This window comes from Thiorhodovibrio litoralis (assembly GCF_033954455.1).
GTDB lineage: Bacteria > Pseudomonadota > Gammaproteobacteria > Chromatiales > Chromatiaceae > Thiorhodovibrio > Thiorhodovibrio litoralis.
In genome coordinates, this window is record NZ_CP121473.1 from 1,643,187 (window position 1) to 1,873,141 (window position 229,955).

Consider the following 229,955-nt stretch of genomic DNA (forward strand, 5'->3'; position numbering starts at 1 on the left):
TGCGGCGATGCAGGGTCTCGAAGGTCGAGGGCTCACGAATCAACCGACGCAGCTCGGCAGGCAGTTGCTCGTGGGGGATCTGGACATCCCAGTCGGCGACATTGAGACGCCGGGCCTCGTCGAGGGAATAGCCCAGCATCCGGGCGAAAGACTGGCTGCAATCAACGACATTGCCATCCGCGTCGAGGATGTGAACGCCGTCGCTGGCGCTGTCGAGCAAGATCCTCAGTCGCTCGGCGCTCGCGCGGACCTGGGTGATGTCGGCCATGGAAATCAGCATGCGCTCAGCAAAGGCTGCCCCCAAGGGCTGGGCGGAGGCGAGCATGGTGCGGACGCTGCCATCACGTCCATGGACACGCACCTCCATGGGTTCGAACGGCTTGCCCGCGTGCTCTGCCTGCTCGAGCCGGCGCTGCCATTCCCGTGCCACCTGCTCCCGATAGGCCGGATTCGGATAGGCCCTGGGAAACCAATCCTCCTGCGTCGGGATGTCGCTTAAGGTGTAGCCAAGCAGTGACACGAAGGCCGGATTCAAATGGCGAATGGCGTCCCTTTCTGTGATGGCGAAGGGAATGGGGGAGGCGTCCATCACCGCCTGAAACAGCCCGGCGTTGTTGTCGATCTGACGCTGCTGCTCCAGATGGCGCCGCAGGATCCAGCCCAGCAGGATTGACAGGGCCAGGATGCCTGCGGTCTCCGCGATCAATCTGGCTACAGAGAACCAGCCATTGGCGGGGGCGATGCCGAGCATCCAGCGACCGTTGGGCACATCGATGACCGAGGTTACCGGCGTCGCCGTCAAGGGCTCTTGGGATGTCGCGAAGACGTTCCGCTGACGATCGTCAGCGTCAGGATGCCACAGCTCCCAGCGGTAGCCCTCTGCCTCCAGGTCGCCAAGATGGGCGATCTCCAGGAATTCGGCTAAATCGATCAGGGCGATGGTGAAGCCCCAGAATGTCTGCGGCTGCGGTTCATCCAGGAACACCGGCAGACGTCCAATGACCGCCGTGCCGCCCTGGATCAGGTGAAAAGGCCCGGCCAGCGTGAGTTTGCCGGTCTCCAGGGCCAGCCTAGCCTCGCGATTGCGCGGCTCGTCGGTCAGCAGATTGAGACCGATCGCCCCTTCGTTGCCGGACAGGGGGACGCACTGACGAACCACGCCACCGGGCGCGAGTTGCAGGGCGGCAACCCCCGGATTAACGTGGATCAATTCAGTCGCAATGGTCTCGAAGTCCCGGATCGTCCCCTTACCTTCGCGGACCAGCGCCGCCAGGGCATAGGTCGCCGAGAGATTTTGCGCCAAGTGGTGATTGACCTGCCGCGCAATACTCTCGGACACCTGCCGCGCGGTCTTGATCTTCCCATTCCAGAGACTGTTCTCCAGAAAGACAGCAAAGACCGAAAGCGTCAAGCAGCACAAGAGCCCGGCGACGAAGGCGACCCTTTTTGGGGGGCTTTTGGTGGAGAAGTCAGAGATCATCTTGCCCATTTCTGAATTGTGCCACTCGGATCGCTCTGTTTCGACCACTGGCGCCAGACTCAAGCAAGAACGCGGTTCCGCCCCTCCGACTTGGCCCGATAGAGCGCCTGGCCAGCGCGCTCGACCATGGTGTCCTGCGTGTCTTCTGTGCGATAGCTGCTCAGCCCCGCACCGATCAGCCCATGCCAATGCTCTATCGATCCCCGTTTAAGATGGAAAGTCTTGAACGCTTTGGCCTCGATGGTCTGCCGCCGCAGGCCAGCGCTTGCCGATGTGAGTGATCAGGGTATTCTAGGGGATGTTACCGCTTATGAACCACGCACGTGGGTGCTGCAAAGCATGTGCAGGTCCTGGACAAGCGGACGGCGTCGGCTGTCTCGCTGATGCTTAGTCCCAATCGTGGGTGTGGAAATGGCTGTGCTCGGTTACCCCGTGGCGATGACGGTGGCGGTGCACCAGGTTGGCTGCGGTAAGCCGGTCGTGGTCGCTGAGAAAATCCTGGATCGGCCCATCGTAGAGGAGCCGATGGTCCTCGCCGAGCACCAGGCAACGCTCGCCGAGCTCGCCGGCGAGGCTGAGATTGTGCGTCGTCACCAGCGTCGTCTGCTTGAGGTCGGCGAGGAAGTCCACCAGCCATCCGGTGCTGCGTGGGTCCATGTTCGCGGTTGGCTCATCCAGGAGCAGGACCTTCGGCTCAAGGATCAGCAGTGCCGCCAGGCAGACGCGCTGCTTCTCGCCGCCAGAGAGCCCGAACGGCGTGCGCTCAAGCAGCGGCGCCACGCCAAGCTCGCTGGCCCAGTGGTGCACGCGCCCATTCACGTCATCGTGACCGAGTTGGCGCGGCCCGAAGGCGATCTCGTCGAACACGGTTGGGTTGAAGAGCATAGTATCCGGATTCTGGAACAGCAGCACCAGCTCGCGGCGAAAACGCTGGTGGAATGCCGCCTCGCGCAATGCCGCGCGGTCGATCACCCGGCCGTCGTAGCAGACAGTCCCGGTCGTCGGTGGCAGCAGGCCGTTGAGCACCTTGAGCAGTGTGCTCTTGCCGGTGCCGTTGGCGCCGAGCAGGACGACCTTCTCTTCGCGTCCCAGCCGGAAGTCGATGGCGCGGAGGATCTCCTGGCCCTCCGGCAGACGATAGCTGACCTCAATCGCCTGGAGCATTGTCGGGCGCATCCGGCTGGAAGAATCCGCGTGAGCGCATGGCGAGCGCGATCTCGCGCGCGTCGTGCTCGGCGCGGTCGAAGAGGTGGACCGCCGCCGCGGCACTTTGCAAATAGCGCTCGCGCAGACGCAGCCGGCGCAGCCGGCGGCTCTCGGCCGCGAGTCGCAGATCCTCGAACAAGCGGCGGAAGGGGATGATCTGGCTCAACACCAGCGTCACTAGGTAGCTCAAATTCCGAGAGAAGCTGAGTGCGCGCAAGATGTCGATTTTAGACGCCAGAGTGAAGGTGAGAAAGATCAGGAGATAGACCCGGATGTTGACGAGGATCAGGTAATCGAGGCTCACTGCCTGACCGAAGAGCGCGCCCGCCGCATAGCCGACGCTGATCACGAGGCTGAAGAAGAGCACCGCCCGCAAGGCTCGCCAGCCGATGGTCGGCGCCTGGCGGCCCGCCAACACGGCGACCAGGAGCAGGCCGGCGGCGAGCCACCAGGGATTGTGGACCGAGGTTGCCGCGACCACAGCGATGGCGTAGCCGAGCAGCAGCAGCCGATCTTTCATCTTGGCTTGCTGTTAGCGACGGCGAAGGAAGCTGACGACCAGCACGGTCAGCAAGCCTTCTCCGAGTCCGAGGATGGCGTGCGGAATGAGGACAGCGGGCAGCGTCACTGACAGGCCGAACGGGAAGAACAGAGGCTGGCCGTCGCTCCTGTGCGCGATCGCCGGCTGCAGGCCGAGCACCACCGCGACCAGGGCGGCCGGAACAACGGCGGCCAGCCAGCCTGCGGCAAACAGGCCGGCCCGTTCCCAGCGGGGCGCCAGCAGCCGGTACCCCAGGCAGGCCGCGACCGAACCGCCGAGCCCCATCGCGAGCGCGTTGACGGGCAGCACGGTTATACCGCCAGCGCCGAGCACCAGTGCTTGCAGCAGCAGGACCAGCGACACAACGGCGAAGGTCAGCCAGGGACCGAAGATCACAGCGAGGATGCCGATCCCGGAGGCGTGCACCGAGGTCCCACCGGGCAGCGGCAGCATGACCGTCATGAGCACGAAAGCCAGGGCAGTGAGCACGGCGAGCCGCGGCAACAGCGTCTCGTCAACGCGGCGGCGCAGCTCACGCGCCGCATAGACCCAGCCCCCGGCTGCGAGCGCATAGGCTGGCAGATAGGTCTGTGGCGAGAGAAATCCGTCAGGGATGTGCATAGGTCAGAACAGCGCCGAGATCGAGAAGACCAGCCGATAGTTCTCCTTGCCTTCTGCGCCCTGCTGCTCGTTATCTTCGTTGAGGTCTGTCGCGATCGGCAACTTCACGCCAAAGGCGAAGCTTACATTATTCCAATAGGCGCGGACGCCGGGCGTCAGGTAAAGAATTTGACCACCGGTGCCGCGCTCTGCCACACCATCCTCCTTGTCGCGCCCGAGGTTGAGATAATTCAACTCGCCGAGCAGGTCGAGGCGAAAACGATGCTCGGGGTTGGTGTAGAGCTTGTAGATCGCAGCGGTGTTGAGGCGAAATTCGTCGCCGAACTGGCCGGTGAACTTCTGGCCCCCGTGGGCCGGATCAGCGTCGTAGGTGTTCTGCTGGAACCACAGGTTGGAGATGTCGAAGTTCAGCGTCCAGCGCTCGCCCAGCATCTTGCTGGCCGTCGCGCCCAGCGTGAAGGTCGGCTTGCCGAAGCCAGTTGACTTGCCCTTGTCGATGTTGCCATCGCGGTCGCGCAGGTTGGGGTCGCCGGTCGGCAGCGTCGCCCCAGCATAGACCGTAAAGTGCCAGTCCTCCAAGTCGTCGAGGCTCTCGCGTTCCGGGACGAGTTGGAATCCATCGTCGTACTTGAAGCCAATGGTCGCGTTGATGGCGGCGTCGGCCCAGCCATGGGTGTTGAAGCGGTCGTTCTCGTCGACCTTGTCGTGGTAGGGCAGGAACGCATAGAGCGATAGCCAGGGCGTTACCCCGTAACCGAGCCCAGCCATCCAGAAGGTACTGGACTTGGCCTCCTCATCCGTCTCGGGTGTGTAGGTCTTCCAGTCGGCGTCGTCCACCTTGAAATAGGTGAACACCTTGCCTTGGGGCAGGGTGGCCGAGGAGGACTGTTCCAGCGGCGCACCGGGTCCCTCAAGCGAGGCGGCCCCGAGACCGGCAACACCGTGGTGTGCGGTTGCTGGCAGCGCCACCAAGGCGAGCGTGGTGCCGAGTGCAAGGGGATGGTTATTCATGATCTTCTCCTAACGAATAGTGACCAGATGCCGAAAATGCCAAAGATGACCGAGAGCCCGACCGCGAGGGCGGCGATGGTGCTCAGCCCGGTTGACGGCGCCGACGACTCGCCATCGGGGGTCGCTGCAATCGTGAAATCGCCGCCGTGGCCATCTTCTGAGAAGGCGCGCACGCGCCAGTCACCCGAGCGGTCGGGCACAAAGGCCAGACGGCCATTCGCGTCGGTTCGCCCGACGAGGAAGGGCACGCTCTCGGCGGGCCGATAGACCTCAGTGGACTCGTAGCTGAAGGGGCTGCCGTCCGCGTAGCGCAGCTCGACGATGACGGCGCTCCCGGGTTGCGCTGTATGAATCAGGCTGTGCGCGTGCAGCGTGCCGGCGAGCAGCGCTGCCGCCAGGGCGAGGAGGAGTCTCACTTGTCGCTGCCGAGGGCGAAGGTCAGCGCCGTGGTATGGACGACCTCGTCGGCCTCGGGGCCGGCGTAAGGCGTTCGCGTGGAGGCCTGGATCAACTGCAGGCCGCCGTGTTTGACGCGAATATTCAGGGTACCGTCGGCACCCGTTTGGCCGCGGGGCTTGCCGTCGTAGCTGACTGTGGCGTCGGCTACGGGCTGGCCGTTGGCGAGTACGCGCACGGTCAGCTTGTCCCCATCCTTCAGGGTGAGAGGATTTTCCGCCGGCACGATTTCCAGCGGTGTTGCCAGGGGACTGGCCGCTCCTGATCCCCACTGGTCGATGTGCTTGACGCTCTCGAAGCTCTGCCAGCTACCCAATGGCGAGGTGGCTTCAGACTTCTTGATGTTCTTGGTGCCGGCCGTGGTCTTGGTCCAGTAGCCGCTGGACGTCAGTAAGTAGAGGACGGCGCAGTCGCCCTCGATCTTGACGGGTGAGCTGTCTCCGACCTGAGCGGGATGGCTGCCGCCGGTGGCGTCCAGGCAGATGATCGACTTGACGATCTCGGGGGAGTAGTCAATTTGCTTCGCGCCCTCGTGGGACACGCGGGGGTGGTGGCCGTAGATGAGTTCGTAACCGCCTGCCTCGGGCTTGACCCAAAGGTCATGCGCGACAGCGGCACTCAGCCCCGCCGCGAAACCGATGCCGAGTAGGAAGCGCGTCGTCAAGCTCTTCATGGGTGCTACCTCTGCAAAAAATTGGAGGCAGAGTGTAACACTAAAATATATTTCGTAATACTTTGAAACATTCCTCCACGACTGTAGGTCTCGGGTGAGGGCGAGCAGCACTGCGAGGATAAGGTATCCTGAATGCCCGGAACGAGTGCCCGCTTGGCGTTCCTGTTTCCAAACTCGAAGCGATCCACAATGGTTCGAACCCTGTGACATTGACACCATTGAAAACCTGGTCCAAGCGCTTGCTGATCCTGGGCGTCGCGGGGCTTCTAGTCTGGGGTCTCTACCATCAGCTAACTCAGACTGCGACAACAACGGCCAACAAGCCCGCTAGCCTCCCGGTCCCGGTTGAGGTGGCCCCCGTCGAAAATGGCCCCATCGAACTCCGGCGCATCTTCACCGGTACCCTGGAGGCGCACGCCGAGTTTGTGGCGGCACCCAAGGTGAGCGGGCGCGTGGTGGCCTTGCATGCGGATCTGGCCGACGGGGTGACCCGCGGCCAGGTGGTCGCAGTGCTGGACGACGCGGAATATGTGCAGGATGTCGCGCGCGCCCAGGCCGATCTCGCCGTCGCCAAGGCCAGCCAGATCGAGGCCGATAGCCTGCTCAAAATAGCGGATCGTGATCTAGAGCGTGTCGATAGACTCCAGACGCGCGGGGTGAGTTCACAATCGCAGCGCGACATCGCCAAGGCGGAGCAACTCGCCAAACAGGCCCAGGTGGCCGTCACCAGCGCCAAGGTCACAAGCGCCGAGGCGAATCTGGAGACGGCCCGCATCCGGCTCGGTTATACCCAGGTCAATGCGGGCTGGCGCGGCGGCAGCGAGCAGCGCGTGGTCGCGGAGCGTTATGTCGACGAGGGCGAGACCGTGGCCGCCAATGCCCCGCTGCTGCGCATCGTCGAACTCGACCCCATCACCGCCGTCTTCTACGTCACCGAGCGCGATTATGCGCAATTGCAGCCGGGACAAGCCGCGACCCTCTCCACCGACGCCTTCCCCAACGAGCACTTCCAGGGCAGCATTCAACGCATCGCGCCCGTGTTTCGCGAGACCAGCCGCCAGGCGCGCATCGAGCTGCGGGTCGCTAACCCCGAGCAGCGCCTAAAACCGGGCATGTTCATTCGCGCCACGGTGATTCTGGCGCGCGAAGAAGAGGCGGTCATGGTGCCGGGCCAGGCGCTGACCACCCGCGAAGGTCAGGACGGGGTCTTTCTGGTGAGCGGTGACGGCGCCCAGGCCCAGTGGTGTGTCGTGCAGCGCGGCATCCAACAGGACGCGCGGGTACAGGTCACAGGTGAGGGCATTGCGGGACAGGTCGTGGTGCTGGGGCAGCAGTTGCTCGAAGACGGCTCGCCAATCCGGATTGTGGCGGGGACAGCAGCCACTTCCCCATGAACCTGGCTCGCCCATGAACCTGGCCCGCGCAAGCGTTAGCAAACCCGTCTTCACCAGCATGGTGACGCTGATCGTGCTGGTGCTCGGCACGGTTTCGCTCAGCCGGTTACAGATCGATCTGCTGCCCAGTATCGAACTGCCGACGCTGACGGTTCGCACCCAATACGAGGGCGCGGACCCCATCGTGATGGAACGTTTGGTCACCCAGATCGTCGAGGAGATCATCGCTACCGTCCCCGGCGTGGTGGAGATGACGTCCAGTTCCTATGAGGGCAATAGCCGCGTGCGGGTCACCTTCGCCTGGGGTTCCGACATCGATTCGGTGGCGGTGGATGTGCAGGCGACGCTGGAGGACGAGGTCAGCGAACTGCCTGACGATATCGTTGGCCCGCGCGTGAGCAAGTTCGATGTCGACAGCTTTCCGGTAGTGCTGCTCGGCATCTCCAGCCGGCTCGACCCGGTCGTGCTGACGCAGCTGGTGGAGGATCAGGTCCGCTACCGTTTCGCGCGCATTCCCGGCGTGGCGCAGGTGGACCCCTGGGGTGGTTTTACCCGCGAGGTGCGAGTGGAGCTTGATTCAACCAGGGTCAACGCCCTCGGTCTGTCGCTGAACGACATCCTGGACGCGCTCGAAAACGCCAATCTGGACCTGCCCGCCGGCAAGATCGAGCGCGGGCGTTATGAGGTCACCCTGCGCGCCCCGGCAGAGTTCGCCGATCTCGACCAGATCCGCGCCACCGTGATCGGCAAGCGCGAGGGCGCGGTGGTGACCCTGGGCCAGGTCGCCAAGGTCGCCGACACCTACGAGAAGCTCACCAGCATGATTCGGGTCAACGGCGAGCGCGGTCTGCGCGTGGCCATCCGCAAGCAGGCCGGCGCCAACACGGTGGACGTGGCGCAGCAGGTGCTGGCCGAGATCGACGCCATCAACCAGGCGTTTTCGCAGATCCATGTCGCGCCGGTCATCAACCAGGGCAACTTCATCGAGCGGTCCATCGCCAACGTCGCCCAGTCCGTCCTCTATGGTGGCGCGCTGGCGGTACTGGTGCTGCTGTTTTTTCTGCGCAACTTGCGCAGCACGCTGGTCATCTCGCTGGCCATCCCGATCTCGGTGGTGGCGACCTTCGCGCTGCTCTATTTCGGCGGCTTCACGCTCAATCTGATGACCCTGGGCGGGCTCGCGCTGGGGGTCGGCATGATGGTGGACAGCTCGGTGGTGGTGCTGGAGAACATCTACCGGCGTCATCGTGAACTCGGCGAGACCCCGCGCGCCGCGGCGGTGGCCGGTACCGGCGAGGTGGCCGGGGCGGTGACCGCCGGCACCATCACCACGCTCACCATCTTCCTGCCGCTGGTCTTCGTGCGCGGCGTCCCCGGCGTGCTGTTCCAGGAACTCGCCTACGTGATCATGTTCTCGCTGCTCTGTTCGCTGCTGGTGGCGCTCGGTCTGGTACCGATGCTGGCCTCGCGGTTTTTGAGCGCACAGGACACGCAAACTGGACGTGGTTGGACGGGGCGCTTGGCGGCGCGCGCCGGCACCTGGTTCACGGCCATGGAGGACGGCTACCGAGACCTGCTGGCCGTGACGCTGCGCCATCGGTGGTTGACCGTCGGTGGCTCGGCGGCGATCCTCGCCGCCAGCCTGCTCCTGATCCCATCCATCGGCACCGAGTTCATGCCCCCCAGCGACGAGGGCGAGGTGCGCGTCACCGGCGAGATGGAGGTCGGCACCCGCCTGGCCCTCATCGACCGTCAGTCCCGTCAGATGGAGGCCATCGTCATGGCCGCGGTCCCGGAGGCGGTGTCCTCGGTGGTCTCGGTGTCGACCTCCGGCAACCGCGGCAGCGCCAAGGCCCAGAGCGAGATCCGTCTCTCGCTGACCCCGGCCACCCAGCGGACACGCTCCAACGCCGAGATCGCCGATGATCTGCGTCAACGCCTGGAGGGACGCATCCCCGGCATGACCATCCGCACCCGCGCCCCGCAGGGCCAATTCCTGCTCGAACGCCTGCTGGCGGGGACCGAGGGCATCACAGTGGAGGTCCGCGGCTTCGACTTGGACACCCTGGCCCTGCTGGCGCGTCGGGTGTCGGAGGCCATCGCCGATGTCCCTGGCGTCACCGACGTCGACATCAGCCGCGAGACCGGTATCCCGCAGCAGCAGATCCAGGTTCAGCGCGACAAGATCGCCGATCTGGGGCTGACCGTGCGTGACATCACCGAAGTCATCGAGACCGCCGTGGCCGGCTCCAAGGCCGGCGAATTCCGCTCTCAGGGCAACTCCTACCGCATCCTGGTGCAGTTGGAGAACGCCGAACAACGCTCCATCGACGAGATCCTCGACCTCACCCTGCGCACCCCCGCCGGCGAACAGGTGGCGCTGCGCAACCTGGTCACCACCGAGAGTGCACGAGGACCGGTGATCGTCGAGCGCAAGGACCAGCAGCGACTGGTGACCGTGACCGCCAACGTGGCGGACCGTGATCTCGGCTCGGTGGCGAACGACGTGCGTGCACGGCTGGGGGCGATCCCTCGCCCCATTGGCTACGACCTCAACATCGCCGGTAATTACCAGGAACAGGAAAAGGCGTTCCAGGAGCTGACGCTGTCGCTGCTGTTGGCGCTGGTCCTGGTCTATATGGTGCTGGCCTCGCAATACGAATCGCTGCGCGACCCGCTGGTGGTCATGCTCTCGGTACCAATGGCGACCGTCGGCGTGGTGCTCACGCTCTTTCTCACCGACACCACGCTAAACCTGCAATCGGCCATCGGCTGCATCATGCTCTGCGGCATCGCGGTCAATAACGCCATCCTGCTGGTCGATCAGGCCGGGCGTCTGCGCCGCGAGGGACTGCCGATGCAGGAGGCACTGAGCGAGGCCGGTCGGCGGCGTCTGCGTCCTATCCTCATGACCACCCTGACCACCGTCCTCGCGCTGCTGCCGCTCGCCTTCGGCATCGGCGAAGGCGCCGACGCCCAAGCACCGCTCGCGCGCGCCGTGCTGGGTGGACTCACGGCCTCGACGCTCATTACACTGGTCTTGATTCCGGCGGTTTATTCCCTGATCAACGCCCATCACGTCGAGAGCGTCCCTGGGCTGCCTCCTCAAGCACCTTCGCGGCCCACTGGTTAAGGCTGGTTCCGGCGGCTTGCGCAGCGATCAGCGCGGCACCGTGTACCTCAGGTGGGACACGCAGCATCATGTTTCCACTGGGTGGTTTGATCGGTGGCTGGCCGATTTCTTCGCACTCTTGCAAGTAGAAATTGACGGCGTTCTCGAGGCGTCATGAAGTCATGGAGCGCGCTGGCGGTACCAGTCAGTAAACTGTTCTGCCGACATCGGAACGCCCAGGTAAAACCCTTGCACCTGATCGCACTCGCGCTGGCGGAAGAAGTCCAGGTCCGCCTCGGTCTCGATCCCGACCGCCTTGACGTCGAACTGCAAGGCCTGGGCAAGACCGATCAGCGTGTCGAGAATGACGGGTAGCCGTTCGGCCAGGTTCAGACGCTCCACCAGGGCGCGGCTGATCTCCAAGCGGTCCAGCGGCAGCCGTTCCAATGCGTTGAGGCTCGAACAGCCCAGGCCGAAGTCACCCAGTGCCACGCGCACCCCCAGTGCTTTCAGGGCGTCTAACCGTTGCCGTGACGCCAGCATATCCTGCATTAGCGCGGCCTCACTCAGGGTCACCGTCAGATCGGCGGGATTCATCGCGCTCGCTTGCAGTGCGGCGGCCAGTTGATCGTGGAAGCGCTGGTGGTGAAACTGCCGGGCCGAGATGTTCACCGTGATCGGGATGGGCGGCAGCCCGCGCTGGCGCCAAGCCCCATACTGGCGGCAGACCTCCTGTAACACCCAATGGCCAATCTCATGGATCAGCCCACTGGACTCGGCAACTGGCAGAAACACCAGCGGGGCGATCTCGCCTGCATCGGTCTGCGGCCAGCGCAACAGGGCCTCGACCCCGGTGATACGGCTGTTGTGCGGATCCAGCAGCGGTTGATAGGCGAGCCGGAATTCCTGCCGCGATAGGGCTTCACGGAGACGCGTTTCCAAGGTCAGCGTGGTGTGCGCCTGCTGGTTGAGTGCCTCGGTCACAAACTGATAACCGCCGGGGCTGATCTGCTTGGCGTGATACATCGCATGATCGGCACCCTGGATAAGCGACTCGATGCTGTCACCGTCCTGCGGGAAGAGGCTGATCCCGAGACTGGGGACGCAGTGCAGCATCAGGTCCGCAATGGGATAAGGTGGCGTCAGTGCTGCGATGGCGGTGCGCGCGGCACGGGCTGCGTCGTCCGCGTCGTTGAGGTTCGCCAACACCGCAATAAACTCGTCTCCTCCCAGCCGGGCGATGAGATCCGCCTCGCGGAAGCTCTCGCGCAGCCGCTGCGCAACGGCCTGCAGGAGCTGATCGCCCACCGAGTGGCCATAGATATCGTTGATCGCCTTGAAGCGGTCGAGGTCGAAAAACAGCACCGCCAACTGATCACCGGTGCGGCGGGTACTCGCGAGCATGCGATCAGCCAGTTGATCGAGCAAGGCGCGGGTGGGCAGACCGGTCAGGGGGTCATGCTGCGCCAGGCGGATCGCCTCGTCCTCAGCGACCTTGCGCCGGGTAATATCCTGCTGGACCAGCAAAACATGCATCAGCGCGCCCTGGGTGTCCAGGATCGCCGTCAGGCGGGCCACGAACCAGCGCTCGTCACCGTCTTTGCAACGCATCCGGTATTGGACCTCAGCGGGCTCCACCGGCGCATCGACGAAGCCGTTGAGATGCTCGAGGGTCCGGGTCCGATCATCCGGATGCAGCAAGTCGGCCCAGGCCCGAGTCGGTGCGGTAATTCATCCAGGGTATAGCCGGTCTGTCGCCACCATTCGGGCGGAAAGAATACCGCCTGCGTCTTTGGGTCCCATTCCCAGAAAGTCAGGTCGGCAATGTGGGTGATCAGGCGCAGCCGTGCCTGGCTCTCGATGAGGGCTTGTTCGTCGCGTTTGCGCGCACTGATGTCGCTCAGGATAGCGCTCCAGACGATGCGCTCGCTGGTCGCCTCCGGTCGCTGGCTGATGTCCAGGTGAACCCAAGCGAGTGCATCGTCGGCTCGGCACAGGCGCAGATCATAGGTTTGTCGCTCGCCGGTGGCCAGGAGCTGGCGGCGCGCATGGTAGTGGGTGTCCTGATCCTCGGGGAGGATGAAGCGGGTCAGGGGTTGGTCGACCAACGTCTCGCGCGGCGCGTCCAGCAGGGTCGCGGCGGCGAGATTGGCCTCCTGGATCACCCCGTCTTCGCTCAGGGTCAGATAGCCCACCGGGGCCAGGTCGTAGAGGTCGAAATAGCGCGCCCGCGAGGTTGCCAGGTTTTCTTGGGTCTGGCGCAGCTCCTCGTTCTGCAGCTCCAGCTCGATCTGATGCACTCGGAGTTCGTGGATCAGCTGTTCGGTCGCCTCCGGTGTGTTGGCGTCTTTGAGCGGCTTGTCCAGGCTTTCAAGCTGTAACTCCGCCCGCCGGCGCAGGTCTGGTGCGCGTTCAGTGCGCTCGACGGAAGAATTGTCAGAAAGATGCAAGAGTGGTCTCCGTCGGATGGAAAAGCGCGTCAAGGGCGTCGAATGGCGAACAACCACTGCGTCAAGCGGGCGATCACCGCAGTGGCCAATCAAGAGTGGGCTCGGGTCAAGAATGGGCTCGGGTCGTCGATCTGCTCGCCGGGCTCGAATGACTGGGCGTGGCGCGACGCTTCACTGTGATGGTGCCAACCATCGACTGGTCGGCGAGCTTAGTTCCTGCGTTGGCTTAGATAGTGAGATCGCACCTTAGAAAATGTCCATCCGGTGTTTCCTGATTGCTCTGTGAAGCCCCCAACCGCCCCCGACATCCAGCACGCGATTCTCCGCAAATTTCTTTGCCTATGTGTCAGGTGGACTCCGATGAGCTGAGAACCTGGGCTGGGGATCTCGCGCGCAATACGCAGGACGTTTCACGACCAACGCCAACCGCCGCGAGGACTTTGTGGTCGGCATCGGCTACGACGACGCGATCAACGTGGCCCAGGAGATTGCGCGCAAGGTGCTGGCGGACCCCGCCGAATCGAGGCACCAAGACCTCGAAGTGGTGTCGACGAAGGCGGAAGCGGGTTTATACAGCGAATCGAGCGTCATCGAGGAGCAGGCACGGGAGGCAAGACCGTTGAAGGAAGGCGAGAATCTCTTGCCTGCCGCGTCTGGTTCGGCGGCCTTCGAAATGCGCCGGAAAGAAACAAGGCCATAGCACGGACAAAGATTGGCGGCTTAAGACGACCAAGCCACCGCCTTTGGCGGTGAACTTCTTAAGGCTCTGCCGTTCCGGCCTGCTCAACTCCGCCGGGCCTGGTGGCCCGGTCGGTTGGCGCGGTCCGGTCGCTATTTGACCAAGGGGACCTCAGTCTTTTCGGTACTGAAATCGAACAGCGCGTAGGCCGGGCAGAACTGGAACCAGGCGGTGGCGAGCAGTACCGCGCCGATCAGTCCGACAATCCAGTGAGTGCCGAAGAAGACGCCGGCGATCAACAGAACGCCGAGTGCTGCGCGGACCAGGCGATCAATGTTGCCGATGTTGTGCTTGGTGTAATCAAAATTCATCATCAGTGCTCCAGTGTTTGAGGATCGTTTTGGCCTCCGTGCCGCTTCACATGTCATTCTTGACGTCCCTGGCTGTATCGCTCACGGCGCGACCGCCGCTTTGAATATCCTTGCCGGCGCCCTCGATGGTGCTGCAGCCGGACAATCCGCCGATCGTGATCAGTAGAATCAGTGCGACGAGTCTGTTCATCAGCATCTCCTGTTGTGTGGATGGTCTTTTCTGCCAACATTGGTCTCGGCCATTTGCACTCTATGCCGAAGAGACCGCGTTTTCAGTGCGGTGGCGAACATAGGAAGCCTCGTCATGATGGACGCGGGTTAGTGAGCCAAAAGGCTGAGAGCCGCAGGGCGCAAAGGCCCGCTTCACTCACCTTGAATCACCGCCGGCCCCTCTTTGGATGGCGCATCAATACAACGCGCTGGTGCGTCGATCGAGATGACATTCGGGAACATATCCAAAAACGCGATGCGCATACCATAGCCATGCATCGTCACGGGTTCCTGCGGGCACTCTTGTGTGATACGGCTCGCGAGCGCCTGGAGATCCGCGGAATCGAACTTAAAGTACGGAGGCATGAACCCGGCGTCCTCATTGCGAAAAATCTGCGTGTCAGCGGTGCCTGTACGGACGGTCTCGATACGATACTGGATATTGCGACCATCGCCGGTCACGCCCGAGATCTGAACGTTCCAGGTATCTGCACCCCAGAAGAGCCAGAGAACGGCGATCACGATGACGAGGACCACGGCGAAGCTGATCGTGAATTTCTTTTTCATGAGGTCGTTACTCCATATCGGTCAAAGGTTTGGATGCGGCCGCAGCCACCGTCACTCATGCCTCCAGCGGACGTTCCAGCACCACCCGAAAGGCCTCCGCGCTGCGGTCGCGAAAGGCTTGCGCTGAGCCCCAGAGATAGAGCCGGAACCGCCGGTAGAGCGTGTCGCCCCAGCCGCCTGGCGATCATGCGTGTCGCCTGGTCAGCACAGCCAAGTGAGCATCGTTGAATCTCCCTCCATCGAGAGTTTGATCGAAGTGTCCGGGGGCTGTCGGTTCGGTAGCGCACAAAGAATGCTTTTGTCTATGTGTGCTACCGAACGGACGGCCAGCCGCCTTGCGCGTACATTTTCTCGACAGCCGATCACTTGACGGCAAAGCGTGAGCCGCGCGCAGCTGCGCCTTGAGCAAGGAGGCCAAGAACTATTCTCAGCCAACTGGAGCATTGATCATGAATTTTGATTTCACCAACGACAACATCGGCAACATTGATCGTCTAGTCCGTGCAATTGTCGGTGTCCTTTTGCTCGTCATTGCCTTTCTCGGCAATCTCTGGGTGGCCGTGGCCGTACTGATTGGGGCAGTGCTGCTTGGCACCGCCTATTTTCGATTTTGCCCGGCATACACCATCTTCAATTTCAGCTCCAATAAGGACGCATCCCTTGAGGGCACGTTGGATACCGCGCCGCCAACCGACTAAGAGGTGAAATCAGGTACGAAACAAAACACAAATCTTAGTGCTGCCCGCTAATCCATACGCCATTCGCATAAGACACTGATCAGCTGCGGATACTATTCGCAGGAAAGACAATTTCCCTGAGCCGCGATGCCTGTTGCAATGATGCATTGCTGTGCATCGCAACGGCTCCTGTTTAACTTATTGAGGAATCAATCATGAAAAAGAAAAACGCCTATGCGCTCATGCCTCTGTCAGGAAGCCTTGTTGTGGCCGCCTGCCTGTCGGCCAGTCTCGGACTCGCTGGCTGTGACAAGGAGGGCGGCGCCGAGGAGGCCGGCCGCAAGATGGATGAGGCCGCTGAGCGCATGGGCAATCAGCTCGATGCGACCAAGGAGTCCATGGGCGAGAAGGCCGATGAAACTGGAAATTACCTGTCAGACGCGGCGATCACCGCCAAGATCAAGGCTGAAATCCTGGGCGATTCAGCGCTGAAGGTCTTGCAGATTGACGTGACCACTACCGACGGCGTGGTGACGCTGAGCGGGACCGTCGATTCACAGAGCAGTCTCGATAGAGCGTCAGAACTGGCACGCAATAACCAGGGTGTGACATCGGTGGAGAATAACCTGGTTGTCGAATAGGAGGTTCGACATTTCCCAACAGCACGTAAGGGGATTGGCGGAACATCAGAGTGTACAGAATCACTTCATGAGGTGATCGACATGGCAACTCTCCAGCGTCTCAGTTTAATCGGAATGGGACTGCTCCTGGGTGGCGTTGTGCTCGCCCAAGTTGGAGCGCAGCAGACGCTGTTGGCGGACGCGTCGCAGAGCTGGGCCATTCGCCCGGCCGGCGAGGCCGAGCCAGTGATGCAACCCGCGGATGCGGTCGTGAGCCCGAGCACTCCGTCATCGGACGCCGGATCTTTGGAGATCAAAACTGATGGCGACATTCGCTACGTCTCGGGCGGCATCGGCGTGAGCGAACGGACCGATCTCCAAACTCTGTCCAGCCAGTTTAACCTGCACCTTTCTGAGCCGCGAAGGCGCCGTCAATCCCCCGGCTCATCGCTTCGGCAGGATTCGGTGTGCTCGCCTTTCCGGGAAGCTGATAAAAAGGCTGTGCCAAGCGAAATGCACAACCACAATCCGTGACAGAAAGCCCGCGATAATCACCGTGATTGTCATCATCAGCACCGTACTCAAGAGCAGGTCTGGTCCAATGAAATAGATCATCAAGGAATAGATCAGCCCCCAGAACAAGGCGATCTCCGGATAGATGGTGCCCTTGAGGGTTGGGATGTCCGCCTGCGATCGAAGGACGTCACGAAGGACGCCACCACCAGCGGCTGTCATTGCGGCCAACAAGGGGCCCCATAGCCACAGTGGTTCACAGCGCTGTACCGCTGCGACAATCACGCCAGTTACGGTGAATGCCGCCAGCCCGATTGCATCGGAGACCTCGAGGAGCCCGCGTGTCGAGGCCCAGCGAAATGGATCGTTTTCACCTTGCGCGGGCTCTGCTGCATAGCTGTTACCCCAGATGTCATGAATGGCATAGATGAATAGGGCGGCAAGGACGGTTCCGAGCACCAACAGCAGCAGCGTCGGAGACTGGAGGATGCCGATTGGCGATCGTCCGCTGATCAGATCGCGCATGACACCACCCCCCACCGCTGGCAATGCTGCCAACAAGCGTCGCAGGCTTTCCGTGGGGTCTGCGCCTTTCCATTGCTGCAATTCTCCCCGCCGCATCACGATCGCAACGGACGCCTTGCGGTATGGCAGCGTGAACCACGCCCAATCGCGCGCCGAGGCTTGTGGTTGCGCGGCGAGAGAGAAGTCGAGTTGCCCCGCGCGGACCGCCTGTACGTTGCTAACACGCGACACCTCCTCGAATGCCGTGCGGATTCCAGCTCGCCGCGCTGCTGCTTGCATCACCTCAATATCGATACCGTTGACGACCCCGATGCCATCCGCAGTGATGCGTTCGAATTGGTAGGGCAGCATCGTCGACCAACCGCCGTTCAGCGCGGCCTGGGCAGGTCCAAGCGAAAGCAGGCCGAGACAGAGAATGCCGAGAGCAAGTTTCCAATGTTCCTGTAAGGACCGAATTGTCGTCATTTATCGTGCATGCTCGCGGGCGTATTCTGGAAATGATGGGGGACGGCAGCAGAAAAAGTGTCAGCGCCCCGACCAGCGCAGCAGGCTTTTGGCATGGGCGGAAGCAATTAAACGGAGATTACCGGTCGTCGGGTGCGTGATCAACGCTCAATCTAGGTGGATGCGACTCCCGGCCCATTGCGCCTGCGATAGCCGAGACGATGCAAACCGCGCTGGAATTTGCCGCAAAGATCTGCCGCTCTGATGATATCCTCCGGAGGGTAACCCCGGAACAGATCATCAGAACCGGCTGTGCCAACGACCGCGGCGGATGTGCGCCGGGCGTTGAACCGACTCTCCGAGAGAGTCTGAGCGTGTGACGAGGGGCCACCATGAAATTGCTGTCGACCGAGATCGCTGTTGTTTGGACATTGTTGATCGCACTGTCGCCAAGCGCGCCGGTGCAGGCCGTCTCTCCGGACCTCCTTCTCCCCTTCGAGAGAACCGAGGTTCGCGAGCCGTGCGCGAACTACGAGCCGACGAAGCAGCCGTTCTTCGGGGAAACCCATTTGCATACGGCCTACTCGTTTGACTCCGTTGCGCTCGATACGCGCAATACCCCGGCCGATGCCTACAGGTACGCGAAGGGTGGTCGCGTGGGCTTGCCGCCTTGGGCCGATACACGCACGGACGAGCAGGCCGCGCTCCCGCCACCACCCGACATGCGGTCGTACGTCACCGAGCATCCCTACTGCATGCCGGGCGAGCACTGTCAGTTCATGGCCACGCGGACCATCCAGTTCCCCGAGGGACGAGCGCTCGACTTCGCCGCGGTGACCGACCACTCAGAGCAGTTCGGCGAGAGCAACATCTGTACCTTCGAGGCGACCGAAACTTGCTCCGACGATCAGGACTGCAATCCGGGCGTCACCGGGCAAGGCTGCGCCTCGGACAACATGTGTCGACCCAAGGGCTACAATAGCCCCCTCTGTGTCATCGCCCGCGACGAACTCTCGCGCTTGCGCCAAGGCACTGCGGCCAGCGTCTTCGCGGCACTCGAAAACGTCAGCCAGAACCCGACCCGTCCAGCTTTCTGCGGCCCGGACGGGGCGCTCTGCGCGCGCCAGGCCAAGCTGGTCTGGGACAAGATTCGCGGCGACGCGGAGGCCGCCTACGACCGCACGTCCTCCTGCACCTTCACGTCCTTCATCGCCTACGAGTACACGGCGATGGCGGCGACCGGCCGATGCGTCGACGCCAATGCACTGCCTTGCTGGGATCAGGCGCAGGACAACAGCATTCCCGACGTGCCAGACGCCGGGTGGTCACCCTCCGCGGATTGCCCGAGCGGCAGCCCCTGCATTAACAATTTCACCGGCAACTCGGGCTTTGACAATCTTCACCGCAACATCATCTTTCGCAACGATGATGTGATCGACCAGCCGATCAGCAACCTTGAGAGTCCGCTCGGATGCGGCTTCGGTGCCGATTGCACCTCGACCCCAGGCTGGGCGGTGGCCTCTCCGGCGGTGATGCTCCAACGCCTGAATGACGACTGCATCGCGAATCCTGCGAAGCCCCGCTGCGACGTTCTCACCATCCCGCACAACTCCAACATGAGCCGCGGCAGCATGTTCATCCTGCCGGAGAATACGCCAGACGGGCAGGCAGAGGCGTATTTGCGCAACCAATTGGAACCGCTGGTTGAGCTGGTGCAGATCAAGGGCCAGTCGGAATGCCGCTATAACGCGAACACCGGGATGGCCTGGACGAATCCGCCAGACGAGCTGTGCGACTTCGAGAACCAAGGCTGGGCGCGACTCGCCGGGGCGGCGGACGGCTATCTCACCGACGAGAACCAGACCACCGAGAGCATTCCGCCACGCAGCTACGTTCGCAACACGCTCGCCAGCGGCATCGCCTACGCGGCCAAGCAAGGGGTGAATCCCTTCCAGCTCGGATTCGTCGGCGGACTCGACAACCACAACGGCACGCCAGGACAGTCCGAAGAGCAGCAGTATGCGAAGAGCGGAGCGCACGGCATCCAGAGCTTCGCCACCTCATCGGCGGCCCTGAGCGAGCGCTTTTATCTCGGCCTCGAGACCAACGCGGGCGGTTTGACCGTCGCCTGGGCCGAGGAGAACTCGCGCGATGCGATCTTCACCGCGCTCAAGAACCGCGAAACCTACGCCACCAGCGGGACCCGTCCGATCGTGCGGGTTTTCGGAGGTTTCGGGCTCCCGTCCGATATCTGTGAGGCGGGCGACTTCGCCGCGCGCGGTTATGCGGGTGGCGTGCCGATGGGTGGCACACTCCAGCGTGAGCCGCGCCCTCCCGGCCGGGTCCCGCAGGCTCCAAGCTTCGCTGTCAGCGCAATCATGGACCCCGGCTGGTCCGGCCACCCCGGCACACCTTTGCAGCGGGCACAGATCATCAAGGGCTGGGTCGACTCCATCGGGCAAACGCACGAAAGGGTTTATGACGTTGCGGGAACAACCGACGCCGAGGACAAGGTCGATTTACAAACCTGCAAACCGATCGGCGCTGGCATGAACAATCTTTGCACTTTATGGACTGATCCGGATTTTGATCCCGACCAGCACGCCTTCTACTATGTGCGCGTCCTCGAGAACCCGAGCTGTCGGTGGAACCACTACTACTGCAATGCGCGCGGCGTCGACTGCAGCAAGCCCATGGGCGTCTGTCGCGGCCAAGCCACCGAGGGGCTGGAGCAGGGCTGCGACAGCGACGCCGAGTGCGGTGAAGGCGTCTGCACTCTGCCGGACAGCTATGAGGAGTTCGAGTACAGCCAATGTTGCAGCGGCATTGTGCCGCAGACTGTGCAGCAGCGCGCCTGGACCTCGCCGATCTGGTACACCCCGTGAGCGACCCCAGGGGGCCTTCGGTCTGCACCTTCCGCAGGTCGAACAGGGCTGGGTTGGGCTGCGCCGCGGAGGGCAACGCATGATCCGGCAGCGGCTCGGGCATCGATTCCGAAGCCAGCTCCGGTACTGGCTTCGATACGGGCTGCGGCAACCGGTCATGCACTTCGTGCTGATCGGCGCGGCCCTCTTCGCCGCAAGCGAGCTGTGGTCGCCGGCGGAGCGCGAACGGCCATTCGTGCAGCGCGAACCGATCGTCATTTCGGCGCAGCAGATCGGCGTAATCGAGGAGGACTTCGTCCGGCGCTGGGGGCGCGCCGCCACCCCGGAGCAGCTCTCCGCCCTGATCGCGCAAACCATCGAGGAGGAGATGCTTTATCGGGAAGCCCGCGTGCTGGCGCTCGATTTCCAGGACCGCAGCGTGCAGCGCCGACTGATTCAGAAGATGCGCGTGGTCAGCGATCACCCCGGACGCCCGCCCGACGAGCTGGTGCGCGAGGCGCGTGCACTTGGACTCGACGACGATATCGTCATCCGCCGCCTTCTGGTCGAAAAGATGCGCATCCTCTTGGCCCAATCTCCTTCGGCGCCGGCGTTGACAGACGCGGATCTGCTTGACTATCTCGATCGTCATCGCGAGCGTTTCCTACAGCCGGCCGAACTGACGTTCTCGCATCTTTTCTTCGGCGAGCGCGTGCAAGGTGCGCAGCTTGATAACCAGGGAGCGGACCTTGAGGACGCCGTGCGGGCGACCCTCGCGCGAGCGCGCACGCTGCCCCCGGCCGACGCCCTTGCCTTGTCGGACCCATTCCTCTTCGGGCTGAGGTTTCGAGCCTATTCCCGTCCCCGCATCACGGCACGCTTCGGCATGGAGTTCGCCGAGCAGGTCTTTGGCCTCGAGCCCGGCGTCTGGTCGGACCCGATCGCATCGCCCTATGGGCTGCATCTGGTCTTGGTCGAGGAGAAGCGCGCGCCGCGCCTGCCGGAGCTGGCCCAGGTCAGACAACGGCTCATCGAGGCCGTCGGCGCGGAGCGCGCGACGCAACGCTTGGCGCAGGGTCTGGCGCGTCTGCGCGAGCGCTACGAGATTCGTGTCGAGGGGCGAGACGATCTCTCTTCGTCTCGCGTCGAACTGGCCGCGCAGCCGTGAGGTTGGCCGCTCGAAGCCCTTTTCCGGCGCTGCTGTTTTCGATGGTGCTCTTTTGTATGGGGGCGGCATCGACCGTCGTCGCCCATCCGCTCGACCCGGCGCTGCTGGAGATCCGAGAATCGCCAGCGGGCACGCTGGAGGTTCTCTGGCAATTGCCCGTGTCGCAGACCGCCGGCGATGCGCCGCGGGTCATGCTGCCCCAAGGGTGCAGCCCGCTGTCCGCGCCGGTTGCAAGCCGCGCGGGTGCGGGTGCGGGTGCGGGTTCACGCATCGCACTGCGCTGGCGCGCGCAGTGCGAAAACGGCGGTCTGGTCGGCTCGGACATTGGCGTCGACGGTCTGCGTGAACGCCGCACTGATGCCTTACTTCGGGTTCATCTAGCGGACGGACGCTTAGTCCAGGCGGTGCTGCGCGCTGCGACACCGACCTTCACCGTTCCCGAAAGTGCCGCTCGGCTTGCCGTCCTGCGCGACTATCTCCTGCTCGGCTTCGAGCACATCCTGAGTGGTCCCGACCACCTGCTGTTCGTGTTTGGTCTCGTGCTGCTGGTGCACGGATATCGGCGATTGTTTTGGACCATTACCGCTTTCACCGCGGGACACAGCGTGACGCTCGCGCTCGCTGTTCTTGGTGTCGTCAAGGTGCCGGCATATCCTGTCGAGGCCTTGATCGCCCTGACCATCCTCGTTGTCGCCGTGGAGTTGACCCGTGCCGGGGGCGGGCGCGAGACCTGGATCCAGCGGTTTCCGTGGGCGATGGCGTTCACCTTCGGTCTGCTCCATGGCCTGGGTTTTGCCGGTGCGCTGACCGAGATCGGTCTGCCGGCTAACGCGATCCCGCTCGCATTGGCCGGCTTCAACATCGGCATCGAGCTTGGGCAGCTCCTCTGCGTCGCGCTAATCCTAGCCGCAGCAGCTGCTTTGCGAAGGCTTCCCGTGCCTTTACCAACGGCCATTCGGTCTCTCCCCAGCTATGTCATCGGGTCGTTGGCGGTGTTCTGGGTCTTGGAGCGCACCACGGCAATGTTTTGATGTGCCGCCGCGGTGACTCCAGCCCGCGGACCCGAGGGCCTCTACAGGTCGATATCGCCGCTATGATTTGGCGCCACGACCCCTTCGATAGCCAGCCTGCGCCGTGTCGCCTCCACCTCGGCCTCGTGGATTTCGCTCAGAATCGCGTCGAGATCGACCGTCTGATGCTGGGCTTTGAAATGGCCCGTGAGCGTCACGTCCGGTGTCAGATGGCCGTGTTCATACAGATGCCAAATTTCCTGGGCGTAGCTGGTCGTCAGCAACTCAGGCTCAAACTGCCCGAAATAGGCGGCCAGATTATTGACATCGCGCGCCAGCATCCAAGGGGCATGGTTGTTCGCCGCCGCATCCACCGCCTGCGGGAGGTCGATGATCACCGGACCTTGCGGATCAACCAGGACATTGAACTCAGACAGGTCGCCATGCACCAGTCCGATGCACAGCATCTTCACCACATCACTGATCAGTGATGCGTGATAGGCACGTGCCTGCTCGACGCTCAGATCCACCTCATCCAGACGCGGTGCGGCGTCGCCCTCGTCATCGGTGATCAGCTGCATCAGCAAAACGCCGTCGACAAAGTGGTAAGGCTGCGGCACACGCACCCCGGCTGCGGCTAGACGATAGAGTGCGTCGACTTCAGTGTTTTGCCACACATCTTCTTGCTCCTGGCGCCCATACCGTGAGCCCTTCGCCATCGCCCGCCCTTTGCGGCTATTGCGCACCTGACGCCCTTCGCGATACTGCGACTGCTTGTGAAAGCCGCGTTGACTCACCTCTTTATAGACCTTGGCGCAGCGAACGGCCCCTTCGGAGCGCACCACATAGACCGCCGCCTCCTTGCCGCTCTTGAGTGCATAGAGGACTTCGTCGACCAGGCCGTCCTGGATCAAGGACTCGAGACGTTTAGGGGCTTTCATGGTGACCTGTTTGGATGGCGCGAGGGGCGCCAGTTTAGGAATCATCTAGCGCTGATGACAAGCACTGAGAGGGCAGGGTGGCGAAGAGACGCAGCAAATTCATGAATCTGCTGAGCGTAATCACGATAATTGCGGGACCCATTTCCAAGCCATTTGAAGGACATGGAATGCGTGTGGGATCACGGGGGCCGTTACTGGCCGACAGCGGGAAGCCGGAATCGTGAACCACGCTTCCCCCCTGAGGGGGGAGAGACGCAGCGGGTTCAGTTGCCTCTAGCGCTCTGGCGAATGGCGCGAGCGAGGGTGTAGCGGGCATAGCGCTCGGCATCGGCTCCGCGACGCGGGGACGCGCGCTCGAGCAAGCGCTGGTAGACCGTGGTCGGTGCAAGGCCCGCCTCAAGAGCGCCGCAGACCCAGCCCCATTCGCGGGCGGATTCGGACGGATCCCCGGTGGATAAGCGCGCCCGTGGAGCGCAGTTGACGACTGGCGGCGGAGCCGGAGCCATCGTTGGCAAGGCCGGAGTTGGATCCCAGACGCGCTCCTGCGGGCTTGGTCGCCGAAGGACATTGACCCACTCCCCGCCACGCTTGGCATTCTTCATCCCGGCGAGCCGACCGAGGTGCTCACCGGAGACCGAGCCCGGATCGGCGCCAACGCGCGGGATCAGCCAACGCTGCACATCACAGCGCTGCGCCTCATCGAGCGCGCGGGTCAGCCGTAGCCACAGGTGGCAGCCCCCGAGCGTCGAAGTCTGCACCACCAGGGCCGCATAGTGCCGAGCGATGCGCTGCGCCATCGGCCGTGCGACATCATCGAGAAACACCATTGGCCAGGGATAGCCGCGGGCTGGACGGATATAAATATCGGCCTGTTGGACATTGCGCGCTCTGGCCAGCCCCAACGGAAGCTGATCCAAAGAGCGATCATGGAACCACAGCATCGTCGCCTTGGCGGTGCGCACCGCCAAATCGGCACGCACGATGCCAGCGTCGTGCCATGCCTCAAGCATCACGGCGGTGTGTCTTGCCGCTGTCATGGCCTGGTGCGGGCGCTCAGCGCTCAAGCGGCTCATCAGGCGCCCGCCCTGGCACTCGGGCGTTGGCGGGCGTTGCCCGCCGCTGAACCAAACACCTCAAGGTAGAGTTGTTCATCGAGCTGCGCGCGTTCGAGCCGAGCAGCCTGCGCCAGCAATTCTGCCGCCATGGTCGTGAGCACGCGATAATTGCCCAACGCATGCTCAGCGAGCGTCTTCATCAGCCCTGCGCTCATCAGACTCGCATTGCCGGCACTGTGTTGTAAATGCTCCAGGCAGGCGACCAGCGCCTCGCGACTGGCATACTCCATACTCAGGCGCGTACGGATACGACTGCCCAGCGGCAGCAACTCCTCACGGCGCAGCTTGGTCGCCAGGCGGCCATCGCCGGCCAGGATCACGCTCAACAACGTGCGCGAATCGAACTGCATGGAGGTCAGCAGACGCAGCTCATTGAGCACCGTCGGATGCATCTCCTGCGCCTCGTCGATGAGCAACACCGGGCGCAACAGCGTCGTCTCCAGATGCGCCAGCCAGCGCTCGCGCAGGATCTTGAAGCCACCCCAGCGGTTATGGGGCTTGAGGTCAACGGCGAACAGATCGCCCATCTCGCGGTAGAAGTCCGCCACCTTCGAGCTGGGATGCGTGAGCGCCCCAACGCTGATATCGGGCAGCTGGCGCAGACGCTCATCGAGCAGGCGCAGTACCGCACTCTTGCCGGTACCCGGATCACCTTGAATGAGCGCAAAACCGCCTTCGCGGATCAGGCTCTGCTCGATGCGCCAGCAAAACTGCTCCACCGGCGCGCTGCGATGCAGTGCCGCCGTCGGCAGCTCCGGGGAGAACGGATTGAACTTCAGTCCATAGAGGGCCAGCAGGGTCTTGTTCATCGACTGGATTCCAGGTCATCGTGTTTTGGCAGATAGGCCGGCGGCAGACCGGTGGCGGCATACTCGGCGAGCAAGTCGCGCAGCAACGGTGGCAGCGTCGTGGCGCGTTGTGATGGCGGTGGCGGTGCGCCGGCGGGCTCAAGGCGCCGACGCTGCCCGGAGGCATTGGCGGCTTTATCGAGGGGATAGAGGCGGCAGAGGATGGCGCCCGAGTGGGGATCAACCACGTCCACAGCACTCAGATCCCAGCGGGCATAAGCGATATGCAGTTGCTCAAGGTGACGCAAGCGCGCCGGCACCTCGAAGCGCTTGCCCGCCAGGCTGAGCGTCCCATCGCTGCGGCGCTGACGGCGTTGGACGCGACAACGAAAAGCGGCGCGGACCTGCTCGCTGTCCGGACAGGGGCGCCCCACGTTGGGCGCATCGAGAAGACGCGCAAGCGGCGTGGCGGCGGTCTCACTGTGGACCTTGCGGTGGTACTCCTGCTCCACCCACGCCTGAGTGAGGGTGTTGAGCCGCTGCAGGCTCAGCTCCTCCAGCCCCTTAAGCATCGCCATCAGGCGGCCTTCCAGCGTGGCCCAGAAGCGCTCCTGCTTGGCGTTCTGATACGGGCTGTACGGCAGGGTCGGCTCGTGGAGGATGCCCAGCGCATGCAATCCGGCGGTGAATTCCTCGGCCTGCATTGCCGCGCCGTTATCGCTCATCAGGGCGCGCGGCAGCCCGCGCTTGTGCAACGCCTGTCCCAGACCATGCACCAAGGTCTCGGTGGTCTCATCGAGGTACCACTGCAGATGGCAGATCAGGCGCGAGTGATCGTCGATGACCGCCAGCAGCAGGGGCTTGACCCAGACGCCACCCCGGGTGAGGACGTTGCGCGAGCCATGATGAAAGTCCAGATGCCACAAGGCATGGACATACTGGGCTTCATAGCTGCGCACCTCGCAGGCCTCCAGGCGCCGCGCGGCCTGCTCGGCCCCGGGTGTCTTGCGCGCCGGGACACGCCGGCGGTGCAGGCCCGCGCGCTTCATGAAGCGGCGCACGGTGGCATAGGAGGGCAGCGGCCCCAGGGTTTCATCGCCCGCGCACAAGGCGGCGAGGTTGTCGTAATGCAGCTGCACCGTCCAACCGGGGTAGTCGCGGTATTGCGCCTGTACGGCCTCCATCAGGCGCGGGCTCAGCGCGCGCTGCTCCCCGGCATCGCTGCGCCGGCGCGGGCGCAGTGCGGTCACCGGGTCTTGGGCATCGCGTGCGAGGTAATACCAGCGCTCCAAGGTCCCAAAGCTAAAACTGACCGCCCGCCCAGTCACCGGATGACGCCATGACTTGGCCGCTAGCGCCTTCAGCCGCGCGCCCAGCGCGTTCGCCGGCGCAGGATCAGCCAATAAAGGACCAATAATGGCAAAGCGCAACCGCGCCCAACCATCGGGATCACCGAGGCCGTTGTCATCGGACATTCGTCTTCACCTCCCAGTTGTTTCACACATCACCGGGAGTCTAGAAGGCGCCGCCCAGCGGCGCGATGAGGTCTTCTGCGGGTTGGCGTTGCCCTACAGCGAGCCTGTCGCTGTCGTGCTCGGGGCGATCAATATCAGCAGTTGCACGACGCGCTCGGACAACGCTTTTGCGCTCAATTTTTCCAGCAGGGATCCTGGCAGGTGCTCGGTGGCGATCGGCGGCATCAACAGACCAGCCAAGGATCGAAAGCAGCGGGTTTGCACAAACTGCTCACGCCACCAGTGCTGCCACCGCCGCAGGGTTTGGACGGTGACACCGAGCGTCTTGATCAAGCGCTGGCGACGCGATGCGCTCAGCCCGCAATGCAGGGCGGAAATCAGCACGACGATGACCCCGAGATAGACCTTGCGGCCCAGAAACCGAACGGAAGGCGGGGTGCTGCGCCGCCGGCACCCGTCCGCGGCACAGCAGAAACTCAGACGGCTCTGGTAGCTCTCATCCAAGACGCCACGCACAACACCTCGGGGCTTACGCGGATAACGGGCGCTGTGCAACGCACCACCGCAGTCACAGCCGCCCGCGCGGACTTCCTCGGCAATCGACTCGTCGATCCGGGTGAGCAGGTGGTAAAAGTTCGTGTCGGCAAGAAAGGCGTGACACACTGGGACTGTCTCCTGGTTTTTGGCGAAATTCGGAGACAGCCCTCTCGGGCAACTTGCGTCAAGTTGTTTGAGGGGGTTTTTTGTTTTCCCTCACTGAATTTGCTCAGAATCGCGGCCGATTCCCGCAAATAGTCTGCTCAGGCTCAATCTGCTGCGCGAGAAGATCACGACGCCGACGCCATCGTTGAACAGCGATTCGCCCGCGATCACGCACAGCGGTAGGCCCGCAGCTCGCTCAAGTCGACGTGCAAGGCGCCGGCAAACCGATGAAGCGCTGGTTCAGGTACGCCAGCAGGGCGGTCAGGACGAGGAAGACAGAAGCAATTTCGAACATCTCGACCCCTTCGGCATCGCCGCTAGGCTGCGCGCGGACTGACCTCGCTGGCGATCACCGCCCCGCGATCCCGCTCGGCCACCTTCAGATCATAGCTGGCCTGAAGGTTCAGCCAAGATTGCGCATCGCCGCCAAAGTAGTGTGACAGACGCAATGCCGTATCCGGCGTCACGGCCCGTCGTTCCTTGATGATCTCATGTAGACGGGTTGCCGGTACGCGCAGGCACTGCGCCAGCGCGTTGACGCTCAGATTCAAGGGTACCAAGAAATCTTCGCGCAGGATTTCGCCCGGATGGACCGGACGCATGCCATTCACTGCTGACATGGAATAGCCTCCTTAGTGGTAATCGACGATCTCAACCTCGTGTGCATCGCCGTCGTGCCAAGCGAAGCAAAGTCGCCATTGTGCGTTGATCCGGATACTGTAGCAGCCGGCCCGGTCGCCGCTCAGGGCTTCCAGGCGGTTGCCCGGCGGGCTACGCAAGAAGTTCAAGGTGGCGGCGTTGTGCAATTGCGTCAGCTTGCGTTCAGCCGCCGCTTGAAAGGCGCGAAAACAGGCTGGGCAGCGACCGCCGAACAGTTTCTCGGTATCTTTGCAGCGAAACGAGCGAATCATGCGGCAGAGGATATAACGCGCCGCGTAATACGTCAAGCGGTGGAATAGGCGAGGTGATCGGCTTCACGCAGTGATGGTCTGCACTATGCACGCCAGCGCACAGACACCCAGTTTGCGCGGTGCCAGAGTGCGGCATGCCGATCCAGGGATGCGTCGCGTGTCCGACCTCACGCGATAAATAATTACGCAGAAAACTCGGTCGAGTACGCGGCGCGGAACGTTCTTCGGTTGGTTCCGCGTGGGATGCAGTCCGCGCAGCGGACTACCCTGCTCAATTAAATCCGGGTGGCGGCGAAAAAATCGAATTGAGCGCGGCCCCTTTTCCCTTTTTTTCCACACTAACACTAGCTCTGTTACCGTGCAATCTTGCGTTAGAGTCTTCGATTTCTCAATTTGGCCGAGCCTCGTGCAAAGGGGAAGCGGAAGGCACCGCGACCTGATCCGAATATGGGAAACAGGCTGTTTCCCGGCCCCTTCGGCATCACCGCTAGGCTGCGCGCGGACTGACCTCGGTGGCGATCACCGCCATTGGACAAAGATCAAGCATACAATTGGCCACATAGCCGGGATACAATTGTACGCGGCGTCGAAGTGCAATTGGACGGGCTGACAGGTTGAGCGCGCTTGTCTAACCCCCGCTCCTGGGCGAAACTGAAGGCCCAAAACAGGCTCACCGGACGCGCCCCGCGCGCACGAAAAGGACCCGCAGACAAAGGATGAGGAAACAAGCCCCGTGACGCCGACCAACGCCAAATCCCTCGAATCCTGGATCTGGAACGCCGCCTGCTCCATCCGTGGCGCCAAGGACGCGCCGAAATACAAGGACTACATCCTCCCGCTGATCTTCACCAAGCGCCTCTGCGACGTCTTCGACGATGAGCTAAACCGCATCGCCGCCGAGGTCGGCTCGCGCAGGAGAGCCTTCGCACTCGCCAAGGCCGACCACAAACTGGTGCGCTTCTACCTGCCGCTGCTGCAGGGCATCATCGACCGCGTTACCTTTAACGCCACCACCCAGAGCGCCGGCGAGTTCTACACCCCGCCCGAGGTCGGCACCATCATGTCCCGCGTGCTCGCGCCGGAGCCGGGCATGGAGATCTACAACCCCTGCTGCGGCTCCGGCGGTCTGCTGATCAAATTCAACCCATCGGTAATAGGAGAGTGAACTGTGAGCCAGCTTGTCCTCTACACTTCCGACGATGGTCGCACCCGGCTCGACCTTCGCGTCGAGGGCCAGACCGTCTGGCTGACGCAGCTTGAAATCGCGGAGCTCTTCCAGACCACCAAGCAAAACGTGTCCCTCCATGCAAAAAACATCATGGAGGACGGCGAATTGGCCGAGGATTCAGTTGTCAAGGATTCCTTGACAACTGCCGCCGACGGCAAAGGCTACAAGACCAAGCTCTACAATCTCGATCTCATCCTCGCCATCGGCTACCGCGTCCGCTCCCCGCGGGGCGTCCAGTTCCGCCAATGGGCCAGCAGCCATCTCAAGGAATACATCGTCAAAGGCTTCGTCATGGACGACGAGCGCATCAAGAACCCCGGCGGCTGGGACTATTTCGACGAACTCCTCGCCCGCATCCGCGAGATCCGGGCTTCAGAGAAGCGTTTCTACCAGAAAGTCCGCGACCTCTTCGCTCTCAGCAGCGACTACCAGGCCCGCGAAACGGAAACTTCGCTCTTTTTCGCCGAGGTCCAGAACAAACTCCTCTACGCCGCCACCCAGCACACCGCCGCCGAGCTCATCGTCGAACGCGCCGACCCATCGCAGCCCAACATGGCCCTCACCACTTGGAGCGGCTCCCGCGTCCGCAAGCAGGATGTCATTGTGGCAAAGAACTATCTCAGCGAGGATGAGGTCGATACGCTCAACCGCCTTGTCGTCATCTTCCTCGAACAGGCCGAACTTCGCGCGAAACAGCAAAAAGACCTCACCCTCGACTTCTGGCGCAATAGCGTCGACCGCATGCTGGCTTCCAATGACCAACCCCTTCTCGACGGCCCCGGCAGTGTCAGTCACGAGGCGATGAAAACCACGGCCATTGATCGCTACGACACCTTCGACGCCCAACGCCGCAGCCTCGAAGCCCAAGCCGCAGATGCGGAGGACCTTAAGTCTATCGAGGACCTGGAAAGAGACCTCAAGCGAAAGGGACGCAAGTCGTGAACGACCTGAACCCACTCATCGACCTCTGCCAGCAACTCGAGCGCGTCCAGGCCGAAGCCGCGGCGTTGGGACTCTTCGTCGGCGACCGCGATCTCCTCGATTGCCCCAACTGCAAACTCTTCGAAGATGTCACGGCTGAAGGACTTCTCATTACCTCCCGCGAGCTGGCCACCCCACCCATCGACACAGGCTTGCGATTTAGCCAGGTTTCTTCCAATACATTCCAGTGCCCGGCCTGTGGCGAGGCCATCAACCTCCACGAAGCAGTCCATGGCGACGAATAAACCCGAAAATGCCAAGTCCCTCGAATCCTGGATCTGGGGCGCCGCCTGCTCCATCCGTGGCGCCAAGGACGCGCCGAAATACAAGGACTACATCCTCCCGCTGATCTTCACCAAGCGCCTCTGCGACGTCTTCGACGATGAGCTAAACCGCATCGCCGCCGAGGTCGGCTCGCGCAGGAGAGCCTTCGCGCTCGCCAAGGCCGACCAAAAGCTGGTGCGCTTCTACCTGCCGCTGGTTCCGGAGGACCCCGAGCAGCCCGTCTGGTCCGTCATCCGTAAGCTCGCGGACAGAATCGGCGAGGGCGTCACCACCCAGATGCGTGCCATCGCTCGGGAGAACCCGCTGCTGCAGGGCATCATCGACCGCGTCGACTTCAACGCCACCACCCACGGCCAGCGCGACCTCGACGACGACCGCCTCTCCAACCTGATTGAAGCGATCAGCACCAAGCGCCTGGGCCTGGACGACGTCGAGGCCGACATCATCGGCAAGAGCTACGAATACCTGATCCGCAAATTCGCCGAGGGCGGCGGCCAGAGCGCCGGCGAGTTCTACACCCCGCCGGAAGTCGGCACCATCATGTCCCGCGTGCTCGCGCCGGAGCCGGGCATGGAGATCTACGACCCCTGCTGCGGCTCCGGCGGTCTGCTGATCAAGTGCGAGATCGCGATGGAAGAGGCGGCGAAGAGCGAACAGCCCGCCCCGCTCAAGCTCTACGGCCAGGAGTACATCGCCGATACCTGGGCCATGGCCAACATGAACCTGATCATCCACGACTTCGAAGGCGAGATCGAGATCGGCGATACCTTCAAGAACCCCAAATTCCGCCGACACGGCCGACTGCGCACCTTCGACCGCGTCGTCGCCAATCCCATGTGGAACCAGAACTGGTTCACCGAGGCCGACTACGACAACGACGAGCTCGACCGCTTTCCCGCCGGCGCCGGCTTCCCCGGCAAATCCTCCGCCGACTGGGGCTGGGTGCAGCACATGCACGCCAGCCTCAACGACAAAGGCCGTGCCGCCGTCGTCCTCGACACCGGCGCCGCCTCGCGCGGCTCGGGCAATGCCGGCACCAACAAGGAAAAGACCGTGCGCCAGTGGTTCGTCGACCACGACCTGATCGAAAGCGTGCTCTACCTGCCCGAGAACCTCTTCTACAACACCACCGCGCCCGGCATCGTCCTGTTCCTGAACAAGGCCAAGCCCGCGCCGCGCCGGGGCAAGGTCTTCCTCGTCAACGCGAGCCAGGTCTTTGAAAAAGGCGACCCCAAGAACTTCATCCCCGCCGCAGGCATCGCGCACATCGCCGACACCCTGATCGGCTGGAAGGAAGCGGAAAAACTCAGCCGCATCGTCGATCACGTCGAGCTGAAGAAAAACGACTACAACATCTCCCCCAGCCGCTACATCCACACCAGCGACGCCGAAACCTATCGGCCACTCGCGGAAATCGTTGCCGACCTGGACGCGGTCGAGGCCGATGCGCGCGAGGCCGATGCGGCGCTGCGTGAAATTCTGCGGAAGATCGGAGTATGACCGAGCCCCAAGACCTAACCGAAGCCTCCAACCGCCTGCTGGGTGAGTTGCGGGGCATGATCACGGATGCGCGGGAACAGCTCGCCCAGACCGCCAATGCCGCGCTCACGATGCTCTACTGGAACTTGGGGAGTCGGCTGCACCGCGAGATTCTCGGCGAGAAACGTGCTGAATACGGCAAACGGATTGTCGCCGCGGTGGGGCGACAATTGTCCGGCGAGTTTGGAAGTGGCTTCAGTGAGAAGAACCTTTGGCGCATGATGCAGTTTGCCGAGTTGTTTCCAGACGGCAAGATTCTCGCTACGCTGTCGCGACAATTGGGATGGTCGCATTTCAAAGAATTATTGCCGCTCGACCAGCCGATGCAACGCGAGTTCTACGCGGAGATTTGCCGCATCGAGCGCTGGAGCGTAAGGACACTCCGCAACAAGATCGGCTCCCTGCTCTTCGAGCGCACCGCGATCTCGAAGAAGCCCGAGGAAGTCGCCAAGGCCGAGATCGCGGCGCTGCGCAATGAGGACAGACTCACCCCTGACCTGGTCTTCCGCGACCCCTACATCCTCGATTTCCTCGGCCTCAAAGACCGGTACCTCGAAAAGGATCTCGAAGACGCCATCCTGCGCGAGATCGAAGCCTTTCTACTCGAGCTCGGGGACGGTTTCGCGTTCGTCGGACGCCAAGTGCGCATCCAGATCGACGGCGACGACTTCTATCTCGACTTGCTGTTCTACCACCGTCGTCTGAGACGCCTCATCGCGATCGATCTCAAACTCGGCGACTTCAAAGCTGAGCACAAAGGCCAGATGGAGCTCTACCTTCGCTGGCTCGCCAAGCATGAGCAACAGCCCGGCGAAGATTCCCCCCTCGGCATCATCCTCTGCGCGGGCAAGAAGGAAGAGCAAATCGAGCTGCTGGAGCTCGATCGATCCGGTATCCACGTCGCGGAGTACCTGACCGCGCTCCCGCCTCGCGAGCTCCTCAAACAAAAACTGCATGCCGCCATCGAGAACTCGCGGGCTAGGCTGGAGAGCCGGGAAGGAGGTGGGGAGTGAAAAAGCAAGCATCAGGAGTTCAACGCAGTGCGGGAGATGGAAAAGGCATCGAAGGAGATTCTGGAGACGCCCTAGGCAGACATGACCCCGTTCCAGCTGGATGGTCTAGGGTGGAGTTCGACAGCTTCACCACGCTCCAGCGTGGAAAGGATCTAACCAAAGCGCAATTTCGCGAAGGAGCCGTCCCAGTTGCTGGATCGAACGGAGTCATCGGATATCACGACACTGCAATTGCAAAAGCGCCAGGCATCACTGTGGGGCGCAGCGGCTCCGCAGGTAAAGTCACGGTCTACGAGGAAGACTTCTGGCCTCACAATACATCCCTCTATGTCCGCGATTTCCATGGCAACGATCCCTACTTCGCCGGCTTCCTCCTTGGCACGTTGAACCTCGCGCGGTTCAAGACGGGAGCGTCAGTTCCAACGCTTGATCGGAATTCGTTCAAGACGCTTCCATTGGTCGTCCCCCCACTCCCCGAGCAGAAGAAGATCGCGCACATCCTTTCGACGGTGCAGCGGGCGATCGAAGCGCAGGAGCGGATCATTCAGACCACCACCGAGCTGAAGAAGGCCCTCATGCACAAGCTCTTCACCGAAGGCCTCCGCAACGAACCCCAAAAACAAACCGAAATCGGCCCCATCCCCGAAAGTTGGGAGGTGCTGCCGTTGAGTGATTGCGCAGTCGTCCAGACAGGCATCGCGAAGGGTCGAACGGTAAAAGAGGAAGAAGCTGTAGAGGTGCCCTATCTTAGGGTTGCAAACGTTCAGGATGGCTACCTTGACCTTTCGGAGATGAAGAGCATCACCATCCGAAAAAGCGAAAAAAATCGGTTCGCACTGCAAAATGGGGATGTTGTGCTGACCGAAGGTGGCGATTTCGACAAACTTGGCAGGGGGTTCATTTGGCATGGCCAGGTCGACAACTGCGTGCATCAGAATCACGTTTTCGCGGTTCGTCCCGATACGGAGCGAATTTCGAGCGAGTTTTTCGCCTACCAATCCCAAAGCCCATACGGCAAGAGCTACTTCCTTTCGGTTGCACACAAGACGACTAATCTCGCGTGCATCAATACCACTAAACTGAAGGCTTTTCCTCTACTCTTGCCACCGAAGGATGAGCAAAATGAGATTGTCAGAGCCTGTCGCGGCATCGACCGAAAGATCGGAGTTGCGCAATCGAAAATGAAGCAGCTCCGAAACCTGTTCCACACCCTCCTTCACGAACTAATGACCGCGAAGACCCGCGTTAACGAGTTAGGATTCTAAAGGACGCCGCACACTTGATGGACTTCTGACTACAAGCCATGAACAACAAACTTATCGAGGCTGAACTCCCTGCCGAGCTTGCGGCTCAGGCCCGAGCATTCGTCGCGGACGGCTGGGCGAAGGACTTCAATGACTTGTTGGCGGAGGCGCTCCGGCGGTTTCTCGAGTCCCACGAAGCGTCTCTGACCGAATCCTCCATCAGAAAAGACGTCGCCTGGGGTCTGCATGGAAGAGACTGACCAGCGATCGCCGTTTGTTTGTCTGCGATGCGGGTCCGCTCATGCACCTGGACAAACCATGCCCAGCGCAAACAGGTTTTCGGTTTTGGGCCGGGTGCCGGTCGCGGGGGGCGGCGGCCTTGATCTGAGCAGGGGATGCCGCCGTGAAGCCTACAGGGAAGTATTCACGGCGTCCCCCGCGACCGGCACCCGGCCCAAAACTTGCGCTAATCCCATCTGGTTTGGGTATAGGGGGCTTGGATCTCTTGTGTTTCTGGAACAAGCTGTTCCAGAACTTGGAGATCTCGCCGAGATTGATGTTCGGGTAAAGGGCAGAACGAAGCGAGCCGATTGATGCCAACTCCCCGCGAGCACAAAACCGTCCAAGCCCGCATCCTGGAATACGCCCAGGCCGTCGGTTGGACCTTTGTGCCTCGCGAGGAAGCAGAGCAGCGGCGCGGGTTTGACCCTGACGTACCAGTTGCGGACCGCGCCAAGAACCGTTCGCTGTTTTTTGATGACTTGCTCGCCGCCAAGGTGCGGGAATTCAACCCGCGCTACGCCGAGGCCGAGGGCGCGCTGCTCGGGGCCTTCCGGCATCTGCACACGGATATTTACGGCAACCGGGAATTCATCGAGCATCTGCGCAACCGGGGCAAGTTTTTCGACGTTGATGCGAAGCGCGAGCGCGACCTGATCCTGATCGATTACGAGCATCCCGAAAACAACGTCTACGAGGTCACCGAGGAGTGGGCCTTTCACAACGGCCACTACGGAACGCGGCAAGACATCGTCTTTCTCATCAACGGCATCCCGGTGCTGGTGATCGAGTGCAAGAACGCCAACAAGGACGAGGCGATTGCGCTGGGGGTTGACCAGATCCGGCGCTATCACCGCGAAACGCCCGAGCTGTTCGTGTCGCAGCAGCTCTTCACCGCCACAGATGCCATTGGCTTTTGCTACGGGGTGAGCTGGAACACGGTGCGGCGGAACATTTTCAACTGGAAGGATGCGGAGGTCGGCAAGCTGGAGGCCAAGGTGAAGGGCTTCTGCGCCATCCCGCAGGTGCTCGGCTTCCTGAAGGACTACATCGTCTTTGCCGAAAAGGACGAGGAGCTGAACAAGTACATCCTGCGCCAGCATCAGACCGGCGCGGTGGAGGCGGCGGTCCGCCGCGCCCTTGATTCCCTGCGCACCCGCGGTCTGGTCTGGCATACCCAGGGCAGCGGCAAGACTTTCACCATGATCAAGGCGGCGGAGCGGCTGTTCCGCGCGCCGGAGGCGGACAAGCCCACCGTGCTGCTGATGATCGACCGCAACGAGCTGGAAGATCAGATGCTTAAGAACCTCGCGGCGCTGGGCTTGGGCAACCTGGAGCACGCCAGCAGCATCGCCCGGCTCAACCAGCTGTTGCGCGACGACTATCGGGGCATCATCGTGACGATGATCCACAAGTTCCGCGACATGCCGGCGAACCTCAACACGCGCTCGAACATCTACGTGCTCATCGACGAGGCCCACCGGACCACCGGCGGCGATCTCGGCAACTTTTTGATGGCCGGCCTGCCGAATGCGACCTTCATCGGCTTCACCGGCACCCCGGTAGACAAGACGGTCTACGGCAAGGGCACCTTCAAGACCTTCGGCTGCGAGGACGACCAAGGGTATCTGCACAAGTATTCCATCGCCGACAGCATCGAGGACGGCACGACGCTGCCGCTCTACTACCAGCTCGCCCCGAACGAGATGCTGGTCCCGCACGAGACGCTGGACAAGGAGTTCCTGTCGCTGGCCGAGGCCGAGGGAGTGGCGGACATCGAGGAGCTGAATAGGATCCTCGATCGGGCGGTGAATCTGAAGAACTTCCTCAAGGGCAAGGAGCGGATTCAGAAGGTGGCGCAGTTTGTCGCCAGCCACTACCGCGAGAACGTCGAGCCGCTCGGCTACAAGGCCTTCCTAGTCGGCGTGGACCGCGAGGCCTGCGCCCACTACAAGCACGCGCTGGATGCTGTGTTCATGGAGATGGGCCTGCCGCCCGAGTATTCCGAGGTCGTCTACACCGGCAGCAACAACGACTCGAAGCTGCTCAAGGAATTCCATCTCGACCCGAAGCGAGAGCGGCAGATCCGCAAAAGCTTCGGCAAGCTCGACCAGCAGCCCAAGATCCTCATCGTCACCGAGAAGCTGCTCACCGGCTTCGACGCGCCGGTGCTCTACGCCATGTATCTCGACAAGCCGATGCGGGACCACACACTGCTGCAGGCCATCGCCCGCGTGAACCGTCCCTATGAGAACGAGGCCCAGGAGATGGTGAAGCCCCACGGCTTCGTCTTTGACTTCGTCGGCATTTTCGACAACCTGGAAAAGGCGCTGGCCTTCGACAGCGACGAGATCAACGCCATCGTCAAGGACCTGAAGCTGCTGAAGGTCCTGTTCAAAAACAAGATGGAGTCCAAGGCCCCGGCCTACCTCGGCCTGATCGAGCGCAACTTCAACGACAAGGACGTGGACACCCTCATCGAGCATTTCCGCGACCCCGAGCGGCGCAAGGCGTTCTTCAAGGAGTACAAGGAGATCGAGATGCTCTATGAGATCATCTCGCCGGATGCCTTCCTGCGGCCCTTCATGGACGACTACGGCACTCTGTCCGCCATCTACGCGGTCGTCCGCCAGGCTTACAGCAGGCGCGTGCAGGTGGATCGTGAGTTCCAGCGCAAGACCAACCTGCTGGTCCAGGAGCAGGTCGGCACCTACGAGGTTCGACCTGTCGATGGGCTGGTCGAGATCAACGCCGAGACCATCGCGCTGATCAAGCAGCGCCAGGGCGGCGACGCCACCAAGGTGATCAACCTGGTGAAGGGCATCGAGCGCAAGGCCGAGGAGGAGAGCGAGGACCCCTATCTCATCGCCATGGCCGAGCGTGCGCGGGCGGTGCAGGATGCCTTCGAAAGCCGCCAACTCGACACGGCGGAGGCCTTGGCGGCGCTGCTGCGGGAGGTCGAGTCGAACGAGACCAGAAAGCAGGAGCAGGCCGAGAAGTCCTTCGACGGCCTGACCTATTTCGTCTACCGCACCCTGTTGGATGCCGGGGTCGGCAACCCGGAGGCAGTCAGCCGCAAGATTCGGCTGGCCTTTGGGGAATGCTCCAACTGGAAGCGAAGCGAGAACGCTCTGCGCGAGCTGCGCAAGCAGGTGACCTTCGCGATCTTCGCCGAGACCGAGGACCTGGACCGGGTCACAGCACTGGTGGACGAGCTGTTCACGCTGCTGGACAAGGCGCAGCGGATCTAGCGGGATGGCCGATGCCGCGCGCAAGCAAGCCTTCAAGCACCGGGTCCGCGAATGCGCGGACCGGTTGGGCGTGCAGATCATCCAGCTCAGCGTCCGCCCTATGCGCAAGAAGTGGGCGTCCTGCTCCACCAACGGACGGCTGAATTTCAACGACGAGCTGCTCGGGCTGGATGCCGAGCTGTGGGACTACGTTATCGTCCACGAGTTGCTGCATTTCTCGGTACCCAATCACGGCAAGCTCTGGAAGAGCCTGATGCAGGCGCACCTGGGGGATTACGAGGCGATGGAGGCGCGGTTGGCAGAGATGGCCAGCCCAGCGCGTGGTTGACGCATTGTTTTGCTAGCCCGTGGTCTGCGCCCTGTTTCGGGATGTGGCCCGCCCGGGAAACAGGCTGTTTCTCGGTCCCTTCGGCATCACCGCTAGGCTGCGCGTGCCCGGCGTCACGCGATCTGCCCGAGGATGAGTACGCGATCCTGAGTCAGGAACTGGAGTTGGTCCCCTGGCCGATTGGAGCCTCAACCGTAGCCGCAAAGCCTCTTGGAGAACTGTTGCAGCGCAATCACGCGGCTCGTCTCGGCTTGCTGGAGCCAGCTTTCCAGTTGCTCGACCAACTGCTCGCGCGAGGCGTTGGAGCGGCCCCAGAGGGCGACCAGCTCCTGGCGCATCGCGTAGAGCCTGCGTAACGGCGGACTGGCTGCGAGCGCCTGCTCAAAGATCATGCGCTGCGTTTCGGGCAGATTCTCCGCGCCCCGCTGCAAGCCGCTCTGCACGGCTTGCAGCGTCTTCTTGTCGCCGAGGCCGAGAGTCGCGCCAACCTGCCTTTGACGAACCTCTTGCTTGACTGTCGGCTTCAGACTGTCGACAAACCTGGCCAGCACCGCATAGCGATGGGTAATGACGGCCTGCAAAGTGCCGGCATCGCAGTGCTGCTTGGTTGGGTCGATGCGCAACTTGGGCGCCACCCGCCGAACCTTGGCCAGCCCCAAGACCTCAAGCAGGCGGATATAGAGCCAGCCGAGATCAATCTCCCACCACTGATTGGAGAGCTTGGCCGAGGTGGCGTAGGCATGGTGGTTGTTGTGCAGCTCCTCGCCAGCGACCAGGATGCCCCAGGGCACAATGTTTCTGGAGGCATCATTGGGTGCAAAGCGGCGGTAGCCCCAGTAATGGCCGATGCCATTGATGACCCCGGCGGCGAAGAACGGAATCCACAGCATCTGCACCGCCCAGACGGTGAGTCCGATGGGGCCGAACAACGCCAGATCGATCACCAGCATGAGACCGAGGCCAAGGTTGCTGTGCCGCGTGTAGAGGTGGCGTTCGATTGCGTCATCGGGCGTGCCCTGTCCATAGCGCTCCAGCGTTCCGGCCACCGCAGATTCGCGGCGATAGAGATCGACGCCATCAAACAGAACCTTCTTGATCCCATAGATCTGCGGGCTGTGCGGATCATCCGGGGTCTCGCACTTGGCATGATGCTTACGATGAATGGCGACCCATTCGCGCGTGACGATGCCCGTCGTGAGCCAAAGCCAGGCGCGGAAGAAATGGCTGGCGAGCGGGTGCAGGTCCAGGGCGTGGTGGGCCTGATGCCGGTGCAGGAAGATGGTAACGGAGGCGATGGTCACATGGGTCAAACCCAGGATGACCAGCACAATCCCCCACCAGGGCAGTTCGATGAGACCAAGCGGCATGAGAGCGCCCTCCAAGTCGTGATAGATCGAAATAGATCGTGACAGACAGAGTTTGACCGCTGAGGCCACCGGTGTCGGTACGGTAGCGCACATTAGTGGATGGCCTTTTCTGCTAACTGTTGGTCTCGGCCATTTGCACTCTATGCCGAAGAGACCGCGTTTTCAGTGCGGTGGCGAACATAGGTGTCACCAGAGCCGTCGGTTCGGTGGTACACAAATAAATAATCCTGCTCTATGTGCGCTGCCGAACCGACGGCCAGCCGCCTTGCGCGTACATTTTCTCTACAGCGATGGGAAATGACATTCCGCGCTTGGGCGATGGTTTAACTAATCAGATAGGGCAGACAGATGAACAAAAAGCAAGTCAATGGTCGCTACGAAGAAGCCAAGGGCAAAGTGAAAGAGGTTGCCGGTCATGCCGTCGGCAATAAGACGCTGGAGGCAAAAGGAAAAGTCCAAAAGAACGCTGGCAAGATGCAGGCGGGTGTCGGTGATATCGAGGCGGAGATAAAAAAAGACCGCTAAGACTCGGGTTGCGGCGCATCTATTGGTGGTGAATTGGCTTGTCGGCGGCCAAGCAGCGCTGGGGCGTTGTTTGACACTGGCAGGCTCGGCCACTGCCCACTTCAGTGCGCCGCGACCGAAACAGCCGGTCACTTTCTTCCCTTTCCTGGAATAGCCTGATTCGCGAATTAGAAAAAGGACAGTTTCTCAAGTTTGCGATTCGGTGAGTCAATCCTTCGAACATCAGGAGACACCGCATGGCACTCGTGAAACATTCCGCAACCGCCGCTAGTGCCAATGCGGCTGACGGCAAGACATCTGCAGCGGCTGCCCGCGAGGCGGAAGCGCAGCGCAAGCGCGCGCGCACGCTGGCCAAGCAGCAGCAGGCGGCCGAGCGGATCGCCGCCGCGACTGGCGAGTTGTCCTCGGGCATCAACGAGGCAGCCTCGGCGGCCGAGGAGCTTAAACGCGCGGTCGATCAGATCGCCGCCGGCGCCGAGGAGGCATCCGGCGCGGCCCAGCAGTCACTATCGGCCTTCAAGCAGGTCGAGACGGCCATCGGGCGCCAATTGCACAGTGCCGGTACCAGCCAAGAGAAGAGTGATGCCACCCAGACCTTGGTGGCCAAGGCCAGCGCTGAGATCGACGGTCTGGTTACGAATGTTGGTCTTGCGGCTCAGCGTCAATCGGCCTCGGTCGAGCGCGTGGCTGAACTGGAGAAACAGGCGGCCAACATCGGCGATATCGTCAAGGCGGTGGCGCGCATCGCTGACCAGACCAACCTTCTGGCGCTCAATGCTGCGATTGAGGCGGCTCGCGCCGGCAAGCACGGCAAGGGGTTTGCGGTGGTGGCCGATGAGGTGCGCACCTTGGCTGAGACCTCGGAGAAAAGCGCCAAGCAGATTCAGGATCTGGTGGGGCAGATTCAGGGCGAGGTGAAGACTATTGCTCAGGGCATCGGCTCCTCGGCGAAGACTGTGGAGGGCGAAGCGGCAAAGGGTAAGACCATCATTACCCAACTGGAGCAGATTCGTCTCGACGCGGCCGAGATCGTCAAGGGGGTGCAGGAGATCGCCACCGGCGCTCAGCAATCCGGTACCGCCGCCAAGCAGGCGCTCAAGGGCTCGGAGGATATTGCCGCCGCTGCCGAGGAGCAGTCTGCCGCCGCCGAGGAAGCCGCCAAGACGGTGGCCGAACAGTCGCAGGCGTTGGCCGAGTGCGAGCAGGCGGCCCAGGCGCTCTCGGAACTAGCCGAGGATCTCAAGACCTCGACTGATGTCGCCAAGAGTGCCGAGGAGGTGGCCTCTTCCGCTGAGCAACTCTCATCTGCTGTTGCCGAGATCAATCGTTCCAGCACCCAGATCGAGGTCGCCATCGACCAGATTCGCAAGGGGGCCGAAGTGCAGTCGGCAAGCACCGAGGAGTCGGCTGCCGCCATCACCCAGATTGAGCGGGGGCTCGAGCTGGCCCAGGCGCGCGCCACCGCAGGTGCCGAGAAGGTGGCGGCGATCAAGGCTCTGTTGGCCGAGAACAAGACCACCGTCGACGGTTTGGTCAATGGCGTCTCGACTGCGGCGGATGCCTCGCGCTCGAGCATCAAGCAGATCAATGACCTGGAATTGGTGTCCCGGCGCATCGATAAGATCGTCGATGCCATCACCACGGTTTCCATCCAAACTAATATGTTGGCGGTGAATGGTTCGATTGAAGCGGCGCGTGCTGGCGAATTCGGCAAAGGCTTTGTGGTCGTGGCTACTGACATCCGCAACCTGGCCCATGACTCGGCCGAGAATGCCGACAACATCAAGGATCTGGTCAAGGCAGTGCAGGATCAGATCGGCATCGTCGGGCGCGATTTGGAGGAGATTGTCTCCTCCGCGCTGACTGAGGTGGAAAAGGCTAAGCTGACCACAGCCAATCTGGTCACCATCGAGACCGATATCGGCACCGTGGAGGAAGGAACGCGGGAAATTCTGGCCGCCGCTGGGGAGATTGTCGCGGCTGTCACCCAGGTGAAGACTGGCATCGAGCAGATCTCCGCCGCCGCTCAGGAAGCCGACAAGGCCGCGACCGAGGCGGCGTCCGCTTCCCAGCAGCAGTCCCAAGGGGCTCAGGAATTGGCGTCCGCCGTCGAGGAGATCGCCTCGCTCGCCGACGAACTGCAAAGCGCCTAGGGGGTGCGACCATGACCACAGAGACTCCCCCTCCAGATGTTCATCCAAAAATTGGCCCAGAGAAAATTGGCCCAGAGAAAATTGAGCCGGAAAAAGGTGAGCCGGAAAAAGGTGAGCCGGAAATCATTGGCCCAGAGAAAAGTCCCCCAAATGTCCTGACGGAAACTCCCAAGGACCCCTCCCTAAAAAGCAGGCAAGGGCAAAGCAAGCAGGGGGACGATGGGGTGCCTCTGGATGATGACCTCGACGAGCAGGTCAGCGATGCTCGCCAGTTTGTCACCTTCATCGTTGGCGAGGAGGTCTTCGCCGTCGACATGGCCCCGGTGCAGGAGATCATCCGCGTACCGGAGGTGGTCCGGGTGCCACTGGCGCCTCCCAGTCTGCAAGGCCTGGCCAACCTGCGCGGCAAGGTGCTGCCGATCATTGCGCTGCGCCATCTGTTCGGACTGCCCGAGCGTGAGCACGACGACACCACGCGCGCGCTGGTGATCGATATCGGCCAGCCTCTGGGCTTTGTGGTTGATCGTGTCGCCAGTGTGATTGGCGTGGAGCCGGCCAAAATCGAGGCGGTCGGCTCCATCAGCAGCACTGTGGATACCCAACTGCTGTCCGGTCTCATCAAGGATGTGGGCGGTCACGCCATGATTATGGTGCTGGACTTCGCTCAACTGATCAGTCGGGAGTTCGCGGACATTGCCAAACTGGCCAAGTCCGCTGGGATGACGGCGGGCCTTTCCAGGCAGGCCGAAACCGAAGAGGACGAGGACAGCGACGAGCTGCAACTGGTGAGCTTCGATGTCGCCGGGCAGGAGTACGCCATCGCTATCGAGAATGTGCAGGAGATCGTGCAGGTGCCCGAGCACATCGTGCAGGTACCGCGCTCGGAGCAACATGTGCTGGGTGTCATGAGTCTGCGCAACCGTTTGTTGCCTCTGGTGAGTCTGCGCCGCATGTTCGCGCTGCCGTCGCGCGAGGCGGATGAACATAGCCGTATCGTGGTGGTGTCGCTGGGCGGGACCTCGGTTGGTCTGGTCATGGACAGCGTCAACGAAGTCTTGCGGGTCGCCAAAGCCGAGGTCGAGGCCATGCCCGGTCTCTTGGCGCGCGACGGGGATATGGCCGACATCTCCGATATCTGTCGGCTCGACGAGGGCAAGCGGCTGGTCTCGATCATCTCCACCGACAATCTCTTCCGTCATTCGGCCATCAAGGAGGCCTTGACCACCGTGGATAGCATGAAGGATGACGATCGTGCCGATGTTGAGGATTCTGACGAGGACAGCGCCGACGATGATGAGCAGGTGGTCGTGTTCCGCCTCGACAAGGAGGAGTTCGGTGTGCCGATTGAGAGCGTGCAGGAGATCGTGCGTGTCCCAGATGAATTGACCCATGTGCCCAAGGCGCCGGCTTTCGTCGAGGGGGTCATCAACCTGCGCGGGACGGTGCTGCCGGTGATCGATCTGCGCCGACGCCTGGGCTTGCAGAGCGTGGAGCGCACGGACCGCCAACGTGTCATGGTGTTTCTGATCGAAGGCGCGCGCACCGGCTTCATTGTGGATTCGGTGGCTGAGGTGCTCAAGATTCCCAAAACCGCCATCGAACCGGCGCCGCAATTGTCCAGCGAGCAATCACAACTCCTCGCGCGCATGGCGAACCTTGAAAAGCAGCAGCGTCTGGTGCAGTTGATTGATCCCACGCAGTTGGTGCGGGGACCTGAGCTGGCCGACCTGGCGGCCTTGTCCGCATGATTAAGCTGCTGCTTGTTGACGATTCGGCGCTGATGCGCCGTCAGTTGGCCAATGTCTTCCAGGCAGAGGGAGACTTTGAGATTCGTCAGGCGCGCAACGGCCAGGAGGCGGTCGAGGAGAATCGCGCCTTCGAGCCGGACGTGGTGACGCTCGATATCAACATGCCGGAGATGGACGGCATCACAGCACTATCGCTGATAATGGCAGAGCGGCCGGTGCCGGTGGTCATGGTGTCCTCGCTCACCGAGCAGGGGGCGCTGGCGACCTTCGAGGCGCTCAATCTAGGGGCCGTGGACTATCTGGCCAAACCGGGCGGCACCATTTCGCTCTCTATCGACGAGATCAGCGCTGAACTGGTGGCTAAAGTGCGCGCTGCGGCAGGTGCCCGACTCAAATCCAGGACAGCTCGGACGGTCAGTAACCGCTTGCGTCAGGAGCAGGCGAAACCGGCCCCGCGACCGCTTGCCGTGCGTCGCGGCGTGGCGGGCGAGGGGCTGGTGGTGATTGGCGTCTCGACCGGCGGCCCGCGCACTCTGGAGGACATCCTGCCGCGCTTGCCGGCAGATTTCCCTTGGCCGGTTCTGGTGTCTCAACACATGCCCGCGTCCTTCACGCTCCCCTTCGCTCAGCGCATGAACGGGCTCTGCACCCTGAATGTCGTGGAGGTCGCGCGTCCCATGCCGGTCGAGCCGGGCACCATCTACATCGGCAAGGGCGGCGCCGACATGGTGGTGGGTCAGCGCGGCGGGTGCCTGACAGTCCTCTCCAAGCCCGAGAATCACGACTTTCTCTGGCACCCCTCGGTCGAGCTCTTGGGTCGCTCGGTGCTGGAGCATTGCGACCCCGCGCGGGTCATCGGCATCCTACTGACAGGCATGGGCTATGACGGCGCCGATGCCTTCGCCGAGATAAAAGCGCGCGGCGGGCGCACCATCGCCGAATCCGAGGAATCTTCTGTGGTCTTTGGGATGCCAGCGGAACTGATCGCGCGCGGTGGTGCCAGCCTGGTGCTGCATGCGGAGAAGATCGCCGCGCAGGTTAATACCTGGGCGGGGCGTTGAGGCTTCGATCATGGCTCTCGTCAAAACCCAAACAGACGAGCCTATCACCGTCGATGCACGTCAGGCGGGCCGTGATTGCGCGAGTCTGATGGTGCAGCTGGCGGCGTCTGACCCGACCGCCCGGCGTTGGGCGGCGCGTGATCTGGTCGATTGCCCGGATGCCGCGCCTGCGTTGGTGGCGCGTCTCAAACAAGAAGCGGATGTTTCCGTTCGGGAAGTCATTCTAACGACCCTGACCAGCCTGGGCGACGCCACAGCGGTGGCTGGTCTGGTGGACTGTCTGAGGAGCGAGGACGTGGCGCTGCGCAACGAGGCCATTGAGGCCATGCAGAAACTGCCGGACGCGGTGGCGCCCATGATGCGTGGATTGCTCGCCGACTCCGATCCGGATGTCCGGATCTTCGCGGTCAATATTCTGGAATCCCTCTGTCATCCGGAGGTGGAGACCTGGCTGATCGAGGTCATTGATCGCGACTCCCATGTCAATGTTTGCGGCACGGCAGTGGATCTGCTCGGTGAGGTCGGGACGGTGTCAGCCCGCGAGAGCCTGTTGCGCCTTCAGGTGCGCTTTGCCGACGAGCCATACATCCGCTTTGCGACCGACCTGGCGCTAGGGCGTCTTCGTGAAGCCTGATCCGGCGCCGGCCAATATCCGGATCAGCGACGAGGATTTCCAGAAGTTTCGGGAGTTTTTCTATCGCAAGACCGGCATCCAGTTTGATGCATCCAAGCGCTATTTCGTCGATAAGCGGTTAGTGGAGCGCATTGAAGCCACGGACAGCGGCACCTTTCGCAGTTATTTCACCTTGCTGCGCTTTCAGGCGAGCAGCGATGAAGTGCAGTTATTGACCAATCTGATGACGGTCAATGAAACCTATTTTTTCCGTGAAGAGTATCAGTTTCAGTGTTTGGTCGATTCACTGCTGCCGGAAATCGTTGCCCGCAAGCGCGATCAGCGCGCCATTCGTATCTGGGTGGTTCCATCTTCCTCCGGCGAGGAACCCTATTCCATTGCTATTTATCTTTTGGAGCGCTGGCCAGGAATCAATCACTGGGATGTCGAAATCGTTGCGTCCGACATCGATACCCGAATTCTCGTCCTTGCCCGTCGGGGGCTTTATTCAATTCGCTCGGTGCAGCATTTGCCGGAAAAATTCCTAAAGCGGTATTTTCGCCGCCAGGCTGACGGCTATCAGATTTGTGATGATCTGCGTGAGTCGGTGGAGTTCACTCGGGTCAATGTCTCCGAGCGCGGCGATACCCGGGGTTATCGCGACTTTGATGTAATCTTCTGCCGCAACCTGCTGATCTATTTCGACGATGTCTCGCGCAAGACTGCGACTGAGACCTTTTATGACGCTTTGAAGCCGGGCGGCTTCGTTTGTCTCGGTCATTCGGAATCCATGAGCCGCAGTTCGTCACTCTATAAGGTGCGAAAATTCCCCGAAGCCATCGTCTATCAACGGCCACTGGTGACATCATGAAGCGCATTCTGATTATCGATGATGCGGCAACGGTGCGCTTGTATCACCGCCAGATTCTCGAAGCGGCGAATTTCGCCGTGGAGGAGGCGATGAACGGCATTGAGGCACTGGAAAAAGTCTTGCAGTCGAGCTTCGATCTCTATTTGGTGGACATCAACATGCCCAAACTCGATGGCTATGGTTTCCTGCGCGAACTGCGCAGCGGCGATCTGCCGCAGGTGCCGGCCATCATGATCTCCACCGAGGCACAGCCTGCCGATGAGCAGCGCGCCTATGCCGCTGGCGCCAATCTCTATGTGATCAAGCCGGTCAAACCCGATCAACTCCTGGCCCAGGTCCGGGTGCTCTTGGGGGAGGTGGCGCAATGAATCCATTGCTCGAACAGTTTCTGTCGGAGGCGCGCGATTTCCTACAAGGCATTAGCGAAAAGCTGATGGAGTTGGAAAACGCCCCCGGCGACGCGGCCATGATGAATGAGCTGTTTCGTCTGGTGCATACCCTCAAGGGTAACAGTGGCCTGTTCGATTTTCCCGAAATGACCCGGGTGCTGCACGCCGGCGAAGACCTGATGGATGCGGTGCGCAACGGTCGGGTGGCCTACTCGCAGCTCCTGGCAGATCGTCTGTTGGACGCGATGGATTTCGTCGGCATGCTGTGCGATGAAGTCGAGTCGGACGGTGTCATGGGCAAGACGCATGGGACGGATGCCGCACGCCTGGGAGCCTCGCTGCGCGAGCTGATGCAATCCGATGACGGTCAGGCTCCCGACCAGGCTTCCGGCCAGGCTCCAGGCAAGCCCGGGGCGCCCGGCGCGCCCGATGTCGCAACGGCTGCGGAGACCAAAGAACCCGATCCCGAGGCATCCGCGCAACTGCCGCTTGCCGCCATCCCCGAGGCCGCGCGCATGGAGGCTTATCGGCGTGCCCGCGCGGGTGATCCGCTGCACTGGCTCGTCTACACCCCGTCGGAACAATGTTTCTACCAGGGCGATGACCCCTTCTTTCTGGTGCGCCAAACCCCTGAACTGCTGTGGGGCGGCATTGAGGCACGCGACCCATGGTCGCCCTTGGCCGAGCTGGACGCCTATGCCTGCGTGCTGGATTTCAGTCTGCTGACCGCCGCACCCCGTGCCGCGCTGGAGGAACACTATCGCTATGTGGCGGACCAGATAAGGCTCATACCGGTTGCCCGGCTCGCGCTGGTTCTGCCCCAGGGCGACACCAATGGTGGGCCGGTCTACGATGACTTCCTCTCTGATGCATTGGAGCTGTTGCGAGCCGGCGATCTTGACGGCCTGGCTCGCAATGCCGGCACCATGCTCGAACTCTCCAACCCCGATCTTTGGATCGCCTCGGCCCTGCGCTGGCTGCGGCTGGTACTGGAAACTGAGCCGGAGACCGAGCCAGAGAGCCCGGCCGTTCTCGACGCACTCCTGGAGTCATTGCGTACCTTCGAGCCGCCCGCTTGGGATGGCGTCGGGGCTGTCGCAGCAGAGGGCAGCACTCAACGCGACGATGTCGCCACCTTGTCTGCGGAGGAGGCTGAGGCGCTGGAGGCTGTCGTCGCCACGCAACGGACCATTCTGAGTCAGACAGACAATCCCGATTGGCTGCCTGGTCGGATTCAGTCCGTCGCTGCCGCACTGTCCGGCTGCCTGCGCGTCTGCGGCGACAGTGCGGCGCTGCCGGGGCTTGATGCGGCAACCGGAGATGCCTTGGAGGCAAACAGCGGCGCGGCCCTTCTGGCCTGGCTGGATGCGCGCTTTCCCGCCATGGCTCCGGTGCTTGCCGAAGCCGGCGCAGAGCATCCGTCGGTATCGCCTCAGCTTCCCACAGAAAGTGCTCCAGCGCCCAGCGAAGCTCCACCAGCCGCTGCTCAGGCAACACCGGCGCCAGAAGGGGAGAGCGGCGGGGTCAAATTCGGTCGCCGCGCCGAGGATGCCATCGCCGGCCCCAAGAGCCTCAAGGTCGATCAGACCAAAATCGACCGCCTGATGAACCTGATCGGCGAGATGGTTGTGGCTAAGAATGGCCTGCCGTACTTGGCGGGACGGGCTGAGGATGTGTTTGGGGTGCGTGAGCTCTCGCGCGACATCAAGGGCCATTACGCGGTGATCAATCGCATCGCCGAGGAGATGCAGGACGCTATCATGCAGGTGCGCATGATGCCCGTTTCCTTTGTTTTCCAGCGCTTCCCGCGTCTGGTGCGCGACATCTCGCGCAAGCTCGGCAAGGATGTGCACCTGGTCATGGAAGGGGAGGACACCGAGGCCGATAAGAACATCATCGAGGCATTGGGTGATCCGTTGGTGCATATCGTGCGCAACAGTCTTGATCATGGGTTCGAGTCGCCCGAGGTGCGCGCCGCTGCCGGCAAACCAGTGGCTGGCACCCTGACGCTGCGTGCCACCCAGGAATCCGACCGTGTGGTGATTGAGATCAAGGACGACGGCAAGGGCATCGACCCCGATGTCATCAAGCACAAGGCCTATACCAAGGGACTCATCGACGAGGCCACGCTGGAGCGCATCAGCGACCAGGAGGCTGTGAATCTGGTCTTTGCCGCTGGTTTATCGACCGCAGAGACGGTGTCGGACCTCTCTGGACGCGGGGTGGGGATGGATGTGGTCCGCTCAGCTGTGGAGAAGGTCAACGGCGCTATGACCTTGACCAGTGTTCTGGGGCAGGGGACCCAACTGCGGCTGTCGGTGCCTTTGTCGATGGCCGTGACCAACGTCATGATCGTGGTCTCCGATGATCAGTCCTTCGGTGTCCCCATGGACACTGTGGTGGAAACTGTGCGAGTGCCCCAGTCGGCGATTCGTACTATCAAACGCAGTCTGGCCACGGTCTTGCGCGGGCGTATTGTGCCGCTGAAGTCGATCAACACCCTGCTCGGGATTCAGGCGCAGCACAAGGCCAACGCTGATGACGAGTTGGCGGTGCTAGTGGTGCGACTGGGCGATGAAACCCTGGGCCTTTTGGTGGACGATTTCCGCGAGACCGTCGATATCATCCTCAAGCCCATGACCGGCGTGCTGGCGAGTCTGTCCGCCTATGCCGGCTCCGCCCTGATGGGGGACGGCTCAGTGCTGATGGTGCTCAATGTCAAGGAGATTCTTTGATGCCCATTGAGTTCAAAGGCAATCATGCCCTGTTTCTTGACATTGTGACCGTTGAGGAAGCCGAAACTTTATTGGAATGGTTGCAGAAGAAACCGACGGCCAAGGTGAATCTGGCCGATTGCGTCCATCTGCATCCCGCCAATCTGCAAGTCTTGATGGCCGCCAAGCCTGTCATCAAGGCTTGGCCCAAGGATGCTGGATTACGTAGTTGGCTCGAATCCGCCTTGCTCGAGTAGCCTGAAGGAAAACAAGAATGCCCAAGAAAATCCTGATTGTGGACGACTCCGCCACCATGGTCTATAGCGTCAAGACGACCCTGGAGATGAACGGCTTCGATGTCGAGACGGCCGGAGACGGCGTGCAGGCACTGGCCAAGCTCAAGGGTGGCGTGAAGCCCGACCTCATCATTACCGATATCAACATGCCCAACATGGGTGGATTCGAGCTCATCAAGAACGTGCGCGCGCTTCCTGGGTTCCGCTTCACGCCCATCCTGACCCTGACCACCGAGAGTCAGGCGGACAAGCGCGACGAGGGCAAGAAATTGGGCGCCACCGGCTGGCTGGTGAAGCCCGTCGACGGCCCCGCCCTCGTCAAGGTGATCAAGCAAGTGCTGCCGGGCGCCTAGGTGGACATGGCAATGCAAACGGTGGATGCTCAACTCCCATTGCGGGGCGCGCGTTCCAGGCTTATGGTGGCCGCCGCGGTAGCGCTTGCTATCAACGTAATGGTTGCTTGGCTGATCTCGCCCTGGCTGCGCGATCTCTTTCTTATCCCGCTGGGCATGAGCTATGCCACTGAGATCGCCCTCACTACTTTCTTGTCCACGGTGTCCGTGCTGGCATTGAGCGGAGTCCTGGCCTGGGTGTTTCTGCGCCAGGACCTGAAAGCCTTTATTCGCTTGCTTCACGAAGGCCACTCTCAACTTGAAAGCGTGTCCATTCAGGAGGCCCTAGTCAAGGACGAAATCGGCCATGTTTCACCTTACCTCGACATCATGAGGAAACAGATGGAAGGCACCGTCCAAGAGACCGAGCAGGGCGTCATGTCGGTGATCGAGCAGATCAATCAGGTGCATGGACTCTCCCGTGCGCAGATGGATCGGATCGGGCATTCCATGGCGAACGGCATGGAACTGGCGGAGGTCATGGAACAGCAGGTGGCCAATAACAAAGAGGTCATAGCCGTTCTGAGCGATCATCTCAACGTGCAGATGACGGAGCTCGACAGCAACCTGGAGCGCATCGAACACCTCTCCGGGCAGGTGGATGCGCTGTCTCCGCTGGTTGGGGTGATTTCCGATATCGCCAAACAGATCAATCTTCTGGCGCTCAATGCGGCCATTGAGGCGGCGCGTGCGGGGGAGGCAGGACGCGGTTTTGCTGTGGTGGCGGACGAGGTGCGTGCGCTCTCTACCCAAACCGCCAGCGCGGCCGAGGATATCGCCCGCAAGATCAGCGCAGCGACCGAGAGCACGGAAAAAGAACTTGTCGTGGCACGCGAGGCCAGGGACCGCAAGCAATACAGCGACCATATTCATCGGATTATCACTGACATCAGCGCCATGGAGGCGCGTTTCGCCGAGGGAAGCGCCTTGCTGCTGGAGGTGATTCAAGGGGTGGAGACGGGGAATCAGGAAATCGTCACACGCCTGTCCGGCGCACTGGGATATATTCAGTTTCAGGATGTGGTTCGCCAACGCTTGGAGCAGGTCGGGATCGCTCTGGGCGAGTTGGGCGAACATTTGCAGTCGCTCATGGCGCAGTTCGGCGATGCGGCTTGGGATGGTTCGGTGCAGCCGAGCCTCAAGGAGCGCCTGGACGGGCATCTCGATCGCTATGTGATGTCCAGTCAGCGCAATGCTCACGCGTCGGTGATCGGCGCTGTGGCGGCGACTGACGAGCGGCCCCAGATCGAGCTGTTTTGATGGGGGCGGTCTAGCCATGCCCCGGATCATTGCCGTCTCCAACCGCAAGGGTGGCACCGGCAAGACCACGGTGGCAGTCAATCTCGCCGCCGAACTGGCCGCGCTCGGGCGTCGGGTTCTTCTGGTTGATCTCGACTCACAGGGCCATTGTGCCGCCGGGGTGGGCCTGAAATTGGACCGGGATGCGCCCACGGCCCATAGCATCTTTCTCGACCCTCTGGCAAAACTCTCGGCTGCCGTCTACCCGAGCGCCTTTGCGAATCTCTCCCTATGTCCGGCCGACCAACGATTCGAGCATGGTAGCGGTGTGGGGGGGCAAGGGCGGTTAGCTGAAGCGCTCGCGCACCAAGACATCGCCTCGGCTTTCGATTTGGTGATTCTCGACACGCCCCCTTCTTTGGACCATCTGTTGTTCAACGCACTGACGGCGGCGCATTGGGTGCTGGTGCCCTATGTTCCGCACCATCTCTCCCTGGAAGGGGTGCGGCAACTGATGCGGGTGCTTTTCAAGATCATCTCGGGCGGCGCCAATCCGCAACTGAAAATCCTCGGCTTTGTGCCGACCATGTCGGCGGCGCACATCCGCCAGCATCGTCTGGTGACCGGCGAGGTCGCGCGTCAATTCGGCGCGCCGAGGGTTCTGGCCGGCATTCGCTCCGACATTCGTTTGGCAGAGGCATTCAGCGTGGGCAAGCCCGTTCGTGGCTATGCGCCAAAGTGCCGTGGCGCTCAGGATTTCGCCAATCTTGCAGCAACCCTCTCGCCCGTCCTGGATGGCATAGACACCTAATGCGCATAGTCCCAGCCACCCTCGGCGCTGAAGGCGGCTTCTGAATGGTAAGGCTCATGGTTTCGCACACATAATGCGCAAAATCCAGATACAGTAGGTTGGGCACGCTGCGCCTTGCTGTCGATCAGGGCATTGGCATCAATAATGAGCAGCATCCCATCCGCCTATAGCATCCAACTGGCGGACAACTCGCGCATCTCCAGCAGGGGCAGGCGCAGTATTTCCGATGCCCGGGAGAGGGTGATCTGGTCGTTTTCCATCGCGTGTCTGGTTAGCCGCCAGAGCCTGTCGCCTTGAAAATCGTATTTCTCCATCCTGGCTGGCTCCAACCCAGTGGATCGTTGAGCCTGATTACCCTGATAGATTTCCCGGGCAATGCCATCCGGTTCATCATGTTTTAGCAGGGATTTACCATTGCGTTGCTGGTAAGCGCGATTGAACCGCTGCCAGATAAGCGCGCGCTTTTGTTCCGGCTTAGACTCCGCAACACGATATAGCACGGTGCGCCAACTGACGCGAAAGACCCGCTTGATCTTGAACACACGATCAAGTAGTGGCAGGCCTTCTGCATCCTGCCATTCGTTGGCAAATGCCGCTTGTGGCATCAAAAAATGCGAGGCGAAGCTATCAGCTTCCCGCTCTTGTTGCTGATCTTCCCGCTCCTCGCCCACATCGTAGGCATTCAGATGTAGCAGCAGATGGCCCAGCTCATGGGCGGCGCTGAAAATCCAGGTCTCTACCGGTAGACGGTGCCAGGTGTTGACCACCACGGCCGGCCCACCATCTTCTTCGGCCACCGATAGCCCCATGAAGCCATCGCTGAGCACTTCGAGGGAGAGAACCTTGATGCCGCGCGATTCCAGCAAGCCACAGATATCGTGCACCGGTTCCTTGTTATTGAGGCCAAAATGCTGCCGCACTCTGTCTGCCAGTTTCGGGATGTCTTGGTCGGATTGATGACTCAGTTCATCCCACAAGGGCTTGAGCTCATGGGGCAAGCGGTCACCGGTCATGGCTTCCAAGTCGATAAAGGTGGCCAAGCGCAGAGCGATGTCAGCGAGTACCTGATCCCGCCGCTTGAGTTTTTTGAGCGAGCGAAAGCGCACCCGTTGCAGGCGCAGGGCCGGCTGCAGCAAGGCCTTGATGGGGACATCCAATGCCGCTGCCAAGGCTTGCAGGGTGTTTCTGCGAGGTTCGGATCGGCCCTTCTCCAAGTTTCGATAAGCTAGCAACGAGAGTCCTGCCAGGGTAGCGAGTGTTTCCTGGGACAGGCCTTGCTCTCGCCGCAATCGCAACAAATTTCCACCGATGCGTTCTTTCATGGCGCCGCCCAATACTGTGCATTTCTTGTTATTCTGTACTTATCCCAAGATATGTCAACGTGGGATATAGGCAAGGCAACGCCTCTTTTCTTTCGCGCGCACCTAACTGGTTCCGCCGGTGATGACGATTGCGGTCTGGCTGCGCTATGCCGGCGCCAAGTCTTCTGTCAGGTCTTTCGACTGCTCGGCCCAGAGCGCTGGCTGCTGATAAGCGGCTACCCATTCGGTGAGCTGCTTGGCGGCCATGGGTCGGGCAATGCCATAGCCTTGGACGCGATCACAGCCCAGGCGCATCAGCAGACAGCCGTGCTCCAGGGTTTCCACGCCTTCTGCAATGACCGCGAGATCGAAGGCGCGGGCGAGTCCGATGATTCCTTCGACGATGGCGCGATCTTCATTATCCTTGATCATGTTGCGCACAAAGGTCTGATCAATCTTGAGCGTCCGCGCTGAGAGCCGACGGATGTAGGTCAGCGATGAATAGCCGGTCCCGAAATCATCAAGGGAGAAGGACAGGCCGAGCAGGGTACCCTGGCGGATCACCGTGCTGACCAGATCCAGGTCATTGAGCGCGGCGGTCTCCAGAATTTCGAGTTCAATACCACAGGGCTGGACACCAGGGTGCTGACCGATGAATCCCGAGACATCCCGCATAAAATTTGGCCTCAGCAGTGAATAGGCCGAGACATTGATATGCAGGCGCAGGCGCAGCCCTTGAGCGACCCAGGCTTCCTGCTCGGTCAAGGCTTCGCGCAGCACCCAATGATCGAGTTGGCGGATCAGGTCGCTGCCTTCGATGGCGGGCAGAAATTCGCCCGGCGCCAGGAGGCCGCGCCGCGGATGCTGCCAGCGCACCAGCGCCTCCGCAGACTCGACCGCTGCGGTGGAGTCGCTGCGCATGTTGACGATCGGCTGATACAGAAGCCGCAGCTCGCCGGCGTTGATCGCCTGTTGGATGTCGCGCAGACGTTCGCGGTTGGCGATGCCCAGAGGGTCCTTTTCCGGGTCGAAAAACTGATAGTTGTTGCGTCCGCTTTGTTTCGCCAGGTACATGGCATGATCGGCATGTCGCAACAGGCTATCGGCGTCGCCATGATCTTCCGGATACAGTGTCGCCCCGATGCTGGCAGAAACCGGATATGGTTGCTCCTCGATCAGGCGTTCGTTCAGCCCATGCAGAATGCGGTCAAGGATCTGGACGCATGCGCCGCGGTTAAGGACATCGGCAAACAGCAGCGCGAACTCATCGCCACCCCAGCGGGCAATGGTGTCGGTAGGGCGGACACAAGAAACCAGGCGTGCAGCAACCGCTTGCAGGAGTATATCGCCAACCTCGTGTCCGCATTGATCATTAACGGGCTTGAAGTCGTCCAGGTCCAGATAGCAGACGGCCAGCCGAGAGTTGTCGCGGTCGGCTACGGCAATGGCTTTGCGCAGTCGGTTCAGAAGCAGTCGTCGGTTGGCGAGCCCGGTAAGATGATCGTAGTAGGCCAGTTGTTCCAGGCGCGTCTGGCTTTCGAGCAGGGCCTGCTCGCTGGTTTTCCGTTCGGTGATGTCGCGGGCAACACCCGCCAGGCGGATGGCTCGACCGTCCGTGCCGCGAATTGCATCCCCATCGGTGGCCAGCCAGTGGGTTGATCCGTCGGGCCAGACAACACGGAACTCGAGGTTGAGCTCGGCGCCATCCTCAGCACAGGCCTGCATGCTCTCGCGCCAGTGCGCGAGATCCTCGGGGTGGAGGCGCGCGGCGATCTCCTCGAAGGTGCCCTGAAAGAGTCTCGGGGCAAAGCCCCACATGGCCGCCATGTCCTCGGACCATTTTACCTGGTTGGTGTCGGTATGCCACTCCCAGATCGCGGTCTTGGAGAGTTGCAGCGCCAGATACAAATGTTCCTCGGTATCCCGGATTGCGTCTTGCATCCGCATCCGCTCAGTAATGTCCTGAGCGGCGCCGCATAAAGTCGTGGGCTTACCATTGGCGTCATACTGGAACTCGCCATAGTCCTGAATGAAGCGAGTTCTTTGGTCGTCCGGACGGATAATGCGGTGCTGATGAACGTAGGGCGCTTTTTCTTCCAAGGCTCGCTGGATGGCCGCCAGCATCCCCGAGCGGTCACCGGGATGGAGGATTCGCAATAGGCTGCCCAGGGTCGATTCGCCCGGCTCGACACCGTGGATATGGCACCAGTGAACCGTCGGCAGGAAGCGACTGCTGTTTGGCTCAAGTGTCCAGCCGCCGACCTGGGCCAGGCGCGCGCTGTGAGCAAGCATCTGGTCGCGTTCGTCCGAACAAAAGGCGCGCGGCGCGGACGATTGCTGTGCGGACTCGCTGTCACCCCCGTGGCTGTTAAATGCTTCTTCCATCGGATATGTCGATTCGGCTCCTTTGGGGACTTCTTGGAATTTATTGCCCTCCATGGGATAGCGACCCGGCGCCAAGGCGTCTTAACTGCAAGAAGGGTTCGATGTCACCTTTCGTAAAGGCAGTCGATGAAAGAGAATTGCCTGGTTACAGGCTGGACACCCAAACCCCCACACTCATCGATGCCCCGGGCGACCCAGTGAAAGCACCCGCGATCGGCGGCACGGACTCTGGGCGTCGCGCCACGGCGACGGCGATGTGCTGGGGGCCGGCCACCGTGCCATTCGATGGATCGAAGCCCTTCCAGCCGGCGCCCGGCAGATAGACCTCGGCCCAGGCGTGGGTGGCGCCGTAGTTGAACGCCGACGGCTCGGCCTGGAGATATCCGCTCACAAAGCGCGCAGCGAGCCCGAGGCAGCGGGCGGTCTCGATGAACAGGGCGGCGGAGTCGCGGCAGGAGCCGGTGCCAAGCGCGAGGGTTTGCGCTGGAGCCTGGACTCCGGGCTCCTCGCGCAGCTGGTATGACAGGCGGTTATAAATGTGCGTACAAAGGCGCTGCAGCAGCGCGTAGGTTTGGATTCGCTCACCCGCCTGCCAGAGGCTGTCGACCCACACCTTGAACGGATCGCCCTCCCCGGGCCGGGAAACCTCCATGTAGGGCAGGAGCACTGGCGTGTCTTCGGCGCAATAGGCGAAGGGGTAGTTGATCGCTTCGGCGTCGACCAGGAAATCGAGCGGTGCCTCGTTGAACTGCTGAATGACGAGGTCGCTCTCGATCGCGAGCTGGCTGGCCAGCGTCTCGAAGGTCGCGATCGCCACGGAATTGTCCTCAACATCACGGTGCCAGCGCAGGGTCGCGGGCGGATCGATGTTCAGTGTCGATGATTCGATGCGCAGGTCATGGTCTTCCCTGGGTCGCAAGCGCAAAACATGGGGGCCGAGTTGCACTTGGCCGGAAAAGCGGTAGTAGGTCCGATGTAGGATGCGATAGCGTTTCATGGGTTAACTGTCAGGCCAGCATCGGGGCAGCAGCTTGCCCGCGGCGGCGCCCAATGGCCCCGAGTCCTCTCGCGGCCATCGGCCAATGCGACTAGGCAGGCGCGCCACCCTTGACGTTTCCCAGCAGGGTTTTGGTTTCCTGCTTTTCCTTCTTCGCCGAGCGCTTTTCTTTCAGCGAATGGGCGGGTTTCTTCTTGGCTTCTTTGTTGCTTTGTCGTTCTTTGGTCATGGGATTCTCTCCGAAGGCTTGGGGACACGGATTGCGCTATTGGCTGACGACCACGAATGCTCCTGTTTGCGTGAATGAACTCCGTCCTGCGAGTCGGGGGGTTGCTTTCAATTTCCCGCTGGTCGGTTGAGTGGAGACTTGGGCAGGTGAAAACAAGCGTCCAGGCCTTTCTCCCCAAGGCGTTCGCGCACTCTGCTGCCGGCGTTCACGATATAAAGGTTATTGCGCCGCGTTCCGGCCTTGCGGTACAAAAAGAGCAGCAGCTCAATGCCCGAGTCAAACACTTGACGGGTATTTTTCATGTCAATCACCAGGCTTTCGGTGTGATGCTGATCGACTCGCACGCTGTGAATCGCCTCCTGTATAATCGCGAGCGAGGCGATGTCCAAGCGCGAACCGGTCCGCACCCACAGCGTTTCCCGCGTTGCCGATCTCGACCCCGAATTCGGGCGCGGTGCGAGGTGGCTGGCTTGCGCGGGACGGCGGTGCGACGAGGCAGTTTTGCCCTGACCGGGGGCCTCATTGAAGAGTTGACTGGCGGATGGCGGGAGGGTTGGCCCGCCCGACGGTTTGCGCTCCAGCGGCTTACCGCGAACAACAGGTGACTCCTCCGCCGGGGTGGCATAGTGCCATGAGCGGTTGGAATAAGGCATGGATGTCGCGCTCCTGAGTGGCGAATCGCGTGTAGGCCACGGCGCATGTCCGGCTCGGACAGCGATATCGCAGCCTCTCTTGCATTAAGTATGCGCGAACGCGCTTGCGGTTCGCATCGGGACCGCCCTGATGTTGGCATCGGCAAAACGCTGTAAACTTGCAGATATAGAATTTCTCTTTCTCCAACTACCCTGGCCCCGGGCTTCATGCGCTGGCGCAGGAAATTAATGGATTATGATTCGCACTATCAGACCCTGGTGATCGTCGATGATCATCCGCTGGTGCGCGAGGGCCTGAAGGCGGTCCTCGCTCGCGACGACGGATTGCGTGTCATCGGCGAGGCCGGCGGTGTTAGTGAGGCACTGGCTCTGGTTCAAGCGCGCAAGCCGGATCTGGCGATCATCGATCTGGCGCTGGCGGATGGCGATGGACTCGACTTGGTCAGGCGACTGAGAGCCCATTGCTCGGACGTCAAAATCCTGGTCTGCTCGATGCGCGATGAGTCGCTCTTTGCCGAGCGCGCGCTCCATGCCGGTGCCATTGGCTTCATTCATAAGAGTGAGGTTGCCCTGCATATTGTCGATGCGGTGCGCACCACCCTGATGGGACGCGTTTATTTGAGTCCGGCGATGGCCGAACGTATGCTCAAGCGCACGCTTCCTGGTCAGGAGTCGGGGGGGCTCGCGGTGGACTGTCTGAGTGATCGTGAATTGCAAGTCTTCGGCCTGCTTGGCGATGGCCAATCCACGGCGCAAATCGCCGAGAGACTGCATTTGAGCGTGAAAACAATCGAAACCCATCGCGAAAACATCAAACGCAAGCTACAACTCAGCAATGCCGCGGAGCTCATGCGTTGCGCGACTATCTGGTCGCATACCCAATGCTGAGCCGAAATGTCGGGCTCTCCCCCCGCCTTGACATGACCATGACACGCGTGACTTGACAACATCTAAGACATACCCCGATGGCGATCTCCTTTGCCTCCCTAGCGCCTTCACCGCGCATCTCGGTTAGGCTAAAGGTGTAGCGACCGCGCGTAATTTTAAGGATCTTGGGGCAGCCATCTGGCAAAGCCCAGTCCCCGTTCGATTCCAAGCGGTTTTTTTCGATACACCCATGAGGTCCGCCATGCCTTTCTCTGCATTCTCGATTCACCCTGACTCCATGGACGAACGCCGCAGCTTGAACGATCGCCGACAACAGGGTGATCGCCGCGACAGCCGGCAGGGCGCGTCCGCGAATGATTCCAACAAGGCCGAGGTCGCCTCCCTGCGCTTCGCCTCGCCGCCGCGCAAAGTCGTGAATCGTGCTTCGCGATCGCAAGTCAATTCGCGGGCGGTGGCTGAGGCGGCTTATTTCCGGGCCGAGAAGCGCGGCTTTCTCAGCGGCTTCGAGACCCAGGACTGGCTCCAGGCCGAAAAAGAAACGCTGTCAGGCATGGAATGACGCACCCCACCAAGAGGCGCTGGCGGAAGCGCCAGCGTCACTAAAATCTGAAGAGCAACCACCACTAGCGCAAGCACTATCGCGTCAGCCGGCGCTCAGCGCAACAGCAGTGTGGGAATGGTCGCGGCGCGCAGCAGGTCGGTGGTTTTGCTGCCGAAGAACAGGCTGCGCAGCGGTGAGTGGCCGTAAGCGCCCATGACTAGCATGTCGATGGCGTGCTCTTTGACATAGCGCGCGATGACTTGCTCGGTATCGCCTGGAATATTGGACGCGGTTGTTTCAAGGTCGGCGTTCTCAAGCGTGGTGCGCGCCCAGTCGAGCTGTTTCGCGCCATCGCGCCGCGGCTGCCCCGACATCACCAGATGCACCGGCAGACCGCGAAACAGTGGGCTGCGGGCGACCATCTCGACGCCGCGTCGGGTCATGGCGCCGCCGTCGAAGGCGATCATCACCCGTTGCGGCTCGCGGAAGTCGTCGGTGACGGCAAGAATCGGGCGATTCAATGCCCGCACCAGGCGCTCGACATTGCGCCCGAGATCGCGGTGGGTGGTTTCGGCCGACTCACCGCGACGCCCGAGCACGAACAGGCGCACGCCGGCCTGCTGCTCGACCAGTGTTTCCTCGAGATCGCCATAGCGCTGGCGCACGTCGGGCGCGGTCACACCTTGGCCGAGGGCGCGCTCGCGCAGTTGGTTGAGAAACAGCCGCCCTTGCTCGCGCACTTGCTTGCTGCGCGCGGCATCCTGATCGGACAGGTCCTTCAGCAGTGTCTGCTGCGCATTCACCCCAATGGCGCCGCTGTGATCATGGGTGCTGACCAACTCCGGCTGGCGCTTGATGATGTGCATTAACTGCAGCGGTGCGTCGAGTCGGCGCGCGGCCCAAGCGGCGGTGTCGGTGACAAAGCCAGCGAAGTGCGACTGATCGACGCAGGCGAGAATTTTCTGTTCGTTTTGCATCGGCGTCATCCTGTCAGTGGCCCATGAGCTGTTCGACAGCATCCGGCTTGTCATGCACCGCGAAGCGTCCGATCAGGGTCGCGCTGGCTTCATTCAGACCAGTGACCTCGACCTCTGTGCCCTCGCGGCGAAACTTGATCACCACCTTATCGAGCGCGCTGACGGCGGTGATGTCCCAGAAATGCGCGCGGCTGACATCGATGCGGACTTTCTCGATGACTTCTTTGTAGTCGAAGGAGGCGATGAACGAATCAGCGGAGGAGAAAAACACCTGACCGATCACATGGTAGACGCGCTCGCGTCCCTCCCGCGTCGGCGTGGAGCCGACATAGAGCACCCGGCTGACTTTGTGGGCAAAGAAAAAGCCCGACAGTAGCACGCCGATCAGCACGCCCTGAGCCAGGTCGTGGGTCAGCACAGTGACCGCCACGGTGGCGATCATCACCACATTGGCATCGAGCGGATGCTCGCGCAGGTTGCGAAACGAGGCCCAGTTGAAGGTGCCGATGGAGACCATGATCATCACCGCGACTAGGGCCGCCATCGGGATGCGCGCCACCCAGTCGTTGGCGAACACCACCATCAGCAGCAGAAAGATGCCTGCCGCCAGGGTCGAGAGGCGCCCGCGTCCGCCGGATTTGATGTTAATGACCGTTTGCCCGATCATCGCGCACCCGGCCATGCCACCGAGAAACCCGGTCGCGACATTGGCCACGCCCTGGCCGACACACTCGCGGTTTTTGTTGCTCTTGGAGTCGGTCAGATCATCGACGATGGTCGCCGTCATCAGGGATTCCAGCAGCCCGACCACCGCCAGCGTCGCGGAGACCGGGAAGATAATGCTCAGGGTCTCCAGATTGAGCGGAATATCCGGCAGCAGGAAGATCGGCAGGCTATCGGGCATCTGCCCCATGTCGCCGACCGTGTGCACATCCAGACCGAAGTAAATCGCCACCCCCGTCAGTGACACGATGGCCACCAGCGGCGAGGGGATCGCCCGGGTCAGGTAGGGGAAGAGATAGATGATCCCCAGTCCGGCCGCGAGCATGGCATAGACAGGCACCGTGAGTTGGCTGCCGGTAATCTCCGGCAACTGCGCCATGAAGATCAAAATCGCCAGCGCATTGACGAAGCCGGTGATTACCGAGCGCGAGATAAAGCGCATCAGGTTGCCGAGGCGCAGCCAGCCGGCCAGCATTTGCAGCACCCCGGTCAGCACCGTGGCGGCGAGCAAATACTGCAGCCCATGATCGGCCACCAGATCGACCATCAGCACCGCCATTGCCGCGGTGGCGGCTGAGATCATTCCAGGGCGCCCGCCAACAAAGGCAGTGACCACGGCAATGCTGAAGGAAGCGTAGAGCCCGACCTTGGGGTCCACCCCGGCGATGATGGAAAAGGCTATGGCCTCAGGGATAAGCGCAAGGGCCACCACTAGCCCGGCGAGCAGATCATTGCGAATGTTGGATAGCCAATCCTGGCGAAGTCGTTTCATGGTCGAGTAAGCGGGCTTGATGACAGAAAACAACAAGCCGCCCGCAGGCGGCTTGAGATGGCGTAAGCCAATGCAAAAAGAGGCGCCTGCGCGCCCCTGGATGCCAGCATTATAACCCGGGCTGAAACCGGTTTTTGGTTTTCAAGCGGATTCGGGGTGGCGCTGAACCATGAGCGCTAGCGAGGCCGCGGTCTTGCGCAAATCGGTTATCAGAGCGGCACGACCTGAATAGCCATTTTGTTGTGCAATATTTTCGGGCGGATGCTGCTGCAGGACGGCGGCGATGAAGCTCTCGGCTTGTCGTTGGCTGAGTGTGCTCCGGGAGATGGCATCGCCAAGGGGCTGGGGGGCGAGGCGGGCAAGGACGGGCAGGGCAGCTTCAATCGTGCGCTTTTGGTTGGCGAAGGCGTGCAACTCGGCCTGGATGGATGCTGGCAGGGATGCGGGGAACTCTGCTGGAGTTGTTTCGCCTGGGAGCCGCTGTTGAGCGCTTTCCCTGAGGAGCGCCAGGACCAGCGCGGGCTCTAGTGCGTTGAGGCGGCCGGGGAGCAGGTGCAGCAGGCGTTCGGCGAATTGGACGCGGGCTTGGGTCAGGAGTGTCTGGCCGGGCGGGGTAAGCGCACGCAGCACGACGGCGGCGTGGGCGCCGGTGGCGGCATTGCGGTGGCTGCCAAGCTGCACTGGCATGAAGCCGCAGGCGTGCCAGAATGCCAGGAGCTCGGCGGTGGCGCCGAAGCTGGCGCCGATCAGGTCGCAGCCATCCGCGGCGGCTTGTTGCACCAGATGCTCGAGCAGGTGGCGGCCGAGGCCCTGGCGCTGCGCGGCTGGATGCACGGCGATGCGCACAATGCGGCTGTAGCTGAGTCGCGGTGCCTCGGCGAGACCGGCATGTGCCGAGAGGGTTTGGGGTAGCAGATGGCCGCGCGGGCGGCGCTCGCCGGCGAAGATGGCGGCGCTCAGCGCATCGTCCAGAGTGCCTTCGCGGGCGCTCAGGGCGGTGGCGAGCAGGGTGTCGCTGTTGCCGCGGTGGAGCGCGGTCAGGCTCAGGTTCGGCCCATCGAGCAGGTGGCGCAGGTCGCTCGGACGGGTCTGGTAGTGCGCGAGCCTGAGCAGGCCGAAGAGCTGGCGCAGTTGGTCTTCCTGCGCGATGAGCTGATCGCGATCGATCCGCGCGATCCGCGGCGGCGGCCCGATGCTGGACTTGACCTGCTCGGCGGTTGCCGGTTCGGCGTCGAGCAGCAGCAGGCGATCGATCAGCGCTTCGAGCGGGTCGCCGGCGGCAAAGCGCACCGGCTGGCGCAGCTCGAGATGCCGCCAGCCCGGTCGTTGTTCATCGAGCAGCGGAAAGAAGCGCAGTGCGAAGCCACAGCCGGTGCCTTCGTAGCCTTGGGTGGTGGTGGCGAAGACGATGCGCGGATATCGCTCCAACAGGTCATGCAATAGCGGCGCCGGAATGCCGGCGGCCTCGTCGACCAGCAGCAGTTCGGCGGCGGGGCGCTCGCGGACGATGGCGTCCGGGGGCAGGAAGCGCAGCATGGATTCCATGGCTGACCCGGCCTTGCCGCGGGCGTGCTCGAGCAGGGTGCGCGCGGCGCGATAGCGCGGGGCGGTGATCAGGACAGGGTGCGCGGCGTGCTGGCACAGCTCGCCCGCAGCCAGGCCCAGCGCGGTGGATTTGCCGCGGCCGCGCCCGGCGCTGACGACCAAGGGGCGGGGGTTGGTATCGGTTATTAGGGCGCGGATGGCCGCGAGGACTTGCAGTTGCTCGTCGGTGAGCAGCCAGTGGTCGGGGGCGGCAGATTGCAACTTGGGGTGCATTCTTGTGGGGGCATTGGGATGCAAGGCACCGCGCAGGGCGGGACGGAAGACAGGATCGTCACCTGTGGTGATCAGTCTGCTGACTGGGGTGCCGCTCTGCTCGCGCGGTAGTTGAGTCATACCATCAACAGGGACGGGTGCGCTTAGCCGCAGGGTTCCGACTTCAGCCATGACATCAACCTGGGTGGGCGCGCTCAGTCGCAAGGTTGCAGCCGCGCCAGCCAATTGCAGGGCCATGCGCGCCAGGAAGCGCTGGCCGACATCTTCTGCCCGATAGGGATGAGTTGCGACGCGCGTGGCGGCGGGATCGATAAAATCCGGCCATTGGTCGAGCGGTGGACACAGCAAGATCAGCAGGCCGCCACCGCGCAGAGCACCGCTCGCGGCGGCCAGGGCATCGGGGTCGAACCCGGCAAAGAGATCATAGACGATCAGATCGCACTCGCTGCCGAGGAGTTGTTCTGCCTGGTTGACCAGTGAGCTGGAGTCGGATGGACCGCGGCCAATCCAGGGGACAGAGGCGGGAGCTGGCAAATCCTGGCCCAGTTCACGGAGCAGGGCCTGCGCGACCCGGTGGGTTTCGTGCGGGGAGCCTTCGACGAGCAGGAGCCGCCGGGCACGGTGCCGCGCGGGAACGGAGGTTGGCCGTTGCTTTGGCCTTTCTCGCATCCTCAACAACCCCAAACGCTGATCTCACGCGGTCCCCAGCGCTCCTCGCGCCGCCACAGTCGCTGCTCCCAGGTGAGAATCGGATCGCGGTGGAAAATGACCAAGTGGGCATCTTCGGCGCCGGCCTTGTCGGCGTAGTCGGATGTCTGCTCCAGGCTCCGGGCCAGGATGCTGTCCAAGGTGCGCCCGACGTGCAGCAGTTTCAGCTCAATGACCACGCGCTGCACCGGGCCGAAAAAGCCGGCGCTTTCATCCAGTGGCCACTCTAGCAAGAGGTCCGTGCGCCGGCGGCCGAGGGCGTATTCCCGAGTCAAGCGGCCACCGCCGTTGAGTATTCGCTGCAAGAAGGCTTGAATCAGCAATTGCGGGCCGGCCTCGCGGTACTCGAAGCGCTCCACCCAGCTCTCGCCATGCTCGCGGAAAAACTGCTGAAAGGCAGTCAGCAGCTTGGCCATATCGAGCCGCCGATCCTGGCCCAGGTACCAGAGGGTTTCCTGATTGGCGATCATCGTCTGGGTGGCCCAGGTTAGCTCCCGGGGGATGATTTCCTGGTAGATACGGTTGCTGATTTCCAACTTGGGGCGGGTGCGCACTAGGCCCAGGTCCTCGACATAGTGCAGATCGTCCTCAGGTACCTGCGGCTGGGAGCCCTCAGTGGAAAGCAGCGCCGCGATTACCGCGTGCACCCGCGGCTCCTTGAGCTTGTCGGCGAGTTGGTCGAGATGGGTGGCTCGCGACAGGATCAGCCGCTCGCGACCGTCGCGGTAGTCTTCGAGCGTGATGGGGCGCGAGCGGTCGCGGGCGGCTTTATTTTTCCAGGTTATTTCGTAGCCCAGAGCGTTGACCAGCCAGGGCTGGCCCCTGGTATCGAGCCAGAGTGGCTCGAAGATTTCCGGCGCAAAGTGCTGGCCCGTTGCCTCTGTGTGTTGTAGCCACAGCGCCCGCACCTCGTCTGCGGTAAAATTGCCGATGCGCAGCGACTCGGCTTTGATGTTGAAAGCGCTGCCGCCGGTGATGATTTCCTGATCAGCGCTGCGCATGCGGTAGTCGCGCACATCGCGCACGCCACACAGAATGATGCTTTGCGGAAAAGCCTCGGGCCGCTGATTATAGCCGGCGCGGATCTGGCGCAGTAGGGAGATCAGGGTGTCGCCCACCAGGGCGTCGACCTCATCGAGCAGCAGCACCACGGGCGTGGAGCTCTGCCGGCACCAGTGCTCGAGCAAGGTGGTGAGCTGATCCTGGGCGACGATGCCGCGCCCTTCGTTCGCCAGCCAGGTCTTGATGCGGGTATCCCCGAGATGAATGTCAATGGCGCGCGCGATGGCGCTGCACACTGTGGGTATTCCAATGGTCGCGTCTCCTCGCGCAGCTTGGGCGCCCTCGATATTGGCGTAGACACAGGCGAAGCGGCTCTCCCGGTTCAACTCAGCCATGATGGCCAGCAGGGTGCTGGTCTTGCCGGTCTGGCGCGGGGCGTGCAGCACGAAATAGCGTTTGGTCCCAATCAGATGATTGATTTCTGTCCAATCGACCCTCTGCAGGGGTGGCAAACTGTAGTGGTCATCCGGATCGACAGGCCCGGAGGTATTGAAAAACCTTTCCATCGTGGCACCTTCGTGTGAATCGACCGCCGTGCTAATTGAAAACCAGACCGCAGGGCAACTGTGGTGTCCCCCAGTGTCGCAGAAAGGATGCGTGGTCGTCGCACGCAGCGCGCCAAAGGAAGCGGCACACGAGCGCGAACCCTTTCCAAACGAGCATAGAATGCAAGCGACCCGGGGTCGCTTCCTGGTTGCGATACTTGGCATTATAACTGCTTGATAAACCCCTTAAGCGTCCAGGGAATGGCGGTCGGCTATATGAAAATATTTGCTTGGGGGGGCTTCGGTGGCGTGTTGTTGTTGACCGGCTGAGCGGACTCCGGCTGCGTGGGGTGCTCGCTGGAAGTGTGCGGTTGTCTTGGTTAGAATGATTCGCTGTTGGTTTTTGCTCGGTTCTCTGTTTTCGTTTTGCAGTTCTCGTTTCGCGGTCGGCAGCAATGCCACCGGCCCGGCCAATGGTTTGATCGCCGTCGGTGTGGAGACGACGCATTTGTCGGCTGAGGGGCGGTGCTGCCTTGATGGTGCTCTGCTGTTGTGCCGCCAGGCTCCATTTTGGTGCGATCCCATTTTGGTGCAATTTATAGCTCGCCGCTCGCTTTGGCGATCCAAGGGTTGGACCGCGCTGCCAAGCTTCATCCACTAATCTCTAATGCCCCGATTCCGAAAGCAATCGACCAGCTAGCCAACAAAAATTGCCGCCGGGCTGCTTGAGTGGTCGTCCGCGGATGGTCTCTCGCAGTTGTCTGGGGCGTTCAAAGCCGTGCCGGGCGCGACATCGGCCGTCGGCGCGTCCGCGAAACCGGCTCCCAAATACCGGCCCCAAAACACCGGCCTCGAAATGCCGGCAGGGAGTAAGACCTGATGTGTGGACTCTGCGGAGAGATCCGTTTCGACGACAAGCCTATTGATCTCGCCGCGCTGGCGGCCATCAATGACACCATGGCGCCGCGCGGGCCGGATGGCCGCGGGCTGTTTCAGCAGGGCGCGCTCGCCCTTGGTCACCGGCGTCTGAGCATTATTGATCTCAGCACCCATGCCGCCCAGCCGATGGTCGATAACACCCTGGGGCTGAGCGTGGCCTTCAACGGCTGCATCTATAACTACCAATCCCTGCGCGAAGAGCTCATCGGCAAGGGTTATCAATTCTTCTCCCATGGCGACACCGAGGTGGTGCTCAAGGCCTTTCACGCCTGGGGCGAGCGCTGTGTTGAACGCTTTCATGGCATGTTCGCCTTTGCGGTGGCGGAGCGTGACAGCGGCCGGCTGACGCTGGTGCGCGATCGCTTAGGGATCAAGCCGCTGTATTTGGCCGAGGTACCGGGCGGTTTGCGCTTTGCCTCCAGCCTGCCGGCGCTGCTCGCCGGCGGCGGTATCGATACCGATCTCGACCCGGTCGCGCTGCACTATTACATGCATTTTCATTCCGTGGTGCCGGCGCCTTACACCATCTTGCGCGGGGTGCGTAAGCTGCCGCCGGCGAGCATCCGCGTCATCGAGGCAGATGGCCGCTCGCGCGAGCACTGCTACTGGGAGCCGCAATTTGAAGCTCAGGCCGGGGACGCGGGGCGCAGCGAGCAGGACTGGCATGCGCTGGTGCTAGAGTCCTTGCGCACCGCGGTCGACCGCCGGTTGGTGGCGGATGTGGATGTCGGCGTGCTGCTCTCGGGCGGACTGGACTCCAGCCTGATCGTCGGCTTGCTGGCTGAGCAGGGGCAGACCGGGCTCAATACCTTCTCGGTCGGCTTCGAGTCGGTCGGCAGCGAGGTGGGCGATGAGTTCCAGTACTCGGACATCATCGCCAGTCACTATGGCACCAAGCATCACAAGATTCAGGTCGACTCAAAGGCCAAATTGCTGCCGAACCTGCCCGGCTGCGTGCGCGCCATGGCCGAGCCCATGGTCAGCCATGACGTGATTGGCTTTTATCTGCTTTCCCAAGAGGTCGCCAAGCATGTGAAGGTGGTGCAAAGCGGGCAGGGCGCTGATGAAGTCTTTGGCGGCTACCACTGGTATCCGCCGATGGTCGGCAGCACTGATCCGCTGACCGATTATGCGCGCGCCTTTTGCGACCGCGAGCAGGCCGAGTTCTGCCAAGCGGTGCATCCGCGTTTTCATGGCGAGGATTACAGCCGCGACTTCATCCGCGCGCATTTCGCCCATCCGGGTGCGGATGCGCCGGTCGACAAGGCACTGCGCATCGATCAGACCATCATGCTGGTGGATGACCCGGTCAAGCGCGTGGATAACATGACCATGGCCTGGGGGCTGGAAGCACGGGTGCCCTTCCTCGATCACGAGCTGGTCGAGCTGGCTGCGCGGGTGCCTGATGGGCTCAAGCTGGCCGACGAGGGCAAGGGCATTCTCAAGGCTATCGGGCGCAAGGTGATTCCATCGGAGGTCATCGACCGGCCCAAGGGCTACTTCCCGGTGCCGGCGCTCAAGTATCTGCGCGGGGATGTGCTAGACATGGTGCGCGGGGTGGTGACCTCCAAGCGCGCCCAAGAGCGCGAGCTGTTTCAGGCAGGCTATGTCGAGAATCTGCTGGCAGCACCCGAGGATCACATCACGCCGTTGCGTGGCTCCAAGCTGTGGCAGGTGGCTTTGTTAAACCTTTGGCTCGATGAACATGGGCTTTAGGCGATGTTCGCCATGTTTCATCGCATCCGAGCCGATGGATCTCCGGCGGGAGCGGCCTCAGCCGCGAGCCGTTGCGGCTGAAGCCGCTCCCACCCGTCACAGTCAGAACGGGGCAAATGAATTTGCCTCCACAATTTGAATGCGGGAGACCTTATGGCAATCAAAGACCGCAACCATCACCGGCTGGCCCGCAAGCATGCGCCCACCCTGACCAACTGGCAGCCGAGGGCTGCGGAGCGCCAAATCGCAGCCGATGACAAGATGGTCGATTGCGGCTGGGGGCGGCTGATCTTCGGTCAGACTTTTTCTGACCTGGAACAACTCGCCCGCACCCTGCAGGAGGAACGCTCCGGCAAGCGCGATGTGGCGCTTTACCTGCGCGATCCGCACGTGGTGCTGTCCTTCGCCCCTCAGGACTTGTTTCTTGATCCCTCACACACCTTTCGACTCTGGCTCGAGCGCTACCATTACTCCTCGCGCCGGCCCAAGGGCTTTGTGGTGCGGTTGCTCAATAGCCGCAGCGATGCCGAGGCGATTCACCGGCTTTATTGTGCCCGCAAAATGGTGCCGCCGCCGCCGGAGTTCATCTGGGAGAATCATGCCTCCAAGGTGCTGCATTTCTGGGTGGCGGAAGACGAGCAGGACGGCGCTATTCTGGGCGCGGTCAATGGTGTTGATCATGTCGAGGCGTTCGGCGACCGCGAGAACGGCGCCAGCCTCTGGGCGCTGGCGGTGGACTCCCAGGCGCCTTATCCCGGCATCGGCGAGACCCTGGTACGTCAGGTGGCGGAGTTTTTCCAGGCGCGCGGGCGGGCGTTTCTTGACCTCTCGGTGATGCACGACAACAAGCAGGCGATTCGCCTGTACGAGAAGCTCGGCTTCGAGCGCGTGCCGGTGTTTGCGCTCAAGAACAAAAACGCCTTCAACGAGCCCCTGTTTATCGGCAGGCAGCCGGCGGCCGATTTGAATATCTACGCCGGCATTATCGTCAACGAGGCGCGTCGGCGCGGCATTGGCACCGAGGTCATCGACGCCGAAGGTGGCTATTTCGCCTTGAATCTTGGCGGGCGGCGCATCGTCTGCCGCGAGTCCCTGAGCGAGCTGACGACAGCGGTGGCCATGAGCCGCTGCGATGACAAGTCCGTGACCCATCGGATGTTGCGACGCGTGGGTCTGCGTGTGCCGGAGCAGATCAAGGTCGAGGCGCTCGATCAGGCCGAGGCCTTTCTGTCCAAACGCGGCAGCGTGGTGGTCAAGCCCACGCGCGGTGAGCAGGGTGCCGGCATCAGTGTCGATGTGCGCGACGCCGCCGAGCTGGAGCGCGCCATCAAGCGCGCGCGACGGATTTCCGACACGGTGATTCTGGAGGAATTCGTCAGCGGTGATGATCTGCGCGTGATTGTGATCGACTTCGATGTGGTGGCTGCGGCCATTCGCAAGCCAGCGCAGGTGATAGGCACCGGCCGCCATAAAGTGGGCGAGCTGATTCATCTGCAAAGCCGTCGGCGGCGCGCTGCAACCGGCGGGGAGAGCGCGATTCCGCTCGATGATGAGACCGAACGCTGTGTCGTTCAGGCCGGTTACCGCATGGACGACATGCTGCCCTATGGCGAAGTGCTGCAAGTGCGCAAGACAGCCAACCTGCACACCGGCGGGACCATTCATGACGTGACAGCCAAACTGCACCCGGACCTGAAAAAGGCCGCCAGGGCTGCCGCGCGTACCCTGGACATCCCGGTGACCGGGCTCGATTTCATCGTTCCCTCGGTCAGCGAGCCGGAATATGTCATTATTGAGGCGAATGAAAGGCCGGGACTGGCCAATCACGAGCCCCAGCCGACGGCTGAGCGCTTCGTCGATTTGCTGTTCCCGCAGACTGTTACCCGCCCATAGCGGAGCAGTCCCTAACAGATTATTGGCGAGGTTCCCGTTTGAAGCAGCTCCCGATCGATCTCGAGTACTTGCAGGATATTCTGTTCAAACTCTTATTTACCCCAAGCCCCGCCGGCTACACCGACCGCGTGGTGCATCTGGTTTGCGAGGAGCTAGAGCGCCTGGGTGTGCCTTTTGAGTTGACCCGTCGAGGTGCGATTCGCGCGACGCTCAAGGGCGAGGCCGAGCGCCCGAACAAAGCCGTGGTGGCCCACATCGACACTCTGGGCGCCATGGTCAAGGCGCTCAAGCCCAACGGTCGCCTGGAACTGGTGGCGGTCGGTCACTGGAATTCGCGTTTCGCCGAAGGCGCGCGCTGCACCTTGTTCACTGATATTGGCCAGCACCGTGGCACCATTTTGCCGCTCAAGGCCTCAGGGCATACCTTCGGGCCGGAAATCGACAACCAGCCGGGCGGCTGGCAAAACGTCGAGTTTCGCATCGACGAGCGGGTGGCCAATCTGGGCGATCTGCTGCAACTTGGCGTGCATGTCGGGGACTTCGTCGCCATCGACACCCAGCCCGAGATCACCCCCACCGGGTTCATCAACTCCCGTCATCTCGACGACAAGGCCGGTGCTGCGGTGCTGCTGGCGGCGGTCAAGGCCACGGTGGAAAATGACGTGCGCCTGCCGGTCAACTGCCATCCGCTGTTTACCATCTCGGAAGAAATCGGCTCGGGTGCCTCAGCGGCCCTGCATCAGGACGTGGCCGAGATGCTGACGATTGACAACGGCACCACGGCACCGGGTCAGAACTCCAGTGAATTTGGCGTCACCATTTGCATGGCCGACATGGGTGGCCCCTTCGATTACCACCTGACCCATCGCATCATTCAGATTTGTCAGGAGTTTTATATTCCCCACCAGCGCGACATCTTCCGCTACTATCGCTCCGACAGTGCCGCCGCGCTGGAGGCGGGTAACGATGTGCGCACAGCGCTGGTGACCTTTGGGATCGATGCCTCGCATGGCTACGAACGCATTCATCAAGACGCGCTCGAATCCCTCGCCGAGTTGGTGGCCATCTACATGCAGAGTCCGCCGCTTTACGCCCGTGATCGTTACGAAATGGGGCCGCGCGCCGGGTTCCCGACGGTGCCGGGTTAGCGGTTCGACTGCCACAGCCGCTGCTTTGGCGGCTGGCAAGTGCTCCGGATCACTTGCGCCATCACTTGCCCTGGGCCATGGGCAGCGCAAATGTGGCGTCGATCAGCCGGTCGGCAAATCGCGATGGTCGAGGAAGTTGCGGCGGAACTGATCGCACTTGCCGAGCAGATCGCGCGCACTCTTGGGCATGGGCACGCGGGCGCGCACAATGTTGGTCACCAGCGCAGTGCCGGCCGTGAGAATCCGATTGCCCTCCTGAGCTTCGTGAATTTCCTTGAGGGACGGGGCGGGCGATAGTCGTGGCTGGATGTTCTGCAGGCGGTCGCGCGCCACCACAAAGGCTGGCCAGACCTTGAAGATAGCCGTGTCGGTGCGCAATATTTCCGTCTTGCTCTTGGCCGCCTGGGCAAATTCAAGTAACAGCGGTTTGATATTGGGCATCTGGGTGCTGCCCTCGAAGGTTGCCATCAGGGTTGCGCTAATGCGGTCGACATCACGCATGGTCTGGGCGATCTTGATGTAGCGGCTCTCGTAGAAGGCGGAGATGGGCTGACTGAAGGCCTTGAATGGCTCACCCCAGAGTTCGTCGATGCCTTCATCCCCACCGCGATGACGCACCATCTGCCCCAGGTCCAGTGCCTCGAGCAGATAATCGCCGCATTCGCGCATCAGGGCATTATCCGGCTCGATCTCGACACCATCGGCCTGTAGTTCCACCAGTTTGGTGAAGATGGCCGTGGCGCGGTTGAACAATGCACCGGCGAGCATGGCGCCGTTGACGCGTTTGCGTTCCGGGTCGGTCTCGCGCTGATAGGCCTCGCGCGCCTCGGCCAGGCGGATGCCCGGGATGTTGATCCCATGCTCGACATGGTTGAACAGACGCCGCGTCAGCGCCTCGATCAAGCCTTTTTTGGCCTCCAGGCTCTCGGCCGGGGGCTCATAGTGCTTGATCCAGTACCCGTCATAATAAATGCAGGTGCGGTTGTCGATTTCCGCGATGGTTCCGTTGCTGGTAGCCTGACTCATGGGCGGGCGACAACTCTAAAATGCACGGCAAAAGGCTGTACGTTGCGGGCGAAATGTCTTGAGAAATTGCTCTCGGCAGAGGCATTGTCCGCGCGTCACTCGGGGCAATGCAAGTCGCTTGTAATGCCGGTCGCACGCGGCGGATTGGCCTGGGCCGCTACTCAGGCTATGATGCGGCCAAAGGCCGTGGTTGCCAAACGATTATTGTGACTGGAGTCCGGCATAACACAAGCGAAGGTGATTGGATGGCGAATAGAGACTTCAAAAATCGGATCGCCCGTGACGCCGTCGCGATGCTGTTCCTCTCGGTCGGTCTGACCGCCCCAGTGCTGGCTGACGCATCCGCGAAAAAGCCACTCGAGGCGGCAAGCCCCGAGCCTGCCGCTGCAAGCCAGCCAGCGGCCTTGCCAAAGCCGCCGGACAAGCCTGTGCCGAGTCGTGACGAGCTGGTCAAACTGGTCGATCGCATGGCGGCAAAATATGGGCTGGACGCCTCGCTGGTGCATGCCATCGTGCGCGCGGAGTCGAACTACAACCCACATGCCGTCTCGCGCGCCGGCGCCGTGGGGCTGATGCAGGTGATGCCGGAAACCGCCGCTGACTATGGCGTGACCTCGAGGGAAAAGTTGTTCGATCCCACCATCAATGCCCAAACTGGCTCGCGCCATCTCAAACGCCTGCTCGGCAAGTACAGCATCGGCAAGGCGGTGATGGCCTACAACGCGGGTGAGGGAGCGCTCGAGCGCAGCAATGGCTTTGTCACCTATCCAGAAACCCAGGTCTACACCTATCGGGTGCTGACAACCTATCTGCGCGGCAAAGGCATTAAGCCCTACTCGCCAGAGGCGCAGAAATTGACGGGTATCACCTTGACACCGGCCATGGCGCGGGCGGACTCTGGGGTAAAGAGTCGGGTCAACCGGCAGCTTTCGCGCTTGCGCCTGCGCCTGGAGCCGACCTGGGTTACCAGTCCGCTGTCGAAGAATGCGCTCGACCCCAGCTTGCATCGCGTCGGGCCCAAGAGTAAGCCTATGATTGTGCTCGAGAGGCCGAAGGTGATGCGCTAGCGCGGAATGCTGGCGCTCGCATCGGCGTCGAAGCGCGCCGGTTTTTTGACGGCAGTGCCTTGCCAGGACCGGCAAGCCGCTGCCGAAAACCCGACGGATGTACTGCTTGACTGTAATAGGCTCTTGATTTGTAAATAAAAATAAAATTGGCACGCTTATCGCTTCCTCGCTGGCAAACACGAAACCGCCAGCCATCGAGGAAACCGTGATGAGCGCTGCCAACCAAGCCGAAACCCCGAACCTTTCTCTGGTCGCCTCCAATGCCGCGCTGAACCTGCAGCCGCGCGAAAGCATCGACGGCGTCGAGTTCCTGCAGGCCATCACCGCATCACTCGATCTCGAACATGTCGTGCCGACCGTCATGGGCTATCTCAGTGAGCTGGTCGCGTTGCGCTCCTGGGAATACGCATTCCAGTCCGCCGAGCTCGATGCGCCGCAGTGCCTGTTGAGCGAGGGCAAGGTCGACCGCCATCGGTTGGAGTACTCCCTTGGTTCGGATGGTCAGCCCATGGGCCATCTCACGGTCACCCGCGGTCGCCGGTTCTCCGAGCGGGAGCAGGAAAAAATCGAAAGCCTGCTTGGCCTGGCTGCCCCGGCACTGCGCAATGCGCTGCGCTTTCGCGAGCTCAGCCAGCAGCTTGAGACCGACCCCATGACCGGGCTCGGCAACCGCCGCGCGCTCCACACCCAAGGCGAACGCTGGTTGGCCGACAGCCTGCGTCAGCATCGCCCGCTGACCATGCTGGCGCTTGATCTCGACCGCTTCAAACCCATCAACGACCAGTTCGGTCACCCCGAGGGCGACTACCTGCTGTGCCAAGTGGCGCGGGTCCTGCGCGAACATACTCGCCCGTCGGATGTCTGCGTGCGCATGGGTGGGGATGAGTTCGTCGTGCTGCTGCCGGGTGCCGACCTGACTTGCGCCATGGATTGTGCCGAGCGCATCCGTCAGGCCATCGGCCAGATCCAGTTGTCAGCGCCTGAAGCCGTCGGCGTGCGCGTCAGCGCCAGTATTGGCCTTGCCATGCATCATGAAGGCATGAGCCTCGATCAGCTCTATGACCAGGCCGACAACGCCCTCTACGGCGCCAAGCGCGCGGGCAGCGACCGGGTACTGGCCGGTGGCCGCAGCTCTGCCGCTAAAGTCGAGCCACGTCCCGAGCCGCGCCCCGAACTGCGCGCGGTTGCTGGCTGATTCCAGCCTGCCAAGTCCTCGCCTGGCCACCCGCGCGATCAAGCCGGGTGGTCAGGCTCGGCCGGGCTCTCCGGCCATTTTTTCCAGATTCTTGCTTCCAGGTGCGCTCGTCCCGTCGCGACCGACCAGCTTCGTGTAGCCAGCCGGCTCGCACTCTTGGGCTCAACCCCACCAATCACAGGTGACCCAGTCCGCGGTTGGCGGCAAGTCGCGGCTGGCAACGGCACAGATCGCGTCCGCGCGCGGCCGGGCATGGGCCACGCGGATATCCGGCGCGTCGCGCTCGCGATGTCCCGCCAGTCCGCGACCGTCGCGCTTCACGCGTGCCTCCATCTCTGTCCAGGCGGTGTAAAAGGCGAGCAGCTGCTGTTCGCCGCCGAGTTGGCACAAACGCCGATGCTCGGCCGCGCCAAACATGCGCTCGGCCACCGCCAGCGGATCGACACGCGCCCGCACAATCTCGGCATCGACGCCGACCGGTTCATCCATGCGCGCGGCGAGCAGCGTCAAATCGCCGGTGGTACTGAGATTGAACGCAAGCCCCGTGGCTGGTGCCTTGATAAACGGCTTGCCCGTCGGGGAATAATCAAAGGTTATCGCCTCGGGGGCGCAGCCCAGATAAGCGCCAAGAATTTGACGACTGGCAAGATGCGACAAGAAAAACCGCCGCCGAAGATGCGCCAGCCGCAGCCGCTGTCCGCGCGCCAGCTCGACGGGGGAGAGAATGCGCTCGCACCGCGCCACCAAGGCGTCATCGATCGTGTCGGCATCAATGCGCCAAAGATGCAAGGCGCCAGGATGCAGGTCGGGCGGCTTAGCGCGCCGCCATGCGATTAGCGCAGCCGGGTCGTCGGGGACCGAGGTGAATTCCGTCATGGCGCCGCGCGCGCAAGCCGCTAGCTTAGCTTCCGCTGGCCGGATTTCCGGTCAGCAGCCAGTCGCGGACCTGGCGCGAGTCGCTGACCCGGGCCCAATGCGCCGATGCATCGAGGAAGATCATGATCACCGGGCGGTTGTCGAAGCGCGCCTGCATCGCCAGGCAGTAACCGGCCTCATTGATGAACCCCGTCTTGCTCACGTCCAGGTGCCAATCGGAATTTCTGGCCAGCGGGTTGCTGTTGCGATAGCGCAGTGGGGTTCCGTCGGCAAAGGGCCGGACTGTCATCTCGCCGCGGGCGGTGATCTCGCGGATGAACGGATAAGTGGCCGCGGCCCTGACCAGCTTGACCAGATCCTCGGCGCTGGAGCGGTTATTGCCATTGAGTCCACTCGAATCGGCGAAATGGGTATGGTGCATTCCGAGTGACTTGGCCTTGCGGTTCATGGCGTCAATGAACGCTGGAGTGCCGCCGCGAAAGGTCGTCCGGGCGAGGGCATGCGCGGCGCGATTGTCCGATGACATCACCGCAACAGCGATCATCTCGCCGCGCGACAGCCGCGCCTCATTGATGCGCAAGCGCGATCGGCTGTTGCGCAGTCGATCACGGTCGGCGTCGACGATGGTGATTCGCGTCTGCATGGGCACCCCGGCATCCAACACCACCATGGCGGTCATCAACTTGGTAATGGACGCGATGGGCTTGATCTGAGCGGCGTTCTTGCTATAGAGCCGCGTGCCGTTCCCGTCGACGATCAGGGCGCTGGCGGCGTTGAGGTTCAGCAGGGATGGATCGCGTTGCCTCCATTGACTGGACTTGGGCAGCAACAGATTCTCGCGTATCCAATCGTCCAGCTCCGAGCGTGAATTGCTTTGCGCTCCCGTTTGCAGACTAGTCGCGCGAAAGGTCTGGGGCGGCGACACCACGGCGAATTGATCATCTGGACGTGATGCGCATGCGCCAAAGCCCAGCGTCAGAACCGCGAGCAGGGCGATCAAGCCCCCGCGTCGAACCGGGTGCCTGGACAAGCGAACAAAACAAAAGTCGGCAATGTCGTGCATGACAGCCTCGATGAAGACGAAGTCAGGATACTAACGCTCATGGTTACGGCCACCCTGGAGGATGAAGCCTGTTGGTTCACGGTAAGGAAATCCAAGGGACCATTCTGGTGTCGACGAGCAGGCTCGTGCCGAAGCGCCGCGGGTGGGAGAGAAAAAAGGCACAGCCGCGTTGCACCAAGGTTTCACTATGAGGAGTCTTGTCGACATAGCATTAGCCGCCGCCTTCGCGCATCTTGCGAAACGTCTGGACGCTGATCGGCAGCGGCGGCAGCGTGGTGGACATGGCAGAGGCTCCTGATCAGTACATCGCCTTCCTATTCTCCATCACCGCCGTGCAGGATACCACCGGCTGGGCGCCGAGCCCCGGCGCATCGCCTGACTGGGGGCGGGCTGCTGTTTGGGCAGGCCCCGGGATCACCGAGCGCGATCCAGGGCTGTGCGTGATCCGCCTGGTCGGGGATAATGCCGGGCTATGAATGCGTCTTTTCATGCTTCATCGGCGGCGGCTGACCAGGCTCGGGGGGCAACCCGTGCGTCCGGGTCAGGGTCGTTACCCGAGCCGGCCGCGTTGCTTGATGCGGCGATTGAGGCGATTTGCCAGAAGGGCTGCCGTCAGGTGCATCGCGACATCGAACGCCTGGCATCTGGCGAGCTCTTGCCCGAGGCCAAGGGGCTTGATGCCCCGCAGCGCGAGCAGTTGCTTGCGGAGTTGCGTGCCATCATGGCTGTCTATGGCGAGCGCTGCGGCCTCGAATGACTGAATAAACATCCATCCACCAGAATCCATTCATCGGAACCCAAGCATCCCATGCAGTCAATCATCCACCGGCTGGCCGAAGAGCTGGCCGCGCATCAGTCCCAGGTCGAGGCCGCCGTGGCCTTGCTCGACGAGGGCGCAACCGTGCCTTTCATCGCCCGTTACCGCAAGGAGGTCACTGGCGGACTGGACGATATCCAGCTCCGGCTGCTCGAGGAACGCCTCGGCTATTTGCGCGAGTTGGAAGAACGCCGCGCCACCATCCTGCACAGCGTCGACGAGCAGGGCAAGCTGAGCGACGAGCTGCGTGGTCAGATCGAGACCGCCACCACCAAGCAGCAGCTCGAGGATCTGTATCTGCCCTATAAGCCCAAGCGGCGCACCAAGGCGCAGATCGCGCGCGAGGCCGGACTGGAGCCGCTGGCCGATGTGCTGCTCGCCGAGCCCGAGCGCGACCCGAGCGCCGAGGCCGCAGCCTATGTGGATGCCGAGAAGGGCGTGGCGGATGCCGCAGCGGCACTGGAAGGCGCGCGCCAGATACTGATGGAGCGCTTCGCCGAGGAGCCGGAAGTGGCTGGCCGGCTGCGCGAGCGGCTTTGGGAGCAGGGGATTTTGGTCTCCCAGGTGATGGACGGCAAAGAAGCCGAAGGCGCCAAGTTCTCCGATTATTTCGACTACCGCGAGCCCATGGCCAAAATCCCCTCGCACCGCGCACTGGCGCTCTTTCGCGGGCGCAATCAGGGGATTCTCAATCTGGAGCTGCTGGCGGGGGAGGGCGATGATCCCGACGCCGATTGCCGCCATCAGATCGCCGCGCGCTTCGGCATCGCCGATCGCGGCCGCCCGGCCGACGCCTGGCTCATGGAAACCGTGCGCAAAGCCTGGCGCGTCAAGCTGCTGGTGCGCCTGGAGTTGGACCTGAAAGGCCAGTTGCTGGAGGCGGCCGAGGCCGAGGCCATTCGCGTCTTCGCGATGAACCTGAAAGACCTGCTGCTGGCGGCCCCGGCCGGGCGCCTGGCCACCATCGGGCTCGACCCTGGTCTGCGCACGGGCGTGAAGGTGGCCGTCATCGACAACACCGGGCGGGTGGCCGCGACCGGTACCATCTATCCGCACGCGCCGCGCCAGCAGTGGGATCAGTCCATCGCCAGCCTGGCGGAGCTGGCCAAGAAGTTTCAGGTCACCCTGGTCAGCATCGGCAACGGCACCGCCTCGCGCGAGACCGACCGCCTGGTGCGGGATCTGATCAAACGCCACCCGGAACTGGGCCTGCGCTCCATGGTGGTGAGCGAGGCTGGTGCTTCGGTCTATTCGGCCTCAGAGTTCGCCTCGCGCGAGCTGCCGGACATGGATGTCTCCCTGCGTGGAGCCGTGTCCATCGCTCGACGCTTGCAAGACCCGCTCGCCGAGCTGGTCAAGATTGACCCAAAAGCCATTGGCGTGGGCCAGTACCAGCATGATGTCAATCAGACCGGCCTGGCGCGCAGTCTGGATGCGGTGGTGGAGGACTGTGTGAACGCCGTCGGGGTGGAGCTCAACACCGCCTCGGCCCCACTGCTCTCAAGGGTGTCTGGTTTGAACGCCAGCCTGGCCGAGAACATCATCCGCTTTCGCGAGGAGGCCGGTGCCTTCGCCAGCCGCAAGCAGCTGCTCAAGGTGCCGCGTCTGGGCCCCAAGGCGTTCGAGCAGTGCGCCGGATTCTTGCGCATCAACGACAGCGATGATCCCCTCGACGGCTCAGCGGTGCACCCGGAAGCCTATCCGCTCGCGCGGCGCATCGCCGAGCAGGCCGGCAAGAACATCAAGTCCCTGATTGGCGACAGTGCCACACTGCGCAGGCTCAAGGCCAAGGACTTTGTCGACGAGCGCTTCGGCGAGCCCACGGTGCGCGATATTCTGGTCGAGCTGGAAAAGCCCGGCCGCGACCCGCGCCCGGAGTTCCGCGCCGCCAGCTTTATGGAGGGCGTCGAGACCCTCGCCGACCTTAAGCCCGGCATGGTGCTGGAAGGCACAGTCACCAATGTCACGAACTTTGGCGCCTTCGTCGACATCGGCGTGCATCAAGACGGCCTGGTGCATATCTCCATGCTGGCTGATCGCTTCATCCGCGATCCCCATGAAGTCGTCCATTCCGGCCAAACAGTCAAGGTGCGGGTGCTGGAAGTCGATCTGCCACGCCAGCGTATCGCGCTGAGCATGCGGCAGGACAACAGCGATGCCGGTGTGGGCCGCGGAGCCGGCGGCGCTCGGAGCGATGGTCGGCCCCAAAGTCAGGCTCATGGCCGGTCTGATAACGGCAGGGCGAACACCAGGCCCACAAGCGGTCACAAAAAAGGCCCAGCCTATCCGCCACGCACCGGCGGACGCGACTCGCTGCCACAACAACCTGGTGCCGACGGCGCCATGGCCGATGCCTTTGCAAAAGCGCGCAAGCGCTAGGTAACACTGCCTAACCTGCGCGCCTCACGCTCATGGTGCGGCGCCACCCCGGAGGATGAAGCTGCATTTTCGCGTAAATCTGCGTTGCTTGCCTGGCAACACTGCGCCCTTTGGCGCATTCCGGCTTGATTCATGCACTTTCTGGCCCGACCTGATAGTCGGTGATAAATCGCAACGAGGTGATTGGGATGGATGTTCTTGAACGAATTGGTGAGCAGGTGAAAGGTAACCCGGTAGTGATCTACATGAAGGGGACGCCGCAGTTTCCGCAGTGCGGGTTCTCCATGCGCGCCGCGCAGGCGCTGTCCGAAAGCGGTGTGCCTTTTGCCTTTGTGAATGTGCTGCAGGACCCGGAGATTTTTGAGAATCTACCGCGCTACGCGGACTGGCCGACCTTTCCGCAGATCTACGTCGACGGTGAGCTGATTGGCGGCTGCGACATCACGCTCGAGTTGCATCAGTCCGGCGAGCTGAAGACCATGATGGAAGCCGCCGCGGCCAAGTAGCCAGAGGCCAGGTAGCCAGAGGCCAGGTAGCCAGACCCAGGCGTCTTCTGGCGGGCGGGACGCTCAGTCTTGGGTGCTAGTGGCCGCCGACAGGGGGATGTTCAGCTCGCGGCACTTGTTGACCATCTGGCAAAAGAGCCGAGCGGTCTGCTCGGCGTCGTAGATGGCGGAATGGGCCTCGCCGTCGTCCCAGTCGAGGCCGGCTGCGCGGGCGGCCTTGGCAAGCACAGTCTGGCCGTAGATGAGTCCTGCCAGGGAGACGGTGTCGAATACGCTGAAGGCGTGAAACGGATTACGCTTAAAGCCGGTGCGCTCGAGCGCTGCGTTGAGAAAGCCGAGGTCAAAATGCGCATTGTGCCCAACCAGAATGGCGCGATTGCAGGCGGTTGACTTGACTGCCTTGCGGATCGGGTTGAGGACGTGCTTCAGCGCATCACTTTCGGCGAGCGCATCGCGAAACGGGTGATGCGGATCAATCTTGTTGAAAGCGAGTGCACGCGGGTCGAGCTCTGCGTCGATGAAGGGCAGCACATGGCAGGCGATGGTCTCCTCGGGCTCAAGCCAGCCATCATCATCCATGCCGATGATGATGGCTGCGATTTCGAGCAGCGCATGGCGCTTCGCATCGAAGCCGGCCGTTTCGACGTCCACCACCACCGGCAGAAAGCCGCGAAAGCGACGCGCGATCGGGGAGGATGGCTGATGTTCGGTGGGCATCAGTCATCATCTCTCGGGCGAGGCAGGCGTCGGCTCGCCGCCTGAGATATCCTCCGCGACCTGCTTGCAGTCGAAGCGCCGAAAACGGGCGTTGCCGTCGGTTCCGGCTTCGGTGAGGAAAAGCGCACTATCGACAAGGTCGATGTGTAAGCGGCCGTTATCGGCGTCGATTCGCTGACCACGCGTCCAGGTCGCCTGCGTGCGCTCAAGCCATGGGGCAGTGCTCTCGATGCGAGCGGGGGCAATGGGATAATCCTGACCCGGCTCGGTTTTGATTGCCGTGATGCGCACGGGTTCTTGGCTAGGTGGGGCGGCTTCGGAGTAGTCCACTCGGCCCTCGCCGTCGAAGGTTACCTGGCGCGATGGCTGCTCGACGCATTCCAGCGTGAGGCGATCGGGCGTGATGTCTTCGGTCGCTGGCGGTGGCTCCGCCGCGATTGTTGCAGTGCAGGGGATAAGCAGTGATGCCGCCATTGCTAGCGCGACTGAAAAGTCGGCAGCTGGCCGCTGACGGGTGAGTTCGGGGTATAGGAAGCGTCGCATGCGGGAAGATCGAATCGGTTTTGGTTAACGTAACTGCCTGGCATCTTATCAGAGGAGTGCGCCGGGCTGCTGTGCTGGCTGGGAATCCCGCGCACCGGTGCCTGAATTTTTCACCGGCCGGCGGCTTGCGTTTACAGGGGGCGGATATTCCGCTATTTTTGCCTGGTTAGAGGTTTGGGCATGGTTGTCGGGAGTCAGGCGTTGGAGCGGTTGTCCGTGGTCTGTTGCCTGGCAGGTTTTCTTTTATCGGGAGTAGCTTCTTCAAGTGACGGTTTCAGTGACGGCTCAGCATGAACTGCGCTTCGATCTGGCCCCGGGCGGAAAGCTCAGCGGTCGCTTCGCCGTGCCCGGAGATAAATCCATTTCGCATCGGGCGGTGATGCTAAGCGCGATCGCCGATGGTGACAGCGAAATCACAGGGTTTCTTGAGGGTGCGGATAGCCTGGCGACGCTGAAGGCGTTCCGGCAGTTGGGTGTCGAGATTCAAGGACCGGAGCAGGGACGTGTGTTGGTGAAGGGGGTCGGCCTGCATGGTCTGCGCCCGTCGCCGTCGCCTCTCGATATGGGCAATTCCGGCACCTCCATGCGTCTGCTAACAGGCTTGTTGAGCGGCCAGTATTTCGCCAGCGAGCTGACCGGTGATGCCTCGCTGAGCAAGCGGCCGATGCGGCGGGTGATCGAACCGCTGACCCAGATGGGCGCGCGCATCGCCTCGAGTTCGGAGGGCACGGCGCCGTTGGGCATCCAGCCCGCCGAGGGGCTGCGTGGCATCCGCTATGCCATGCCGGTGGCCAGCGCCCAGGTTAAATCCAGTTTGCTGTTGGCCGGTCTCTATGCCGAGGGCGAGACCTGCGTGATCGAGCCGGCCCCCACGCGCGATCATACCGAGCGTATGCTGAGCGCCTTTGGTTGTGCCGCGAGCCAGGATGGGGCCTGTATCTGTGTGCGCAGCGGGGCACGGCTGAAGGGGGCGGCCATTGCCGTGCCGGGGGATATTTCCTCGGCGGCCTTCTTTCTGGTCGGAGCCAGCATCGCGGCCGGCAGTGACCTCACGCTGACAGGCATTGGCGTGAATCCAACCCGCACCGGCGTGATCGATATTCTCAAGGCCATGGGCGCGGATATCGAGCTGCTCAATCCGCGCGATCAGGGCGGTGAGCCGCTAGCGGATCTGCAAGTGCGCGCGGCCCCGCTCAAGGGCATCCGCATACCACCTGATCAGGTGCCGCTGGCGATCGATGAATTTCCGGCGCTGTTTGTTGCTGCAGCCTGCGCGCAGGGCGAGACGCTGCTCCGCGGGGCCGAGGAGTTGCGGGTCAAGGAGAGCGACCGCATCCAGACCATGGCCGACGGGCTCCAGGCGCTCGGCATTGAGGCTGAGCCGCTGCCGGATGGCATGCGCATTCAGGGGGGCGCGCTCCAAGGCGGCAGTGTCGACAGCCACGGCGATCATCGCGTGGCCATGGCGTTTGCCATGGCGAGTCTGTGCGCGCGCGCGCCGATTGAGGTGCGCAACTGCGCCAATGTGAATACCTCCTTCCCACGCTTCGCCTCCCTGGCCGCCGAAGCCGGGCTGGGCATTGTCGAGCGCTACGACTGACTCTTGCCGATTAGCAAACCATTCTCGCACCCTGCCAGCAGACCGAGCATGCCCGCTGACTTCTCAACAGTTCCCGTACCTGTCATCACCATTGACGGCCCCTCCGGTTGTGGCAAGGGAACCATTGCTGCCATGTTGGCCGAGCATCTGCGCTGGCATTTGCTGGACAGCGGCGCCCTTTACCGCGGGCTCGGCCATGCAGCCACGGCGGCGGGTGTCGATCTGGATGACGGCGAGGAATTGGGTCAGCTTGCGCAGGGGCTCAATCTGCGCTTCGACGGGCAGCGGTTGCTGCTTGCGGATGCGGACATTTCCGCTGAAATCCGCACCGAAACCGCCGCCGCGGCGGCCTCGCGCGTGGCGCGTCACCCGCAGGTGCGCGCCGCCATGCTTGGCTGGCAGCGCGATGCGGCGCAGCCGCCGGGGCTGGTGGCGGACGGGCGCGACATGGGCACCGTGGTCTTTGCCTCGGCGCCGGTCAAGTTCTATCTCGATGCCAGTGCCGAGGAACGTGCGAACAGACGCTATAAACAGTTGAATGACAAAGGTGCGGATGCTAACCTTGCCGACTTGATCGAGGAACTGCGCGAGCGCGATGAGCGGGATCGGCAGCGGGCGTCAAGTCCGTTGGTTGCCGCTAGCGACGCGATTGTCATCGATTCGACGACGATGTCCATAGACGCCGTCTTCGCCCAAGTGATCGGCGCGGTGCGCCGCTCCCTGCCGCAACTGTCTTGAACCGTCGCGATTTATCCTGGCGGATCAAGTTCTTTTGCGTGTAGTTTTTGGCGGTAGGGTACGCCCGCCGCGACGAAAAAATTCATCGTGGCCGGTGGTGGTGTCTGCCGGCTTGTTTTTAAACTAACCCTCCGTGATCGGGTTGACCGCGTGATCCTTTGCATCAACCGCCGGAGCGAGGCGTTCTGCGCCGGGAATTTCCACACTCATGACCGAAAGCTTTGCCGAACTCTTTGAGGAGAGTCTGACCAATACCCAATTGCAGCCCGGTACCATCATCACCGGGCAGGTCGTCGCTATCACCGGAGATGCGGTGATCGTCAATGCCGGCCTGAAGTCCGAAGGCATTATTCCGCGCAATCAGTTCCTCTCGCCCGAGGGCGAGCTCGAAGTGGCAGTCGGCGATGATGTCCAGGTCGCGCTCGACGCGGTCGAGGACGGTTTTGGCGTCACCCGCCTGTCGCGCGAGAAGGCCAAGCGCTTCGCCGCTTGGGACTCGTTGGAAAAGGCCTTCGACGACGGCGAAACTGTTACTGGCATGATCAACGGCAAGGTCAAAGGCGGCTTCACGGTCGAGCTCGGCAGCGTGCGTGCGTTCCTGCCTGGCTCCCTGGTCGATGTGCGCCCGGTGCGCGACACCGCGTATCTGGAAGGCAAAGATCTCGAGTTCAAGGTCATCAAGCTCGATCGGCGACGTAATAATGTTGTGGTCTCGCGCCGCGCGGTGGTCGAGGAAGAATACAGCGCCGAGCGCGAAGCGCTGCTCGAGAAGCTCGAGGAAGGCGTGGAGCTGATGGGCGTGGTCAAGAACCTGACCGACTATGGTGCCTTCCTGGATCTCGGCGGCATCGACGGCTTGCTGCACATTACCGATATGGCCTGGCGCCGGGTCAAGCACCCGTCCGAGGTGGTTGAGATTGGCCAAGAAGTTATGGTCAAGGTGCTCAAGTTCGACCGCGACCGCCAGCGCGTCTCCCTGGGCCTGAAGCAGATGGGCGAGGACCCCTGGGTCAATATCGCGCGTCGCTACCCGGAAAGCACTCGCGTATTCGGCAAGGTCACCAACATTGCTGACTATGGCTGCTTCGTCGAGATCGAAGAGGGCGTGGAAGGCTTGGTGCACGTTTCCGAGATGGACTGGACCAACAAGAACATCCATCCGAGCAAGGTGGTGTCCCTGGGCGACGAGGTCGAGGTCATGGTGCTCGACATCGACGAGGAGCGCCGTCGCATCTCGCTTGGCGTCAAGCAGTGCCAGACCAATCCCTGGGACGAGTTCTCGGCCACCCATAAGAAGGGCGATCACGTCAGCGGCCAGATCAAGTCCATCACCGACTTCGGCATCTTTATCGGGCTCGATGGCGGTATCGACGGTCTGGTGCACTTGTCGGACATCTCCTGGGACGAAGCCGGCGAGGACTCGCTGCGCAACTACAAGAAGGGTGATGTACTCGAGACGGTCGTGCTCTCGGTCGACCCGGAGCGCGAGCGGATTTCCCTAGGCGTCAAGCAGCTTGATAAAGATCCTTTCTCCAGCTTCGTCGCGCTGCATGAGAAGGGCAGCATCGTCACGGGTAAGGTCATTGATGTCGACGCCAAGGGCGCGACTATCGCGCTGACCGAAGGCGTCGAGGGCTATCTGCGCGCCTCCGAGATCTCCCGCGATCGCGTCGAGGATGCGCGTTCGGTACTGAAGCCGGAGGAGGAAGTCGAGGCTAAGTTCGTCGGCGTTGACCGCAAGAACCGCACCATATCGCTGTCGATCAAGGCTAAGGATGCTGCCGACGAGCAAGCTGCTATGAAGGGCTACGCCAGCGAAGCCCAGGCGGGTACCGCGACTCTCGGCGATATCCTGAAGCAGCAGATGGAAGAAGCCCAAAAAGACTGATCCACTTGGATTGATCGAGAAGGGCGGCCGCAAGGATTGAAGTGCCCACTGGATTGCGTGGCAGCAATCATTCCTGCTTCAGTGCCTGTTTCAGTGAACGTGGCGGAGCGACATCCGGGATGGGTGTCGCCTCCGCCAAGGACGGAAGATCACCCGCTATGATGAAATCCGAGCTCATTGAGGCCCTGTCCGCGGGCCAGAGCCACTTGGCCTACAAGGACGTCGAGCTTGCGGTGCGCTGCATTCTCGAGCGCATGAGCGGTGCGCTGGCCTCCGGCGAGCGCATCGAGATCCGCGGTTTCGGGAGTTTCTCGCTCCACTATCGCCCGCCGCGCGTCGGGCGCAACCCCAAGACCGGCGATTCCGTCGCCCTCTCCGGCAAACACGTGCCGCATTTCAAGCCCGGAAAGGAGTTGCGTGATCGCGTCAATGAGGCCTATGCGGCTGAATTGTCTGGTGGTTCCAAATAACGGTCGACTGGCCAGAAAACCACCAATCATCCTTAAACCCTGACGGGGATTCGCGCACTATGGCCGCCAAACGTATCACCGTGGTCGGTTCCGGCTTCGGCGCCTTGACTGCGATTCAGTGGTTGCGCAAAAGCGCGGTCGACGCAGACATCCAGGTGGTCAGTCCGCGCCCGGAGTTTATCTATCTCCCCGGGTTGATCTGGATTCCGTCCGGGCTGCGTACCGCCGAGCAGCTGCGCATCGACCTGCGGCCCTTCTTCAAGCGGATGGGCGCGGTGCATCACGCAGCCGAGGCTAAGGGTCTCGGCGACGATGGCCGGGTGCTTGAGACCACTGCCGGCGCGATCGAAAACGACGGCCTTGTCATCGCCAGCGGCGGGCGCTTTATCAAAAAGCTCCCCGGTATTGAGCATGCGATCACGCCCTGCGAGGGTATCGCGGCGGCGGAGAAAATCCGCGACCGGGTCAAGTCCATGACCGGCGGCACCATTGCGATGGGCTTTTCCGGTAATCCCAAAGAGCCGTCGTCCATGCGTGGCGGGCCGATTTTTGAGTTCCTATTCGGACTCGATCATCAACTGCGTGCCGAGGGCCGCCGCGAGCGCTTTGAGCTGGTGTTTTTCACCCCCGCGCCCCGGCCAGGTAATCGGCTTGGTCCCAAGGCGGTGGACAAGCTGCTGGCGGAAATGGCGCGACTCGGCATCCAAACGCACCTGGGCAAGCCCCTAAAGGGGTTCAGTGCCGATCAAATCACCACGGAAGGCGGCAGCTTTACCGCCGATCTGATTGTCTTCATGCCTGGGATGACGGGAAACGCCTGGTTTGACAATACCGCGCTGCCCCGCTCGCCGGGAGGGCTGCTGCAGGCCGATGCCCAATGCCGGGTGCCCGGTGTGGAGCGCGTCTATGTTGCCGGCGACTCAGGCAGCTTCCCTGGGCCGGACTGGATGCCCAAACAGGCGCACATGGCAGATCTGCAAGCACGCGCGGCTGCCACCAATCTCGCCGCCGAGTTTCGCGGCGAGACCCCGCAAGCGGGATTCAAGGTCGAGCTCTTGTGTATCCTCGATGCCAACGATCGCGCCATGCTGGTAGCGCGCGATGAGAAGCGCAATCTGGTGTTGCCGCGCATGCGCTTCTTCCACTGGATGAAGCGCCTTTACGAGTGGTATTACCTGCGCCAATACCGCTGAGGCACCGCAACAACCTGGTGCCTGTATTATTTCAGGGCCTTATTTCACTGCCGGCTTGCCAAATTTCTGTCGCATATCATCGCTGATGGCTTTGGCCAGGCTGTTCACAGCCTGGGGCTCGACAGTGCCAAGGCCGCATTGCGCGCAGGGTACGCGGTAGTCGCGATCGATCGCGACGGCGCCCGTGGTCTTGGTGCGAACCCGCAGATGGACGGTAAGCTCATCCTGGCCTCGGTGCAACATGGACTGGCCGTCTTGTTGCAGGAAAGTCGGCTCGATAATGACCTCGGCTTCGTTCGGGGTCGTGGCTGACGGCAGCTCCTCGACCGCAGAGAAAATCGCCGAAGCGCGCAGCTGCTTGGCAAGCGCCTGCTCGAGCTCGTGGCGGAGCACCCAGCCCGTGAGTTGATCAACCTGACCACCCATTGGGGCGATGGCGGCAATCAGTGGGCCGCTGTAGGACTCACTGCTGTCGATCTCGGGTGCGGAGGCGACACAGCCGCCAAGCAACAGCGCCAGGGTCGCGGTGAGGAGGGCCTGAGGCATGTTCGGAAATAACATGATCAGGGATGATGAAAAAACATTGGTGCCATTTGGTCAATCACAGGTTGGTCAATCACGGGCTGCTCAGTCATAGGCGGGTGAATCACGGGCGGGTCAATCATACGCGAGTTAGGCGATTGTTTCGCCACACCTCTGCACGACTCGCCATTGGCGGGGGGAGCCACAGGCTGGCCAAAAACGCGATTTACAGCGCAGCCTAAACCGGCGATAATGATCGGCTTTGCTGATTTCCTGAAAATCACTCCTTGCCTCACCGATCTTGACTTGGACAGGCCTATGCGGCGCCTTGGCGCTAGTATTCGTGCGCTCCGGGCGATTGTTCGGGAGGCTATCTATCCGTGAGGAGCTTACATGCGACATTATGAAGTAGTTTTTCTGGTGCATCCAAGCCAGAGCGAACAGGTGCCGGGGATGATCGAGCGCTATCGCGGCGGGATCGAGAGCCGCGGCGGTCAGATTCACCGGCTCGAGGATTGGGGGCGGCGCCAGCTCGCTTATCCAATCAATAAGGTGCATAAGGCGCACTATGTGCTGATGAACATTGAGTGCGATCAGGAAGCGCTTGATGAGCTCGTTACCGCATTCCGCTTCAACGATGCCGTGCTGCGCAACATGGTCGTCAAGCGCGACGGGCCCGTGACCGAAATGTCCCCGCTTGCCAGAAGCAATGAGGACTCGGCAGACCAGGGCGACGAGCGCCCGGAGCGCCGTCCGCGCAACGACGAGTCGTCGGACAATGATGAAGACGAAGAGTCGGAAGAGGAAGAACAAGAATAAGCAGCTAAGAATAAGAGTCGACAATCGTCATCATCGACAATCTGATCTGGTTCTTGCGGCGATCGGACAGCGATCGCCCACCGCATTGGTCATGAGGATTCTCATATGTCCCGTTTTTTTCGTCGTAAACGTTATTGCCGTTTCACTGCTGAGGGAATTACCGAGATCGATTATAAGGACTTGAATCTGCTCAAGTCTTTTGTCAGCGAATCGGGCAAGATCGTTCCCAGTCGTATTACTGGAACCTCGGCGCGTTATCAGCGCCAGCTCGCCGTCGCCGTTAAGCGTGCACGATATCTGGCCCTGTTGCCTTACACCGATAGCCACTGATCGGGGCGGTGGGCGCCGGCTGCCTTCGCGCCGCGCCCGCCCGTGCCTGCTCATCTAAGAGGAATCTGCTGTGGATGTCATTTTGCTCAAGAAAGTCGCCGGCCTCGGAGCGCTTGGCGACAAAGTCGCCGTGCGACCTGGTTACGGGCGCAATTATCTGTTGCCCGGTGGTTTCGCCGTCGCGGCGACAGCCGAGAATCTCCAAGCCTTCGAGGAACGTCGCGCTGAGCTCGAGCGCGAAGCCGCCGAGGCACTGGCAACGGCCGAGGCGCGCAAGGCTAAGCTGGATGGTTTGCGTGTCACCATTGGTCGCAAAGCTGGTGAGGAAGGTCGCTTATTCGGCTCGGTGGGTACGTCCGACATCGCCGAGGCGGTGAGTGCTACCGGAACCGAGTTGCAGCGCAGCGAGGTGCGCCTGCCCGACGGCCCGCTGCGCGCAGTGGGTGAGTTCAGCGTCAACCTGCGCCTGCATGCGGACCTAGACTGCAACGTGGTGATTGAGGTCGTGGCGGCGGATTGATCGCGCGCTGACATACGACCTGTTCTTGCGGCCTTCTTCGCGGCGGCGATTGCTGCCGCAGGATTGCCCGCAGCCCGGCTTTGGCGGTCAGCGCCCGTGCGATTCTCTGTGCGCCGGCCTGAGCGATGCGGGCTCCCTGTTTGCTTTTCTCTTTCCCTGTGACTGGGCCTGTCCGGGCGATGGCGAATTTTCAGACGCATCTCGGGGTGGGTACGGCCGTCGTCGGCACCGCTGCGCTTGCAGCTCACACCCAGGGGCTGACGAATTTCAGCCAGGCGCAATGGTTGCTGGCGCTGGGGGTGGGTGCCAGTCTGCTGCCTGATATCGACGCCGATGACTCGCGACCGGTACGTGCTTTTTTCGCGCTGCTGGGTCTGGTGCTTGGCTTTGTCATCGCAAGCCGCCTGAAGGATAGCTTTCGCCTGCTCGAGCTCGCCCTGGTCTGGGCTGGGGTCTGGTTCTTTGTTTATCTGCCGTTGCGACTTTTTTTCGCGCGACTGACGGTCCACCGCGGGCTCTTCCATTCCTTGCTGATGGCCGCCGTGCTGGCGCTATCGGCGGTGATCGCCGGTGATCGCTGGTTGGCGATTGAGCCGTCGCTCAGCTGGCTGGTCGGTGGTTTCGTGCTGCTCGGCTATCTCACCCATCTGGTGCTTGATGAGATTGTTAGCGTCGATCTGCTCGGCAATCGCGTCAAACGCTCCTTTGGTACCGCGCTCAAACCCTTGAGTCTTCGCGCCTGGCCGGGGTCTTTGCTGTTGCTCGCGCTGCTTGTGCTTGGTGCGTATTTGGCACCGGATGCGGCTCCACTGCTCGAGTTCCTGGACCGCCTTGGCGTGCCCATGGACCTGTCCCTTCAGCTGCCAGGAAAGCGCTCGGCAGGCTGGGGCGCAAGCGGGCTTGGCCCCGCCGGCATCGGTTGAGCAGACAAGCGCCGGTTGCAATTGCGGCCCATTGCCATTCAAAATCCAGCGAATCGGGTTATTCCGGCGTTTGCATCAGGATGCGCTTGTATCACGATAATCGAGATTGCAAAGGCGCCGGAATTCTCTGTCGTTCAGGGTAAGGAAAGGCCTTGGCTGTTTCAGGCCGCACGCCCATTAGCTTTCGGACTAACGTTTCAGGAGACCACACCATGAAAATCGCCGCTCCCATCGCTATTGTGCTGGCACTTGTCGGCTGGGGCTTGACCTTCTTTATCGGTGACACGCTTCTGTCCGGGACTGCGCTCGAGGATCGCATGTGCCAGACCGGCTGCATCAAAGGACTGTTTTTTTCTGGCTTTGGGGTTGGTGCTGTGGCCCTGGTGCTCTCCGGCTTGACGTTAAGCAAGCGAGCAGCAGGCCCCATCCTTAGCGTCGGAGCCCTGCTGTTGGCCCTGCCCCTGTTCGCCATCTACGCCGGCATCGTGGTGATTGGCACTCTTGCTGCCTGACTGGCGAGGGTGTCACTGGGGGCCATGAATTGGGGGCTGACAGGGCCTGATTTGGGCTATCTCGGCCCGCATAGCTTGCAGCGGGCCGGGATGAGACGCTGAATCTTGGGGCCGATGCAGACGCGCCGAGCGTTCGCATTCGGCCCCAGTAAGCGATGGCGTTGGCTTCAGGCGTGATAAGCCCGACTGAGCCGGTGCACAGCTTCCACCATGGCGGCAGCATGCTCTGGATTCACGTCGGGGTGAATCCCGTGGCCAAGGTTAAACACGTGCCCGGTGCCGCTGCCGTAGCTCGCCAGCACCCGGCCGACTTCGCGCTCGATGCGCTCGGGCGAGGCATAGAGCGTGCAAGGGTCGAGATTGCCCTGCAGCGCGACCTTGTCCTTGACCAGGCGGCGGGCGTCGGCAAGATCCATGGTCCAGTCGACGCCCAAGGCATCGCAGCCGGTCTCGGCCATGCGGTCGAGCCACTGACCGCCGCCCTTGGCGAAGAGTACCACCGGCACTCGGCGCCCATCGGCCTCGCGCGTTAGCCCCTCAACGATGCGCTCCATGTATCGCAGCGAGAACTCGCGGAAATCCGCTGGGCTCAGCACGCCACCCCAGGTGTCGAAGATCATCACCGCCTGGGCACCGCGAGCGATTTGGGCGTTGAGATACAGTGTCACAGTGTCGGCGATCTTGCCGAGCAGGGCGTGCATCAACTCCGGACGGTCGAACATCATCGCCTTGGTGAGCGCAAAGTTCTTGGTGCTGCCACCCTCGACCATGTAGGTCGCCAGAGTCCAGGGCGCGCCCGAGAAGCCGATTAGCGGCACTCGCCCGTGCAATTCGCGGCGAATCACGGCCACGGCATCCATCACATAGCGCAGTTCTTGTTCCGGGTCGGGCACCTTGATGCGCTCGATATCCTCCTTGGTGCGCACTGGCCGCTCGAAGCCCGGCCCCTCGCCCTCGCTGAAGTAGAGCCCTAGGCCCATGGCGTCGGGGATGGTGAGGATATCGGAGAACAAAATGGCCGCGTCGAGCGGGAAGCGCTCCAGCGGCTGCAAGGTCACCTCGCAGGCCAGCTCCGGATTGCGGCACAGGTCCATGAAGCTGCCTGCTTTCGCGCGGGTTTCGCGGTACTCGGGCAGGTAGCGTCCGGCCTGGCGCATCATCCAGACCGGGGTGTAATCGACAGGTTCGCGCAGCAGGGCGCGCAGGAAGACATCGTTCTTGAGCTCAGTCACGTTTTCTCGATCCGTTTTGGTAGCAAATTTCTTGGTGGGTTGCTCGCGGATTTCGCATCCTACCCGCGCGAGCATACTACAGGGAGGGCATTCGCGGCTAAGTCCTTCCCGTCTTCTGCGCTAGAATGCCCGCATGGATGTTTCACGGATTCTGGACCCATTAAACCCTTCCCAGCGCGAGGCGGTGTCCGCCAGCGGCAGTAATGTGCTGGTGCTGGCCGGTGCTGGCTCGGGCAAGACACGGGTGCTGGTGCATCGGGTGGCCTGGCTGTTGCAGGTGGAAGGAGTGCAGCCCTGGTCGATTCTGGCGGTCACCTTCACCAACAAGGCGGCGCGGGAGATGCGCGCGCGCATCGAGGAAATGCTCGAGCAACCGGTCGGCGGCATGTGGGTCGGCACCTTTCACGGACTGGCGCATCGGTTTTTGCGCGCGCACTGGCAAGATGCAAACTTGCCGCAGCAGTTTCAGATTCTGGACTCCGACGATCAATTCCGGCTGATCAAGCGCATCCTCAAGATGTTGGAGCTGGACGAGTCCCGCTGGCCGCCGCGACAGATTCAGGGTTACATCAACAAGCACAAGGATGAGGGGCGGCGCTCTGGGCACATCGATGACGGCGGGGACTACTACGAGCAGCAGGTGATCCGCGTCTATCGCGAGTACGAGGACGCCTGCGCCCGCGGCGGTCTGCTCGACTTTGCCGACCTGCTGCTGCGCACCCATGAGCTGCTGCGCGACCGCCCGGATATTCTTCACCACTATCGCCAGCGCTTCCGAGCCTTGCTGGTCGATGAGTTTCAGGACACCAATGCCATCCAATATGCCTGGCTGCGGCTACTGACAGGCGATCAGGACAATCTGTTTCTGGTCGGCGATGATGATCAGTCCATCTACGGCTGGCGCGGGGCGCGGGTGGAGAACATCCTGAGCTTCCAGCACCAGTATCCCAACACCACCGTGGTGCGTTTGGAGCAGAATTATCGCTCCAGCGGCAATATCCTGGCTGCCGCCAATGCGCTCATCGCCAACAACCCCAGCCGGCTCGGCAAGGAGTTGTGGACCGACGACAGCGCCGGCGACCCGTTGCGGCTGTATTCGGCCTTCAATGAGGTCGATGAGGCGCGCTTCGTCGCCGAGCGCGTGCGCCGCTATGTGGCCGAGGAGGGCCTGCGCCGGTCCGAGTGCGCCATTCTCTATCGCACCACGGCACAATCGCGATTGTTCGAGGAAGCTTTGTTGCAGATCGGGCTGCCCTATCGCGTCTATGGCGGGCAGAAGTTCTTCGAACGTGTCGAGATCAAGGACGCACTCGCCTATCTGCGCTTGCTCGTTAACCCGCATGACGATGCCGCTTGCGAGCGGGTGCTGAACGTGCCGGCGCGTGGCATCGGCACCCGCACGGTCGAGGTGCTGCGCGGCCATGCCAGGGAGGCGCGTACCTCCCTGTGGCAGGCGGCGCACAATGCCCTCGGCGGCAGCCTGCTGTCGGCGCGCGCGACCGGGGCGCTGCGTCAGTTCGTTGAGCTGATCACCCGCATGCAGCAGGACGTCAAGGATCAGTCACTCGCTGATCTCACCCTGCAGACGATCGACGACAGCGGTCTGCCGGCCCATTATGAGAAGGCCAAGGACGGTCGCGGCATCGACCGGCTCGAGAACCTCGAGCAGCTGGTCGAAGCCGCGCGCCGCTTTGAGGCCGAGCTGGAGGACGAGGACGCCGACCCGCTCGGCAGTTTTCTCGCCCATGCGGCGCTTGAGGCCGGCGAGGGCCAGGCCGACGGTCATGAGGATGCCGTGCAGCTGATGACCCTGCACAGCGCCAAGGGGCTCGAATTCCCGGTGGTCTTCGTCACTGGCGTCGAGGAGGGGCTGTTTCCACACAGCATGTCGGCCGACGACCCCGACCGCCTTGAGGAGGAACGCCGGCTTTGCTATGTCGGCATGACCCGCGCCATGCAGCAGCTCTATCTCACCCATGCCGAGAGCCGCCGCCTGCATGGGCGCGAGGAGTACCCGATGGCATCGCGCTTCCTGCGCGAGCTGCCAGCGGCGCTGATCGAGGAAGTCCGCGCTCATGGCGGTCAGCGGCGCGCGGGGCCGGTGCTGAGCCGGGCACCGGCGGACGGCGCCTTCCAACTCGGAGAGCAGGTGCTGCACCCCAAGTTCGGCACCGGTGTGGTCTTAAACAGCGAGGGCACCGGCGCTAGCGCCCGCATTCAGGTCAACTTCGAGGCGGTCGGGCCCAAGTGGCTGGTGCTTGCCTATGCGCGGCTCGAACGCGCCAGCGAATGACGCGCCGAGCAAATTTTTCAGTCCGTTTCACTCAGCCGATCAGCAGGAGGACGTAATCGATGCAACGCAGAGATTTCATCAAGGCGGCAGGTGCCGCCGCAGTCGCCGCCGGTGCAGCCACCCAGGCCGGGCAGGCCTATGCCAAGGACAAGCCGGAATACTCCTGGAAGATGGTCACCACCTGGCCAAAGAACTTTCCAGGTCTTGGCACCGGTGCCAATCATCTTGCCGAGCTGATCGGCCAGATGAGCGGCGGGCGCATTGAGGTCAAGGTCTATGGCGCCGGGGAGCTGGTGCCAGCCTTCGAGATCTTCGACGCCGTCTCCGCCGGCACTGCCGAGATGGGCCATGGCGCCGCCTACTACTGGAAGGGCAAGAGCGAGGCCGCGCAGTTTTTCACCACCGTCCCCTTCGGCCTGACCGCGCAAGAAATGAACGGCTGGCTTTACTATGGCGGCGGCATTGAATTGTGGCAGGAACTCTATGCCAAGTTCGACCTGGTCCCGGCCGCAGCCGGCAACACGGGCGTGCAGATGGGCGGCTGGTTCAACAAGGAGATCAACTCGCTTGAGGACCTGAAAGGCATCAAAATGCGCATCCCCGGTCTCGGCGGCGAAGTGCTCAAGCGCGCAGGCGGCACGCCTGTCAATCTGCCGGGCGGGGAAATTTTTACCTCGCTGCAATCCGGCGCCATCGACGCGACCGAATGGATCGGTCCCTACAACGATCTTGCCTTCGGCCTCTACAAAGCGGCGAAATACTACTACTACCCCGGCTGGCACGAGCCCGGCACCACGCTTGAGGCCATGATCCACAAGCCCACCTTCGATAAGCTTCCGGACGACCTGCAAGCCATCGTGATGGCGGCCGCCAAGGTGGTCAATATCGACATGCTCTCGGAGTACATGGCGCGCAACCCGAGCGCGCTCACCACCCTGGTCGATGAGCACGGCGTCGATGTGCGCTCCTTCCCGCCGGATGTGCTGGCCAGGCTGCGTGAACTCTCGGGCGAGGTGGTCGCCGAGATCGCCGAGAAGGACGAATTCTCCAAACGCGTCTATGCCTCCTACCAGAAGTTCCTCAAGCAGTCCCAGGCCTGGAGCAAGATCTCGGAATACGCCTACCTGAACGCGCGCGACCACGCCTGATCCTTTGGCTGGATTGTCCGGGGCAAGGGCGAGCCCACCAGCCGCGAGCCCGCCAGTCTTGCGTCAGCGGGGTGCGTGCTGCTTGGCAACCAGTCAGGCACTGGCGGATCGGCGGCATTTCACCGCCGGTCCGCCGCCGCTTTCGCTCTATGTGCACTGGCCCTGGTGCCTGCGCAAATGCCCGTATTGCGACTTCAATTCGCATCCAACGCCCGGCAATCTGCCTCAGGCAGCCTATATCGATGCGCTCTTGGCCGATCTCGACACCGAACTGGCCATGCAGCCAGTGGAGCAAACGCTCGAGTCGCTGTTTGTCGGAGGTGGCACGCCCAGCCTGATCCAACCGGCCGAGCTATCGCGGCTGATCGCCGGTATTCGCGACCGTCTCAGTCTGGCCCCGGATGCCGAGGTGACCCTCGAGGCCAATCCAGGCGCCGCCGATGCCGCATGCCTTGCGCACGCGCTGGAGGCCGGTGTCAATCGGCTATCACTCGGGGTGCAATCTCTGTCCGATCTCAGGCTCAATGCTATCGGCCGCGTGCATGATGCGCGTCAGGCGCGACAAGCCGTTTTCGAGGCAAGGCAGGCCGGTTGCGGCAACCTCAATCTTGATCTGATGTTCGGCTTGCCCGGACAGAGCCTGGCTGAGGCGCGCACCGATCTGCAAGCCGCGCTGGCATTAGAGCCCGATCATCTGTCCTACTATCAGCTTACCCTGGAGCCCGAAACGGCCTTCGCGCGCGCGCCGCCACTTCTGCCCGAGGACGATCTGCTCGCCGACATGGCGGACCAGGGGCACCAGTTGCTGGCAGAATTTGGCTATGAGCACTATGAAATCTCCGCCCATGCGCAGCCCGGCAGGAGTTGTCGCCACAATCTGAATTATTGGACCTTTGGCGATTATCTTGGCATCGGCGCCGGCGCGCATGGCAAGCGGACCGATGTGACGCGGGGGAGGGCGGTGCGTCGCGTAAAATGGTCTGATCCGGCGCGCTATCTGGCCGCCGCTCAGCCGGTCCAAGCGGCGCCCGCTGCCTTTGTGGCCGAAGCCAGCGAGCTTGGCGATCAGGACCTGATGCTGGAATTCGCGCTCAACGCCCTGCGTCTGCAACAGGGTGTTTCACTCAAGCTATTTGAAACGCGAACCGGCCTTGCGGCAAATCGGCTCGCTGATGCACGCGCGCGCGCCGAGGACTTGGGCTTGCTTGAGCACAGCGCCACCTGCTTGCGCCCGACTGCACAGGGTCAGCGATTCCTGAATTCTCTTCTTGAGTGCTTCATGAGCGATTTTGCGTGAAAATTAAGAGCAGGGGGCGATGGGCTTGCTGGATATTGTTCAGAGCTTCGGCAGCCAACAGAGCGAGTGCCGCTAGCGCAAGACAGGTTTAGCCCATAACCAAAGGAGATAAAGCCATGCAAGCCATCGAGCTGGAAACCGAGATCGACGAGAACCACGAGATACATCTCAAGCTGCCTGAGGACGTTAAAGCCGTCAAAGCTAGAGTGGTCGTTCTGTACAACCTGGCTGCAAATGAAAACGGCACGCAGATGCAGGACGCTCAGCCTCTCAAACTTGGCTTGTTTCGTGGCCAAGTCCAGATGAGCGACGACTTTGACGCACCGCTGCCAGACGAGCTCTGGCTGAGTGGCAACCCATGAAATTCTTGCTCGATACCCACGCGTTCATCTGGCTGAACAGTTCTCCGGAAAAGCTTTCCGCCAGAGTTCGAGGGCACTGCGAACAAGGGACTGCTCGTTTTTATCTAAGCTTGGTTTCGCCGTGGGAGATGCAGATCAAGCGCCAACTCGGGAAGCTCAGCTACGATCCGATCAACGACCAACTGGTGCGCGCGAACCTGGATCGCAACAATATCAACCTATTGCCCATTAGCCTCGTGCATGTCGAACAGCTCGCCCAACTGCCGATGCACCACCGCGACCCTTCGACCGAATGCTGGTCGCACAAGCACAGATCGAGGGTATAACATTGATCACCGCAGACACGGCGCTAGCCCCCTATGACGTCGCCATCCTCTGGTAACTGGAAGCCACCCAGCCGATGTCAATCTGCGTATCAGCGGTTGCGTAATAATTCTGTTGCCCGCGATCAGGCCGCAAATGTGATGCTCTGCGCATGGGGGCTTCCGACAACTGCGTCAGCTCAGGTCTGCCCGGTCAGTTGCCCCAAAATGGTATCGACCTGTGCCGCGCGTTTGTCGCCCTCGGGCATGTCGCGATAGAAGCGCAGCGCCCCGGCGCTCTGGTCGAGCTTGAACTCCTTGGGCCGGCTTTGAATCAGTTGCACCAGGCGCATGTGGTCGATCTTGGGCTCCTCGCCGAACAGAATGCGCCCGCCCTTGGGGCCTGCTTCGATCTTGCGGATGCCGTGGGGCTGGACCTTGAGCTTCAGTTCGGTGATTGTGAACAAGTTCTTGGCCGGCTCGGGCAGCAGGCCGAAGCGGTCGATCATCTCGACTTTTAGCTCTTTCAATTCATTCGTATCGGCGGCGCTGGCGATGCGTTTGTAGGTGATGAGCCGGGTGTGGATGTCGGGCAGGTAGTCGTCTGGTAGCAGGGCAGGGAGGCCAAGATCGATCTCGGCGCCATGGTCGAGCGGGCGGTCCAGCTCCGGCGTGCGCCCGGCTTTGAGCGCCTGCACGGCGCGTTCGAGCAGATCCATATAAAGGGTGAAGCCGACTTCGTGAATCTGGCCGGATTGCTCCTCGCCGAGTAGCTCGCCGGCACCGCGAATTTCCAGATCGTGGGTGGCCAGGGTGAAGCCGGCGCCCAGGTCTTCCAATGATTCAATCGCCTCCAGACGCTTTTTGGCATCCGCCGTCATGGTCTTGGCCGGCGGGGTGATCAGGTAGGCATAGGCGCGATGATGCGAGCGCCCGACGCGACCTCGGAGCTGATGCAGTTGCGCCAGCCCCAGCTTGTCGGCGCGGTTGATTAGGATGGTGTTGGCGCTGGGCACGTCGATGCCGGATTCAATAATGGTCGTGCACACCAGCAGGTTGAAGCGGCGGTGATAGAAGTCGCGCATGACGCGCTCGAGCTCCTTCTCGCGCATTTGGCCGTGGGCGACCTGCACCCGCGCATCCGGCACCAATGCCTCGATTTTCTGCGCCATGTTCTCGATGGTCTCGACCTCATTGTGCAGAAAGTAAATCTGCCCGCCGCGATTGATCTCGCGCTGACAGGCTTCCTGGATCAGACTGTCGTTCCAGGCTGAGGTGAAGGTCTTGATCGGATGGCGCTCGACCGGTGGGGTGGCGATGATGGACAGATCGCGCAGGCCGGCCATGGACATATTGAGGGTTCGCGGGATGGGGGTGGCGGTCAGTGTGAGAATATCCACCTCGGCGCGCAGGCTTTTGAGCTGCTCCTTGTGGCGCACGCCAAAGCGGTGCTCCTCGTCGATGATGGCTAGCCCAAGATTCTTGAACTTGATCGACGGCTGCAACAGCTTGTGGGTGCCGACGACGATGTCGACGGTGCCAGCGGCGAGGTCGTCGATGATCGTCTTGACCTCCTTTGCGCTGCGGAACCGGGACAAGCTCTCGACGCGGATTGGCCAGTCGGCGAAGCGGTCGGCGAAGTTCTGATAGTGCTGCTGGGCGAGCAGAGTGGTCGGCACCAGCACCGCGACCTGGCGCCCGCCATTGGCGGCGACGAAGGCCGCGCGCATGGCGACCTCAGTCTTGCCGAAGCCGACATCGCCGCACACCACGCGGTCCATCGGCTTGGGATCGGCCATGTCGGCGAGGATCGACTCAATGGCGCGCTCCTGATCCGGCGTCTCCTCGAACTCAAAGGCGGCGGCAAAGTCGCGGTACTCGGCGCTCGGATCACCAAAGGCGTGCCCTAAGCGCGCGGCGCGGCGGGCGTAGATGTCGAGCAACTCGGCGGCGACATCGCGCGCCTTCTGTGCTGCCTTGCGCTTAACGCGATCCCAGTGGTCGCTGCCAAGTTTGTGCAACGGCGCGCTCTCGGGCGAGCTGCCGGTGTAGCGCGCGATCAGATGCAGGGAGCTGACCGGCACATAGAGCTTGTCGCCGCCTGAGTATTCGAGCGCGAGGAACTCGGCCTTGTTGCCGCCGAACTCCAGGGTTTGCAGGCCGAGAAAGCGCCCAACACCATGATCCTCGTGGACGACGGGCGCGCCGGGATGCAATTCGGTCAGGTTGCGCACCACCGCATCGCCGTCCGGCCCTTGTTTGCGTCGGCGACGCTCCTGGCGCACCCGCTCGCCATAGAGCTGGGTCTCGGTGATGAGCGCGAGGCGGCTGCTCTGCTGTGCGTCTCCTGCGGGCAGACCGCCCTCAGGCACGGCCTCAAGCAATAGCGGCTGCTCGATGGGCGCGACTGTGATGGCGATGGGGTCTTCGCCATTGACGAAAGCCGCCCAGTCGCCGACCGCCGCCGGCTGAATGCCAAAGCCGTGCAGATGATCGCGCAGCAGCTCGCGCCGGCCGCCGCTCTCGGCGACGAAGAGCACCCGGCGCCCGGGCTCGTTCACAAAGGCCTTGAGCGCTGCTGCCGGCTCGGCCGCGCGGGCCTGAATCTGCAGTGGCGGCAGCCCGGCGGTGGCAAAGTTCACCACCTGCGCATAGCCTTTGCGTCGCTGCGCCACCTCCGTGGTTTGCCAGCACACACCGGGCATGGTATTGAGCTTGCCGGCGAGTTCGTCGGCATCCAGATACAGCTGCCGCGGCGGCAGAATCGGGCGCTCAACATCATGGCAGCGCTGCTCGAAGCGCGTGGCGATGGTGTCGATGAAGGTTGCCGCACTCTCGCGCACCTCGGCGCTCTCGAAGGCAAGCGTGTGCTCGGGCAGGTAGTCAAACAGGGTCGCGGTCTCATCGAAAAAAAGCGGCAGGTAATACTCGATGCCACCCGGCAGCCGGCCCTCGGAGACCTCGCGGTAGATCATGCTGGCGCGCGGGTCGCTATCGATGCTGGCGCGATACCTTTGGCGAAAGGCGCTGATGGCCTCCTCGGTGAAGGGAAACTCCCGCGCCGGCAGCATGCGCACCGACTCCAGCTTGGCGATGGAGCGCTGGCTGTCCGGGTCGAAGGTGCGGATGGACTCGATCTCATCGTCGAACAGATCGATGCGCAGCGGCTCGGTCTGGCCCATCGGGAAAATATCAAGCAAAGCACCGCGCACCGCGAACTCGCCATGGGCGATGACCTGCGACACGCACTGATAGCCTGCATCGGTCAGCCGCTGTCGGGTCTGGTCGAGATCGAGCCGGTCGCCGATGGCCAGTACCAATGCCTGGCTCTCGACATAATGGCGTGGCGGCAGGCGCTGCATCAGGGTACCGACTGGTGCCAGCAGCACGCCGCGTTCAAGCTGCGGCAGGCGATAAAGCGTCAGCAGCCGCTCGGAAACCAGCTCCGGCAGCGGCGAGAACAGATCATAAGGCAGGGTTTCCCAGTCCGGGAAGCGCCACACCGGCAATCGCTCGGCCTCTTCGTTCCCCCGATCGTCCCCTTTATCATCCAGAAAAAACGGCAGCTCCGCGTGCAGCCCGTTGGCCGCTGCCATGTCGGGCACCACCACCAGCAGCGGGCCATCGGCCTGGCGGGCCGCCGAGGCGATGGCCAGTGCCCCCGCTGCGCCATAGAGCCGACCCCATAGCAAGCGCTCTGATGGCGGCTGGGGCAAGTGTGGGGCGAGCGGAGAGCACGCGCGCTTGGTTGGTTGCGCGTTGTCCTCGCCAAGGTGCGCGGACGCGGGAAAGGCAGCTGACATGGAACGGAAGGAAGGAATGATCGAAAGCCGCGCATTTTCGCACACCCGCGTTGCGGCTGCATGAAGCGGAATTTAGCCGGACTCGCCGGTGCCGAGCCTCTGGTGCTGGCCGTCGGGCAGACGGCTGCATTTCCTCGGGTCGAATGGGACAGCTAGCGGCATGTGCAAGATGCAAAGCCAAAATGCGTTACCCCGTCGATATCGTAGGCCTTGATCTTGCCCTCCATGACGATGTCCGGGCCGGCTTGGAACTGAAAGGTTTCGCCGTTTCCAACGATTCTGCCGATAAGGTCCTTCGGTTGGCCGCGGCATTTTCCGTCGGATTGTCCGTCGCACAGTGATACGCGGGTGGAGAAATGGGCATCGAGAATCTCGCCTTTGAGGTATCGGCCATTTTTCTCGTCTGGGTTGATTCTTAGCCGGACGCTATGCAGTCCGGTATTTATCGCCGCCCACTGGCACTTGGAAATCCAACCGCTTGCCTGGGTGGCCTGGCCCCCGGTGCACGGCGGTGGCGGAGCATTGGGGTCCGGCTCGCTGCCCATAGCAAAGACCATGGCGGGGGAGAGGCTGAAAATCAGCGCGGCGCAGGTCAAGACCGATGCGATTGTATTGCTCTTGCTTTCCATGTGTTTCACGCGTTGAAAAATAGATGGTGACGATGTTTATTAAAAACCCCTGCGAATATGCAGTGTCAGGATACGACAGGGTTTGGTTAAATGCCAACGTGTTTGTGTTCGTTCGTGTGAAAGGATTGGGAGCGGCCTAGCGCAGGCCGGCCAAAGCATCTGTCAGGCTCAATCGCGGCGCGATCGTTTCCGGCACGGGGTCGGTCAGATAAGGGATGCAGCCGAGGCAGGGCGCGTGCAGGCGGGACCTCAAGGTGGCGATGTTGGCCTCGATGGCCTGCATTTCGGGGTCGGTCTGGGTGGCGATCCAGCCGACGAGGCGGCAGCCGTCGGCAGCGATGGCGGCAGCGCTGAGCAGGGCGTGATTCAGGCAGCCGAGCCGCAGGCCGACGACCAGGATGACGGGCAGGGGGGCGGTGTCGCCGAGCAGGGAGGGCAGGTCGCGCACCATGAGCCGATCGTCGAGCGGGACATGCCAGCCGCCGACGCCTTCGACCACTACCCAATCGGCCTTGGCGCGCAGCCATTGGTAGGCCCGAAGGATGCGCGCGGGGTCGATGGGCTGTCCGCTTTGTTGCGCGGCGATATGGGGCGCAATGGGTGGCGCGAACGCGATAGGGTTGAGGTGCTCGTAAGGGACTGGCTCGCTTCCGGCGGCCAACAGTGATAGCGCGTCGGCGTTGCGCAGGCCCTGAGTCGTGCGCTCGCAGCCGGAGGCGATCGGCTTCATGCCCAAGGCGCTCGCGCCCTGGGCGTGCAATGCGCGCAGGAGCCCAGCGGCGACCAGTGTCTTGCCCGCCCCGGTGTCCGTGCCGGTAACAAAAATGCCCTGGCTCATTGTGTGATAGACCTGCAAGAGATGGTGTTTCGGATTCTTTTGGCCTGGCAACGCACGCGGGAGACGCCGTGAATACTTCCCGCACCCGTCACGCGGCCCAAAACAAAACGCATTTGCGAGGGGGCAATTTTCCGCCGATTGCTGCTGATTGAAGCTGAAGAGGCCTTTCAGGCGCGAGGGGTTGGTGGACGGTGCCGAATCGCGCTGACCGGGATGGCGATGCCCTGATCGGTTAGCTGCTGCGGCGGGGCTTTGTTGGGTGCCATCCAGGCGTGGCCGTAGATGACCTCCCAGGTCGAGGGCAGGCGGCCTTCCTGGCGGAATTTCTCGTAGGCGGCGGTCATGCGGCGCAGGCGCTCGCGGCCGGTCAGCCCGCGCTGGCGGTCCTTGAGCCGGTTCTGGGTGCCGAGCGACTTCATGTCGGCCATCAGGTCCTTGACCTCGGCGTAGGTCAGCGTCAGGCGCTCGCAGTCCATGACCGGGTCGGCAAAGCGCGCGCGCACCAGCTCATCGCCGATGTCGTGCATGTCGATGAAGTGCGACACATGGGCGTCGCCGTCGGCCTCGGCCCAAGCGCTGCGCAGCTCAATCAGGGTATCCGGGCCGAAGGTGCTAAACAGCAGCAAGCCGTTCGGCCGCAGTATGCGGAAGAGCTCGGCGAAGCAGCCGCCGAGGTCAGTGGACCATTGCAGGGTGGCATTGGAGAACACCAGATCGACGGAGTCGTCCGCGAGCGGCAGGCGGTCGATGTCGGCGCACAGGGCGCGCGGGCGGTTGCGCCAGTGGCCGCGGCGGCGGGCACGCGCGAGCATGCTGGTGGCGAAATCCAGGCCGACGACCCGGGCGCCGCGGTAGCGGCGGCACAGGTCATCGAGCGCGAGGCCGGTGCCGCAGCCAAGATCGAGCACGGTCTCTGGCTTGATGCGCATATAGTCCAGGCGCTCGAGCAGGCGCTGGCCGATCTCGCGCTGCAGCACGGCGGCGGCATCGTAGCTGGCGGCGGCGCGCTCGAAGGACAGGCGCGCGGCGGCCTTGTCGATGGCGCTCGGTTTGGCAGCCGTCTGGGGTGCTGCCGGGGGTGTTGATTGATGCGTGGGGCGGTTTACTGGCTGCGTCCCGGGCTGAGGCGCAGGCTGATGGCCTGGAGCCGCGGGCGCTTGGACGGATGGGGTGCTCAATGGTCGCTTCCTAGATTGATTGTTGGAGCGATCCATGAATCGATTGCCGGGTTCATCTCTGGGTTGATACCTGTATCGAGCCCGGAGTTAATCCCTGAACCACTTCCGGAGTCGATCCCAGAGTCCACCTGGGCCAGAAAATCGTTGATCAGCTCGCTCACGGCTTGGCTGTGCGACAAAAAGGGCGCATGACTGGCGCCGGGCACGCGTTCCACACGCGCGTGCGGATGCAGGATGGCAATGCGCTCGTCTACCTTGGCGGGTACCAGGGTGTCGCGCTCGCCAAAGAGCCACAGGGTGGGTTGGCGGATGTCCGGCAGCGGGCCGCGCAGGTCCTCATCCCGCAGCAGCTCCAGTCCGACGCGCAGGGCCTCGGGGTCGGCTGCGGGTGCGGTCTTGAGTGTCTGGCGCAGTTGCTTGAGCAGCTGCGGTGCCTGATCGCTGCCGCGCGCTTGCAGCGTCAGAAAGCGCTGCTGCGTGGCTTTTTGATCCTCGAGCAGGGCACTGTGGAATTGATCGAAGGTCTCCTGCGCCATGGCAACCTGCCAGTCGACGGCTTGGGTGAAACGCGGCGTGCAGCCGATCAAAATCAGCGCCCGCACCCGTTTGGGTGCCTGGCGCGCGGCCTGGAGCGCGACCAGACCGCCGAGTGACCAGCCAAGCCAGATGGCCTGCTCAGGGGCCTGGGCGAGGCAGGCATCGGCCCAGTCGGGCAGGGTAGTACTCTTTGGCGCCCAAGCAGACGCGGCACCGGCATGACCGGGCAGTGCCAGCGGCACGCGTTCGCGCCCGGCGGCCAGATTGTCCGGTAGCGCGGACCAGACGGCCGGGTTCATACCCCAGCCATGGATCAGGACGAGGGGGTCAGGATGCATGGATTGGAAGATCGAATGTCGATTGGTGGTGGGTCATCGGTTTGCGCATCGCGTTATGCCTCCGTGTGGCTAGCAGAATGCATCAGGCCGCTTAATTAAGGTTTTCAGCTGGGTGGGTGCTCATGGTTTGGCGCCGGCGTTCGCGGCAGACTCGCTAGCCCCTCCAACAGCCGATCGACGTCTTCGGTCCGATGGCTGGCGGAAAAACTGATGCGCAGTCGGGCATGGCCCTGAGGAATCGTGGGCGGGCGGATCGCCGGGACCAGCAGGCCGCGTGCTTCGAGCCGTCGGCTCCAATCGAGCGCGCGTGCCGCGGCGCCGGCCATCAGCGGTTGAATGGGAGTGGTCGATGGCATCAGTTGCAGGTCGAGCGCGGCCGCACCCTGGCGGAAATGGCGGATCAAGCGGGTGAGATGCTCGCGGCGCCAGGGCTCGGCGCGCATCAGCTCCAATGACTTCAGGCTGGCAGCGGCCACGGCGGGCGGCAGGGCAGTGGTGTAGATGTAGCTGCGCGCGCGTTGAATCAGCGTCTCGATCAGCGCCTCGCTGCCGGCCACAAAGGCGCCGAAGGTGCCGAAAGCCTTGCCCAGGGTGCCGACCAGAATGGGCACCTGTTGTTCGCTGAGATCGCAGGCGGTTTCGGGTTCCGCTCTGGCTTCGGCTCCGGCTTCGGCTTGCAGGGGGTTGGAGATGCCGGTGGCGTCCGCGCCGCGGTCGCCGCGCTCGGTCCGCGCTTTGGCGCGCGCCTCAAGCTCAGCTAAGGTACCGCGCCCCTCGGGGCCGATCACGCCGAAGCCGTGGGCATCGTCGATCAGCAGCCAGGCGCCGGCCTGCCGCGCTGCCTGGGCTAGCTCCGGCACCGGAGCGAGGTCACCGTCCATGCTGAAGACGCCGTCGCTGGCGATCACTGCTGTGGCTTTGTCACCCTGGCCGCCCGCGAGTAGACGCGCGAGATCGGCCGGGTCGGCATGGCGATAGCGGTGCAGACGGGCGCCGCTGAGACGGGCGCCGTCGATCAGCGAGGCGTGACTGAGTCGGTCGCACAGAATCTGCTCGCCCTGTCCGGTCAGGGCGCTGATGACGCCGAGATTGGCCATGTAGCCGGTGGAGAACAGCAGTGCGCGTTCGCGCCCGAGGAAGTCCGCCAGGGCTTCCTCGAGCTGATGATGGTAGCGGCTGTGGCCGTTGATCAGGTGCGAGGCACCGCTGCCGACGCCGAAGGTGCCGGCCGCGCGCTGAAAGGCGTCGATGACGCGCGCGTCGGCGGCCAAGCCGAGGTAATCATTGCTGCAGAAGGTTAGCAGCGTGCGGCCATCGACCTCCATCAAGGGCGCTTGTGGGCTGTCGGCGAGCCGCCGGTGGCGATAGAGCTGGCGATCGCCAAGCTCCAGCAGCTGCGTGTCGAGTGCGCGCGCGCGATGCAGGGACGCGGGCTCGGTTAATGTCGATGTGGATGCCGGGGTCGATGACGATGTCGATGTCGATGCCGGCGCCGCGGTTGCTTCTGTCATTTGAAGCAGCCGCCGGGCTCGTCGCGACCCTCGTGGGGCATGGCCTCGAACGCAAGCCCCAGCCGCTCGAACAGCGCGAGATCGCGGTTAGCGCCGGCATTGTCTGCAGTCAGAAGGCGCTCGCCATAGAAAATGGAGTTGGCACCGGCAAGATAGCAAAGAGCCTGTAGCTCGTCGCTCATGGTCGCGCGCCCGGCGGACAGTCGCACATAGGAGGCCGGCATCATAATGCGCGCAGTGGCGACGGTGCGGACAAATTCGATCGGGTCCAGCTCGGGGGCATCTGCAAGCGGCGTGCCCTCGACTTTCACCAGCAGGTTGATCGGCACCGACTCGGGGTGCGCTGGCAGGTTGGCCAGCTGAATGAGCAGCCCCGCGCGATCGCCGCGCGACTCCCCCATGCCGAGAATGCCGCCGCTGCAAGTCTTGAGCCCGACAGAGCGTATATGCTCCAGGGTGTCGAGCCGCTCCTGATAGGTGCGGGTGCTGATGACTTGGCCGTAGAATTCTGGGGAGGTGTCCAGGTTATGGTTGTAGTAATCGAGCCCGGCGGCTTTCAGACGTTCGGCTTGGGAATGGGTTAGCATCCCCAGGGTGACGCAGGTTTCGAGCCCAAGATCATGCACCGCCGTGATCATGGCGGTGACTTGCTCGAGGTGGGTGTCGCTCGGGTTGCGCCAGGCCGCGCCCATGCAAAAGCGGGTGGCGCCGGTGGCTTTGGCCTCGCGGGCGGCGGCTGTGACCTCATCGATCGACAATAGCCGCTCGCGCTCCAGACCGGTGTCGTGCTTGGCGCTTTGCGAGCAATAGCCGCAGTCCTCCGGGCAAGCACCCGTTTTGATGCTGAGCAGGGTGCTGACCTGCACCCGATTGGGGTCGAAATGCTGGCGATGCGCCTGCTGGGCGGTGAACAGCAGGTCATTGAAGGGGCGGCTGAGCAGAGCTTCGGCTTCCTGCTGAGTCCAGTCGTGGCGCAAGCGAGAGGCGATATCCAAGGGCATGGTGGGAGATATCCATGAGCAGCCGCTCAAGGCCGGACGTGCGCGGCCAGGCGACGGGGCAAAAGGCGACAAGCTTAAGGCTGTGACAGACGCTGTCAACCTTTGGGGTAACCTGCGGTTGACAGCGGGATGGCGTGCCGGGGCGGGCTTGCTGCGATTCGGGTTAAATCTTTGCTATCCGCCCACCTGTGTGCGCTGCGGTGCACCCGGTTCGGATGGGCTTGATCTCTGCCAGGGTTGTCTGGCCGACCTTCCCGAACTCGGGCCGAGTTGCAGGCGTTGCGCGTTGCCGCTATCGTTGGGTGCGGCGAACGCCCTGGAATGCGCTCAGTGTCAGCGCCACCCGCCAGCTTATGACCGATGCGTCGCCCTCTTTCGATATCAAGGGCCAGTGCGGGCAATGATTGCCGACTTCAAATTCCGTCAGCGGCTGCATCTTGGCCGCTTGTTCGGTCAGCTGCTGGCTGAAGCTGCCGTCTGGCAGTCGGGTCCATCGTTGCCGGAATTGCTGATTCCCGTGCCGCTGCACAGCAAGCGGCTGCGCGAACGCGGTTACAACCAGTCCCTTGAAGTGGCGCGCGTCATCGGGCGTGAATTGAAAATTCCGGTCGATTCCCGCGTGGTTGAGCGGGCTTGGGCGACGCCACCACAGCTGTCCCTGGCGCGAGAGGAGCGTCTGGCTAATGTGCGCGACGCCTTTCGTGTGCCGCGGCCGTTGCAGGCTCGGCACGTCGCGATCATCGACGATGTGGTCACCACCGGCGCCACGGCTGGCGAGCTTGCTGGCGTGCTGCATCAGGCCGGCGCCGAGCGGGTCGATGTCTGGGCGATTGCGCGCACGCCCTGATCAGGCTGATTTCTTTCCAGCCGGTGCCATTTCGGCCTGCCCGCGCAAACCCAACATGGGTTTCCGCGGCCAGTCCGCGCTGCAGGAAATGGGCGCCAGAAAAGGCGCTACAGAGAAGGTTGGGCGGGCAGCCCCAGCGCGCGGTTGGTGCTTCTTACCAGCGCTGACCGCCGCCACCGCCGCGCGGCGCACGCTCTGCCCGCGGCTTGGCCTGATTAACCCGAATCGGACGGCCTTTCAGCGGGGTTTCATTCAGCGCTTTGATCGCCGCGTCTGCCTCTGAATTGTTCGGCATCTCAACAAAGCCGAAGCCTTTCGACTGGCCTGTGAACTTGTCGGAGATTAAATTTGCGCTTTCGACTTCGCCATAGGCGGCAAATGCTTCGCGCAGTTCGTCCTCAGTTACGCCATAGGCGAGGTTGCCAACGTAGATATTCATCAGTCTCATCTCATGAAAAATGTGCATTGCAAAACAGTCGCCCCGCCCAGCCAATGCACGCACCGGGCGAGGTTCCAGACCCATGGTTGCGGCTGCCGGGGGAAGGAGCCTCCATGTGTCTGTTAGGAGCTTGCTAGCCAGCGCCGCTGACGTCATCGAGCGGACCGAAATATCCCGGTACCGGTTGATGCCTGGGCTCGATGGCGTTGGGTGGCGATCGGTTCGAGCGGGCCAAGACCCGGCGGCTATCGCGGCGAGAGCCGGCGGCGGCCAAATCTGGGCGAGATCGGAACGGTGCGCCGGTTGCGTGGCGATGCGGTCGATTGAGGAACGCAGGCCACCCACAGGGCGAAACGCATCGAGCGGAGGGGAGATCAACTAGGCGGGAGAATGAGTCACCGATATAGCGGCTAGCATTTTCGCGGTACGATACGCGAAAACCATGCAGGTGCAAAGAAAAATATTCGTGCTTTTGTTCACTGAGTATGACGGATCAAAACGGGATTTCAGCGCGTATTTTGACGAATCGGTCATCCGCGGGTGGCATCATAGGCATCTGGAACCTAACCAGCATCGCATCAACAGATTCGCGCAAACAGAGGCGAGTGAATTCGATCACCCCTCCAACCGCGCGTGCATCATCCCAACCAACGGAGCGCTATCATGCAGTTTCGCTCGCATAAGACAAAAATCGTCGCCACCATCGGCCCGGCTTCCGATCATCCGGAAGTACTGCGGCAGATGATCGATGCCGGCTTGAACATTGCCCGGCTCAATTTCTCTCACGGTGACCCAGCCTCCCATGCCGAGCGCATCGCTCGTATCCGCGAGGCTGGGCAACAGGCGGGCCAGCGTGTTGTCATCATGGGCGACCTGCCTGGTCCCAAGATGCGCATCGGCGACCTGGCCGAGGAACCGGTCGAGTTGGTGCGGGATAATCTTTTCACTCTCACCACCGAGGACATCCTCGGCGACGGCGAGCGCGCGAGCGTCACCTTCAAAGGGTTGCCGGCGGCGGTCAAGCCGGGTGATCGGCTGTTTTTGAACGACGGCTTCATTCTGCTCAAGGTGGTGGATGTCAGCCCCACCGAGGTGGTCTGCAACGTCCGCGCCGGGGGCGAGCTGCGCTCGCGCAAGGGGCTCAATCTGCCGGGTATCGACCTTGGCATCAGCGCCTTCACCGAGGAGGACCATGACTGGCTGCGCTTTGCCGCGGAGCAGCAGGTGGATGCTGTCAGCCAGTCATTTGTTGCCAGCGCCGACGACATCCAGGCGGTGCGCGGGGCCGCGGCAGCACTCGATTACCATCCCTTTATCATCGCCAAGATTGAGCGCGCCGACGCCCTTGAGGACCTTGAGGCGATTCTTGATGTCAGCGACGGCATCATGGTGGCGCGCGGCGATCTTGGCGTGGAAATCCCCATTGAGAGTATTGCTGTTGCCCAGAGGCGCATCACCGAGCAGGCCAATCTTTGCGGCAAGCCGGTCATCACCGCCACGCAGATGCTTGAATCCATGGTGCTATTCCGGCGTCCAACGCGGGCCGAGGCCACTGATGTGGCCAATGCCATTCTCGGCGGCACCGACTGTGTGATGCTTTCGGCTGAATCCGCCATGGGCCGGTTTCCAATCGAATCGGTCGCCATGCTGGCCGCTATTGCCACCGCCACCGAGCCCGAGCGCGACAGCCGAACACTTGCCCAAGCACTGGGCGCCTATGGCACCGGCGGCAGCCTGCGCGCGGTCGATCTGATCGCCCGCAGCGTTTATCACACCGTCGAGCGCAGCGCGCCTCATGCCATCATCGTCCCGACGCGCAGCGGCAACACGGCGCGCAGCATTGCCCGCTTCCGTCTGCGTGAGTGGATCGTCGCCTTCAGTCCGCTGCCGACAACCTGTCAGGCGCTTGAGTTCTCCTACGGCGTCCAGCCGATTGATGTGCGCGAGGACCGCGCCGAATGGGGCGAATTCGTCCGTGCCTGGCTGCGCGACATCGGCCTGCGCGACGGCCTGGTGCTGCTGACCCAAGGCCCTTCGGACGAGTATCCCTGCGGCAACCACCGCTTGGAGCTGATCGAGCTCGACCGGGATAACGCCAATGCTTGTCAATGAAGAAGTGCGCAGGTGTTGCACGTCCGACGGGCGCGCGCTCGCCTGGCGCGAATTCGGCCGCGGCGACGGCCGCCCGGTGTTCTATTGTCACGGATTCCCGAGCTCGGGGCGCGAAGCTGCGCTCCTGGACGCACCGGCGCGCGCACTCGGCCTGCGGCTGATCGCGCCGGACCGCCCTGGCTATGGCAGCTCGGACGACCAGCCCGGGCGCGCACTGGCTGATTGGCCGGCCGACCTTGTCTGCCTGGCCGACCATCTGGGTCTCGATCGCTTCGCCCTGATTGGCCTCTCGGGTGGCGGCCCCTATGCCGTCGCCTGCGCCTGGCGCATGACCGAGCGGCTCACCACCTGCACCTTGATCTGCCCACTCGGCCCCGTCTATCTGTCCGAGGTACTCGCGGCCATGAATCCGCCGGCCCGCGCCAGCCTTGCGCTGGCTAGGCGCTGGCCCTGGCTGGCGCGGCAGGTTTTCGGTGGACCAACCCCCTGGGTGCTGGCGCGCTGGCCCGGGCTGGTCGAGCGGGTGCGCACCTTGAACCTCCCGCCGCGCGACCATGTTGCCCTGGCCGAAGGCGATAACCAGGCGATCTTGAACAGCACCATTTCCGACGCCATGGCCAATGGCGCGCGCGGCGCCCGTCGCGACCTGCACCTCTACACCCACGACTGGCAGATTCCCTTCGATGCCATCCAAGCGCCCATCACCATCTGGCATGGAGATGCAGATGCCACGGTACCTCACGCACGCCCGCTGGTATCGTGATCACTTGCCTGGGGCGAGCCTGAATACACTGCCGGATCAGGGGCACTTTTCGGCTCCCATTCACTTTGGCGAGCAAATCCTCAGCGCCCTCTGAATGATGCTGCCAACGGCTGAGTCAATTCCAGGCCAAGCCCCATTCGCACTTGACGGCACCTTGGCCCTTCGGGGCAGAATTCCGCTGACCGCGGCTGAACAAACCGAGACTGGCAGCAGGGACCCTGATATGGTCCGCTGTCAACGCGGAACGGTTTTGACGCGCTCAGAATTCAGTTTTCGGTTTCTTTAAGTCCATCAGTTTCACAACTCAACAGGAGTAACCTTCATGCCAGACATTCGCGTGGCCGTTGCCGGAGCAGGCGGTCGCATGGGACGCACCCTGGTCCAGGCGGTGCATGAAACCCAAGGCCTGCGCGTCGGCGCGGCTACGGAATTGGCCGGAAGCGGCCTGGTCGGCGTGGATGCGGGAGAAATCGCTGGCGTCGGTAAGCTTGAGGTCCCAATCCGCCCCGACCTCGACGAAGTGCTGGCCGACTTCGACGTCCTGATCGACTTCACCTCGCCCAAGGCCACCATGCACCATGCCGAGTTGTGCCGCGATGCCGGCTGCCGCATGGTCGTCGGTACCACCGGACTGACCCCCGACCAGCGCGAGCTGATCAGCGAGGCCAGCATCGACATCGCCATGGTGGTGGCACCCAACATGAGCATCGGCGTCAATCTGTCGCTCAAGCTGCTCGAGCTGGCCGCGCGGGTCATGGGAGAGGACGCCGATATCGAAATCATCGAGGCCCACCATCGCCACAAGGTCGATGCCCCTTCCGGCACCGCCTTGCGCATGGGCGAGGTCATTGCCGCCGTGCTCGGGCGCGATCTCGAGGAAGTCGCCGTCTACGGCCGCGAGGGACATACCGGCCCACGTGACCATCAGACCATCGGCTTTGAGACTATCCGCGCGGGCGATGTCGTCGGCGAGCACAGCGTCTGGTTCGCCACTGAAGGCGAGCGCATTGAGATCGTCCACAAAGCCAGCAGTCGCATGACCTTCGCCCGCGGCGCGGCGCGCGCGGCCTTATGGATCGCCGAGCGCGAGCGCGGTCTGTTTGACATGCAGGATGTGCTCGGCCTGAGCCAGCGCACCTCTGACTGAGCGACACGCGGCCATCGAGCTCACACAGGCGAATACCCGTTAAGGGAGGGGCGCTCTCATCATCTGCCCGCTGATGTCGCGGCTGGCGGGGCCGAGCAGATAGAGAAAGCTTGATGTGACCGCGTGCGGCGGGGGATGACTTGCCGGGTTCTCCCCCGGGTAGAGCGCGCGGCGCATAGCGGTGTTGAGAATGCCAGGGTCGAGGCTGTTGAAGCGGATTGGCCGGTCGGCCTGATTTTCGGCCGCCAGGACCTGCATCAGGCCCTCGCTGCCAAACTTGGCGGCGGCAAATGCACCCCAGTAGGCGAGTCCCTGTCGGCCGACGCGGTCGGCGGCGAACACCACGCTCGGATCGGGCGCGGCGCGCAGAAGCGGCAGACAGGCTTGGGTGAGCAGAAAGGGCGCTGTCAGGTTGACGCGCAGCACCCTGTCCCAGTCCTTGAGCTCATAGTCATCGATGCGCGTGAGGTAGGGCGCGAAGGCGGCGCAATGGGCGATTCCGTCGACGCGGCCGAATTCGTTGCCGAGGGTGTCGGCGGCAGCGATGAACAGATTCTCATCGCCTTTTTCCAGGTCGAGCGGGAAGCTGGCGGGCCGGGGTGCTCCGGACGCCTCAATCTCGTCGTAGAGGCTGTCGAGGTCGGTGTCCTCGTAGTCGATCAATACCACCGTGGCGCCATGCTTGGCGCAGTCCAAGGCCAGCGCGCGGCCGAGTCCCTCGGCGGCGCCAGTGATCAGAATCACCCGCTCGGCGAGCAGGTCAGCTGGCATGGTGTCGGTGGTTGGGTCTTGGCTCATTTCAGCAGCAGGGCGGCCGGCAAGTAGTGTGGGGTAAGGCTCAGGCAGGCCGCTGACAGCTCAACAGGTAATTCACCGAGATATCCTTCGGGTCAAGCCGGTAGGTCTGGGTCAGTGGGTTGTAGGTCATCCCGCTGATCTCATCAAGCTGCAGACCGGCATCGCGCGCCGCACGCGCTAACTCGGACGGGCGCAGAAAGCGGGCGTAGTCATGGGTGCCCTTGGGCAGCATGTTGAGCAGGTATTCGGCCCCCAGCACCGCGAACAAATAGGACTTGGGATTGCGGTTCAAGGTGGAGAAGAACAGGTAGCCGCCGGGGCGCACCAGCCGCGCGCAGGCGTGCACGACTGATCCGGGGTCGGGCACATGCTCGAGCAGCTCCATGCAGGTGATGGCATCGAAGGCCGCCGGCGACTCATCTGCGAGAGCCTCGGCCGAGGTGCGGCGGTAGTCGACCTGCACGCCGGATTCGAGCGTGTGCAACTCGGCAATGTGCAGGGGCATCTCGCCCATGTCGATGCCGGTAACCTCGGCGCCGCGCGCGGCCATGGCCTCAGACAGAATGCCGCCGCCGCAGCCGACGTCGAGCACTTTTGTGCCCTCGAGCTTGAGCTTGCGCTCGATGAAGGCGAGCCGCAGCGGGTTGATGTCGTGGAGTGTCTTAAACTCGCTGTGCGGGTCCCACCAGCGCGCGGCGAGTTGCTCGAACTTGCTGATTTCGGCGTGATCTACGTTCGCGCTTGCGTGCGTCATTGATGATCGGGCTCGCTATGGAAGTTCGGTAAAAGTAGAAAATGGTGCCGGTGGTGATTGATTCAATTCGCCATGCTGGCGAGGGTGACGGCGGTTGGCGACCGGACCGACGCCGAAACTCCTTACCCGCTAGTCAGTCGCAGCCGGCTGAATTGATATTGTCGCACAAAGCCTCGGCGCGGGCAGCACGCGGCGCGAACCGCATCGGCGCCCTAATTAGAGCACCAGGACCAGAATAAGCACGCCTAACGCCAAGCGGTAGAAGACGAAAGGCCGCATGCTGATGCGCTCGATCAGTCGCAGGAAGAAATGAATGGTCGCATAGGCCACCACAGCTGAGATTAGGGCGCCGGCCCACAGGGCGGTCCAGTCGATCGGATCAGGGCTGGCAAGAAGATCGCGGCTTTCGAGCAGACCCGCGAGCAGGATGGTCGGAATCGACAACAGGAAGGAAAACCGCGAGCTCGCCTCGCGCGTGAGGCCGAGAATCAGTCCGGCAGTCATGGTGATGCCGGAGCGCGAGGTGCCGGGGATAATGGCGATTGTCTGGGCGACGCCAATCATGACGGCGGCTTTCCAGTCCAGCCGATACTCATCTTTCTCGCGCCGGCCGCGCCAATCGGCCAACCAGAGCAGCAGCCCGAAGCCGATGGTCGTCGCCGCGATCACCAGGGCGATCAGCCGGTCATCTTCGCGCAGCAGTTCCAGCACTGCCTTGAGCGGCAGTCCGAGGAACAACAATGGCAAGGTGGCCAGAATCAACAGCCAGGCGAGGCGTCGCTCTTGTCGCGCGGCTGTGTCGGGCGCGCGACCAAGCACGGCCACTGTCATGCGCGCCAGCTCGAGGCGGAAGTACAGCATGACCGCGGCCAGGGTGCCTAGGTGAACGGCGACATCGAATGCGAGGCTCTGCAGTTCGTAGCCAAACAGCAACGGCGCCAGAATCAGGTGGGCGGAGCTGGAAATGGGCAGAAATTCGGTCAGCCCCTGAATCAGGCTCAAAAGCGTGATCTGGTCGATATCCATGATGCTCTTATCCTGCTGCCCGCGCGCGGCCATCGCCCGGCAAACGGGAGCTGCGTGCTGAAAGTGAATGAAATTCTCGTGAAAATCCGCATGCGGGATTCGGTATAGAATGCGAGCGACTGCTTTGATCCAGTAACAAGCCCACGGGGTCCGGGATGCGGGACGAAACACAACGCCAAGGTGCGGCCGCCACGCCGGAACAGGCGACGAATGGCGAGACGGTAGCGCGCGTCATGACAGGCCTCAATATGCTGCGTGGCCGCGCGGACCAGCTCGACGCGGCGCAAGAGCCGGCATTTGATGCCGAGTCGCGCACCGGCGTCAATGCGACTGGCATCAAGGCCCGTTTGAGCGCCTTTCTCGATGCCGCCGAGCGCGCGCTCGAGAAGATCATCGACAGCGACGCCCGCCTACCCGCTGCGATGCTGCCCGCCGCCGATGCGGAGCCCGATTCCGCACCCGATTCGGCGCTCGGCTCGGACCTAAGCGAGGACGATGCCGGGCAAATCCAGGTGCCGATCCAGGTGCCGTCAGAAACCGGCATTGCCGCCCTGCCAAGCATGCAATGCGCACTCGCGGCCCTGCGTCTCGAGACTCAGATGCTCATCAACGGCGTCGATGATCTTGCCACCGACCCGAGTGATCAGCCTCGCCTCGAGCGACTCGACAAGCGCCTGCTGCATGCACAGAAAACCTTGCGAGAGTTTTCAGTGTTGGGCGAACGCGCCGAGCAGGAACTGGCCGACTATCTCGACAGCGCCCGGGATATTGCCAGTTTATCCGAGGATGAGGTCGGGCAAAGTGATTTGGGTAATGAGCAGATGCGGCAGGATTTACCCGACCAGGAATTAGAATCTGAACCCCAGCCGGAGCCCGAACCAGAGCCCGAACCAGAGCCCGAACCAGAGCCCGAACCAGAGCCCGAACCAGAGCCTGAACCAGCGCCTGAACCAGAACCTGAACCAGAACCTGAACCAGAACCAGAACCAGAACCAGAACCAGAACCAGAACCTGAACCTGAACCAGAACCAGAACCAGAACCAGAGCTTGAACTAGAGCCTGAACCAGAGCCTGAACCAGAGCTTGAACTAGAGCCTGAACTAGAGCCTGAACTAGAGCCTGAACTAGAGCCTGAGCTAGAGCCTGAACCCGAGCCGGAGCCCGAACCTGAGCCTGAGCTGGAACTAGAACTGGAACCACAGCCGGAAGCGCCCTCCGCTGGAGCGTCAGCTAGTGTTCTTGTTAGCGCGGCGGACAAAGAGGAGATCGCTTCGGTTGCCAGCGAGATTCTCGCCCTCGGCGATCCGGGAGAGCTTCAGGGATCAGCCTCGCCGGAGGAAATCGAGGAATTCCAAGAGGAGGGATCTGGAGCTGAGGAGATACCCGAAGCTGTGGAGATGCTAGACGGCGATGAGATGCTCGGCGTTGATGAGAAGCCCAGAGCCGAGGAGAAGCTCGAATCTGAGGCGATGCCTGAAGCCTCTGTCGCTGAGTCTTTTTCGCAGCAATCAGAAAGCGCGCCCGAGGAGGATGCCGCGATGGCGGAGCCGAACGATGACATCAGGGATGCTGGAGAAACCTACGAAGGCTGGGAATTGCCAGATGAAACCGAAACCGCCGAGCCGCTGCCAGAAGATGATGAGCCCATCGACCTGACCGAGCCGGAGGAACTGGCCGATCTTTTCACGAGCTTGGAAGAAACGGAAGATCAATCTCCTGCTGAGGATCAGCGAGACGAACTGGCACCAGAGGAGCTCGCGTCTCCAAGCCAGGCAGAGCCAGAACCACAGGAACAAGCGGCCGAAGCAGGTAGCCGACAGCCAGAGCTAGACCCAGAGTCAAAACCGGAACCAGAGCCGGAACCAGAACCAGAACCCGAGCCCGAGCCCGAGCCCGAGCCAGCAGAACAAGAGCAGAGCCAGCCCTCATCGCAACCCGCTTCGGAACGGCTTGCCGCCTCGGACTTCAGGGATTTGCTGCCGGAGGATGCCGTTTCGGAGGAATCCGTGTCCGTGCATTCAGCTGGAAATGCGCCGTCGTCGGACAGCGCGTCTGGGGACTTGGCCCGGCAGTTGCACCAGACCAAACGCCAGATGATCCTTGGCTTAAGCGCTGTTGCCGCTCTCGCATTCAGCCTGTTCGGCGTTGGCTGGTGGGTGCTCGGCAGCGCTACAGATGGCGAGACGGAAACACCGGAGCCTGCGACCGTGTTGGCAGCCGATCTGGTGCACGAGGTCGAGGGCCGGCTGGCGGTCATCGAGGGCGATCTCGAGGGCGTGGATCAGCGCCTGATGCGGCTCGAACAGCAGGCCACCGCCCTGACAGAATATCTCGCGGCATTAAACAGCAGCGGGTCCGCAGCGCCGGCACCAGGCACCCCGGAAGCCGCGCTGCTGGCAAGGAGGCAGCCTGTGCCGGGATTGTCTGACTTACTGGCAAGCCGTCCGCCGTCCAGCATGAATGCGCCGTCCGCGGCTGAGGATATTTCCCAGCCCGGCACCGATGAGAGTGCTGCGGCTGCCTCGGCGCCCCTCAACCAAAGTGATGACCAGGACGCTGACCGGGACGCGACCCAGACAGACGAGCAGCCAGCCCTGGAAGATGCCGCCACCGCGGACAGCGAAGCGCCGCGGGACGCTGCCGATGCATCCGCGCCGGCACCAGCGGCGACATCCGCATCGCCCGCAAGCACCGACGCCCGCGCGAGCAACAGTCTGGTGCTGAACTCGGTGCGCTATGGCATCCAACTCGGCGCCTTCGCGCAGCAAGAGAGCGCGGAGAAGTTTGCTCGGGAGAAGAGCACAGACGGTCAGTCGCTGTATTTCTTCGACTCTGGCCCCGAGGGTCGGATGATCGCGGTCATACAGGGGCTGTATTCGAGCAACCAGGAGGTCTCCAACAATCTGATCGGTATTCGCCGGAAATATCCGAACGCCTGGCCGCGCCGCTTTGATCCCGGTACTGAGCTGACCTTGTTCAACCCTGGTGCTGCTCAGCAATGAACAGGCTAAGGTTGATGGTCCTGCTCGTTGCAGCCCTGTCGCTGTGCGCCTGTGGGGCGCCCGATCAGGCGCAAGTCCTGGAACTCCAGGGTCGCACCATGGGGACCAGTTACTCGGTGCAGATCGCGCAGCCGCCGGCAGATGTTGATCGCGATGCCTTGCAGCAGGCAATCACGGGAGAGCTCGAGCGGATCAACGCGGAAATGTCTACCTATGATCCGGCCTCGGACCTGTCTCGCTTCAATCGGTCGAAGGCAAACGATTGGTTCCCGGTGCCGTCCGAGTTGGCACGGGTGGTGGTGGAGGCCCAGCGGGTCAGTCGGCTGAGTGATGGTGACTTCGACGTGACCGTCGGGCGCTTGGTCAACCTGTGGGGGTTCGGCCCCGAGCGCCCCCCGGAGCGCGTGCCCACCCCCGCGGCAATCGCCAAAACCCTTGATGAAACGGGCTATGCAAAGCTCGCCGTGCGCACCGATCCGCCGGCGCTGCGCAAGACGGTGCCCGGGCTTTATGTCGATCTCTCGGCCATTGCCAAAGGCTACGCGGTGGACCGGCTGGCCGAGATACTCTCAGATCGGGGTTTTCGCGATTATCTGGTTGAAGTGGGTGGCGAGCTGCGTGGGGCTGGCCAGCATCCCGAACGGCCCTGGCGTGTCGCTATCGAGCGCCCGGAGAGCAGCGCGCGCGCGGTGTTTCGGGTGGTGCGGCTCAATAACGTCGCCATGGCCACCTCGGGCGACTATCGCAATTTCTTCGAGCAGGACGGCAAGCTCTATTCTCACACCATCAATCCCCACACGGGACGCCCGGTCGATCACCTGTTGGCGTCGGTTTCCGTGCTGGATGAAAGTTGCATGCGCGCCGATGCGCTGGCTACCGCTTTGCTGGTCTTGGGCCCGGAGGACGGACTGGCGCTGGCCGAACAGCAGGGGATTGCGGCCTTTCTCATCGAGCGCCTGGAGTCAGGTTATCAGGCGCACATGAGCAGCGCTTTTGAGCGCATCGCCGGCGCTAGTGAATCGCCGAATCCGTCCGCGCCATGATGCGCCTGAGTGATTGGCGAACGCGATTGCTGGGCACGGAAAAGCCGATGCCGACATTGCCGCCGCTGGGGCCGAGCAGGGCCGAGTTGATGCCGACCACTTCGCCGCCAAGGTTGATCAGCGGGCCGCCGGAATTGCCCGGGTTGATCGACGCATCGGTCTGAATCAGATCCCCCAGCCGGTCGCCGGCGATGCCGGAACGCCCCAGGGCGCTGACGATGCCTGAGGTGACCGTTTGTCCGAGTCCGAAGGGATTGCCAATCGCGATGACGAAGTCGCCGACCTCCAGCGCATCGGAATCGCCCCATTTCAGCCCCTTGATGGCCACCGGAGGAATGCGCAGTAGCGCGGTGTCCGAGGCAGGGTCGCGGCCGATCAAACGTGCCTTGAAACTGCGCCTGTCCTTCAGGGTGATGGTGATCTCGGTGGCGTCCTTGATGACATGCGCATTGGTTAGTACCAGGCCGCGGCGGCTGTCGATCAGGAAACCCGAGCCAACGCTGCGGCGCTTGTGAGTGCCGCCGCCGGCGGGTGGCAGGGGCATATCGAAACTCTCCAGAAAGCGCCGGAATTCAGGATCGCGCAAAAAGGGGTGGTCTTCGATCGCCACCTCGGAGACCACAGACACATTGACCACCGCCGGCGTGATGCGCGCCAGCATGGGCGCGAGGGAAGGATAGCCGCCGCGGGTTTTGCGAGAGGGAGCATCCGGCATCAGTCCGGGAGCGGACTGAGTTGCGGGCGCTGCGGTCAGCGGTGGTTGCGCCTGAGGCGTCGGGCCCGTGGTCTGGCAGCCGGAGGTGATCGCGAGCGCGAGCGAAAGCAGCAGCGCCCGCGCGTGCCCCAGCGTCCGCAGGCCTGGTGGCTGGGGGCTGGCGGACCTGAGCCTCTGGTTTTTTTCATTCACTGAGGGCCGCCTCGCCCCAGCATTGACAGCGTCGGCGCATCGGCCAAGGCGCGTGCCACGCGCAGGCGCAGATCATAGGGTGCGGCCTGATTGATCATCAGGCTGAAGGGCACCCAGCCCTCCGGGCGCTGGACGAAGCCCGCGTAACAACTGACCCCGCTCAGGGTGCCGGTCTTGGCGCGCACGCGGGGCTCGTTGTCCTTTGCGGGCAGCAGGTCGCGGTACTGAGCCATGGCACCAAGGAGTTGCATCATCTGCTCCCCGCTCAGGCGGTTGCCGCGCGAGAGACCGGCACCATCTTCGATGCGGAAATCCTTCCAGCCGAATTTTCTCCGTGCCCAGCCCTCAATTTTTCGCTGTGCCTGGGGAAAGCTGGTGGTGCCCTGCTGCTCGCCAAGCAGTAGAAACAAATTGTTGGCGACGAAGTTGTTGGAATACTTGAGCATGTCGCGAATGACCTGCTCAAGCGAACGGCTGTTGGCATGCAGATGCAGAGGTTTCGCGCTCGCGGGCGTCCGGCCCGTTATCCAGTCGCCGCTGACCTGAATACCCGCTTGTTCGAGCTTCGCGGTCAGCAACTCGGCGAACTGCGCCAGTGCGCGCGCGCGCGTGCCCAAGTTCAGCCTGTGGGTGCCCGCGGCGAGTCCCGCGCCCAAGGTTCGGCCGGTTGCCGTTAGCGGGGTTTGCGGCTCGCCACTGCGGATGCCGGATGGTCCAACAGCGAGGTTAACGGTGTTGAAGTTGACCGCCAACGACGACAGGGGCGCGTCATAGGGATTGTCGGAGCTCGAGCGGCCGGGAACGCGCAAATCGCTGGCATAGAGCGTGTCGTCGAGCCCGATGCCGCTGACTTGGTCCAGACCCCGGGCTGCCAGCGCCTGCACCAGACGGTCGATCTCCTCGGAGACCAGATAGGGGTCGCCGCTTCCCTTGATCCACAAGCGCTGATTCGCATCAAGCAGCAGCTCGGTGGTGAAGCGGTGAGCCAATCCCCAGCGCTCGATCGCAGCCAGCGCTGTGACCAGTTTCATCGTCGAGGCGGGGATCATCGGCGCGCTGGCGCCTTTGTCGATCAGACGCTTCCCCGCAGGGCCAACGACCAGACTGGCGTGGTCCATCGCGAGCACCTGCTCGACGGGACCGGCCAGGGTGGCTGGCGCCCAGGTCAGGAGCGCGCTGCAGGCAAGCGCGAGAGCAAGAAGCTGGCTAGCGAACTGGCGGCGGGGCAGTGGAAGGCTGTTGCGATTCATTGGCTTCGGGACGGTTCAATAGCAACGTGGGGGACTCGACTGGCCGATGATACAGGCATGCAGGGTGATCGAGGCGTCGAATCTGACGGAAAAAGCGACTATAATGCGCGGTTTTTGCCGCGCCCGAAATACCGCTTGGGGCTCCCAGTAATCCACGCCCTCCCAGTAATCCACGCCAAGTTATCCACATCCAGTTATCCATTCAAGAGGTTCAAACCATGCCACACGGCAAAACCATCACACAGTTCATCAGCGAAGAGCAACACCATGCGCCGGGCGCGACCGGGGAATTCACCGCGTTACTGAACGATATCGTGACAGCGTGCAAGATGATCTCCAATCAGGTCAATCATGGCGCGCTGATCGGGGCGCTCGGCAGTGCCGGCAGTGAGAATGTGCAGGGCGAAACGCAGAAGAAGCTCGACGTGCTGTCAAACGATATTTTCCTGCAATGCAACGAGTGGGCGGGGCACTTAGCAGCGATGGCGTCCGAGGAAATGGACGACATCTACCACATTCCGCAGGAGTACCCGCGCGGCAAGTACCTGCTGACCTTCGACCCGCTTGATGGCTCGTCCAACATCGACGTGAACGTCTCGGTCGGGACCATTTTCTCCATTCTGAAATGCCCGGGCGGTGGCGATAAGCCGACGGTGCGGGACTTTCTGCAGGCTGGTACCCAACAGGTGGCGGCCGGTTACGCGCTCTATGGTCCTTCGACCATGATGGTGCTGACCACTGGCAACGGGGTGAATGGCTTTACGCTGGATCAGAACATCGGCGAGTTCATCCTGACGCATCCGCAGATGACCATCCCAGCCGACACCCGGGAGTTTGCCATCAATGCCTCGAACATGCGCTTCTGGGACGCTCCGGTGAAGCGCTATGTCGACGAATGCCTGGCTGGTAAGGACGGCCCGCGCGGCGAGGACTTCAATATGCGCTGGATCGCCTCCATGGTGGCTGAGGTGCATCGGATTCTGACCCGAGGTGGGGTGTTCATGTATCCGATGGACGCGAAAATTCGCGAGAAAGGGCAGGGCGGCAAGTTGCGCTTGATGTACGAGGCCAATCCGATGTCCTTCGTGGTCGAGCAGGCCGGAGGTGGCTCCGTTATCGGCAAGGAGCGCATCATGGAGCTGCAGCCAGAGGGTCTGCATCAGCGCGTCCCTGTCATTCTTGGCTCGCGCAACGAGGTTGAACGCATCCGCCAGTATCATGAGGAAGCCGCTGGTTGAGCCGGCCGGGCCCTTGTTTGAGCGCACGGCCTATGTGGCCATCGGCTCGAACATCGATGCCTTGCGCAACGTCCGGCGGTGTCTGGCGCTTCTGCGCGCACTGCCGGGCGTTTCCCTCGAGGCTGTCTCAAGCCTTTATCGCACCAAAGCCTGGGGGGGCGCAACCGAGGCAGAATTCATCAACCTCGCGGTGGCATTGCGCACCGCGTTATCGGCTCGCGAGCTGCTTGCGCGCACACAGCGCATCGAACTGGCACTCGGGCGCGAACGTGCCGAACGCCATGGCGCGCGCACCATTGATCTCGATCTGCTCTTGATCGGCGAGGAAACGCACCAAAACGAGCAACTGCGCGTGCCACATCCAGGTCTGCTCGAGCGCGATTTCATGCTGCTGCCATTACTTGAGATCGCACCCGAATTGCGCCATCCGCAAACCGGCGTTCCTTTAGCGCACCAGCGTGGGGAGATTCCCTATCGCCAGATCATCGAACGCGTGCCCTAATTGCCGCTGCCCATAGCGCGCGAGCAGACAGCGAGATGACAATGAAAAAGCGGCAATATTTTCTTTCCCTTTGTCTATTGATTGCGTGGAATGCGAACGCTGAGGTGTTTCAGTGCGAGCAGTCGGACGGGATAACGCGTTTTCAGAATGTTCCATGCCAGGAAGAGCCTGCGAACGAGGATGAACCCAAGGGTTGCCCGCCGCCCGAATGGCTGCCGCTGACCAAAGATGGCGATTGCGGTGACCTGAAGCTCATGCGCTACCAATCGACCTACAAGATGCCTGTCACCGAGAAGGCGGGCGATGGATGGCAGTCAGAGAAGCTTGCTTTCACGACATGCGCGAGTGTGGTGTTTTTCTTATGCGAGACGCTAGCGGACGATGCGGACCATTCACTGCTTGCGAAGCGATTTGAAATCAAGCTCAATAATGGCGGTTCGCTGGTGGGGAATAACATGCGCATCACGTCAGCGGGTTCCGGAGCCAATGTTTATGAATCGGAAGTCTGTTTCGGCTGTCCGGATTGCCAGCTGAGTGAGATTGCTGAGGTGAAATGCCTCAAACAATAGCCGATAGCAGCAACAGGTCGCAGCCAGCAGTCAGAAGCGACTCCGATAGGCAAGTAGCTGTCAATGCCGCGATGACGTGCGCTGGACCTCGCCGCTTGGCCGAGCTAAAGGCTAATGGTAATCTGCGCTGCTTGGTGCCGACCTGCTCGCCCCCAAGAATGACTCTTTCTGCAACGAGAGCTTGGTGCAAATGAATTTCGTCGACCTCAAAACCCAATACGAGCAGCTACGCGAGAAGATTGATTCTGGAATTGTGCGAGTGCTCGAGCATGGGCAGTTCGTGATGGGGCCGGAAGTGGCGGAGTTGGAACAGCGACTCGCTGACTATGTCGGTGTCGGGCATTGTGTGTCTGTATCGAGTGGCACCGATGCGCTGCTTGCCGCCATGATGGCGCTGGACATCCGGCCCGGAGACGAGGTCATCACCACGCCCTTTACCTTTGTGGCTACGGTCGAGACCATTGCTCTGTTGGGGGCGGTTCCGGTTTTTGTCGATATCGATCCGGTCTCCTATAACATCGCCCCGGCGGCGATTTCGGCCGCCATCACCGAGCGCACCCGCGCGATCATGCCGGTCTCGCTTTATGGCCAATGTTTCGCGGTCGCTCAAGTCCGGAGGATCGCACGCGACGCTGGCGTGCCGGTGATCGAGGACGCCGCCCAGAGCTTTGGCGCGGCCAGTGCTGGGCAGCGCTCCTGTGGAGTGAGCGAGATCGGCTGTACGTCTTTCTTCCCTTCCAAGCCGCTCGGCTGTTATGGCGATGGCGGGGCGTGCTTTACCGATGATGATGCGCTTGCTAATGCCTTGCGTCAGATCCGCAACCATGGCCAGGATCGGCGTTATCATCATGCGCGGCTCGGTTTGAATGGCCGCCTGGATACTTTGCAGGCCGCCATTCTGCTGGCCAAGTTGGACGGGTTTGATGCGGAGGTCGAGCGGCGCGCTGCTATCGGCCGGCGCTATTGCGATGGGCTGACCGCTGGCGGGGCTGCATCTACCCGTGACGCAGAGCAGGGATTGCTGGTGCCCTTTGTCCCGGACGATCAACTGTCGGTCTATGCCCAATACACGGTGCAAGTGGATGACCGGGATGCGGTGATCGGGGTACTCAAGGACCAGGGCATCCCGACGGCGGTCCATTATCCAATTCCGCTCAACGAGCAGCCTGCCTTCGCAGATTTTCCGGTGCGGCACGATCTCTCGGTGTCGCGTAGGGTGTCGCGGCGGGTTTTGAGTCTGCCGATGCATCCTTATCTTGGCGAGCAGGACCAGGATCGCGTGATCGATTGCCTGCTGCGCGCTTGTGGCTAAACAGCCTGGACTTTTCCCGCGAGGGGGCAAATAGTGGCCCCTTCGTTGCAACTAGGGGTACTGACCGATGCCGGAATATCGCTCTCGAACCACAACGCATGGCCGCAACATGGCGGGTGCCCGCGCACTGTGGCGCGCCACCGGGATGAAGGATGGGGATTTCGACAAGCCGATCATCGCGGTGGCGAATTCCTTCACGCAGTTTGTTCCGGGCCACGTGCATCTGAAAGACATGGGGCAGTTAGTCGCCGCGGAGATCGAACGTGCTGGCGGCGTGGCCAAGGAGTTCAACACCATCGCGGTTGATGACGGCATCGCTATGGGGCATGGCGGCATGCTGTATTCCTTGCCGTCGCGCGATTTGATCGCTGACTCAGTCGAGTTCATGGTGAATGCGCATTGCGCGGACGCCCTGGTGTGTATTTCCAACTGCGACAAAATCACCCCGGGCATGCTGATGGCCGCGCTGCGGCTGAACATCCCCACGGTGTTTGTCTCCGGAGGCCCGATGGAGGCAGGTAAGGTGATTCGCGACGGGCGCGAAGAGCACCTGGACCTGGTCGATGCCATGGTTGCGGCGGCGGATTCCAAGCGCTCCGATGACGATGTCGCCGCCTATGAACGCTCTGCCTGCCCGACCTGCGGGTCTTGTTCCGGCATGTTCACGGCCAACTCCATGAACTGCCTGACAGAAGCCCTTGGGCTCAGCCTGCCTGGTAACGGCTCGCTGCTCGCCACGCATCAGGCACGCCGGGACTTGTTCCTGGAAGCCGCGCGCCTGGTGGTATCGCTTGCCAAACGCTGGTACGAGCAGGACGATGCCAGGGCGCTGCCGCGCTCCATCGCGAGCTTCGAGGCCTTTGAGAATGCCATGTCGCTGGATATTGCCATGGGCGGCTCGACCAACACCGTGCTCCACCTGCTGGCGGCGGCCTTCGAGGCTGGCGTGCCCTTTTCGATGAGCGACATCGACAGGCTCAGCCGCAAGGTGCCGAATCTGTGCAAGGTGGCACCGGCCACGCAGCAGTATCACATGGAGGACGTGCATCGCGCCGGTGGGGTCATTGGTATCATGAGCGAGCTCGATCGCGCCGGGTTGGTGCATCGCGATGTTCCCACTGTCCATAGCGATTCCTTTGCTCAAGCGCTTGAGCAGTGGGATGTGATGCGCACGGATGCCGAACAGGTGGTGCAGCGCTATCGTGCCGCTCCCGGCGGCGTGCCAACGCAGCACGCATTCAGCCAGAACGAGCAATGGCCGGCGCTCGACCTGGACCGCGACCAGGGCTGCATCCGCCGGCTGGAGTCAGCCTACAGCCGCGACGGCGGGCTGGCGGTGCTCTATGGCAACCTGGCCGAGGAGGGCTGCATCGTCAAGACTGCGGGCGTGGATGCATCCATCCTGAAATTTACCGGCACCGCGCGGGTGTTTGAAAGCCAGGAAGATGCCGTGCAAGGGATTCTGCTCGACCGCGTGAGCGCTGGCGATATCGCGCTGATCCGCTACGAAGGCCCGAAAGGCGGCCCCGGGATGCAGGAGATGCTTTATCCCACCAGTTATCTCAAGTCGAAAGGCTTGGGCAAGGTCTGTGCGTTGATCACGGACGGGCGCTTTTCGGGCGGCACCTCGGGCCTGTCCATCGGCCATGTTTCACCGGAAGCGGCCGAGGGCGGCACCATTGGACTGGTGGAGGAGGGCGACCGCATCGAGATCGATATCCCGGCGCGGCGCATTCACCTCGATGTTTCGGAGCAGGTGCTTGCGGAACGGCGTGCACGCATGGATGCCCGCGCCGATCACGCATGGAAGCCGGCACAGCGCCAGCGCCCGATCACTACCGCATTGCGTGCCTACGCGGCACTCACGACCAGTGCCGCGCACGGTGCGGTTCGGGATGTGTCACAGATTGGCGGTTGAGCGGAGGCGGATTGACATCGGCTATCGGCTGTCGGTCCGTTCCAGCCGGACGACAGTCGTAGCGAAAGCCTGAGCCGGAACTCAGAATAAATTGCGTGAGCTGCCGCGTCGGCGTCCGAGACCGGCGCTGGCCAGCACAAGCCCGACCAGTAAGCCGCCGCCGGCGACGCCCGCGCCGGTCAGAAACCAGCGCCGATCGTCGCCGCCGCGCAGATCAAGATTTTCCTGCTCAAGCTCGCCGACCGTGCGGGTGAGCTTGGCGACATCCTCTTGTAACTGGTTGCGCTCGTCGTTGATGCGGACAATGTTCGCCGAGGTGCGCTCGAATTCCGCCAAGGCTTCCTCAAGCTCGATATTGCGTTCGGAGACGGTGTCGTATTCCTGTTTGAGCGCCGTATGCGCTTCCTCAATGCGGGTCAGCTTGGCGGCGATCTGATCGGGCTCCTGCTGCAGTTCCTCGAGGCGTTCGCGCATTTGCTCGAGCTCAATGCGCGCGGCGGGGCCGTCCTGCAGGTAACGTGTCAAGACAAAACCAACGGTGCCATCCTCAAGACGCACGCGCGAATAGCCGGTCTCTTTGTCTTGACCGAGGACATCGACCTCCGAGCCGCTCGGCAGAATCCGGATGATCTTGTGGCTGGTACTCTCGCCGCTGCGCAGGTTGAATTCGCCCTGATCGGTGATGTAAGCGGTGTCTGCCGCCGCTATCAGGGGTGACCCTAAGAGCCCGATTGCGATCAATGCACGGACCGAGCGGATAAACCGGAGCCATCCTTGATGGCATTTTCCAGGAGGGCTTCCCCCAGGCGCCGTCCTTTGCAATCCGGATGTCCGTCGGATGGGGCGAAATTCAGGGCGAAAGGTTTCAACTCGGTTCAACATGGCGGTTAAGACTCCAGTCAAGCATGGACCGGCGGGGAACCGACCAGCAGAAATTCCAGCAATGCCTTCTGCGCGTGCAGACGGTTTTCGGCCTCGTCCCAGACGACGGATTGAGGGCCATCGATGACGTCCGCGCTGACTTCCTCGCCGCGATGGGCGGGTAGGCAGTGCATGAACAGCGCATCCGGATCGGCTCGCGCAAGCAGCGCCTGGTCGATGCAGAAGCCGGCAAAGGCGCGGCGGCGCTCGCATTCCTGTTCCTCCTGCCCCATGCTGGCCCAGACGTCAGTGACAAGCAGATCGGCACCAGCAACCGCCGTGGCTGGGTCGTGCGACAGCCGGCAGCGTTCGGTATTGGCGTCAAGTAAATCGCGGTCCGGCTCGAAACCGGGCGGACAGGCGATGCGCAGCTCGAAGTCGAACAGGCGCGCGGCATTGATATAAGAGTGGCACATGTTATTGCCATCGCCGATATAGGCAACACGACGTCCGCGGATCGGGCCACGATGCTCCTGGTAGGTCAGGATGTCAGCAAGCAGTTGACAGGGGTGACAGCGATCCGTCAGTCCATTGATGACGGGCACCTGCGAGTAGGCGGCGAATGTTTCGATCGTCTCCTGCGCAAAAGTGCGGATCATGACCGCATCGACCATGCGCGAGAGCACGCGCGCGCTGTCGGGGATGGGTTCGCCGCGTCCGAGCTGCGTATCCCGAGGCGACAGGAAAAGCGCGTGACCGCCAAGCTGGGCCATCCCGGCCTCAAAAGAGACCCGCGTGCGGGTCGAGGATTTCTCGAACACCATCGCCAATGTGCGCTGTTTCAACGGCAGATAATCGGCCCCCTCACGCAACAGACGTTTAAGCACCTGAGCGCGATCGATCAATGCCTGCGCTTCTTGCGCGGAGAGATCAAGCAGCGTCAGAAAATGCCGCACCCGTTGGGCTGTTGGCTGGGCTGCCAGCTGGGCTGGTGATTGGGCCATGGCGCTACTCCGCAGGCTCTGTCAGCGGTTGGGCGAGGAACTTGCGAATCAGGTCGGACAGCCCGTCGGCCAGTTGAGCGACCTGATCATCGCGAATGATCAGCGGCGGCAGCAGGCGCACGACCCGCCCGGCGGTGACATTGATCAGCAGTCCGCGCTCGAGAGCTTGGCGGACGAGCTCGGGACAGTCGCGCTTGAGCTCGATGCCGATCATCAGGCCGAGCCCGCGAATGTCGCGCACTCCGGGCAGATCGCCAAGCGCAGCGCGCAGCCGCTCTTGCAGCGCGGTGCCCTGGCGTGCGGCCTGAGCCGCAAGATCTTCCTGTTCCAGTGTTTGCAGCACGGCCAGCGCGGCCCTGCAGGCGAGCGGATTGCCACCGAAGGTCGAACCATGACTGCCCGGTCCCAGCACCTCAGCCGCAGCGCCGCGCGCCAGACAGGCGCCAATGGGCACGCCGTTGGCCAGCCCCTTGGCCAGGGTCATCACATCGGGCTGCACTCTGGCATGCTGATGCGCGAACAGCCGCCCGGTGCGGCCCATGCCGGTCTGTATCTCATCGAGCATCAGCAACCAGCCATGCCGGTCGCAGCGCTCGCGCAGGCCAGCCAGATAGTCGCCCGCGGGCAGCACCACGCCGCCTTCCCCCAAGATGGGCTCAACCAGCACAGCGACAATGTTGGTGCGATTCGCGGCCACTTTGTCGATGGCGTCGAGGTCATTGTAGGGAACGCGCACAAAGCCCTGCACCAGTGGCTCAAACCCGGCCTGGACCTTGCGGTTGCCGGTTGCGGTGAGCGTGGCCAGGGTGCGGCCGTGAAAGCTCGACTCCATGACCAGAATGGTCGGGTCGCCGATGCCGCGGTGGTGCGCGTGCAAGCGGGCGAGCTTGATCGCGGCCTCATTGGCCTCGGCACCCGAGTTACCGAAGAAGACGCGGTCCATGCCGGCAAGGCGCGTGAGGCGGTCGCCAAGCTGCTGCTGTGCCTCAATCTGATACAGATTGGAGGTATGCAACAGCCGCCCGGCCTGCTCGCACAGCGCCGCTGTCACCGCAGGGTGCGCATGCCCAAGCCCGCACACGGCGATCCCGGAGAGCGCGTCCAGGTAGCAGCGCCCCTCGGTATCCCACAGCCAGATACCCTCACCATGGGTGAAAGTGATCGGCAGGCGGGCATAGGTTGGCATCAGAGATTGGCCCATGTCGCGTCAGATACTCTTTGAATTCTGGGAACTTAATCGAGCACGTTAGCTCGCAAATTTAGCTGGCAATTTGCCTAGAAGAATTTCCCTGAAAAAATTGCCAGGAAAATTCGTTTGGTACATTTGACAGGCAGTGGATCTGCGAAGAGCAGAAACAACAAGGCGGCCTTGCGCGGCGAAGCGCCGAGACCGCCCCAACATTCTACCCTGTGCCAAAGGCGCCAAAAACGCCTAATATATCAGCGCTCGGTTCAGACTCACAACCAAGTGAAATGCCATGCAGGTTTTTGAGGAAGCATCTGCCAATCGAAGGTTGGGCGCGCGCCTGGCCTTTTGGGGGCTCACGGGCCGGAACCGAGCAGGCTTGGACGGTCCTGCTCTCGCGCGCTCGCGACTTGGATCTCGGCGGCTGATCACTTGGGTGCTGGTGTTGGTGACTTGCCTCAGCCCGGTGCAGAGCTTCTCCGCCTCGGTCGATCTGAGTGCCGAGGTTTCGCGCTTGGCCAATGCGCATGGATTTCGCGTTGATGGCAGTGAGCACTTGGAGGAAAGCCGCGGGCGGCAGATTGAAGGGCCGCTCTATCAACAACTGCGGGCGCTTCTGGAAGGCTTCGATCACATCATCATCCAAGGTCCCGGCGGGGGCGTGGAGCGTTTGTTGATTATGGGGCCAAAAGGCGCTGTTCCGGCCGCGATGCCGACGCAGCTCCATGCGCCGCTCGTCCCGGCGCAGTTGGGTGATATTGCGTTGCCAACGCGCCGGCAGGGTAACCAGCATCTGGTCAGTGTCGAGCTCGAAGGGGCGGGTGCCAGGCGCTTGTCGGCGGAACTCTTGATTGATACCGGTGCGGATGCGCTGGTGCTGCCTGCATCCATGGTCACACAACTCGGGCTCGGTGCCACTGGTTTAACCACACGAGAGGTGCAAACCGCAAATGGCCGGGTGCAGGCGCGCTACGGGCGTCTGCCAGCCGTGTGGCTTAACGGAAGGCGGATTGCCGATGTGGCTGTGGCCTTCCTGGACGATAGCCGCCTTGGCCGCAACGGTCTGCTCGGCATGAGCGTGCTCGGGCGCTTCCGCGTGACGATCGATGATCATGCCGAGCAAGTGGTGCTGCAGCCACGCTGACCCACCATAAAGTCAGTTCTTACCGGAGCACACAGGCGCGATATAGCTGCCCCGTCGTGGCAATGCATGATGTCGAAGCATGAGCGGTTCCGGTTGCGGTGCCAGTCGCGGGCGTCTAGGCACCATTGGGTTGAGGCGCTAAACTCGAGTTTTTCTTGCCGCTAGATCGGCCCCTCCATCGGCTTTCGGGGTCTAAAGGGTTTTCATGACGGTTTCTGCTTCAGCGCGCCGCAGTGGCGCGGCTATTTTGTTCGATGTGCTGAACGATCTGGGCGTTGATTTCATCTTCGGCCACACCGGCGGCGCCGTGATTCCGCTCCATGTCGAGCTCAACAAACGGATGCGCCGCGGTGAGCGCGTGCCGCGTTTCATCCTCTGCCGCCAGGAAGGCGGGGCCGGCCATGCGGCCGAAGGCTATGCTCGCGCTGGCGGTCGCATCGGGGTGGCGCTGGCGACGTCTGGCCCTGGCGCGACCAATCTGGCCACGCCCATCGCCGACGCCCACAAGGATTCGATCCCGACGGTGTTTATCACCGGTCAGGTCTCGAGCGCGGCGATCGGTAGCGATGCCTTTCAGGAGGTCGACACCCTGGGCATGACGCGGCCGATTTCCAAGCACAATTATCTGGTCAAGGATGTTGCCGACCTTGAATGGACGCTGCGCGAGGCCTTCGCGCTTGCCGGCTCGGGACGCCCTGGCCCTGTGGTGGTGGACATTTGCAAGGACGCGCAACTAGCTCTGCTCGATCAACCGAACCAGCCCCGGGTGCGACATCGCGCGCCCTATCCCTTCGATGCCGAGGCCGCGGACCGGATTCTGCACGCACTAGCCGCCGCCGAACGCCCGGTGATCAAAGCCGGCGGGGGGGTGATTCACGCCGGTGTGTCGCAGATGCTGCGGCAGTTTGCCGAGCGCCTCGACACGCCCGTCACCACCACCTTCAATGCCTTAGGCGCCATGCCGATGGTTGCGCCGCACGCACTCGGCATGCCTGGCATGCATGGCAGCATTCCGGCCAACTATGCCTTGCGCGAGGCCGATTTCATTCTCACGCTGGGCGGGCGCTTCGACGACCGGGTCGCAGTCAAGGGGTTTGCCGCTGGCAAGCGTATCGCCCATGTCGACATTGATCCATCCGAGATCGACAAGACTATCAAGACCGATCTGGCCCTGGTCGCCTCGCTCGAGGATTTTTTCGAGCATGCGCTGGCAAGCGGATTGCCGGCGCGGCATCCGGACTGGATGGCCCGCGTTGCCGAATGGCGCACCAAAATGCCCTTGCCTTATGAACAAGGCGATTACATCAAGCCGCAGGCCGTCATCAATGCGCTCTCGGAGCTGACCGCCGGCGATGCCACCCTGGTCACGGGTGTTGGTCAGCATCAGATGTGGGCGGCGCAGTATTACGGGTTCCAGCGCCCGCGGCAGTGGATCAGCTCAGGTGGGCTAGGCACCATGGGGTTTGGTTTGCCAGCGGCCATCGGCGCCTGGTTTGCCAATCCGGACAAGCCGGTGGTGCTGGTGGACGGGGATGGCAGCTTCCAGATGAATATTCAGGAGTTGGCGACCATTGTCGCCCACCGGATTCCGATCAAAATGTTCGTGCTTAACAACAGCTTTCTCGGCATGGTCCGCCAATGGGAGGACATGATGGACGGCGGCCACCATTACGAGACCTGTCTGGCGCGAACGGCGGATTGCGATCCGGACTGCATGACCATCGATCAGACCTGTCGCCGCCAGTACCCGAACCTGACCGGACTTAGTCACGTCTACCCGGGGCTCAAAACACAGCGCATTCGTGGGCCTGTTGGAATGCGCGAGAGCATCCGCGAGGCGCTGGAGCAGGAAGGCAGCGTGTTGGTGGATGTCTGGATCGACAAGGCCGAGAATGTGCTGCCGATGGTGCCGCCTGGCCAACGGCTCGATGCGATGATCGAAGCCGCATCGGGGGTTGATGCCGCATCAGGCTGAGTCCGTGTCGGGCCTAGGCCGTATCAGAGGGGCCGCATAGCACGGTGAAGACCGTTTGTCTAGTGCGGTTTTCCACTGCTGGCCGCAGCGGCCATCCTGTGTCAAACTAGCGAGACATGACTCGATGATCGCAGGCTCATTGCAGAGGCTGGCGATCATGGAGAGCCTTATAATAAGGTCGACTGCATGGCTTTGTTGATCTGTGTTGACTCGATCGTTTAATTGATCTGAGTGCCATCGCCCATGACAAGCCGACCAGATTGCCGCCGAATCAATGGAGGATCTGCCTATGATCGCCTTCTCTCAGCTTCACGCCCAGAACCACAAAATCACCGAGCTCTCAAACATCTTCCTGTACCTGGTGCAGAATCGCGAGATGTGCGACACCGCGACCGCTTGTGACGTGTTCTTTGAGTACACAAGCAAGGTCAAGGAACATATCGAGCTTGTCGATCGCGAACTTTGCGGGCGACTGATTTCCTACCCCGACCAATCGGTCAAGAACACCGCCAGCCGCTTTCTGTCGGGCTCCACCGAGATCAAGCGGATTTTTAATAACTATCTCAAGGAATGGTGTTCTGAGCCCCAGCGCCGGCTGCGTATTCGCGACCATCAGTATTTTCTGAGCGAGACCGAGCAGATGTTCGGACTGGTGCTTGATCGCATTCAGCGCGAGACCGAGCACCTGTATCCGCTGCTGCGCAAGCTCGAGGGGCACCAGGCCGAGGCTGCCTGACGCCCCACTCACAGACGGGGGACGGGGTGACGCGTCGGGACTAGGACTGATTCGCCGCCAGTCGACGCTCGAAATGGCTGAGTAGCCGCGAGCGCAGGGTCTTTTCCTTGTGCTTGGCGGCTGCCGCCAAGCGTTTCTCGGCGACCTGAATCGCCAGGTCCTGCGCGCCCTTGGTGTTCTCATCGCTGGGCTGACGCTGCACATAGGTGCCGTCAGGCTGCATGTCCCAGGCGGAGCGCGTATCGGCCAACTGCACGTCGAGAATGAGGCGCAACTCCTGCTGCAGTTCCGGGTTTTCGACCGGGGCATGCACTTCCACCCGGGATTCGAGATTGCGCCGCATCATGTCGGCCGAGCCGAAGAAATATTCTTCCTCCCCACCGTTGCGGAAGTACAGAATCCGCCCGTGCTCGAGGAATCTCCCGACGATGCTCACCACCCGCCCGGTCTCGGACAGGCCCGGTAGGCCGGGGCGATAGCGGCAGGTGTCACGCACGATCAAATCCACCTTCACGCCGGCGCGACTGGCCTTGTAGAGCGCTCGGGTGATGTCTGGGTCCTCAAGCGCGTTCATTTTCATCTGGATCAGTCCACCGCCGTCGCGCTGGTGGTGCTCAATCTCGCGCTGGATGCGGCTGAGAATCCCTGGCTTGAGGGTGTAGGGGGCGGCGAGAATTTTGCGATAGCTCGGCGGCGGAGAATAGCCGGTCAGATAATTAAAGAGTTCGGTTAGATCCTGGCCGATCTCTTCGTCGCAGCCGAGCATGCCCAAGTCGGTGTAGAGCTTGGCGGTGCCGGCGTGATAGTTGCCCGTGCCGATGTGGTAATAGCGCCTTAGCTGGGAATAATCGCGGCGCACGACAAAGATCAGCTTGCTGTGGGTTTTCAGGCCCATCACGCCATAGGTGACATGAATCCCTTCGGATTCCAGCCGGCGCGCCCAGCCGATATTGGCCGCCTCGTCGAAGCGCGCCTTGAGCTCCACCAAGACCGCGACCTGCTTGCCATTGCGCGCGGCCACGATCAGTGAGTCCAGAATGGCCCCAGCCGAGGTGCGATACAGCGTCATTTTGATCGCGAGCACCTTGGGGTCCTTGGCGGCAGTAGCCAGAAAACGCTCCACCGTGGTCGAGAAGGACTCATAGGGATGCTGCAACAGCAGTGGCCCGTTCTCGCGGATCACATGGAAAATATTGCGCCTGTCGTTCGCCAGCAGCGGGTGATCCCCGGGGCGATGGGTTTTGTAATGCAGATCGGGTAGCTTGAGTCCGGCGAGCTCGAACAGATCGCGCTTGGCCATCATGCCGGCCACTTCATAGACATCCTCGGCCTCATTCAGGCCCAGCTCCGCCGCCAGCATGCCGCGGTGCACCCGGTCCATACCGGCCTGCACCTGCAGGCGCACGATGGGCGCAAAGTGACGCTCGCGCAGCTCGGTCTCGATCATCTCCAGCAGATCGTTCGCCGCCTCGGCCTCGGGCTCGACAATGGCGTTGCGGGTGACGCGAAACAGCTCGCAACTCTCGATCTCCATGCCGGGAAACAGCATGTCGAGATTGTGCTTGATCAAATCGTCGAGGGTGACGAAGGTATTGACGTTATCAACCTGAATCAGCCGCTTGGACACATCCTTGCTGACCGGTACCTTGATGCGCGCCATGTAAGTTTCGTTGCCGCCGGGGTAGCGCAGCCGCACCAGCAGATTGAGCGCCAGGTTGGAGATGAACGGGAAGGGATGGGTCGGGTCCATCGCCAACGGCGTGATCATCGGGAAGATATCGGTGCGGAAGTGCTCGCGCAGCCGCGCGCGGGCATCCTCGGGCAGGGTCTCGATGGCGACCAGGCGAATGTCGTGCGCTTCCAGCTCCTGCATCAGTGCGTCGTAGAGCTGTTCCTGTTCCTCCTGCAGTTCGGCGATGACGGCGCCGCACTCAGCGAGCTGCTGATCGGGCGTGCGCCCGTCGATGGTGCGCGAATGCACGCCGGCGGCAAGCTGCTGCTTAAGCCCGCCGATGCGCTTCATGAAGAACTCATCGAGGTTATTGCTGACAATGGCCAGAAATTTGACCCGCTCCAGCAAGGGCGTGCGCGCGTCTTGGCCTTCATGCAGCACGCGCCGGTTGAACGCGAGCCAGGTCAGCTCGCGATTCAAGTAGATCGTGGGATCATCGAGGTCGATTTGCTCGGCGGCAGACGGGGGGGCGTCTGCCTGATAGCTTGAATCAGGCTGGATCGAATCAGGCTGGATCGGATCAATCTGGCTCGAGTCAAGCGTTGTCAGTGCATTGCCGACAGCAGCTTCATCTTCGGCTTGAGCTGCATCAGTGGTGGATTCTTGGGACTCGGCGGCATCATTAAGCATCATCGGCGTTTCCTGCATCAATAATAGCCGCGTTATGCTAGCAGTCTTCACACCCTCTTGTGTTGCCGGAATTTGACGGATGACCACCGCCTTGGCAGATGACACCCGCGACCGACTCTACGCTGCATCCGATGCTGCGCCCGGGGATTTTTGCTTCGATGCCTCAGTAGCGCAGGTTTTTCCTGACATGATCGCGCGCTCGGTGCCCTGCTATCGGGATCTGGTGGCGCTCATGGCTTTGGTTGGCGGGCGATTCTTGAGCCCCGGCGCGCGCTGTTTCGACCTTGGCTGCTCGCTTGGTGCCGTCAGCGCGGCGCTGCTCGCCCATCATCAGGACAGCGACCTGCGCCTGGTCGCGGTCGATAATTCCCAGGCCATGATCGACAGACTGAGCCAGCGCATGGCAGCGGAAATCGCCTCGGGTCGGCTCGAGCCGCGTTGCGCGGATGTTCTGGAAGTCGATACCAGCGGTGCCAGTCTTGTGGTCTTGAACCTCACCTTGCAATTTATTCGCCCCGAGCAGCGTCTGGTGCTGCTCCAACGGCTGCGCCAGCGCCTGGAGCCAGGCGGCGGTCTGTTGCTGGCCGAGAAGGTGCGCAGCGCGGATGCCGCGGCCGAGGATTTTCTGACGGCCTCGCATGCTGAGTTCAAACGCGCCAATGGGTATTCCGAGCTCGAGATCAGCCGCAAGCGCGCCGCGCTTGAGCGGGTGATGCGCCTCGACACAGCGGCTGATCACCGAGAGCGCCTGCAGGCAGCCGGCTTCGCGCATGTCGTGCAATGGTTCCAATGTCTGAACTTCGTCGCCTGGGCCGCTTGGACCTAGCATGGGCAACCTGGATCTCAGCCTGTTCGAGCCCTTTTTCGTGCACTGGCAGCAGAGCGCCGCTGCGGATTGGGTGCCGCATCTGCGCGCGCTTACCGAGTCCCGGCTGGCCGCGCCCCGGCACGGTGACTGGCCGCAATGGATGGATGCAATCAGCGCTTTGCCTGATGTCACGGCAAAGAGGGTGTGCCTTGATCAGCCTTGCGTCGGCGCGCAGTCCGAGCGGCCGATGCGTGAAGCCGAGCAGGCTGAGCTGCGCGCCGCGCTGATGACCCTGCACCCGTGGCGCAAGGGACCTTTCTGTTTGCATGGCATCACCATCGACGCCGAATGGCGCTCGGATTGGAAATGGGCGCGTCTGGCGCGTGCGCTTGGTGGTGTTTTGGACGGTGCCGTGGTGCTCGATATCGGCTGCGGCAACGGCTATTACGGCTATCGCGCCCTCGGCGCTGGCGCGCGCCTGGTGCTTGGCATCGACCCCGGGCTGCGCTTCATCGCCCAGTTTCTGGCAGTGAATCACTTCCTTCGCAGCGAGCGTCTCGCGGTGCTGCCCCTGGCCGATGACGACCTGCAGGACTTGGGGCCGGGCGTCGACCTACTGCTGTCGATGGGGGTGCTCTATCACCGCCGCGACCCGCTGCAGCATCTGCGTATTCTGAAACAACTGCTGCGCCCCGGCGGGCGCCTGCTGCTCGAGACCCTGGTACTTGAGACCTCAGCAGACACCGTGTTAGAGCCGCCCGAGCGCTATGCGCAGATGCGCAATGTCTATGCGATTCCGAGCGTTTCTTGCTTGGAAAGGTGGCTGCGTGAGACAGGCTTTTGTCATGTTGACCTGGTTGATATCACACCGACTGACAGTGCGGAGCAACGCCGCACCGAGTGGATGCGCTTTCAATCCCTGACCGATTTCCTCGATCCCGCCGACCCCAAGCGCACTATCGAAGGCCACCCCGCGCCCGTGCGTGCCATGTTGCTTGCGGAGCGCTGATTGCGGAATGGCGATTCGGTCCCTCAGGTGACCCTGTCTGCTGCTGCGCACAAGTGCTCGACCATGGATAAAATGGAGGGGGTTTCTACATGGATGGCGTTCAGCGTTTCTGCTAAAACCTCTTGGCGCGGCGTCATAAGCGCTGGCCTTCCGCTCGGGCTTGACGCATGAAGGCTGTCAGCGGCTCTCGGCAAACCAGCACATCCACCGGTCGGTGCAGACCGCGCTCAAGCTCGCGACCTAGAGCCTGACGGGCTAACAGCAAATTCTCGGGTAGGGGCGCGGTCGGTTCGATATAGAGGTCAATATCGCCACCGCGGGCGTCGTCGTCAAGGGCGGAGCCGAATAGCCAGATCTCGCTCCCGACACCAAAGCGGGCCTCCGCGGCGTGGCGGATTTGGGAAATGTCGTTACTATCGAGTCGCATCTGGGTCAATACCGCGATTTTGGTCGAGGAGCATCCGGTGTTCACTTGTGCCAGGGGCTGCGTCTGCGGCTTGTCGCACAAACAGCGGGGTCGCACAAAGAGCCGGCGGAGCCTGCATCCCATGGTTATAATGTGCGTCCGATAAAGTCAAGCCACGCAAGGAACTGGCGCACAAGTTCATCCATCAGATGTTGCGACATTTTTCATGGCCGCATTCCTGCAGTTAGGTGCCATTGCTGCCGGCGGTGCCTTGGGTGCTGTCTCACGTTTTGGGGTATCGACCGGCGTCTACCGGTTGCTCGGCCGGGATTTTCCCTGGGGAACCCTGGCCGTTAATCTCGGTGGTTCGCTGCTGATGGGCGCGCTGTTCGTGCTCTTTATCGAGCGCAGCGCCGTGGCGAGCGAGTGGCGCTCGGCGTTGCTAATCGGCTTTCTTGGTGCATTCACCACATTCTCAACCTTCTCGCTCGAAACTCTGGTGCTGTTAGAGCAGGGCGAGATGGCGCGCGCGCTGCTTAATATCGGCGCCAGCGTGCTGCTGTGTCTCGGCGCCTGCTGGCTCGGCATGGTCGCGGCACGGACAATGTGATAGGTTTTTCGACTGTTAGAGGTCACCAAGCCAACAGAGGGCTGCCACAATGACATTGGTCGAAGCCACCATGGTGCGGGTTTATTTGTCGGAGTCGGACCGCGAGCTCAACGCGCTGCTCAAATGCCTGCATGACGAGTTGCACGTCTGCGGCGCGACTGTGATGCGCGGCGTTGCTGGTTTCGGTAAGTCAGGCGTTGTGCACAGCGCGAGCCTGCTCGATTTGTCTGCCGACCTGCCGCTGGTGCTCGAGTTTTTTGACCGCCCCGAGCGGGCGCGGGTGGCCGTCGAGCGCATTCGCGATTTCGTCGAGCCGGGACACTTGGTCTCCTGGAATGTGATGGTCGAGCCAGCCCAGCTGGATCAACAGGCCTAAGGCTCATGAATTCCATCTTCACCCAGATTTCTATCGTCGCCCACATCAGAAAAGTAATCAGAAAAGCAACAGGATTCAATCAGAACTATGCTGGACCCCCGACTGTTACGCGCGGAGCTCGATCAAGTCGCCGCGCAGCTCGCGCGCCGTGGTTTCGCGCTGGATACCCAGGCCATTCAGGCGCTCGAAGACCGTCGCAAACAGGTGCAGGTGCGGGTGCAGGAGCTGCAGAATCTGCGCAATACTCGTTCCAAGGCTATCGGCAAGGCGCGCGCCGCCGGTGAGGACATCGAGCCACTCAAAGCCGAGGTCAGTGCTTTTGGCGAGGAGCTGAAACAGCTCGACACTGATCTTGGCGAGATTCAGGACCAGCTGCGAGCCATTGCGCTTGGGCTGCCCAATCTCCCCGATGCCAGCGTGCCCGAGGGCGCGGACGAGAGCGCCAACCGCGAGGAGCGCCGTTGGGGTGAGCCGCGGAGTTTCGACTTCGCCCCGCGCGACCACGTTGACCTTGGCACCGCCGGCGGCTGGATGGACTTCGACCGCGCCGCCACCATCGCCGCCGCCCGCTTCGCGGTGCTCAGCGGCCCGATGGCGCGGCTGCAACGCGCGCTGGTGCAGTTCATGCTCGATATCCACACCCAGGAGCATGGCTACCAGGAGGTCTATGTGCCTTACCTGGTCAATGCCACCAGCCTGGAAGGGACCGGGCAGCTGCCGAAGTTCGAGCAGGACCTGTTCAAGATTCCCGGCGAGCGGGATTTTTATCTCATCCCGACCGCCGAGGTGCCGGTCACCAACCTGCTGCGCGACAGCATTCAGGAGGCCGACAGCCTGCCGCGTCGCTTCGTCGCCCATACCCCCTGCTTCCGCAGCGAGGCCGGCTCTCACGGCAAGGACACCCGCGGCCTAATCCGCCAGCATCAGTTCGAGAAGGTCGAGTTGGTGCAGGCCGTGCGTCCGGAAGAGTCCATGGCCGCGCTCGAACAGCTCACCGGCCATGCCGAGACCATTCTTCAGCGCCTGGAGCTACCCTATCGCGTTGTCACCCTATGCACTGGCGACCTCGGCTTCTCTGCCACCAAAACCTACGATCTCGAAGTCTGGCTGCCCGGCCAGCAGTGTTACCGAGAAATCTCCTCCTGTAGCAACTTTGCTGACTTCCAGGCCCGTCGCCTGCTCGCCCGTTATCGCCACCCCGACACCGGCAAGCCCGAACTGCTGCATACCTTAAACGGCTCCGGCCTCGCCGTCGGCCGCACCCTGGTCGCGCTGATTGAAAACGGCCAGCAGGCTGACGGCAGCATTCGCATCCCCAAGGCATTGCAGCCCTATCTTGGTGGTCTGGAAATGCTTGATGCAAAAGCCTGCTGACAATGGGTGTTTGGGGCGGGGCTAAGGAGTGGGCGCCAGTCTAGGGGAGTCTGGCGGATTCAAATGGTGAGCGGATGCTCATGCTGAAAGCCTCCCCCGTGAATGAACGGGGCTGACTTGCCAGCCGGTTGGGCTTCAGACGCAGGGTCCGGGTGCGGAACCCGGATGCTGCTCTTTTATCGCGAGATTAATGTTCGTGGGGCGCCGCAGGCGGCAGGGGTTCGCCGGCGGCGAGGGCCTTGAGTGCGGGCTCGATCTCGGGCTCGCTGGTTTGGATGACGGTGATGCCATTGGCGGCCATGCGCTCGCCGAAGCGCTCGCCAGCGCCACCAGTGATGAGATGAGTCAGGCCTTGCTCAAACAACGGATGCTCGGGGCCGCGAGTGTCGTGAAGGCTCATGCCCTTGGGCAAGTCGAGGCGCTCGCGTTCAGTGATCTGCCCGTCGGTGTCGATGTCGAACAGGATGAAACGGCGGCTTTTGCCGGCGTGGCCGGTAATGGTGCGGAAGTTCTGGCTGCTGACGGCGACGCGCATCAGTGGGTCTCGCTTTGGTTGGCTTGGTGGGGTTGGCTTGGTGGGGTGGGATTGGTGGGGTGGGATTGGTTTAGTGGCCGTTGGGACGGTCGTCGTTGGCTTGGCCCCGTCTGAGGCTCTCGGCCCAGTCTTCCATCGCGGTGTTGGCGATGGGCATGGGGGTTTCCATAAAGCTGATCATAAATCCGTTGGTGGTCTCCGCCACGCCGATGGAGCGCGGGCGCACGGCCAGGGCTTCAGGGCAGGGCAGGGCAAGGCCGAAGCAGAAGATGATGTTTTTCGCGGCCAGGATGTCGCTGTCGATCTGACCTTCTGGCAGGCGGCAGGTATGGGCGTAGTGATCGAAAACGGCGATGAAATGCGCGCAGCGGTGGGCCTCGATGCGCTCGTGCAGGTAGTCGCAGATGGCGTCGACCGAGTCGAAGTCGGTCTCATCGCGGCCGATTTCCATCACAAAGAGCGGATATTTTTCGAACAATAACTGGTTTTTCATCGCCTGTGTGCGTCCTGCTCCCGGGAGAGCGCTTTGACAGCCGGCAGCTTCAAGAGCGGTTGTTTGGGGAATGGTGTTTAAACATGCGGCATGCAGATCTGCTTGGCGCCGATGGCCTGCGCGGTGCGAAACAGCAAGAAGAGCACTACTAGAGTGACGGCCGCGAGCAGTACCCAGCCAATGATGGCGAAGGTCTGCAGGCCGGTCAGTTCGTACATCATTAGGGTTGCGATGGTGATCGCCGCGAGCGGGAAGGAGTAAGCCCACCAGGACAGGTAGAACTGAATGCGCAGGAAACGCCCGATCTGCGTCGCCAGCAGCAGGGTGAGAAAAAGCCCGCTGTAGTAGAGGATGCGGGCGAAGGCATCCGGACTGCCGGCTTCCATCAGTCCGCTCAGGCGCGCGTAGGCGATAAAGCCGACCGCAGGCGGGGCGATGAGAATGAACAAGGTCGGCATCAGCCGCTCCGGCAGCGGGTGATGAAATAACATGCGATAGATGATGATGGTGAGCAGCACCAGCCAGAACAGCATGCCGATGCTGAAGAAGAACCATGACAACTCGGCATAACCCAGGGGCACACCGGCGATGGGGACCAGCACATTGCCGACGATGGGGATGAACCAGGCCGGGTTGATGTGGTGTACCTCGAAATGCTCCTGGTGCATCCAGGCACTCATCACATAGATGGTTAACACCAGATGGATGGCGGTGCCCAGCATCCACAGCACTTGCGCGACTGCCGGTGCAGAATCTAGCAGGGCAATACTGAGTAGCAGCAGGCTGATGGAAATGGTCGGGACGAAATTGAGCTGCACCGGGTTACCGAGCTCTTTCATTACCGCTTGCGGAAAGCGCAGCAGCTTGACCAGGTAGAGCAGCAGCGCGAACGCGAACACCGCGATGGCTACACCGAGTAGTCCGCCGGCCATATCGACCGGAATGCCGAAGGTGCTCTGTGCCTTGTGCCAGGCGATGGAGACCCCGGTCAGCCCCATGACGATGGCAAAGAAGGCAACCGGAAAGTGCTTGAGTCGAGGCTCGCGCGCTGTCGAGGCGGCTTGACTGGCCGCTGCCGGGTCTGGCTGATTGGGGGCGGCGGATGATGCGGAAGCAGTGGTCATGGCGTTGGTTTCGATGAGCAGGGGTCTGTTTCAGCGCTGGCCTTCATGACGGATTTCATGGGTTCATTCCGGGGTGACCGGAACCATGAGCCTGAGGTCAGGCGGCAGGGTAATCAGACGGCGAGGATTCGCGCATTGAAATGGCGCAATGGCGCGCGTCCGGAATGGGGGAGTCAACGGGGCGGCAAGGACTTCGCCGTGGGCGCCAAGGTGGCTGATGCCGCTTGAAAAACAGGCGGTGCAAGCTGAAACCCGCGCGTTCTTCAGTCCTCGGCAATACGGCGCAGGTTGGCGATGTCGAGCAAAAAATTGTTGGTGCGTGACTCGACGATCAGGCTCTCGCGCTTGAAGCCGGCAATGGTGCGGCTGGCCGTCTCTGTCGTGATGCCGAGCATGGCCCCCATGTCCTCGCGGCTGAACAGCTGGCATTCGCTCGACTCGCGATCGCGCACCAGGCGCAGCAGCAGGCGGGCGACGCGCTGGCGCGCCGAGCCGGTGGACAGTTCCGTGAGCCAGGCATCGGCCTCGTTCAGCGCATGCTGCCAGCGCGACATCAGTTCACGGTGCAGACCGGGGTTCTCTTCGGAGAGCTTTTGCACCGTGCGGGTGGGGAAGCGGCATACCTCGGTCGGCTGCAGGGCGATGGCATCGTGGTGATAACCTTCCCCCAGCATGGCTTCCAGACCGAGCACATCGCTGCCGCGCACAATGCGCACAATGCGCTGGCTGCCATCGGCCAGGTACTGGACCAACTTCAGCGCGCCGGAGCGGATGGTGAACATGAACTCGCCGTGATCGCCGGTTTGGTAGAGCGCGGTGCCCGGCTTGAGGCTGAACTGATCGATAGGATCGTGAATTGTCTCGAAGTCCTTTTCCTGAAGGCCGGCGAAGAGTGCCGAGGCGCGCAGGGCGCAATTGCGGCAGTCGGCCTCTCCGGCCCAGGCTTCGCGTAAGCTGACGGGCTTGCTCATTGGGATTCAATGCCCCTGTACTGATGTTCCTGTTGTTTTGGCATCGCCGGCGGCAATGCGCGAAATGCGTCTGATCATTGCAATTTCGCGCTGGACGGCTGCATGTCCTCGCGTTGAGCGAAGTTTACCGGATTTCGCGCCCGCTGTTGCCCTCAATTGACCGCGTGCGGCCCTGACATCAAGCAGAAGAACCGCGGCAGATGCCTCGCGGCATTGCAAGGCGCAGCAGGTTCCTTCTGCGCTATCATGCCGGGTTTGTTAAGCCCATTCGGGTTTGTGCAACCCTTGTAGTTGAACGCTGATGCCGCTGTTGTCTCTGCGCAACCTGTCCCTGGCCTATGGTGCCGAGCCCCTGCTCGATGGCGTCGATCTCGACCTGGAAGCGGGCGAGCGGGTGTGCCTGCTTGGTCGCAACGGGGCGGGCAAGTCGACGCTTCTTAGAATCATCGCCGGCGAACTTCAAGCCGATAGCGGGGAAGTCCGGCTCGACCCCAGGCAGCGGGCCGCCAAGCTGGCGCAGGAGGCCCCCCTTGGTGGCGATGAGAGTGTGCTTGAGGTGGTCGCCGCCGGCCTTGGCAATCTTGGGGCGCTGGTCGCTGAATACCATCGCCTAAGCCATGCCCTGAGCGCTCGTGTCGGCACTGAGGAGGGGGCGCGTGCAAGCAGCGGCGAAGCTGAGAAAGTGCAACCCAGCGCAGGCACTGGGCGGGGACCTGATCCTCAACCGGGAACTGGGGAGGAGGCAGAGGCACTCGAGCGCTTGGCCGCGATTCAACACAGATTAGAAGCCGACGGTGGTTGGGAGCTGGAACAGCGCGCCGAGCGGGTCATCACCCGCTTGGGATTGGATGCCGAGGCGCGTTATGGCGACCTCTCCGGCGGCTGGCGCCGACGGGTGCTGCTGGCCCAAGCCCTGGTGCGCGAGCCTGACCTGCTGTTGCTTGATGAGCCGACCAACCATCTGGACATCGAGGCCATTGAATGGCTTGAGGAATTTCTGCTCGGCTTTCGCGGTGCGCTGCTGTTTATCACCCATGACAGGCGTTTTCTGCGCCGGCTTGCCACTCGAATTCTGGAGCTCGACCGTGGTCAGCTGACCGACTGGCCGGGCGATTATGCCAACTATCTGCGCCGACGCGAAGAACGCTGGCATGCCGAAGACCTTGAGCGCGCCCGTTTCGACAAAAAGCTCGCCGCCGAGGAGGTGTGGATTCGCCAGGGCGTGCAAGCACGGCGCACCCGCAACGAGGGGCGAGTGCGCGCACTGCAGGCCATGCGCAGCGACCGCCAGGACAGACGCGAGCGCGGCGGCCAGGCGCGTCTGCGCATCGATAGCGGCGAGCGCAGCGGCAAGTTGGTGGTGGAGACGGAAGCTCTCAGCTTCACCTGGGACGGCTCGCCCGTTGACAGTGGGCCGATTGTGAGTGGGCCTATTGTTAGTGGATTGAACACCACCATCCTGCGCGGCGACCGCGTCGGCATCATCGGTCCCAATGGCGCCGGCAAGACCACTCTGCTCAAACTGCTGCTCGGCGAGCTCGAGCCTAGCAGCGGAAACATCCGCCGCGGCACCCGGCTGCAAATCGCTTATTTCGACCAACTGCGCGCCCAGCTCAATCCAAGCTTAAGCGTTTGCGACAACCTCGCCGGCGGGCGCGAGCGCATCGAGATCGCCGGCAGCAGCCAGCACGTGCTTGGTTATCTCAAGGATTTCCTGTTCGAACCCGATCGCGCGCGCCAGCCGGTCTCGGCCCTGTCTGGCGGCGAGCGCAACCGCCTGCTGCTCGCCAAGCTCTTCACCCTGCCGGCTAATCTATTGGTGCTCGACGAGCCCACGAATGACCTCGACGCCGAAACCCTGGAACTGCTCGAGGAGCGCCTGCACGAGTTCGATGGCACCCTGCTGATCGTCAGTCACGACCGTGAGCTGCTCGATAACCTGGTGACCTCAACCCTGGTGTTCGAGGCCCCCGGCCAGGTGGTCGAGTACGTCGGCGGCTACCAGGACTGGCTGCGCCAGCGCCAGGCTTCAACGTCAGAGCAGCGCGCGCGCCAAGACTCATCGAACAAGGCGGAGACTGCCAGCAAACCGCCGGCCAAGCGCACCTCAACCAAACTTGGTTATAAAGACCAGCGCGAACTCGACGCATTACCTGCGCAAATCGAGGCATTGGAGCAGGAGCAACAGACCCTCGAGCAACAACTCGCCGACCCGTCGCTCTATCAGCGCAGCGATGCCCAAGCCAAAGTCGCGGAGGCCAGCGCCCGGCTAGAGGCCGTCAAGCAGGAGCTGACCGACCGCTACGCGCGTTGGGAACTGCTGGAGGAAAAGCGGGAAGCCTGCGCATCGGGTTGAGCAGGAAATCTCATGTCTTTACCGGAGCACTCAGGAGCCCCAAAAGTTGAAATTCACCCTGGAATCTTTCCACCAGTGGCCTAACCGACGGGTCACCCTGCTTGGCATGTCCGGAGTCGGCAAGACCTATCTGTCGGCCCTGTTGCGCCGTAACGACTGGTTTCATTACTCCGGCGACTATCGCATCGGCACCCGCTATCTCGACGAGCCGATTCTGGACCTGATTAAAAGCCAGGCGATGCAGGTACCCTTCCTGCGTGATCTGCTTCGGCGCGACTGGATCGCTATCAAAAACAACATCAAGGTCTCCGACTTAGGCCCGGTGCTTAGCTTCGTCGGCCAGCTTGGCGACCCGGACAAAGGCGGCATGGGGCTGAAGGAATTCACTCGCCGCCAGGCCCTGTATCGCGATGCCGAGATCCAAGCCATGCGCGATGTGCCGAGCTTCATTGAGAAGGCAGGGGAAATCTACGGTTACCAGCACTTCGTCAATGATGTCGGCGGCAGCCTGTGCGAGCTCGATGCGCCCGAAATCATCGATCTGCTCGCACGCCACACGCTCATTCTCTATATAAAGGTCCCGCAGGAAGACGAAATCAAGCTCATCGAGCGCGCCCAGGCCGATCCCAAGCCGCTGTATTTTCGCCCCGACTTCCTGCTCTCCGCAGTCAAGGACTATCTCGCCGAGCGCCAACTCGAGTACGTCGCCGATATCGACCCGAACGACTTTACCCGCTGGGTTTTCCCGCGCTTGTTCCACTCCCGGGTCCCGCGCTACGAGGCGATCGCGCGTCCGCATGGCTATACCGTGAGCTCGAAAGAGGTTGCGCAAGTGCGCGACGAGCAGGACTTCATCGATCTGCTCGCTGCTGCCATCGTGCGCAAAGAAGCCGAGCCTGAATCTGAGCCAGAACCCCCAGCCATCTGAGGACTTACGTTCATGCCGCTTGTTGCTCATAACCAGTTGCCCGCCTTCGAGCGCCTGCGCGAAGAAGGCCAGAACATTGTTCCCGGCGATCATGCCGTGCAGCAGGACATTCGCGAACTGCATATCGGGTTGCTCAACATGATGCCGGACGCCGCCCTGCGCGCGACCGAGCGCCAGTTTCTGCGCCTGATTGGGCAGAGCAATCAGATCGCGCAGTTCTACGTGCATCCCTTCTCGCTCGACGGGCTCAGGCGCTCGGATGAGGCGCAGGCCTATATCGAGCGCTACTATGAGCCCTTCAGCCAGCTCAAGGCCGAGGGGCTCGACGCCCTGATCGTCACCGGTGCCAATGTCACCGAACCCAATCTGGCCGACGAACCCTTCTGGCAGCCGCTGATCGAGGTGATGGATTGGGCCACCGAGCATGTCACCTCAACTCTGTGCTCCTGCCTGGCGACTCATGCGGTGATGCAGTTTCGTTACGGCCAGCGGCGCGAGCGCCTGCCGAAGAAGCGCTGGGGCGTTTATGTGCATCGGGTGGTGGAACGCTCCCACCCGCTGGTCAGCAGCGTCAATACGCTGTTTGACGTGCCCCACTCGCGCTTCAATGAGATCAGCCGTGGCCAGTTCGATGAGGCCGGCTGTCGGGTGCTGGTGGAGAGCCAGAATGCCGGCGTGCATCTGGCCGTCAGCGATGATGGCTTCCGGCTGGTCATGTTCCAGGGCCATCCGGAATACGACCTGGTCTCGCTGCTCAAGGAGTACAAACGCGAAGTCGGGCGCTATATCGGCGGGGTGCGCAAGGATTACCCACCTTTTCCGGAGCATTTCTTTAACACCAAGGCGAAAGCCATCTTGCTTGAGCACCGCGATCTGGTGCAGCGCTACCTGGATCGTGGTCGCACGCCGCCTGAATTTCCGGAATCGCGCATCGCTACCATGCTCGATAATACCTGGCATGACAGCGCAGAGGGCGTGGTCGGTAACTGGATGGGCCTGATTTATCGGGTGACACACAACGACAGGCGGGTTCCCTTTATGGCTGGCGTGGACCCGGCTGATCCGCTCAGACTCGGGCGTTGATCATCGCTCTGTATCCGAGGCGCTAGTGCAGCGACTGCGGGGCAGTCTCCTTTGCCTGGCCTGGTGTTGCGCGAGCGCAAATATTGCAACCTTTATGCAACAAATGCCTTTTTCGGGTAATCTTGGATAGCAATAGGGGTAAATACTGAGATTTTTTTCTCATTTTCTTGTTTTCCCCGGTTGTCAATACCAATAACCCATACTAGACTGAGGGCAAGAGATCGAGATGTTACCTCAACGCAACATTGTCGGTTTCGCCGCTTGGGGTTTGTACGATTCGGGTTTTCCCTAGATCATCAACTGAGTTCATCGCAGACAATACGACGTAGGCTCGGCGTTTTTCTCTCTGGCGCGTACACCCGCGGCAGTCGCACCGTGATCCACTGACCCAGCAGCATGCTTTAGCTCAGTCAGGCGGTATCAGGTCGCTGGCGCCCATGTTCGAGAACCGCGATGTTTGAGAGCCGCGATGTTTGAGAAACGATGGCCTCTGAGAAAATTCCGCCGTGCAGGCCGCCCAAGTTTAGAGCAGGCCAAGTACTAAGCAGGCGCCGATAAGCCACGATTAAGTGCTACCAAAAGCCACATTTTCGCCACTGACTTTTCGAGACCAGATTCATGAATGACGAACAGCAAGAGATTACCCGTTACAAGTGGGATCAACCCTCAGGCTCGGGCTACCGCCTGCGCTATGACGCCGTCGATCCCGAGCACTGCTACCATGTCGAGGATTGCGACAATCATGTCGTGATGGATCACTGGGGCTGCGCCGACCTCGACGAGGCGCTTGACGTCCTCAACCAGCATTTCGACATCGACGTCAGCGAGGAGCGCGCGCGCGTCTCTGCCTGGCTGCCGAGCAGCATGCACTAAAGCAGCGCCCTCGCAGCGAAGGCGCGACAAGGCGGTCACAATCCGCCACCGTAAAAAGGGCCGAAAGGCCCTTTTTTATTTGCACGATGTGAGCCGAGCCAAAAACCCTGTCCGCTTACGGTTTGTTAACTGATGCGGAAGAACGTTAGAATATGCCGCTTTTCCGATCCTTCCCGTCGCTGCCATCAGGGTTTCCTCCATGAAAGACCCCCTCGCCCACTCAGATACGTCCATCGGACATCATGAAGTCAAGGAAACCACCTGCTACATGTGCGCCTGTCGCTGCGGCATTCGGGTGCATCTGCGCGATGGGGAAGTACGCTATATCGAGGGCAACCCAGATCACCCGCTGAATCAGGGCATTATCTGCGCCAAAGGCTCCTCGGGCATCATGAAGCAGGTGTCCCCGGCGCGCCTGACCAAGCCGCTGCGGCGCAAGGCTAATGCCAAGCGCGGCGAGTCTCAGTTTGAGGAAATCTCCTGGGACGAGGCCATGAACATGCTGACCGAGCGCCTCGGGCGACTGCGCGCGGAGGACCCGAAAAAGTTCGCGCTCTTTACCGGCCGCGATCAGATGCAGGCGCTCACCGGCATGTTCGCCAAGCAGTTTGGCACGCCCAACTACGCGGCCCATGGCGGTTTCTGCTCGGTGAACATGGCCACCGGCATGATCTACACCATCGGTGGTTCCTTCTGGGAGTTCGGCGGGCCGGACCTCGACCACGCCAAGCTGTTCGTGATGATCGGCACGGCGGAGGACCACCACTCCAATCCGCTCAAGAAAGCCATTTCCAAGTTCAAGCGTCAGGGCGGGCGCTTTATCGTCGTCAACCCGGTGCGCTCGGGCTACGGTGCCATCGCTGATGAGTGGGTGCCGATCAAGCCCGGCACCGATGGCGCGCTCTTCCTCGCGCTGATCAACGAGATTATGAAGACCGGTCTGTTCGACCGTGATTTCCTCATCCAGTACACCAATGCCGCCGAGCTGGTGATCGATGATCCCTCGCGCGACGATCACGGCATGTTCTACCGCGATCTGTCGCTCGACGTGACGCGCGGCTGTACCGATCCGCAGGACAAGTTCTGGTGGGACCGCAACAAAGGCGAGGTTATTTCCCACACCGAGGGCGCCGATCCGCGCCTGCTCGGCGCCTACACCATGAAGGACGGTACGCCGGTCAAGACCTCTTTCCAGTTGCTTAAGGAGCGGGTTGAACCGCACACCGCTGAATGGGCCTCGGGTATCACCGGCATTCCGGTCGAGACCATCATCCGCCTGGCGCACGAGATGGGCATCATGGCGCGCGATCATAAAATCGAGCTGCCCATCAGCTGGACCGATGCCTGGGACAAGGAGCATGCCTCGGTCACCGGCAACCCCGTTGCTTTCCATTCGATGCGCGGGCTGGCGGCCCATTCCAATGGTTTCCAGACCATTCGCGCGCTCAGCATCCTGATGACGGTGCTCGGTACCATTGATCGGCCTGGCGGTTTCCGCCACAAGGCGCCTTTCCCCAAGCCAATCCCGCCGTGCCCCAAGCCACCTAACAGCCCGGATGCGGTGCAGCCGAACACCCCGCTCGACGGTCTTCCACTCGGCTGGCCGGCGCGGCCAGAGGACCTGTTTGTGGATGCCGACGGCGAGCCGGTGCGCATCGACAAGGCGTTTTCGTGGGAGTACCCGCTCGCCGCCCATGGCCTGATGCACAATGTCATCACCAACGCCTGGCGCGGTGATCCTTACCCAATCGACACGCTGTTTTTGTTCATGGCCAACATGGCCTGGAACTCCTCGATGAATACCGTCGAGGCACGCAAAATGCTGGTCGACCAGCATGAAAACGGCGAGTACAAGATTCCCTTCCTGGTCGTGTGTGACACCTACTCGTCCGAGACCGTGGCCTTTGCCGATCTCGTCCTGCCGGATACTACCTATCTGGAGCGCCATGACGTGCTCTCGATGCTCGACCGGCCCATCTCGGAGTTCGACGGCCCGGTTGATGCCGTGCGCCTGCCGGTGCTGCCGCCGAAAGGCGAGTGTCGACCGTTCCAGGATGTGATCATCGAGCTGGGCGGCCGGCTCGGGCTGCCGGCCTTTACCAATGAGGATGGCACGGCTAAGTTCCGCAATTATCGCGACTTTGTCGTTAACTACGAGACATCGCCAGGCTCTGGTATCGGCTTTCTCGCCGGCTACCGCGGCAAGTTCGGCGACAAGGCGCTGAAAGGCGAGCCTAACCCCAACCAGTGGGAGCAGTACGCGGCCAACCATTGCTTCTTCCACCACGAGCTCCCGCGCAGTTACCAGTTCATGCGTAACTGGAACAAGGGCTACCTGCACTGGGCGCGCGCCCATGGCTTGACTAAATGGGCGGAGCCCATCCAGATCCACATCTACTCCGAGGTGCTGCAGCGGTTTCGCGCCGCCGCCCAGGGCAAATGGCAGGGCCGGCGCCCGCCCGAGCGCTACCGGGAGCGCGTCGAGACCTTTTTCGATCCGCTGCCGTTTTTCTACGAGCCGCTCGAAGCCCAACGGGTCGACAAAGACCAGTATCCGCTGACGGCGCTGACACAGCGGCCAATGGCCATGTACCACAGTTGGGATAGCCAGAACGCCTGGCTGCGGCAGTTGCACAGCCACAATTACCTGTTCGTCAATCCCAAGGTGGCCATTGCCCAGGGCATCAAGGATGGCGACTGGATCTGGGTCGAGTCGCATCTCAACCGCGTCAAGTGCATGTGCCGCTATTCCGAGGCCGTCGAGCCCGGCACTGTCTGGACCTGGAATGCCATCGGCAAGGGGGCCGGCGCTTGGGGGCTGAGCGCCAATGCCGATGAGTCCAAGAAAGGCTTCCTGCTCAACCATGTGATCGGCGAGGAACTGCCGGTGGTGCACAGCGATGGCGGTCAGGTGCTATCGAACTCCGACCCTCTAACCGGCCAGGCGGCCTGGTTCGACGTGCGGGTGCGCATCTACCCGGCGGGGCCCGATGAGAAGAAGGTCACCGAGCCGCAGTTCACGCCGATGAAGACTCTGCCTGGACAGGTCAACCGCTCGCGGACCCGTTGGCAGGCATACGTCGCTGGCGTATTTGGCAAGAAATAGCGGGCGTGTGCCGCGCATGAACTGACTTAGGTATCGCGATGACTCAACTCGCCCTGGTAATCGATCTCAACGTCTGCGTGGGCTGTCATGCCTGCGTGACCTCCTGCAAGCAATGGAACACCTCCGGCTGGGCTGGCCCCATGGTGGATGAAAATCCCTATGACGCCAATCCGACTGGCACCTTCTTCAATCGGGTGCAAACTTTCGAGGTTGGCCAGTACCCCAACACCGAGACGGTGCACTTTCCCAAGAGCTGCCTGCACTGCGAGGACCCGCCCTGCGTGCCGGTCTGTCCGACGGGCGCCTCTTACAAGCGCGAAGACAATGGCGTGGTGCTGGTCGATTACGACAAGTGCATTGGCTGCAAATACTGCTCCTGGGCCTGCCCCTATGGTGTGCGTGAGCTCGACGAGCAGCAGAAGGTGATGAAGAAATGCACTCTGTGCATTGACCGCATCAGCGATCAGACCCTGCCGGAGGCCGAGCGCAAACCCGCTTGCGTGATGGCCTGCCCGACCAGCGCGCGCCTGTATGGGGATGTGCATGACCCGGACTCCGAGGTCTCGGTCGCCATCCGCGAGCGCGGCGGCTATGCGCTGATGCCGGAGTGGGGCACCCAGCCGGCCAATCATTATCTGCCGCGACAGAAAAACCGCATGCATATCACCGAGGAAGATTTGCAGCGTGTTGACAACCCGCTGCAGAAGGAAGACATCACCGTCTACCACGGCGAGGAGACGCTCGAGGATGTGACCTGGTAAATTTTCGTCCCGAGCGATTCGTTTCGTTATCACGTTTTATCGTTAGCAAGTTTTTTAGTGCCAGGGCCAAGACCATGCATCCTGCCTTTTCCGTTATTTTTCTCACCACCCTGCTGGGAGCCGGCCAGGGCATGTTTCTGGCCTTGGTAACCGGACAGGTGTATTCGCGCATTCACCTGATCGACCCTCAGAGCTCGGATTATTATTTTCACGGCAGCCTGATCGCGCTGAGCCTGCTTGTGTTGGGGCTCTCTGCTTCATTCTTTCATCTCGGGCGCCCGGAGCGTGCCTGGCGGGCGGCGGCGAAATGGCGCACCTCCTGGCTCTCGCGTGAGGTCATCGTGCTGCCGATGCTGATGGGGCTGGTCGCGATCTTTGGTCTGATTCAATGGATGGGCTGGACCGACCCCTTCGTCGTGGCCGGAGATAACGCCCTGCCGGTGGATGCGAGCCTGTTGGTCGGTGTACTGGGCGCGGTGGTGGCCTTTGCGCTCTTTGTCTCCACGGCCATGATCTATGCCAGCGTGAAGTTCCTGCAGGAATGGGCCACGCCGCTGACGGTAGCTAACTTCACCTTCTTTGGGCTGGCGTCGGGCTTTATGCTGGCAGCGGCTTATTCGGCCTATCTGGAGAATGATCTGGTGACCTTCTTCGGTACCTGGTCGGTTATCTTTACCGCCATTGCCTTCTTATCGCGTGGCGCCTCGTTGCTGCGCAACCGTCACCTCAAATATCGCAGTAACCTCAAGACCGCGATTGGCGTGCGCCATCGCGATATCGCCCAAAAGTCCCAGGGGTTCTCGGCCGGTTCCTTCAACACGCGCGAGTTCTTTCATCATCGCGCTTCAGCGACGCTGGCGGTTGTCCGCGTATTGTTTATGGTGCTAGTGTTTCCGGTGCCGGTGCTGCTGATTGGCCTGGCGTATATGACCAAGTCGCCAACTCTGCCGATTGTGGCGTTTCTGGTTCAATACCTCGGTCTGGTCGCCGAGCGCTGGTATTTCTTCGCCGAAGCCCAGCATCCGCAGAATCTCTACTACCAGGCAGTGTCCTGATCGTGACGGGGTTCTAATCGCCGGCAGCATCAAAAGACGGCGGCTGGTTAAAAGAAATCCACCGCGCCGCCGTCAACCGGCACTTGGGCCGTGATCTTTCCCTGTGCGATCAGGTCGCCATAAAAATGCACCTGGTCGCGGCCCTGCTCCTTGGCGTAATAAAGTGCCTTGTCGGCTTCGTCGATGACCATGGACACACCCTCCTGATCGCGAATCTGGGTTGCCCCGATGCTGACGGTGACCTGGCCGACGGTTGGGAAGTTGTTGTCGGCAATTGTCTGGCGCGCGCGTTCGCAGACCTTAATGGCGGTTTCTGCGTCGGGCGCATGGAAGAGCACGACGAACTCCTCGCCGCCGAAGCGGAAAATCAAATCCTCCTGGCGAAAGATCCGCTCGAGTAGTCGCGCGAGTAGGATCAATACCTCATCGCCATAGAGATGCCCCCAGTTGTCATTGATGCGCTTGAAGTGGTCGGCGTCTACGATCGCAAGCCAGGCAAGCGACTTGTCCGCATCACGGCGCTTGGCATAGGACGTGTCACTGCGTTGTGCATAGCCGATGATGCGCTTGGTGACTTCGGTGTCGAGCGTTTGGCGGTTCAGCAGGTTGGTGAGGCGGTCGCGGTGACTTTCTTCAAGCAGCGCGAGGTAGTTCGAGTAGATGCGCAGTAGCCCGTAGGTGAGCCGCTGGTTATTAAAGCCAGGGCCGGGCGTCAGCTGTATTAGAACCCCGGAAACCTCGTCGTGCTTGTCGTAAAGCGGATAGATAAGGTTGATCAGGCCTTCGCGTCGGTCCGGCTGCTCGACCACTGCGCGAGTGTCAATGGCTTCGGCGACGGCTTCGGTCAGTGGCTCGCTGAGCTGACTCTGTTCTTGATGCAGGTCTGAGACAATCACCCCATCGTGGGAGTATGCGGCCAGCGCAGCTCGGATTCTGTCCTCGGCCATGGCGATCCGGAACAGCCTGAAGGTTTCCGCTGGAAAGAGCTCCGACAGGGTAATGGCCAGGCTGCGCTCGAGGAGTTCCCGATCCTGATAGCGGGTAATTTCGGCAAGCGAGTCAACCACCGTCACGGTGGAGATTTGGCGGGCACTTGTCCCACGAGTTTGGCGTGTGGGCTGGAGGTTCACGATGAATTCTGATGTGGCATTCAAGATCGCTTAATGGCTGGACAGCTAGGCTATAGCATGACGTTTAATCACTGCGAGATCAAAGCCGGTGATGGCCTGTTTCCGCAAATCGCTTAAAGCCGCCCGATGCGATCGCGTTGAGATTGCAGCTGTGCGAGCGCGGCTTGTTGCTCGGCGAGACGCTGGCGTTCCTTCTCGACCACTGCGGCCGGGGCCTTGTCGCGAAAGTTAGGGTTTTCCAGCTTGCCACCAATGCGCTTGATGTCAGCCCCGAGCTTGGCGATTTCCTTGTCCAGTCGCGCGAGCTCGGCGTCCTTGTCGATCAACCCAGCCATGGGAATGAGGATTTTCATCTCGCCGACCAGGGCGATGGCGGCCTCGGGTGCCTGGCTTTCATCATCGAGCAGGGTGATGGACTCGGTGCGGGCGAGGAAATCCAGATAAGCGCGGGCCGATGTGAGGCGATTGCGATCCGTCTCGCTGGCATTGGCGATCAGCACCGGCAGTGGTTTGCCCGGCGGGATGTTCATCTCGCCCTTGATGCGGCGCACGCCAAGGATAAAAGCCTGCACCCATTCGATTTCGGCGCTGGCCCCGATATCGGCTTCGGAGTCGGCCAGTTTTGAATCAGCGGCAGGGTAGGGCGCGAGCATGATGGTCTCGCCCGGCTGGCCGGCCAATTCATGCACCTTCTGCCAGATCTCCTCGGTGATGAAGGGCATGATGGGGTGCATGAGGCGCAGCAGGGCCTCGAGCGTGCGCACCAGGGTCTGGCGGGTGCCGCGCTTGGTCGCATCGCTCGCCTCCGGATTGTTCAGCACCGGTTTGCACAGCTCCAGATACCAATCGCAAAAGTGACTCCAGGTGAATTCATACAGCGCCTGGGCGGCGAGGTCGAGGCGGTAGTTCTCCAGTGCGCCGCGCACTTGCACGGTGGTGGCGTTCAGCCGCGTGCGAATCCAGCGGTCGGCGGCGGTCAGTTCGACCGGCTCCTCCGGCTTGCCTGGCTGGGCTGGGGTACCGCAGTCCTGCCCCTCGGTATTCATCAGAATGAAGCGCGCAGCGTTCCAGAGCTTGTTGCAGAAGTTGCGATAGCCCTCGATGCGCCCGAGATCAAACTTGATGTCGCGCCCGGTGGAGGCGAGTGCGGCGAAGGTAAAGCGCAACGCGTCGGTGCCGAAGCTCGGGATGCCGTCGGGGTAGTCCTTACGGGTTTGCTTGGCGATCTTCTCGGCGATGTGGGGCTGCATCAGCCCGCGGGTGCGCTTCTCGACCAGGGGTTCGAGTTCGATGCCGTCAATCAGGTCAATGGGGTCAAGCACATTGCCCTTGGACTTGGACATCTTGTTGCCCTGGGCATCGCGCACCAGGCCATGGATATAAACGTCGCGGAAGGGCACGGCGTCCATGAACTTCATGCCCATCATGATCATCCGTGCGACCCAGAAGAAGATGATGTCGAAGCCGGTAATCAGCACCGCGGTGGGGTAGAAGGTTTGCAGGCGTTCGGTCTGTTCCGGCCAGCCCAGCGTCGAGAAGGGCCAGAGCGCGGAGCTGAACCAGGTGTCGAGCACGTCCGGGTCCTGGATTAGCTCAAGCTCGGCAGCCAGGCTGTGGCGTTCGCGCACCTCGGCCTCGTTGCGACCGACGTAGATGTTGCCATCGGCATCGTACCAGGCCGGGATGCGATGGCCCCACCAGATCTGGCGGCTGATGCACCAGTCCTGGATGTTGCGCATCCATTCAAAATAGGTGTTCTTCCAGTTGTCTGGATAGAAGCGAATGCGCCCGTCCTCAACCGCGCGCATGGCCGGCTCGGCCAGCGGGGCGACGCGCACATACCATTGGTCGGTTAGGAAAGGCTCGATCACGGCGCTGGAGCGGTCGCCGCGCGGCACCATCAGCCGGTGGTCGCGGGTTTCGGCTAGCAGACCGGCGGCGTCGAGATCGGCGAGAATCCGCTTGCGTGCCTCATAGCGGTCGAGGCCGACATAGTTCGGCGGAATCAGCGCGCCTTCCTCCGGGGTGTTCTCGCGAATCGCGGCGCTCGCAGTCAGCACATTGATCAAGCCGCCATGGGGCTGATCGGCTATCGCGGTCTCGTCGCGATGGCGCAGCCAGACCTCGTGGTCGTTGAAGTCATGCGCCGGGGTGATCTTTACGCAGCCGGTGCCAAGCTCCGGATCGGCATGTGAGTCGGCGATGACCGGAATACGCCGCCCGGTCAGCGGCAGTTCAACGAACTCGCCGATCAGATGCTTGTAACGCTCGTCCTCTGGGTTGACCGCCACGGCGCAGTCGCCAAGCAGGGTCTCAGGACGGGTAGTCGAGACAGTCAGATGCCCGGTGCCATTGGTCAGCGGGTAACGGATGTCCCACAGATGGCCGGATTCTTCCTCCGACAGCACTTCGAGATCTGACACGGCGGTGTGCAGGATGGGATCCCAGTTCACCAGCCGCTTGCCGCGATAGATCAAGCCTTCCTCGAACAGACGCACGAAGACCTCGCGCACCGCAGTCGATAGCCCCTCGTCCATCGTGAAGCGCTCATGCGCCCAGTCGAGCGAGGAGCCGAGCCGGCGCAACTGCTGAGTGATCTGCCCGCCGGATTCGGCCTTCCAGTCCCACACGCGCTCAATAAATGCCTCGCGGCCGAGATCATGACGGGTCTTGCCCTCGGCCCCGAGCTGACGCTCAACCACCATTTGGGTGGCGATGCCGGCATGATCCGTCCCCGGCTGCCACAGCGTCTGCTCGCCTGTCATCCGCCGATAGCGGATCAGCGTATCCATCACGGTGTTGTTGAACCCATGCCCCATGTGCAGACTGCCCGTCACATTGGGCGGCGGGATCATGATGCAGTAGGGCTGTTCGGACGCGCCGTCGCGCTCCGGATCGGGTGTTGAACTGGGGCTGGATTGAGGCGCGAAATAGCCGGCGGACTCCCAGCGCTGGTACCAGGACTGTTCGATTTGCTGGGGGTTGTAGTTCTTGTCAAGCATCTTGAGTGGAAAACTGCGTAGTTGGAAAACGGGCTGGAGGCTGAAACCGGTGAAGGGTGCAGAGTATAACCGACCCGTCCCGAGCTTGAGTCCGGCGGGGAAAGCAGAAGGGTATCGGGGGTATCGGGTTGCGGTTAAAGCAATCCGTCCAAGGGACTGCCTACCCCCTTACCACTGGCGAAGGGCTTCCGCTTTACCCAGTCCCTTACTCGGATCGCCCCGCAACATTTCTTTCAAAATCGTAGGAAGGTTCTCGTGTATCCGTTTGTCTCGCTGCCCCAAATCCTCATACTCTTTTAGAGATTGAATTGCGCTCCTAATGATGGCAAGCGCGGCATTGCAGATCTAAGCTCAGTTCTAATGGGCCGATGTTCGGGCCGTTGAAGGATCTAGATGAGTTTGCTAAGCTCTGCGTAGATGCGGAACTTGAAACAGTCGTCTGGCCAGATGGCGCTGATTTTCCCCCAGAGTGCAAGAAACCTTGCTGTGCGCTCTAGCTTTTAGCATACTGCGCCCTGTGCAGTGTTTCCTCGTAGTATTCCGGTAGTGCCTCTTTCCCCGTTGTGTGGCAGATCCTTCCGAAATATCTCGACAGTCGTCTGCATCAACACAGGTTCGTTTTCACCAAAGAGGTAATCGTAATGGCTACAGGTACTGTTAAGTGGTTTAGTGACGAAAAGGGTTTCGGCTTCATCGCCCCTTCCGATGGCAGCAAAGATGTTTTTGTCCATCATAGTGCGGTGCAAGGCTCTGGCTTCAAGTCGCTCGCCGAGGGACAAACCGTCTCCTATGAGGTTGAGCAGGGTCCGAAAGGCCCCAGTGCAGTCCAGGTCGTTCCCCAGTAAGTGTTCTAAGTCCCGCGCGGCCTAGCGAGGCCGCGCGCTCTAGCGGGTGAGCTTCTGCCAAGGTCGTCGTGGAAAGCGTGCCCATTTCGGGTGCAAAGGGGCCCGTTTCAGGCAGAGCTCCATTTCCCCCAGAACGGTCGTGATCAGGAAAACCTGCTCCCTGTCCCGTCGGCAACTGCTCGGCTCCCTTGCCGCGCTTCCCCTGCTGCCCTTGTCCGGCGTTAGTTGGGCAAAGCTCGCGGCAGAGGCCATCAGCAAGCCCATCCCCAGCAGTGGCGAGATGCTGCCGGTCATCGGCATGGGCACCTGGATCACCTTTAATATCGGCTCAGACGCAAACGCCCTGGCCCAGCGCCAGCAGGTGTTGGAGGCGTTCTTTAGCGCCGGCGGCGGCATGATCGATAGCTCACCCATGTATGGCTCGGCAGAGGATGTGCTCGGGCGCCTGCTGCCGCGGTTACCGTCCACCGATGGGCTGTTCAGCGCCACCAAGGTCTGGACTCGCTCAGGCGACGATGGCCCCGGGGAGATGGAGCAGTCCCGCCGACTTTGGGGCCTGCCGCGCTTTGATCTGCTGCAAATTCATAATCTGCTGGGCTGGCAGGCGCATCTCGAGACCCTGAAAGAGATGAAGACCAACGGCCAGGTGCGCTTCATCGGCGTTACCACTAGCCACGGGCGGCGCCACCGGGAGTTGGAGTCGATCATGGCCGATGAGCCCATCGATTTCGTTCAGTTGACCTATAACCTGGCGGACCGAGAGGCGGAACAGCGCCTGCTGCCACTTGCGGAGGAGCGGAGTATGGCGGTTATCGCCAACCGACCGTTCCAGGGCGGCAGCCTGATCGATCGGGCCAAGCGCCAGCCCCTGCCAACTTGGGCGGCGGAGGCGGACTGCCAGAACTGGTCACAACTCCTGCTGAAGTTCATCGTCTCCCATCCGGCCATCACCTGCGCCATCCCGGCCACCAGCCAAGTCGCGCATATGCGCGAGAACATGGGCGCCGGCCAGGGGCGGCTGCCGGACCCTGAGCTGCGGCGCCGAATGGCCGGCCTGATCGATCAACTGTGAGTCGCACGGCCAAGCGAATTCTTACCCACAATGGGAGAACTCTCCAGCTACGCCCTGAGCGACTTTATTGCTTTCTCGTCGGACACCTATCTGCGGCTCTTTGCTCGCCTGAACGCCGAGCTGACCCCATTGGTCGTTGCCGCCTGGATCATGGGCCTGGCCATGCTGCTGCTGGTGTTCTGCCCCAGCCCCAGAAGGCGACCTGTGGCGCTGGCACTGCTTGGCATGGCCTGGATGCTCTGCGCCTGGGCCTACCACTGGCGGCTCTATCGTGAACTCCTCTGGGCGGCGGATTGGTTCGCCGTCGCTTTCGCGCTTCAGGGCGCAGTGTTGATGCTGATCGCGCTTTCGCACGCCGCAGCATCCGAAGCCCCACTCACGCGCGCGCGGCGATGGCCTGGATTGGCGTTGTGTGCCCTTGGTCTGATCGGGATTCCAGCGCTGCAACTGGGTTTGGAGGATGGCCGCTCCGCCGGCGCCCTGGCATGGTTTGGCAGCGCGCCCGACCCAACCACGGTCGTCACCCTCGGCGTTCTGCTCCTGCTGAGTTCAGAACTGCCTTGGCAGCGCTGGATCGCCTGGCCCATTCCGCTCTTTTGGTGCCTGATCTCCAGCCTGACGCAAGCCGGCCTCGGTCTGGATCTCTGGCCGCTGATGGCAGCGCTTGCCATTGTCGCCTTGGTCTTTGAGATGCGCGCTTGGCGTGGCTTTCAACAAGACACTCAGGCTTAGAGTGGCGCCGGAGCGCCCGCCGATGGCTTAGGGCTGTTAGCCGCGCGGGCCGGCAAGCAAGTGCGCTGCTGGCCAACGTCACCCATTTTCACCAAGGGGATTTTCTGCCGATGCAACAACAACGAGAAACCCATTCGATGGTGATGGGCTACCTGCTTTGGGTTTTCGGATTCATGGGCGCCCATCGGTTTTATTACGGTAAGCCGATTTCTGGAACGCTTTGGTTCCTTACGCTGGGCTTGCTCTTGATTGGCTGGATTGTGGATCTATTCTTAATCCCCAGTATGGATCGGCAGGCGGGGCACCGCTTCATCGCGGGTGTCAAGGACTACAATCTGAGCTGGATTCTGCTCACCTTTTTGGGCCTGTTTGGCATCCACCGTTTCTATCTCGGCAAGTGGATTACCGGACTTATCTGGCTTCTGACCGGCGGTCTGTTCCTGCTGGGCTATCTCTACGATTATTGGACGCTCAATGAGCAGATCGACCGCGTGAACGAAGACCTGGCTAGAGGTCGCTGATCCTTCGCGGCTGGCCCGGCGGCGCGGACCGGCTTCGGTCCAGATCTGAGCCCCCGAGTTTTCTCGCGCAAAAGGGGAGGGCGATTGAGCACCGATGACAGAGCACCTGACCGAACCCGGGACCGAACCCGAGACCCAATCCAGAACCCAATCCGGCAATCTTTTCGAGCATAGCCCCGCACCGGCTGAAGGCGAGATCTTCGAAGATCTATTGCGCTGCCGCAATCTGCGGATCGAGCGCATCCTTAGCAGCGACCGCCCGGACTCCGAGCTCTACGATCAGGCTCAGGACGAATGGGTCTGCCTGCTGCGGGGCGAGGCCAGCCTTTGGATTGCAGGCGAGACCCTCCGGCTCCGAGCCGGCGACTATCGCTTCATCCCCGCCCATACCCAGCACCGTGTGCTTGAGACCTCGCGTGAACCGCCGTGTCTTTGGCTAGCGGTGCACCTTGGGCCATGCCTCAGTGCGTGACGGCCTCAGGCGCCTTCATCTCGAGTTGACTGCGAGATTTCCGGTAACCGGCGAGGAGTTCCTCGCGATTTTTCCGCAGATCAATGCCAGTTGGCGCAGCGGGATACGGCTGGTCGCCCATCAGCCCTTTCTAGAGAATCCGGTTGTAGGCGGCGAAATCGAAGCGGTCTTCGACCGAGAAGTCCATTCCCTGCGTGACTTGCGCCCAGTAGGCTGGGCATGCCCGGTTGCCCTCGCGTCTGGGAGTCGGTCTGCCTCGGAGACCCACGGCGCCGATTGAGGGGCTGCTGGTGATGGCTTGGGTCGCCTCCTATCCAGCATCCGATTCAGCTCTCGTGCAATCATGCGCCGCTGGCCAATCATTGTGCAGCCGGCCCTTGTGACCATCCTTTCTCTCATAGTTGCCAAGCTACCGCAGGCATCAAGCAGGTGGCATATTATGTTCACGAGACGAACGGACAAGGCCCCAGACAGGACTTGAACCGGCTAGACTGACCGTTGTTCATAGGAACGATCAGGCTTAAAAATCCAGCAACCCCAACCCAATTCCAACGAGGAGCTTCAACATGGCAGGATTCGGCAATCTCATCGGCACATTCATGCAGCAGGCGATGACAAATTCCGGCGGCAACCGCATCGGCAGCGCGCTCGAGCATTTACAGGGGGCAAATTTCGGCGGCGCCACTGCAGGCGCAGGCACAGGGACTGGCACCGGCGGCGCGGGCCTGCTCGGTGGTCTTCTCGGCTCGGTCACACAAGGCTTGCAGGGCGCGGCCAACAATCCGATGCAAGCGGGCGGGCTCGGCGCCCTGGCCGGCTCGCTGCTCGGCGGCGGTCGCGGTGCCGTTGGCGGCGCTGTCGGCGGTGGAGCACTGGCACTCTTGGCCGGCGTGGCCATGCAGGCGTTGCAGAGCAAGATGGGCCCAGCAGGGGCGCAGGGCAATTCGGCACCACCGGCATCGGCACCTGGTCTTGGCGCCGCGCCACTGGGCTTGCGCGAACCCGAGAACAGTCAAGAAGAAGCGGCACTTGAGGAAACAGCAAAGCTCCTGCTGAAAGGCATGATCAATGCCGCCAAGGCCGACGGTCAGGTTTCACCGAATGAAATGCAGCGAATTGTGGATAAGCTCAGCGCCGCCGGCACAGATCAGGAACTCCAGATGTGGGTCATGCAGCAGATGAGCGAGCCGCTCGACCTAGCGGCTTTCGCCGCTGAGATTCCAGGGCCGGAGGTCGCCGCCGAGGTGTATGCCGCGTCGCTGCTTGCCATTGAGGTCGATACCGACGCGGAGCGCGCCTATCTGCAACAACTCGCGGCGGCCACCGGGCTGCATCCGCTGGTGACCGCACAGATTCAACAGACACTTGGCGTCACTGTTTAAGCGCACCGATCTCAGCAGATTGGGAGCAATTTATCCGTGGTGGGCGCACACCACGCCCATCCGAGCCGATGCCTGATGCGAAATCCACAAAGAAGACTGCAGTGGGTGATCACAAGCGCGCGTGGCTTATTATGAAAATCCCGCCCCTGTCAATCAGCATTTTCTGGTATTTTTCCTTATTGCCCGGGCTTGGCCTTGCGATCAAGCTTGGGTGGATCGGTTTCAAACAGCGCTAACCGCCAGGGTTGCATTCGCGAGTGCGGATGCGGGCTGCCGGGTTGGCGTTTCCAACTCCATCGCCCCGGGAGGCCATGCATGATCAAACCCATCGGCTCCGACGAACTCAAGCCGCGTTTTGTCTATGACCCCGACGAGCACCACCGCCTCGCCCATGAGGCCGAGTCGCTGCCGTCGGTGATCGTCAGTTCCCAATCCGCCGGTAATGCGGTGATGCTGGGGGGCGGATACTTCAGCCCACTCGAAGGCTTCATGAACCTGGCTGATGCGATCAGCGTCGCCGAGTCCATGACCCTGACTGACGGGCGTTTTTTTCCGGTGCCGATTCTTTGCCTGCTTGAGTCCACCGACGCGGTCGCCGGAGCCGAGCGCATCGCGCTGCGCGATCCCAATGTCGAGGGTAACCCGGTGCTGGCAGTCATGGAGGTGGCTGCGATCGAAGAGGTCTCCGACGCCCAGATGGCGCTGATGACCGACAAGGTCTATCGCACCGATGACCCCGAGCATCCGGGTGTGCAGGCCTTTAACAGTCAGGGCCGGCTGGCGGTCTCTGGGCCCATTCATGTCCTGAACTTCTCTTACTTCCAGAGCGATTTCCCGGATACCTTCCGCACTGCGGTCGAGATCCGCAACGAGATCCAGGAGCATGGCTGGAGCAAAGTCGTCGCCTTCCAGACCCGCAATCCGATGCATCGCGCCCACGAGGAGCTGTGCAAGATGGCGATGGAAGCGGTCAAGTCTGACGGCGTGGTGATTCACATGCTGCTCGGCAAGCTCAAGCCTGGCGACATTCCCGCACCGGTGCGCGATGCCTCCATCCGCAAGATGGCGGAGCTGTACTTCCCGGCCAACACTGTGATGATCACCGGCTACGGCTTCGACATGCTCTACGCCGGCCCGCGCGAGGCGGTGCTGCATGCCTATTTCCGCCAGAACATGGGCGCGACCCATTTCATCATCGGCCGTGATCATGCCGGCGTTGGCGACTACTACGGGCCCTTCGATGCGCAGAGCATTTTCGATGAGGAAGTGCCAGCCGGCGCGCTGGCCATCGAGATTTTCCGCGCCGATCACACCGCCTACTCCAAGAAGCTCAACCGCGTGGTGATGATGCGTGACGCCCCGGATCACAGCAAGGAGGACTTCATCCTGCTGTCCGGCACCCGGGTGCGCGAGATGCTGGGCAAGGGTGAGGCGCCGCCGCCGGAGTTCTCGCGCCCTGAGGTGGCCCAGATTCTGATGGACTACTATCAGTCGCTGGCCTGAACTGCCGTCGATTTGACCCACGCCAACTCCCGCGAGTCATTTAGTTGATCTCGGTCGATAGGCATTTCGTTATTTCGTAATAAAATAATGCTGCGGCACCCGCATGCAGCTAACGGAGACCCACTGTCATGATTTCCAGCAATCCCTTCGCCGAGCTCTCGGCGATCATCCCGCCTGGCGCGATGCAGGCCTACGTTGTTCTGATGGTCCTCTTGGTCATCGGCGGTACCCTGCTCGATGTCAAGCACAAAAGAAGCGCGGAGTATTTCTTCGAGAAAGGCCGGGCCCTGAAGAAACTGGCCAAGCGTGAAGTCAGCAGCAGCGAGAAGATGAGCCTCGCCGTTGGCACCTTGGCGAACGAGGTTCTGGCCTCTGGCGAGTTCGAGAACCCGGACCGGCGCAAGTCCCACCTGATGATGATGTACGGGTTCATCATCTTCGTGCTCACAACCGCATCGATGATTTTCAGCCTGCCGCTGGCCGAAGGCGAGAAGGGCTCTTTCATCACCGGCCTGCTGTGGCACCTGAGCGCCGCCTCCATCTGCGTTGGCGGTTACTGGTTCTGGTTCAAAATCCGCGCTGATGTCCGCTCCGAGGGCCATGAGTGGCACGACGTGCATCTGTCCGATTTATTCATCGTCTCTCTGTTGCTGATGGCCTCTGGCGCCCTCGCGTGGTCGATCTTCCAAGGCAGCATGCTGGGCGGCCTGGCGTTTTTCATCTTCATCGCCGCAACCACCACGCTCTTTAGCACCGTGCTCTGGTCGAAGTTTGCGCACATGTTTTTCAAGCCCGCAGCTGCCTTCCAGAAGAAAGTGGCCAAGGCCGATGGTTCGCTCGACAAACTGCCTGAAGTGCCCGAGTTAACTGACCCGGTCGTCAAGGAACGCTTCCCGGACATCCCCGAGTACATGGGAGATAAGCCTGAGTACATGGGCCTGGGAATTAAGCGCGAAGCGCCGAGCCACTACTGAGCAAGTCACGAAGAGGACGAAAAGATGCCAACTTTTGTTTATATGACCCGCTGCGATGGTTGCGGCCAGTGCGTTGATATCTGCCCATCAGACATCATGCACATGGACTCCGTTGTCCGTCGTGCCTACAACATCGAACCCAACATGTGCTGGGAGTGCTACTCCTGCGTCAAAGCCTGTCCGCACAACGCCATTGACGTGCGCGGCTACGCCGACTTCGCTCCGCTCGGCCACTCGGTGCGGGTGCAGCGTGACGAGGAGAAAGGCGTGATTGCTTGGCGGATCATTTTCCGCAATGGCGAAAAAGACATGACCCTGCTCGCGCCCATCACCACCAAGCCCTGGGGCAAGTACATTCCCAAGCTCGCCGACGAGACCGAGCCTAGCCAGGAAATGCGCGACAGCCAGCACCTGTTCAACGAGCCCAAGTACATCCGTCTCGATGATGGTGGTCTGCACACGCTTGAGTCCAATGGCCTGAAACTGAAAGCAGGGGTGTACTACTGATGGCTTACAAGACAATCATCGAAGACGGGATTGACATCCTAGTCGCCGGCGCCGGCTTAGGTGGCACGGGCGCGGCTTTCGAGTCTCGCTACTGGGGTAAGGATAAGAAAATTGTTGTGGCCGAAAAGGCCAATATTGATCGCTCAGGTGCTGTGGCTCAGGGTCTGTACGCGATCAACTGCTACATGGGCACCCGCTTTGGCGAGAACAACCCCGAAGATCATGTGCGCTATGCGCGTATCGACCTGATGGGCATGGTGCGCGAGGATCTGCTGTTCGACATGGCCCGCCACGTCGACTCCACCGTGCATCAGTTCGAGGAATGGGGCCTGCCGCTGATGCGCAACCCCAAGACCGGCGCTTACCAGCGCGAAGGCCGTTGGCAGATCATGATTCACGGCGAGTCCTACAAGCCGATCGTCGCCGAGGCCGCTAAGAAATCAGCCGATAAAGTGTTCAATCGCGTCTGCCTCACCCATCTGCTGATGGATGAGAGCAAGCCCAATCGCGTCGCTGGCGCGGTAGGCTTCAATGTGCGCACGGGCAATTATCACGTCTTCAAGTCCAAGGCCGTGATCGTCGCCGCAGGTGGTGCTTCCAATATCTACAAGCCGCGTTCAGTCGGCGAGGGTGCTGGTCGTGTCTGGTATGCGCCTTGGTCTTCCGGCTCGGCTTACGGTCTGCTGATCGGCGCCGGCGCCAAGATGACCCAGATGGAAAACCGCATCGTGCTGGCGCGCTTCAAGGATGGCTATGGCCCTGTCGGTGCCTACTTCTTGCACCTTAAGACCTATACCCAGAACTGCAACGGCGAGGAGTACGAGTCCAACTGGTGGCCACAACTCCAGGAAATGGTCGGCAAGGAATATCTGGACCCCGAGGCGTCGAGCCTCACCCATCGCCCCATCCCGACCTGTCTGCGCAACCATGCGCTGATCAACGAGGTCAATGCCGGTCGCGGCCCCATCCACATGATCACCATGGAAGCCTTCCAGGACCCGCATCTGGAAGAGATCGGCTGGCACAACTTCCTCGGCATGACCGTCGGCCAGGCTGTTCTTTGGGCGGCCACCGATGTCGACCCGAAGAACGAGAACCCGGAGCTGACCACCTCCGAGCCTTATGTCATGGGCTCGCACGCCACCGGTTGCGGTGCCTGGTGCTCTGGCCCCGAGGACATCTCCCCGCCCGAGTACTTCTGGGGCTACAACCGCATGACCACAGTCGAGGGCCTGTTCGGTGCCGGTGACGCCGCTGGCGGCACCCCGCATGCGTTCTCATCCGGTTCCTTCACCGAGGGGCGTCTGGCGGCCAAAGCGGCTTGCAAGTACATCGACGATGGCAAGGCCGAGGGCATTCGCATCTCCGACGAGCAGATCGAGCAGCGTCGCGCAGAGATCTACAAGCCGATGGAGCACTACCGCGTCTATCGCAACGAGATCACCGCCGGTTCGGTTAACCCCAACTACATCAACCCGCGTCAGGGCCTGGATCGCCTGCAAAAGTTGATGGACGAGTACTGCGGCGGTGTGACCGTCAGCTACATGACCAACGACAAGCTGCTGCACATCGGCTTGAAGAAGATGAAGGTCTTGGAGGAGGACCTTGAGAAGATCGCTGCGGAAAACATCCACGAGCTACTGCGCGCCTGGGAGTTGAAGCATCGCCATCTGACCTCCGAAGCAGTCATGCAGCACACATTGTTCCGCAAGGAAACCCGCTGGCCGGGCTACTACTACCGTGGCGATGCCATGAAGGTGGACGACCAGAACTGGCATGTGCTGACCGTCTCTCGCCGCGACCCCGAAACCGGCGAGTACACCATGGAAAAGGCACCTTGCTACCACCTCGTCGAGGCCTAGTCTCACTGGTGTCTTAAACGGCGGGGCTCCCGGGTAAGCCGGGAGCCCCGTTTTTTTTCCAAGATGGCAGGGTTTCTGGCCCAAAACGAAAGGCTTCTGCTTGATCGGTAGATGCAAAAAACTGGACTGCGCTTGTCGGTCTTTCAGGCGCGGGTTAACCTTGTGGCTTTGCTCTTGGATGCCTTAGCGCAAGGTGCCGTGGGCGCGCGATTGATGGCGATGTGACATGAACATTATCGATCTGACCGACGAAGAAATCACCGAGTTTGCCCACCCGATGTGGGACGATCTGATTAAGTGCTCGAACAAGGGCCAATACGGCAAGTTCATCCGGCATTTCTCGTACAACCTGCTCCTGGGGTTAAACGAGGTCGAAGTGGGTAAGCAGTTCGCGCACAGTGAGTTGGCGCGGAATCTGGTTGAGGAACGGGACTTCCTCGGGCTCATCCGTCGCGGGGAGCATGTGACGGCGCTCTACCGGGTGCGCAGCACGACGCGTGAAGGTGAATGGCTTGGGCGCATGGTTCTTGGCTTCGAGAAAGGGGAAGTGAAAATCTTCGCCGCGTCCATTTTCTGATCCAGCTGCGAGTTTTTTCTCCTCAAGACTATGAAACAGACCATCCAGCACAACAAGTTTGTCGAGCTGACCTACCGGGTGGTGGATCAACAGACCGGCGCGACCCTGATTACCGTCGAATTCCCGATCGGCTATGTGCATGGCAGCAATCAAGTGCTGGATTCGCGCGTGATGACGGAACTGGAGGGAAAGGGGCCGGGCGATACCATCTCGGTGCCCATTGATTGCACGGACCTCTATGGCACCCGAGATGAGTCCCTGGTCGTGACCGACCGGATCGAGAATGTTCCCGAGGAGTATCGGGAAATCGGCACCCGCATTGTGATGGAGAACGACAAGGGCGAAGCCAAGAGCTTTCTCGTCACACGCATGGACGACGAGACCCTGACCATCGACGGCAACCATCCTCTGTGCGAGCGGGAAGTGATCTTTGAGCTGGAAGTCCTGAGCGTGCGCGATGCCACCGACGAAGAGGTCCTTGCTGGAGGCAAGCTCGAGCGCGGGCCGGACCTCGGTGGGCTCGAAACCAAGCCGATCTGATGATCGCGGCGAGCCGCAGCCTGATCAACGCAGGTGTTTTCCACGACTGGCCAATGATCAATGGCGCTGCGGGCTGCTGATCACCGACAATTGGTCTTTTACCAACTCCTCATCAGCAAATCATGAGTAACACAGATTCAAACGCACAAGCCGGCGATGAAGAATGCCGCTTTTGCGTCTCCAAGCCTGGTAGGGAATTAATGCTTGAGAGCGAGTATGGGTTTGCCGCCTATGACCGCCACCCGGCAAGCCCCGGGCATTTTCTGGTGATCCCGCGCCGGCATTTCGCGAGCTACTTCGACATCAACGACCAGGAGCTGGTTGATCTTTGGGGACTGGTGGCGCGCGGCAAGGAGATTGTCGAGGCGAAATTCCACCCCGATGGCTACAACATCGGGATCAACGTCGGTCACTGGGCAGGTCAGTCCATTCACCATCTGCATATCCATGTTATTCCGCGCTACCAAGGCGACGTCGAGAATCCCAAAGGCGGCGTGCGTGGCGTGATCCCGAGCAAGAAGCTCTATGCCTTGGCGCCTGATTAAGGGCTCGGTGATTCCGCAATGATCTGAGCGTCTCGGTCAAGCGTGGAAGAGCTTCCTCATGGCGCCGTATACCTTCTCATAGGTGTATGAGTTTTCACCCCAATGAATCAACTCATCTTCCCCGGTGCGGAATGTCAGATAGGGGTGGACTTCCATGTCGTCGACCTCAATGCCGGAAAGATCGTCAATCACGCCGGCGATGCTCAACGCGATGCTCGCGGTGAGGTCTTCGAGCTTGTCTTGCTCCAGGCCGGCTTCTAGTAGCTTGATTTTGATTCGTTCGACAATCTCGGCGGTAAAAACCGCCTGATGTTCGTCGAATGTGTCGCCGTCCAAGCTCAGTTTCATCGCGATGAGGTGCGTTCGATCCTTAAGGACGTTTCGGAGTCTGATAGGGGACTTCTTTCTGGAACTGCTCCCAGACGACATCGTAGCCAACATAACCCTTGTCATTGGGCTGCTTTTGGCGGGTCGTGACAAATCGGCTATGGCCGTCTGGAACCTTCGGGCGGGTTTTAGGTGCATCGCTCATAAGTGACTTCTCTTGTTGTGGGCCAATGTATTATTTTAGCCAACTGATGGACCCTGAAAGCTATCGCGGCCACGCAGTACTGTCAACCCCTGCGTACAAGCGATCTATTGCCCGCGCTGAACACGGAGGTATCGCCAAGCCTAGGTATCCGCATCAACCGGTATTGCGCATTCCGGCGGCGATGGCGTTGATGGAGCGCAGCAGCGGGTCGAGCCATTGTTCGCGGTCTTCCTGATTGGCAGGCGGGGTTTCCTCGCCGCGATAGCGTTCGAGCAGGGCAATTTGGACGTGGTTGAGCGGGTCGAGGTAGGCATTGCGACGAAACAGGGAGGTTTGTAGCTCGGGGGTTTCCTGCATCAACTCGTGCAGGCCAGCGATGTTCAGGACCTGTGTCAGGGTGCGCTGATACTCGTCCTGAATGCGGTTGAAGATGCCTTCGGCGGCGTTGTGATTCTGCGCCAGGCGCAGATATTCATGGGCGATGTGCATTTCGGCCTTGAACAGCGACATCTGCGTGTTGCTCAGCATGGCGCGAAAGAAGGGCCACTCGTGATACATCTTCTGCAGTTTAGCCAAGCGTTCAGGGTCGTTGCCGCGCCAGTTTTCGATGGCGGCGCCGATGCCGTACCAGGCGGGCAGGGTGTGGCGCGACTGCGCCCAGCCGAACACCCAGGGGATGGCGCGGATAGAGCCCAGTGAGCGGTCGGCCTTCTTGCGGTGTGAGGGCCGCGAGCCGATGTTCAATAACGCGATGGCATCGAGCGGGGTGACTTCGTAGAAGTAGTCCAGAAATCCAGGCGTGCCAGCGACCAGGTCGCGATAGGCTTGCTCGCCCTGGGCGGAGAGCTCGGACATGATGCCAAGATAGTCCTTGCGCACTTCGGGGATGGGCTCGACCAGACAGCGGCTGGCCTTAATCAGGCCGCTGATGCCGACGGTGAGCTCATAGAGCGCGGTTTCTGGGTTGGCGTAGCGGTAGGACAGCACCTCACCCTGTTCGGTGAACTTGATCTGGCCGTGCACAGTATCGGCTGGCTGCGCCAGGATGGCCTCGTGCGTGGGGCCGCCGCCACGGCCGATGGTGCCGCCGCGACCATGGAATAGCCGGCACATGATGCCGCGCTCGTCGGCGAGGTGAATGATTTTCTCCTGTGCCTCGTACAGTTGCCAGGCCGAGGACAGAATGCCGCCGTCCTTGCAGGAGTCCGAGTAGCCGAGCATGACCTCCTGCAGGTTGCTGGAGGCCTTGAGCAGTGCCGAGTAGGTCGGATCATCAAACAGGGTGCCCATGACCTGGTCGATGCGCTCGAGGTCGTCGATGGTCTCGAATAGCGGGGCGATCAGCAGGTCGCAGAACCAACCGTTGGGTGTCTTGCCAGCCAAACCCGCAAGGCGTGCGAGCAGCATGACTTCCATCACGTGACTGGCGCGATGGGTCATGGAGATGACATAGGCGCCGAAAGCTTCGGTGCTCACCTCGGCGCGCATGCGCGCGACGACTTCAAGCACCTCAAGCGTCTCGCGCGTCTCGGCGGTCAAGGTGCCTTTGTCGATCACGAAGGGATGCGGATGGGCGATGGCCTCGCCGAGTGCGACCAGCTTTTGCTCTTCGCTAAAGGCTTCGTAGAGGGGGGCACCGGGTTGGCGGGCAAACAGCTCGATGACGGCCTCGGTGTGGCGCGTGGATTCCTGACGGACATCGAGTTGCATCATGTGGAAGCCGAAGGTCTCGACCAGACGAATCAAGTCCTTGAGCCGGCCATCGGCGGCATTGGCGTCGCCCTGGCTGATCAGGGACTCGCGGATCAAATACAGGTCGTTCAGAAAGACGCGCGCGTCGGCATAACCCTCGGGCAGGTCAATGTCCTCGCCCTGCAGGCGGGCACGGACTCGCTTGAGATCGGCCTCCAGGCGATGGATGATGATGACCGCCTTGCGTCGATAGGGTTCATGCACATAGCGGCGCTGGCTTTGGCTCATGGTGTCGAGCCAGTAGTCCTCGTCATCGTCCAGGCTGTCGAGAAAGCGCTGCGAGGGTTGGGTCAGCGCGCTGGAATGGCTCAGCCGCCGGCTGAGGTCGGTCACTCGGGCGATGTATTCGGTCAACGCCAGCTCGCAGTGCATGCGCACGGCCAGCTCAGTGGTTTCCGGGCGCACGAAGGGGTTGCCGTCGCGGTCGCCGCCGATCCATGAACCGAAGCGGATGAAGCTCGGCACTCGCACGCCGCAGTCGGCGCCATAAACGCGCCGCGCCGCCCGCTCGAGATTGCGATACACCCGCGGGACGACGCCGAACAGTGATTCGCGGAAGAAATACAGACCTTGGCGGACCTCATCGGTCACCTTGGGCTTGTGCACCCGCACCTCATCGGTTTTCCACAGAATCTGAATCTCGTTCAGAATCTGTCCGAGCAGGTCTTGCTGTTCTTCCTGGTTGAGCCTCTGGCGATGCAGGTCGAGCGCAAGCAGAAAAATCCGCCGCTGGATTTCCAGCGTGGTGCGGCGCTTGGCCTCGGTCGGGTGCGCGGTGAAGACCGGGATGTATTGCAGGTGCTCGAGCAGACTCTGGAACTGGCCGGCGGAGATGCCATCCTCAGCCAGTTGGCGCATGCTCTGGTCGAATGAGCCGCTCCAGAACCGCCCACCCGCGCTGACCAGGGAGCGCCGTTGCAGATAGCCATTGACCTCTTCAGCCGTGTTCAGCAGGCTGAAGTAAATGGTGTAGGCTCGAATGACTTCCGCCAGCGTCTGCGGGTCGAGCCCGTCGATGCGCTTCATCAGCTTGTCGCGCAGTGTTGGGTCGTCTTCTCGGCGCAGCGCGAGAAAGCCGTCGCGCAGGCGCTCGACAATGACCAACACCCGCTTGCGGCTGTGCTCGCGCAGCACCTCGCCGAGCAGGGTGGTGAACAGCTCGATATCCCGGTCCACGCCAGGGACGGCTTCAGCAGCGACCTCCAGCGTTGTTGTCATCTCAGGCAAGGTCAACGCGATGCTCCTTTGGGTCCAAACCTCAAATATTGGATGGCAGCATACTACCCCGGGCCTGGTGCCGTGACAAAAGCACGCGTGCCTCCCGCGCGAGCAGAATTCGCATTCGGGGACTGTCCGAACAACGACGATTTCGATTAGAATCGACCGTCTATGGACCTAAACTTCCTCGAATTCGAACAACCGGTCGCCGAGCTCGCGGCCAAGATCGAAGAGCTGCGCCACGTCGGCGATGATGTTGAAATCAACATCGCCGAGGAGATCGAGCATCTCGAGACCAAAAAGCGCGAGCTGACCGAGCAGATTTTCGCCTCGCTCACGCCCTGGCAGATCTCCCAGCTCTCGCGGCATCCGCTGCGGCCGTATTTCCTCGACTATGTCAGCGGCATTTTCGATGACTTCGAGGAGCTGCATGGCGACCGTGCCTTCGCTGACGACAAGGCCATTGTCGGCGGGCTTGCGCGACTGGATGGGCGCGCGGTCATGTTGATCGGGCACCAGAAGGGGCGTGATACCAAAGAGAAGATCGTGCGCAACTTCGGCATGCCGCGGCCCGAGGGCTATCGCAAGGCGCTGCGACTGATGCACATGGCCGAGCGCTTTGGCCTGCCCATACTCACCTTCATCGACACCCCCGGCGCCTACCCTGGCGTGGGTGCGGAGGAGCGCGGCCAGAGCGAGGCTATCGCGCGGAATCTCCAGGAGATGTCGGCGCTCTCGGTACCCATTGTCGCCACCGTCACCGGGGAGGGTGGTTCCGGCGGCGCGCTCGCCATCGGCGTTGCAGACCGCCTGCTGATGCTGCAGTTCAGCACCTATTCGGTCATCTCTCCCGAGGGCTGTGCGTCCATTTTATGGAAGAGCGCGGAGAAGGCCCAGCTCGCGGCCGAGGCCATGGCCATCACCTCCGACAAGCTGAACGATCTCGGCCTCATCGATGAAGTGGTGCCCGAGCCGCTTGGCGGCGCCCATCGCGATACCGAGGCCATGACCGGCACCCTCAAGGCCACGCTGATTGCTGCGCTCGACGAACTTGACGCACTCGATGCCGGCCAGCTGCAGGCCCTGCGCTATGAACGGCTGCGCGGGTTCGGGCGTTTCAAGGCCTGATTCTTCCAATCCCAGCACCCCCAGGAGCGACTCCGGTGGCCCAAATGGCCCCTGGCGGCCCCTGGGCCGCGAATGGGGAAGCCCCTAATCTTCTGCCCGATGCGCTGCGCCTCAGTCTAGTCCGTCAGCCTGCCGCGCAGGTCTGGATCGCCCTGAGCGGCGGGCGCGATTCCTCCGCGCTCTTGCATGCGGCTGTGCAGGCGATAGAGGGTTTGGCAACTGCGAACCGCCCCGCACTGAGCGCAATCCACATCGACCACGGACTCCATGCCGACTCAAGTGCCTGGGCCGCGCACTGTCGCGCCTGCTGCGCCGCCTTGGGCGTGCCGCTTCAGGTGCGCTTGGTCGATGCCGCCGCGCGGCCTGGACAGAGTCCGGAAGAAGCCGCGCGCGCGGCGCGCTGGTCGGTGTGGGAGCCGCTGCTCGCGCCTGGCGAGCAACTGTGGCTCGCGCAGCATCAGGACGACCAGGCCGAAACCCTGCTGCTGGCGCTGCTGCGCGGCGCGGGGGTGACGGGGCTCGCAGGTATTGCGCGCATTCGTGCGCTGGGCGCGGGGCTAGCTGTGCGTCCGTGGCTCGACGTGACTGGCGCGCAGATTGCCACCTATGCGCGTGCGCAGCGGCTTCACTGGATTGAAGATCCGAGCAACCAGGACTCGGCTTTTGACCGCAACTATCTCCGCCATCGCGTTCTGCCGCTGCTGCGCTCGCGCTGGCCAGCGGCGTCCGCGACCATGGCACGCGCGGCCGACCATTGTGCCGAGGCGGAAGGACTGATTGCCACCGCCAGCGCCGGCTGGCTGGCCGAGGTACGGGGGCAAATGCCAGACACGCTCTCAGTGAGTGCGCTGCGCGCGCTGCCGCCAGAGCAATGCCGTGCTGTTCTGCGCCACTGGCTGGCGCAGCACGGATTTCGTCTGCCAAGCCGCCGCCGGCTCGAGCAGGTCAGCCGCAGCTTGCTCGCTGCTCGTGCTGACGCTAGCCCGCTGGTCGCCTGGTCTGGCTGCGAGTTGCGCCGTTATCGCGATGACCTTTTTGCGCTCGAGCCGCTGCCGCTGCCGCGAGTGGATGCTCTGCCATGGGATGCGCGCCAGCCGCAGGTGCTGGGCGGACGTCTCGGCGAGCTCAGCCTGCCCGCGCTCGGGGCGGCATCCAGGCGCGAGCTTGGCCAATTGGATGTGCGTTTCGGTGTGACCGGCATCAGCTGTCGCCCGCGCCCAGACGGGCCGAGGCGCAGGCTCAAAGCGCTATTTCAGCAGCAGGGTGTCCCTGCCTGGCTGCGCCCCTATGTGCCGCTGATCTTCGCCGGAGAACAGCTCTTGGCCGTCGCCGGTGTGATGCTGTGCGACACCAGACTGGTCGGGCTGCGCTGGCGCCACGCCTTGGGCGTGAATGCCGGGCTGACGGAAATTCTTGAGGATTCAAGCCGCGTCGCTAAGGATGCGGCGCTAGATCCGCCAGTTGCTGATTGATTGTCTCAGCGGCTTATTGCTGGCCGGTGATTGTGCGTTACTGATTGCTTGGGAGCTGATCGCTGGGCGTTGTTTCCTGAGTGTTAGGCTCAGTAAAGCAATCGCGAGAGCCGGCCGCGGGTCTTGGTGACCAGGGGGTGGTCGAGACCCAGCAGCTCAAATCCCATCAGGATGGCCTTGCGCGCGGCGTCGTCGCCGTAGTTGCGGTCTTTTTGCATCAGGGTGAGCAGGTGGTCGAACGCGGCCTCGTGGTTGCCGAGCAGGAACTGCCGCGCGGCGAGCTGGTACTTGGCCTGGCTGTTGTCATCATCGGCGGCAACCTGCTCTTCGAGCGTGGCCAGGTCCGGGGCACCGGCGAGCGCGCGGTCGAATAGCAGGTGGGCATGCAGAGCCTTCACCTCCGGGGAGTCGACCAGCTCGATCGGGGTATGCTCGAGCGCGGCCTCAAGCGCGTCTGGGTCGCCGCGGGCAGCTAGCAGCTCGGCGCGCGGGACGAACAGCTTCTGCGCGTCGGCGCCGAGTTGTTCGGCCTCAGCCAGCTTGGCTTCGGCGGCGTCGAACTCCTGTCTGGCCATGAGTGCGCGGGCGGTGGCGATGACCTCGTCGCCCTCGTTGGGGAGGTGGCGCTCAAGAAACTCGCGCACCTGCGCCTCGGGCAGGGCGCCCATGAATTGATCGATCGCGCGACCGTCTTTGAACAACTGGACCGTCGGCAGGCTGCGGATGCCAAACTGCATCGCCAGTGCTTGTTCTGCCTCGGTGTCTACTTTCGCGAGCAGGAACTGACCGCCATAGTCACTCGCCAGCTTGGCGAGCATGGGCATCAACTGTCGGCAGGGAGCGCACCAGTCCGCCCAAAAGTCCACCAGCACCGGGCGCTGATGGGAACTCTCGAGGACCACCGACTGAAAGGTCTCGGCAGTGACATTGATAACATGTGGTGAGTCAGCCATCGGATACCTTCTTAAACGCAGGCTTAAACGCAGGCAAGATTCAGAAACAGGTCTCCCTGCAACTGAAACAGCATAGAATTTCGCTCATTTTGGCGCCAGTTAGGGGTCAAAAACCGCAACCACATTGGCCAACGCGGTAAACTTATCAAGGTGGCCTTCTTTGGTCCAGGATTCAAGTCAGGTCGAATGGGAGTTATCAATGTCCGATGCAATTCACCTTGTCTGTCCCCACTGCGATTCCATTAACCGTGTTCCCACCAGTCGTCCGTTGCTGGAGGCGAATTGCGGCAAGTGCCACGATAAGCTATTTGAAGGCCGGCCGCTCGAGCTGACCGAGCAGACCTTCGATCGCCACGCCACGCGCAGCGGTATTCCGCTGGTGGTGGACTTTTGGGCGCCCTGGTGCGGCCCGTGCAAAATGATGGCGCCGGCCTTTGCCCAGGCCGCCAAACGCGTCGAGCCTCAGGCGCGCTTGGCCAAGGTTAACACCGAGATGGATCAGCGCTTGGCGATGCGCTATGGCATTCGCAGTATTCCGACCATGATCGTCTTCAAGCAGGGCCGCGAGCTCGCCCGCACCTCAGGTGCCATGGATGCGAACGGGATCGAGCGCTGGGTGAAGGGCGCGATCTAGCTCGCGTCGGTGCCCGCACCCGGCGGACATTCAGGCTCGCCGCCAGCCCCGAGCCAGAAGGTCATGCGCTTGTCGATAAACTCGTCCCAGCGCATGTAATGCGAGCCATCGCAGGAGAAATTCAGCGCCACCATGCCGTTCATGATGTTGAGCGAGCCAGAGCGCAGGTAAATGTTTTCATCCATGAAGCGCAATTCCCGCAGCCGGGCAAAGATTGCCGGCACCGCCTCGGGTGGGATAACCGCTTCCGCGGCGTAGTCGCGGCGCGGATAGGCCAGACAGGTCGAGGGGTTGCTCAAGGCATCGAAGTCGAGCACCCGGTAGCGGAACGGGTCATCGAACAACCAGATGGTGGCGCGCGAGCTGGAAAAGTGCAGCTTGCCGTGAAAGACCCCGTGCGCCAGGATCAGCTCGGCCATCAGGTCGAGTACCTCGGCGATGCAGCCATCCATCAAGCTGTCTGCGCGTTGCTGATAGAAGAGCGCACCGCGAATCGCGGGATCGCCCTTGAGCTGACGCCAAGCGTCGGGTTCCCGATGCAGCACCCGGGTCAGCGGCAGATCGCGCAAATCGAAGTCGGCACCGAGAAAGCCAAGCAACTCGTCATTTGCCGCATGCAGTCGGCGCACCGCCGTCAGCGACGGTCGCCGCTTGTTGCGGCTCAAGTAAGCCGGCGAGAGGGAAAAGGTCGCGCCAGCGAGTACTTCGCGCATATAAGGCCGCTCGCTGCGATCGCGCCCGTACTCATCAGGCAGCAGTCCCTCGCGCGAGGCATTGGCCGTGATCTGCCGCGCTCCCGCGTCGAGCAGGTAAAGATATTTGCAGTAGCGTAGCTCATCCAGGCTCGTGCTCAGCAGTTGTTCGAGCGCATCGCGGTCGCCCCAGCGCTCGCAAAACGGAGCCTCCAATCGCGCTAGAACCTCCGAGAGCTGCTGATGCAGCGCAAGGCGCTGGCTGGCAATGGCGGCTTGCAGGTCGTCGCTCATGGGCGCGTTCTCTTTGACTGGCTAAAAGTGGGCGTGGCAGGGCCGAAGTGAAGGATTGTACGCAAAAAAAGGCCGCTCATTGAGCGGCCGTTTTGACGCGCCAGTGCTTTGGATTATATGGGATACTGAGAGGCATTACAGGCTGGTGTCGGACGCCTTTGGTCCGGCCATCAGACACCGCTCTCCCTAACCCGGCAAAGCCGGTCAACCCCGACCCACCCGAGTCCGCCAATGCCTGACCTCGCGGCGACCGATCGGCCAACCTGCTGGATCATCGCCGGCCCCAATGGCGCGGGCAAGACCACTTTCGCGTTGCAGTACCTGCCCGAGGTCGCCGGTTGCCGTCGCTTCATCAACGCGGACCTGATTGCGGCAGGGCTGTCGCCCTTGGCCCCCGAGCGAGAGCTGGCGGCAGCGAGTCGGCTGTTCCTGAAGGAGATCAAGGCTCACATCGCAGCACGACAAGACTTTGGCTTCGAGACCACGCTAGCGGGGCGCGGCTACCTGCGCCTCATTCGCCGCCTACGGGCTGACGGCTGGTGGGTCGAGCTGATCTATTTGGTGCTGCCCAGCGTCGAGCTGTCCCGTCTGCGCGTCGCCGAGCGGGTGCGTCACGGCGGGCACGCTATCCCCGCCAAGGACATCGAGCGGCGTTTTCCCCGCAGTCTGCGTAATCTGCTGGACCATTACAGCATTGCAGTGAATGCCTGCCATTGCTATATCAATATCGGAGAGGAGCCGGAACTGGTGTTCGCGCAGCAGGGCGAAAATCGCAACATCGCACACCCAAACCACTACGAACACCTTATTAAAGAGGCATGACGATGAACATCACCCACGATCCTCCATCGTCTGAGTCCACGCGCACCTTGCAGGCCCTTCGCAAGGCGGTGCGGCAGAAACTCGAAGAAAAGCGGCGGTTAGGGCATTACTACGTCGTCTGGGAAGACGGTCGCCCTGTCTTCATCGGAGATGACGCGCCGGACGTGGCTGGAGCGAGCGATCGCGCCGCTCCGAGAATTCATGACGATGCTCCTAAGATTTGGGTCGGTGCTCCGAAGATTTGAGCGAATACTCCGAAGATTTGAGCGAGTGCTCCGAAGATTTGGCGCCGCTGCTCCGAGTATTTGCTGGAACCCTGGGCGCGGGGAAAACTGGCGCTATCATTGCCATTATGTTGTCCATACAGCGATTGCCAGCGGAGACGGCCATGGCCAATTTATTGGTACGCAACGTCGATGATGAGATCAGCCATGCATTGAAGGAACGCGCCAGCGCCCACGGAGTCAGCGCGGAAGCGGAGCATTGGCGGATTCCGGAAGAGGCCCTGCTACGACCGAAACGGCGCAGCTTCCTGCGCGTGCTCGCCGACATGCCGGATGTGGGACGCGACGAGGACTATGCGCGCATTCAAGACGGCATCGATCAGAGAGAGCTCGGGGGATGAGGCATGATTCAAGATCAACTGATTAACGAGATCAAACAGATACCGGGGTACAAACTGGCGGAACTGTACGATCTCATCCACTACTTTAGGCTCGGGTTGGCAAGCGAACAGCAAGAAACGCACGCGCAACGCCGGGTCGGTCTCGCCAAGGGACAGTTTCAGGTGCCCGCGAGCTTTTTCGATCCATTGCCAGATGAAATTTTGGAGGAGTTCGAGGGCGAGCAATGAGAATTTTGCTCGATACCTGCGCATTTCTTTGGCTGGCCAGCGATGCGCCGGACCTCAGCCAGACCGCGAGAAACGTCTTTCAGGATGTCGAGAACGAGGTGTTTCTGAGTAGCTTGTCGGCCTGGGAGGTCATGGTCAAGAATCGGCTGGGCAAGCTCCCATTACCGGAGCCGGCCGCGCAGTTCATTCAACGACAACGCAAAGATCATCTGATCAATACCTTGCCGCTGGACGAGCTTTCTGTGTGTCAGTTGGCAAATCTTCCGGATTATCATCGCGACCCATTCGACCGTATGCTGATTTGTCAGGCGATTGAGCATGACTTCACCATTATGACTCCAGACGAAGCGATTACCGATTATCCGGTCGCTACCCTTTGGTAATCTGAAGGGCGTCATGAGCGAATACACCGAGGTCGAACAACCCTTCCTGCACCAGTTGCAGACCCTCGGCTGGCAAATCATCGATCAGGGCGAGGGCATCCCGGCCGATCCGGCCAAGAGCCGGCGCCAGAGCTTCCGCCAGTGGATTTTGCCGGAGATGTTCGCCCGCTCCGTTTCGGCGATCAACACCAATGCTGACGGCGCGCCTTGGCTCAGGCCGCGTCAGATCCAGGACTTGCAAGACCAAATCCTGCGCCAACCGAATCGGACGCTCCTGGAGGCTAACGAGGCGATCCAGAAATTGCTGTTCAAGGCCCAGGTGGACGTGAACGAGGTCACCGGCGAGCTGGATCCGGTGTTGCGGCTGACCGACTTCGTGAATCCCGAGAACAACCACTTTCTGGCCATCAACTACCTAGCGCGGAAGGAGTGGTTGCGTAAGCATGGTGCCAGCTTAAACCTATAGAGGACGAATCAACGCAATGCAGTAAGCACGGCATGGCGGGGATGATTCTGTCTCCGTGGTTGGCGGACCAGATTGGGGCGTCCTTCAGGCTCAGGTCGGACGGGCGGGCAATAAAAAGCCCGCTAGAATGCGGGCTTCAGGATGGTGCTGGCTATTGTTAGGAATCGAATTGGTGGAGGCGGCGGGAATTGAACCCGCGTCCGCAAGCCCTCTGCCTTTGGTCCTACATGCTTAGTCCACTCTATTGTTTTTAACCTTCTGCCGCCCGAAGGACAGGGCGATCAGTCGGCGATCCCGAATTGGGTTTTAGCGGATCAGGTCCAGGCTCCCTGCGCCGCGATCCTGTGTGAAGTTACCCCACGAATCCACCGCCCACAGGCAAGAGATGGTGTGAGGCCCGCTGGGATTAAGCAGCGAGAGCGTAGTTGTCGTCGTTGGCAACTATAGATTTGCGGATAGTTTTACGAGGTCTTCCGCACCTCGGCATGCACCTCCGGTTTTGCGACCCACGTCGAAGCCATGTCGCCCCCATTGGTTCTCGGGTAGACAGGGTAAGGTTGGTTTGGTTCCCAGTGCAAGGATTTTGTTTGTCGATTGCCCAGCGTTGGCCGTTCGGCGTGTCGTCGCCATCAGCAGAACAGGAGGTGAATGCCGACTTGTTTCAGGCGTTCTGATTCTTCCTCAAGCTCCAGGCGAGTTAGCGGATGGTCGCCTAGCCAGCCGTCAGGGAAGCAGAGCGACAGTTCGGCCTTGTCGGCGCTTAGCACTGGGTTGGGTTTGGTTGTGGCTGAGCGGCCGCGGTGGATGAGCACTGCCAGGCGCAGCAGCACGCAGAGTCGGCGCGCGCAGTCCTGTTTGCTTTCGGGCAGGCTGGCAAAGTCTTCCTGCGGGACTTTGCGCCGATGGGCCAGTACTAGCATGGCCAGCACCGTCTGCTCCTGGCGGGTAAAGCCGGACAGGTCGGCATTGCGCAGCAGGTAGGCGCCGTGTTTTTGGTACTGACTGTGGGAGACGACCAGGCCTATCTCGTGCAGATGCGCGGCCCAGCCGAGCATTTCGCAATATTCCGGTCGGTTGAGCTTCCATTTGTCGCCAACCTGCTGGTAGAGCTTCAAGGCGGTTTGCTCGACCCGCAGAGCCTGCTCCATGTCGACATCGAAGCGCCGGCACAGGGTGGCGACGGTGCGCTCCCGCACATCCTCGTGCTGGATGCGGCCGATCAGCTCGTAGATCACGCCCTCGCGCAGCGCCTGGTTGGAGACCCGCATCTGGTCGATAGACAGGTTCTGAAAGAGCGCCCGCAGCACGGCCACGCCGCCGGCAAAAACGGGCCGGCGTCTGTCGCTCAGCCCTTTGAATTTGAGGTCCTCCACCTTGCCGCAATCGATCAGCGCCTCGCGCAGGCGGGTCAGGCCCTCGGCACAGATGCCCTCGGCGGACCAGCCTTCGCCCGCCAGCACCGAGGCGATGGCCTTGATGGTTCCGGAACTACCGGTGGCGGTTTGCCAGCTGGCGTTGCGAAACAGCTCGCGTACCGGGCGAATCTGAATGGCGGCAGCGAGCTCCGCGCGATCCATGGACTCAAGGCTGATGCGCCCGTCGGCAAAAAACCGTTGCGACATGCTCACGCAGCCCATGTGCAGACTCTCGCGCTGCAGCGGCGTGAAGCCATGTCCGACGATCAGCTCGGTACTGCCGCCGCCGATGTCGATCACCAGGCGCTTTTCGTCGCCGATGGCCAGACCATGGGCAACGCCGAGATAAATCAGGCGTGCTTCCTCGCGCCCGGCGATGACCTCGATCGGCTGGCCCAGTGCGGCCTCGGCGCGTTCCACAAAGTCGGAATTGGCGCGCAGTTGGCGCAGGGTATTGGTGCCCACCACGCGCACATTGGCGGGCTTGAACTCGCGCAGGCGCTGCCCGATGCGCTCCAGACAGGCCAGTGCGCGCTCGGCCACCTCGGGCCGCAGATCCTTGCGCGGCGTCAGCCCTTCGCCCAGGCGCACCATCTCCTTGTAGCGGTCGATGACCTTGAGGGTGCCGCCATCGCTGCGCGCGATCAGCAGGTGAAAGGAGTTCGAGCCCAGGTCCAGCGCGGCGAAAGTCTCGCCTGCAATCTCGCCGTTGGCGGAGAGGGCTGCAGGTGCGGGTGTTGGGGTGGCGACTGGTGCTGAGCCAGGGGGTGAGTCAGCGGTAGGCGCGGATACCTGATTCTGTGGCTGGGTGTCCGGTTCCATAAACTGGCCCAAAGCAATAGCGCATGTGCATTCAGTATAACCGCCAAGTGCGCCTGTTTGGTGCGCGAAATTGCATCAGAGGCGCGTGTCTGGCGTCGCGGTGCCGGCGAGCTTCACATCGCGCTGGCCGGCGGGTGCCCCGATGCCGGTCCCGAGCCAGTCTCGCGCGTCGCTGGCTGCACGGAAACCGGAATCGGCGCGCTCGCGTGCAGGTGAAGATCGCGCTGCGGGAAGGCGATGCCGATGCCGGCGGCGCGGAATTTGTCATCGATGGCCTGGTGCAACTCCGAGGTGACCGACAGCCGGTTGTCGAGTGCGCCAAGATAATAGCGCAGCACCAGGGTGAGAGAATTGTCGCCGAAGCCCTCGAAGGTGATAACGGGTGCCGGGTCTTCGAGTACCAGTGGGTTTTCGGCGGCGGCCTCGGCGAGCAGAGCCAGGGCCTTGCGGGTGTCGCAGCCATATTCGGCACCGACCACGATAGCCATGCGGTTGATGGTATCGGTCAGGCTCCAGTTGAGCAGTCGGCTGGTAATGAATTCCTTGTTCGGTACCAGCAGTTCTTGTTTGTCCCAGTTGCGGATGGTGGTCGCGCGGATCTGGATGCGGGTGACCTTTCCGGTGGTCTCGCCGACTGTGACCACATCGCCGACGCGGATCGGGCGTTCGAATAGGATGATCAAACCGCTGATGAAGTTCGCGACGATCTCCTGCAGCCCAAAGCCGATACCGACACTGAGCGCGGCAATCAGCCATTGCACTTGCGACCAAGAGAGCCCGAGGGTGCCAAACACCAGCAAGACGCCGAAGCCGGTGATGCCGTAGCCGGTCAAGGTCGTGATCGTGTAGCGCATGCCGGGGCTGATCTCGGTATGGCGCAGCAGAATGATCTCAAACAGCGCGGGCAGGTTGCGCGCGGCGACTGCGGCGGCGGCAACGATCAGCATCAGCATGCCGGCATCAGCCAGGGTGACCGGGACCAGGGTCTCGGCACCATCGACTGTGGTGCTGTAACTCCACAGAGTCACTTGGTCGAGAATGGTCAAGGCGGGCAGCACCTTGGACCAAATCAGCCACAGCCCAAGGGCCCCGGCAATGACGATCATGCTGTTGATCAGTTGCCGGGTTTGTTCGTCGAGCGCGGCAAGGTCGACAGGATTGTCCGGCGCTTTGTCACTGGTGGTGTCACTCGCCTGTTGGTTCGCGTCTGTCTCGTGGGTTGCGTGTTGCTCCAGTGCCGCCTTGAGTGCCAGGCCGCGGCGGGTGACGATCAGCCACCGCACGATGATCTGGTGCACGACCACTAGGGCGAGAATCATCCACAGCTCGCTGATCATTGCTTCGATCAGAATTGCGGCGGTGTAGAGGTAACCGGTCAGGGTCAGGCCGGCAAGAAACAGCGGTACCGCGACCAGCGCTCCGTACCACAGGTAGCGCAGACGGCTGAACCAGCTCTCTGGGTGGGCGCGCAGCTGGTCGGCAAAGACGCCGTTGCGTGAGTTGGTCAGGCGCACGGTGAAGGCGGTGAAGACGAGAATCAGCGCCAGCATGGACAGTCGCCCGAGAGTGCCGCTAAAGCTTGGGTCGGGATGCAGCACGAAGGTGGCGGCCACCAGGCCAAGAGGCGGCAGCACCACCGTGGCCCAGGTGAAGTTGCGCCGGATCAGCTGTAGAGTGGTGGTGCTCCAGCGGAAGTGTCGGTCAGCCAGGCCGCCGCGCAAACAGATTTGGTGAAAGGCACGCAGATAGTAGAGCCCGGCACCGACGCCGCCCAATCCCGCACCGATGGCCTTGCTGAATGGCGTGGCCGTGGCCGCGACTTCCAGCGATCGGCTGATCAGCGCGAGCAGCAGCGGCCAGGGCAGGGCCAGCAGCAGGGTCATCAGCAAGGCATCGAGGGTGTAGTGAAACCTGTCACTGCCAACCCGCCTGAGCGGTTCGCCATCGCGGCGAATGCGCCTTCTCAGCGCCGGACCATTCCAGATCAGCAGCAGAAATGTGGCCACGCCAAGCCACATCAGCGGGGAGCTTTTGAACTCCTGCAATAGCATGTCGGGCAATGGTTCCCAATTGTCCGGGGCGACCAGCCAGGCGAGCGCCTGGGGCAGGGCGGCGAAGGATTGCTCGGTCACCGGCACCACGCTGCGCACCCACAGCAGGCGTTGGCCGAGAAAGTCGCGGTATTCCTGTGTGACCCGGATCAGTGCCTGGGTGTCGTCGTCGAGCTCGGTGAGCCCGCGCAGATAGCTCTCTTCGGTGGCGATCAGTTTTCGCAGGAGCTCTTCGCGGCGCTTGAGTTGCTCGTCGAGATCGCGGCGAAGTTGGGACCGCTCCGCAGACGCGGCGCTGGCCATGGCTTCCTGCACGCGCGCGCTCAGGGCGTTGTCGTGGCGCATCAAGTCGCGGTAGCGCACCAGGTTGAGATTGGTTTCGGCAATCTCATCGGCGTAGTCGGAGCTCTGGGCGTGCAGGCTGCGTGGGTCCGGCAGGTTATAGAACTGGGTGACGAGACTTTGTCCGAGGGCGCGGCTGAGTCCGGTGGCTTCAAGTCGATGACGGGCGCTGCGGTAGTCTTCTTCGACGCGGTTGCGGTTGTTCTTAACCTGTGCCTGGGTTTCGTCGAAGCGGTCGAGCCGCACGGTCACCTCGCCGAGCGATGTGCTGAAATCAGTGTTCTCCAACGCCAGCTCGCGCACCAGCGGATGTGCGCCGGCGAGGCTCTGTTGCTCCGCCTCAATCTCGGTGGCCACCCGCTCGGCTTCGAGCCGGCGCATGCGGTCGGCCTGATTTTCCAGCTGCGCGCGCCGGGCGCGCAGTTGCTCGAGCTTCTCCTCGGCCAGCGCGAGTCGCGCGAGGTTGCGCTCAGTGCGCCCGCCGGCGCTCAAAATCTGCTGGTCAAGCATCAGCAGCTCCGCGCGCAAATTGGCGCGCCGGGTCTCGAGCACCCAGCGCTGTGCCTGCGCTTCAAGCGGAGTCAGACCGACGCCGGTGAAAGCGGCTAGCTCGGTGTTGACCAGACCCAGCGCCTCGTTGGCCTCCGTCAGGCGCTTGCGCGCGCGGCTGGGCTCTTGGGCGTTGGTTTCGACCACTTTGTTGAGCTCGGCGACAATGGTTTCGGTGGCGGCGATCTCGGCCAGTTCTTGGGCGAGCTGCTGCTCGACTTGTTCGAGCGTGGTGTCGGCGGGCAGGGCGCTGGGGTCGGTGTCCTTGCCCGCCTCTGTGCTTGCTGAGGCGGCTTGGGTCAGTTCCGCGCGGCGCTCTTGCAGCGCCTGGGTCTCGGCCGGCGCGTTCTCCAGAGCGAGGATATAGGTCTGCGCCTGGGCCTCGTGGACTTTGATCTCCTCCAGGTTGCTCAGCGCCTTGCGGTAGAGCTCGGTCAGACGCGCGGTCGCGGCCTCGCCGATGGTGCTGGTGGCTTCGACCTCCTGAATCTTGCTGTTGATCAGCTCCGGGGTCAGGGCAGGCTGCAGCTGGGACTGGGATTCGGGGTCGTTGTCGAGAGTAAAGAGCCGCGTCGCACTGGGCGAGGCGGGATCTTGTGCACTGGCAAGTCCGGGTAGCCAGCATAGGAGAACCAGCCCGATGACAACGAGCGGCCAGCCTGGTCGCCGCGTGATCTGTCCGTCCGGTCGCCGGGCCGGTTTATGCCCTCCGCAAGTGGCCTGCATCGCGCTGTCGGTCTTCAGCTGCGGCGGCCGGCGCAGTCGGTGTCGGTCTCGCCGATGGCCTCGATGCGCCGCCAGCGGCGCCCGTCGCGGCGCAGCAGTTCGCCGGCGGCACAGGGGCCCCAGCTGCCGGCTGCGTAGTTGGGGAAGTCGCGCGGTGGCAGCGCGTGCCAGACGTCCATCACCGACTGGACGATCTCCCAGCCCTTCTCGACTGTGTCGGCGTGCTTGAACAGGGTCGCATCGCCGTTCATGCAGTCGTAGATGAGCGTTTCATAGCCGGTGGCTGGCTTGTTGCCGAAGTAGTCTTCGTAGGAGAAGTTCATGTTCACAGTGCCGACCTGCATCCTGGGGCCGGGGATCTTGGCGCCGAAGCTCATCTGAATGCCTTCGTTCGGCTGGATGCGCAGCACCAGCATGTCGGGCTCGAGCTGTTCGACATCGGTGTCCTGGAACATCATGGTCGGTGCGCGTTTGAACTGAATCGCCACCTCGGTGTATTGCCCAGCCAGGCGCTTGCCGGTGCGCAGGTAAAAGGGCACGCCAGCCCAGCGCCAGTTGTCCATGGTGAGCTTGAGCGCGACGAAGGTTTCGGTGCGCGATTGCGGGTCGACATCGGGGGAGTTGCGATAGGGTGCCACCTGTTCACCACTGACGAGTGTGCCAGGGCCATACTGCCCGCGCACGGCATGGGTGAGCACCTGCTCGGGCGTCAGCGGCGTGATGGCGTCGAGCACCTTGTTGATTTCCTCGCGCACAGCCTCGGCCTCGAAGGAATTCGGTGGGTCCATGGCAAGAAAGCCGAGCAGCACTAACAGGTGATTGGGGATCATGTCGCGCAGGGCGCCGGCTTCTTCATAGTAGGCGCCGCGGTGCTCGACCCCGACCGACTCGGCCACCGTGATCTGGACATGGTCGATGTGATGGCGGTTCCAGAGCGGCTCGATAAAGCCGTTGGCGAAGCGGAACACCATGATGTTCTGGACGGTTTCTTTGCCCAGGTAGTGATCGATGCGGTAGATCTGCTCCTCGTCCATGTTGCGGTGCAGGGCGTCGTTCAGCGCGACGGCGGATTCCAGATCGCGGCCGAAGGGTTTTTCGATAATCAACCGGCGCCAGTCACCGTCGCTCTCGTGCAGCAGGCCGACTTCGCCTAAGCGATCGGTGATGGGGCCGAACAGGCTCGGCGGCACGGCCATGTAGAACAGGTAATTGCCCTCGGTCTCGCGCTCGGCGTCGATGCGGGTCAGGCGCTCGCACAGGTGCTCATAATCCTCGCCCTTGAGCATGTCAATTTGCATGTAGTGCAGCCGCCCGCGCAGCCGCTCCCACACATCCTGAGAGAACCCTGACCCGACGCTCTCGGCCATCTTCTCGCCGATGCGCTCGCGAAAGCGCTCGTCATCGAGCTCCAGGCGGTCGAGCCCCAACATCGCGAAGCTGTCCGGCAGCAGGCCGGCCGCGCACAGGTGGTAGAGCGCCGGCACCAGTTTGCGCCGGGTCAGATCACCGCCGGCACCGAAAATGATCATCACATTCGGCGTAGCAGGCGGTGCCTGCATGAAGTCGGTATGCGTCAGGGACATGGCGTGGGTTCTCCGGAGCTTAGTGGCGGGCGTGCGGCCATGGCCGCGAGGGGTCTTGGCCGCGCCGCCATTCTACTGGAGTGGCTGCTGTGGGAGTATCGTTTCCAGATCGAGCGTTGCGAGGAAAGTCTCCGCTGGCAGCGGCATGCCGAAATAGAAGCCTTGGTAAGCATCGCAATTTCGCGCGCGGAAGAACTGCAGCTGTTCGGCGGTTTCGACGCCTTCGGCGATAACGCTAACGCGCAAATGCCGGCACACTGACAGGATGGCCTCGACCAGGGCGGCATCATCGGCATCGGTGCAAACGTCCTGAACAAAGCTGCGGTCGACTTTCAGCTCGTCGATCGGGAGGCGCTTGAGATATGTGAGCGATGAGTAGCCGGTGCCGAAGTCGTCGATAGAAAAGCGCACGCCGAGCGCCTTGAGCTCCTGCATGGTGCGAATGGTCGAGGCGATATCCTCGATGACGACGCCTTCGGTCAGTTCCAGCGTCAAATCCGCGGGTGGAATTCCGGAGCTGTCCAAAACCTCCTTGACCTCGGCGACGAAATCGGCCTGGCGGAATTGACGCGGACTGACATTCACCGACATCCGCAGGCGGCGCCCCGCGGACTGCGCCCGCGCCAGGAAGCTGCACGCCTCATGCAAAGCCCAGCGGCCCATCGGCAGGATCAGCCCGGCGTCCTCGGCGACCGGAATAAACACCCCGGGTGAGATCATGCCCTTTTCTGCATGCGGCCAGCGCATCAGCGCCTCGACGCCGATCAGACGCCCGGTGGCGTCGACCTGCGGCTGATAGTAAAGCTGCAGCTCGCGTCTTTCGATGGCTTGGCGGAGCTCGCCTTCCAGATTAAAGCGCGCCTCGGCGGCATCCTGCATGGACGGCTCGAAGAAGCGGATGCAGTTGCGTCCGCTCTCCTTGGCCCGATAGAGCGCGGTGTCGGCCTCTCGCACCAGGTCTTGAACGCTGGCCTCGTGTCCGCGCATCAGGGTGATGCCGATGCTGACCTCCGAGCGCAGCTCCCCGGCCTTGAGCAGGTAGGGGGCGGCCAGGGCGTGGCGGATCTTCTCGGCAACGCGATGGGCAAAATGTGAGGCTTCTTCCGCGCCACTGGAGAGGTTGTTGAGCAGGATGACAAATTCGTCCCCGCCAAAGCGCGCGACCGTATCCTCGTCGCGCAGCAGCCGTTGCAAGCGCTCAGAGACGTGCTGCAGCAGGTGATCTCCCACCTCATGGCCGCGCGCGTCGTTGATCTGCTTGAAGCGGTCGAGATCGAGAAACAAGACCGCGCCGATATGCCCGGTGCGCTGAGCGGCGGCCTGGGCATTGGCGAGCCGATCGAGAAACAAGCGGCGATTGGGCAGGTCGGTCAGGGGGTCGAAGAAGGCAAGGCGGTGGATGAACGCCTCGCTGCGCTTGCGCTCGGTGATGTCGCGCACCACGGCGAGCAGGATGGGCGGTCGCGCATCGATGCGATTAAGATTGATCTCCACCCAGAGTGAGTTTCCGTTGGCGCGTCGGATCTGGGCTTCAAACTGTTGGGCGTGACCGCGCAACGTGGGCTTCCAGATGTCGCGCCAGGGCAACGTTTTAACCGGCAGCAGCCAGGTGTAAGCCCGTTGCGCGCGCAACTGTTCCAGTGTGCCGCCGAACAGGTCAAGACCGCGGCGATTGATATCCAGAATCCTGCTGCCGGCGAGATCCAGCACCACAATGGCGTCCTGAGCGCTTTCGAACAGCGCCTTGTAGTTGGCCTCTGAGCTTCGCAGCGCGGCCAGCGCGCGCTGGCGGCTGATTAAGCCCTCATAGATGCGAATAGCGGCTTCGGCAATAATGCGGTCGGCGGGCTCCAGAGGGTGCAGTCGTGCCGAGGCTTCGCGGCGAAAACCCAGCAGCAGGCTCCAGGGTGAGGGTGGGGCGCTCACCCACAGGCCGGTTTCCAGCCCGGTGTGGCGCAAAATCTCATGTTGCGCCGACAGCAATCCGTCCGCTGGCGCAGGTGCATTCGCCAGACTCAAACGCGTGCCTGGCTTGATGCCGACCGCCTGCATGATGCGATAGGCGGAAGCGTCGTCCTCCCGGCACATTAGCGCTGCGGCCTCGACGTGAAGTCGCTCGACGAGCAGCATCAATAACTGCTCGCCAAGGTGCGCGGCGAAGGTGTCTTCGTCCTCGGCTTCGCGCGCGAGGGCGTGAATCTGCTCGACCACCAGCGCCAATGTCCGATTGCGCTGGGCATCTCGGCGGGCCTGGACCAGCTCCTGCTGCAGGCGCAGCATGCGCGCGCCAAGCTCATCGCATTGAGTGCGATAGTAGGCGAGCGCGTCGGAAGCGGCGTTGGTATCCACCAGGGGCAGCTCAGTCGCGGTGGGTACAGAGCAGCAGGACGCCGGTCCAGTCGAGCGGACGTGCGCGTCCCAGGAAGGGGGCGATTTCGGTACCAGAATAGACCCCAAGAAACGGGCAGACGGCCCCGACGCGCTCGCGCACCGGCGTGGATTCATCTTCGTCGGCGCCGCTAAAGGGCAGGGAACGACCGGCGCAGTCGATGTAGAGCCCAAACGCGATCTCGCGCTCGGACAAGCTGGCCAGGATCGCATCGGTTTGCGTGCTGGCAGATTCGATCATGCGCGCGGGTTCGTAGCCCATGATCTGGATAAGCGAGCCGACTTGGAAATCCGCCTCGAACAGGATCAGCGATTCCTCCTCGGGGTCGACGGCGACGACCAGACGATTGACGTACTGGTCTTCATTGAAGGGGGCGTAGAGATCGCCATGCTTCTCGCCTAAGGTGATGAAGGGCAACGGCTGGCGCGCGAGCAATTCCTCCCGCGACACCTGCAGGCGTTCCTCGGCCACCCGCAGCGCCGGCCGGCCCTGGATGCCGCGCACCCGGTCGCCTTGAATGTCCGTGATTTCAAGAAAATCGCTGGCCGGCAGGCAGCCGTGCATGATGGTGGTGTGGCCAATCAGCGCAGCTGGGAGAACCGCGGCCACCGCAGCATGACGCGCGGTGTCCTGGCCGTCGAACAGATAGCTGTCGAGCATATCGAAACTACCCAGCATGCCGGCACCGACGATCAGCGGTGGATGCTCGCCCAGGGCCTGGTGGAGACCGTCGAGCAGACGGCTGCCAATGTGCAGGACCGGCGGCGGTGCGCTCTTGACCGAATCGTAAAACAGCAGCACCACGCGCTCGGCCGCCAGATTCAGCGCACGCAGTTGCTCGCCCAACTGCCGCCCGGCGGCGACCTCATCCTCGTCAAGCCCCTGAACGCGCAGAATTGCGCTGGGCGCCAGGGACTGCGCAAATAAAAGCACGCCGCACTCATAACCGCTGGTTTGGGCGCCGCTGGCGGAAATAATGCCGGTCCCGCTGCCACCGACCACCGGCAGTGGCCCGAGCTCAGCGCGAAAGCCTTCCAAGACGGCTTGCGGGTCGTGCAGTCCGCCCGCGAAAGCGATCAGCCACCCCGGCGCCTGTTGCGGGCCGAGTTGCTCACGCGCCTGGTGGGCTGCCATCCGTGCCGCTGTCAACGCATCTGGATGGCGGCTGTGACCTGCGCCGACCGAGGGCTTGGCATGGTTGGGCATCATGGCATCTCGAATAAAGCGCCGGTTTATCGAGTCAGGCTGATCATCAGCTCTGGGGCTTTTCGTGATGCCCGCCGAACTGATAGCGCATCGCCGAGAGCAGCTGGTTGGCGAAATCCCCCTCGCCGCGCGAGCTGAAGCGCTCGAACAAGGCTGCTGTCAGCACCGGGGCCGGCGCACCGGACTCGATGGCGGCGATGCTGGTCCAGCGGCCTTCCCCGGAGTCCGACACCCGTCCGCCGAAGTTGCTCAAGTTGGCATCGTCCGCCAGCGCATTGGCGGTTAGGTCAAGCAGCCAGGAGGCGACCACGCTGCCACGGCGCCAGACTTCGGCCACCTGCGCGACATCAATGTCGTATTGGTAAAACTCCGGATTCGACAGCGGTGCGGTCTCGGCATCGGTGGCATGGTCGGCGCGCCCAGCACCGGCATGCTTGAGAATGTTAAAGCCCTCGGCATAGGCCGCCATCAGCCCGTACTCGATGCCGTTGTGCACCATCTTGACGAAATGCCCGGCACCGCTCGGCCCGCAGTGCAGATACCCCTGCTCGGCGCGGCTTGGCGCGCCGTCCCGCCCCGCGGTGCGCTCGATCTCGCCCGCGCCCGGTGCCAGGGCGGCAAAGATGGGATCGAGCCGCTCGACCGCGTTCGTATCGCCGCCGATCATCAGGCAATAGCCGCGTTCCAGCCCCCAGACGCCACCACTGGTGCCGCAATCTAGGAAATGTACATCGCGCTCGGCCAGGCGTTTGCTGTGGCGGATATCGTCTTGGTAAAAGGAGTTGCCGCCATCGATCAGCACGTCATCGGCGGCCAGATGCGGCTCGAGTTGGGTGATGACCGAATCAACCACCGCCGCCGGCACCATGATCCAGATCGCCCGCGGAGCAATCAGCTTGGCGCAGAAATCCGCCAGATCGCTGGCCCCAGTGGCCCCTTGCCCGGCCAGCGCCTGAACCGCGTCAGGATTGTTGTCGAACACCACGCACTCATGGCCAGCGTGCATCAACCGTTGCACCATGTTTGCGCCCATGCGACCAAGGCCGATCATTCCGAGTTGCATCTGAATCCTCCAGGCATTTCAACGCCTGTTGTGGTTGTAAGGGACTGGCACGGTAGCAAGTTGGACCCTTGTGCTGTCTGCTGGCTTGCTTTATGGCGGCTGATTCGGACAATACGAGCCTGCGAGGCGAGAAATTCGCGCATGAATGGCTGCAAACAGGAGACAATTGCCATGGCAAATGAAGGTTATCATGAACCCATCACCGAGTTGAGTGCCGAGACCCGGGACATGCATCGGGCGATACAATCGCTGATGGAAGAGCTGGAGGCGGTCGATTGGTACAACCAGCGCGTCGATGCCTGCCAGGACAAAGAGCTTGCGGCCATCCTGGCGCACAACCGCGATGAAGAAAAAGAACATGCGGCCATGTTGCTTGAGTGGGTCCGGCGCCGGGACAGCAAGTTCGACGGTGAGTTGAAGGATTATTTGTTCACCGACAAGGCCATTGCGCATCAGTGAGCAACCAGCGCATCACTGATCAACAGCGTCGCGTGCTCGCGCGATCAATCACCTATGAGGAGAGTATTCGTGTCTGAATCTACTGCTATGACTGACGCTGAGGCCCAGAAGTCCGCCAAGAAAAAAGCGCGGTGGGTGTTTTTGTTGAATCAGCTTCCATACATCATCCTGTATGCCACAACCATCGTGCTGGTCGCGATGACGGACAGGGAGCCGACCGATGTAGCGATGAAGTGGATTTGGTTCATCCCTGCCGTCGCGCTGGTGGCCATTTTTGGTGGCTGGAAATATCACGCCGGTGAGAGCGCGAAATCGCGCGCCTTTTATCTCTTTCGCCAAGTGCTGCACTGGGCTGCGCTGGCGGTAGTGGTGCACTACTTTTTCACCAAGGATTTGCTCCACTTCCTGAATGCTGAAACCGACGGCGTGGTGATGATTTTCCTGCTTGGGCTGACCGCGATTCTGTCTGGGATCCATGCGGATTGGAAAATGGGTCTGTTCGGCGCTTTCCTGATCATGAGCGGCGAGACCATCGGGTGGTTCGATGACAATGCCGTACTTATGGGCATTGTTGGCGGTGGCGCTGCGGTGGCTGTGATTTTGACCCTGTTGGTGCGCTCGAGAGTCACAAGCAGAAAGAAAACCAAGAGCGACGCAGCGGGCGGGATCGAGGCGGGCGTCAGCGCCTGATGTGGCGCTGTCTGTCTCGCCAGCGCAGGAGCCGATTTTTGTGCTCGCCGCGCTCAGTGGCGATGACGTAAGCGCCAGCAATGATGAATGCGCGCGTTGCGCTTGAAGTCTCGCGGCAGGGTGCGGGGCTTCAGGTCCTCGATCTCCAGGTCCGTTAGGGCGTCGGCATCCAGTTTGAAGCGGCGCAGATTGGTGGAAAAGATCAGCTTGCCGTCCGGCTCGAGCAGCCGGGCGGTCTGCTGGATCAGCCTGACATGGTCGCGCTGAATATCGAAGCTGCCGCGCATCCGCTTGGACGTCGAAAAGCTCGGTGGGTCGAGAAAAATCAGCCCGAATTTGTCCCAACGCGGACGCTCGATCCATTGCAGGCAGTCGGCTTGTTCAACTCTGTGCGCGGGTGGCGTGAAGCCGTTGAGCGTTAGATTGCGCTGCGCCCAGTCGCAGTAGGTGCGCGATAGATCGACTGTGAGGGTCGAGAGCGCACCACCCGCTGCGGCATGTACGCTGGCCGCACCTGTGTAGCCGAAGAGATTCAAAAACCGCTTCCCCTGCGCGAGTTGCCCGATGAGCGCACGGGTCTGGCGGTGGTCGAGAAACAGCCCGGTGTCGAGATGGTCTTGCAGGTTGACCAGAAAGCGCAGCCCGGCTTCGCGCACTTCAAAGAACTGCTCCGCTTGGCCCTGTCTGTCGTATTGCGCGTTCCCGCGTTGGCGCTGTCGCACCTTAAAGAACAGGTTCTCGCGTGCGATGCCCAGGGTTTCGCCGATCACCCCCATGGCCTCGCGCAGACGCCGCCGTGCCGCGCGCGGGTCGATGTCGGGCGGTGCGGCATATTCCTGCACATGGGCGAGCCGTTGTTTGCCGGCGTCGTCCTCCATGCTTGTGCCCGGTCTCGCGCTCGTCCCCGGCTTCGCGTCAGCCCCGCTGTTGGCGTCCGCTGCGGCAGCCGAGTAGATGTCGATGGCCAGGGCATATTCGGGCAAATCGGCGTCATAGAGCCGATAGCAGCCGATGTCCTGCTGCTTGAGCCAGCTGTTTAGGCTTTTTTGATTCTTGCGCAGCCGGTTGGCGAGCATCGCGGCACCGGGGCCGCGTTCCTCGGGTGGCAGCGGGCGCGGGCTGTCGTCCACATGCGCCTCAGAGCGGATGTCGAAATGCAGCAACTGGCAGTCGAGTGGGCCGTTGAACAGCCGGTGCGTGCGGTGCGCGCGCAGGCCCATGTTGCGACCAAGCTCGGGGTTGGCGGTCAATACGGCGCCCTGCCAGCCGTCGAAGCGCTCGCGCAGCACGTGCCCGAGCGTGCGGTAGAGCGGCACCAGATTCTCCTTGGCACCGAGGCGTTCGCCATAGGGCGGGTTGCTGATGACCAGCCCCTGCCGCGCCTGACCACAGGGCTGGCAGTCGGCCAGCTCGCGGCGCTCGAAATGCAGGCGCCCAGCCAGACCGGCGCGCTCCAGGTTGGCATAGGCCATGCGAATGGCGGCGCTGTCACGGTCATAGCCGCACAGGCGGCCAAGGCTTTCCAGTCCGGTGCTCGCGCGTGCTTCGGCCTCCTCGCGCAGGCCGTTCCAGGCTGCTGCATCATGCCCGCGCCAGGCGCTAAAGCCCCAGTGCGCGCGGTTTAGGCCGGGCGCGCGGTCGGCGGCCATCAGCGCAGCCTCAATCACCAAGGTACCGGCACCGCACATGGGGTCGACCAGGGCGCCGCCGGCGGCGGCAATCGCAGGCCAGCGCGCGCGCAGCAGCAGGGCGGCGGCTAGGTTCTCCTTGATGCTGGCCGCGCCGGCTTCGGTGCGATAACCACGTCTGTGCAGCGCATCGCCCGACAGGTCCAGGCTGAGCGCGGCCTGATCGCGAAACAGCCGACAGTAAAGGCGGATGTCGGGCTGGGCGGTGTCGACGCTGGGCCTTTGGCCGCTGCGCTCGCGGAATTGATCGACAATGGCATCCTTGATGCGCAGGGCGGCGAAATGGGTGTGATCGATGCCGGAACGGGCGCTGTCGACATGAATTGCCAGGGTTTGCTCCGGCCCCAGATGTTGCGACCAGTCGATGGCAGCGATGCCGGCGTAGAGTGCATCGGGATCGGCAGCGGGCCATTCCGCCAGCGGCAACAGCACCCGGCTGGCGACGCGCGACCACAGGCATACCCGATAGGCATCGGCCAGGGCGCCGGCGCAGGCGACGCCAGCGCGGGTCTCGCGCACCTCGGGGATGCCAAGGCCGCGCAGTTCCTCGGCGAGCAGGGTCTCGAGATGCCGGGCAGCGGTGACGAAAAAGTGGTGCTGATCCGGTGCCTGGCTGGGCGGTGTTGCGAGCTCTAGCACCTCGGCGCCGCCGCTGGTGTGGCCGAGGGAGTCACTGGCGAAGTGGCTGGGGGAGTGCCTGGAGGATTGAGTGGCGGAGCAGCCTGCGCAGTGATTGGGCTAGCAGGGGTGCCCGCGGGCGGCGCCAAATCCGGCAGCACCTCGCGCACGACCCGGGCCAGAGCCTGAAGCGCCGCGGTGCGCGGAAAGCTCCGGCGATGCACCAGCGAGATGTGCCGCCGCGCATCCGGCAGCGACAGGGGGCGCACGCTGATGCCAGGTGTGTCGCGCCAGCCGCTGTCGAGCGCCAGTGCGGGCACCAGAGTGCAGCCGAAGCCGGCGCGCACCAGATGGCGCAGGGTCTCGAGACTGGCGGCGCTGAGATCGGCTGCCGCGCTGGTGTGCGGGCGCTCGGCCAGGCGGCACACATGCATGACCTGCTGGCTTAAACAGTGTCCCTCGGCCAGCAGCAGCAGGTCGGCCGCCTCGAGGTCGGCATCGGTGATCTTGGGCTTGGCCGCCAGCGGATGCCCGGGCGGATGGGCGAGCCAGAAGGGTTCGTCAAACAGCGGGATCTGGTCGAGATCGGCATCCTCCGCCGGAGTGGCGAGCAGCAGGGCGTCAAGCTCATGCCGGCGCAGGCGCAGTAGCAGAGCGTCCGTGACCTCTTCGCGCAGGATGAGTTTGAGCTGCGGATACTGCTGGCGCAGGGGCGCGAGCAGCTGCGGCATCAGATAGGGGCTGAGTGTCGGGATGGCACCGACGCGCAGCGGCCCGGCGAGTGGGTCCTGTGCGGCGCGCGCGACCTGCTCAATGGCGTCGGATTGCTCCAGCAGCCGGCGCGCGTGGCGCAGAATATCCTCGCCCACGGCGGTGATGTCGACCGAGCGGTTGCTGCGCTCAAAGATGGTCACGCCGAGTTCTTCCTCAAGCTTTTTAACTTGACCGCTCAGGGTGGGTTGGCTGACAAAGCAGCGCTCGGCCGCGCGGCCGAAGTGCCGCGTTTCTGCGACGGCGACGATGTAAGAGAGATCCCGCAAATTCATGCGGGGGATTATACCGAAGCCGCGCGCGCTTAATTGAAGATCACATCCTCATAGACGGCGTCTTGGTCGCAGGAGAACTCCAGGGACTCGAGCATCAGGGGTGTTTCAGGGGCAAGCGGACACAGCAGCCAACCCTGGTCGCGACGGCGGAATACCTCGATCGAGCGGGAACGTGAATCGATCAGCACATATTCTCGCAGCGACTCTAACTGGCGGTAGTGGGCGAACTTAGCGCCACGATCATAGGCCTCGGTCGACTCCGACAGCACTTCGATGATCAGGGTCGGTTCGCGCTTGAGCTTTCGCTCCGCCGCGTCGGCCGGCGAGCAGGTAACGAAGACATCGGGATAAAAAACGTTCTCGTCGGCTGCGGTGGCGACCAGCAGCTTCATGTCGGCGATATAGACCCGGCAATCGCTGCCGCGGGCATGGGCGCGCAGCATCGCGGCCATGTTCAGCGAGATGGTGACATGCTCCTCGCTCGCGCCCGCCATGGCGAAAACCTCGCCGGCGATGTATTCATGTTTCACATCGGACGTCTCTTCGCCCGCAAGATAGTCTTCTAGCGTCGGATAGGGTAATTCGGCGAGATTCGACATGGCGGTCACTCCATCAATTGGAATTTATGCACGAATTTACTACAACCGGTTGTCCGATTTCGCGAAATTCGCTAATGGCTCGCAAGTGTCTTGATGATGGCGGCCTTGAGCACTTCGATGTCGATTGGCTTGGAGACGTAGCCGTCCATGCCGGCGGCAAGAAAACGTTCCTGGTCGCCGCTCATGGCGTGCGCGGTCAGGGCGACGATGGGGGTCTGGCGATGGCGGTCGCCGGCCTCGCCTGAGCGAATGGCGGCCGTGGTGGCCAGGCCGTCGGGCGGTGGCATCTGGATGTCGAGCAGAATGAGATCGAAATCCGCTTCTGGGTCTTGCAGTGCCGCCAGCGTGGCGCGGCCGCTGTCGGCAAGGGTGACCTCGGCGCCCTGCTTGGCGAGCAGTCGGGAGAGCACCAGACGGTTGGTGCTCTCGTCGTCGACGGCGAGGATGCGCAATCCCTTCAGGCTACTGATGTGTTTGGCGGGGACCGCGGCCGATACAGGTTTGGTCGCGCTGGCGGGAGCCTCGGTGAACGGAAGCGACAAGACAAATTCCGTGCCCTTGCCAGGCTCACTGCCGACGCAGATGGAACCGCCCATGTGCTGGACCAGGCGTTTGACGATGGACAGACCGAGACCGACGCCATCGGCGATCTTGGTGACGGCATTCTCGATTTGCAGGAAGGGCTCGAACAGCTGATCGAGCTTATCCTGGGGCATGCCGATGCCGGTGTCCTTGACGATGAAGAGGATGACCCACTCGTCCCCGCGGCCGCGGCCGAGGGACAGCGCCTCCAGGCTGACCCGCCCGGCGGCGGTGAACTTGATGGCGTTACCGACCAGATTGCCCAGGATCTGATGCAGGCGCGTCACATCGCCTAACAGGTGACTGGGTGCTCCGGGTGTGAGTGAGACGCTGAGCTTGACCTGGTTGGGGGTGGCGATAGGCGTGAACAGTTGCTCGATGGAGCGGATGAAATCTTCCAGCTCAAAGGCCTCGTTGACCAATGTCAGGTGGTTCGACTCGATCTTAGACAGATCGAGAATGTCGGCGATGAGGCGGGTCAGGCGCCGGGAGGACTGCATGGCCTGTTCGATGTACTCGCTTTGCTCGTCGTTTGGATCGGTCTCGGACAGCAGTGCGAGCAGACCGGCGATGCCATTGAGCGGTGTGCGCAGCTCATGGCTCATGTTGGCGAGAAAGCGGCTTTTGGCCTGATTGGCGGCCTTGGCCTGCTCGCTCGAGGTGCGCAGTGCCTCCTCCATGCGCTTACGTTCGGTGACGATGCGGAAATAGACCGCGAGGGAGTCGCGCGACGGATAGGCGCAAACGTCGAACCAGGTATCGAAGGGCGGGTAATAGGCTTCGAAGGTGACGGTAACCTGCTCGCGCAGTGCGCGCCGATACAGTTCGTAGAACTCAGTATCTACCGCTTCTGGAAAGAGCTCCCAGAGATTGCGTCCGAGGTTGTCCTCGCGCGAGGTCAGGCCCATGGCTGTTAGGGCCTTGTTGTTGAGGTAGGTCAGATTGAACTGGGCGTCGACTTCGAAGAAGGCGTCCGTGGTGCTCTCGAGCACGTCAAGCAAATGCTGATGCGCTTCGCGTGCGCCGCGCTCGGCGGCGACGAGGGCGGTAACGTCCAGGGCCGAGCCGTACAGGCGGGTGACGTTGCCCTGCGCGTCGCACTGGACTTCCCCGCGGGCGATGGTGCGAACCTCGGTTCCGTCCTTGCGGACCAGGCGCAATTCGATCTCGAAGGGCTCATGCTGGGCCAGCGCGGTTTTCACCGCGGCATCCAGGCGGGCAGCGTCTTCGCCCGGATACAGGGCAAGGTTGCCTTGGTAATCGGGCAGCGGCGAACCTGGCTCCATACCCATGATGCGATAGAGCTCATCGGACCACAGGATGGTGTCGGTGTTGGGGTCCCACTCCCAGTCACCAACGTGGGCGAAGCGCTGGGCTTCTGCCAGACGCCAGGCGGTGTGCTTGAGATCGTCTTCGGCACGCTTGCGCTCGCTGATGTCGCGCGCGACGAGAATCGCGCGTGCCCGGCTTTTTCCGCTCGGGTCCATGGGCGAGACGGCCAGGTTGTAGGTACGCCCGTCCATGACGACTTCAATTTCGCCGGGCGTTCCCGATAGCGCGCTCTCGCATTGGGTTTGCAGCGGGTCGGCGACCTCCTGCGGATAGAACTTTTGCAGCGGTTGCCCAATGGCCTGTTCTGGTGCCAGGCCGAGACTGGCGAGTCCTTGCCCTTGAATGTAAAGCGTGTGCAACTCGACGTCGAGCAGCTGAATCCAACCCCGAGGGTAGGCTTCCATTGTCGCGGTCAGCAAGGCTTCGCGCTCGTAGACTTCCCGCGTTCGCGCGGCGACGCGTTCTTCGAGCAGCTCGCGCGCGCGCTGCCGCTCGGTGATGTCGACGAAGGTCAGAACCACGCCGTCGATGACATCCTCGACGGTGCGATAAGGGCTGACGCGCATCAGATAGTGGCGGTCATCATCAGCGGCTAGCTCACGGTCGAGGACTTCCAGCGAGTCCAGAGCCTGCCGGCTTTCGGCCGCTAAATCCACGTCGCGCAGCCGATGGGCGACATGCGCAAGCGGTCGGCCGATGTCTGCCGGCAGGATATGAAAGACCTCTCTGGTCGGTGGGGTGAAACGGCGGACGCAAAGCGTTTTATCGATGAAAAGCGTGGCCAGGTTGCTACTGGCGAGCAGGTTTTCGATGTCGCTGTTGGCGCTCTGCAGCTCATCGATTTTGCCGTTGAGCTCGGAGTTGACCGTGGTCAGCTCTTCGTTCAGGGCCTGCAATTCTTCCTTGGAGCTCTCTAGTTCCTCGTTGGAGGATTGCAGCTCCTCGTTCATCGACATCAATTCCTCGTTGGAGGACTTGAGCTCTTCGTTGGCGGTTTCCAGCTCCTCGACCGTGTTGCGCAGCTGCTCGCTGGCGATCTTGAGCTCTTCTTCCAGATGCAGCACCAGGCGGTCGTCATCGGCATTGGCGGCGGGCGCCGGGGAGGCGGGGGCACCGGGCGCATTGGGCTCGAAGATGACAGCGGCGAAGCCTTGATTGGGGGGCTCCGTAATGGGCTCGACATGCAGCTGGTAGGTCGCGTCCTGTCCGCTCAGGCGCACACCGGCGATGGTAACGGCCTTGTTACTCTTGAAGGCACGGTGCACGGCGGTGCGCAGCCGCATGCGCAGTTCCTCGCGCGTCTTGCGGATCAGATTGGCGGTCGGCTCGCCTTCGGGGTCGGCGAGAAAGGCCGATGTGTCGCCGAAGTAGTAGAGCACGTTCATGCTGGTGTCGATCAGCACCGCCGGATGGCAGTAGCGCCGCAGCAGTTGCCGGTCGAGAATGCTCGCCGGGCTTTGCGGCTTGGGACCGGCGGTGCGGAATGGGCTGCTCGTGGTGCTGTGGTGCGAGGACATCGGCAGCAGCCAGCGGGGTGGTTTGGCCTCCAGCATGTTGCGCTGAAACAGCTTCCATTTCTCGTCGAGCGGCTGGAACAGATCAGTCGCCTGGCCGATGGTCTCCGACGGGCCGAGCAACAAATAGCGCCCCGGCAGCAGCGCCTGGTAGAAGGCCGGCAGCAGGCGTTTCTGCACCTCGGCGGTCATGTAGATCAGCAGATTGCGGCAGCTGATCAGGTCGAGGTTCAGGAAGGGCGGATCGCGCAGTAGATCGTGGGGCGCGAAGAGAATCATTTCCCGAATCGCCTTGACCACCCGATAGTGGTCATCCTTGGCGCGGAACCAGCGGTGAATGCGCTCGGGGCTCAGGTCCGCGGCGATGCTGTACGGGAAGGTGGCGGCGCGGGCGGTGTCGATGGCCGCCGGATCGAGGTCGGTGGCAAAGATCTGCACATCATGCGCGCGCTTGAGGCGATCCAGTGTTTCGCGGATCAGTATCGCCAGGCCGAAGGCCTCCTCGCCGGTCGAGCAGCCGGCGACCCAGACGCGCAAAGGCTCACCAGGCTTCTTGGCGTGCAGCAGGGCCGGCAGAACCTGGTTCTGCACCTGATCAAAGACGTCCGGGTCGCGGAAGAAGCTGGTCACGCCAATTAGCATGTCCTTGACCAGCGCTTGCAACTCGGCATTGTCGCTATCCCGGTGCAGTCGCTCCAGATATTGCCGCGCCGAGCTCAGTCCATGCAGCAGGACGCGCTTGTCGATCCGCCGCTCCAGGGTGTTGCGCTTGTAATGGGTGAAATCGAAGCCGATGCGTTCATGGATTAACTCCAAAATGCGCTCGACTGGCTCGCCTGGAACAGGCTCGAGCGGCTGCCGCGGCGGGGCGTCGCGCAGGTGTTTTGCGCCACGCACATAATCCAGCAGTTTGTCCGGCATGGTCTCGATTGGCAGGACCAGGTCGACCATGCCGGTCGCCACGGCGCTGCGTGGCATGCCGTCGTATTTTGCCGAGCTCGGGTCCTGCACCATGACCATGCCGCCCAGGCCTTTGACCTCCTTGATGCCCAGGGTGCCATCGCTACCGGTGCCGGAGAGGATAATGGCGATGGCGTCTTCGCGCACCTCCCGTGCCAGTGAGCGCAAAAAAGTGTCAATTGGCTGGCGGATGCCGCGTGCCGCTGTGGGCGGTTGTAGCTGCAGGCAGCCTTCGGCAATGATCAGATCGTGATTGGGTGGAATGACATGCAGGGTGTTGATCAGCACCTGGTGACCGTCGCTGGCTTCGCACACCGCCAAGTCGGTGCGTTTGGCCAGCAGCTCACTCATCAGACTCTTGTGATGCGGGTCGAGGTGCGTGACCAGCACGATTGCGAGACCCGGATTGGGGGCGAGGTGTTCGAGGAAGGCCTCCAGGGCTTCGAGCCCGCCGGCAGAGGCGCCGATGCCGACGATGGGAAATTCGCGCATCGCGCTGGTCTGCACGGGGGTATCTGACGCTGGTGGACTGGTCATCGGGGGTTCCTCAGAGGTCGCGAGCGTTCTCGATTAACCGCGCGAGCGGGAGCGGCTGGGCTCGATCAGAAGCGGAGCGCGCTTAGAATCGAAGATCAAGCGTAGCGCCACCAAAGGGAGCTGGATCATAACGCGTCCTATCGATCAGCTCACCATCAGCGTTCTCAAGTCGCAGCTCACCGTTAAATTCAACGCCGGTGATGAGGCCTAAACTCAAATGGCGACCAAAGCTGCGGGTTGCGCCGATGTACACAGGCACTCCGCTATCTTGACCGACGCCGGACGGCGCGGAGCCCTTGTCGTTGAGTCGAAAGCGAGACTTCTCATAGCGCGCACCGAGTAACAGCGACCATTGACCAGTTGGCCGCCAGTCAAGCACCAGGCCGGGTCCCTCGCTTGCCGCAAAGCCACTTCCAGTGCGCAATGACAAGCTGTCGGTGAGCTTCCAGTCGATGGCGAGAATGGGAAACCAGTCCACCTCGCCCTCCAGCTCAGAGAAGACGCCGAAGCCAGGCCCCAGGCTGAGCCGATCGTTCACCCGATAACTCGCAGCAGCCAGCAGGCCGCCAACCTGGCCGTCGCTGAGGTCAGCACCTTCCTCGGCAATCCAGCGGATCGAGGGCACCGCAAAGACATCCCAACGCTCGTCCGCCTTCCAGCTCACCCGACCGCTAAGCCGCAACTCGCGGATGTCGGACCAGGGCTGCAAGGCGCCAAACCCCGTCGGGCCATCAAACTCATAGCTGCGCTCGCCATAGCCAGCGCTCAGACCGAGGCGCAGGTCCGGAGACACAGCCTTGCCGGCCCCAACTCGAACCGCCCAGGCGTCCTGCTCAACCTTGCCGCCGTCGTCGAGATCCGTCTGCCATTGATAGACCGCACCGCTGTCAACACGAAGCTGCCAAGTGTCAGAACTCGGCTGCGCGAACAGGTTAGCACTCGTGAAGCCAGCACCAAACAGCAGCGATGTCAGCAAAAACCGAAGATTTGTCATACCTGGCCTGTCTGTTTTTCGAGAAGGGGACCGCAGTTAGCGGCGCGCGGTACCATGCAGTACACCTGTCGCAATTGCCCGCCGCTTGTGGGCGATGGGGGTGGTTTCTTTTCGCGGCATATTCAATAGGCCGCAGCTGATTAAAAACTGCCCTTTATGCGATCGGGTTCTTGGATTTGAACTCATCCACCTCTTTGCACGCCGAGACCAGCTTAGCCGCCAACTCCGGCATTTGTTCGTAGTCCGTCCATAGCGAGTCCTCGACAATGTCGTGGATCTGTCCCGCGATTTCCGTAGCCTTCCGTTTTAGCTTGGCCAGGGCCTTTTTGTGATCTTGTGCTTCATCTGACATTTTTTTATCCTATTGATTTTAAAGAAGTAAACTGCTGGAGCGATAGGGCAGCCCGATCAGTGTGTCGGTGAGCGAAAAGCCTGAGCAGTTCGTGCCAGGGGTGCCTTTCTCGTGAGTCATGGGCAAAGTCTATCCGAATTCGTCTGCGCCAGTGTTGATGGCATCAGCCACGCGCGTTTGGTGCCAGGGAGAGGAGACCAGGGAGAGGAGACAGGCTACCTTCGCCGGTGGCGAACGCGGCGCCAGCGCGCCAAATCGGCCATTCCAAGAGGGTGATCAGAGCGCGCAGCCCATGACGATGGCATCTTCGCGGCCTTTGGCGGCCGGATAGTAGCCGCGGCGCAGGCCGATCTCGTTGAAGCCTTCGGCCTGGTAGAGCGCGAGGGCGGCGCGGTTGGATGCGCGCACTTCGAGAAAGGCGGAGGCGGCTTGGCGTTGTCTGGCGATCGCGAGCAGGCGTCTGAGCAGGAGGCGTCCGAGTCCCTGGCGCTGGTGGCTGGGGTGGATGCAGAGATTGAGCAGATGGCATTCGTCGACTACGAGCATGATGACGCCATGGCCAATCAGCTCGCATGAGACCGGCTGTTCGAGCACCATGCAGTAATGGCCGGCCTTGAGTGAGTCCTGAAAGATGCCCTGGCTCCAGGGGCTGTGATAGGCGGCACGCTCGACGGCGAGCACGGCGGTCAGGTCGTGCAGGGTCATGCGGCGCAGATACAGGCCGGGTCTGTCCGGGGTGTCGGGGGTCGAGATTTCGGAAGCCTGCATCTTAGGAGAGGGGCTGTCGCTCGGGGGGGCGACTGTTGTGATTTCGGGGAACTTACCTGCCGCGGTGCGCGTTCCAGCGCGGGTTTGGGCCTGGTTGTGCAGTGCAGGGGTGACGGGGAGAATACTGACCGATGTCACGCGCTTGCGCGATTATCGCGCGAAGCTTGCCCGAAGGGGGTCAAAAGCCGCGCCATCCGCGTTATATTGGCAACCTCGGGATGGAGGCGCAAGGCGACCGGGCTGATGGCTTGGGAGATGGTGACTGCCGGAGCCATTGCTTTAGGTTCTCGCGCGCGCTGTTTGTGCCGGCCACTCAACCGATTCATTACATTCGTCAACCCAGCATTCGGGACTGATCATGTCGCAACAGCAAACGGTAACCATCGACGGCAATGAAGCCGCCGCCTATGTCGCACATATGACCAACGAGGTCATCGCGATTTACCCCATTACGCCGTCGTCCAACATGGGCGAGTGGGCCGACGAGTGGTCCTCGCTCGGCGTCAAGAACCTCTGGGGCACCATCCCCGATGTGGTCGAGATGCAGAGCGAGGGCGGTGCCGCCGGTGCCATTCATGGCGCGCTGCAGGGCGGTTCGCTGTCGACCACCTTCACCGCCTCCCAGGGTCTGCTGCTGATGATCCCGAACATGTATAAGATCGCCGGGGAACTCACCCCGACGGTGTTTCATGTCTCGGCGCGCTCGCTTGCGGCCCAGGCGTTGTCGATCTTTGGCGATCATTCCGATGTCATGGCCTGTCGTGCCACCGGCTATGCCATGCTGAGCTCGTCCTCGGTGCAGGAGGTGATGGACTTCGCGCTCATCGCCCAGGCGGCGACGCTGGAGTCGCGCATTCCCTTCATGCACTTCTTCGACGGCTTCCGCACCTCGCATGAGGTGACAAAAATCTCCAAGCTGCCGGTCGAGACCATTCGCGCCATGATCGACGAGGAGCTGGTCAAGGCGCACCGTGGCCGGGCGCTGAATCCTGACCATCCCATCATTCGCGGTACCTCGCAGAATCCGGATGTTTATTTCCAGGGCCGCGAGACGGTCAATCCCTACTACGACGCGCTGCCCGGCATCGTGGTCAAGTGCATGGACCGCTTTGCCGAGCTGACCGGACGCCAGTACAAGCTGTTTGAGTACGTCGGCGCGCCCGATGCCGAGCGGCTGGTGATGCTGATGGGCTCCGGCATTGGCGCCGCCCAGGAGGCGGTCGAGCATCTGGTCGCCCAAGGCGAGAAGGTCGGCATGATCAAGGTCCGGCTGTATCGGCCCTTCGACGTGCCGCGACTGCTTGAAGTCATGCCCGTCACGGCGCAGAAGATCGCAGTGCTCGACCGCACCAAGGAGCCGGGCGCCGACGGCGAGCCCATGTATAAGGACATGATCACCGCCATGGCGGAGGGCGTTGGCGAAGGGCGCATTGCCAAGATGCCTTACATCGTCGGTGGGCGCTATGGCCTGTCATCCAAAGAGTTCACCCCGGCCATGGTAAAAGGTGTGTTCGATGAGCTGAAAAAGGACAAGCCCAAGAACCGCTTCACCGTCGGTATCATCGACGATGTGGGCCAGACCAATCTGGAGTGGGACCCGAGCTTCCAGCCCGATGCGGTCAAGGGCGTGACCAACTGCGTCTTTTATGGTCTGGGCTCGGACGGCACCGTCTCGGCCAACAAGAACTCCATTAAGATCATCTCTGAGGAAACGCCGAACTATGGCCAGGGCTATTTCGAGTATGACTCGAAAAAGGCCGGTGCCATGACGGTCTCCCATCTGCGCTTCGGCCCCAAGCCGATCAACAGCACCTATCTGATCGGCGAGCATGAGGCGAGCTTCGTCGCCTGCCATCAGCCGACCTTCATCACCCGCTTCGATATGCTCGAGAAGGCCGCCCCGGGCGCGACCTTCCTGCTGAATTCGCAAACGCCGGCGGACAAGGTGTGGGACGATCTGCCCAAGAACATGCAGCAGCAGATGATCGACAAGAAGATCAGCTTCTATGTTGTCGATGCCTACGGCATTGCCGCCAAGACCGACATGGGTCGGCGCATCAACACCATCATGCAGACCTGCTTCTTTGCGATTTCCGGCATTCTGCCGCGCGATGAGGCAATCGCGCAGATCAAAAAAGCGGTTGAGAAGACCTATGGCAAGAAAGGCCAGCATCTGCTTGATCGCAACTATGCTGCCATCGATGCCAGTATCGCTGGGCTGCATGAAGTCAAGATTCCCGGCCAGGCTAGTAGTGCCTTCGAGCGCCCGCCGGTGGTGCCCGCCCAGGCACCGGAGTTTGTGCAGCGGGTGACGGCCACGCTGATCGCCGGCAAGGGCAATCAACTCCCGGTCAGCCTGATGCCCTGCGATGGTACCTGGCCTACGGGGACCACCCAGTACGAGAAGCGCAACATCGCCCTGCAACTGCCCAAGTGGGAAGAAGACCTCTGCACCCAGTGCGGCAAGTGTCCCATGGTGTGCCCGCACGCGGCCATTCGCGCCAAGGTGTATCCGGTGGGGCTGACCGACAAGGCACCGGAGGGCTTCCAGCATGTGCCGATCAAGGGTAAGGATTTCCCCGACAGCTATCACGTCACCTATCAGGTTGCGCCCGATGACTGCACCGGCTGCGGCATTTGTGTCGAGGTCTGCCCGATTCGCGACCGCAAGGACCCGAACCGCAAGGCGCTCAACATGGTGCCGGCCGAGGAACGCCACGATCTGGAGCAGCCAAACTGGGACTTCTTCCTGAGCTTGCCGGAATACGATCGCACCAAGCTCGATTCCGGCAAGATCAAGCACGCGATGATGATGCAGCCGCTGTTCGAGTTCTCCGGCGCTTGCGTCGGCTGCGGCGAGACGCCCTATGTGAAGCTCGCCACCCAACTCTTTGGTGATCGCATGCTGATCGCTAATGCCACTGGCTGCTCAAGCATCTACGGCGGCAATCTGCCGACCACGCCCTACACGACTGACCCCAATGGCCGCGGCCCGACCTGGAACAACTCTTTGTTTGAGGACAATGCCGAGTTCGGTCTCGGGTTGCGCCTCGCCGTCGACAAGCAGGCCGAGCAGGCGCGCGAACTGCTGGTGAAGCTGGCGGACAAGATCGGTCAGGATCTGGTCGATGGCCTGCTGAGTGCGGATCAGACCACCGAGGCCGGCATTTTTGAGCAGCGCGAGCGCGTCACGGCACTTAAGCACAAGCTCGCCAGCATGGGAGACAGCATCGACGTGCACTCGCTTGAATCCACCTGCGAGCAGCTGGTCAAGCGCAGTGTGTGGATCGTCGGCGGCGACGGCTGGGCCTATGACATCGGCTACGGCGGCCTCGACCATGTGCTCTCCACCGGGCGCAACGTCAACCTTCTGGTGCTCGATACCGAGGTCTACTCCAACACCGGCGGTCAGACCTCCAAGGCCACGCCCATGGGCGCGGTGGCCAAGTTCTCCGCCGGCGGCAAGGCGACCTTCAAGAAAGACCTGGCGATGATGGCCATGGCCTACGAGAACGTCTATGTCGGTCAGGTGGCCTTCGGCTCCAAGGACGTGCATACCCTGCGCGCCTTCATTGAGGCCGAGTCCTACGACGGCCCGTCCTTGCTTCTCTGCTATTCCCCCTGTATCGCCCATGGCGCGGACCTGTCGAACAACCTGCGTCAGCAGGACATGGCGGTCAACTCCGGGCACTGGCCACTGTTCCGCTACGATCCGCGCAAGACTACCCAAGGCGAGAATCCGCTGCACATCGACAGCAAGGCGCCGAGCGTTCCCTATCGCGACTACATCTACAGCGAGCATCGCTTCAATGTGCTGAACCGCACCCATCCGGAGGCTGCGGAGCGCTTCCTGGCCCTGGCGCAGAAGCATGTCGAAACACGCTTCTCGCTCTATGAGCAGATGGCCCATCTGGCGGTGCAGAAGGCGCCTAAGCCCGTCGACAAGCCGGCTGAGAAGAAGTCATAAGCCCCCGACTCGGCTCACCGGGTGCTCGACGCGGATTGGCTCCGCGCCTGGCACCCGGTTTCAGGATTCAGAACGCCTAATTTTTTCCCGGAGAAACACCCATGGATTTAACCACCCCCTATCTGGGCATGAGCCTCAAGAACCCGCTGGTGCCCTCGGCCTCGCCGCTGTCGAAAAGCGTCGATATGTCCAAAGAGCTGGAAGACGGCGGCGCCTCGGCGCTGATCATGTACTCTCTGTTTGAAGAAGCCATCCGCGCCGAGACCGAGGGCATGGAGCGCTTTCAGATCAACCAGGGCACCGGCTTTGCCGAAGCCGACGATGGCTTTCTGCCCGACTGGCAGGAGTTCAGCACCAGCCTGGATCAATACCTGGAGAACCTGCGCAAGCTCAAAGAGGCGCTGGATATTCCGGTCATCGCCAGCCTCAATGGTGTCACCCCAGGTGGCTGGATTGAGCATGGCAAACAACTCGAGCAGGCCGGCGCCGATGCACTTGAACTGAATGTCTATTACATCGCCGCGGATATCACTCAAAACGGTCAGCAGGTCGAGGACCGCTATATCGAGTTGCTGAAGCAACTCAAGGGACAGATCAAAATTCCGGTCAACATGAAGCTGTCGTCTTCCTTCAGCTCGGTCGGCAACATGGTGCAGCGACTCGCCGCGTCCGGTGCCGATGGCGTGGCCATGTTCAACCGCTTCTACCAGCCCGACATCAATATCGACAGCCTGCGCCTGCAGCCCAGCCTGCATCCGTCCACCTCTGCGGAGGCGCTGCTCGCCATGCGCTGGGTCGCCATCCTTTACGGTCGGGTCGAGAACCTGTCCATCGGCGCGACCGGCGGCATCCACACCCCTGAGGATGTCATCAAGCTGCTGCTCGCCGGTGCCGACGTGGTGCACCTGTGCAGCGTGCTGCTGAAAAAAGGCGCGGGCGAAATCCCCAAAATGCTGACCGGCCTCGAGCACTGGATGGAAGAGCATGGCTTCGAGTCCGTCAGCGACATGCGCGGGCGCATGAGCGCGCTTGCCATCCCCAACCCGGCCGAATTCGAACGCGCCAACTACGTGAATATTCTGGATAGCTACAGCTTCTCGCCTGGCGTGATGGTATAGCCTATCGGGCTGTCCACGCATCAGTATCCACTAACCCGAAGGTGACCGTCATGCCTGCCGTCACATTGGCCCGGAGTGAGGACAGTCCGAAGCGTCATGCGGAGGGCGATCCTTATTTCCTGGACGATGCGCCAGGCGCCAGCGAGTCCACTGAAGACCATCGGGTTTTCCTGCGAGATGCCAGTTGGGGCGATTTTGAAACGCTGCTCACCATGCGCGGCGAGCGCTCAGTGCCGCGCATGGCGTTTGCGGATGGGGTGATTGAGCTGATGAGTCCATCGAGCCAGCATGAGCATCTCAAGTCCCTGATCGGGCGCCTGACAGAAGCTTACATGCTGGAGCAGGGGATCGACTTCTCCCCCTTCGGCTCCTGGACGCTTAAGCAAGAGAAACAGCAGGCCGGCGTCGAACCCGACGAGTGCTATGTGCTGGGCCATCTGGATGTGCAAGAAGCGGCAGCGGCCAAGCGTCCGCACCTGGCCATTGAGGTCATCTGGACCTCGGGCGGGCTGAACAAGCTCGAGATCTACCGCCGACTGGAGGTCGCCGAGGTCTGGGTGTGGCGGCGCGGCGAACTCAAACCCTATGTGCTGAAAGAGGGCCACTATCAACTGGCCGAACAGAGCACAGTCTTGCCGGGCATCGATCTCGACCGGCTCGCGCAATTTCTGGACGGCTATCCCTTTGCGTCCGCCGCCATCCGAGCTTATCGAGCCACGCTGAGCGCCGCGCGCTTTTAATCTCCCGCCGTCTTAGCCGGAGACTTTCTTCTGCTCGCCGAAGGCTTTTTTCCAGAATGCCGGCGAGCGCATCGCGGAAAGCTTTCTCCGAGCGCAGCCCCCAGCCTGCGCCCAAGGCACCGATGCTGCGGTCGATGCGTTTGCACAGCGCCAGACTTTCTTCATGCAGGGGAGCCAACTCCACTTGGTTGGCTTCCCATTTGCGGTTTTGCTCCTTCTTGTCCGGCAATTCGCGCTTGACGGTTTCTTTGATCGATTCGAGCGTGGTCATCGGTGGCCTCGAAAGATTCAGAATCTTGTCTGATTAACTTAGCCCGTATTTAACATTTCCACGCCGAAAATCGGCGTAAGTCATTGAAGTTTTCTCTGGAGAGAAAATAATATCCTTCCGGATCAGTGACTTGAAACTGGCGACCCAAATGTAGTGCCATAATATTACGGAGCCCCATTGACGCGCGCGCCCGCGCAGCGGAGCATGCGTGCATGTACATTCGCCGCACCACCATCAAGAGCCGACGCACTGGTCAGCCGTACTTCACCTATCGGCTGGTGGAGTCGGTGCGCGAAGCCGGGCGGGTGCGCCAGCGCACGGTGCTGAATCTCGGCCGTCACTTCGAGGTCCCGCGCGGGCAATGGCCGGCCTTGGCACGGCGCATTGAGGCCTTGGTGGGCGGGCAGTCGGAGCTGTTCATTGACCTCGATGCCCGTTGGGAGCCGCTGGCGCAACAGTTGGCGGCGCAGGTGATTCGCGCCCGCGCGGGGGAGGATCCCTCCGAGGGGAGCGCGCCCAACTTCCAACGGGTCGATGTCGAGACAGTCGATGTGGTGCGCCCGCGCAGTGTCGCGGTCGAGCATGTCGCCTTGGCCGCCTGGGGGCAGATGGGCTTGGATGAAAAACTCACGGCTTTGGGCTTCAGCGGCCCGCAACGCGCGGCGGCCATCGGCAATGTGATCGGTCGCATGGTGGTGCCGGGTAGCGAGTTGGCGACCCATCAGTGGTTGCAACAGCGCAGCGCCCTGGGCGAGTTGATCGACGTTGATTTCGCCGACCTGGATCTGATGGCGCTCTACCGCATCACCGATCGGCTGCTCGCCCACAAACCGGCATTGGAGTCCTTCCTGTATGCCCGCGAGCGCGATCTGTTCGAACTTGATGAAGTGATTACGCTCTACGACCTGACCAATACCTATTTCGAGGGCAGCGCCAAGCATAACGCCAACGCCGCCTTTGGCCGTTCGAAAGAAAAGCGCAGCGACTGCCCGCTGGTCACCCTGGCGCTGACGCTCGATGCCAGTGGCTTTCCCAAACGCAGCGAGGTGTTCGCTGGGAACGCCGTGGAAGCCGAGACGCTGGCAAAAATGCTGCGTGCCTTGACGCCCGAGCAACAACGCACCCCACCGACGGTGGTGCTCGATGCCGGCATTGCCACCGAGGAGAACATCGCCTGGCTGGTGGCGCAGGGCTACCGCTATGTCGTGGTCAGCCGAAAGCGACATCTGCAGTTCGATCCCGAGGCGGCCTGTTTGATCAAAGAAGACGGCCCACTGACCATCCGCGCCCAGCGGGTAGTCAAGAAAGAAACCAACGAAGTCGAGCTGTATTGTCACTCCAGCCAACGTGAGCTCAAAGATCGCGGCATTGCCGATCGCTTCGCGCAACGCTTCGAGCAGGCCCTGCAGCAACTCGCCGATGGGTTGCACAAGCCAGGCACCGTCAAGCGCTTTGAGAAAGTCATCGAGCGCATCGGGCGGCTGAAGCAGAAATATCCGCGTGCCGCGCGCTACTACGAGATCAGCGTCGACCCCGATGAGAAAGGGAAAAAGGCCAAGGCCATCCGATGGTCGCGGATCACCCCGGTCGATGACACCTTGCCCGGTGTCTATTGCCTACGCACGAATCAAACCGAATGGGATGAAGCGCGCCTATGGCACACCTTTGTCATGCTCACCGATCTGGAAGCGGTGTTTCGCTCCCTGAAGTCGGAACTCGGCCTGCGCCCAGTCTATCACCATAAAACCGACCGGGTTAGCGCGCACCTGTTCATCTCGGTACTAGCCTACCATCTGGTTCATACCCTGCGCTTGCAGCTGAAAGCCGCTGGCATTCATCTGAGCTGGGAGGGCATCCGCCGTGAGCTCGATGGGCAAGATCGCGTCACGGTTGAGCTCAAGCGCGACGATGGGCGCACCCTGCATATTCGCAAAGCCACAAGGGCGGAGCCGCGCCAGCAAGCCATTTACGATGCCTTGGGCGTGAGTGATCGCCCGGGTGGACAACAGCTGACTTTGATCTGAATGAGCAGCACCGGCGGCAAAATCGCAAATGTAGTGCCGTAACGGATATCTGTGTACACTTATCCTGCTGAAAATCAAGATAATTCTGTGACCAGTTGTTAAATGTGGGCTGGGGCCGGGATTGCGCTGCAAAGTAAGCGTACGCCGGCTGAAAGTCCGTAAAGGCTTGCCCGGTCGGGGTGGGCAGGCCCTGCTGTGCGAGCAGTTGCTTGACCAGCACCTTGTCGCGTTCCAACACATGCACCGCCATGGGGATGCGTGGTGCATTGATGTGAAACACCAACTGCTTGTGAGCCTGGGTGAATTCCAGCATCCGGCCCGCGCGACGCTTGACCGCGATGCCCTGCGCGCGCGCGGTCTGCTCCAGGAGCTCTTCATCGATGAAGTGGCGGGTGTCGAAGAAGGGCGCGTCGCTGAAATCATTGGACTCCCCCAGGCGTTCGGCCAGCCAGCGGTGGTTGGTCGCGGCATGATCCGGCTGCGGCGCCTTCGGCAGGCAGCAAACATCCTCGGGACATTGTGGCACGCCGGGCTTTCCCGCCGGCAACGCGAACTCCCAAGGCTCCACGCCAGCGCGGTGGCAAAAATGGCGATGGGCGGCCTCGGTAATTTGCTGCCAGGCCTGTTGCACTGGGTCGCCCTCGGTGAGCTGGTCGATCCAGTTGCGCATCGCGGCGTTGGCCTCAAAGACCACCACCTTGCCCTGTTCCGCCGCACTGGTGGCGGGGGCGAAGTCGACGCCGCCGTAGTCGAGGTTCAGTTGCCGCATGGCCGTTTCCAGCGCCTGCCAGCGGGCGGGGCCAATGTGGGTCGCGGGATCGCTCAGGTAGTCGCGCTCGATCTCGGCCAGCCAAGGGTGTTGCCGCAGCAGCGGATCGGCGTTCTTTTTGTGCACATTAAAGTCCGCCGCGACAAAGCAGTGTGCCGGAAACAGGGTTCCGCCGACGAAAAACGCTCGATATTTGGGATAGAGCCGCTGGCCGGGGGCGCGCTCGTCGCTATGGCTGACCTCGTGGTATTGGATTAAATACACATCCGTTGGTTGTTGCAGCGCCACCTCCAGGGTGTCGAGCCGGTCGATTTTGTGCATGTGCTTGCCGCCCTGGAAGCCGCCGGCGCGCATGATCAGGGGCGCGCTCAGGCCATGGTCGCTGGCGGCCTGGCGAATGCGCTCCCCGAGCGGCCCGCAACACTCGCCCAAGCAGACGGCCTTGGGAAGGATGATGTCCGGGTGGTCCTGAAAGCGCTGGTGGTTGGCCTCGCGGGTGCTGTGCAGGACGGCCGCGGGGGGGTTGATGACAGGGCGCTCGAGCTTGGCGCAGAGTTGGTCGGCGAGCTGCAGGGCGTGCTGGCAGCGGTCGGCATCGGTAATGCTGTTGTAGATCAGATCGACCCTGGGCAGTTGTTGGAGCAGACCGGGATTGTTCTCAAAGGCGTCGATGCTCAGGTGGTAGCGAGTGACGTGCTGCCCATCGAGCAGGCTACTGAGGTTGTTGTGGCCCTCGGTGGTTTGGAATTGGCCATTTTGGGGGTTGTACATAAAGCTCCCGGAGGCCTTGGTGCCCAGCACCAGCAGGCGCAGGCGGGCGCCGGCGCGGCTGGGCGAATGGCTCAGGGGGCTGGCAACAGCGGCCTGTTTGGCCCAGTGGCGGCTTAAGTCATCGAGCTTGAGGGTGCCATAGAGCCCGGCGACCCAGTTCAGCGCACTGGGGTTCTTGTGATCCTCGGCCAAGCACCGGGCGGCGGCGCTCAGCGCATCGGTCAGACGCCCGCGCCGGGCGGCCAGTTCGGCCAAAAGCAATAGATGTTCCGGGCTGGGGTCTTGCAGGCAGAGCTTGTAGGCCAGGTCCAAGGCCGCGCTGGCTTTGCCCTGTTGCTTCAGGGTGCGGGTGCGCAGGGCCAGGCCCCGGGTGTGCAGCGGATCGCGCTTGAGCAGCTGCTCGGTCAGCGCGAGCACTTCCCCGGGGTCGGTGCTCGCGCGCGCCTGGTCGAACAGTTGGTCGCAGTGCGCGCGGCCCGGTGGCGGTGGCGGGAGGGTTTTTTTCTTCATCACAATGCGCGCGCTGGCTAGAATTTGAACAGATCCTCTTCCTGTTCGAAAAACAGTTGATCGAGGCTGGGTTCGGCGGCGGCCTGTTGCTGCTTGAGGCGCCCAAGGGCGGCGCAGCGTTGGGCCAGCTCGTGCAGGTGGGTGGTGGCGATGAGTTGCGCGTAGGCCAGGCCGAGCGCCTGGTGGCGGTTGAGCTGGTGGAGTTGCTCGGGGCTGAGCGCCTTGAGGGCGGCTTCGTTGATGCGATAGAAGCCGGTCAGATCCTGCACGCCCTGGGAGCCGGGCAGGCGAAGCGGCCAAGGCTCGATCAGATCGGGGATGGCGGTCAGTTCGGCCATCACCCGCTCCACGGCCAGACCGCCCTTGAGGCGTTGGTGGAGAAAGTCCAGCACCTCGGCGCTTTTGGCGCTGAGCTGGCCATCGGCCTCGAACAGTCGATACGCGCCAGGGGTGTTGACCGCTACCAGGGCGGCGGGGTCGATGCACAGCAGGGGTTGCTCGGGATTGTCGGGCGCGAAGCCCAGCTCAAAGGGCGCGCCGCGCAGTTTGGAGGGTACATAGCTGCCGAGCCAGCGGCCATCAGCCGGGTGGACATAGGCGTTGAAGCCGGGGCCGAGCAGGGCCACCAGTTGGTAGTGGTCGGCGGGTTTGGTAAAGCCGAGCACAAGGTGACCGCTGGCGCGGGTGAGTTCATCAAACGCCAGCGGCACCAGGGTTTGCCCGGCGGCGAAGGCATAGCCGCGCACCGCTTGCCAGGCCTCCTCGGCGTGGTCTTGGGGGGAGACGGGGATGTAGTCGGGCATGGGTCTTTATCGGTTCTTAAATGACAAAACCCCCGGCACGGGGCCGGGGGTTTTTCGTTTTCCTCGCGGTGTGACTATTGTCAGCGCGGGTTGGTTTTAGAGGTCGCCAGCAGCGTATTCGAAGGTACCGTTGCCGCCGATTACGCCGATTAGATCGACGTAGCCTAACATATGGCCAAGCGAGTCATTAGCTTCGTCGATGGTGTTGATTTCATCATCCTCTCCTCCATATAACCCTGCAAAAACTTCACCCACATTGTTCAACGCATTGAACAGCACATCTTCTCTCATCACGTTCAACAAATCCAAGCTCGCGGTGTGCTGATTGGTACTGCCACCGGCAGTATCAGCAAAGCCAATACTCAAGGTGACATAGCCTTCCGCCGAGCCCTCAGTAGCATTGACAGACAAAATCCAAGAATCCAGCGCAGTTTCGCTAGTTATACTTGTCGTGTCGCTGAAGTCCAAGACGTCGTTTGTGTTAAAGCCAGTATCGCCATCCGAACTGGCAATAGTCATGTTCTCGATGATCAGCTGCCCTCTGAGATCACCCAGATCAGGCAGCACAACCGTTTGGCTGGACTTGGGCCAGCCTATCTCACCCGGATAAAGATCGTCTTTGTTACCGTCTGAGAATCCAGCCAATACAACGCGCTCAAGCGTAGCCGTTTCATCCAGGTTCGACAAATCCAGCGTGGTGCGTTCCGTGTCCTTCAGATTCGAGATGTCAATCTCATCGATCATTCCGTTCGTCGTGTCCGTCTTATCGAGAAGCACATTGGCGTCGCTGAAGGCATCGAAGTTGGTGGCACCATCGGTACCCGGGGTCATGACAATCTTGGCAAGATCCATGAGATCGTCATCTGTGCAAGCATCGTCATCGGTGTAATTGAATGTCACCACTCCATCAGATAGATTCGCCGTGAATTCAGGCACAGGGATCACTAGTGTCCCAACGTTTCGTACACGGTCCACGTAAGTACTTATATTTAATATACATTTAGGATTTTTCGAGAAAATCGACTTGAACGCGTCGGCTCATTTCGCCCAGCCTCCGTCCGGAATCTTTGACTGGAGGCTAATTGCGAATGTATACCGGCAAACTCGTTTTCTCACAGTTAACCGAGCATCTTCCGTTGCCGGCTTTTCGGCAGTGCGTGACGCGTTATCGTGGCAACCATAAGATCAAATCATTCTCGTGTCTCGATCAGTTCCTAAGCATGATGTTCGCGCAACTGACCTATCGGGAAAGCCTTCGAGATATTGAAACGACTCTGCGCGCGCATTCGAGCAAGCTTTACCACATGGGTATTCGTGGAGGGATATCGCGGAATACCCTTGCTAACGCCAACCAGGTCCGTGACTGGCGGATTTATGCCGACTTCACTAGCACGCTAATTCAAATCGCCCGTGGCCTCTATAGCAACGAAAAACTCGCGCTTGACCTTGAGCAGACAGTTTACGCCTTTGACTCATCCACAATCGATCTTTGTCTTTCTGTTTTTCCATGGGCGCCTTTTCGGCGCACGAAAGCGGGCATAAAACTCCATACATTACTGGACCTACGCGGTAACATACCGAGTTTTATCGCAATTTCCGACGCAAAACTGAATGACGTCAAGGCGCTAGATTTGCTGACTATTGAGCCGGGCGCTTTCTATATCATGGATCGTGCGTATCTAGATTTTGAGCGTCTTTATCGCTTTCAACTCGCCGGGGCCTTTTTTGTTATACGCGCCAAATCGAATACAAAGATGCGAAGATTGCACTCTCGCCCGGTCGACAAGACAACCGGATTAAGATGCGACCAAACTGTCTCTCTAACAGGTGTCAATACGCATACCATTACCCATATCTCCCCGCCCCAGCGTCGTCCGGGGCTGGACACAGCTCCCGAGTTCTGCTGAGATGCCCTTTCATCTTCAGCAAGGGGACGGGAGACCATGGACCAAGCGATTCCAAGCCGTTTATGTGGGCGCCCTTTCAACGAGACCGACTTAGCGCGCATTCGCCAGGAGATCGCGCTGGCGCAGCCGCCGCTGCGCGCGGAGATCGCTCGGCGGGTGTGCCGCGCGCTGGAGTGGACCGATATCCAAGGCCGCCCCAAGCTCATGAGTGCCCGGGTGGGACTGCTGCGGTTGCATCGTGCCGGGCTCATTGTGCTGCCGCCACCGACCTGCGGCAATGGCAATGGGCGGCGCTTCGTCCCGCGCCCCGAGTCCCGGCCCGAACCGATCCCAGTGTCCGTCCCGCTGCGCGCGCTCAGCGGCTTGCGCCTGGCGCGCGTTGATGATCGAAGGGCCTCGCAATTATGGAACGGCCTGATCGAGCGCTACCACTACCTCGGCTACAGTCCCCTGCCTGGTGCGCAGCTGCGCTACCTGATCCAGTGGGATGGCGGTCTGCTCGGCGCCATCGGCTTTGGCGCGGCGGCCTGGAAAGTCGCTGCCCGCGACCGCTGGATTGGCTGGACGCCCGCGCAGCGCCAAGCACACCTGGGACGGGTGCTCAACAACGCCCGCTTCCTCATCCTGCCCTGGGTGCAGGTCAAACACCTCGCCTCCAAGGTGCTGTCCTTGGCCGCGCGGCAAGTCAGTGTCGACTTTCCCGCCCGCTATGGCGAGCGTCTGGTGCTGCTGGAGACCTTTGTCGAGACCCCACGCTTTGCCGGGACCTGTTACCGTGCCGCCAACTGGCACGACTTGGGCGAAACCACCGGGCGCGGCAAGTGCGACCGCACCCATCGGGCCGCGCTGCCGCGCAAGGCGATCTATGTCTACCCGCTGGCGGCGGACTTCCGCGCCGCCCTGGGGGTGGTGGCATGATCGCGCTGGCCTCTGAACTGCAGGACATCTCTCTGGGCGACAAGCGCCTGAATCATCGCGCCCAACAGGTGCTTGAAACCCTCGGCGCCAAGCCGACACAAAGTATTCCCGGGGCTTGCAACGGTTGGTATGAGACCCGGGCCGCCTATCGCTTTTTCGATCATCCCACGGTCACCGCCGAGCAGATCCTCGCACCCCATTTTGCTTGTACCGAAGAACGTCTGCGCGAGCATCCGCGGGTGCTGTGTATCCAAGATACCAGCGAGCTGGACTATACAACCAAAAAAGGCATTGTCGGTCTTGGGCCACTGAACTTTGAGAGCCGCTATGGGATGTACATCCATCCCACCTTGGCGGTCACGCCCGAGCGCCTCGCGCTGGGGCTGCTGGATTTGCACACTTTTGTGCGCGAGCCCGGTAGCCTGGGCCAGGACAAAGACTCGCGCCGCCCACTGGAGGAGAAAGAAAGCGTGCGCTGGGTCGATGGCTACGCGCGCGTCAATGCGCTGGCCGAGGAACTGAGCGACACGCGCTTGACCTATGTTGCCGATCGCGAGGGCGACATCTACGACCTGTTTGTTGAAGCGCCCATCCCCGAGAACAGCGCCGATTGGCTGGTACGGGTGCAGCATCGCGACCGCTGCTTGGCCGATGGCAGAAAGCTCAATGAGGCCCTGGACGCCGCTGCGGTGCTCACCGAGATCACCTTCGAGCGTCCCGCCACCAAGGGGGCCAAAGCACGCCAGGTCAAGCAGGAGATCAAGGTGGTGCGCGTGACCCTGAAGGCACCCTGGCGCCCGGATCGCACCTTGCCCGATGTCACGGTCACGGCCTTGCTCGCCACCGAGGTCAATCCACCCGCCGGCGAGGAGCCACTCAACTGGCTGTTGCTGACCAATCTGGCGGTGCAGAGCGCCGAGGAGGCCATCGAGACGCTCTCCTGGTATCTTTGCAGGTGGCAAGTGGAGATTTTTTTCCGGATCTTAAAAAGTGGCTGCCGCATCGAGGAGCTGCAGCTCGAGACGCGCGAGCGCCTGGAGCCGGCGCTCGCTTTGTACATGATCATCGCGTGGCGGGTGCTGTACCTGACCATGCTCGGGCGCGAGTGCCCGGAGTTGCCTTGCGATGCGGTCTTTGCCGAGGAGGAATGGAAGGCGGTCTATCTGGTCACCCAGAAACAAGCGCCACCCGAGCAGCCGCCCTCGCTCGATACCATGGTGCGCATGGTCGCCTCCCTGGGCGGCTTTCTCAACCGCAAATCCGATGGGTTCCCGGGACCGAAGACGCTCTGGATTGGGTTGCAGCGCATCCCCGATTTTGTCATGGCGCTGGAGGCTTACCGCAGCGTCAGGGATAGTTATGGGTAATGGTATGGTCAATACGGCCTTGCGTTATCCGCAGCATCTTCGCCGCATTAAGTTCATCGATCCAGCAACGAATAAAGAACTGGTTTTCTTAACAAACAACTTTGCTTTGTCCGCATTCACGATCACAGAGCTTTATCGGAATCGCTGGTACGTAGAACTGTTTTTTAAATGGATCAAGCAACACCTGCGCATAAAAGCTTTCTTTGGCACGACTGAAAATGCAGTCAAATCGCAAATTTGGATAGCGATCTCGACATATGTATTAGTAGCAATTGTAAAGAAACGATTGAATATCAATGAAAGTCTGTATAGTTTGCTACAGGTTCTGAGCCTGACGTTGTTCGAGCGTGTGCATATAAATCAACTACTTAACCATGTTCCCGACAAATACACAGATCAGGAAAACGCTAAGCAATTGAATTTATTCGATTAAACGTTGGGACACTAGTGCACAGGGATATCATCACCAGCAGCCAGGGCTATCGCATCAACGCTTAATAATATACTTTTAGACACAGGTAGAGGTTTCCAAGATAATCAGCTGAAAATACTTGCCTGACTCGGAGACCTGCCATGCCATCTGCTACTGCCCTTGATCACGCACTCACGCGGCACTTTGCCCCACTTGTCGATCCGCGCAACCCCACGCAGCGGCGGCACATTCTTCTGGAGATGATCGTGATCGCCATCGCCGCTATTCTTGGCGGGGCCGAGGGCTTCGCGGCGATCGCACAGTTTGGGCGCAGCAAGGAGGCATGGCTGCGGCAGTTTCTGGACTTGCCCAATGGGATTCCGTCCCACGATACCTTCGGGCGGGTGTTTTCGCTGATCGAGCCGGCGGCCTTTCAAGCCTGCTTCCGCTCGTGGGCCGAATCGATTCGCGAACTGATCCCGGCGGAGGTGGTGGCCATTGATGGCAAGACCCTGCGTCACTCCTTTGATCGGGCACGCGGACTGGGGGCATTGCATATGGTCAGCGCATGGGCCACGGCGAACCGGATGGTGCTGGGACAGGTTGCCACCGAAGCGAAGTCCAACGAGATCACCGCGATTCCGAAGTTGCTGGAACTGCTCTGCCTGCGCGGATGCATCGTCACGATCGATGCCATGGGCTGCCAGAAAGCCATTGCCGCGCAAATTATCGACCAAGGCGGCGACTACTTGCTGGCCCTCAAAGGCAACCAAGGTCACCTGGTCGAAGAGGTCAATGAAGCGTTCATTGAAGCCGATGCGCGCGGCTATGCCGGACTGGTCTCTGAGGGCGTTGAAACGCGCGACAGCGGACATGGCCGCGTCGAAACCCGTCGCTACCGCACGCTTGAAGACCTCAGCGCGGTGCCACACAGCGAAGGCTGGAAGGGGATGAACATGATCGGCATGGTGCAGAGTGAGCGCACCTGCAACGGCAAAATCACGCAAGAGACACGCTACTACATCGGGAGCTGTGGCATCAACGCCGACACCTTTGCTACAGCCGCGCGCGGCCATTGGGGGATCGAAAACGCGGTTCACTGGTGTCTGGATATCGGCTTTCGCGAAGATGAGTCGCGCCTGCGCGAGCCGATTGCACGGGAGAACTTCGCGGTCTTGAGACATCTTGCCCTGACTCGGCTGAAAAAGGACTCCACGCATAAACTGGGGATTCACAACAAGCGATTGACGGCTGGGTGGAATGAGAAATACCTGGGAAAACTGCTTTTTGAGCCGCCCGATCCGCCACGGCGGAAGACGATGTCAGGCGACTCGAATATTAGTGGACCTTGATGCGATTGCCCTGCACCAGCAGCGTATGCGAATGTCCCGCCGTCCCCGAGAAAACTGATGAGGCCGGTGTAGCCGTCAGAGCTGTCGCCGATAGCAGAAAGAAAGTAGTTAGCTTCCGAAATAGTATCGATGACAGCGTTATCGGGGCCACCGCCTTCCTGACTGCCCCAATACGCGCGTGCGTAGGCGTCATCCAACTGACCATTGAGCGCGTCAAAGAGCAGGTCATCTTTCATCACATTTTGCAGCACCAATGCGCCAGCGTCTCTGTCATCATTCAAATCAATGTCCAGGTTGACATAGCCATCCTCGGCGTCATTGTTTGTAATGAAGACTCGATCAATCCAGCTATTCAACTTAGCTGCCTCCGTGACGCAAGATGTGGCGCTGAAGTCCAGGACGTCATTTTTGACGAGGCCATCTGTCCCCTGACTAGCAACCGTCATATTTTCGATAACCATGGTGCCTTGGATATCCGCCAGATTAGGCAGCACGACCGTCTGATTCGACTTCTGACCGCCGTCGGTGCTCAGATCGCTTTTGTTGTTGGCGTCTGTGTCGAAGTCCGCTAACTTGATACCAAAATCGACATTATTCGCATCGTTATCGGCATTTACCACCAAAGCGGACAAATCCAGCCTGGTCGGCTCCGCATCCTTCAGATTCGAGATGTCGATGCCATCGAATCCATCCGCAGTCTCCGTATCAGTCCCCAGAGAAGAACCATCGGAAGCATCAGCGTCGTCAAAGCCCTCAAAGGTGGCGGTGCCGCCATCAAGGGTCATGTTAATCCGGGCGATCTCTGTCAGATCATCTGTTGAGTCGCTGTCGGCAGCGTCATAATCAAAGGTCACCATTCCGTCGGTGACCTCAGCTGTGAAGCTAGGAGTCGGAGTCGGAGTCGGAGTCGGGGTACCAGCACCAGTAGTCCCAGTATCAGTAGTCGGATTCAAAATCTCCTCAACATCCCCACCCAGCCCTGCGGTACTGCCAGTATCAGCCGCATCATTGAAGACTGTGACCAGCTCGGTGATCTCTGTATCAGAGTCAATCGCATCAAAGAATGCCCCCAGATCACCATCGAAGTCGGCTAGGGCCGCCTTGACGCTGCCAGGGGTTGCCACCTCTGCTTCGGCCATCGCCACAAGTAGCTCGCCGACCTGCTCGGCCGAGAGGTTCGCGTTAGCCAGCGCGCCGGCAAATCCCGCCCCTCCATCCGCGAGCATGGCTTGGATGGCCGTAGGATTGGTGTTACCGATCTCGACCAGCCGGATGCAAGAATCGAGTAGACCTTGGATATCAGCCGCGTTGAATTGAGACGCCATCTGCGCGGAGAGGACTGCTTCGGCCGCGTCGGCTGCCGTCACGCTCTCAAGGAAAAATTGTGCGCCTGCCTTCGACTCGGGCGTGTCGAAGGACAACCCATCTTCGGTCATGGCGTCCGTAAAGAGGGTTGATGCCTCACGCTTGGCGTCGAGCTCAGCGGTGTCGGCGGCGCTGGCATTGTAGGCGATGGTGTAGGCCATCTCGGCGACGGAGATTTCGTTATTGCTGACCAGGCCGGCCCAGTAGGTCTCGCCGGCGGGTGCGGCGTCGCGGCCAAAAACGTTTTGAAACACTTGGTTGACTTGATCCTTTGGGTCGAGGCCGTCGTAGTAGGCCTTGCCCTCGTCGGACTTGTAGAAGTCGTCAACAAGGATCAGGTAGTTACCGTCGGAGGCATCGAGCTTCTGGGCGTAGTATTCGAGCCCGTCTGGTGACGGCGGGCGACCCATGTAGGCGATGAATAGGGTGTTGACTTGAGCGTAATAATCAGCAGCTGACATCGATTCATCCTATTGAAACGATTCGGATAAGTTTGGGAAAGAAGGAGCGTTGTTTTCGATTGTTCTTGCGATTTCCAGATATCAACGAAGCGCCTTTCCAGGTAGCGTAAAGCGGTTCAAATACCGCATACGGGAATATACCCGAAAAATGGAAAAGGGGTGTGCTGTTTTTGATTATTGTTGACGGTAATAGTCGGTTATCGAGTGACCGGCTCGGACGAGTCGCCGGCGGGATTCGTGTGTGGCCATTGCTTAAGGCTGAACTACAAGAGCCAGCGCGAAAGCCCGAGTGACAGGGTTATCAGACCCGCGGAGAGGATTCCCGAGCGGCTAGGTTGGCGTCCGGGCATCGGCAACGAGCATGGCAACAACCCACGAGGCATGACTTGGCGAAAGTATCGGCCATCGGCTGATACGTGGTAGGCGAAGTTGGGGAGAAATCGAGAACGCACCACCATTCGCTCGCTTGAGATCGGCCCGTTCCAGTCTTCGCCCATAACGAGAGGAAAAACACTCGGAGTCCAGGTGGGTCGGAAATTCCAGCGTCCGCTTATCATTCGTTGATGCCCGCGCTCCACGGCACGACAATGACCGCTACTGGCCGGTAAGCGACCCCAACAGGTGTCGTCATAGATGCGGAAAAACCGCAAGCGGTTCGACCTAAGTATTGGGGGCGGCCCCTGACACACGACCGTCATCGGCTCTGCGAGCGGCAACGGCGGCAGTGCACTCCCGAGCGGCATTGCGTCCAACTCATTGATTATGTGCCTAGAACCGCCCTAAAAAATCCGCCTGCCGTGGACCACGCTCCCCTGCCGATGCCGGACTGTGAGCTTCTCGACCAGCCCAAGCCAGACTTCGAGTTTGACCATCGCAACCTTTGGTAACCGTCGACTCTCTGCTGCAAAAGAGGGTGGGGACGCCCTCATCGCCCGACGGCACGCTGTGCCGCACAACCCGCCCCAGCAACCCGCGCCGTTGCGGCGCTCGCGTTCCCCGTCAGCCCCACCGTTGCACCTTGACCGCGCATCTCGCCTTCGCTCGGGGCGAAGCTACGCTCCTCGGGGTCGCTTGTATTGCCAATCCTTCCACCTAGTCTGGTGTGGCAAAGTCACAGCCTGCTGTAGGAAAACGCCCAGCTGCGGATAGGGCTGATGAAATGGCCCATGGCGCGCAGGAGCAGCGGCGTATTCAGCCAACCGAGAATTGCGGAAGGGGCGCTTGGCCTTCCAGCTCGCAACTGCAGCGGGGCAGCCTCGGCGAACAGCCAGCGGCGCCAGTCGCGGTCCAGTCCGGAGAGTCCACCGGCATAGTCACCCTCCAAGAAGCCGACATCGTCGAACATGCGGCAACGGTGGTTGGCGAGCTCGTTCAGCAGCCGGGTTATCGTTCGCTGCCGAGCAGGTTCCTGCAGCCCTCATAGAAGGGGGCATCCTAGAAAGAGCAGATGCTCACCTGCCATAATCGGCTAACATGGCCAATGCCGGCGGACGGCTGATCGGGACAGTACTCTCGGGACTCATCTATCAAACACAGGGGTTGACCGGCTGCCTGTGGTGGTCGGCGGGTTTTGTGCTCGCGGCCTTTGCACTCTCCTTGCCTTTACCCGCCGTGGCTGGAGCCACATCAACACCAGAGGCCCACACAGATGGCTGAAGGACCTTTCGTCACCCTGGGCAATGTCATCGCCTATGACCTCCTTGGCTTGGCGCCCGAGTCTCACTTGGGCGCTGCGGTGCAGTTTTTCGTCATGGACACCGCCAAGATCTTCGCCATGCTGGTGCTGGTGATCTATCTGATGGGCCTGCTGCGTGCGCTCATGTCGCCGGAGAAGGTGCGCGCCTATGTGCGTGGCAAGCCGGTGTGGGCGGCGCGCGCAAGTGCCATTGGTCTCGGCGCCATCACGCCCTTCTGCTCCTGTTCCTCGGTGCCGTTGTTCATCGGCTTTGTTGAGGCCGGGATTCCGCTCGGCGTGACCTTCTCCTTCCTGATCGCCAGCCCCATGATCAACGAGGTCGCGGTGGTCATCCTGATCGGCCTGCTCGGCTGGAAGCTGACCCTGCTCTATGTCGGCGCCGGATTGCTGGTCGCCTGGTTTGGCGGCCTGGCAATGGAGCGCTTCCGCCCCGAGCGCTGGGTGGAGGATTATGTGTGGAAAATTCAGGTCGGCGAGGCGCAGACGCAAACACCGGATACCTCGCTCGCCGGTCGCCACCGTTACGCCTTGGGCGAGGTGCGCGAAATTCTGCGCCGGCTGTGGAAATGGGTGCTGATTGGCATTGGCCTCGGCGCACTCTTCCACGGCTATGTGCCCGAGGACTGGGTGGCGGCCCATCTGAATGAATCGGCCTGGTACAGCGTGCCAGCCGCCGTCATTCTCGGCGTACCGCTCTACTCCAATGCCACTGGCGTGATTCCGGTCGCCGAAGCGCTGCTCGGCAAGGGCGTAGCCATCGGCACCGTGTTGGCGCTGATGATGAGCATCGCCGCGCTCTCGCTGCCGGAGTTGATCATCCTGCGCAAAGTCATCCGCTGGCCGGCACTGGCGCTCTACGCCGGGGTGTTGGCGCTGTCTTTCACCCTGGTCGGCTGGGGCTTTAACTGGCTGACGTGATTTTTTTGGCCTCGAGCGTAGCGGCATAAATTATCATTGAAGCGGCTTCGTAGCGATGACGGTTTCGTGTCAAAGCACGCCTGATGGGTACTGTTACTCATCCGTCGAAAGGCTGTCGTGGGGTAGCCTCTAAGGCCACCTGCCTCATTGGTTAGGACGGGCCGGTTAGGCCGCGCCGCTTCCTACCCAGAAGGTCAAGTTCTTCTCGAGGAACTCGTCGTATCGCATGTAGTGCGTGCCATCACAGGAGAAGGTCAGGCTAATCATGCCGTTGAACAGGTTGAGCGACGCGGAGCGCAGGTAGAAGGTGTCGTCCATCAATCGCAGTTCCTTCAACGCATTGAGGATGGGCGAGATGCTTGCCTGCGGAATCACAGCCTCAGCCGAATAGGCTCGACTGGGATAGACCAGGCAAATGTCCGGGTCCGAGAGCGCCTCATGATCAAGGATGCGGTAGCGAAACGGATCATCCACGGTCCACACCGTCGCCCGACTGCTCGAAAAGTGCACCACGCCCTGAAACATCCCGCGATCGACCAGCAGCTCCTCAATGACGCTGAGGACTTGATCGAGGTTCTGATCTATCGGGCTTTCGACACGCGTCTGCAAGAGCACCGTGTTGCGAATCGATGGGTCGCCTTTGATCTGGAGCCAGTGGGGCAGGTCCTCATAGAGCTTCGCCGTCACCGGCAAATCTTTGAGATTGAAGGTCGCACCAACATAACCCAGCAGTTCCCAGTCGCGGCGGACGACGTGCAAGGCCGTCAGCGATGGGCGATGCGACACGAGCCCGACATAGGCATCCGAGAGCAGGAAGCCCCACGCCGGAACGGCCTCACGCATGTAGGGACGCGTCGAGCGATCACGCCCAAAGTCCGCCGGTTCGGCTCCAGCTGCGCTGATGGTGTCGCTAATCTGCCGGCCTGCACGATCCACGACAAACAGCGCACCGCAGGAGGGGATGTGTCGGCAGCAATCCATTAAGACGTCGTTGAGCTGCCCACGATCACTCCAGGCCGCAACACAAGCAGCTGCGGTCTGCGCGATGGGCTCGTGCAGCGTCCTCGCGATTACCTCGCGTTGACGGTGAATCGTGCCTTTTAGCGTGCTATCCATCATCAACCCCTCATTGGCCGGTCTAGAACAACGCAAGATTAGCTCAGGTTGCCCGTTGGTCCCCGAATCATTCGCAGCCCGTTGTGATCTTCCTGCCTGTCTTTTTGACGTTGGCGCGCCGGCGGTGGTCAGGGGATCTTCAGTGAGTCGGCGAGCGACATTAGGTTCTGGGGCTGGACCTGGATCATTCCCCGGCGCGGGCTGTCGATGTCCGCGATGAGAAAGAAGGCGATGGAGATGACGAGCGGCAGGATAAAGTGGGCGTGCGACGGCGAGCGGGTGCCCCCGGAACCGAGGCCGACCAGGAGTGCGGAGCACATCGCGATCGACGCCATTAGTGCCCAGGCCGCAAGCGGGATGCGGAACGCCGCTTACAATCTTGCATACTTGAAGCTCCATTGGATTGCTCCGATGGTTTTTCCGGGGTGCCGTTGTCATCCGGGTCGCCGATGTTTGGATCGGGATCAACCCGAAAAACCACCAGGATTTCCTCATGGTAAATCTCGATACGCTTGACAAGCGCGCGAATGATGCCGCGCTTGGTCTCGAAATCCAGGCCGGTTAAACGTTCCTGAATCGCGGCGGCAAATTCCTCCAGCCGTTTGATCACCAGAAACAGTTCGGCCTGGCCAGCATCTTGTTGGCGAGCTGTCTCAATCTGAATGTGAAGTTGCTCGAGTTTGCTATTGAGCTGCGCCATTTTGGGATCGAAGTCGCTTTTATCGATTAACCCCTCGGTATAGCTATCGATCAGCCGCGATTTCCCTTGTTTCAGGTGCTGGTGCTGTTTTTCCAGCACATCTGTATCGGTGTGCGACGCATGAGCCTGCTGCAGGCGATTGAGGCGCCGTTCATATTCCTGCTGCAAGCGCTCAGGCTGTTGTAACAACGCCAGGACTTGCTCCCACACCAGGTCATCGAGCCGGCTGGTGCGCACTTGCTTGTTGTCGCAAATACGCTCACCGCCAAAGCGATAGGCATCGGTGCCGACGCAGCGATAATAGGCATAGCATTGTCCACCTTTGGCCGCGCTTTTGCTGACAGGCTTGCCATAATACGCATAGCGGCAGTGCCCGCAAACGATGAGCCCTTGCAGGAGATGGCGCGCGCCGCGCCGGCGTTGTCGGGCGAGGCGGCGATTCTCCTCCAATTGCTCCCCCACGGCGAGAAACAGCGCTTCGCTGACCAACGGCGGGACCGGGATCTCGATCCAGTCCGCGCGCGGGGTGCGCACCACGGAAGTGGCTTTCTTGGGTGTCTCGGCGCTGTGACGGGCTGGGCGCACGCGCGGGCGGTGCGG

General features: G+C 61.8%; 199 protein-coding genes, 1 other RNA gene and 8 pseudogenes (2 of these 208 cut by a window edge). 117 read left to right on the forward strand and 91 right to left on the reverse strand.

From position 1 onward, the window contains the following. The 7 genes from Thiosp_RS07165 to Thiosp_RS07195 form a co-directional block, all read right to left on the reverse strand. On the reverse strand, window positions 1–1,480 hold the beginning of the coding sequence (locus Thiosp_RS07165) for a PAS domain S-box protein (protein WP_323696951.1). 1,694 nt of this gene lie to the left of the window's left edge; the window shows 1,480 of its 3,174 coding nt (coding positions 1–1,480); the start codon lies at window positions 1,478–1,480; its stop codon lies beyond the left edge, outside the window. Window positions 1,481–1,867: 387 nt separating this feature from the next. Beyond that, complete coding sequence (locus Thiosp_RS07170) at window positions 1,868–2,644, reverse strand: energy-coupling factor ABC transporter ATP-binding protein (RefSeq protein WP_201067052.1); 777 nt, start codon at window positions 2,642–2,644, stop codon at window positions 1,868–1,870. Further along, window positions 2,628–3,206 (reverse strand): hypothetical protein, encoded by a 579-nt coding sequence (locus Thiosp_RS07175; RefSeq protein WP_201067020.1) that lies wholly within the window; start codon window positions 3,204–3,206, stop codon window positions 2,628–2,630. Before Thiosp_RS07175 ends, Thiosp_RS07170 begins: the two co-directional genes overlap by 17 nt. 12 nt (window positions 3,207–3,218) lie before the next feature. Further along, entirely contained in the window at window positions 3,219–3,848 is a 630-nt protein-coding gene (locus Thiosp_RS07180) for an energy-coupling factor ABC transporter permease (protein WP_201067023.1), read from the reverse strand. Between the two features lie 3 nt (window positions 3,849–3,851). After that, window positions 3,852–4,859 carry a transporter family protein gene (locus Thiosp_RS07185; RefSeq protein WP_201067025.1) on the reverse strand — a complete coding sequence of 336 codons (1,008 nt, stop codon included), beginning with the start codon at window positions 4,857–4,859 and terminating at the stop codon, window positions 3,852–3,854. Beyond that, entirely contained in the window at window positions 4,856–5,275 is a 420-nt protein-coding gene (locus Thiosp_RS07190; RefSeq protein ID WP_201067027.1) for a hypothetical protein, read from the reverse strand. Before Thiosp_RS07190 ends, Thiosp_RS07185 begins: the two co-directional genes overlap by 4 nt. Continuing rightward, a complete protein-coding gene (locus Thiosp_RS07195; protein ID WP_201067029.1) occupies window positions 5,272–5,988 on the reverse strand; it encodes a DUF4198 domain-containing protein in 717 nt (238 codons plus the stop codon). Before Thiosp_RS07195 ends, Thiosp_RS07190 begins: the two co-directional genes overlap by 4 nt. A gap of 209 nt (window positions 5,989–6,197) precedes the next feature. On the opposite strand from Thiosp_RS07195, the gene Thiosp_RS07200 reads away from it, so the two are divergent. Then, window positions 6,198–7,382, forward strand: coding sequence for an efflux RND transporter periplasmic adaptor subunit (locus tag Thiosp_RS07200; RefSeq protein WP_242518603.1), 1,185 nt, complete (start codon window positions 6,198–6,200; stop codon window positions 7,380–7,382). 13 nt (window positions 7,383–7,395) lie between these two features. Continuing rightward, complete coding sequence (locus Thiosp_RS07205) at window positions 7,396–10,515, forward strand: efflux RND transporter permease subunit (protein WP_201067031.1); 3,120 nt, start codon at window positions 7,396–7,398, stop codon at window positions 10,513–10,515. A gap of 159 nt (window positions 10,516–10,674) precedes the next feature. On the opposite strand, the gene Thiosp_RS07210 is transcribed toward Thiosp_RS07205, so the two are convergent. The 3 genes and pseudogenes from Thiosp_RS07210 to Thiosp_RS07220 form a co-directional block, all read right to left on the reverse strand. Next, the gene (locus tag Thiosp_RS07210) at window positions 10,675–11,520 is read right to left on the reverse strand and encodes an EAL domain-containing protein (protein ID WP_242518609.1); all 846 of its coding nucleotides are present in this window, start codon (window positions 11,518–11,520) and stop codon (window positions 10,675–10,677) included. A 39-nt stretch (window positions 11,521–11,559) separates the two neighbouring features. Further along, window positions 11,560–12,150, reverse strand: a pseudogene (locus Thiosp_RS07215) (diguanylate cyclase domain-containing protein); the annotation flags it as partial. After that, window positions 12,060–13,001 (reverse strand): PAS domain-containing protein, encoded by a 942-nt coding sequence (locus Thiosp_RS07220; protein WP_323697109.1) that lies wholly within the window; start codon window positions 12,999–13,001, stop codon window positions 12,060–12,062. The pseudogene Thiosp_RS07215 and the gene Thiosp_RS07220, both read right to left, overlap by 91 nt. A gap of 385 nt (window positions 13,002–13,386) precedes the next feature. Between Thiosp_RS07220 and Thiosp_RS07225 the strand changes: the two genes are divergently transcribed. Continuing rightward, window positions 13,387–13,644 carry a hypothetical protein gene (locus tag Thiosp_RS07225; protein WP_242518607.1) on the forward strand — a complete coding sequence of 86 codons (258 nt, stop codon included), beginning with the start codon at window positions 13,387–13,389 and terminating at the stop codon, window positions 13,642–13,644. A 131-nt stretch (window positions 13,645–13,775) separates the two neighbouring features. Here Thiosp_RS07225 and Thiosp_RS07230 read toward each other — a convergent pair whose 3' ends face one another. From Thiosp_RS07230 to Thiosp_RS07240, 3 genes are all read right to left on the reverse strand, one after another. Beyond that, window positions 13,776–13,997, reverse strand: coding sequence for a YgaP family membrane protein (locus tag Thiosp_RS07230; RefSeq protein ID WP_407702772.1), 222 nt, complete (start codon window positions 13,995–13,997; stop codon window positions 13,776–13,778). 43 nt (window positions 13,998–14,040) lie between these two features. Continuing rightward, on the reverse strand, window positions 14,041–14,184 hold the full coding sequence (locus Thiosp_RS07235; RefSeq protein WP_201067036.1) for an entericidin A/B family lipoprotein: 144 nt from the start codon (window positions 14,182–14,184) through the stop codon (window positions 14,041–14,043). A 173-nt stretch (window positions 14,185–14,357) separates the two neighbouring features. Further along, window positions 14,358–14,771: a DUF1523 family protein gene (locus Thiosp_RS07240; RefSeq protein ID WP_201067038.1), complete on the reverse strand. Its 414-nt coding sequence runs from the start codon at window positions 14,769–14,771 to the stop codon at window positions 14,358–14,360. Between the two features lie 401 nt (window positions 14,772–15,172). Between Thiosp_RS07240 and Thiosp_RS07245 the strand changes: the two genes are divergently transcribed. Together Thiosp_RS07245 and Thiosp_RS07250 are read left to right on the forward strand one after the other, a co-directional pair. Beyond that, window positions 15,173–15,469, forward strand: a complete 297-nt coding sequence (locus Thiosp_RS07245; RefSeq protein ID WP_323696952.1) for a YgaP family membrane protein — start codon at window positions 15,173–15,175, stop codon at window positions 15,467–15,469. A 194-nt stretch (window positions 15,470–15,663) separates the two neighbouring features. Next, window positions 15,664–16,089, forward strand: a complete 426-nt coding sequence (locus Thiosp_RS07250; RefSeq protein ID WP_201067042.1) for a BON domain-containing protein — start codon at window positions 15,664–15,666, stop codon at window positions 16,087–16,089. A gap of 423 nt (window positions 16,090–16,512) precedes the next feature. On the opposite strand, the gene Thiosp_RS07255 is transcribed toward Thiosp_RS07250, so the two are convergent. Next, a complete protein-coding gene (locus Thiosp_RS07255; RefSeq protein ID WP_201067044.1) occupies window positions 16,513–17,571 on the reverse strand; it encodes a TRIC cation channel family protein in 1,059 nt (352 codons plus the stop codon). Window positions 17,572–17,948: 377 nt separating this feature from the next. On the opposite strand from Thiosp_RS07255, the gene Thiosp_RS07260 reads away from it, so the two are divergent. The 3 genes from Thiosp_RS07260 (at window position 17,949) to Thiosp_RS07270 (ending at window position 22,613) form a co-directional block, all read left to right on the forward strand. After that, window positions 17,949–20,435: a DUF3604 domain-containing protein gene (locus Thiosp_RS07260; RefSeq protein WP_323696953.1), complete on the forward strand. Its 2,487-nt coding sequence runs from the start codon at window positions 17,949–17,951 to the stop codon at window positions 20,433–20,435. 157 nt (window positions 20,436–20,592) lie between these two features. Beyond that, window positions 20,593–21,582: a peptidyl-prolyl cis-trans isomerase gene (locus Thiosp_RS07265; RefSeq protein ID WP_201067046.1), complete on the forward strand. Its 990-nt coding sequence runs from the start codon at window positions 20,593–20,595 to the stop codon at window positions 21,580–21,582. A 2-nt stretch (window positions 21,583–21,584) separates the two neighbouring features. After that, the gene (locus tag Thiosp_RS07270; RefSeq protein WP_323696954.1) at window positions 21,585–22,613 is read left to right on the forward strand and encodes a HupE/UreJ family protein; all 1,029 of its coding nucleotides are present in this window, start codon (window positions 21,585–21,587) and stop codon (window positions 22,611–22,613) included. Between the two features lie 41 nt (window positions 22,614–22,654). On the opposite strand, the gene Thiosp_RS07275 is transcribed toward Thiosp_RS07270, so the two are convergent. The 7 genes from Thiosp_RS07275 to Thiosp_RS07305 all read right to left on the reverse strand — a co-directional run bounded on the left by Thiosp_RS07275 (window position 22,655) and on the right by Thiosp_RS07305 (window position 28,524). Continuing rightward, window positions 22,655–23,533, reverse strand: a complete 879-nt coding sequence (locus Thiosp_RS07275) for a PA4780 family RIO1-like protein kinase (RefSeq protein ID WP_201067057.1) — start codon at window positions 23,531–23,533, stop codon at window positions 22,655–22,657. Window positions 23,534–23,796: 263 nt separating this feature from the next. Then, window positions 23,797–24,606: a DNA-primase RepB domain-containing protein gene (locus Thiosp_RS07280; RefSeq protein WP_323696455.1), complete on the reverse strand. Its 810-nt coding sequence runs from the start codon at window positions 24,604–24,606 to the stop codon at window positions 23,797–23,799. After that, a complete protein-coding gene (locus tag Thiosp_RS07285; RefSeq protein ID WP_323696456.1) occupies window positions 24,606–25,457 on the reverse strand; it encodes an ExeA family protein in 852 nt (283 codons plus the stop codon). Before Thiosp_RS07285 ends, Thiosp_RS07280 begins: the two co-directional genes overlap by 1 nt. After that, entirely contained in the window at window positions 25,454–26,911 is a 1,458-nt protein-coding gene (locus tag Thiosp_RS07290) for a DDE-type integrase/transposase/recombinase (RefSeq protein ID WP_323696457.1), read from the reverse strand. Before Thiosp_RS07290 ends, Thiosp_RS07285 begins: the two co-directional genes overlap by 4 nt. A 93-nt stretch (window positions 26,912–27,004) precedes the next feature. Next, window positions 27,005–27,574, reverse strand: a complete 570-nt coding sequence (locus Thiosp_RS07295) for a hypothetical protein (protein WP_323696484.1) — start codon at window positions 27,572–27,574, stop codon at window positions 27,005–27,007. Between the two features lie 356 nt (window positions 27,575–27,930). Next, a complete protein-coding gene (locus Thiosp_RS07300) occupies window positions 27,931–28,233 on the reverse strand; it encodes a HigA family addiction module antitoxin (protein ID WP_201063998.1) in 303 nt (100 codons plus the stop codon). Between the two features lie 12 nt (window positions 28,234–28,245). Next, window positions 28,246–28,524, reverse strand: coding sequence for a type II toxin-antitoxin system RelE/ParE family toxin (locus tag Thiosp_RS07305; protein WP_201063996.1), 279 nt, complete (start codon window positions 28,522–28,524; stop codon window positions 28,246–28,248). Window positions 28,525–29,257: 733 nt separating this feature from the next. On the opposite strand from Thiosp_RS07305, the gene Thiosp_RS07310 reads away from it, so the two are divergent. From Thiosp_RS07310 to Thiosp_RS07350, 9 genes are all read left to right on the forward strand, one after another. After that, entirely contained in the window at window positions 29,258–29,689 is a 432-nt protein-coding gene (locus Thiosp_RS07310; RefSeq protein ID WP_323696955.1) for a type I restriction-modification system subunit M N-terminal domain-containing protein, read from the forward strand. A gap of 3 nt (window positions 29,690–29,692) precedes the next feature. Beyond that, on the forward strand, window positions 29,693–30,694 hold the full coding sequence (locus tag Thiosp_RS07315; protein ID WP_201063992.1) for a virulence RhuM family protein: 1,002 nt from the start codon (window positions 29,693–29,695) through the stop codon (window positions 30,692–30,694). Next, window positions 30,691–30,978 (forward strand): hypothetical protein, encoded by a 288-nt coding sequence (locus tag Thiosp_RS07320; RefSeq protein ID WP_201063990.1) that lies wholly within the window; start codon window positions 30,691–30,693, stop codon window positions 30,976–30,978. Before Thiosp_RS07315 ends, Thiosp_RS07320 begins: the two co-directional genes overlap by 4 nt. After that, the gene (locus Thiosp_RS07325; RefSeq protein WP_201063988.1) at window positions 30,965–32,518 is read left to right on the forward strand and encodes a type I restriction-modification system subunit M; all 1,554 of its coding nucleotides are present in this window, start codon (window positions 30,965–30,967) and stop codon (window positions 32,516–32,518) included. Before Thiosp_RS07320 ends, Thiosp_RS07325 begins: the two co-directional genes overlap by 14 nt. Beyond that, complete coding sequence (locus Thiosp_RS07330; protein ID WP_201063987.1) at window positions 32,515–33,570, forward strand: PDDEXK nuclease domain-containing protein; 1,056 nt, start codon at window positions 32,515–32,517, stop codon at window positions 33,568–33,570. Before Thiosp_RS07325 ends, Thiosp_RS07330 begins: the two co-directional genes overlap by 4 nt. Then, window positions 33,567–34,835 carry a restriction endonuclease subunit S gene (locus Thiosp_RS07335; protein ID WP_201063982.1) on the forward strand — a complete coding sequence of 423 codons (1,269 nt, stop codon included), beginning with the start codon at window positions 33,567–33,569 and terminating at the stop codon, window positions 34,833–34,835. Before Thiosp_RS07330 ends, Thiosp_RS07335 begins: the two co-directional genes overlap by 4 nt. Window positions 34,836–34,873: 38 nt before the next feature. Further along, complete coding sequence (locus Thiosp_RS07340) at window positions 34,874–35,074, forward strand: CopG family transcriptional regulator (RefSeq protein ID WP_201063980.1); 201 nt, start codon at window positions 34,874–34,876, stop codon at window positions 35,072–35,074. Window positions 35,075–35,407: 333 nt separating this feature from the next. Next, on the forward strand, window positions 35,408–38,344 hold the full coding sequence (locus Thiosp_RS07345; RefSeq protein WP_201063978.1) for a type I restriction endonuclease subunit R: 2,937 nt from the start codon (window positions 35,408–35,410) through the stop codon (window positions 38,342–38,344). Between the two features lie 4 nt (window positions 38,345–38,348). Further along, entirely contained in the window at window positions 38,349–38,672 is a 324-nt protein-coding gene (locus tag Thiosp_RS07350; protein WP_201063976.1) for a M48 metallopeptidase family protein, read from the forward strand. Window positions 38,673–38,860: 188 nt separating this feature from the next. On the opposite strand, the gene Thiosp_RS07355 is transcribed toward Thiosp_RS07350, so the two are convergent. Further along, complete coding sequence (locus Thiosp_RS07355) at window positions 38,861–40,039, reverse strand: DesA family fatty acid desaturase (protein WP_201063975.1); 1,179 nt, start codon at window positions 40,037–40,039, stop codon at window positions 38,861–38,863. A gap of 348 nt (window positions 40,040–40,387) precedes the next feature. On the opposite strand from Thiosp_RS07355, the gene Thiosp_RS07360 reads away from it, so the two are divergent. The 12 genes from Thiosp_RS07360 (at window position 40,388) to Thiosp_RS07415 (ending at window position 52,851) form a co-directional block, all read left to right on the forward strand. After that, entirely contained in the window at window positions 40,388–40,564 is a 177-nt protein-coding gene (locus Thiosp_RS07360) for a CsbD family protein (RefSeq protein WP_201063974.1), read from the forward strand. 236 nt (window positions 40,565–40,800) lie between these two features. Continuing rightward, the gene (locus Thiosp_RS07365; protein ID WP_201063973.1) at window positions 40,801–42,717 is read left to right on the forward strand and encodes a methyl-accepting chemotaxis protein; all 1,917 of its coding nucleotides are present in this window, start codon (window positions 40,801–40,803) and stop codon (window positions 42,715–42,717) included. Between the two features lie 224 nt (window positions 42,718–42,941). Next, a complete protein-coding gene (locus tag Thiosp_RS07370) occupies window positions 42,942–44,465 on the forward strand; it encodes a chemotaxis protein CheW (RefSeq protein ID WP_323696956.1) in 1,524 nt (507 codons plus the stop codon). Next, the gene (cheB, locus tag Thiosp_RS07375) at window positions 44,462–45,526 is read left to right on the forward strand and encodes a chemotaxis-specific protein-glutamate methyltransferase CheB (protein WP_323696957.1); all 1,065 of its coding nucleotides are present in this window, start codon (window positions 44,462–44,464) and stop codon (window positions 45,524–45,526) included. Before Thiosp_RS07370 ends, cheB begins: the two co-directional genes overlap by 4 nt. Window positions 45,527–45,536: 10 nt before the next feature. Next, complete coding sequence (locus Thiosp_RS07380; RefSeq protein WP_323696958.1) at window positions 45,537–46,160, forward strand: HEAT repeat domain-containing protein; 624 nt, start codon at window positions 45,537–45,539, stop codon at window positions 46,158–46,160. Next, complete coding sequence (locus Thiosp_RS07385) at window positions 46,150–47,010, forward strand: CheR family methyltransferase (RefSeq protein WP_323696959.1); 861 nt, start codon at window positions 46,150–46,152, stop codon at window positions 47,008–47,010. The genes Thiosp_RS07380 and Thiosp_RS07385 overlap by 11 nt, the downstream gene beginning before the upstream one ends. Then, complete coding sequence (locus Thiosp_RS07390) at window positions 47,007–47,378, forward strand: response regulator (RefSeq protein ID WP_201064390.1); 372 nt, start codon at window positions 47,007–47,009, stop codon at window positions 47,376–47,378. The genes Thiosp_RS07385 and Thiosp_RS07390 overlap by 4 nt, the downstream gene beginning before the upstream one ends. Then, window positions 47,375–50,134, forward strand: coding sequence for a chemotaxis protein CheA (locus Thiosp_RS07395; RefSeq protein ID WP_201064388.1), 2,760 nt, complete (start codon window positions 47,375–47,377; stop codon window positions 50,132–50,134). The genes Thiosp_RS07390 and Thiosp_RS07395 overlap by 4 nt, the downstream gene beginning before the upstream one ends. Continuing rightward, window positions 50,134–50,370 (forward strand): hypothetical protein, encoded by a 237-nt coding sequence (locus Thiosp_RS07400; RefSeq protein ID WP_201064386.1) that lies wholly within the window; start codon window positions 50,134–50,136, stop codon window positions 50,368–50,370. The genes Thiosp_RS07395 and Thiosp_RS07400 overlap by 1 nt, the downstream gene beginning before the upstream one ends. A gap of 17 nt (window positions 50,371–50,387) precedes the next feature. Next, a complete protein-coding gene (locus Thiosp_RS07405) occupies window positions 50,388–50,762 on the forward strand; it encodes a response regulator (RefSeq protein WP_323696960.1) in 375 nt (124 codons plus the stop codon). Between the two features lie 12 nt (window positions 50,763–50,774). Further along, a complete protein-coding gene (locus Thiosp_RS07410) occupies window positions 50,775–52,061 on the forward strand; it encodes a methyl-accepting chemotaxis protein (RefSeq protein ID WP_323696961.1) in 1,287 nt (428 codons plus the stop codon). Window positions 52,062–52,077: 16 nt separating this feature from the next. Continuing rightward, entirely contained in the window at window positions 52,078–52,851 is a 774-nt protein-coding gene (locus Thiosp_RS07415) for a ParA family protein (protein ID WP_323696962.1), read from the forward strand. On the opposite strand, the gene Thiosp_RS07420 is transcribed toward Thiosp_RS07415, so the two are convergent. The 6 genes from Thiosp_RS07420 to Thiosp_RS07445 form a co-directional block, all read right to left on the reverse strand. Further along, window positions 52,848–53,006, reverse strand: coding sequence for a hypothetical protein (locus Thiosp_RS07420; RefSeq protein WP_201064051.1), 159 nt, complete (start codon window positions 53,004–53,006; stop codon window positions 52,848–52,850). The two genes, Thiosp_RS07415 and Thiosp_RS07420, sit on opposite strands and share 4 nt — an antisense overlap. Window positions 53,007–53,015: 9 nt before the next feature. Next, complete coding sequence (locus Thiosp_RS07425; RefSeq protein WP_201064053.1) at window positions 53,016–54,173, reverse strand: helix-turn-helix domain-containing protein; 1,158 nt, start codon at window positions 54,171–54,173, stop codon at window positions 53,016–53,018. Window positions 54,174–54,317: 144 nt separating this feature from the next. Further along, on the reverse strand, window positions 54,318–56,537 hold the full coding sequence (locus Thiosp_RS07430; protein WP_201064055.1) for a putative bifunctional diguanylate cyclase/phosphodiesterase: 2,220 nt from the start codon (window positions 56,535–56,537) through the stop codon (window positions 54,318–54,320). Window positions 56,538–56,682: 145 nt separating this feature from the next. Beyond that, window positions 56,683–57,534, reverse strand: coding sequence for a transglutaminase family protein (locus Thiosp_RS07435; RefSeq protein WP_201064057.1), 852 nt, complete (start codon window positions 57,532–57,534; stop codon window positions 56,683–56,685). Between the two features lie 91 nt (window positions 57,535–57,625). Then, complete coding sequence (locus Thiosp_RS07440) at window positions 57,626–57,763, reverse strand: hypothetical protein (RefSeq protein WP_201064059.1); 138 nt, start codon at window positions 57,761–57,763, stop codon at window positions 57,626–57,628. A gap of 107 nt (window positions 57,764–57,870) precedes the next feature. Beyond that, window positions 57,871–58,416, reverse strand: coding sequence for an STAS domain-containing protein (locus Thiosp_RS07445; RefSeq protein ID WP_201064061.1), 546 nt, complete (start codon window positions 58,414–58,416; stop codon window positions 57,871–57,873). Window positions 58,417–58,644: 228 nt separating this feature from the next. Between Thiosp_RS07445 and Thiosp_RS07450 the strand changes: the two genes are divergently transcribed. Together Thiosp_RS07450 and Thiosp_RS07455 are read left to right on the forward strand one after the other, a co-directional pair. After that, a complete protein-coding gene (locus tag Thiosp_RS07450; protein WP_201064063.1) occupies window positions 58,645–59,304 on the forward strand; it encodes a response regulator in 660 nt (219 codons plus the stop codon). A 241-nt stretch (window positions 59,305–59,545) separates the two neighbouring features. Continuing rightward, window positions 59,546–59,863: a DUF2934 domain-containing protein gene (locus Thiosp_RS07455; protein ID WP_323696963.1), complete on the forward strand. Its 318-nt coding sequence runs from the start codon at window positions 59,546–59,548 to the stop codon at window positions 59,861–59,863. Between the two features lie 95 nt (window positions 59,864–59,958). Here Thiosp_RS07455 and Thiosp_RS07460 read toward each other — a convergent pair whose 3' ends face one another. The 4 genes from Thiosp_RS07460 to Thiosp_RS07475 form a co-directional block, all read right to left on the reverse strand. Continuing rightward, on the reverse strand, window positions 59,959–60,822 hold the full coding sequence (locus tag Thiosp_RS07460) for a universal stress protein (RefSeq protein WP_201064072.1): 864 nt from the start codon (window positions 60,820–60,822) through the stop codon (window positions 59,959–59,961). Window positions 60,823–60,835: 13 nt separating this feature from the next. Next, entirely contained in the window at window positions 60,836–62,317 is a 1,482-nt protein-coding gene (locus tag Thiosp_RS07465) for a SulP family inorganic anion transporter (RefSeq protein WP_201064074.1), read from the reverse strand. A 141-nt stretch (window positions 62,318–62,458) separates the two neighbouring features. Then, window positions 62,459–64,804, reverse strand: a complete 2,346-nt coding sequence (locus Thiosp_RS07470; protein WP_201064076.1) for a tRNA(Met) cytidine acetyltransferase TmcA — start codon at window positions 64,802–64,804, stop codon at window positions 62,459–62,461. A gap of 2 nt (window positions 64,805–64,806) precedes the next feature. After that, window positions 64,807–66,411 (reverse strand): ATP-binding protein, encoded by a 1,605-nt coding sequence (locus Thiosp_RS07475; RefSeq protein ID WP_201064077.1) that lies wholly within the window; start codon window positions 66,409–66,411, stop codon window positions 64,807–64,809. Between the two features lie 858 nt (window positions 66,412–67,269). Here Thiosp_RS07475 and Thiosp_RS07480 point away from each other — a divergent pair. The 3 genes from Thiosp_RS07480 to Thiosp_RS07490 all read left to right on the forward strand — a co-directional run bounded on the left by Thiosp_RS07480 (window position 67,270) and on the right by Thiosp_RS07490 (window position 72,086). Then, window positions 67,270–69,045: an N-acetylglutaminylglutamine amidotransferase gene (locus tag Thiosp_RS07480; protein WP_201064079.1), complete on the forward strand. Its 1,776-nt coding sequence runs from the start codon at window positions 67,270–67,272 to the stop codon at window positions 69,043–69,045. A gap of 153 nt (window positions 69,046–69,198) precedes the next feature. Then, complete coding sequence (gene ngg, locus Thiosp_RS07485) at window positions 69,199–70,938, forward strand: N-acetylglutaminylglutamine synthetase (protein ID WP_201064081.1); 1,740 nt, start codon at window positions 69,199–69,201, stop codon at window positions 70,936–70,938. A gap of 38 nt (window positions 70,939–70,976) precedes the next feature. Next, window positions 70,977–72,086 carry an osmoprotectant NAGGN system M42 family peptidase gene (locus Thiosp_RS07490; RefSeq protein WP_201064089.1) on the forward strand — a complete coding sequence of 370 codons (1,110 nt, stop codon included), beginning with the start codon at window positions 70,977–70,979 and terminating at the stop codon, window positions 72,084–72,086. Between the two features lie 102 nt (window positions 72,087–72,188). Here Thiosp_RS07490 and Thiosp_RS07495 read toward each other — a convergent pair whose 3' ends face one another. Further along, the gene (locus Thiosp_RS07495) at window positions 72,189–73,112 is read right to left on the reverse strand and encodes a hypothetical protein (protein ID WP_201064091.1); all 924 of its coding nucleotides are present in this window, start codon (window positions 73,110–73,112) and stop codon (window positions 72,189–72,191) included. A gap of 245 nt (window positions 73,113–73,357) precedes the next feature. On the opposite strand from Thiosp_RS07495, the gene Thiosp_RS07500 reads away from it, so the two are divergent. Both Thiosp_RS07500 and Thiosp_RS07505 read left to right on the forward strand, forming a co-directional pair. Then, a complete protein-coding gene (locus Thiosp_RS07500; RefSeq protein WP_201064092.1) occupies window positions 73,358–74,179 on the forward strand; it encodes a lytic transglycosylase domain-containing protein in 822 nt (273 codons plus the stop codon). Window positions 74,180–74,387: 208 nt separating this feature from the next. After that, on the forward strand, window positions 74,388–75,374 hold the full coding sequence (locus tag Thiosp_RS07505; RefSeq protein WP_201064093.1) for a GGDEF domain-containing protein: 987 nt from the start codon (window positions 74,388–74,390) through the stop codon (window positions 75,372–75,374). 162 nt (window positions 75,375–75,536) lie between these two features. Here the strand turns inward: Thiosp_RS07505 and Thiosp_RS07510 are convergent, their stop codons facing one another. The 3 genes from Thiosp_RS07510 to Thiosp_RS07520 all read right to left on the reverse strand — a co-directional run bounded on the left by Thiosp_RS07510 (window position 75,537) and on the right by Thiosp_RS07520 (window position 77,488). Next, window positions 75,537–76,250, reverse strand: coding sequence for a 4'-phosphopantetheinyl transferase family protein (locus Thiosp_RS07510; RefSeq protein WP_201064096.1), 714 nt, complete (start codon window positions 76,248–76,250; stop codon window positions 75,537–75,539). Between the two features lie 25 nt (window positions 76,251–76,275). After that, the gene (locus tag Thiosp_RS07515) at window positions 76,276–77,313 is read right to left on the reverse strand and encodes a serine hydrolase (RefSeq protein WP_201064098.1); all 1,038 of its coding nucleotides are present in this window, start codon (window positions 77,311–77,313) and stop codon (window positions 76,276–76,278) included. A gap of 76 nt (window positions 77,314–77,389) precedes the next feature. After that, window positions 77,390–77,488, reverse strand: coding sequence for a hypothetical protein (locus tag Thiosp_RS07520; protein WP_323696964.1), 99 nt, complete (start codon window positions 77,486–77,488; stop codon window positions 77,390–77,392). A 58-nt stretch (window positions 77,489–77,546) separates the two neighbouring features. Between Thiosp_RS07520 and Thiosp_RS07525 the strand changes: the two genes are divergently transcribed. From Thiosp_RS07525 to grxD, 4 genes are all read left to right on the forward strand, one after another. Next, the gene (locus Thiosp_RS07525) at window positions 77,547–77,789 is read left to right on the forward strand and encodes a hypothetical protein (protein WP_201064366.1); all 243 of its coding nucleotides are present in this window, start codon (window positions 77,547–77,549) and stop codon (window positions 77,787–77,789) included. Continuing rightward, window positions 77,786–78,070 carry a hypothetical protein gene (locus tag Thiosp_RS07530; protein ID WP_242518316.1) on the forward strand — a complete coding sequence of 95 codons (285 nt, stop codon included), beginning with the start codon at window positions 77,786–77,788 and terminating at the stop codon, window positions 78,068–78,070. The genes Thiosp_RS07525 and Thiosp_RS07530 overlap by 4 nt, the downstream gene beginning before the upstream one ends. Window positions 78,071–78,121: 51 nt before the next feature. Further along, a complete protein-coding gene (locus tag Thiosp_RS07535; protein ID WP_201064100.1) occupies window positions 78,122–80,509 on the forward strand; it encodes a Tex family protein in 2,388 nt (795 codons plus the stop codon). A 188-nt stretch (window positions 80,510–80,697) separates the two neighbouring features. After that, a complete protein-coding gene (gene grxD / locus Thiosp_RS07540; protein WP_201064101.1) occupies window positions 80,698–81,015 on the forward strand; it encodes a Grx4 family monothiol glutaredoxin in 318 nt (105 codons plus the stop codon). Window positions 81,016–81,078: 63 nt separating this feature from the next. Here grxD and rnt read toward each other — a convergent pair whose 3' ends face one another. Continuing rightward, window positions 81,079–81,732 (reverse strand): ribonuclease T, encoded by a 654-nt coding sequence (rnt, locus tag Thiosp_RS07545; RefSeq protein WP_201064103.1) that lies wholly within the window; start codon window positions 81,730–81,732, stop codon window positions 81,079–81,081. 6 nt (window positions 81,733–81,738) lie between these two features. After that, window positions 81,739–82,275: a hypothetical protein gene (locus Thiosp_RS07550; protein ID WP_201064105.1), complete on the reverse strand. Its 537-nt coding sequence runs from the start codon at window positions 82,273–82,275 to the stop codon at window positions 81,739–81,741. A 277-nt stretch (window positions 82,276–82,552) separates the two neighbouring features. On the opposite strand from Thiosp_RS07550, the gene aroA reads away from it, so the two are divergent. The 5 genes from aroA to Thiosp_RS07575 all read left to right on the forward strand — a co-directional run bounded on the left by aroA (window position 82,553) and on the right by Thiosp_RS07575 (window position 88,164). After that, window positions 82,553–83,875, forward strand: a complete 1,323-nt coding sequence (aroA, locus tag Thiosp_RS07555) for a 3-phosphoshikimate 1-carboxyvinyltransferase (protein ID WP_201064334.1) — start codon at window positions 82,553–82,555, stop codon at window positions 83,873–83,875. 48 nt (window positions 83,876–83,923) lie between these two features. Further along, window positions 83,924–84,613: a (d)CMP kinase gene (gene cmk, locus Thiosp_RS07560; protein ID WP_201064107.1), complete on the forward strand. Its 690-nt coding sequence runs from the start codon at window positions 83,924–83,926 to the stop codon at window positions 84,611–84,613. 208 nt (window positions 84,614–84,821) lie between these two features. Beyond that, window positions 84,822–86,501, forward strand: coding sequence for a 30S ribosomal protein S1 (gene rpsA / locus Thiosp_RS07565; RefSeq protein ID WP_201064109.1), 1,680 nt, complete (start codon window positions 84,822–84,824; stop codon window positions 86,499–86,501). A 158-nt stretch (window positions 86,502–86,659) separates the two neighbouring features. Then, window positions 86,660–86,971: an integration host factor subunit beta gene (ihfB, locus tag Thiosp_RS07570; RefSeq protein ID WP_201064111.1), complete on the forward strand. Its 312-nt coding sequence runs from the start codon at window positions 86,660–86,662 to the stop codon at window positions 86,969–86,971. Window positions 86,972–87,030: 59 nt separating this feature from the next. Then, window positions 87,031–88,164, forward strand: a complete 1,134-nt coding sequence (locus Thiosp_RS07575) for an NAD(P)/FAD-dependent oxidoreductase (RefSeq protein ID WP_201064113.1) — start codon at window positions 87,031–87,033, stop codon at window positions 88,162–88,164. 39 nt (window positions 88,165–88,203) lie between these two features. Here the strand turns inward: Thiosp_RS07575 and Thiosp_RS07580 are convergent, their stop codons facing one another. Then, on the reverse strand, window positions 88,204–88,710 hold the full coding sequence (locus Thiosp_RS07580) for a hypothetical protein (protein WP_201064115.1): 507 nt from the start codon (window positions 88,708–88,710) through the stop codon (window positions 88,204–88,206). Window positions 88,711–89,079: 369 nt separating this feature from the next. Here Thiosp_RS07580 and rpsF point away from each other — a divergent pair, with 369 nt between their 5' ends. The 5 genes from rpsF (at window position 89,080) to Thiosp_RS07605 (ending at window position 91,790) form a co-directional block, all read left to right on the forward strand. After that, window positions 89,080–89,505 carry a 30S ribosomal protein S6 gene (gene rpsF, locus Thiosp_RS07585; RefSeq protein WP_201064117.1) on the forward strand — a complete coding sequence of 142 codons (426 nt, stop codon included), beginning with the start codon at window positions 89,080–89,082 and terminating at the stop codon, window positions 89,503–89,505. A 105-nt stretch (window positions 89,506–89,610) separates the two neighbouring features. Beyond that, window positions 89,611–89,835: a 30S ribosomal protein S18 gene (gene rpsR / locus Thiosp_RS07590; protein ID WP_201064119.1), complete on the forward strand. Its 225-nt coding sequence runs from the start codon at window positions 89,611–89,613 to the stop codon at window positions 89,833–89,835. A 70-nt stretch (window positions 89,836–89,905) separates the two neighbouring features. Next, window positions 89,906–90,355, forward strand: coding sequence for a 50S ribosomal protein L9 (gene rplI, locus Thiosp_RS07595; RefSeq protein WP_201064120.1), 450 nt, complete (start codon window positions 89,906–89,908; stop codon window positions 90,353–90,355). Between the two features lie 179 nt (window positions 90,356–90,534). Then, complete coding sequence (locus tag Thiosp_RS07600; protein ID WP_201064121.1) at window positions 90,535–91,278, forward strand: metal-dependent hydrolase; 744 nt, start codon at window positions 90,535–90,537, stop codon at window positions 91,276–91,278. A gap of 212 nt (window positions 91,279–91,490) precedes the next feature. Further along, window positions 91,491–91,790 carry a hypothetical protein gene (locus Thiosp_RS07605; RefSeq protein ID WP_201064122.1) on the forward strand — a complete coding sequence of 100 codons (300 nt, stop codon included), beginning with the start codon at window positions 91,491–91,493 and terminating at the stop codon, window positions 91,788–91,790. 167 nt (window positions 91,791–91,957) lie between these two features. Here Thiosp_RS07605 and hemE read toward each other — a convergent pair whose 3' ends face one another. Beyond that, the gene (gene hemE / locus Thiosp_RS07610) at window positions 91,958–93,022 is read right to left on the reverse strand and encodes a uroporphyrinogen decarboxylase (RefSeq protein WP_201064123.1); all 1,065 of its coding nucleotides are present in this window, start codon (window positions 93,020–93,022) and stop codon (window positions 91,958–91,960) included. A gap of 133 nt (window positions 93,023–93,155) precedes the next feature. Here hemE and uvrD point away from each other — a divergent pair, with 133 nt between their 5' ends. The 5 genes from uvrD (at window position 93,156) to Thiosp_RS07635 (ending at window position 98,448) form a co-directional block, all read left to right on the forward strand. Continuing rightward, entirely contained in the window at window positions 93,156–95,315 is a 2,160-nt protein-coding gene (uvrD, locus tag Thiosp_RS07615; RefSeq protein ID WP_201064124.1) for a DNA helicase II, read from the forward strand. A 59-nt stretch (window positions 95,316–95,374) separates the two neighbouring features. Then, entirely contained in the window at window positions 95,375–96,463 is a 1,089-nt protein-coding gene (locus tag Thiosp_RS07620; protein ID WP_201064125.1) for a TRAP transporter substrate-binding protein, read from the forward strand. A gap of 82 nt (window positions 96,464–96,545) precedes the next feature. Then, window positions 96,546–97,760, forward strand: a complete 1,215-nt coding sequence (gene hemW, locus Thiosp_RS07625) for a radical SAM family heme chaperone HemW (protein ID WP_242518317.1) — start codon at window positions 96,546–96,548, stop codon at window positions 97,758–97,760. A gap of 116 nt (window positions 97,761–97,876) precedes the next feature. Then, window positions 97,877–98,122 carry a hypothetical protein gene (locus Thiosp_RS07630; protein ID WP_009151413.1) on the forward strand — a complete coding sequence of 82 codons (246 nt, stop codon included), beginning with the start codon at window positions 97,877–97,879 and terminating at the stop codon, window positions 98,120–98,122. Further along, a complete protein-coding gene (locus Thiosp_RS07635; protein ID WP_201064127.1) occupies window positions 98,119–98,448 on the forward strand; it encodes a type II toxin-antitoxin system VapC family toxin in 330 nt (109 codons plus the stop codon). Before Thiosp_RS07630 ends, Thiosp_RS07635 begins: the two co-directional genes overlap by 4 nt. A gap of 176 nt (window positions 98,449–98,624) precedes the next feature. Here Thiosp_RS07635 and mfd read toward each other — a convergent pair whose 3' ends face one another. The 7 genes from mfd to bioB form a co-directional block, all read right to left on the reverse strand. Beyond that, complete coding sequence (gene mfd, locus Thiosp_RS07640; RefSeq protein WP_201064129.1) at window positions 98,625–102,227, reverse strand: transcription-repair coupling factor; 3,603 nt, start codon at window positions 102,225–102,227, stop codon at window positions 98,625–98,627. 152 nt (window positions 102,228–102,379) lie between these two features. After that, the gene (locus Thiosp_RS07645; RefSeq protein WP_201064131.1) at window positions 102,380–102,856 is read right to left on the reverse strand and encodes a hypothetical protein; all 477 of its coding nucleotides are present in this window, start codon (window positions 102,854–102,856) and stop codon (window positions 102,380–102,382) included. Between the two features lie 136 nt (window positions 102,857–102,992). Continuing rightward, complete coding sequence (gene bioD / locus Thiosp_RS07650; protein ID WP_201064134.1) at window positions 102,993–103,694, reverse strand: dethiobiotin synthase; 702 nt, start codon at window positions 103,692–103,694, stop codon at window positions 102,993–102,995. A gap of 167 nt (window positions 103,695–103,861) precedes the next feature. Further along, entirely contained in the window at window positions 103,862–104,734 is an 873-nt protein-coding gene (gene bioC, locus Thiosp_RS07655) for a malonyl-ACP O-methyltransferase BioC (protein ID WP_323697110.1), read from the reverse strand. 134 nt (window positions 104,735–104,868) lie between these two features. Next, entirely contained in the window at window positions 104,869–105,747 is an 879-nt protein-coding gene (gene bioH, locus Thiosp_RS07660) for a pimeloyl-ACP methyl ester esterase BioH (protein WP_201064138.1), read from the reverse strand. A 104-nt stretch (window positions 105,748–105,851) separates the two neighbouring features. Beyond that, window positions 105,852–107,258 carry an aminotransferase class I/II-fold pyridoxal phosphate-dependent enzyme gene (locus tag Thiosp_RS07665; protein ID WP_242518319.1) on the reverse strand — a complete coding sequence of 469 codons (1,407 nt, stop codon included), beginning with the start codon at window positions 107,256–107,258 and terminating at the stop codon, window positions 105,852–105,854. Beyond that, window positions 107,255–108,259, reverse strand: coding sequence for a biotin synthase BioB (bioB, locus tag Thiosp_RS07670; protein WP_201064140.1), 1,005 nt, complete (start codon window positions 108,257–108,259; stop codon window positions 107,255–107,257). The genes Thiosp_RS07665 and bioB overlap by 4 nt, the downstream gene beginning before the upstream one ends. Between bioB and Thiosp_RS07675 the strand changes: the two are divergent. Together Thiosp_RS07675 and Thiosp_RS07680 are read left to right on the forward strand one after the other, a co-directional pair. Next, a pseudogene (locus tag Thiosp_RS07675) lies at window positions 108,258–108,536 on the forward strand (double zinc ribbon domain-containing protein); the annotation flags it as partial. The gene bioB and the pseudogene Thiosp_RS07675 sit on opposite strands and share 2 nt — an antisense overlap. A gap of 123 nt (window positions 108,537–108,659) precedes the next feature. Further along, the gene (locus Thiosp_RS07680; protein WP_323697146.1) at window positions 108,660–109,106 is read left to right on the forward strand and encodes a ComF family protein; all 447 of its coding nucleotides are present in this window, start codon (window positions 108,660–108,662) and stop codon (window positions 109,104–109,106) included. A gap of 154 nt (window positions 109,107–109,260) precedes the next feature. Here Thiosp_RS07680 and Thiosp_RS07685 read toward each other — a convergent pair whose 3' ends face one another. Beyond that, on the reverse strand, window positions 109,261–109,545 hold the full coding sequence (locus tag Thiosp_RS07685; RefSeq protein WP_201064344.1) for an RNA recognition motif domain-containing protein: 285 nt from the start codon (window positions 109,543–109,545) through the stop codon (window positions 109,261–109,263). A gap of 663 nt (window positions 109,546–110,208) precedes the next feature. Between Thiosp_RS07685 and pyk the strand changes: the two genes are divergently transcribed. The 3 genes from pyk to dapB all read left to right on the forward strand — a co-directional run bounded on the left by pyk (window position 110,209) and on the right by dapB (window position 113,567). Then, window positions 110,209–111,657 (forward strand): pyruvate kinase, encoded by a 1,449-nt coding sequence (gene pyk, locus Thiosp_RS07690; protein WP_201064146.1) that lies wholly within the window; start codon window positions 110,209–110,211, stop codon window positions 111,655–111,657. Continuing rightward, window positions 111,644–112,420: an alpha/beta fold hydrolase gene (locus Thiosp_RS07695; protein ID WP_323696965.1), complete on the forward strand. Its 777-nt coding sequence runs from the start codon at window positions 111,644–111,646 to the stop codon at window positions 112,418–112,420. The genes pyk and Thiosp_RS07695 overlap by 14 nt, the downstream gene beginning before the upstream one ends. 322 nt (window positions 112,421–112,742) lie before the next feature. Beyond that, window positions 112,743–113,567 carry a 4-hydroxy-tetrahydrodipicolinate reductase gene (dapB, locus tag Thiosp_RS07700; protein ID WP_201064148.1) on the forward strand — a complete coding sequence of 275 codons (825 nt, stop codon included), beginning with the start codon at window positions 112,743–112,745 and terminating at the stop codon, window positions 113,565–113,567. 39 nt (window positions 113,568–113,606) lie between these two features. Here dapB and Thiosp_RS07705 read toward each other — a convergent pair whose 3' ends face one another. From Thiosp_RS07705 to Thiosp_RS07715, 3 genes are all read right to left on the reverse strand, one after another. Further along, complete coding sequence (locus Thiosp_RS07705) at window positions 113,607–114,365, reverse strand: SDR family NAD(P)-dependent oxidoreductase (protein ID WP_201064151.1); 759 nt, start codon at window positions 114,363–114,365, stop codon at window positions 113,607–113,609. 40 nt (window positions 114,366–114,405) lie between these two features. Beyond that, entirely contained in the window at window positions 114,406–115,119 is a 714-nt protein-coding gene (ubiG, locus tag Thiosp_RS07710; RefSeq protein WP_201064152.1) for a bifunctional 2-polyprenyl-6-hydroxyphenol methylase/3-demethylubiquinol 3-O-methyltransferase UbiG, read from the reverse strand. Window positions 115,120–115,335: 216 nt separating this feature from the next. Further along, window positions 115,336–116,145: an undecaprenyl-diphosphate phosphatase gene (locus Thiosp_RS07715; protein ID WP_201064153.1), complete on the reverse strand. Its 810-nt coding sequence runs from the start codon at window positions 116,143–116,145 to the stop codon at window positions 115,336–115,338. A gap of 155 nt (window positions 116,146–116,300) precedes the next feature. Between Thiosp_RS07715 and Thiosp_RS07720 the strand changes: the two genes are divergently transcribed. Next, entirely contained in the window at window positions 116,301–119,147 is a 2,847-nt protein-coding gene (locus Thiosp_RS07720) for an SPOR domain-containing protein (protein ID WP_323696966.1), read from the forward strand. 14 nt (window positions 119,148–119,161) lie between these two features. Next, window positions 119,162–120,190, forward strand: a complete 1,029-nt coding sequence (locus Thiosp_RS07725; RefSeq protein WP_242518320.1) for an FAD:protein FMN transferase — start codon at window positions 119,162–119,164, stop codon at window positions 120,188–120,190. Here the strand turns inward: Thiosp_RS07725 and Thiosp_RS07730 are convergent. Both Thiosp_RS07730 and Thiosp_RS07735 read right to left on the reverse strand, forming a co-directional pair. Next, window positions 120,159–121,097, reverse strand: a complete 939-nt coding sequence (locus Thiosp_RS07730; protein ID WP_201064166.1) for a trypsin-like peptidase domain-containing protein — start codon at window positions 121,095–121,097, stop codon at window positions 120,159–120,161. The genes Thiosp_RS07725 and Thiosp_RS07730 overlap by 32 nt on opposite strands. Beyond that, complete coding sequence (locus tag Thiosp_RS07735) at window positions 121,094–122,347, reverse strand: D-alanyl-D-alanine carboxypeptidase/D-alanyl-D-alanine-endopeptidase (protein ID WP_201064168.1); 1,254 nt, start codon at window positions 122,345–122,347, stop codon at window positions 121,094–121,096. The genes Thiosp_RS07730 and Thiosp_RS07735 overlap by 4 nt, the downstream gene beginning before the upstream one ends. A 218-nt stretch (window positions 122,348–122,565) precedes the next feature. On the opposite strand from Thiosp_RS07735, the gene Thiosp_RS07740 reads away from it, so the two are divergent. The 5 genes from Thiosp_RS07740 (at window position 122,566) to ilvD (ending at window position 127,886) form a co-directional block, all read left to right on the forward strand. Beyond that, window positions 122,566–123,585, forward strand: a complete 1,020-nt coding sequence (locus Thiosp_RS07740; protein WP_201064170.1) for a class 1 fructose-bisphosphatase — start codon at window positions 122,566–122,568, stop codon at window positions 123,583–123,585. Continuing rightward, on the forward strand, window positions 123,566–124,087 hold the full coding sequence (gene folK, locus Thiosp_RS07745) for a 2-amino-4-hydroxy-6-hydroxymethyldihydropteridine diphosphokinase (protein ID WP_201064172.1): 522 nt from the start codon (window positions 123,566–123,568) through the stop codon (window positions 124,085–124,087). The genes Thiosp_RS07740 and folK overlap by 20 nt, the downstream gene beginning before the upstream one ends. Window positions 124,088–124,122: 35 nt before the next feature. Beyond that, entirely contained in the window at window positions 124,123–124,656 is a 534-nt protein-coding gene (locus Thiosp_RS07750; RefSeq protein WP_201064174.1) for a hypothetical protein, read from the forward strand. A 190-nt stretch (window positions 124,657–124,846) separates the two neighbouring features. Next, complete coding sequence (locus tag Thiosp_RS07755) at window positions 124,847–125,968, forward strand: DegT/DnrJ/EryC1/StrS family aminotransferase (RefSeq protein WP_201064176.1); 1,122 nt, start codon at window positions 124,847–124,849, stop codon at window positions 125,966–125,968. 67 nt (window positions 125,969–126,035) lie between these two features. After that, complete coding sequence (gene ilvD / locus Thiosp_RS07760) at window positions 126,036–127,886, forward strand: dihydroxy-acid dehydratase (protein ID WP_201064178.1); 1,851 nt, start codon at window positions 126,036–126,038, stop codon at window positions 127,884–127,886. A gap of 81 nt (window positions 127,887–127,967) precedes the next feature. Here ilvD and Thiosp_RS07765 read toward each other — a convergent pair whose 3' ends face one another. From Thiosp_RS07765 to Thiosp_RS07775, 3 genes are all read right to left on the reverse strand, one after another. Beyond that, the gene (locus tag Thiosp_RS07765; protein ID WP_201064180.1) at window positions 127,968–128,627 is read right to left on the reverse strand and encodes a TIGR04211 family SH3 domain-containing protein; all 660 of its coding nucleotides are present in this window, start codon (window positions 128,625–128,627) and stop codon (window positions 127,968–127,970) included. A gap of 158 nt (window positions 128,628–128,785) precedes the next feature. Further along, window positions 128,786–129,751 (reverse strand): ornithine carbamoyltransferase, encoded by a 966-nt coding sequence (gene argF / locus Thiosp_RS07770; protein ID WP_201064182.1) that lies wholly within the window; start codon window positions 129,749–129,751, stop codon window positions 128,786–128,788. Between the two features lie 4 nt (window positions 129,752–129,755). Then, window positions 129,756–130,952, reverse strand: a complete 1,197-nt coding sequence (locus Thiosp_RS07775; protein ID WP_201064183.1) for an aspartate aminotransferase family protein — start codon at window positions 130,950–130,952, stop codon at window positions 129,756–129,758. Window positions 130,953–131,316: 364 nt separating this feature from the next. Between Thiosp_RS07775 and Thiosp_RS07780 the strand changes: the two genes are divergently transcribed. The 3 genes from Thiosp_RS07780 to Thiosp_RS07790 all read left to right on the forward strand — a co-directional run bounded on the left by Thiosp_RS07780 (window position 131,317) and on the right by Thiosp_RS07790 (window position 134,792). Then, window positions 131,317–132,081, forward strand: a complete 765-nt coding sequence (locus Thiosp_RS07780; protein WP_201064185.1) for a retropepsin-like aspartic protease family protein — start codon at window positions 131,317–131,319, stop codon at window positions 132,079–132,081. A gap of 205 nt (window positions 132,082–132,286) precedes the next feature. After that, entirely contained in the window at window positions 132,287–134,056 is a 1,770-nt protein-coding gene (gene ilvB, locus Thiosp_RS07785) for a biosynthetic-type acetolactate synthase large subunit (protein ID WP_201064191.1), read from the forward strand. 289 nt (window positions 134,057–134,345) lie between these two features. Next, the gene (locus tag Thiosp_RS07790; protein ID WP_201064192.1) at window positions 134,346–134,792 is read left to right on the forward strand and encodes a hypothetical protein; all 447 of its coding nucleotides are present in this window, start codon (window positions 134,346–134,348) and stop codon (window positions 134,790–134,792) included. Window positions 134,793–134,832: 40 nt separating this feature from the next. On the opposite strand, the gene ppk1 is transcribed toward Thiosp_RS07790, so the two are convergent. Then, window positions 134,833–137,157: a polyphosphate kinase 1 gene (gene ppk1 / locus Thiosp_RS07795; RefSeq protein WP_242518323.1), complete on the reverse strand. Its 2,325-nt coding sequence runs from the start codon at window positions 137,155–137,157 to the stop codon at window positions 134,833–134,835. A gap of 76 nt (window positions 137,158–137,233) precedes the next feature. Here ppk1 and cmoA point away from each other — a divergent pair, with 76 nt between their 5' ends. Both cmoA and cmoB read left to right on the forward strand, forming a co-directional pair. After that, entirely contained in the window at window positions 137,234–137,980 is a 747-nt protein-coding gene (cmoA, locus tag Thiosp_RS07800; RefSeq protein ID WP_201064196.1) for a carboxy-S-adenosyl-L-methionine synthase CmoA, read from the forward strand. Between the two features lies 1 nt (window position 137,981). After that, window positions 137,982–138,971 carry a tRNA 5-methoxyuridine(34)/uridine 5-oxyacetic acid(34) synthase CmoB gene (gene cmoB, locus Thiosp_RS07805; RefSeq protein ID WP_201064201.1) on the forward strand — a complete coding sequence of 330 codons (990 nt, stop codon included), beginning with the start codon at window positions 137,982–137,984 and terminating at the stop codon, window positions 138,969–138,971. Window positions 138,972–139,104: 133 nt separating this feature from the next. Here the strand turns inward: cmoB and Thiosp_RS07810 are convergent, their stop codons facing one another. Further along, window positions 139,105–139,398, reverse strand: coding sequence for a nucleotidyltransferase domain-containing protein (locus Thiosp_RS07810; RefSeq protein WP_201064203.1), 294 nt, complete (start codon window positions 139,396–139,398; stop codon window positions 139,105–139,107). A 205-nt stretch (window positions 139,399–139,603) separates the two neighbouring features. On the opposite strand from Thiosp_RS07810, the gene crcB reads away from it, so the two are divergent. The 3 genes from crcB to serS all read left to right on the forward strand — a co-directional run bounded on the left by crcB (window position 139,604) and on the right by serS (window position 141,737). Then, window positions 139,604–139,987: a fluoride efflux transporter CrcB gene (crcB, locus tag Thiosp_RS07815; RefSeq protein ID WP_201064205.1), complete on the forward strand. Its 384-nt coding sequence runs from the start codon at window positions 139,604–139,606 to the stop codon at window positions 139,985–139,987. A gap of 49 nt (window positions 139,988–140,036) precedes the next feature. Then, window positions 140,037–140,363 (forward strand): DUF190 domain-containing protein, encoded by a 327-nt coding sequence (locus Thiosp_RS07820; protein ID WP_201064207.1) that lies wholly within the window; start codon window positions 140,037–140,039, stop codon window positions 140,361–140,363. An 87-nt stretch (window positions 140,364–140,450) separates the two neighbouring features. Further along, complete coding sequence (gene serS / locus Thiosp_RS07825; RefSeq protein ID WP_201064209.1) at window positions 140,451–141,737, forward strand: serine--tRNA ligase; 1,287 nt, start codon at window positions 140,451–140,453, stop codon at window positions 141,735–141,737. A gap of 187 nt (window positions 141,738–141,924) precedes the next feature. On the opposite strand, the gene Thiosp_RS07830 is transcribed toward serS, so the two are convergent. From Thiosp_RS07830 to Thiosp_RS07845, 4 genes are all read right to left on the reverse strand, one after another. After that, window positions 141,925–142,272 (reverse strand): NifB/NifX family molybdenum-iron cluster-binding protein, encoded by a 348-nt coding sequence (locus Thiosp_RS07830; RefSeq protein ID WP_201064211.1) that lies wholly within the window; start codon window positions 142,270–142,272, stop codon window positions 141,925–141,927. 70 nt (window positions 142,273–142,342) lie between these two features. Continuing rightward, window positions 142,343–142,765, reverse strand: a complete 423-nt coding sequence (locus tag Thiosp_RS07835) for a DUF6858 family protein (RefSeq protein ID WP_201064214.1) — start codon at window positions 142,763–142,765, stop codon at window positions 142,343–142,345. Window positions 142,766–142,842: 77 nt separating this feature from the next. Next, window positions 142,843–143,889, reverse strand: a complete 1,047-nt coding sequence (locus tag Thiosp_RS07840; protein ID WP_201064216.1) for an SLAC1 anion channel family protein — start codon at window positions 143,887–143,889, stop codon at window positions 142,843–142,845. Window positions 143,890–144,152: 263 nt separating this feature from the next. Further along, window positions 144,153–144,860 (reverse strand): Crp/Fnr family transcriptional regulator, encoded by a 708-nt coding sequence (locus Thiosp_RS07845; protein WP_201064218.1) that lies wholly within the window; start codon window positions 144,858–144,860, stop codon window positions 144,153–144,155. Window positions 144,861–145,161: 301 nt separating this feature from the next. Here Thiosp_RS07845 and Thiosp_RS07850 point away from each other — a divergent pair, with 301 nt between their 5' ends. The 7 genes from Thiosp_RS07850 (at window position 145,162) to soeC (ending at window position 155,022) form a co-directional block, all read left to right on the forward strand. Next, on the forward strand, window positions 145,162–147,216 hold the full coding sequence (locus tag Thiosp_RS07850) for an ATP-binding cassette domain-containing protein (protein WP_201064223.1): 2,055 nt from the start codon (window positions 145,162–145,164) through the stop codon (window positions 147,214–147,216). 46 nt (window positions 147,217–147,262) lie between these two features. Further along, entirely contained in the window at window positions 147,263–148,144 is an 882-nt protein-coding gene (locus Thiosp_RS07855; RefSeq protein ID WP_201064224.1) for an ATPase, read from the forward strand. Window positions 148,145–148,156: 12 nt separating this feature from the next. After that, window positions 148,157–149,227: a homoserine O-succinyltransferase MetA gene (metA, locus tag Thiosp_RS07860; protein WP_201064226.1), complete on the forward strand. Its 1,071-nt coding sequence runs from the start codon at window positions 148,157–148,159 to the stop codon at window positions 149,225–149,227. Window positions 149,228–149,845: 618 nt separating this feature from the next. After that, window positions 149,846–150,100: a hypothetical protein gene (locus Thiosp_RS07865; protein ID WP_201064228.1), complete on the forward strand. Its 255-nt coding sequence runs from the start codon at window positions 149,846–149,848 to the stop codon at window positions 150,098–150,100. Between the two features lie 199 nt (window positions 150,101–150,299). Then, on the forward strand, window positions 150,300–153,206 hold the full coding sequence (soeA, locus tag Thiosp_RS07870; RefSeq protein WP_201064230.1) for a sulfite dehydrogenase subunit SoeA: 2,907 nt from the start codon (window positions 150,300–150,302) through the stop codon (window positions 153,204–153,206). Window positions 153,207–153,244: 38 nt separating this feature from the next. Continuing rightward, window positions 153,245–153,967 (forward strand): sulfite dehydrogenase subunit SoeB, encoded by a 723-nt coding sequence (gene soeB / locus Thiosp_RS07875; RefSeq protein ID WP_201064232.1) that lies wholly within the window; start codon window positions 153,245–153,247, stop codon window positions 153,965–153,967. Window positions 153,968–154,041: 74 nt separating this feature from the next. Continuing rightward, the gene (gene soeC, locus Thiosp_RS07880) at window positions 154,042–155,022 is read left to right on the forward strand and encodes a sulfite dehydrogenase subunit SoeC (RefSeq protein ID WP_201064237.1); all 981 of its coding nucleotides are present in this window, start codon (window positions 154,042–154,044) and stop codon (window positions 155,020–155,022) included. Window positions 155,023–155,069: 47 nt separating this feature from the next. On the opposite strand, the gene Thiosp_RS07885 is transcribed toward soeC, so the two are convergent. Both Thiosp_RS07885 and Thiosp_RS07890 read right to left on the reverse strand, forming a co-directional pair. Then, window positions 155,070–156,095 (reverse strand): GGDEF domain-containing protein, encoded by a 1,026-nt coding sequence (locus tag Thiosp_RS07885; RefSeq protein WP_201064240.1) that lies wholly within the window; start codon window positions 156,093–156,095, stop codon window positions 155,070–155,072. A gap of 170 nt (window positions 156,096–156,265) precedes the next feature. After that, the gene (locus tag Thiosp_RS07890) at window positions 156,266–159,154 is read right to left on the reverse strand and encodes a valine--tRNA ligase (protein WP_201064246.1); all 2,889 of its coding nucleotides are present in this window, start codon (window positions 159,152–159,154) and stop codon (window positions 156,266–156,268) included. A gap of 641 nt (window positions 159,155–159,795) precedes the next feature. On the opposite strand from Thiosp_RS07890, the gene Thiosp_RS07895 reads away from it, so the two are divergent. From Thiosp_RS07895 to Thiosp_RS07955, 13 genes are all read left to right on the forward strand, one after another. Next, complete coding sequence (locus tag Thiosp_RS07895) at window positions 159,796–159,999, forward strand: cold-shock protein (RefSeq protein ID WP_201064251.1); 204 nt, start codon at window positions 159,796–159,798, stop codon at window positions 159,997–159,999. 175 nt (window positions 160,000–160,174) lie between these two features. Further along, on the forward strand, window positions 160,175–161,071 hold the full coding sequence (locus Thiosp_RS07900) for an aldo/keto reductase (RefSeq protein WP_407702789.1): 897 nt from the start codon (window positions 160,175–160,177) through the stop codon (window positions 161,069–161,071). Window positions 161,072–161,101: 30 nt separating this feature from the next. Further along, a complete protein-coding gene (locus Thiosp_RS07905; RefSeq protein WP_201064252.1) occupies window positions 161,102–161,803 on the forward strand; it encodes a DUF6064 family protein in 702 nt (233 codons plus the stop codon). Then, on the forward strand, window positions 161,770–162,324 hold the full coding sequence (locus tag Thiosp_RS07910) for a TM2 domain-containing protein (protein WP_323696967.1): 555 nt from the start codon (window positions 161,770–161,772) through the stop codon (window positions 162,322–162,324). The genes Thiosp_RS07905 and Thiosp_RS07910 overlap by 34 nt, the downstream gene beginning before the upstream one ends. Window positions 162,325–162,418: 94 nt before the next feature. Next, the gene (locus Thiosp_RS07915; RefSeq protein ID WP_201064254.1) at window positions 162,419–162,796 is read left to right on the forward strand and encodes a cupin domain-containing protein; all 378 of its coding nucleotides are present in this window, start codon (window positions 162,419–162,421) and stop codon (window positions 162,794–162,796) included. 566 nt (window positions 162,797–163,362) lie between these two features. Continuing rightward, entirely contained in the window at window positions 163,363–164,178 is an 816-nt protein-coding gene (locus Thiosp_RS07920) for a tellurite resistance TerB family protein (RefSeq protein ID WP_201064255.1), read from the forward strand. A gap of 315 nt (window positions 164,179–164,493) precedes the next feature. Further along, window positions 164,494–165,681, forward strand: a complete 1,188-nt coding sequence (gene sat / locus Thiosp_RS07925; protein WP_201064256.1) for a sulfate adenylyltransferase — start codon at window positions 164,494–164,496, stop codon at window positions 165,679–165,681. 128 nt (window positions 165,682–165,809) lie between these two features. Next, window positions 165,810–166,655: an adenylyl-sulfate reductase gene (locus Thiosp_RS07930; RefSeq protein WP_201064258.1), complete on the forward strand. Its 846-nt coding sequence runs from the start codon at window positions 165,810–165,812 to the stop codon at window positions 166,653–166,655. Between the two features lie 24 nt (window positions 166,656–166,679). After that, window positions 166,680–167,162, forward strand: a complete 483-nt coding sequence (aprB, locus tag Thiosp_RS07935; RefSeq protein ID WP_201064260.1) for an adenylyl-sulfate reductase subunit beta — start codon at window positions 166,680–166,682, stop codon at window positions 167,160–167,162. Next, window positions 167,162–169,024, forward strand: coding sequence for an adenylyl-sulfate reductase subunit alpha (gene aprA / locus Thiosp_RS07940; RefSeq protein ID WP_009147389.1), 1,863 nt, complete (start codon window positions 167,162–167,164; stop codon window positions 169,022–169,024). Before aprB ends, aprA begins: the two co-directional genes overlap by 1 nt. A gap of 226 nt (window positions 169,025–169,250) precedes the next feature. Continuing rightward, window positions 169,251–169,601 carry a hypothetical protein gene (locus tag Thiosp_RS07945; protein WP_201064262.1) on the forward strand — a complete coding sequence of 117 codons (351 nt, stop codon included), beginning with the start codon at window positions 169,251–169,253 and terminating at the stop codon, window positions 169,599–169,601. A 30-nt stretch (window positions 169,602–169,631) separates the two neighbouring features. After that, the gene (locus Thiosp_RS07950; RefSeq protein ID WP_201064264.1) at window positions 169,632–170,141 is read left to right on the forward strand and encodes an FKBP-type peptidyl-prolyl cis-trans isomerase; all 510 of its coding nucleotides are present in this window, start codon (window positions 169,632–169,634) and stop codon (window positions 170,139–170,141) included. A 122-nt stretch (window positions 170,142–170,263) separates the two neighbouring features. After that, window positions 170,264–170,686: an HIT family protein gene (locus Thiosp_RS07955; protein ID WP_201064266.1), complete on the forward strand. Its 423-nt coding sequence runs from the start codon at window positions 170,264–170,266 to the stop codon at window positions 170,684–170,686. Between the two features lie 36 nt (window positions 170,687–170,722). Here Thiosp_RS07955 and Thiosp_RS07960 read toward each other — a convergent pair whose 3' ends face one another. From Thiosp_RS07960 to ppc, 3 genes are all read right to left on the reverse strand, one after another. Next, window positions 170,723–171,022, reverse strand: coding sequence for a hypothetical protein (locus Thiosp_RS07960; RefSeq protein ID WP_242518324.1), 300 nt, complete (start codon window positions 171,020–171,022; stop codon window positions 170,723–170,725). Between the two features lie 34 nt (window positions 171,023–171,056). Beyond that, on the reverse strand, window positions 171,057–171,218 hold the full coding sequence (locus Thiosp_RS07965) for a hypothetical protein (RefSeq protein ID WP_323696968.1): 162 nt from the start codon (window positions 171,216–171,218) through the stop codon (window positions 171,057–171,059). A gap of 153 nt (window positions 171,219–171,371) precedes the next feature. Next, complete coding sequence (ppc, locus tag Thiosp_RS07970; RefSeq protein WP_201064274.1) at window positions 171,372–174,188, reverse strand: phosphoenolpyruvate carboxylase; 2,817 nt, start codon at window positions 174,186–174,188, stop codon at window positions 171,372–171,374. A gap of 171 nt (window positions 174,189–174,359) precedes the next feature. Here ppc and Thiosp_RS07975 point away from each other — a divergent pair, with 171 nt between their 5' ends. Then, a complete protein-coding gene (locus tag Thiosp_RS07975) occupies window positions 174,360–175,316 on the forward strand; it encodes an acetyl-CoA carboxylase carboxyltransferase subunit alpha (RefSeq protein WP_201064275.1) in 957 nt (318 codons plus the stop codon). 44 nt (window positions 175,317–175,360) lie between these two features. Then, the gene (tilS, locus tag Thiosp_RS07980) at window positions 175,361–176,788 is read left to right on the forward strand and encodes a tRNA lysidine(34) synthetase TilS (protein WP_201064357.1); all 1,428 of its coding nucleotides are present in this window, start codon (window positions 175,361–175,363) and stop codon (window positions 176,786–176,788) included. 89 nt (window positions 176,789–176,877) lie between these two features. Here the strand turns inward: tilS and trxA are convergent, their stop codons facing one another. Continuing rightward, on the reverse strand, window positions 176,878–177,741 hold the full coding sequence (gene trxA / locus Thiosp_RS07985) for a thioredoxin (protein WP_201064276.1): 864 nt from the start codon (window positions 177,739–177,741) through the stop codon (window positions 176,878–176,880). A gap of 199 nt (window positions 177,742–177,940) precedes the next feature. Between trxA and trxC the strand changes: the two genes are divergently transcribed. Continuing rightward, complete coding sequence (gene trxC, locus Thiosp_RS07990) at window positions 177,941–178,375, forward strand: thioredoxin TrxC (RefSeq protein ID WP_201064279.1); 435 nt, start codon at window positions 177,941–177,943, stop codon at window positions 178,373–178,375. On the opposite strand, the gene Thiosp_RS07995 is transcribed toward trxC, so the two are convergent. Next, window positions 178,372–179,361 carry a PDC sensor domain-containing protein gene (locus Thiosp_RS07995; RefSeq protein WP_201064281.1) on the reverse strand — a complete coding sequence of 330 codons (990 nt, stop codon included), beginning with the start codon at window positions 179,359–179,361 and terminating at the stop codon, window positions 178,372–178,374. The two genes, trxC and Thiosp_RS07995, sit on opposite strands and share 4 nt — an antisense overlap. 231 nt (window positions 179,362–179,592) lie before the next feature. Here Thiosp_RS07995 and Thiosp_RS08000 point away from each other — a divergent pair, with 231 nt between their 5' ends. Genes Thiosp_RS08000 through Thiosp_RS08025 form a run of 6 tightly spaced genes read left to right on the forward strand, consistent with a single transcriptional unit; the run spans window position 179,593 to window position 181,885 of the window. Further along, entirely contained in the window at window positions 179,593–180,183 is a 591-nt protein-coding gene (locus tag Thiosp_RS08000) for a zeta toxin family protein (protein ID WP_201064283.1), read from the forward strand. A gap of 2 nt (window positions 180,184–180,185) precedes the next feature. After that, window positions 180,186–180,428 (forward strand): hypothetical protein, encoded by a 243-nt coding sequence (locus Thiosp_RS08005; RefSeq protein WP_201064286.1) that lies wholly within the window; start codon window positions 180,186–180,188, stop codon window positions 180,426–180,428. Then, window positions 180,425–180,808 carry a FitA-like ribbon-helix-helix domain-containing protein gene (locus tag Thiosp_RS08010; RefSeq protein WP_242518327.1) on the forward strand — a complete coding sequence of 128 codons (384 nt, stop codon included), beginning with the start codon at window positions 180,425–180,427 and terminating at the stop codon, window positions 180,806–180,808. The genes Thiosp_RS08005 and Thiosp_RS08010 overlap by 4 nt, the downstream gene beginning before the upstream one ends. A 3-nt stretch (window positions 180,809–180,811) precedes the next feature. Then, window positions 180,812–181,036, forward strand: coding sequence for a hypothetical protein (locus tag Thiosp_RS08015; RefSeq protein ID WP_201064290.1), 225 nt, complete (start codon window positions 180,812–180,814; stop codon window positions 181,034–181,036). Next, on the forward strand, window positions 181,033–181,419 hold the full coding sequence (locus Thiosp_RS08020; RefSeq protein ID WP_201064291.1) for a type II toxin-antitoxin system VapC family toxin: 387 nt from the start codon (window positions 181,033–181,035) through the stop codon (window positions 181,417–181,419). Before Thiosp_RS08015 ends, Thiosp_RS08020 begins: the two co-directional genes overlap by 4 nt. Window positions 181,420–181,432: 13 nt before the next feature. Next, complete coding sequence (locus tag Thiosp_RS08025; protein WP_201064293.1) at window positions 181,433–181,885, forward strand: type I restriction endonuclease; 453 nt, start codon at window positions 181,433–181,435, stop codon at window positions 181,883–181,885. A 170-nt stretch (window positions 181,886–182,055) separates the two neighbouring features. On the opposite strand, the gene ssrA is transcribed toward Thiosp_RS08025, so the two are convergent. From ssrA to gnd, 7 genes are all read right to left on the reverse strand, one after another. Beyond that, window positions 182,056–182,415: a transfer-messenger RNA gene (gene ssrA / locus Thiosp_RS08030) on the reverse strand. Between the two features lie 99 nt (window positions 182,416–182,514). Then, entirely contained in the window at window positions 182,515–184,122 is a 1,608-nt protein-coding gene (gene ppx, locus Thiosp_RS08035; RefSeq protein WP_201064294.1) for an exopolyphosphatase, read from the reverse strand. A gap of 113 nt (window positions 184,123–184,235) precedes the next feature. Then, complete coding sequence (locus tag Thiosp_RS08040) at window positions 184,236–187,790, reverse strand: mechanosensitive ion channel domain-containing protein (protein WP_201064296.1); 3,555 nt, start codon at window positions 187,788–187,790, stop codon at window positions 184,236–184,238. Window positions 187,791–187,804: 14 nt separating this feature from the next. Beyond that, window positions 187,805–189,373, reverse strand: a complete 1,569-nt coding sequence (gene zwf, locus Thiosp_RS08045) for a glucose-6-phosphate dehydrogenase (protein WP_201064297.1) — start codon at window positions 189,371–189,373, stop codon at window positions 187,805–187,807. Window positions 189,374–189,445: 72 nt separating this feature from the next. Further along, window positions 189,446–191,722, reverse strand: a complete 2,277-nt coding sequence (locus Thiosp_RS08050) for an EAL domain-containing protein (protein WP_201064298.1) — start codon at window positions 191,720–191,722, stop codon at window positions 189,446–189,448. Window positions 191,723–191,732: 10 nt separating this feature from the next. Continuing rightward, window positions 191,733–192,971, reverse strand: coding sequence for an FIST signal transduction protein (locus tag Thiosp_RS08055; RefSeq protein ID WP_201064304.1), 1,239 nt, complete (start codon window positions 192,969–192,971; stop codon window positions 191,733–191,735). Window positions 192,972–193,014: 43 nt separating this feature from the next. Continuing rightward, window positions 193,015–194,031 carry a phosphogluconate dehydrogenase (NAD(+)-dependent, decarboxylating) gene (gnd, locus tag Thiosp_RS08060; RefSeq protein ID WP_201064306.1) on the reverse strand — a complete coding sequence of 339 codons (1,017 nt, stop codon included), beginning with the start codon at window positions 194,029–194,031 and terminating at the stop codon, window positions 193,015–193,017. A gap of 171 nt (window positions 194,032–194,202) precedes the next feature. On the opposite strand from gnd, the gene Thiosp_RS08065 reads away from it, so the two are divergent. Both Thiosp_RS08065 and Thiosp_RS08070 read left to right on the forward strand, forming a co-directional pair. Beyond that, window positions 194,203–194,490: an encapsulin-associated ferritin-like protein gene (locus Thiosp_RS08065; RefSeq protein WP_201064312.1), complete on the forward strand. Its 288-nt coding sequence runs from the start codon at window positions 194,203–194,205 to the stop codon at window positions 194,488–194,490. Between the two features lie 186 nt (window positions 194,491–194,676). Further along, window positions 194,677–195,180 carry a hypothetical protein gene (locus Thiosp_RS08070; protein WP_323696969.1) on the forward strand — a complete coding sequence of 168 codons (504 nt, stop codon included), beginning with the start codon at window positions 194,677–194,679 and terminating at the stop codon, window positions 195,178–195,180. 53 nt (window positions 195,181–195,233) lie between these two features. On the opposite strand, the gene rlmKL is transcribed toward Thiosp_RS08070, so the two are convergent. The 7 genes from rlmKL to rimI form a co-directional block, all read right to left on the reverse strand. Continuing rightward, window positions 195,234–197,507, reverse strand: coding sequence for a bifunctional 23S rRNA (guanine(2069)-N(7))-methyltransferase RlmK/23S rRNA (guanine(2445)-N(2))-methyltransferase RlmL (rlmKL, locus tag Thiosp_RS08075; RefSeq protein WP_201064314.1), 2,274 nt, complete (start codon window positions 197,505–197,507; stop codon window positions 195,234–195,236). Next, window positions 197,501–198,532: a LysR substrate-binding domain-containing protein gene (locus tag Thiosp_RS08080; protein ID WP_201064317.1), complete on the reverse strand. Its 1,032-nt coding sequence runs from the start codon at window positions 198,530–198,532 to the stop codon at window positions 197,501–197,503. The genes rlmKL and Thiosp_RS08080 overlap by 7 nt, the downstream gene beginning before the upstream one ends. A 29-nt stretch (window positions 198,533–198,561) precedes the next feature. Further along, a complete protein-coding gene (locus Thiosp_RS08085) occupies window positions 198,562–199,131 on the reverse strand; it encodes a Uma2 family endonuclease (protein WP_201064319.1) in 570 nt (189 codons plus the stop codon). A 71-nt stretch (window positions 199,132–199,202) separates the two neighbouring features. Continuing rightward, window positions 199,203–204,056, reverse strand: coding sequence for a chemotaxis protein CheB (locus Thiosp_RS08090; protein WP_201064321.1), 4,854 nt, complete (start codon window positions 204,054–204,056; stop codon window positions 199,203–199,205). An 82-nt stretch (window positions 204,057–204,138) separates the two neighbouring features. Continuing rightward, complete coding sequence (locus Thiosp_RS08095; RefSeq protein WP_242518328.1) at window positions 204,139–205,050, reverse strand: TonB-dependent receptor; 912 nt, start codon at window positions 205,048–205,050, stop codon at window positions 204,139–204,141. 154 nt (window positions 205,051–205,204) lie between these two features. After that, window positions 205,205–205,402, reverse strand: a complete 198-nt coding sequence (locus Thiosp_RS08100; protein WP_201064324.1) for a CCE_0567 family metalloprotein — start codon at window positions 205,400–205,402, stop codon at window positions 205,205–205,207. A gap of 276 nt (window positions 205,403–205,678) precedes the next feature. Next, window positions 205,679–206,308, reverse strand: a complete 630-nt coding sequence (gene rimI, locus Thiosp_RS08105; protein ID WP_323696970.1) for a ribosomal protein S18-alanine N-acetyltransferase — start codon at window positions 206,306–206,308, stop codon at window positions 205,679–205,681. 220 nt (window positions 206,309–206,528) lie between these two features. Between rimI and nifJ the strand changes: the two genes are divergently transcribed. The 3 genes from nifJ (at window position 206,529) to Thiosp_RS08120 (ending at window position 211,995) form a co-directional block, all read left to right on the forward strand. Continuing rightward, entirely contained in the window at window positions 206,529–210,137 is a 3,609-nt protein-coding gene (gene nifJ / locus Thiosp_RS08110) for a pyruvate:ferredoxin (flavodoxin) oxidoreductase (protein WP_201064326.1), read from the forward strand. A 101-nt stretch (window positions 210,138–210,238) separates the two neighbouring features. Next, window positions 210,239–211,255, forward strand: a complete 1,017-nt coding sequence (locus Thiosp_RS08115; RefSeq protein WP_201064328.1) for a dihydroorotate dehydrogenase-like protein — start codon at window positions 210,239–210,241, stop codon at window positions 211,253–211,255. A 50-nt stretch (window positions 211,256–211,305) separates the two neighbouring features. Next, on the forward strand, window positions 211,306–211,995 hold the full coding sequence (locus Thiosp_RS08120) for a Uma2 family endonuclease (RefSeq protein WP_201064330.1): 690 nt from the start codon (window positions 211,306–211,308) through the stop codon (window positions 211,993–211,995). 97 nt (window positions 211,996–212,092) lie between these two features. Here the strand turns inward: Thiosp_RS08120 and Thiosp_RS08125 are convergent. Next, a pseudogene (locus Thiosp_RS08125) lies at window positions 212,093–212,266 on the reverse strand (hypothetical protein); the annotation flags it as partial. Between the two features lie 212 nt (window positions 212,267–212,478). Here Thiosp_RS08125 and Thiosp_RS08130 point away from each other — a divergent pair. Then, window positions 212,479–214,290 carry an IS1634 family transposase gene (locus tag Thiosp_RS08130; protein ID WP_323696449.1) on the forward strand — a complete coding sequence of 604 codons (1,812 nt, stop codon included), beginning with the start codon at window positions 212,479–212,481 and terminating at the stop codon, window positions 214,288–214,290. 2,067 nt (window positions 214,291–216,357) lie between these two features. Here the strand turns inward: Thiosp_RS08130 and Thiosp_RS08135 are convergent. Further along, complete coding sequence (locus tag Thiosp_RS08135) at window positions 216,358–217,143, reverse strand: SapC family protein (protein ID WP_201066223.1); 786 nt, start codon at window positions 217,141–217,143, stop codon at window positions 216,358–216,360. A gap of 96 nt (window positions 217,144–217,239) precedes the next feature. Beyond that, entirely contained in the window at window positions 217,240–218,079 is an 840-nt protein-coding gene (locus Thiosp_RS08140; RefSeq protein ID WP_201066222.1) for a hypothetical protein, read from the reverse strand. 152 nt (window positions 218,080–218,231) lie between these two features. Between Thiosp_RS08140 and Thiosp_RS08145 the strand changes: the two are divergent. The 5 genes and pseudogenes from Thiosp_RS08145 to Thiosp_RS08165 all read left to right on the forward strand — a co-directional run. Beyond that, window positions 218,232–218,981 (forward strand): annotated as a pseudogene (locus Thiosp_RS08145) (IS4 family transposase); the annotation flags it as partial. A 105-nt stretch (window positions 218,982–219,086) separates the two neighbouring features. Continuing rightward, entirely contained in the window at window positions 219,087–219,968 is an 882-nt protein-coding gene (locus Thiosp_RS08150; protein WP_323696489.1) for a DUF4338 domain-containing protein, read from the forward strand. Then, window positions 219,965–221,254 (forward strand): annotated as a pseudogene (locus tag Thiosp_RS08155) (IS4 family transposase); the annotation flags it as partial. The gene Thiosp_RS08150 and the pseudogene Thiosp_RS08155, both read left to right, overlap by 4 nt. Then, a pseudogene (locus Thiosp_RS08160) lies at window positions 221,157–221,768 on the forward strand (transposase); the annotation flags it as partial. The pseudogenes Thiosp_RS08155 and Thiosp_RS08160, both read left to right, overlap by 98 nt. A gap of 140 nt (window positions 221,769–221,908) precedes the next feature. Beyond that, entirely contained in the window at window positions 221,909–223,099 is a 1,191-nt protein-coding gene (locus tag Thiosp_RS08165) for an ISAs1 family transposase (protein WP_323696811.1), read from the forward strand. A 1,568-nt stretch (window positions 223,100–224,667) separates the two neighbouring features. On the opposite strand, the pseudogene Thiosp_RS08170 reads toward Thiosp_RS08165, so the two are convergent. Both Thiosp_RS08170 and Thiosp_RS08175 read right to left on the reverse strand, forming a co-directional pair. Further along, a pseudogene (locus Thiosp_RS08170) lies at window positions 224,668–224,925 on the reverse strand (hypothetical protein); the annotation flags it as partial. Between the two features lie 1,111 nt (window positions 224,926–226,036). Continuing rightward, window positions 226,037–226,270, reverse strand: coding sequence for a hypothetical protein (locus Thiosp_RS08175; RefSeq protein WP_323696971.1), 234 nt, complete (start codon window positions 226,268–226,270; stop codon window positions 226,037–226,039). Window positions 226,271–226,398: 128 nt separating this feature from the next. Between Thiosp_RS08175 and Thiosp_RS08180 the strand changes: the two are divergent. Then, a pseudogene (locus Thiosp_RS08180) lies at window positions 226,399–226,581 on the forward strand (organoarsenical effux MFS transporter ArsJ); the annotation flags it as partial. Then, a complete protein-coding gene (locus Thiosp_RS08185) occupies window positions 226,574–227,539 on the forward strand; it encodes a permease (protein WP_009148364.1) in 966 nt (321 codons plus the stop codon). The pseudogene Thiosp_RS08180 and the gene Thiosp_RS08185, both read left to right, overlap by 8 nt. A 165-nt stretch (window positions 227,540–227,704) precedes the next feature. Here Thiosp_RS08185 and Thiosp_RS08190 read toward each other — a convergent pair whose 3' ends face one another. The 3 genes from Thiosp_RS08190 to Thiosp_RS08200 form a co-directional block, all read right to left on the reverse strand. Continuing rightward, window positions 227,705–228,658, reverse strand: a complete 954-nt coding sequence (locus tag Thiosp_RS08190; protein WP_323696972.1) for a PDC sensor domain-containing protein — start codon at window positions 228,656–228,658, stop codon at window positions 227,705–227,707. A 125-nt stretch (window positions 228,659–228,783) separates the two neighbouring features. Then, complete coding sequence (locus Thiosp_RS08195) at window positions 228,784–228,975, reverse strand: hypothetical protein (RefSeq protein WP_323696973.1); 192 nt, start codon at window positions 228,973–228,975, stop codon at window positions 228,784–228,786. 14 nt (window positions 228,976–228,989) lie between these two features. Then, window positions 228,990–229,955: the 3' portion of a recombinase family protein gene (locus Thiosp_RS08200; protein ID WP_323696974.1), read on the reverse strand. It continues 750 nt past the right edge of the window; only the last 966 of its 1,716 coding nucleotides appear in the window; its start codon lies beyond the right edge, outside the window; its stop codon occupies window positions 228,990–228,992.

Excerpts from the sequence above, each read along its gene's own strand:
- Thiosp_RS07230 (WP_407702772.1), bottom strand. The coding sequence starts at position 13,997 with ATGATGAATTTTGATTACACCAAGCACAACATCGGCAACATTGATCGC.
- Thiosp_RS07255 (WP_201067044.1), bottom strand. The coding sequence starts at position 17,571 with ATGACGACAATTCGGTCCTTACAGGAACATTGGAAACTTGCTCTCGGC.
- Thiosp_RS07460 (WP_201064072.1), bottom strand. The coding sequence starts at position 60,822 with ATGCAAAACGAACAGAAAATTCTCGCCTGCGTCGATCAGTCGCACTTC.
- trxC (WP_201064279.1), top strand. The coding sequence starts at position 177,941 with ATGTCCGATGCAATTCACCTTGTCTGTCCCCACTGCGATTCCATTAAC.
- Thiosp_RS07175 (WP_201067020.1), bottom strand. The coding sequence starts at position 3,206 with ATGAAAGATCGGCTGCTGCTGCTCGGCTACGCCATCGCTGTGGTCGCG.
- Thiosp_RS07410 (WP_323696961.1), top strand. The coding sequence starts at position 50,775 with ATGCAAACGGTGGATGCTCAACTCCCATTGCGGGGCGCGCGTTCCAGG.
- rpsF (WP_201064117.1), top strand. The coding sequence starts at position 89,080 with ATGCGACATTATGAAGTAGTTTTTCTGGTGCATCCAAGCCAGAGCGAA.
- Thiosp_RS08085 (WP_201064319.1), bottom strand. The coding sequence starts at position 199,131 with ATGTCGAATCTCGCCGAATTACCCTATCCGACGCTAGAAGACTATCTT.
- Thiosp_RS07975 (WP_201064275.1), top strand. The coding sequence starts at position 174,360 with ATGGACCTAAACTTCCTCGAATTCGAACAACCGGTCGCCGAGCTCGCG.
- Thiosp_RS08165 (WP_323696811.1), top strand. The coding sequence starts at position 221,909 with ATGCCATCTGCTACTGCCCTTGATCACGCACTCACGCGGCACTTTGCC.
- ilvB (WP_201064191.1), top strand. The coding sequence starts at position 132,287 with ATGACGGTTTCTGCTTCAGCGCGCCGCAGTGGCGCGGCTATTTTGTTC.
- Thiosp_RS07790 (WP_201064192.1), top strand. The coding sequence starts at position 134,346 with ATGATCGCCTTCTCTCAGCTTCACGCCCAGAACCACAAAATCACCGAG.
- Thiosp_RS07580 (WP_201064115.1), bottom strand. The coding sequence starts at position 88,710 with ATGCCTCAGGCCCTCCTCACCGCGACCCTGGCGCTGTTGCTTGGCGGC.
- Thiosp_RS07185 (WP_201067025.1), bottom strand. The coding sequence starts at position 4,859 with ATGAATAACCATCCCCTTGCACTCGGCACCACGCTCGCCTTGGTGGCG.
- Thiosp_RS07300 (WP_201063998.1), bottom strand. The coding sequence starts at position 28,233 with ATGTCAGCAGTGAATGGCATGCGTCCGGTCCATCCGGGCGAAATCCTG.
- Thiosp_RS07830 (WP_201064211.1), bottom strand. The coding sequence starts at position 142,272 with ATGCGCGTCGCCGTCAGCAGCCAGAACTTCCGCACCATTACCGGCCAC.
- Thiosp_RS07775 (WP_201064183.1), bottom strand. The coding sequence starts at position 130,952 with ATGGGCCAATCTCTGATGCCAACCTATGCCCGCCTGCCGATCACTTTC.
- Thiosp_RS07820 (WP_201064207.1), top strand. The coding sequence starts at position 140,037 with ATGACATTGGTCGAAGCCACCATGGTGCGGGTTTATTTGTCGGAGTCG.
- Thiosp_RS08005 (WP_201064286.1), top strand. The coding sequence starts at position 180,186 with ATGAACATCACCCACGATCCTCCATCGTCTGAGTCCACGCGCACCTTG.
- ppx (WP_201064294.1), bottom strand. The coding sequence starts at position 184,122 with ATGGAACCGGACACCCAGCCACAGAATCAGGTATCCGCGCCTACCGCT.
- Thiosp_RS07440 (WP_201064059.1), bottom strand. The coding sequence starts at position 57,763 with ATGACCAAAGAACGACAAAGCAACAAAGAAGCCAAGAAGAAACCCGCC.
- soeB (WP_201064232.1), top strand. The coding sequence starts at position 153,245 with ATGACTCAACTCGCCCTGGTAATCGATCTCAACGTCTGCGTGGGCTGT.
- Thiosp_RS07280 (WP_323696455.1), bottom strand. The coding sequence starts at position 24,606 with ATGAGCCGCTTGAGCGCTGAGCGCCCGCACCAGGCCATGACAGCGGCA.
- rpsA (WP_201064109.1), top strand. The coding sequence starts at position 84,822 with ATGACCGAAAGCTTTGCCGAACTCTTTGAGGAGAGTCTGACCAATACC.
- Thiosp_RS07850 (WP_201064223.1), top strand. The coding sequence starts at position 145,162 with ATGCCGCTGTTGTCTCTGCGCAACCTGTCCCTGGCCTATGGTGCCGAG.
- rpsR (WP_201064119.1), top strand. The coding sequence starts at position 89,611 with ATGTCCCGTTTTTTTCGTCGTAAACGTTATTGCCGTTTCACTGCTGAG.
- Thiosp_RS07205 (WP_201067031.1), top strand. The coding sequence starts at position 7,396 with ATGAACCTGGCCCGCGCAAGCGTTAGCAAACCCGTCTTCACCAGCATG.
- Thiosp_RS08195 (WP_323696973.1), bottom strand. The coding sequence starts at position 228,975 with ATGTGCTCCGCACTCCTGGTCGGCCTCGGTTCCGGGGGCACCCGCTCG.
- Thiosp_RS07895 (WP_201064251.1), top strand. The coding sequence starts at position 159,796 with ATGGCTACAGGTACTGTTAAGTGGTTTAGTGACGAAAAGGGTTTCGGC.
- Thiosp_RS07275 (WP_201067057.1), bottom strand. The coding sequence starts at position 23,533 with ATGAAAGCCCCTAAACGTCTCGAGTCCTTGATCCAGGACGGCCTGGTC.
- Thiosp_RS07500 (WP_201064092.1), top strand. The coding sequence starts at position 73,358 with ATGGCGAATAGAGACTTCAAAAATCGGATCGCCCGTGACGCCGTCGCG.
- Thiosp_RS07845 (WP_201064218.1), bottom strand. The coding sequence starts at position 144,860 with ATGAGCAAGCCCGTCAGCTTACGCGAAGCCTGGGCCGGAGAGGCCGAC.
- tilS (WP_201064357.1), top strand. The coding sequence starts at position 175,361 with ATGGCCCCTGGCGGCCCCTGGGCCGCGAATGGGGAAGCCCCTAATCTT.
- crcB (WP_201064205.1), top strand. The coding sequence starts at position 139,604 with ATGGCCGCATTCCTGCAGTTAGGTGCCATTGCTGCCGGCGGTGCCTTG.
- trxA (WP_201064276.1), bottom strand. The coding sequence starts at position 177,741 with ATGGCTGACTCACCACATGTTATCAATGTCACTGCCGAGACCTTTCAG.
- Thiosp_RS07835 (WP_201064214.1), bottom strand. The coding sequence starts at position 142,765 with ATGAAAAACCAGTTATTGTTCGAAAAATATCCGCTCTTTGTGATGGAA.
- rnt (WP_201064103.1), bottom strand. The coding sequence starts at position 81,732 with ATGCCCACCGAACATCAGCCATCCTCCCCGATCGCGCGTCGCTTTCGC.
- Thiosp_RS07210 (WP_242518609.1), bottom strand. The coding sequence starts at position 11,520 with ATGTATCACGCCAAGCAGATCAGCCCCGGCGGTTATCAGTTTGTGACC.
- soeA (WP_201064230.1), top strand. The coding sequence starts at position 150,300 with ATGAAAGACCCCCTCGCCCACTCAGATACGTCCATCGGACATCATGAA.
- Thiosp_RS07285 (WP_323696456.1), bottom strand. The coding sequence starts at position 25,457 with ATGAACAAGACCCTGCTGGCCCTCTATGGACTGAAGTTCAATCCGTTC.
- sat (WP_201064256.1), top strand. The coding sequence starts at position 164,494 with ATGATCAAACCCATCGGCTCCGACGAACTCAAGCCGCGTTTTGTCTAT.
- Thiosp_RS08175 (WP_323696971.1), bottom strand. The coding sequence starts at position 226,270 with ATGTTCGACGATGTCGGCTTCTTGGAGGGTGACTATGCCGGTGGACTC.
- Thiosp_RS07740 (WP_201064170.1), top strand. The coding sequence starts at position 122,566 with ATGCCACACGGCAAAACCATCACACAGTTCATCAGCGAAGAGCAACAC.
- Thiosp_RS07390 (WP_201064390.1), top strand. The coding sequence starts at position 47,007 with ATGAAGCGCATTCTGATTATCGATGATGCGGCAACGGTGCGCTTGTAT.
- Thiosp_RS08095 (WP_242518328.1), bottom strand. The coding sequence starts at position 205,050 with ATGACAAATCTTCGGTTTTTGCTGACATCGCTGCTGTTTGGTGCTGGC.
- Thiosp_RS08150 (WP_323696489.1), top strand. The coding sequence starts at position 219,087 with ATGGACCAAGCGATTCCAAGCCGTTTATGTGGGCGCCCTTTCAACGAG.
- Thiosp_RS07705 (WP_201064151.1), bottom strand. The coding sequence starts at position 114,365 with ATGAGCCAAGACCCAACCACCGACACCATGCCAGCTGACCTGCTCGCC.
- Thiosp_RS08015 (WP_201064290.1), top strand. The coding sequence starts at position 180,812 with ATGATTCAAGATCAACTGATTAACGAGATCAAACAGATACCGGGGTAC.
- Thiosp_RS07605 (WP_201064122.1), top strand. The coding sequence starts at position 91,491 with ATGAAAATCGCCGCTCCCATCGCTATTGTGCTGGCACTTGTCGGCTGG.
- Thiosp_RS07620 (WP_201064125.1), top strand. The coding sequence starts at position 95,375 with ATGCAACGCAGAGATTTCATCAAGGCGGCAGGTGCCGCCGCAGTCGCC.
- Thiosp_RS07680 (WP_323697146.1), top strand. The coding sequence starts at position 108,660 with ATGATTGCCGACTTCAAATTCCGTCAGCGGCTGCATCTTGGCCGCTTG.
- cmoA (WP_201064196.1), top strand. The coding sequence starts at position 137,234 with ATGACCACCGCCTTGGCAGATGACACCCGCGACCGACTCTACGCTGCA.
- Thiosp_RS08185 (WP_009148364.1), top strand. The coding sequence starts at position 226,574 with ATGGCTGAAGGACCTTTCGTCACCCTGGGCAATGTCATCGCCTATGAC.
- Thiosp_RS08090 (WP_201064321.1), bottom strand. The coding sequence starts at position 204,056 with ATGACCAGTCCACCAGCGTCAGATACCCCCGTGCAGACCAGCGCGATG.
- Thiosp_RS07955 (WP_201064266.1), top strand. The coding sequence starts at position 170,264 with ATGAGTAACACAGATTCAAACGCACAAGCCGGCGATGAAGAATGCCGC.
- uvrD (WP_201064124.1), top strand. The coding sequence starts at position 93,156 with ATGGATGTTTCACGGATTCTGGACCCATTAAACCCTTCCCAGCGCGAG.
- Thiosp_RS07305 (WP_201063996.1), bottom strand. The coding sequence starts at position 28,524 with ATGATTCGCTCGTTTCGCTGCAAAGATACCGAGAAACTGTTCGGCGGT.
- Thiosp_RS07725 (WP_242518320.1), top strand. The coding sequence starts at position 119,162 with ATGGTCCTGCTCGTTGCAGCCCTGTCGCTGTGCGCCTGTGGGGCGCCC.
- Thiosp_RS07695 (WP_323696965.1), top strand. The coding sequence starts at position 111,644 with ATGCTTGTCAATGAAGAAGTGCGCAGGTGTTGCACGTCCGACGGGCGC.
- Thiosp_RS07995 (WP_201064281.1), bottom strand. The coding sequence starts at position 179,361 with ATGAGCGACGACCTGCAAGCCGCCATTGCCAGCCAGCGCCTTGCGCTG.
- Thiosp_RS07685 (WP_201064344.1), bottom strand. The coding sequence starts at position 109,545 with ATGAATATCTACGTTGGCAACCTCGCCTATGGCGTAACTGAGGACGAA.
- dapB (WP_201064148.1), top strand. The coding sequence starts at position 112,743 with ATGCCAGACATTCGCGTGGCCGTTGCCGGAGCAGGCGGTCGCATGGGA.
- Thiosp_RS07735 (WP_201064168.1), bottom strand. The coding sequence starts at position 122,347 with ATGAATCGCAACAGCCTTCCACTGCCCCGCCGCCAGTTCGCTAGCCAG.
- Thiosp_RS07475 (WP_201064077.1), bottom strand. The coding sequence starts at position 66,411 with ATGGAAAGGTTTTTCAATACCTCCGGGCCTGTCGATCCGGATGACCAC.
- argF (WP_201064182.1), bottom strand. The coding sequence starts at position 129,751 with ATGGCCCAATCACCAGCCCAGCTGGCAGCCCAGCCAACAGCCCAACGG.
- gnd (WP_201064306.1), bottom strand. The coding sequence starts at position 194,031 with ATGCAACTCGGAATGATCGGCCTTGGTCGCATGGGCGCAAACATGGTG.
- Thiosp_RS07365 (WP_201063973.1), top strand. The coding sequence starts at position 40,801 with ATGGCACTCGTGAAACATTCCGCAACCGCCGCTAGTGCCAATGCGGCT.
- Thiosp_RS07645 (WP_201064131.1), bottom strand. The coding sequence starts at position 102,856 with ATGGAAAGCAAGAGCAATACAATCGCATCGGTCTTGACCTGCGCCGCG.
- cmoB (WP_201064201.1), top strand. The coding sequence starts at position 137,982 with ATGGGCAACCTGGATCTCAGCCTGTTCGAGCCCTTTTTCGTGCACTGG.
- Thiosp_RS07350 (WP_201063976.1), top strand. The coding sequence starts at position 38,349 with ATGGCCGATGCCGCGCGCAAGCAAGCCTTCAAGCACCGGGTCCGCGAA.
- Thiosp_RS07950 (WP_201064264.1), top strand. The coding sequence starts at position 169,632 with ATGAAACAGACCATCCAGCACAACAAGTTTGTCGAGCTGACCTACCGG.
- mfd (WP_201064129.1), bottom strand. The coding sequence starts at position 102,227 with ATGTCAGCTGCCTTTCCCGCGTCCGCGCACCTTGGCGAGGACAACGCG.
- Thiosp_RS08115 (WP_201064328.1), top strand. The coding sequence starts at position 210,239 with ATGGATTTAACCACCCCCTATCTGGGCATGAGCCTCAAGAACCCGCTG.
- Thiosp_RS07170 (WP_201067052.1), bottom strand. The coding sequence starts at position 2,644 with ATGCTCCAGGCGATTGAGGTCAGCTATCGTCTGCCGGAGGGCCAGGAG.
- Thiosp_RS07325 (WP_201063988.1), top strand. The coding sequence starts at position 30,965 with ATGGCGACGAATAAACCCGAAAATGCCAAGTCCCTCGAATCCTGGATC.
- Thiosp_RS07480 (WP_201064079.1), top strand. The coding sequence starts at position 67,270 with ATGTGTGGACTCTGCGGAGAGATCCGTTTCGACGACAAGCCTATTGAT.
- Thiosp_RS07665 (WP_242518319.1), bottom strand. The coding sequence starts at position 107,258 with ATGACAGAAGCAACCGCGGCGCCGGCATCGACATCGACATCGTCATCG.
- Thiosp_RS07890 (WP_201064246.1), bottom strand. The coding sequence starts at position 159,154 with ATGCTTGACAAGAACTACAACCCCCAGCAAATCGAACAGTCCTGGTAC.
- Thiosp_RS07530 (WP_242518316.1), top strand. The coding sequence starts at position 77,786 with ATGAATGCGTCTTTTCATGCTTCATCGGCGGCGGCTGACCAGGCTCGG.
- ihfB (WP_201064111.1), top strand. The coding sequence starts at position 86,660 with ATGATGAAATCCGAGCTCATTGAGGCCCTGTCCGCGGGCCAGAGCCAC.
- Thiosp_RS07195 (WP_201067029.1), bottom strand. The coding sequence starts at position 5,988 with ATGAAGAGCTTGACGACGCGCTTCCTACTCGGCATCGGTTTCGCGGCG.
- ubiG (WP_201064152.1), bottom strand. The coding sequence starts at position 115,119 with ATGACGCACGCAAGCGCGAACGTAGATCACGCCGAAATCAGCAAGTTC.
- Thiosp_RS07450 (WP_201064063.1), top strand. The coding sequence starts at position 58,645 with ATGGATTATGATTCGCACTATCAGACCCTGGTGATCGTCGATGATCAT.
- Thiosp_RS08000 (WP_201064283.1), top strand. The coding sequence starts at position 179,593 with ATGCCTGACCTCGCGGCGACCGATCGGCCAACCTGCTGGATCATCGCC.
- Thiosp_RS07495 (WP_201064091.1), bottom strand. The coding sequence starts at position 73,112 with ATGAGTCAGGCTACCAGCAACGGAACCATCGCGGAAATCGACAACCGC.
- Thiosp_RS08055 (WP_201064304.1), bottom strand. The coding sequence starts at position 192,971 with ATGATGCCCAACCATGCCAAGCCCTCGGTCGGCGCAGGTCACAGCCGC.
- Thiosp_RS08100 (WP_201064324.1), bottom strand. The coding sequence starts at position 205,402 with ATGTCAGATGAAGCACAAGATCACAAAAAGGCCCTGGCCAAGCTAAAA.
- metA (WP_201064226.1), top strand. The coding sequence starts at position 148,157 with ATGCCGCTTGTTGCTCATAACCAGTTGCCCGCCTTCGAGCGCCTGCGC.
- Thiosp_RS07340 (WP_201063980.1), top strand. The coding sequence starts at position 34,874 with ATGAACAACAAACTTATCGAGGCTGAACTCCCTGCCGAGCTTGCGGCT.
- Thiosp_RS07600 (WP_201064121.1), top strand. The coding sequence starts at position 90,535 with ATGGCGAATTTTCAGACGCATCTCGGGGTGGGTACGGCCGTCGTCGGC.
- pyk (WP_201064146.1), top strand. The coding sequence starts at position 110,209 with ATGCAGTTTCGCTCGCATAAGACAAAAATCGTCGCCACCATCGGCCCG.
- Thiosp_RS08130 (WP_323696449.1), top strand. The coding sequence starts at position 212,479 with ATGTACATTCGCCGCACCACCATCAAGAGCCGACGCACTGGTCAGCCG.
- Thiosp_RS07905 (WP_201064252.1), top strand. The coding sequence starts at position 161,102 with ATGGGAGAACTCTCCAGCTACGCCCTGAGCGACTTTATTGCTTTCTCG.
- Thiosp_RS07635 (WP_201064127.1), top strand. The coding sequence starts at position 98,119 with ATGAAATTCTTGCTCGATACCCACGCGTTCATCTGGCTGAACAGTTCT.
- Thiosp_RS07235 (WP_201067036.1), bottom strand. The coding sequence starts at position 14,184 with ATGAACAGACTCGTCGCACTGATTCTACTGATCACGATCGGCGGATTG.
- Thiosp_RS07395 (WP_201064388.1), top strand. The coding sequence starts at position 47,375 with ATGAATCCATTGCTCGAACAGTTTCTGTCGGAGGCGCGCGATTTCCTA.
- Thiosp_RS07250 (WP_201067042.1), top strand. The coding sequence starts at position 15,664 with ATGAAAAAGAAAAACGCCTATGCGCTCATGCCTCTGTCAGGAAGCCTT.
- Thiosp_RS08025 (WP_201064293.1), top strand. The coding sequence starts at position 181,433 with ATGAGCGAATACACCGAGGTCGAACAACCCTTCCTGCACCAGTTGCAG.
- Thiosp_RS07470 (WP_201064076.1), bottom strand. The coding sequence starts at position 64,804 with ATGCGAGAAAGGCCAAAGCAACGGCCAACCTCCGTTCCCGCGCGGCAC.
- Thiosp_RS08190 (WP_323696972.1), bottom strand. The coding sequence starts at position 228,658 with ATGATGGATAGCACGCTAAAAGGCACGATTCACCGTCAACGCGAGGTA.
- Thiosp_RS07400 (WP_201064386.1), top strand. The coding sequence starts at position 50,134 with ATGCCCATTGAGTTCAAAGGCAATCATGCCCTGTTTCTTGACATTGTG.
- Thiosp_RS07515 (WP_201064098.1), bottom strand. The coding sequence starts at position 77,313 with ATGCACGACATTGCCGACTTTTGTTTTGTTCGCTTGTCCAGGCACCCG.
- Thiosp_RS07455 (WP_323696963.1), top strand. The coding sequence starts at position 59,546 with ATGCCTTTCTCTGCATTCTCGATTCACCCTGACTCCATGGACGAACGC.
- Thiosp_RS07930 (WP_201064258.1), top strand. The coding sequence starts at position 165,810 with ATGATTTCCAGCAATCCCTTCGCCGAGCTCTCGGCGATCATCCCGCCT.
- Thiosp_RS07505 (WP_201064093.1), top strand. The coding sequence starts at position 74,388 with ATGAGCGCTGCCAACCAAGCCGAAACCCCGAACCTTTCTCTGGTCGCC.
- nifJ (WP_201064326.1), top strand. The coding sequence starts at position 206,529 with ATGTCGCAACAGCAAACGGTAACCATCGACGGCAATGAAGCCGCCGCC.
- Thiosp_RS07865 (WP_201064228.1), top strand. The coding sequence starts at position 149,846 with ATGAATGACGAACAGCAAGAGATTACCCGTTACAAGTGGGATCAACCC.
- ngg (WP_201064081.1), top strand. The coding sequence starts at position 69,199 with ATGGCAATCAAAGACCGCAACCATCACCGGCTGGCCCGCAAGCATGCG.
- ilvD (WP_201064178.1), top strand. The coding sequence starts at position 126,036 with ATGCCGGAATATCGCTCTCGAACCACAACGCATGGCCGCAACATGGCG.
- Thiosp_RS08135 (WP_201066223.1), bottom strand. The coding sequence starts at position 217,143 with ATGCCCGACTACATCCCCGTCTCCCCCCAAGACCACGCCGAGGAGGCC.
- cheB (WP_323696957.1), top strand. The coding sequence starts at position 44,462 with ATGATTAAGCTGCTGCTTGTTGACGATTCGGCGCTGATGCGCCGTCAG.
- Thiosp_RS07420 (WP_201064051.1), bottom strand. The coding sequence starts at position 53,006 with ATGCTGCTCATTATTGATGCCAATGCCCTGATCGACAGCAAGGCGCAG.
- folK (WP_201064172.1), top strand. The coding sequence starts at position 123,566 with ATGAGGAAGCCGCTGGTTGAGCCGGCCGGGCCCTTGTTTGAGCGCACG.
- Thiosp_RS08040 (WP_201064296.1), bottom strand. The coding sequence starts at position 187,790 with ATGCAGGCCACTTGCGGAGGGCATAAACCGGCCCGGCGACCGGACGGA.
- Thiosp_RS07755 (WP_201064176.1), top strand. The coding sequence starts at position 124,847 with ATGAATTTCGTCGACCTCAAAACCCAATACGAGCAGCTACGCGAGAAG.
- aprA (WP_009147389.1), top strand. The coding sequence starts at position 167,162 with ATGGCTTACAAGACAATCATCGAAGACGGGATTGACATCCTAGTCGCC.
- Thiosp_RS07435 (WP_201064057.1), bottom strand. The coding sequence starts at position 57,534 with ATGAAACGCTATCGCATCCTACATCGGACCTACTACCGCTTTTCCGGC.
- Thiosp_RS07465 (WP_201064074.1), bottom strand. The coding sequence starts at position 62,317 with ATGAAACGACTTCGCCAGGATTGGCTATCCAACATTCGCAATGATCTG.
- Thiosp_RS08065 (WP_201064312.1), top strand. The coding sequence starts at position 194,203 with ATGGCAAATGAAGGTTATCATGAACCCATCACCGAGTTGAGTGCCGAG.
- Thiosp_RS08080 (WP_201064317.1), bottom strand. The coding sequence starts at position 198,532 with ATGAATTTGCGGGATCTCTCTTACATCGTCGCCGTCGCAGAAACGCGG.
- Thiosp_RS07180 (WP_201067023.1), bottom strand. The coding sequence starts at position 3,848 with ATGCACATCCCTGACGGATTTCTCTCGCCACAGACCTATCTGCCAGCC.
- Thiosp_RS07430 (WP_201064055.1), bottom strand. The coding sequence starts at position 56,537 with ATGGAAGAAGCATTTAACAGCCACGGGGGTGACAGCGAGTCCGCACAG.
- ppk1 (WP_242518323.1), bottom strand. The coding sequence starts at position 137,157 with ATGATGCTTAATGATGCCGCCGAGTCCCAAGAATCCACCACTGATGCA.
- bioH (WP_201064138.1), bottom strand. The coding sequence starts at position 105,747 with ATGCATCCTGACCCCCTCGTCCTGATCCATGGCTGGGGTATGAACCCG.
- Thiosp_RS07920 (WP_201064255.1), top strand. The coding sequence starts at position 163,363 with ATGGCAGGATTCGGCAATCTCATCGGCACATTCATGCAGCAGGCGATG.
- Thiosp_RS07750 (WP_201064174.1), top strand. The coding sequence starts at position 124,123 with ATGACAATGAAAAAGCGGCAATATTTTCTTTCCCTTTGTCTATTGATT.
- Thiosp_RS07965 (WP_323696968.1), bottom strand. The coding sequence starts at position 171,218 with ATGAGCGATGCACCTAAAACCCGCCCGAAGGTTCCAGACGGCCATAGC.
- Thiosp_RS07290 (WP_323696457.1), bottom strand. The coding sequence starts at position 26,911 with ATGTCCGATGACAACGGCCTCGGTGATCCCGATGGTTGGGCGCGGTTG.
- Thiosp_RS07330 (WP_201063987.1), top strand. The coding sequence starts at position 32,515 with ATGACCGAGCCCCAAGACCTAACCGAAGCCTCCAACCGCCTGCTGGGT.
- ppc (WP_201064274.1), bottom strand. The coding sequence starts at position 174,188 with ATGACAACAACGCTGGAGGTCGCTGCTGAAGCCGTCCCTGGCGTGGAC.
- Thiosp_RS07265 (WP_201067046.1), top strand. The coding sequence starts at position 20,593 with ATGCACTTCGTGCTGATCGGCGCGGCCCTCTTCGCCGCAAGCGAGCTG.
- Thiosp_RS07720 (WP_323696966.1), top strand. The coding sequence starts at position 116,301 with ATGCGGGACGAAACACAACGCCAAGGTGCGGCCGCCACGCCGGAACAG.
- Thiosp_RS07360 (WP_201063974.1), top strand. The coding sequence starts at position 40,388 with ATGAACAAAAAGCAAGTCAATGGTCGCTACGAAGAAGCCAAGGGCAAA.
- Thiosp_RS07415 (WP_323696962.1), top strand. The coding sequence starts at position 52,078 with ATGCCCCGGATCATTGCCGTCTCCAACCGCAAGGGTGGCACCGGCAAG.
- Thiosp_RS07240 (WP_201067038.1), bottom strand. The coding sequence starts at position 14,771 with ATGAAAAAGAAATTCACGATCAGCTTCGCCGTGGTCCTCGTCATCGTG.
- grxD (WP_201064101.1), top strand. The coding sequence starts at position 80,698 with ATGGATGTTCTTGAACGAATTGGTGAGCAGGTGAAAGGTAACCCGGTA.
- Thiosp_RS07840 (WP_201064216.1), bottom strand. The coding sequence starts at position 143,889 with ATGACCACTGCTTCCGCATCATCCGCCGCCCCCAATCAGCCAGACCCG.
- Thiosp_RS07535 (WP_201064100.1), top strand. The coding sequence starts at position 78,122 with ATGCAGTCAATCATCCACCGGCTGGCCGAAGAGCTGGCCGCGCATCAG.
- serS (WP_201064209.1), top strand. The coding sequence starts at position 140,451 with ATGCTGGACCCCCGACTGTTACGCGCGGAGCTCGATCAAGTCGCCGCG.
- Thiosp_RS08120 (WP_201064330.1), top strand. The coding sequence starts at position 211,306 with ATGCCTGCCGTCACATTGGCCCGGAGTGAGGACAGTCCGAAGCGTCAT.
- Thiosp_RS07345 (WP_201063978.1), top strand. The coding sequence starts at position 35,408 with ATGCCAACTCCCCGCGAGCACAAAACCGTCCAAGCCCGCATCCTGGAA.
- Thiosp_RS07715 (WP_201064153.1), bottom strand. The coding sequence starts at position 116,145 with ATGGATATCGACCAGATCACGCTTTTGAGCCTGATTCAGGGGCTGACC.
- Thiosp_RS07405 (WP_323696960.1), top strand. The coding sequence starts at position 50,388 with ATGCCCAAGAAAATCCTGATTGTGGACGACTCCGCCACCATGGTCTAT.
- zwf (WP_201064297.1), bottom strand. The coding sequence starts at position 189,373 with ATGTCCCTGACGCATACCGACTTCATGCAGGCACCGCCTGCTACGCCG.
- soeC (WP_201064237.1), top strand. The coding sequence starts at position 154,042 with ATGCATCCTGCCTTTTCCGTTATTTTTCTCACCACCCTGCTGGGAGCC.
- Thiosp_RS07945 (WP_201064262.1), top strand. The coding sequence starts at position 169,251 with ATGAACATTATCGATCTGACCGACGAAGAAATCACCGAGTTTGCCCAC.
- Thiosp_RS07425 (WP_201064053.1), bottom strand. The coding sequence starts at position 54,173 with ATGAAAGAACGCATCGGTGGAAATTTGTTGCGATTGCGGCGAGAGCAA.
- Thiosp_RS07510 (WP_201064096.1), bottom strand. The coding sequence starts at position 76,250 with ATGACGGAATTCACCTCGGTCCCCGACGACCCGGCTGCGCTAATCGCA.
- Thiosp_RS07445 (WP_201064061.1), bottom strand. The coding sequence starts at position 58,416 with ATGCCTTATTCCAACCGCTCATGGCACTATGCCACCCCGGCGGAGGAG.
- Thiosp_RS07355 (WP_201063975.1), bottom strand. The coding sequence starts at position 40,039 with ATGCCGCTTGGTCTCATCGAACTGCCCTGGTGGGGGATTGTGCTGGTC.
- Thiosp_RS07630 (WP_009151413.1), top strand. The coding sequence starts at position 97,877 with ATGCAAGCCATCGAGCTGGAAACCGAGATCGACGAGAACCACGAGATA.
- bioD (WP_201064134.1), bottom strand. The coding sequence starts at position 103,694 with ATGAGCCAGGGCATTTTTGTTACCGGCACGGACACCGGGGCGGGCAAG.
- Thiosp_RS07810 (WP_201064203.1), bottom strand. The coding sequence starts at position 139,398 with ATGCGACTCGATAGTAACGACATTTCCCAAATCCGCCACGCCGCGGAG.
- Thiosp_RS07380 (WP_323696958.1), top strand. The coding sequence starts at position 45,537 with ATGGCTCTCGTCAAAACCCAAACAGACGAGCCTATCACCGTCGATGCA.
- Thiosp_RS07550 (WP_201064105.1), bottom strand. The coding sequence starts at position 82,275 with ATGCGACGCTTCCTATACCCCGAACTCACCCGTCAGCGGCCAGCTGCC.
- aprB (WP_201064260.1), top strand. The coding sequence starts at position 166,680 with ATGCCAACTTTTGTTTATATGACCCGCTGCGATGGTTGCGGCCAGTGC.
- cmk (WP_201064107.1), top strand. The coding sequence starts at position 83,924 with ATGCCCGCTGACTTCTCAACAGTTCCCGTACCTGTCATCACCATTGAC.
- Thiosp_RS07915 (WP_201064254.1), top strand. The coding sequence starts at position 162,419 with ATGACAGAGCACCTGACCGAACCCGGGACCGAACCCGAGACCCAATCC.
- Thiosp_RS08020 (WP_201064291.1), top strand. The coding sequence starts at position 181,033 with ATGAGAATTTTGCTCGATACCTGCGCATTTCTTTGGCTGGCCAGCGAT.
- Thiosp_RS07575 (WP_201064113.1), top strand. The coding sequence starts at position 87,031 with ATGGCCGCCAAACGTATCACCGTGGTCGGTTCCGGCTTCGGCGCCTTG.
- bioB (WP_201064140.1), bottom strand. The coding sequence starts at position 108,259 with ATGCCCTTGGATATCGCCTCTCGCTTGCGCCACGACTGGACTCAGCAG.